192 protein-coding genes and 1 pseudogene (2 of these 193 cut by a window edge) are annotated in these 230,686 nt (G+C 72.1%); 99 read left to right on the plus strand and 94 right to left on the minus strand.

The features are described from left to right. The 3 genes from ACWEN0_RS13955 to ACWEN0_RS13965 form a co-directional block, all read right to left on the minus strand. Positions 1–884, minus strand: the 5' portion of a protein-coding gene (locus ACWEN0_RS13955) for an alpha/beta fold hydrolase (protein ID WP_451972897.1). It extends 10 nt beyond the left edge of the window; the window shows 884 of its 894 coding nt (coding positions 1–884); it begins with the start codon at positions 882–884; the stop codon falls past the left edge of the window. Then, on the minus strand, positions 884–2,206 hold the full coding sequence (locus ACWEN0_RS13960) for a M20/M25/M40 family metallo-hydrolase (protein WP_451972899.1): 1,323 nt from the start codon (positions 2,204–2,206) through the stop codon (positions 884–886). The genes ACWEN0_RS13955 and ACWEN0_RS13960 overlap by 1 nt, the downstream gene beginning before the upstream one ends. A 90-nt stretch (positions 2,207–2,296) precedes the next feature. Further along, positions 2,297–2,950 (minus strand): GntR family transcriptional regulator, encoded by a 654-nt coding sequence (locus ACWEN0_RS13965; protein WP_451972901.1) that lies wholly within the window; start codon positions 2,948–2,950, stop codon positions 2,297–2,299. Positions 2,951–3,069: 119 nt separating this feature from the next. Between ACWEN0_RS13965 and ACWEN0_RS13970 the strand changes: the two genes are divergently transcribed. The 13 genes from ACWEN0_RS13970 to ACWEN0_RS14030 all read left to right on the plus strand — a co-directional run bounded on the left by ACWEN0_RS13970 (position 3,070) and on the right by ACWEN0_RS14030 (position 15,933). Further along, positions 3,070–3,825, plus strand: coding sequence for an HpcH/HpaI aldolase family protein (locus tag ACWEN0_RS13970; protein WP_451972903.1), 756 nt, complete (start codon positions 3,070–3,072; stop codon positions 3,823–3,825). Continuing rightward, positions 3,822–5,138 (plus strand): MFS transporter, encoded by a 1,317-nt coding sequence (locus tag ACWEN0_RS13975; protein ID WP_451972905.1) that lies wholly within the window; start codon positions 3,822–3,824, stop codon positions 5,136–5,138. The genes ACWEN0_RS13970 and ACWEN0_RS13975 overlap by 4 nt, the downstream gene beginning before the upstream one ends. Then, positions 5,135–5,926: a carbon-nitrogen hydrolase family protein gene (locus ACWEN0_RS13980; protein WP_451972907.1), complete on the plus strand. Its 792-nt coding sequence runs from the start codon at positions 5,135–5,137 to the stop codon at positions 5,924–5,926. The genes ACWEN0_RS13975 and ACWEN0_RS13980 overlap by 4 nt, the downstream gene beginning before the upstream one ends. Before the next feature lie 120 nt (positions 5,927–6,046). Next, entirely contained in the window at positions 6,047–6,910 is an 864-nt protein-coding gene (locus tag ACWEN0_RS13985) for a TetR family transcriptional regulator C-terminal domain-containing protein (protein ID WP_451972909.1), read from the plus strand. Next, positions 6,910–7,803, plus strand: coding sequence for a 3-keto-5-aminohexanoate cleavage protein (locus ACWEN0_RS13990; RefSeq protein ID WP_451972911.1), 894 nt, complete (start codon positions 6,910–6,912; stop codon positions 7,801–7,803). The genes ACWEN0_RS13985 and ACWEN0_RS13990 overlap by 1 nt, the downstream gene beginning before the upstream one ends. Next, on the plus strand, positions 7,796–8,725 hold the full coding sequence (locus ACWEN0_RS13995; protein ID WP_451972913.1) for a 3-hydroxyacyl-CoA dehydrogenase NAD-binding domain-containing protein: 930 nt from the start codon (positions 7,796–7,798) through the stop codon (positions 8,723–8,725). Before ACWEN0_RS13990 ends, ACWEN0_RS13995 begins: the two co-directional genes overlap by 8 nt. Further along, entirely contained in the window at positions 8,718–9,140 is a 423-nt protein-coding gene (locus ACWEN0_RS14000) for a thioesterase family protein (RefSeq protein WP_451972915.1), read from the plus strand. Before ACWEN0_RS13995 ends, ACWEN0_RS14000 begins: the two co-directional genes overlap by 8 nt. 32 nt (positions 9,141–9,172) lie before the next feature. Then, positions 9,173–10,732, plus strand: coding sequence for an ABC transporter substrate-binding protein (locus tag ACWEN0_RS14005; protein ID WP_451972917.1), 1,560 nt, complete (start codon positions 9,173–9,175; stop codon positions 10,730–10,732). Position 10,733: 1 nt separating this feature from the next. Next, positions 10,734–11,690 (plus strand): ABC transporter permease, encoded by a 957-nt coding sequence (locus ACWEN0_RS14010; protein ID WP_451972919.1) that lies wholly within the window; start codon positions 10,734–10,736, stop codon positions 11,688–11,690. Further along, positions 11,687–12,580 carry an ABC transporter permease gene (locus ACWEN0_RS14015; protein ID WP_451972921.1) on the plus strand — a complete coding sequence of 298 codons (894 nt, stop codon included), beginning with the start codon at positions 11,687–11,689 and terminating at the stop codon, positions 12,578–12,580. The genes ACWEN0_RS14010 and ACWEN0_RS14015 overlap by 4 nt, the downstream gene beginning before the upstream one ends. Continuing rightward, positions 12,577–14,121, plus strand: coding sequence for an ATP-binding cassette domain-containing protein (locus ACWEN0_RS14020; RefSeq protein ID WP_451972923.1), 1,545 nt, complete (start codon positions 12,577–12,579; stop codon positions 14,119–14,121). Before ACWEN0_RS14015 ends, ACWEN0_RS14020 begins: the two co-directional genes overlap by 4 nt. 8 nt (positions 14,122–14,129) lie before the next feature. Further along, the gene (locus tag ACWEN0_RS14025) at positions 14,130–15,158 is read left to right on the plus strand and encodes a serine hydrolase domain-containing protein (RefSeq protein ID WP_451972925.1); all 1,029 of its coding nucleotides are present in this window, start codon (positions 14,130–14,132) and stop codon (positions 15,156–15,158) included. Positions 15,159–15,252: 94 nt separating this feature from the next. Next, on the plus strand, positions 15,253–15,933 hold the full coding sequence (locus ACWEN0_RS14030; protein WP_451972927.1) for an MmpS family transport accessory protein: 681 nt from the start codon (positions 15,253–15,255) through the stop codon (positions 15,931–15,933). A 37-nt stretch (positions 15,934–15,970) separates the two neighbouring features. Here the strand turns inward: ACWEN0_RS14030 and ACWEN0_RS14035 are convergent, their stop codons facing one another. Next, a complete protein-coding gene (locus ACWEN0_RS14035) occupies positions 15,971–16,972 on the minus strand; it encodes a LacI family DNA-binding transcriptional regulator (protein WP_451972929.1) in 1,002 nt (333 codons plus the stop codon). A 207-nt stretch (positions 16,973–17,179) separates the two neighbouring features. On the opposite strand from ACWEN0_RS14035, the gene ACWEN0_RS14040 reads away from it, so the two are divergent. Both ACWEN0_RS14040 and ACWEN0_RS14045 read left to right on the plus strand, forming a co-directional pair. Continuing rightward, the gene (locus tag ACWEN0_RS14040) at positions 17,180–18,160 is read left to right on the plus strand and encodes a hypothetical protein (RefSeq protein ID WP_451972931.1); all 981 of its coding nucleotides are present in this window, start codon (positions 17,180–17,182) and stop codon (positions 18,158–18,160) included. 22 nt (positions 18,161–18,182) lie between these two features. After that, a complete protein-coding gene (locus ACWEN0_RS14045) occupies positions 18,183–19,358 on the plus strand; it encodes a CaiB/BaiF CoA transferase family protein (RefSeq protein ID WP_451972933.1) in 1,176 nt (391 codons plus the stop codon). 4 nt (positions 19,359–19,362) lie between these two features. On the opposite strand, the gene ACWEN0_RS14050 is transcribed toward ACWEN0_RS14045, so the two are convergent. Continuing rightward, positions 19,363–20,118: an HpcH/HpaI aldolase/citrate lyase family protein gene (locus ACWEN0_RS14050; protein WP_451972935.1), complete on the minus strand. Its 756-nt coding sequence runs from the start codon at positions 20,116–20,118 to the stop codon at positions 19,363–19,365. Positions 20,119–20,269: 151 nt separating this feature from the next. Between ACWEN0_RS14050 and ACWEN0_RS14055 the strand changes: the two genes are divergently transcribed. Then, entirely contained in the window at positions 20,270–20,449 is a 180-nt protein-coding gene (locus tag ACWEN0_RS14055; RefSeq protein ID WP_451972937.1) for a hypothetical protein, read from the plus strand. Between the two features lie 26 nt (positions 20,450–20,475). Here the strand turns inward: ACWEN0_RS14055 and ACWEN0_RS14060 are convergent, their stop codons facing one another. The 5 genes from ACWEN0_RS14060 to ACWEN0_RS14080 are packed head-to-tail and all read right to left on the minus strand — an operon-like array spanning position 20,476 to position 25,324. Then, the gene (locus tag ACWEN0_RS14060; protein ID WP_451972939.1) at positions 20,476–21,108 is read right to left on the minus strand and encodes a GntR family transcriptional regulator; all 633 of its coding nucleotides are present in this window, start codon (positions 21,106–21,108) and stop codon (positions 20,476–20,478) included. Next, positions 21,108–21,779: an HAD family hydrolase gene (locus ACWEN0_RS14065; RefSeq protein ID WP_451972941.1), complete on the minus strand. Its 672-nt coding sequence runs from the start codon at positions 21,777–21,779 to the stop codon at positions 21,108–21,110. The genes ACWEN0_RS14060 and ACWEN0_RS14065 overlap by 1 nt, the downstream gene beginning before the upstream one ends. Positions 21,780–21,827: 48 nt before the next feature. Next, positions 21,828–22,583, minus strand: coding sequence for an alpha/beta fold hydrolase (locus ACWEN0_RS14070; RefSeq protein WP_451972943.1), 756 nt, complete (start codon positions 22,581–22,583; stop codon positions 21,828–21,830). Between the two features lie 15 nt (positions 22,584–22,598). Then, positions 22,599–22,967, minus strand: coding sequence for a DoxX family protein (locus ACWEN0_RS14075; RefSeq protein WP_451972945.1), 369 nt, complete (start codon positions 22,965–22,967; stop codon positions 22,599–22,601). Between the two features lie 59 nt (positions 22,968–23,026). Beyond that, entirely contained in the window at positions 23,027–25,324 is a 2,298-nt protein-coding gene (locus ACWEN0_RS14080; RefSeq protein WP_451972947.1) for a glycosyl hydrolase family 95 catalytic domain-containing protein, read from the minus strand. Positions 25,325–25,452: 128 nt separating this feature from the next. Here ACWEN0_RS14080 and ACWEN0_RS14085 point away from each other — a divergent pair, with 128 nt between their 5' ends. Next, a complete protein-coding gene (locus ACWEN0_RS14085) occupies positions 25,453–25,899 on the plus strand; it encodes a hypothetical protein (RefSeq protein WP_451972948.1) in 447 nt (148 codons plus the stop codon). Here the strand turns inward: ACWEN0_RS14085 and ACWEN0_RS14090 are convergent. From ACWEN0_RS14090 to ACWEN0_RS14100, 3 genes are all read right to left on the minus strand, one after another. Then, positions 25,881–26,666 (minus strand): SDR family oxidoreductase, encoded by a 786-nt coding sequence (locus ACWEN0_RS14090; protein ID WP_451972950.1) that lies wholly within the window; start codon positions 26,664–26,666, stop codon positions 25,881–25,883. The two genes, ACWEN0_RS14085 and ACWEN0_RS14090, sit on opposite strands and share 19 nt — an antisense overlap. Before the next feature lie 63 nt (positions 26,667–26,729). Next, positions 26,730–30,326: a discoidin domain-containing protein gene (locus tag ACWEN0_RS14095; RefSeq protein WP_451972952.1), complete on the minus strand. Its 3,597-nt coding sequence runs from the start codon at positions 30,324–30,326 to the stop codon at positions 26,730–26,732. A 321-nt stretch (positions 30,327–30,647) separates the two neighbouring features. Further along, positions 30,648–31,085 (minus strand): winged helix-turn-helix transcriptional regulator, encoded by a 438-nt coding sequence (locus tag ACWEN0_RS14100; RefSeq protein ID WP_451972954.1) that lies wholly within the window; start codon positions 31,083–31,085, stop codon positions 30,648–30,650. A 131-nt stretch (positions 31,086–31,216) separates the two neighbouring features. On the opposite strand from ACWEN0_RS14100, the gene ACWEN0_RS14105 reads away from it, so the two are divergent. After that, positions 31,217–32,413 carry a thiolase family protein gene (locus ACWEN0_RS14105; RefSeq protein ID WP_451972956.1) on the plus strand — a complete coding sequence of 399 codons (1,197 nt, stop codon included), beginning with the start codon at positions 31,217–31,219 and terminating at the stop codon, positions 32,411–32,413. Here ACWEN0_RS14105 and ACWEN0_RS14110 read toward each other — a convergent pair. Further along, positions 32,344–32,760 carry a hypothetical protein gene (locus ACWEN0_RS14110; RefSeq protein ID WP_451972958.1) on the minus strand — a complete coding sequence of 139 codons (417 nt, stop codon included), beginning with the start codon at positions 32,758–32,760 and terminating at the stop codon, positions 32,344–32,346. The genes ACWEN0_RS14105 and ACWEN0_RS14110 overlap by 70 nt on opposite strands. A gap of 35 nt (positions 32,761–32,795) precedes the next feature. After that, positions 32,796–33,743: a non-homologous end-joining DNA ligase gene (ligD, locus tag ACWEN0_RS14115; RefSeq protein ID WP_451972960.1), complete on the minus strand. Its 948-nt coding sequence runs from the start codon at positions 33,741–33,743 to the stop codon at positions 32,796–32,798. 41 nt (positions 33,744–33,784) lie between these two features. Between ligD and ACWEN0_RS14120 the strand changes: the two genes are divergently transcribed. Beyond that, positions 33,785–34,621 carry a PHP domain-containing protein gene (locus ACWEN0_RS14120; RefSeq protein WP_451972962.1) on the plus strand — a complete coding sequence of 279 codons (837 nt, stop codon included), beginning with the start codon at positions 33,785–33,787 and terminating at the stop codon, positions 34,619–34,621. Positions 34,622–34,624: 3 nt separating this feature from the next. On the opposite strand, the gene ACWEN0_RS14125 is transcribed toward ACWEN0_RS14120, so the two are convergent. The 8 genes from ACWEN0_RS14125 to ACWEN0_RS14160 form a co-directional block, all read right to left on the minus strand. After that, a complete protein-coding gene (locus ACWEN0_RS14125) occupies positions 34,625–35,761 on the minus strand; it encodes a glutathione-independent formaldehyde dehydrogenase (protein ID WP_451972963.1) in 1,137 nt (378 codons plus the stop codon). 53 nt (positions 35,762–35,814) lie between these two features. Then, positions 35,815–37,860 (minus strand): DHA2 family efflux MFS transporter permease subunit, encoded by a 2,046-nt coding sequence (locus tag ACWEN0_RS14130; protein WP_451972965.1) that lies wholly within the window; start codon positions 37,858–37,860, stop codon positions 35,815–35,817. A 79-nt stretch (positions 37,861–37,939) separates the two neighbouring features. Continuing rightward, positions 37,940–38,392, minus strand: a complete 453-nt coding sequence (locus ACWEN0_RS14135) for a GNAT family N-acetyltransferase (RefSeq protein ID WP_451972967.1) — start codon at positions 38,390–38,392, stop codon at positions 37,940–37,942. A 45-nt stretch (positions 38,393–38,437) separates the two neighbouring features. Next, positions 38,438–39,607: a glycosyltransferase gene (locus tag ACWEN0_RS14140; protein ID WP_451972969.1), complete on the minus strand. Its 1,170-nt coding sequence runs from the start codon at positions 39,605–39,607 to the stop codon at positions 38,438–38,440. Next, positions 39,607–40,413, minus strand: a complete 807-nt coding sequence (locus ACWEN0_RS14145) for an alpha/beta fold hydrolase (protein ID WP_451972971.1) — start codon at positions 40,411–40,413, stop codon at positions 39,607–39,609. Before ACWEN0_RS14145 ends, ACWEN0_RS14140 begins: the two co-directional genes overlap by 1 nt. Then, a complete protein-coding gene (locus ACWEN0_RS14150; RefSeq protein WP_451972973.1) occupies positions 40,410–40,715 on the minus strand; it encodes an acyl carrier protein in 306 nt (101 codons plus the stop codon). The genes ACWEN0_RS14145 and ACWEN0_RS14150 overlap by 4 nt, the downstream gene beginning before the upstream one ends. Continuing rightward, on the minus strand, positions 40,712–44,998 hold the full coding sequence (locus tag ACWEN0_RS14155) for a beta-ketoacyl synthase N-terminal-like domain-containing protein (protein ID WP_451972975.1): 4,287 nt from the start codon (positions 44,996–44,998) through the stop codon (positions 40,712–40,714). The genes ACWEN0_RS14150 and ACWEN0_RS14155 overlap by 4 nt, the downstream gene beginning before the upstream one ends. Before the next feature lie 5 nt (positions 44,999–45,003). Next, on the minus strand, positions 45,004–51,993 hold the full coding sequence (locus ACWEN0_RS14160) for an SDR family NAD(P)-dependent oxidoreductase (protein ID WP_451972977.1): 6,990 nt from the start codon (positions 51,991–51,993) through the stop codon (positions 45,004–45,006). A gap of 769 nt (positions 51,994–52,762) precedes the next feature. Here ACWEN0_RS14160 and ACWEN0_RS14165 point away from each other — a divergent pair. Together ACWEN0_RS14165 and ACWEN0_RS14170 are read left to right on the plus strand one after the other, a co-directional pair. After that, positions 52,763–53,902, plus strand: coding sequence for a threonine synthase (locus ACWEN0_RS14165; protein ID WP_451972979.1), 1,140 nt, complete (start codon positions 52,763–52,765; stop codon positions 53,900–53,902). Continuing rightward, positions 53,899–54,516: a helix-turn-helix transcriptional regulator gene (locus tag ACWEN0_RS14170; protein ID WP_451972981.1), complete on the plus strand. Its 618-nt coding sequence runs from the start codon at positions 53,899–53,901 to the stop codon at positions 54,514–54,516. Before ACWEN0_RS14165 ends, ACWEN0_RS14170 begins: the two co-directional genes overlap by 4 nt. Before the next feature lies 1 nt (position 54,517). On the opposite strand, the gene ACWEN0_RS14175 is transcribed toward ACWEN0_RS14170, so the two are convergent. Then, positions 54,518–55,423 (minus strand): glutaminase, encoded by a 906-nt coding sequence (locus ACWEN0_RS14175; RefSeq protein WP_451972983.1) that lies wholly within the window; start codon positions 55,421–55,423, stop codon positions 54,518–54,520. A gap of 159 nt (positions 55,424–55,582) precedes the next feature. Here ACWEN0_RS14175 and ACWEN0_RS14180 point away from each other — a divergent pair, with 159 nt between their 5' ends. From ACWEN0_RS14180 to ACWEN0_RS14195, 4 genes are all read left to right on the plus strand, one after another. Continuing rightward, on the plus strand, positions 55,583–56,974 hold the full coding sequence (locus ACWEN0_RS14180) for an amino acid permease (protein ID WP_451972985.1): 1,392 nt from the start codon (positions 55,583–55,585) through the stop codon (positions 56,972–56,974). Between the two features lie 50 nt (positions 56,975–57,024). After that, entirely contained in the window at positions 57,025–58,029 is a 1,005-nt protein-coding gene (locus tag ACWEN0_RS14185; RefSeq protein WP_451972987.1) for a LacI family DNA-binding transcriptional regulator, read from the plus strand. Positions 58,030–58,118: 89 nt separating this feature from the next. Further along, the gene (locus ACWEN0_RS14190) at positions 58,119–60,950 is read left to right on the plus strand and encodes a glycoside hydrolase family 2 TIM barrel-domain containing protein (RefSeq protein ID WP_451972989.1); all 2,832 of its coding nucleotides are present in this window, start codon (positions 58,119–58,121) and stop codon (positions 60,948–60,950) included. A 63-nt stretch (positions 60,951–61,013) separates the two neighbouring features. Continuing rightward, positions 61,014–61,613, plus strand: a complete 600-nt coding sequence (locus ACWEN0_RS14195; RefSeq protein WP_451972991.1) for a hypothetical protein — start codon at positions 61,014–61,016, stop codon at positions 61,611–61,613. 19 nt (positions 61,614–61,632) lie between these two features. Here the strand turns inward: ACWEN0_RS14195 and ACWEN0_RS14200 are convergent, their stop codons facing one another. Then, positions 61,633–62,328 carry a TetR family transcriptional regulator gene (locus tag ACWEN0_RS14200; RefSeq protein WP_451972993.1) on the minus strand — a complete coding sequence of 232 codons (696 nt, stop codon included), beginning with the start codon at positions 62,326–62,328 and terminating at the stop codon, positions 61,633–61,635. An 86-nt stretch (positions 62,329–62,414) separates the two neighbouring features. Between ACWEN0_RS14200 and ACWEN0_RS14205 the strand changes: the two genes are divergently transcribed. Then, on the plus strand, positions 62,415–63,551 hold the full coding sequence (locus ACWEN0_RS14205; protein ID WP_451972995.1) for an FAD-dependent monooxygenase: 1,137 nt from the start codon (positions 62,415–62,417) through the stop codon (positions 63,549–63,551). A 12-nt stretch (positions 63,552–63,563) separates the two neighbouring features. Here the strand turns inward: ACWEN0_RS14205 and ACWEN0_RS14210 are convergent, their stop codons facing one another. Continuing rightward, entirely contained in the window at positions 63,564–64,241 is a 678-nt protein-coding gene (locus tag ACWEN0_RS14210) for an NUDIX hydrolase (RefSeq protein WP_451972997.1), read from the minus strand. A gap of 83 nt (positions 64,242–64,324) precedes the next feature. On the opposite strand from ACWEN0_RS14210, the gene ACWEN0_RS14215 reads away from it, so the two are divergent. After that, entirely contained in the window at positions 64,325–65,326 is a 1,002-nt protein-coding gene (locus ACWEN0_RS14215) for an SPFH domain-containing protein (RefSeq protein WP_451972999.1), read from the plus strand. Then, positions 65,323–66,192, plus strand: a complete 870-nt coding sequence (locus ACWEN0_RS14220; RefSeq protein WP_451973001.1) for a hypothetical protein — start codon at positions 65,323–65,325, stop codon at positions 66,190–66,192. Before ACWEN0_RS14215 ends, ACWEN0_RS14220 begins: the two co-directional genes overlap by 4 nt. 46 nt (positions 66,193–66,238) lie before the next feature. Here ACWEN0_RS14220 and ACWEN0_RS14225 read toward each other — a convergent pair whose 3' ends face one another. Together ACWEN0_RS14225 and ACWEN0_RS14230 are read right to left on the minus strand one after the other, a co-directional pair. Continuing rightward, positions 66,239–68,458 (minus strand): glycoside hydrolase family 15 protein, encoded by a 2,220-nt coding sequence (locus tag ACWEN0_RS14225; RefSeq protein WP_451973003.1) that lies wholly within the window; start codon positions 68,456–68,458, stop codon positions 66,239–66,241. A gap of 274 nt (positions 68,459–68,732) precedes the next feature. Then, a complete protein-coding gene (locus tag ACWEN0_RS14230; protein ID WP_451973005.1) occupies positions 68,733–69,428 on the minus strand; it encodes a TetR/AcrR family transcriptional regulator in 696 nt (231 codons plus the stop codon). An 87-nt stretch (positions 69,429–69,515) separates the two neighbouring features. Between ACWEN0_RS14230 and ACWEN0_RS14235 the strand changes: the two genes are divergently transcribed. Continuing rightward, entirely contained in the window at positions 69,516–70,508 is a 993-nt protein-coding gene (locus ACWEN0_RS14235; RefSeq protein WP_451973007.1) for an aldo/keto reductase, read from the plus strand. Between the two features lies 1 nt (position 70,509). On the opposite strand, the gene ACWEN0_RS14240 is transcribed toward ACWEN0_RS14235, so the two are convergent. From ACWEN0_RS14240 to ACWEN0_RS14305, 14 genes are all read right to left on the minus strand, one after another. Then, positions 70,510–71,613, minus strand: a complete 1,104-nt coding sequence (locus ACWEN0_RS14240; RefSeq protein WP_451973009.1) for a glycerate kinase — start codon at positions 71,611–71,613, stop codon at positions 70,510–70,512. After that, complete coding sequence (locus ACWEN0_RS14245; RefSeq protein ID WP_451973011.1) at positions 71,610–71,987, minus strand: allophanate hydrolase-related protein; 378 nt, start codon at positions 71,985–71,987, stop codon at positions 71,610–71,612. The genes ACWEN0_RS14240 and ACWEN0_RS14245 overlap by 4 nt, the downstream gene beginning before the upstream one ends. A gap of 10 nt (positions 71,988–71,997) precedes the next feature. Then, positions 71,998–73,449: an NCS2 family permease gene (locus ACWEN0_RS14250; RefSeq protein ID WP_451973013.1), complete on the minus strand. Its 1,452-nt coding sequence runs from the start codon at positions 73,447–73,449 to the stop codon at positions 71,998–72,000. Between the two features lie 109 nt (positions 73,450–73,558). Continuing rightward, a complete protein-coding gene (locus tag ACWEN0_RS14255) occupies positions 73,559–74,041 on the minus strand; it encodes a nucleoside deaminase (RefSeq protein ID WP_451973015.1) in 483 nt (160 codons plus the stop codon). A 1-nt stretch (position 74,042) separates the two neighbouring features. Then, complete coding sequence (gene pucD / locus ACWEN0_RS14260; RefSeq protein WP_451973017.1) at positions 74,043–76,334, minus strand: xanthine dehydrogenase subunit D; 2,292 nt, start codon at positions 76,332–76,334, stop codon at positions 74,043–74,045. After that, complete coding sequence (locus ACWEN0_RS14265; protein WP_451973019.1) at positions 76,331–76,801, minus strand: (2Fe-2S)-binding protein; 471 nt, start codon at positions 76,799–76,801, stop codon at positions 76,331–76,333. The genes pucD and ACWEN0_RS14265 overlap by 4 nt, the downstream gene beginning before the upstream one ends. After that, the gene (locus ACWEN0_RS14270) at positions 76,792–77,661 is read right to left on the minus strand and encodes an FAD binding domain-containing protein (protein WP_451973021.1); all 870 of its coding nucleotides are present in this window, start codon (positions 77,659–77,661) and stop codon (positions 76,792–76,794) included. Before ACWEN0_RS14270 ends, ACWEN0_RS14265 begins: the two co-directional genes overlap by 10 nt. 194 nt (positions 77,662–77,855) lie before the next feature. Continuing rightward, positions 77,856–79,544 (minus strand): glyoxylate carboligase, encoded by a 1,689-nt coding sequence (gene gcl / locus ACWEN0_RS14275; RefSeq protein ID WP_451973022.1) that lies wholly within the window; start codon positions 79,542–79,544, stop codon positions 77,856–77,858. Position 79,545: 1 nt separating this feature from the next. Further along, entirely contained in the window at positions 79,546–80,433 is an 888-nt protein-coding gene (locus ACWEN0_RS14280; RefSeq protein ID WP_451973024.1) for an NAD(P)-dependent oxidoreductase, read from the minus strand. After that, complete coding sequence (locus tag ACWEN0_RS14285; protein WP_451973026.1) at positions 80,430–81,242, minus strand: hydroxypyruvate isomerase family protein; 813 nt, start codon at positions 81,240–81,242, stop codon at positions 80,430–80,432. The genes ACWEN0_RS14280 and ACWEN0_RS14285 overlap by 4 nt, the downstream gene beginning before the upstream one ends. 140 nt (positions 81,243–81,382) lie before the next feature. After that, the gene (locus tag ACWEN0_RS14290) at positions 81,383–82,240 is read right to left on the minus strand and encodes a 2Fe-2S iron-sulfur cluster-binding protein (protein ID WP_451973028.1); all 858 of its coding nucleotides are present in this window, start codon (positions 82,238–82,240) and stop codon (positions 81,383–81,385) included. Next, a complete protein-coding gene (locus ACWEN0_RS14295; protein ID WP_451973030.1) occupies positions 82,237–83,979 on the minus strand; it encodes an NAD(P)H-dependent oxidoreductase subunit E in 1,743 nt (580 codons plus the stop codon). The genes ACWEN0_RS14290 and ACWEN0_RS14295 overlap by 4 nt, the downstream gene beginning before the upstream one ends. A gap of 2 nt (positions 83,980–83,981) precedes the next feature. Beyond that, positions 83,982–85,895: a molybdopterin oxidoreductase family protein gene (locus ACWEN0_RS14300; RefSeq protein WP_451973032.1), complete on the minus strand. Its 1,914-nt coding sequence runs from the start codon at positions 85,893–85,895 to the stop codon at positions 83,982–83,984. 13 nt (positions 85,896–85,908) lie between these two features. Further along, positions 85,909–86,904: a 2-dehydropantoate 2-reductase gene (locus ACWEN0_RS14305; RefSeq protein WP_451973034.1), complete on the minus strand. Its 996-nt coding sequence runs from the start codon at positions 86,902–86,904 to the stop codon at positions 85,909–85,911. A gap of 259 nt (positions 86,905–87,163) precedes the next feature. On the opposite strand from ACWEN0_RS14305, the gene ACWEN0_RS14310 reads away from it, so the two are divergent. Then, positions 87,164–87,901 (plus strand): GntR family transcriptional regulator, encoded by a 738-nt coding sequence (locus ACWEN0_RS14310; RefSeq protein WP_451973036.1) that lies wholly within the window; start codon positions 87,164–87,166, stop codon positions 87,899–87,901. 31 nt (positions 87,902–87,932) lie between these two features. On the opposite strand, the gene ACWEN0_RS14315 is transcribed toward ACWEN0_RS14310, so the two are convergent. Genes ACWEN0_RS14315 through ACWEN0_RS14330 form a run of 4 tightly spaced genes read right to left on the minus strand, consistent with a single transcriptional unit; the run spans position 87,933 to position 94,450 of the window. Next, on the minus strand, positions 87,933–89,309 hold the full coding sequence (locus ACWEN0_RS14315) for an OFA family MFS transporter (protein ID WP_451973038.1): 1,377 nt from the start codon (positions 89,307–89,309) through the stop codon (positions 87,933–87,935). Positions 89,310–89,324: 15 nt separating this feature from the next. Continuing rightward, complete coding sequence (locus ACWEN0_RS14320; RefSeq protein WP_451973040.1) at positions 89,325–91,469, minus strand: acetate--CoA ligase family protein; 2,145 nt, start codon at positions 91,467–91,469, stop codon at positions 89,325–89,327. Continuing rightward, positions 91,470–92,699 carry a formyl-CoA transferase gene (frc, locus tag ACWEN0_RS14325; protein WP_451973317.1) on the minus strand — a complete coding sequence of 410 codons (1,230 nt, stop codon included), beginning with the start codon at positions 92,697–92,699 and terminating at the stop codon, positions 91,470–91,472. Positions 92,700–92,713: 14 nt separating this feature from the next. Further along, positions 92,714–94,450, minus strand: a complete 1,737-nt coding sequence (locus ACWEN0_RS14330; protein WP_451973042.1) for a thiamine pyrophosphate-binding protein — start codon at positions 94,448–94,450, stop codon at positions 92,714–92,716. 268 nt (positions 94,451–94,718) lie between these two features. Here ACWEN0_RS14330 and sucC point away from each other — a divergent pair, with 268 nt between their 5' ends. Genes sucC through ACWEN0_RS14345 form a run of 3 tightly spaced genes read left to right on the plus strand, consistent with a single transcriptional unit; the run spans position 94,719 to position 97,531 of the window. Then, positions 94,719–95,864, plus strand: a complete 1,146-nt coding sequence (gene sucC / locus ACWEN0_RS14335) for an ADP-forming succinate--CoA ligase subunit beta (RefSeq protein WP_451973044.1) — start codon at positions 94,719–94,721, stop codon at positions 95,862–95,864. A gap of 3 nt (positions 95,865–95,867) precedes the next feature. Continuing rightward, positions 95,868–96,749, plus strand: a complete 882-nt coding sequence (gene sucD, locus ACWEN0_RS14340) for a succinate--CoA ligase subunit alpha (protein ID WP_451973046.1) — start codon at positions 95,868–95,870, stop codon at positions 96,747–96,749. Further along, complete coding sequence (locus ACWEN0_RS14345) at positions 96,749–97,531, plus strand: LysR family transcriptional regulator (protein WP_451973048.1); 783 nt, start codon at positions 96,749–96,751, stop codon at positions 97,529–97,531. The genes sucD and ACWEN0_RS14345 overlap by 1 nt, the downstream gene beginning before the upstream one ends. On the opposite strand, the gene fdhD is transcribed toward ACWEN0_RS14345, so the two are convergent. From fdhD to ACWEN0_RS14360, 3 genes are all read right to left on the minus strand, one after another. Further along, positions 97,519–98,352 (minus strand): formate dehydrogenase accessory sulfurtransferase FdhD, encoded by an 834-nt coding sequence (fdhD, locus tag ACWEN0_RS14350; protein WP_451973050.1) that lies wholly within the window; start codon positions 98,350–98,352, stop codon positions 97,519–97,521. The two genes, ACWEN0_RS14345 and fdhD, sit on opposite strands and share 13 nt — an antisense overlap. A gap of 1 nt (position 98,353) precedes the next feature. Further along, the gene (locus ACWEN0_RS14355) at positions 98,354–99,655 is read right to left on the minus strand and encodes an OFA family MFS transporter (RefSeq protein ID WP_451973052.1); all 1,302 of its coding nucleotides are present in this window, start codon (positions 99,653–99,655) and stop codon (positions 98,354–98,356) included. Between the two features lie 512 nt (positions 99,656–100,167). Next, on the minus strand, positions 100,168–100,578 hold the full coding sequence (locus tag ACWEN0_RS14360) for a histone-like nucleoid-structuring protein Lsr2 (protein WP_451973054.1): 411 nt from the start codon (positions 100,576–100,578) through the stop codon (positions 100,168–100,170). A gap of 218 nt (positions 100,579–100,796) precedes the next feature. On the opposite strand from ACWEN0_RS14360, the gene ACWEN0_RS14365 reads away from it, so the two are divergent. Further along, entirely contained in the window at positions 100,797–101,696 is a 900-nt protein-coding gene (locus tag ACWEN0_RS14365) for a class I SAM-dependent methyltransferase (protein WP_451973056.1), read from the plus strand. 14 nt (positions 101,697–101,710) lie between these two features. Here ACWEN0_RS14365 and dinB read toward each other — a convergent pair whose 3' ends face one another. Beyond that, complete coding sequence (gene dinB / locus ACWEN0_RS14370) at positions 101,711–102,901, minus strand: DNA polymerase IV (RefSeq protein ID WP_451973058.1); 1,191 nt, start codon at positions 102,899–102,901, stop codon at positions 101,711–101,713. Positions 102,902–103,057: 156 nt separating this feature from the next. Here dinB and ACWEN0_RS14375 point away from each other — a divergent pair, with 156 nt between their 5' ends. Together ACWEN0_RS14375 and ACWEN0_RS14380 are read left to right on the plus strand one after the other, a co-directional pair. After that, entirely contained in the window at positions 103,058–103,477 is a 420-nt protein-coding gene (locus tag ACWEN0_RS14375; RefSeq protein WP_451973060.1) for a hypothetical protein, read from the plus strand. A 30-nt stretch (positions 103,478–103,507) separates the two neighbouring features. Beyond that, on the plus strand, positions 103,508–104,026 hold the full coding sequence (locus tag ACWEN0_RS14380; RefSeq protein WP_451973062.1) for a 2'-5' RNA ligase family protein: 519 nt from the start codon (positions 103,508–103,510) through the stop codon (positions 104,024–104,026). Here ACWEN0_RS14380 and ACWEN0_RS14385 read toward each other — a convergent pair. The 5 genes from ACWEN0_RS14385 to ACWEN0_RS14405 all read right to left on the minus strand — a co-directional run bounded on the left by ACWEN0_RS14385 (position 104,010) and on the right by ACWEN0_RS14405 (position 109,633). After that, positions 104,010–105,095, minus strand: coding sequence for a hypothetical protein (locus ACWEN0_RS14385; protein ID WP_451973064.1), 1,086 nt, complete (start codon positions 105,093–105,095; stop codon positions 104,010–104,012). The genes ACWEN0_RS14380 and ACWEN0_RS14385 overlap by 17 nt on opposite strands. 9 nt (positions 105,096–105,104) lie before the next feature. Next, positions 105,105–105,695, minus strand: a complete 591-nt coding sequence (locus tag ACWEN0_RS14390) for a hypothetical protein (RefSeq protein WP_451973066.1) — start codon at positions 105,693–105,695, stop codon at positions 105,105–105,107. Positions 105,696–105,714: 19 nt separating this feature from the next. Continuing rightward, entirely contained in the window at positions 105,715–106,149 is a 435-nt protein-coding gene (locus ACWEN0_RS14395; protein ID WP_451973068.1) for an XRE family transcriptional regulator, read from the minus strand. 468 nt (positions 106,150–106,617) lie between these two features. Further along, complete coding sequence (locus ACWEN0_RS14400) at positions 106,618–107,442, minus strand: helix-turn-helix domain-containing protein (RefSeq protein WP_451973070.1); 825 nt, start codon at positions 107,440–107,442, stop codon at positions 106,618–106,620. A gap of 58 nt (positions 107,443–107,500) precedes the next feature. Beyond that, positions 107,501–109,633 (minus strand): discoidin domain-containing protein, encoded by a 2,133-nt coding sequence (locus ACWEN0_RS14405; RefSeq protein WP_451973072.1) that lies wholly within the window; start codon positions 109,631–109,633, stop codon positions 107,501–107,503. 213 nt (positions 109,634–109,846) lie between these two features. Here ACWEN0_RS14405 and ACWEN0_RS14410 point away from each other — a divergent pair, with 213 nt between their 5' ends. Beyond that, entirely contained in the window at positions 109,847–110,779 is a 933-nt protein-coding gene (locus tag ACWEN0_RS14410; protein ID WP_451973074.1) for a DUF1996 domain-containing protein, read from the plus strand. Then, positions 110,776–111,297: a DUF305 domain-containing protein gene (locus ACWEN0_RS14415; protein ID WP_451973076.1), complete on the plus strand. Its 522-nt coding sequence runs from the start codon at positions 110,776–110,778 to the stop codon at positions 111,295–111,297. The genes ACWEN0_RS14410 and ACWEN0_RS14415 overlap by 4 nt, the downstream gene beginning before the upstream one ends. 131 nt (positions 111,298–111,428) lie before the next feature. Here the strand turns inward: ACWEN0_RS14415 and ACWEN0_RS14420 are convergent, their stop codons facing one another. From ACWEN0_RS14420 to ACWEN0_RS14430, 3 genes are all read right to left on the minus strand, one after another. Continuing rightward, entirely contained in the window at positions 111,429–114,635 is a 3,207-nt protein-coding gene (locus ACWEN0_RS14420) for a TIM-barrel domain-containing protein (RefSeq protein WP_451973078.1), read from the minus strand. 215 nt (positions 114,636–114,850) lie between these two features. After that, positions 114,851–115,786 carry a hypothetical protein gene (locus ACWEN0_RS14425; RefSeq protein WP_451973080.1) on the minus strand — a complete coding sequence of 312 codons (936 nt, stop codon included), beginning with the start codon at positions 115,784–115,786 and terminating at the stop codon, positions 114,851–114,853. Between the two features lie 94 nt (positions 115,787–115,880). Further along, entirely contained in the window at positions 115,881–116,912 is a 1,032-nt protein-coding gene (locus ACWEN0_RS14430) for a LacI family DNA-binding transcriptional regulator (protein ID WP_451973082.1), read from the minus strand. 121 nt (positions 116,913–117,033) lie between these two features. Between ACWEN0_RS14430 and ACWEN0_RS14435 the strand changes: the two genes are divergently transcribed. From ACWEN0_RS14435 to ACWEN0_RS14450, 4 genes are all read left to right on the plus strand, one after another. Next, on the plus strand, positions 117,034–117,423 hold the full coding sequence (locus ACWEN0_RS14435) for a hypothetical protein (RefSeq protein WP_451973084.1): 390 nt from the start codon (positions 117,034–117,036) through the stop codon (positions 117,421–117,423). A 10-nt stretch (positions 117,424–117,433) separates the two neighbouring features. Then, on the plus strand, positions 117,434–118,510 hold the full coding sequence (locus ACWEN0_RS14440; RefSeq protein WP_451973086.1) for a sensor histidine kinase: 1,077 nt from the start codon (positions 117,434–117,436) through the stop codon (positions 118,508–118,510). Continuing rightward, the gene (locus ACWEN0_RS14445) at positions 118,507–119,115 is read left to right on the plus strand and encodes a response regulator (protein WP_451973088.1); all 609 of its coding nucleotides are present in this window, start codon (positions 118,507–118,509) and stop codon (positions 119,113–119,115) included. Before ACWEN0_RS14440 ends, ACWEN0_RS14445 begins: the two co-directional genes overlap by 4 nt. Positions 119,116–119,182: 67 nt before the next feature. After that, positions 119,183–119,779 carry a mycothiol-dependent nitroreductase Rv2466c family protein gene (locus ACWEN0_RS14450; RefSeq protein WP_451973090.1) on the plus strand — a complete coding sequence of 199 codons (597 nt, stop codon included), beginning with the start codon at positions 119,183–119,185 and terminating at the stop codon, positions 119,777–119,779. Between the two features lie 3 nt (positions 119,780–119,782). On the opposite strand, the gene ACWEN0_RS14455 is transcribed toward ACWEN0_RS14450, so the two are convergent. The 10 genes from ACWEN0_RS14455 to ACWEN0_RS14500 form a co-directional block, all read right to left on the minus strand. Further along, positions 119,783–120,541 carry an NPP1 family protein gene (locus ACWEN0_RS14455; RefSeq protein ID WP_451973092.1) on the minus strand — a complete coding sequence of 253 codons (759 nt, stop codon included), beginning with the start codon at positions 120,539–120,541 and terminating at the stop codon, positions 119,783–119,785. A 161-nt stretch (positions 120,542–120,702) separates the two neighbouring features. Then, entirely contained in the window at positions 120,703–122,088 is a 1,386-nt protein-coding gene (locus ACWEN0_RS14460) for a rhamnulokinase (RefSeq protein ID WP_451973319.1), read from the minus strand. Positions 122,089–122,093: 5 nt separating this feature from the next. Continuing rightward, a complete protein-coding gene (locus ACWEN0_RS14465) occupies positions 122,094–123,515 on the minus strand; it encodes an arabinose isomerase (protein WP_451973094.1) in 1,422 nt (473 codons plus the stop codon). A gap of 10 nt (positions 123,516–123,525) precedes the next feature. Then, positions 123,526–125,544 (minus strand): bifunctional aldolase/short-chain dehydrogenase, encoded by a 2,019-nt coding sequence (locus ACWEN0_RS14470; RefSeq protein ID WP_451973096.1) that lies wholly within the window; start codon positions 125,542–125,544, stop codon positions 123,526–123,528. Positions 125,545–125,546: 2 nt separating this feature from the next. Next, positions 125,547–126,710: an L-rhamnose isomerase gene (gene rhaI, locus ACWEN0_RS14475; protein WP_451973098.1), complete on the minus strand. Its 1,164-nt coding sequence runs from the start codon at positions 126,708–126,710 to the stop codon at positions 125,547–125,549. Continuing rightward, positions 126,707–127,042 carry an L-rhamnose mutarotase gene (locus ACWEN0_RS14480; protein WP_451973100.1) on the minus strand — a complete coding sequence of 112 codons (336 nt, stop codon included), beginning with the start codon at positions 127,040–127,042 and terminating at the stop codon, positions 126,707–126,709. Before ACWEN0_RS14480 ends, rhaI begins: the two co-directional genes overlap by 4 nt. After that, positions 127,042–128,103: a rhamnose ABC transporter substrate-binding protein gene (rhaS, locus tag ACWEN0_RS14485; RefSeq protein ID WP_451973102.1), complete on the minus strand. Its 1,062-nt coding sequence runs from the start codon at positions 128,101–128,103 to the stop codon at positions 127,042–127,044. Before rhaS ends, ACWEN0_RS14480 begins: the two co-directional genes overlap by 1 nt. A 5-nt stretch (positions 128,104–128,108) precedes the next feature. Further along, a complete protein-coding gene (locus tag ACWEN0_RS14490) occupies positions 128,109–129,107 on the minus strand; it encodes an ABC transporter permease (RefSeq protein ID WP_451973104.1) in 999 nt (332 codons plus the stop codon). Next, complete coding sequence (locus ACWEN0_RS14495) at positions 129,100–130,140, minus strand: ABC transporter permease (RefSeq protein WP_451973106.1); 1,041 nt, start codon at positions 130,138–130,140, stop codon at positions 129,100–129,102. The genes ACWEN0_RS14490 and ACWEN0_RS14495 overlap by 8 nt, the downstream gene beginning before the upstream one ends. Continuing rightward, a complete protein-coding gene (locus tag ACWEN0_RS14500; protein WP_451973108.1) occupies positions 130,137–131,654 on the minus strand; it encodes a sugar ABC transporter ATP-binding protein in 1,518 nt (505 codons plus the stop codon). Before ACWEN0_RS14500 ends, ACWEN0_RS14495 begins: the two co-directional genes overlap by 4 nt. Before the next feature lie 150 nt (positions 131,655–131,804). Here ACWEN0_RS14500 and ACWEN0_RS14505 point away from each other — a divergent pair, with 150 nt between their 5' ends. After that, complete coding sequence (locus ACWEN0_RS14505) at positions 131,805–132,839, plus strand: LacI family DNA-binding transcriptional regulator (protein WP_451973110.1); 1,035 nt, start codon at positions 131,805–131,807, stop codon at positions 132,837–132,839. A gap of 85 nt (positions 132,840–132,924) precedes the next feature. Further along, a complete protein-coding gene (locus ACWEN0_RS14510) occupies positions 132,925–135,327 on the plus strand; it encodes a glycoside hydrolase family 2 TIM barrel-domain containing protein (RefSeq protein ID WP_451973112.1) in 2,403 nt (800 codons plus the stop codon). 1 nt (position 135,328) lies between these two features. On the opposite strand, the gene ACWEN0_RS14515 is transcribed toward ACWEN0_RS14510, so the two are convergent. After that, a complete protein-coding gene (locus ACWEN0_RS14515; protein WP_451973114.1) occupies positions 135,329–135,691 on the minus strand; it encodes a DUF488 domain-containing protein in 363 nt (120 codons plus the stop codon). Positions 135,692–135,747: 56 nt separating this feature from the next. On the opposite strand from ACWEN0_RS14515, the gene ACWEN0_RS14520 reads away from it, so the two are divergent. The 5 genes from ACWEN0_RS14520 to ACWEN0_RS14540 all read left to right on the plus strand — a co-directional run bounded on the left by ACWEN0_RS14520 (position 135,748) and on the right by ACWEN0_RS14540 (position 141,485). Then, positions 135,748–136,338 (plus strand): hypothetical protein, encoded by a 591-nt coding sequence (locus tag ACWEN0_RS14520; RefSeq protein WP_451973116.1) that lies wholly within the window; start codon positions 135,748–135,750, stop codon positions 136,336–136,338. Between the two features lie 77 nt (positions 136,339–136,415). Further along, the gene (locus ACWEN0_RS14525) at positions 136,416–137,981 is read left to right on the plus strand and encodes an acyl-CoA synthetase (RefSeq protein ID WP_451973118.1); all 1,566 of its coding nucleotides are present in this window, start codon (positions 136,416–136,418) and stop codon (positions 137,979–137,981) included. Between the two features lie 201 nt (positions 137,982–138,182). After that, the gene (locus ACWEN0_RS14530; RefSeq protein ID WP_451973120.1) at positions 138,183–138,404 is read left to right on the plus strand and encodes a hypothetical protein; all 222 of its coding nucleotides are present in this window, start codon (positions 138,183–138,185) and stop codon (positions 138,402–138,404) included. 106 nt (positions 138,405–138,510) lie between these two features. Continuing rightward, positions 138,511–140,583 carry a putative Ig domain-containing protein gene (locus tag ACWEN0_RS14535; protein WP_451973321.1) on the plus strand — a complete coding sequence of 691 codons (2,073 nt, stop codon included), beginning with the start codon at positions 138,511–138,513 and terminating at the stop codon, positions 140,581–140,583. A gap of 44 nt (positions 140,584–140,627) precedes the next feature. Continuing rightward, entirely contained in the window at positions 140,628–141,485 is an 858-nt protein-coding gene (locus ACWEN0_RS14540) for a GNAT family N-acetyltransferase (RefSeq protein ID WP_451973122.1), read from the plus strand. Here ACWEN0_RS14540 and ACWEN0_RS14545 read toward each other — a convergent pair. Next, the gene (locus ACWEN0_RS14545; protein WP_451973124.1) at positions 141,410–141,766 is read right to left on the minus strand and encodes an MmcQ/YjbR family DNA-binding protein; all 357 of its coding nucleotides are present in this window, start codon (positions 141,764–141,766) and stop codon (positions 141,410–141,412) included. The two genes, ACWEN0_RS14540 and ACWEN0_RS14545, sit on opposite strands and share 76 nt — an antisense overlap. Positions 141,767–141,821: 55 nt before the next feature. On the opposite strand from ACWEN0_RS14545, the gene ACWEN0_RS14550 reads away from it, so the two are divergent. Next, complete coding sequence (locus ACWEN0_RS14550; RefSeq protein WP_451973126.1) at positions 141,822–142,565, plus strand: fructosamine kinase family protein; 744 nt, start codon at positions 141,822–141,824, stop codon at positions 142,563–142,565. Here ACWEN0_RS14550 and ACWEN0_RS14555 read toward each other — a convergent pair. Further along, positions 142,562–143,218 (minus strand): HNH endonuclease family protein, encoded by a 657-nt coding sequence (locus ACWEN0_RS14555; RefSeq protein ID WP_451973128.1) that lies wholly within the window; start codon positions 143,216–143,218, stop codon positions 142,562–142,564. The genes ACWEN0_RS14550 and ACWEN0_RS14555 overlap by 4 nt on opposite strands. Positions 143,219–143,300: 82 nt before the next feature. After that, positions 143,301–144,224 carry a hypothetical protein gene (locus ACWEN0_RS14560; RefSeq protein WP_451973130.1) on the minus strand — a complete coding sequence of 308 codons (924 nt, stop codon included), beginning with the start codon at positions 144,222–144,224 and terminating at the stop codon, positions 143,301–143,303. 143 nt (positions 144,225–144,367) lie between these two features. Here ACWEN0_RS14560 and ACWEN0_RS14565 point away from each other — a divergent pair, with 143 nt between their 5' ends. The 4 genes from ACWEN0_RS14565 to ACWEN0_RS14580 are packed head-to-tail and all read left to right on the plus strand — an operon-like array spanning position 144,368 to position 148,429. Further along, the gene (locus ACWEN0_RS14565; RefSeq protein ID WP_451973132.1) at positions 144,368–145,231 is read left to right on the plus strand and encodes an urea carboxylase-associated family protein; all 864 of its coding nucleotides are present in this window, start codon (positions 144,368–144,370) and stop codon (positions 145,229–145,231) included. 39 nt (positions 145,232–145,270) lie between these two features. Beyond that, a complete protein-coding gene (locus ACWEN0_RS14570) occupies positions 145,271–146,542 on the plus strand; it encodes an iron-containing alcohol dehydrogenase (RefSeq protein WP_451973134.1) in 1,272 nt (423 codons plus the stop codon). Beyond that, positions 146,539–147,792 carry a sensor histidine kinase gene (locus ACWEN0_RS14575; protein ID WP_451973136.1) on the plus strand — a complete coding sequence of 418 codons (1,254 nt, stop codon included), beginning with the start codon at positions 146,539–146,541 and terminating at the stop codon, positions 147,790–147,792. The genes ACWEN0_RS14570 and ACWEN0_RS14575 overlap by 4 nt, the downstream gene beginning before the upstream one ends. Next, positions 147,785–148,429 carry a MadR family response regulator transcription factor gene (locus tag ACWEN0_RS14580; protein WP_451973138.1) on the plus strand — a complete coding sequence of 215 codons (645 nt, stop codon included), beginning with the start codon at positions 147,785–147,787 and terminating at the stop codon, positions 148,427–148,429. Before ACWEN0_RS14575 ends, ACWEN0_RS14580 begins: the two co-directional genes overlap by 8 nt. Here ACWEN0_RS14580 and mftM read toward each other — a convergent pair. Genes mftM through mdo form a run of 4 tightly spaced genes read right to left on the minus strand, consistent with a single transcriptional unit; the run spans position 148,426 to position 153,218 of the window. Next, positions 148,426–149,298, minus strand: coding sequence for a mycofactocin oligosaccharide methyltransferase MftM (mftM, locus tag ACWEN0_RS14585; protein ID WP_451973140.1), 873 nt, complete (start codon positions 149,296–149,298; stop codon positions 148,426–148,428). The genes ACWEN0_RS14580 and mftM overlap by 4 nt on opposite strands. Beyond that, positions 149,295–150,764: a VWA domain-containing protein gene (locus tag ACWEN0_RS14590; RefSeq protein WP_451973142.1), complete on the minus strand. Its 1,470-nt coding sequence runs from the start codon at positions 150,762–150,764 to the stop codon at positions 149,295–149,297. Before ACWEN0_RS14590 ends, mftM begins: the two co-directional genes overlap by 4 nt. Beyond that, on the minus strand, positions 150,764–151,870 hold the full coding sequence (locus tag ACWEN0_RS14595; RefSeq protein WP_451973144.1) for an AAA family ATPase: 1,107 nt from the start codon (positions 151,868–151,870) through the stop codon (positions 150,764–150,766). Before ACWEN0_RS14595 ends, ACWEN0_RS14590 begins: the two co-directional genes overlap by 1 nt. 55 nt (positions 151,871–151,925) lie before the next feature. Beyond that, positions 151,926–153,218, minus strand: coding sequence for an NDMA-dependent methanol dehydrogenase (gene mdo / locus ACWEN0_RS14600; RefSeq protein ID WP_451973146.1), 1,293 nt, complete (start codon positions 153,216–153,218; stop codon positions 151,926–151,928). Positions 153,219–153,428: 210 nt separating this feature from the next. Here mdo and ACWEN0_RS14605 point away from each other — a divergent pair, with 210 nt between their 5' ends. The 3 genes from ACWEN0_RS14605 to mftB all read left to right on the plus strand — a co-directional run bounded on the left by ACWEN0_RS14605 (position 153,429) and on the right by mftB (position 156,517). After that, on the plus strand, positions 153,429–155,042 hold the full coding sequence (locus ACWEN0_RS14605) for a sigma-54-dependent Fis family transcriptional regulator (RefSeq protein WP_451973148.1): 1,614 nt from the start codon (positions 153,429–153,431) through the stop codon (positions 155,040–155,042). A 97-nt stretch (positions 155,043–155,139) separates the two neighbouring features. Then, entirely contained in the window at positions 155,140–156,249 is a 1,110-nt protein-coding gene (locus ACWEN0_RS14610; protein WP_451973150.1) for an NDMA-dependent alcohol dehydrogenase, read from the plus strand. A gap of 22 nt (positions 156,250–156,271) precedes the next feature. After that, a complete protein-coding gene (mftB, locus tag ACWEN0_RS14615; protein ID WP_451973152.1) occupies positions 156,272–156,517 on the plus strand; it encodes a mycofactocin biosynthesis chaperone MftB in 246 nt (81 codons plus the stop codon). Positions 156,518–156,550: 33 nt separating this feature from the next. Here mftB and ACWEN0_RS14620 read toward each other — a convergent pair whose 3' ends face one another. After that, positions 156,551–158,284, minus strand: a complete 1,734-nt coding sequence (locus ACWEN0_RS14620) for a pyruvate dehydrogenase (RefSeq protein ID WP_451973154.1) — start codon at positions 158,282–158,284, stop codon at positions 156,551–156,553. 70 nt (positions 158,285–158,354) lie between these two features. On the opposite strand from ACWEN0_RS14620, the gene ACWEN0_RS14625 reads away from it, so the two are divergent. From ACWEN0_RS14625 to ACWEN0_RS14635, 3 genes are all read left to right on the plus strand, one after another. Next, positions 158,355–159,257 carry a LysR family transcriptional regulator gene (locus ACWEN0_RS14625; RefSeq protein ID WP_451973156.1) on the plus strand — a complete coding sequence of 301 codons (903 nt, stop codon included), beginning with the start codon at positions 158,355–158,357 and terminating at the stop codon, positions 159,255–159,257. A 51-nt stretch (positions 159,258–159,308) separates the two neighbouring features. Continuing rightward, positions 159,309–160,403, plus strand: coding sequence for a calcium:proton antiporter (locus ACWEN0_RS14630; RefSeq protein ID WP_451973158.1), 1,095 nt, complete (start codon positions 159,309–159,311; stop codon positions 160,401–160,403). Between the two features lie 91 nt (positions 160,404–160,494). Further along, positions 160,495–161,379: a cobalamin-binding protein gene (locus ACWEN0_RS14635; RefSeq protein WP_451973160.1), complete on the plus strand. Its 885-nt coding sequence runs from the start codon at positions 160,495–160,497 to the stop codon at positions 161,377–161,379. Here ACWEN0_RS14635 and ACWEN0_RS14640 read toward each other — a convergent pair. Both ACWEN0_RS14640 and ACWEN0_RS14645 read right to left on the minus strand, forming a co-directional pair. Further along, complete coding sequence (locus ACWEN0_RS14640; protein ID WP_451973162.1) at positions 161,363–163,729, minus strand: SpoIIE family protein phosphatase; 2,367 nt, start codon at positions 163,727–163,729, stop codon at positions 161,363–161,365. The two genes, ACWEN0_RS14635 and ACWEN0_RS14640, sit on opposite strands and share 17 nt — an antisense overlap. Positions 163,730–163,733: 4 nt before the next feature. Next, on the minus strand, positions 163,734–168,284 hold the full coding sequence (locus tag ACWEN0_RS14645; RefSeq protein ID WP_451973164.1) for a HAMP domain-containing protein: 4,551 nt from the start codon (positions 168,282–168,284) through the stop codon (positions 163,734–163,736). Between the two features lie 360 nt (positions 168,285–168,644). Between ACWEN0_RS14645 and ACWEN0_RS14650 the strand changes: the two genes are divergently transcribed. Next, positions 168,645–169,808 carry an NAD(P)/FAD-dependent oxidoreductase gene (locus tag ACWEN0_RS14650; protein WP_451973166.1) on the plus strand — a complete coding sequence of 388 codons (1,164 nt, stop codon included), beginning with the start codon at positions 168,645–168,647 and terminating at the stop codon, positions 169,806–169,808. A gap of 1 nt (position 169,809) precedes the next feature. Here the strand turns inward: ACWEN0_RS14650 and ACWEN0_RS14655 are convergent, their stop codons facing one another. After that, positions 169,810–170,781: a magnesium transporter CorA family protein gene (locus ACWEN0_RS14655; protein ID WP_451973168.1), complete on the minus strand. Its 972-nt coding sequence runs from the start codon at positions 170,779–170,781 to the stop codon at positions 169,810–169,812. Positions 170,782–170,854: 73 nt separating this feature from the next. Here ACWEN0_RS14655 and ACWEN0_RS14660 point away from each other — a divergent pair, with 73 nt between their 5' ends. The 10 genes from ACWEN0_RS14660 to ACWEN0_RS14705 all read left to right on the plus strand — a co-directional run bounded on the left by ACWEN0_RS14660 (position 170,855) and on the right by ACWEN0_RS14705 (position 180,594). Further along, positions 170,855–171,799, plus strand: a complete 945-nt coding sequence (locus ACWEN0_RS14660) for an acyl-CoA dehydrogenase family protein (protein WP_451973170.1) — start codon at positions 170,855–170,857, stop codon at positions 171,797–171,799. After that, on the plus strand, positions 171,796–173,079 hold the full coding sequence (locus ACWEN0_RS14665; RefSeq protein WP_451973172.1) for a bifunctional PIG-L family deacetylase/class I SAM-dependent methyltransferase: 1,284 nt from the start codon (positions 171,796–171,798) through the stop codon (positions 173,077–173,079). The genes ACWEN0_RS14660 and ACWEN0_RS14665 overlap by 4 nt, the downstream gene beginning before the upstream one ends. Further along, positions 173,076–173,768, plus strand: coding sequence for a glycosyltransferase (locus tag ACWEN0_RS14670; protein ID WP_451973174.1), 693 nt, complete (start codon positions 173,076–173,078; stop codon positions 173,766–173,768). Before ACWEN0_RS14665 ends, ACWEN0_RS14670 begins: the two co-directional genes overlap by 4 nt. A gap of 254 nt (positions 173,769–174,022) precedes the next feature. Further along, complete coding sequence (locus tag ACWEN0_RS14675; protein ID WP_451973176.1) at positions 174,023–174,961, plus strand: AraC-like ligand-binding domain-containing protein; 939 nt, start codon at positions 174,023–174,025, stop codon at positions 174,959–174,961. A 57-nt stretch (positions 174,962–175,018) separates the two neighbouring features. Next, positions 175,019–175,780, plus strand: a complete 762-nt coding sequence (locus ACWEN0_RS14680; RefSeq protein ID WP_451973178.1) for a MoaF C-terminal domain-containing protein — start codon at positions 175,019–175,021, stop codon at positions 175,778–175,780. Between the two features lie 11 nt (positions 175,781–175,791). Further along, a complete protein-coding gene (locus ACWEN0_RS14685; protein WP_451973180.1) occupies positions 175,792–176,187 on the plus strand; it encodes a nuclear transport factor 2 family protein in 396 nt (131 codons plus the stop codon). Next, positions 176,184–177,353, plus strand: coding sequence for an ABC transporter substrate-binding protein (locus ACWEN0_RS14690; protein WP_451973182.1), 1,170 nt, complete (start codon positions 176,184–176,186; stop codon positions 177,351–177,353). Before ACWEN0_RS14685 ends, ACWEN0_RS14690 begins: the two co-directional genes overlap by 4 nt. 10 nt (positions 177,354–177,363) lie before the next feature. After that, positions 177,364–178,224: a branched-chain amino acid ABC transporter permease gene (locus ACWEN0_RS14695; RefSeq protein WP_451973184.1), complete on the plus strand. Its 861-nt coding sequence runs from the start codon at positions 177,364–177,366 to the stop codon at positions 178,222–178,224. After that, the gene (locus tag ACWEN0_RS14700; RefSeq protein WP_451973186.1) at positions 178,211–179,905 is read left to right on the plus strand and encodes a branched-chain amino acid ABC transporter ATP-binding protein/permease; all 1,695 of its coding nucleotides are present in this window, start codon (positions 178,211–178,213) and stop codon (positions 179,903–179,905) included. The genes ACWEN0_RS14695 and ACWEN0_RS14700 overlap by 14 nt, the downstream gene beginning before the upstream one ends. Further along, a complete protein-coding gene (locus ACWEN0_RS14705; RefSeq protein WP_451973188.1) occupies positions 179,902–180,594 on the plus strand; it encodes an ABC transporter ATP-binding protein in 693 nt (230 codons plus the stop codon). Before ACWEN0_RS14700 ends, ACWEN0_RS14705 begins: the two co-directional genes overlap by 4 nt. Position 180,595: 1 nt before the next feature. Here ACWEN0_RS14705 and ACWEN0_RS14710 read toward each other — a convergent pair whose 3' ends face one another. Together ACWEN0_RS14710 and ACWEN0_RS14715 are read right to left on the minus strand one after the other, a co-directional pair. Continuing rightward, positions 180,596–181,387 carry an SDR family NAD(P)-dependent oxidoreductase gene (locus ACWEN0_RS14710; protein ID WP_451973190.1) on the minus strand — a complete coding sequence of 264 codons (792 nt, stop codon included), beginning with the start codon at positions 181,385–181,387 and terminating at the stop codon, positions 180,596–180,598. 12 nt (positions 181,388–181,399) lie between these two features. Further along, positions 181,400–182,098: an SDR family NAD(P)-dependent oxidoreductase gene (locus ACWEN0_RS14715; RefSeq protein WP_451973192.1), complete on the minus strand. Its 699-nt coding sequence runs from the start codon at positions 182,096–182,098 to the stop codon at positions 181,400–181,402. 112 nt (positions 182,099–182,210) lie between these two features. On the opposite strand from ACWEN0_RS14715, the gene ACWEN0_RS14720 reads away from it, so the two are divergent. From ACWEN0_RS14720 to ACWEN0_RS14730, 3 genes are all read left to right on the plus strand, one after another. Then, positions 182,211–182,945, plus strand: a complete 735-nt coding sequence (locus ACWEN0_RS14720; RefSeq protein WP_451973194.1) for a MoaF C-terminal domain-containing protein — start codon at positions 182,211–182,213, stop codon at positions 182,943–182,945. Next, complete coding sequence (locus ACWEN0_RS14725) at positions 182,945–184,549, plus strand: amidohydrolase (RefSeq protein ID WP_451973196.1); 1,605 nt, start codon at positions 182,945–182,947, stop codon at positions 184,547–184,549. Before ACWEN0_RS14720 ends, ACWEN0_RS14725 begins: the two co-directional genes overlap by 1 nt. Positions 184,550–184,614: 65 nt before the next feature. After that, positions 184,615–185,202: a TetR family transcriptional regulator gene (locus ACWEN0_RS14730; RefSeq protein WP_451973198.1), complete on the plus strand. Its 588-nt coding sequence runs from the start codon at positions 184,615–184,617 to the stop codon at positions 185,200–185,202. A 4-nt stretch (positions 185,203–185,206) separates the two neighbouring features. Here the strand turns inward: ACWEN0_RS14730 and ACWEN0_RS14735 are convergent, their stop codons facing one another. After that, positions 185,207–186,127, minus strand: coding sequence for an alpha/beta hydrolase (locus tag ACWEN0_RS14735; protein ID WP_451973200.1), 921 nt, complete (start codon positions 186,125–186,127; stop codon positions 185,207–185,209). Further along, a complete protein-coding gene (locus ACWEN0_RS14740; RefSeq protein ID WP_451973202.1) occupies positions 186,124–187,092 on the minus strand; it encodes a methyltransferase family protein in 969 nt (322 codons plus the stop codon). Before ACWEN0_RS14740 ends, ACWEN0_RS14735 begins: the two co-directional genes overlap by 4 nt. Positions 187,093–187,322: 230 nt before the next feature. Between ACWEN0_RS14740 and ACWEN0_RS14745 the strand changes: the two genes are divergently transcribed. Genes ACWEN0_RS14745 through ACWEN0_RS14765 form a run of 5 tightly spaced genes read left to right on the plus strand, consistent with a single transcriptional unit; the run spans position 187,323 to position 193,178 of the window. After that, positions 187,323–189,020 (plus strand): dipeptide ABC transporter ATP-binding protein, encoded by a 1,698-nt coding sequence (locus ACWEN0_RS14745; RefSeq protein WP_451973204.1) that lies wholly within the window; start codon positions 187,323–187,325, stop codon positions 189,018–189,020. Further along, positions 189,017–190,594, plus strand: a complete 1,578-nt coding sequence (locus tag ACWEN0_RS14750) for an ABC transporter substrate-binding protein (RefSeq protein ID WP_451973206.1) — start codon at positions 189,017–189,019, stop codon at positions 190,592–190,594. The genes ACWEN0_RS14745 and ACWEN0_RS14750 overlap by 4 nt, the downstream gene beginning before the upstream one ends. Next, positions 190,591–191,535 (plus strand): ABC transporter permease, encoded by a 945-nt coding sequence (locus ACWEN0_RS14755; protein ID WP_451973208.1) that lies wholly within the window; start codon positions 190,591–190,593, stop codon positions 191,533–191,535. Before ACWEN0_RS14750 ends, ACWEN0_RS14755 begins: the two co-directional genes overlap by 4 nt. Continuing rightward, positions 191,532–192,437 (plus strand): ABC transporter permease, encoded by a 906-nt coding sequence (locus ACWEN0_RS14760; RefSeq protein ID WP_451973210.1) that lies wholly within the window; start codon positions 191,532–191,534, stop codon positions 192,435–192,437. Before ACWEN0_RS14755 ends, ACWEN0_RS14760 begins: the two co-directional genes overlap by 4 nt. A gap of 12 nt (positions 192,438–192,449) precedes the next feature. After that, positions 192,450–193,178: an alpha/beta fold hydrolase gene (locus ACWEN0_RS14765; protein WP_451973212.1), complete on the plus strand. Its 729-nt coding sequence runs from the start codon at positions 192,450–192,452 to the stop codon at positions 193,176–193,178. Positions 193,179–193,196: 18 nt separating this feature from the next. On the opposite strand, the gene ACWEN0_RS14770 is transcribed toward ACWEN0_RS14765, so the two are convergent. Then, positions 193,197–194,123 (minus strand): aldo/keto reductase, encoded by a 927-nt coding sequence (locus tag ACWEN0_RS14770; RefSeq protein ID WP_451973214.1) that lies wholly within the window; start codon positions 194,121–194,123, stop codon positions 193,197–193,199. 44 nt (positions 194,124–194,167) lie between these two features. Here ACWEN0_RS14770 and ACWEN0_RS14775 point away from each other — a divergent pair, with 44 nt between their 5' ends. Beyond that, positions 194,168–194,896 (plus strand): SDR family NAD(P)-dependent oxidoreductase, encoded by a 729-nt coding sequence (locus ACWEN0_RS14775; RefSeq protein WP_451973216.1) that lies wholly within the window; start codon positions 194,168–194,170, stop codon positions 194,894–194,896. Here the strand turns inward: ACWEN0_RS14775 and ACWEN0_RS14780 are convergent. After that, positions 194,893–196,152, minus strand: a complete 1,260-nt coding sequence (locus ACWEN0_RS14780; protein WP_451973218.1) for an amidohydrolase — start codon at positions 196,150–196,152, stop codon at positions 194,893–194,895. The genes ACWEN0_RS14775 and ACWEN0_RS14780 overlap by 4 nt on opposite strands. Before the next feature lie 56 nt (positions 196,153–196,208). Between ACWEN0_RS14780 and ACWEN0_RS14785 the strand changes: the two genes are divergently transcribed. Genes ACWEN0_RS14785 through ACWEN0_RS14795 form a run of 3 tightly spaced genes read left to right on the plus strand, consistent with a single transcriptional unit; the run spans position 196,209 to position 199,107 of the window. Further along, complete coding sequence (locus ACWEN0_RS14785; RefSeq protein ID WP_451973323.1) at positions 196,209–197,324, plus strand: zinc-binding dehydrogenase; 1,116 nt, start codon at positions 196,209–196,211, stop codon at positions 197,322–197,324. Further along, positions 197,321–198,268, plus strand: coding sequence for an aldo/keto reductase (locus ACWEN0_RS14790; protein ID WP_451973220.1), 948 nt, complete (start codon positions 197,321–197,323; stop codon positions 198,266–198,268). Before ACWEN0_RS14785 ends, ACWEN0_RS14790 begins: the two co-directional genes overlap by 4 nt. Next, positions 198,265–199,107 carry an alpha/beta hydrolase gene (locus tag ACWEN0_RS14795; protein ID WP_451973222.1) on the plus strand — a complete coding sequence of 281 codons (843 nt, stop codon included), beginning with the start codon at positions 198,265–198,267 and terminating at the stop codon, positions 199,105–199,107. The genes ACWEN0_RS14790 and ACWEN0_RS14795 overlap by 4 nt, the downstream gene beginning before the upstream one ends. On the opposite strand, the gene ACWEN0_RS14800 is transcribed toward ACWEN0_RS14795, so the two are convergent. Next, a complete protein-coding gene (locus tag ACWEN0_RS14800) occupies positions 199,091–200,509 on the minus strand; it encodes a GMC family oxidoreductase (protein WP_451973224.1) in 1,419 nt (472 codons plus the stop codon). The genes ACWEN0_RS14795 and ACWEN0_RS14800 overlap by 17 nt on opposite strands. A gap of 138 nt (positions 200,510–200,647) precedes the next feature. Between ACWEN0_RS14800 and ACWEN0_RS14805 the strand changes: the two genes are divergently transcribed. The 6 genes from ACWEN0_RS14805 to hpaD all read left to right on the plus strand — a co-directional run bounded on the left by ACWEN0_RS14805 (position 200,648) and on the right by hpaD (position 207,729). Continuing rightward, positions 200,648–202,084: an aldehyde dehydrogenase family protein gene (locus ACWEN0_RS14805; protein WP_451973226.1), complete on the plus strand. Its 1,437-nt coding sequence runs from the start codon at positions 200,648–200,650 to the stop codon at positions 202,082–202,084. Positions 202,085–202,157: 73 nt separating this feature from the next. After that, positions 202,158–203,576 (plus strand): fumarylacetoacetate hydrolase family protein, encoded by a 1,419-nt coding sequence (locus ACWEN0_RS14810; RefSeq protein WP_451973228.1) that lies wholly within the window; start codon positions 202,158–202,160, stop codon positions 203,574–203,576. Beyond that, entirely contained in the window at positions 203,558–204,226 is a 669-nt protein-coding gene (locus ACWEN0_RS14815; RefSeq protein WP_451973230.1) for a GntR family transcriptional regulator, read from the plus strand. The genes ACWEN0_RS14810 and ACWEN0_RS14815 overlap by 19 nt, the downstream gene beginning before the upstream one ends. 16 nt (positions 204,227–204,242) lie before the next feature. Beyond that, on the plus strand, positions 204,243–205,190 hold the full coding sequence (dapA, locus tag ACWEN0_RS14820) for a 4-hydroxy-tetrahydrodipicolinate synthase (RefSeq protein WP_451973232.1): 948 nt from the start codon (positions 204,243–204,245) through the stop codon (positions 205,188–205,190). Continuing rightward, on the plus strand, positions 205,187–206,695 hold the full coding sequence (gene hpaE, locus ACWEN0_RS14825; protein WP_451973234.1) for a 5-carboxymethyl-2-hydroxymuconate semialdehyde dehydrogenase: 1,509 nt from the start codon (positions 205,187–205,189) through the stop codon (positions 206,693–206,695). Before dapA ends, hpaE begins: the two co-directional genes overlap by 4 nt. Continuing rightward, positions 206,692–207,729: a 3,4-dihydroxyphenylacetate 2,3-dioxygenase gene (gene hpaD, locus ACWEN0_RS14830; protein WP_451973236.1), complete on the plus strand. Its 1,038-nt coding sequence runs from the start codon at positions 206,692–206,694 to the stop codon at positions 207,727–207,729. Before hpaE ends, hpaD begins: the two co-directional genes overlap by 4 nt. On the opposite strand, the gene ACWEN0_RS14835 is transcribed toward hpaD, so the two are convergent. After that, entirely contained in the window at positions 207,712–209,523 is a 1,812-nt protein-coding gene (locus ACWEN0_RS14835) for a S9 family peptidase (RefSeq protein ID WP_451973238.1), read from the minus strand. The genes hpaD and ACWEN0_RS14835 overlap by 18 nt on opposite strands. A 125-nt stretch (positions 209,524–209,648) precedes the next feature. On the opposite strand from ACWEN0_RS14835, the gene ACWEN0_RS14840 reads away from it, so the two are divergent. Next, complete coding sequence (locus ACWEN0_RS14840; protein ID WP_451973240.1) at positions 209,649–210,089, plus strand: ATP-binding protein; 441 nt, start codon at positions 209,649–209,651, stop codon at positions 210,087–210,089. On the opposite strand, the gene ACWEN0_RS14845 is transcribed toward ACWEN0_RS14840, so the two are convergent. After that, on the minus strand, positions 210,068–210,508 hold the full coding sequence (locus ACWEN0_RS14845; protein ID WP_451973242.1) for a DUF6292 family protein: 441 nt from the start codon (positions 210,506–210,508) through the stop codon (positions 210,068–210,070). The two genes, ACWEN0_RS14840 and ACWEN0_RS14845, sit on opposite strands and share 22 nt — an antisense overlap. A 280-nt stretch (positions 210,509–210,788) precedes the next feature. Here ACWEN0_RS14845 and ACWEN0_RS14850 point away from each other — a divergent pair, with 280 nt between their 5' ends. From ACWEN0_RS14850 to ACWEN0_RS14860, 3 genes are all read left to right on the plus strand, one after another. Beyond that, a complete protein-coding gene (locus tag ACWEN0_RS14850) occupies positions 210,789–212,096 on the plus strand; it encodes an FAD-binding oxidoreductase (protein ID WP_451973325.1) in 1,308 nt (435 codons plus the stop codon). An 11-nt stretch (positions 212,097–212,107) separates the two neighbouring features. Further along, complete coding sequence (locus ACWEN0_RS14855) at positions 212,108–213,361, plus strand: class I SAM-dependent methyltransferase (RefSeq protein WP_451973244.1); 1,254 nt, start codon at positions 212,108–212,110, stop codon at positions 213,359–213,361. 244 nt (positions 213,362–213,605) lie between these two features. Beyond that, positions 213,606–214,538, plus strand: coding sequence for an acyl-CoA desaturase (locus tag ACWEN0_RS14860; protein WP_451973246.1), 933 nt, complete (start codon positions 213,606–213,608; stop codon positions 214,536–214,538). A gap of 16 nt (positions 214,539–214,554) precedes the next feature. On the opposite strand, the pseudogene ACWEN0_RS14865 reads toward ACWEN0_RS14860, so the two are convergent. Continuing rightward, positions 214,555–215,570 (minus strand): annotated as a pseudogene (locus ACWEN0_RS14865) (endo-1,4-beta-xylanase). A 70-nt stretch (positions 215,571–215,640) separates the two neighbouring features. Between ACWEN0_RS14865 and ACWEN0_RS14870 the strand changes: the two are divergent. Then, complete coding sequence (locus ACWEN0_RS14870; protein ID WP_451973248.1) at positions 215,641–216,711, plus strand: LacI family DNA-binding transcriptional regulator; 1,071 nt, start codon at positions 215,641–215,643, stop codon at positions 216,709–216,711. Between the two features lie 7 nt (positions 216,712–216,718). Here the strand turns inward: ACWEN0_RS14870 and ACWEN0_RS14875 are convergent, their stop codons facing one another. Genes ACWEN0_RS14875 through ACWEN0_RS14890 form a run of 4 tightly spaced genes read right to left on the minus strand, consistent with a single transcriptional unit; the run spans position 216,719 to position 222,791 of the window. Further along, on the minus strand, positions 216,719–219,694 hold the full coding sequence (locus ACWEN0_RS14875) for a glycosyl hydrolase 115 family protein (protein ID WP_451973250.1): 2,976 nt from the start codon (positions 219,692–219,694) through the stop codon (positions 216,719–216,721). A 15-nt stretch (positions 219,695–219,709) separates the two neighbouring features. Then, positions 219,710–220,534 carry a carbohydrate ABC transporter permease gene (locus tag ACWEN0_RS14880; RefSeq protein ID WP_451973252.1) on the minus strand — a complete coding sequence of 275 codons (825 nt, stop codon included), beginning with the start codon at positions 220,532–220,534 and terminating at the stop codon, positions 219,710–219,712. Continuing rightward, positions 220,534–221,505 carry a carbohydrate ABC transporter permease gene (locus ACWEN0_RS14885; RefSeq protein ID WP_451973254.1) on the minus strand — a complete coding sequence of 324 codons (972 nt, stop codon included), beginning with the start codon at positions 221,503–221,505 and terminating at the stop codon, positions 220,534–220,536. Before ACWEN0_RS14885 ends, ACWEN0_RS14880 begins: the two co-directional genes overlap by 1 nt. After that, complete coding sequence (locus tag ACWEN0_RS14890) at positions 221,502–222,791, minus strand: extracellular solute-binding protein (protein WP_451973256.1); 1,290 nt, start codon at positions 222,789–222,791, stop codon at positions 221,502–221,504. Before ACWEN0_RS14890 ends, ACWEN0_RS14885 begins: the two co-directional genes overlap by 4 nt. A gap of 134 nt (positions 222,792–222,925) precedes the next feature. Between ACWEN0_RS14890 and ACWEN0_RS14895 the strand changes: the two genes are divergently transcribed. From ACWEN0_RS14895 to ACWEN0_RS14915, 5 genes are all read left to right on the plus strand, one after another. Beyond that, positions 222,926–223,936 (plus strand): LacI family DNA-binding transcriptional regulator, encoded by a 1,011-nt coding sequence (locus ACWEN0_RS14895; RefSeq protein ID WP_451973258.1) that lies wholly within the window; start codon positions 222,926–222,928, stop codon positions 223,934–223,936. Between the two features lie 29 nt (positions 223,937–223,965). Then, the gene (locus tag ACWEN0_RS14900) at positions 223,966–226,263 is read left to right on the plus strand and encodes a beta-xylosidase/alpha-l-arabinosidase (RefSeq protein ID WP_451973260.1); all 2,298 of its coding nucleotides are present in this window, start codon (positions 223,966–223,968) and stop codon (positions 226,261–226,263) included. After that, on the plus strand, positions 226,260–227,474 hold the full coding sequence (locus ACWEN0_RS14905; RefSeq protein WP_451973262.1) for an SGNH/GDSL hydrolase family protein: 1,215 nt from the start codon (positions 226,260–226,262) through the stop codon (positions 227,472–227,474). The genes ACWEN0_RS14900 and ACWEN0_RS14905 overlap by 4 nt, the downstream gene beginning before the upstream one ends. A 263-nt stretch (positions 227,475–227,737) precedes the next feature. Further along, positions 227,738–228,538, plus strand: a complete 801-nt coding sequence (locus ACWEN0_RS14910) for an Asp23/Gls24 family envelope stress response protein (RefSeq protein ID WP_451973264.1) — start codon at positions 227,738–227,740, stop codon at positions 228,536–228,538. 367 nt (positions 228,539–228,905) lie between these two features. Next, positions 228,906–230,686: the 5' portion of a ThiF family adenylyltransferase gene (locus ACWEN0_RS14915; protein WP_451973266.1), read on the plus strand. 58 nt of this gene lie beyond the right edge of the window; 1,781 of the gene's 1,839 nt are visible here — the first part of the coding sequence; the start codon lies at positions 228,906–228,908; its stop codon lies beyond the right edge, outside the window.

Here is a 230,686-nt window from a genome sequence, read left to right on the forward strand (position 1 = left end):
TCGTCTTGTCGGTAACTGGCGTTGACCAGGGCGACGACGCGCGGCAGCACCTGCGCCGCGGCTTCCAGGGGGACGACGTGCCCGACGCCGGGCAGCACCACGGCCGTCCCGTTGTCGAGGCCACCGACCCACTGCTCGACGTCGGACGCGCGGACGATCCGGTCGCGCTCCCCCACGATCGCCGTCACGGGCAGGCCGCCGACCTGCGTCAACGCCGCCTCTCGCGCGTAGGCGTCGAGCGCCGGGCGGAACAGCGACACGGTGTGCGGCCAGTTGCCGCGGATCATCTTCACCGTCAGCTCGACTATTTCCGGGTCCGGGTCGTCGCCGAAGAGCCACCACCGCAGGCCCGCGCTCACCGCCCGGCTGGTGTGCTCGCGGACGACGCCGAAGAGCTTCGAGCCGAGCACGGCTTCGAGGTCGCGGGCGAGCTTGCCCAGCGCGTTCGGCCACGCCGCCGACACCTCCGTGGCCAGCGTGCCCGACGACGTCGCGAGCAGCACCAGCCCGGACACGCGCGCGGCGAACAGGTCCGCGTGCCGCTGGGACAGCGACATGATCGCCAGGCCGCCCATGTCGTGCCCGACCAGGACCACGCGGCCGTCCGGGACCTCGCGCTCGACGAGCTCGGCGAGGTCGTCCCCGAGCTGGGTCATGGTCGCGGTGCCGCGCCGCGCCCGCCCGGACCCGCCGTGGCCGCGCTGGTCATAGGTCAGCACGGCCACCGCCCCCTCGGCCGCGTCCGGCACCAGTGGCGCGATCCGGCCCCAGCTGCGCTGGTTGAGCGCGTAGCCGTGGACGAACACCACGGTGACCGGCGCGGCCGGGTCGCCCCTGCGCACCACCTGCAGGGACGTACCGTCGGCGAGCGCGAACGCGGTCATCAGGACGTGCGCAGGAACCGGTCCAGCACGCGGGTGCCGAACTTCAGCGCCTCGACCGGGACGCGCTCGTCGACGCCGTGGAACAGCGCCGAGAAGTCGAGGTCCGCCGGCAGCTTGAGCGGGGCGAAGCCGAAGTTGCGGATGCCGAGGTCCTGGAACGACTTCGCGTCGGTGCCGCCGGAAAGCATGTACGGCAACGTCTTCGCGCCGGGGTCTTCGGCCAGCACGGCGGCGGTCATCGCGTCGACGAGCGCGCCGTCGAAGGTCGTCTCGACCGGCGGGAGCTCCATCCACTCCTTCTCGATGTCCGGGCCGAGCAGCTCGTCGAGCTCGCGGTCGAACGCCTCGAGCCGGCCTGGCAGGATCCGGCAGTCCACAGCGGCTTCGGCGACCGACGGGATGACGTTCGACTTGTAGCCGGCGGTCAGCATGGTCGGGTTGGCGGTGTCGCGCAGGGTCGCGCCGATCATCCGGGAGATGTTGCCCAGCTTGGCGACCGAGCCTTCGAGGTCGTCTTCGGGGAAGTCCCAGCCGGTGATCTCGGTGACGCCCGCGAGGAACTCCTTCACCGAGTCCGTGAGGACGAGCGGGAAGCGGTGGTTGCCGAGCTTCGCGACGGCTTCGGAGAGCTTCGTGACCGCGTTGTCGCGGTGGATCATCGAGCCGTGGCCCGCGGTGCCACGCACGCGCAGCTTCATCCAGCGGATGCCCTTTTCGGCGGTCTCGATGAGGTACGCGCGGACGTCGTCCTTGAGCGTGATCGAGAAGCCGCCGACCTCGCTGATCGCCTCGGTGACGCCCTCGAAGAGGTCGGGGCGGTTCTCGACGAGCCACTGGGCACCGAACTTGCCGCCGGCCTCTTCGTCGGCGAGGAAGGCGAACACGAGGTCGCGCGGGGGCACGACGTTGTTCATCTTGTAGTGCCGGGCCAGCGCGAGCGCCATCCCGCACATGTCCTTCATGTCAACCGCGCCGCGGCCCCAGACGTAGTCGTCCTGGACGGCGCCGGAGAAGGGGTGGACCGACCACTCGGACGGATCGGCGGGCACGGCGTCGAGGTGACCGTGGATGAGCAGCCCGCCCCGGGACCGGTCGGCGCCTTCGAGCCGCACGATGACGTTGTGCCGGTTCTTCCCGCCGGACTCGACGTAGGTGATCTCGTAGCCGGCGTCGGTCAGCTTCTCCGCGACGTACTCGGCCGCCGCCCGCTCGCCGACCAGCGTGTCGGGGTCGCCGGTGTTGGTCGTGTCGATGCGGATGAGCTCACTGGTCAGCGTGACGGCCTCGGCCGCGGCGGCTTCGATCAGGTTCGGTTCGGTCACCGGCCATTCCTATCATTCGCCAGGCCGGGTGCGCTGGCCACGGACCCGCGGTGGGACGCGGACCCGCCGCCGGCCCGGGCCCACGCCGGATCAGCCGCGGTCCAGGGCCGACACCACCTCGGACACCGGGCGCAGGTGCTGGTTCAGGATCCGCAGCGCCTCCTCGGCGTCGTGGGCGTCCAAAGCCGCCACCAGGGCGCGGTGCTCGGCGTCGATCACCGGCAGCCGCTCGGGGCGGGCCTCCAGGGCCCGCACCGCCACCCGCTGCTGGCGCGACCGCAGCGTGTCGTACAGCTCCGTCAGCACCGAGTTGCCCGCCGCGTTGACGATCGCCCGGTGGAACGACCGGTCCAGGCCCGACACCGCGAACCAGTCGCGCGCCTTGCCCGCGCGGTCCATCTCCTCGATCAACCCGGCCATCTCCGCCGGTGCGCCCGCCCGGGCCGTGCAGACCTCCGTGATCGCGTGGCCCTCGATCAGGCGACGGCTCTGGTAGACCTCCTCCAGCTCGCGCGCGGTGACCGTGCGGACCTGGGCGCCCTTGCGCGGCAGCAGGCTGATGAAGCGCTCGGCCTCCAGGCGGTGGAACGCCTCGCGGACCGGCGTGCGGGACACCCCGACCACGCCCGAGACCCACTGCTCGTCCAGGAACCGGCCCCCCTCGAGCTCGCCCGCGATGATCCCGTCGCGCAGCCAGGCGTACACGCGGTCCCGCGCCGGGCCGGCCGGTGCGCTGGTGGTCATGCCTCTCCCCTCGCTCTTCGAGCCGTCAGCTTAGCGTCTGGACCGACAGATATCCATCGTGTATACACGGTGCACACAACGACCGGAGCTACCGTCGTGAGTGCGCAGGAGGTTCCCCGATGTCCCCAGTCCCCGCCGACCGGCGCTACGCCGTCTGGCTCTCCGACCCGAGCTTCGCCGCGGCCGAAATCGCCCGCGGGATCGGCTACGGCGCCGCCGTCCTCGACATCGAGCACGGCGCGTTCGACCTGGCCGACCTCGAGCGGTTCGTCCCGTTCCTGCGCTCGCTCGGCCTGGAGGTGCTCGCGAAGGTCCTGGGCCCCGAGCGCGGCCCGATCCAGCAGGCCCTCGACTTCGGCGCCGACGCGGTCGTCATCCCGCACGTCGAGAACGCGGCGCACGCCGAGGCCGTCACGGCGTTCGCGAAGTTCCCGCCGCTGGGCGACCGCAGCTTCGCGGGCGGCCGCACGACCGGCTACCGCGGCTTCAGCGACGACTGGGTCGCCGAGCAGGACCGCGGCACGCGCTGCCTGCCGATGATCGAGGACGCGGGCGCGCTCGAGGACATCGCCGAAATCCTGGCACTGGACACAGTGGACGGTGTGTTCGTCGGCCCGTCGGACCTGTCCCTGCGCCGTGAGCGGGGCGCGTACACGCGTGAAGAAGGCGACTTCGCCGACCTCAAGCGCGTCGCCGACGCCGCCCGGGCCGCCGGGAAGCCGTGGGTGCTGCCCGCCTGGAGCCGCAAGGAGAAGGAGTTCGCCCTCGCCCACGGCGCCGGGCAGCTCGCGCTCACGATGCAGCACGGCGCCCTCATGGCCGGCCTCACGGCGGCCTTCGAGGAGACCACCTCTCTCGCGAAGCAGGCCCGATGACCACCGCGGTCCGCACGACGACGCGGGCGAAGACCCGCTGGACGATCGCGGGCGTGCTCGGCGTCGGCTCGTTCGTCAACTACGTCGACCGCGTCAACCTGTCCATCGCCGGGCCCGAGATGATGCGCGAGTTCCACCTCAGCGCGGCCCAGCTCGGCATCGTCGCCTCGGCGTTCCTGTGGACGTACGCCGTGCTGCAACTGCCGATCGGCGCGATCATCGACCGGATCGGCGTCCGCTGGGTCAACCGCGTGGCCGCCCTGCTGTGGGCGATCGCGTCGTTCCTGACGGCGTCGGCGGGCGGGCTCGGCCTGCTGATGGCGTCGCGGCTCGTGCTCGGCTTCGGCGAAGCGCCGACCATCCCGGCGGGCTGGAAGGCGATCGGCCAGTGGTTCCCGCGGTCGGAACGCGGCCGGGCCACCGCGATCTTCGACGGCTGCGCCAAGATCTCCAACGTCCTCGGCATCCCGGTGATGGCGTTCCTGGTGACGGCGTTCGGCTGGCACGCGGCGTTCGTCTTCACCGGCCTGCTCAGCATCGTCTACCTCCTCGTGTGGTGGCTGCTGTACCTGACGCCGAAGCAGGCCCTCGAACGTGGCCGCCTGTCGCCCGAGGAGTTCGCGTACCTGCGCGAAGGCGGCGCTGACGACGAAGACGCGCCCACACCCAGCTCGCTCACCGGGCTCGGGAACCTGCTGCGCCGCCGCAAGACCTGGGGCCTCGCGCTCGGGTACGCGTCCTACACCTACGCGTACTACGTCCTGCTGACCTGGCTCCCGGGCTACCTCGAGAAGCAGTTCGGCGTGAAGCTCCTGGCCGGCGGCTTCTACACGATGATCCCGTGGCTGGTCGCGGTGCTCGCGCAGTTCCTCGTCGGTGGCATCGTGCTCGACCGGCTCATCGCCCGCAGCGGCGACGAGACCAAGGCGCGCCGGATCGTGCTCGTCGCCAGCATGCTCGTCTCGCTGTCGGTCGCCGGTGCCGCCTACGCCGGGTCGGTCGCCGTCGCGCTGGTGTTCCTGTCGGTCGGGGCCGCCGGGCTGGCCGTCTCGGTGCCCGCCGGGTCCAGCATCGTCGCGGTCATCGCGCCGGAAGGCTGCTCGGGCACACTCGGCGGGCTGGTCAACTTCGTCGCCAACCTGATCGGCATCGCCGCGCCGATCGTGACCGGCGCCGTCGTGGACGTGACCGGCTCGTTCGCCGGCGCGTTCCTCGTCACCGGCGTGGTGCTGCTCGCCGGGATCTTCTGCTACACGGTCGTGCTCGGCAAACTCGACCGCATGCCCGCCGCTCCCCGGAAGGGAACCGCATGACGCACGTGGCTCTCGCGCAGTACGCGCCCGGCGACGACAAGGCCGCCAACCTCGCGCTCGTGACCAAGCTCGCCGGCGACGCGGCGGACCGCGGCGCCCGGGTGGTCCTGCTGCCCGAGTACGCGATGTTCACCGTCCCCGCGATGGACCACCGGTTCGTCGACTCCGCCGAGAACCTCGACGGCGAGTTCGTCACGGGCCTGCTCGCGCTCGCCGCGCAGCGGGGCCTCACGATCGTGGGCGGCATGAACGAACGCCTCGACGGCTCGCGGATCTCCAACACCCTGGTCGCGGTCGGCCCCGACGGCGTGAAGGCGCTCTACCGCAAGATCCACCTCTACGACGCGTTCGGCTTCCGCGAGTCCGACGTCGTCCGCGCCGGCGAGATCACCGAGCCGGAGACGTTCGAGGTCGACGGCGTCCGCTTCGGCCTCCAGACCTGCTACGACCTGCGCTTCCCGGAGGTGACGCGGCGGCTGGCCGACGCGGGTGCCGACGTCGTCCTGCTCCCGGCGGAGTGGGTGCCCGGGCCGCTGAAGGAGTACCACTGGAGCACGCTCGTCCGGGCCCGCGCGATCGAGAACACGCTCTACGTCGCCGCGGCGGGCCAGGCGGCGCCGACCGGCTCGGGCACGAGCATGCTCGTCGACCCGATGGGCGTGGTCGTCACGTCGCTCGGTGAGCAGACGGGGGTGGTCGTCGGCGAGGTGGCCGCGGAACGGATCGCCGAGGTGCGGCAGAAGAACCCGGCGCTGGAGCTGCGGCGGTTCTCGGTCGTCCCGCGCTGACGTCCCGTCCACTGTGGAGGACGGCGTCCGGCGAAGGCCCGCCCGATCCCCCTATTGCGCCCGACTGACTCATCAGTCAGGTCTTGCGATTACCGCAACGCGGGGTTACCGTCTCCTGGCATGGACGAAACCGCGGAGCTGCGGGACCGCATCCGCGGCCTGGTCAAGGCCATGCCGGGAGCCCAGCGGGAGTTCGCCGCCGCCATCGGGCTCGACGAAACGAAACTGTCCAAGGCGCTGAACGGCACCCGCCGGTTCTCGCCGCACGAACTGGTCCGCGTCGCCGAGCACTGCGGCGTCACGGTCAACTGGCTGCTCAACGGCAGCGACGACGCGGTCACCGTCACGGCGGTCCCCGCGCCGGCCGCCCGCCTGGCGAGCGACGACCCCGACCACCTCGCCCAGTCCGAACCGCGCCGCCGCATCCTGGAGACGGCGTGGACGCTGATCGCCGAACGCGGCTACCACAAGGTGCGCATCGCCGACATCGCCGAGGCGTGCGGCGTGAGCACCGCGACCATCCACTACCACTTCCCGGGCAAGACCGACGTCCTCAACGAAGCCCTGCGGCGCAACGTGAAACTGGCGTTCGACCGCCAGGTCGCCGAGCTGCACTCGGTCTCCGACGCGCAGGAGCGCCTGCACCGCCTGGTCGAGCTGCAGCTGCCGACCGACGGCGTCCTGCGCGCGGAATGGTCGGTGTGGCTGCAGGTGTGGAACGAAGTCGCGCTCGACCCGGCGTTCCGTTCGCTCTACACGGATTCGATCGACCGCTGGTACCGCACGATCGCCATGACGATCCGGACGGGCTGCGAGCAGGGCGTGTTCGGGGTGACCGACCCCGACGCGGCGACCACCCTGCTGACGGCGTTGATCGACGGCCTCGGCATCCAGGTACTGACCGGACGCCCGGGCAGCTCGGTCGAGAGCATGCGAGACCACCTGCACGACTTCATCGAAAGCTCGATCGTCAAGGGAGCCTGATGAACCACGAGGTCATCGTCACCTGCGCCCTCACCGGCGCCGGCGACACCGTCGGCCGGAGCCCGCACGTGCCCGTCACGCCCGCGCAGATCGCCGCGAGCGCCGTCGAAGCCGCGAACGCCGGGGCCGCCGTCGTCCACATCCACGTCCGGGACCCCGAGACCGGCTCGCCGTCGCGGGACGTCGCGCTCTACCGCGAAGTCGTGCGGCTGGTGAGGGAGTCCGATGTGGACGTCGTCGTCAACCTGACCGCCGGCATGGGCGGTGACCTCGTCATCGACCAGGAGGACCCGCTCAAGCCCGTCGACGGCACCGACCTCGTCAACGCGATGGACCGGCTGCCGCACGTCGAGGAGCTGCTGCCGGACATCTGCACGCTCGACTGCGGCTCGCTCAACTTCGGCGAGGGCAGCCAGCTGTACGTGTCCACTCCGGACATGCTGCGCGCCGGCGCCAAGCGGATCCAGGAGCTGGGCGTCAAGCCCGAGCTGGAAATCTTCGACACCGGGCACCTGTGGTTCGCGTCCAAAATGGTCGAAGAGGGCCTGATCGACGCGCCCCCGCTCTTCCAGCTCTGCATGGGGATCCCCTACGGCGCGCCCGTCGACCCGGGACTGCTGCAGGCCATGGTCAACCTGCTGCCGGACGGCGCGCAGTGGGCGTCGTTCGCGATCGGGCGGGACCAGATGCCGTGGGTCGCGCAGTCGGTGCTGCTCGGCGGGCACGTGCGGGTCGGGCTGGAGGACAACCTGTACCTGAGCAAAGGCGTGAAGGCGACCAACGGCCAGCTCGTGGACCGCGCCGTCGGGATCGTCCAGGACCTCGGCGCGACCGTGGTAAGCGCTTCCCGTGCCCGCGAGATCCTCGGCCTGAAGGAGCGCGTCCATGCCTGAAACGGTGGCGTGCGTCGGCGCCGGGGTGATCGGCGGCGGCTGGGTCGCGCACTTCCTCGCCCAGGGCTTCCACGTCCGGGCCTGGGACCCGGCCCCCGACGCCGAGGCGAAGCTGAAAAGGCTGGTTGACGCCGCCTGGCCGGCGCTGACCTCCCTCGGCCTGAAGGACGGCGCGAGCCGGGACAACCTCGTCGTCACGACCACGCTCGCCGAGGCGGTCGCCGACGCCGTGTTCGTCCAGGAAAGCGCGCCCGAGGACCTGCCGCTCAAGCAGAAGCTCCTCGCCGAGATCGACGCCGTCACCCCGGCCGGGATCGTCGTCGCGTCTTCGACGTCCGGTTACGGCATGACCGAGATGCAGGCCGACGCGGTCACGCCGGAACGGCTCGTGGTCGGGCACCCGTTCAACCCGCCCTACCTGATCCCGCTGGTCGAGGTCGTCGGCGGCGAACGCACCGAAGACCGGGCGGTCGCGCACGCCGCGAACTTCTACCGGCGCGTCGGCAAGACCGTGATCACCATGGACCGCGAGGTCCCCGGCTTCATCGCCAACCGCCTGCAGGAAGCCCTCTGGCGCGAGGCACTGCACATGGTCGCGAACGGTGAGGCGACGGTCGAGCAGATCGACACCGCCATCACCGACGGCCCCGGTCTGCGCTGGCCGGTGCAGGGCCCCATGCTCACCTTCCACCTCGCCGGCGGTGAAGGCGGGATGGCGCACATGCTCGACCACTTCGGGCCGTCGCTGAAGTCCCCGTGGACCCGCCTCGAAGCCCCCGAGCTGACCACCGAACTGCGCGATGCGGTCGTCGAGGGCTGCGAAGACGAGGCCGGGGAGCGCACGATCGCGGACCTGGTCGCCGAGCGCGACCGGGCGATCATCGCCATCCAGCGCGCCGTCGAGGAGGCCCGTGATGGCTGAACTGTCCTACCGCGACCGCGTCCGTCCGGAGTGGATCGACTACAACGGCCACCTCTCCGAGCCGTACTACGTCCTGGTCTTCGGCGACGCGACGACGTTCCTGATGGACACCGTCGGCCTCGGCCCGGAGCTCAGCGGTTCGTCCCTGTACACCGTGGAGGCCCACGTCCGGTACCTGCGCGAGGTCGGGCCGGACGCCGAGCTCGACGTCACCACGTCCGTGGTGGGCATCGGCGCCAAGAAGGTCCGGCTGTGCCACAAGCTGCGCGTCGCCGGGGACCTCGTCGCCACCGAAGAGATCCTGGCGATCCACGTGACGGATTCGAGAGCCTCGCCGCTCCCGGCCGAGGCCGTCGAGCGGCTGAAGCAGTACGTCAACCCGGTCCCGGACTACGCGGGGCGCGCCATCGCCTGACCGAACACCCGCTCCCACCGGAAGTCCCCACCATGGAAGAGCGATGTAGTCCTTTCACCCGCCGCAGGTTCCTCGCCGCGACCGGCGTCGCGCTGCTGGCCGCCGGCTGCGGTGCCACCTACGCCGCGCCGGTGCCGGCCGGCCCGCCCCGCTCCGGCGGCCGGCTGCGCGTCGGCGTCACCGGCGGCGGCGCGTCCGACACCCTCGACCCGCACACCCCGGCGACCAACCCGGACATCGCGCGGGTGATCAACCTCTACGAGCCACTCCTGGTCCGCGACCACGACTACAAGCTGGAGTTCCTGGTCGCGCGGTCGCTGACGGCGTCGCCGGACGCCCGGACGTGGACCGCCGTCCTCCGCGACGGCGTCAAGTTCCACGACGGGCGCCCGGTGACGGCGAACGACGTCGTCGCCACCTTCAAGCGGATCACGGACCCCAAGGACCCGAAGAGCGGCGCGGCCGGGCTGACCGTGCTGGCCGAGGTCGTGCCGAGCGGCGACCGGGCCGTCGAGTTCCGGCTGAACACGCCGAACGCCGGCTTCGACGACCTGCTCGGCCAGTACTCGCTCGGGATCGTCCCGGCCGACTTCGACGTGAAGCGCCCGATCGGCACCGGCCCGTTCAAGGCGGGCTCGTTCACCGCCGGGCTGCAGAGCACCTTCAGCCGCAACGAGCACTACTGGCGGCCGGGCCAGCCCTACCTCGACGAACTGGTGCTGATCAACTTCGCCGACGACGACGCCCGCATCAACGCGCTGCTCTCGTCCCAGGTGGACGCCATCGACCAGGTGCCGGTGGCCCTGGTCGACGTGCTGAACAGCGACCCGCGGATCCAGGTGCTCGCCGCGGAGACCGGCACCTGGCTGCCGTTCACCATGCGCGTCGACCGGCCGCCGTTCGACGACGTCCGGGTGCGCCAGGCCATGCGGTTGGTGGTCGACCGGGAGCAGATGATCAACCAGGTCCTCAGTGGACAGGGCCGCCTCGGCAACGACCTCTACGCCCCCTTCGACCCCGCCTATGCCAAGGAACTCCCCCAGCGCAAGCAGGACATCGACGCGGCGAAACGGCTCCTCGCCGAGGCCGGGCACGCCACTTTGGACGTCGAGCTGGTGACCGCGCCCATCCAGGCGGGGGCGGTCGAGGCGGCGCAGGTGTTCCAGCAGCAGGCCAAGGCGGCGGGCATCAACGTCAAGATCCGCAAGCTCGACACCACGACGTTCTACGGCGAGAACTACCTGTCCTGGGACTTCGCCCAGGACTTCTGGTACACCCGCAACTACCTGCCGCAGGTCGCCGTCGGGTCGCTGCCGAAGGCGCCCTACAACGAGACGCACTGGCACGACCCGGAGTTCGTCGACCTGGTCACCCGCGCCGGGGCGACGACCGACGCCGCCGAGCGGACCAACCTGCTCAAACGGGCGCAGAAGATCGAATACGACCGCGGCGGCCTGATCGTCTGGGGTTTCGTCAACCAGGTCGACGCGTACCAGAAGTACGTCGCCGGGCTCGTCCCGGACCGGACCGGGATCTCGCTGAGCGGCTACCAGTTCCGCACCGCGTGGCTCGGCACGAGCGGGGAGGCGTGAGATGACACGGCTGATCCTGCGCCGGCTGCTCGTCAGCGTCCTCGTGCTGTGGGTGGTGTCCCTGCTGGTCTTCCTCGCGACGTTGCTGCTGCCGGGCGACCCCGCGCGGGCCATCCTCGGCCAGCAGGCCACCCCCGAGCGCGTCGCCGCGCTGCAGCACCAGCTGCACCTCGACCTGCCGGTCTGGCAGCGCTACCTCGACTGGCTCGGCGGGCTGTTCACAGGCGACCTCGGCACGTCGACGTCCACCCAGGGCCCGGTCACGGCGTTGCTGGGCGACCGGATCTCGGCGTCGCTCGTGCTGCTCGTCGTCGCGGCGGTGCTCGCCACCCCGGTCGGGCTCGGGCTCGGCACGTGGAGCGCGATCCGCCGCGGCCGCGCGACCGACCACGTGGTGTCCGGGATCAGCCTGGTGATCGCCGCGCTGCCCGAGTTCGTCATCGGCGTCGCGCTGGTCGTGCTGCTCTCGACGACGGTGTTCAAGGCCTTCCCGTCGGTGACGATCACCCCGCCCGGCGACGCCGTGTGGCACCAGCCGGCCCAGCTCGTGCTGCCGGTGCTCACGCTCGTCCTGGTCGTGACGCCGTACATCACCCGGATGATGCGGGCGACGATGAACGAGGTCCTAGACAGCGGGTACGTCGAGATGGCCCGGCTCAAGGGCGTGCGCGAACGGACCGTGCTCGTGCGCCACGCGCTGCCGCACGCGATCGGCCCGGTCGCGCAGGTGGTCGCGCTGCAGCTGGCGTGGCTCGCCGGGGGTGTCGTGGTCGTCGAGTTCCTGTTCCGCTACCCCGGCGTGGGCCAGGCGCTCATCGACGCCGTGGCCAAGCGGGACGTCGCGGTCGTCCAGGCGATCACGCTCCTCATCGCCGCGGTGTACATCGTGGTGAACCTGCTCGCCGACGTCGTCGGCATCCTCGCCACCCCGAAACTCAGGACGGAGGCGGGCCGATGACCGCCGTCGAACTCCCCCGCACCGTCACCCCCGACGCGCCCCCGGCCCGCCCGGGCGGGCTCTTCCGCACCGCGTGGACGTTCCCGCAGGCCAGGATCGGCACCGCGCTCACCCTGGTCGTGGTGCTGATCGCCCTGCTCGGACCGTGGCTCGGCCCGGTGCTGACCGGCCACACGACCACGGACTTCGCCGGGAAGCCGTTCAAGCCGGACGGGATCGCCGGCACCGACGGCCTCGGCCGCGACGTGCTGACCCGGTTCCTCGCGGGCGGGACGACGTTGCTGCTCTACGCGGTGCTGGCCACCGCGCTCGGGATCGTGCTGGGCGCGCTGCTCGGCATGGTCGCCGGGTACGGCGGCGGCCGGCTCGACAGCTTCCTGATGCGCGGCAACGACGTCCTGCTGTCCTTCCCGCAGCTCGTCATCGCGCTGCTGGCGATCGCGGTGATCGGGCCGGAGGGCTGGCTGCTGGTGCTGGTCATCGGCCTGACGCACGCGCCGCGCACGGCCCGCGTCGCCCGGCAGGCGACCGTCGCCGTCGCGGGCAACGACTACATCCGCGCGGCCGAGATGTACGCCGTACCCCGGTCGCGGATCCTGCTGCGCGAGATCCTGCCGAACATCACCGGCCCGCTCATGGTCGAGATCGGCCTGCGGCTGACCTACTCGATCGGGTACATCGCGTCGCTGTCGTTCCTCGGGCTGGGCATCCAGCCGCCGTCGGCCGACTGGGGCCTGATGATCAACGAGAACCGGATCGCGCTGGTCGTCCAGCCCTGGGGTGTGCTGCTCCCGGTGCTGGCGATCGCCGCGCTGACCGTGGGAACCAACCTCGTCGCCGACGCGCTGGCCTCGGCCGCCGCCGGCCGGAAGCGGGAGGTCCGCGCATGAACGCCTTGGCGGTCACCGGGCTCGCGGTGCGCACCACGGCCGGCGAGTCCGTGTTGGACGACGTGTCGTTCGCGGTGGCGCCCGGCGAAGTCCTGGCGCTGGTCGGCGAGTCCGGCTCCGGCAAGACGACCGCCGGGCTGGCCGCGCTCGGGCACTTCCGCCGCGGGCTCGCGGTCGCCGGTGGGCGGGTGACCGTGGGCGACGTCGACGTGCTGTCGCTCGGCACCGAGGGCCGGCGGCGGCTGCGAGGCAGCACCGTTGCCTACATCCCGCAGGACCCGGCCCTGTCGCTCAACCCTGCGTTGCGCATCGGGCTGCAGATCGCGGAGGTTCTCGAGACCCACGGTTTCGACGGCCCGGTCGGCGACCGCGTCGGTTCCGTCCTGGCGGAGGTCGGGTTGCCGGCGGACCCGGCGTACCGGCGCCGGTACCCGCACCAGCTCTCCGGCGGGCAGCAGCAGCGCGTCGGCATCGCGATGGCGTTCGCGTGCCGGCCCGCGGTGGTCGTGCTGGACGAGCCGACCACCGGGTTGGACGTCGTCACGCAGTCGCTGGTCCTGAAGACGGTCCGCTCGCTGACGGCGGAGCACGGCGTCGCCGCGCTGTACATCACCCACGACCTGGCGGTGGTCGCCGAGATCGCCGACCGCGTCGCGGTGATGTACCACGGCTCGATCGTCGAATGCGGGCCCGCGTCTTCGGTGCTGCGGACGCCGTCGCACGCCTACACGCGGCGGCTGCTGGACGCGGTGCCCGACCCGGACGCCACCTCGGAGCCACCGCCGCCCTCGGAACCCGTGCTGGCGACCCGGGAGGTGTCCGTCGCGTATGGACAGCACGTGGTCCTGCGCGGGGTCGACGTCTCGGTCGAACGCGGCGAGTGCCTGATGCTGCTCGGCGAGTCCGGCTCCGGCAAGACGACGCTGTCGCAGTGCATCGCGGGTCTCACCGGCTCGTACACCGGGACGGTGTCCCTGGCGGGCACCGGGCTGGCGGTCTCGACCCGGCAGCGCTCCGACGAGCAGCGACGGCGGATCCAGTACGTGTTCCAGAGCCCGTTCTCCTCGCTCAACCCGCGCAAGACCGTGGCGCAGTCGATCGAAGTCCCGCTGACCCGGCTGACGTCGATGTCCCGTGCGGAACGCCGGGCGCGGGTCGACGAGGTGCTCGACCGCGTCCGCCTCGGGCGGGCCCTGGCCGACCGGCTGCCCGACCAGCTCAGCGGCGGCGAACGCCAGCGCGCCGCGATCGCGCGGGCCCTGGTGACCACACCGGACGTCCTGGTGTGCGACGAGGTGACGTCCGCGCTGGACGTCTCGGTGCAGGCGACGATCGTCGAGCTGCTCGGCGAGCTGCGCCGCGAACTCGGGATGGGGATGCTGTTCGTGACGCACAACATCGCGCTGGCCGGCGAGGTCGCGGACCGGATCGCCGTGCTGCAGGGCGGTTCGATCGTCGAGGAGGGTCCCGTTCGGACGGTCCTGGACCATCCCGAGCACCCCTACACGCGGGAGCTGCTGGCCGCGACGCCGCGCCTGTGAAGGGGACGGTGGCACCGGGGTTCGAGCCGGTGCGGGACGCGTTCGCGGACGTGCTGGCCCGGACGTCCGGCGGTGCGGCGTTCAGCGTCGTGCGGCGGGGCGAGGTGCTCGCCGAGTTGTGGGGTGGTCCCGGCTGGACGCGCGACACGCTGGTGGTCCTGTTCTCCGGGACCAAGGGCATCGTGGCGACGATGATGGCCCTGCTGCCGATCGACCCGGGCGCGCGGATGACCGCGTACTGGCCGGAGTTCTCGGCGGCCGGCGCCCGGGTGGCGCACGTGCTGTCCCACACGATCGGGCTGCCGTACGTCGAGGCTGAAGTGTCCTTTCTGGACAACCACGCCAACGCCGCCGCCCTCGCCTCGCAGACTCCCTTGTGGACGCCGGGGTCCCGGGTCGCCTACCACGCGGCGACCTACGGGTACCTCTGCACCGAACTGATCCGCCGCGTGACGGGCCGCCCGGCTGGCGAGGTCCTGCGCACCCTGCTGGGCGACGTCGACCTCCACCTGGGCACGCCCGCGTCCGAGGACCACCGCGTCGCGCGGCTGACGCGGTCGCCGGACTACCGGATCAGCACGTTCCTGCACGACCCGGCCCGGCGGCGGATCGTCGACAAGATGTACCGCGGGCTCCTGGAACCCGGCGCGATCAACTCCGCCGCGTACCGCCGTGCGCAGCTCGCGGCGGGCGGCGCGACCGGCACGGCGGCGGCGATGGCCCGGCTCTACGACCGGATCTGTTCGGGTCTGGTCCCGCCGCCGGTGCTGGCGGAGGCGACCCGCACGTGGTCGTCCGGCATCGACGCGATCAACGACCGCCCGGTCCACTTCGGCCTGGGCTACGAACTGCCGGACCCGATCGGCACGTACGGCCCGGCGGCGGTGGCGTTCGGCCACTCGGGCGCGGGCGGCGGCCGCCACGGCGCCTGGCCGGAGGAGGGACTGGGGTTCTCGTTCACGACGAGCGAGCTGCAGCCCGAGGACACCGACGACCGCGGCGCACTGCTGCTCAAGGCCCTGTCCGGCTGTTTGTGACAGGCCACACTCGGATGACACGAACGGATAACTGCCGTAACACCGCTCCGGGGCGAAAACGACTAATGCCTTGTCTGTCGTGAAAGGAACATTCGTGACCGCCCAGCAGCCCTACCCGCCGGCTCCGATGCCGGCCGTCGTCCAGCCCCGCAACGGCCTCGGCACCGCCGGATTCGTCCTCGGTCTCCTCGGCCTGCTCTTCTCGCCGATCCCGCTGATCGGCGTGATCGCGTGGCCACTGGTCATCCTCGGCCTGATCCTCTCGTTCGTCGGGCTCAGCCGCGCGAACAAGGGCGTGGCCAGCAACAAAGGCCTTTCGATCGCCGGTGTCGTGCTCTCGGCGATCGGGCTCCTCGTCTGCATCATCTGGGTCGCCGTGGTCGGCAAGGCCGTCTCCGACGCCGCGAACTCGCTGCCGACCGCGCCGCCGGTCGCGAGCCTCCCCGCCGTCGCGGCCGGAGACGCGCCGGCCACGGCGAAGCACACCGTCGTGTACAAGGTGACCGGAACCGGCAAGGCCGGCAACATCACCTACACCACCGACGGCATGACGACGACCAGCCAGGAGTCCCACGTCAAGCTCCCGTGGGAGAAGACGATCGAGCTCCCCGGCGACCAGGCGCTGCAGTTCGTCAGCATCCTGGCGCAGGGCAGCGGCTCGGGCAGCATCAAGGTGACCATCGAGGTCGACGGCAAGGTCTTCAAGGAGGCCACCGCCCAGGGCTACGGCGTCGCCAACGCCAACGGGAACATCGGCACGCTCGGCAACGGCTGACGGCGGACGCCCCGAGGTGGCCGGCACCTCGGGGCACTCAGGCGACCGTCGCGATCGTCTCCCCCGCCACCGGCGGGCAGGTCAGCAGCCGGTGCAGCACAGGCTCGCTCTTCCCCGGTTCCACCAGGGAAGCCAGCAACCGCACCGCTGCCCGGCCGAGGGCTCGCCGCGGGACTTCGAACCCGCTGATCTCGGGGGCGGCCGTCGCGGCCGGGGGCCGGCCCAGGACCGCCAGGGACAGCTCGCCCGGCACCGAAACCCCCGCCGCGCGCAGGGCGTGCCAGGTCGCGTGGAACACCGCGCCCGTGTCGGTCTCCTCGACCACCAGCGCCGTCACGTCGTCGGCGAGCCAGCGGCGGACCGAAGCCGCGCCGAGGTCCGTGCCGTCGGTGCGGGTCACCGCCACCGACAGGCCCGCGTCGGCCGCCGCCGCGCGCACGCCGCGTTCGCGGTCACCCGACGCCGGGGCGTCGTCCGGCTCGCGCAGGTACCGCAGGCGACGGTGCCCGGCCCGCGCGAGCCGCGTGATCACCTCCGCCGAAGCGGACACGTAGTCCGCGCCCACGTGCGGGATGCGGCCGTCGAGCTCGGGGCGGCGTCCGATGTAGACGATCGGGAACCCCGCCGCGAGCAGGTCGGCGAGCGCGTCCACCGGAACGTGCCGGCCGAGGAACAGGCAGCCGTCGGCGAGCCGGGTGCGGCGGATCCGGCCGGGTTCCGCGCTCGAGGCGGTGAACATGATCAGGTCCTTGCCGAGCGCGGCCGCCTCGGCCTCGACGCCGGCGAGGATCGGGTAGTACGCGTCGGCGAAGTCCGGGAACGCCGGCGTGAACGTGTAGAGGCCGAGCAGGTTGTTGCGTGCGGACGAAAACCGTTTCGCCACCGGGTCGGGCACGTAGCCCAGGCGCTCGGCGGCCGCCAGCACGCGCAGCCGCGTCCCTTCCGAAAGCCGGACCCCGGTGCGGTTGCCGCCCAGCACCACCGACACCGTCGCCTGCGAGACCCCGGCGACGCGCGCGATGTCGGCCTGCCGGGGCATCCGCCGCACCCTGCCCATCACCTACCTCGCTCCGGGTCGCCGGGCTCAGCTGATCCGATTCAGCCTGCAAGCCCGCCGAAACCGCGTCAACCGTCTTGCCCGAAACTCCAGCAAACCTGTCCCGACCGTACTAATACGTATTACTCTCTTGACCCGCCCGCGTGAGCGTGTCATTTTCGCCGGACACGAGACCTCGAAGGAGCGGTCATGACCCTCACCCGACGCGGCCTGCTGGCCGGCGCCGCCGCCCTCAGCGCGGGCGCCGTGCTCCCGGCGACCGCCGCGGCCGCGCCCGCCGGCTTCCCCGACTACCGGTACCAGCGGCTGGCGCTCGTCAAGAGCAAGCTCCGCTACAACCCGACCGGCGAGCTGATCTTCCCCTGCGTCCGCGGCACCAAGGGCCGCATCCCGGACGCGCTCGGCGCGTACTACCTCTACTACGCCCCGCACGACGCGCCGGGCGGGATCTGCCTGGCGTACGCGAACTCCCTCGACGAGGAGTTCACCGAGTACGCGGGCAACCCGATCATCAAGAACTCGTGGCCCGGCGAGTACTCCGTCAGCCACGTCTCGTCACCGCACGCCCTGTGGAACGACGACGTCAACCGGATCTACCTCTACTTCCACGGCGAAAACACCGTCACCCGCCTGGCCAGCTCCGCCGACGGCATCCACTTCACCTACGAGAAGGAGGTCCTGTCCACGCGGCTGCAGCCCGCCGGGACCACCGAGACCTCCTACGCGCGCGTCTTCCGCCAGGACCTGCCCGCGAAGAACGCCCGCTACGTCATGGTGTTCATGCTGAACAACACCTCCAACCACCGCGACATCGGCTGGGGCTGGTCGCCGGACGCGCTGAACTGGACGTTCTCGCAGACGCCGCTGGTGCGCCACACCGACGTCGGGGCGAACGACATCGGCGGCCCGCACCTGCTGCAGCGCAACAACAGCACGTACGTCGTGTACAACACGGACATCGCGCACGGCGGCCGGCTGATGATCACCGAGGTCGGCAACGACTTCTCGAAGCGCAACCACCTGGGCGTGTTCCACACGCCGCTCGCGGGGGCGCCGGACAACGGCCGGTCCGCGGCGCCGAGCTTCGGCACCTACCAGGGCCGCGAGTACCTGATCTACGAGGCCGGCGAGCGGCTGGCCGGGAACATCGCCATCGCCCGCGCGGTCTGACCCCGGGTGGCAGGATGCGGCCATGCCCTCCTTGCCCCTCGACGGCGTCACGGTCGTGTCCTGCGAGCAGGCGGTCGCCGCGCCGCTGGCCACCCGGCACCTGGCCGACCTCGGCGCCCGCGTGCTCAAGATCGAACGGCCCGGCAGCGGCGACTTCGCCCGCGCCTACGACGAAACCGTGCACGGCCAGTCGAGCCACTTCGTCTGGCTGAACCGGTCGAAGGAGAGCGTCACGCTCGACCTCAAGAGCGAGGCCGCGGCGCCGGTGATGGCGGCCCTGCTCGACCGGGCCGACGTGTTCGTGCAGAACTTCGCACCCGGCGTCGCCGAACGCCTCGGCCTCGGCGCGGCCGGCCTGCGCGCCACGCGGCCGCGGCTGATCACGTGCTCGGTGTCCGGCTACGGGTCCAGTGGGCCGTACCGCGACGCGAAGGCGTACGACCTGCTCATCCAGTCCGAAGCCGGGCTGGTCTCGGTGACCGGGTCGGAGTCCGAGCCGGCCAAGAGCGGCATCCCGGCCGCGGACATCGGCGCCGGGATGTACGCCTTCTCCGGCATCCTCTCCGCGCTCTACGACCGGGAGCGCACCGGGCTCGGCACCGAGCTCGAGGTCAGCCTGTTCGACTCGCTGGTCGAGTGGATGGGGTTCCCGCTCTACTACGCCGGCTACGGCGGCACTCCCCCGCCGCGGACCGGTACGAGCCACCCGGCGATCGCGCCGTACGGCACGTTCACCGCGGGCGACGGCACCGAGGTCGTGCTGGCAGTGCAGAACAACCGCGAGTGGGCGACGTTCTGCGAGCACGCCGTCGAGCGGCCGGAGTGGGTCACCGACGACCGGTTCGCCACCGGCAGCGCCCGGGTCGCGAACCGGCCCGCGCTGGAGCGCGAGATCGACGCGGTCTTCGCCCGGCTGACCGGCGAGGAGCTGGAGGCCCGTCTTCGCCGGGGCCGGATCGCGCACGCGCGGCGTCGCGAACTGCCCGACGTCCTGGCGCACCCGCAGCTCACGGCGCGCGACCGCTTCGCGGACGTCTCGACACCGGGCGGGCCGGTCCGCGCGACGCTGCCGCCGATCACGGTCCCCGGCCGCTCGCCGCGGATGGACCCGGTGCCGGCGGTGGGCGAGCACACGGACGCCGTGCTGACGGAGTTCGGCTTCGACGCGGAAGCCTTGCGGCGTCAGGGCGCCGTGTAGCGCGTCACTCGGCCAGGATCCGCCGCGCGCGGGCGAGCACCGGCCGGTCGACCATCTTGCCGTCCACAGTGGACGCCGATTCGCCCGCGGTGAGGACCTTGCGGGCCCACTCGCGCTCGGCCTCGGTCGCGGCGAACCCGGCGCGGACCGGCTCGACCTGGCTCGGGTGGATGCAGAGCTTGCCGCCGAAGCCCATCCGGCGGGCGTACCGGACGTCGGCCTCGAGGCGCCGGTCGTCACGCAGGTCCGTGGTGACACCGTCGATCGGCGGCGCGAGCCCGGCGGCCGCCGACGAGACCACGAGCCGCGAGCGCGCGTAGGCGAAGGGCTCTGGGTCGTCCGGGTCGACACCCAGTTCCACGGCCAGGTCGATGCTGCCGAACGCCAGCCGCGTCACGGACGCGACGGCGGCCACTTCACCGGCCCGCTCAACCCCTTTCGCGGTCTCGACGAGGGCCACGACTTCACGGAATCCGGCGAGCACACCGGGTGTCTCCGCCTTCGGCACGACGACCGGGACCCCGCGCGCGGTCACCAGGGCGGCGTCGGCGTCGAACCAGGGCGTCCCCGGGGCGTTGATCCGGACCATGGCGTCGTGGTCCGCGAGCCAGGCCGCCACAGCGGCCCGCGCGGCGTCCTTGTCCGCCGGGGCGACCGCGTCCTCCAGGTCCAGGAGCACGACGTCGGCACCGCTCGCCGCGGCCTTGCCGAAGCGGTCGGGGCGGTCACCGGGGACGAAGAGGTACGTCGTGGCGGTCACCCTGGTCAGGGTATTGCCCTGCGGATGACGACCCGAAAGGCCCCATAAGGGAATTGCGGCCGTAAGGGGTCCCGGAGTGCGTGTTCACCCGATGCGGCGGCGCGCCCCTCAGGACGATCGTGGAGTTCCTCGGAAACAGAGGTGAGGGACGATGCGAGGCGACTGGATCTACGACTGGGTGCGGGTGGAGATGGAGTACCGGGCCGGGCCGGCACCGGTGGTGCGCCGCCCCCGGCCGGACCGCTCGGCGTCACGCCACTGGGCGGCACTGTGGGCGGGGTTGTTCACCCCGCACCGGGTGAGCCCGGCTCGCGGCGGCTCCGCCTGCTGACGCTGTCGTGGCAAGCCGGTAAGGGCTCAGGGGGTCAGCAAGCCGTCGCGGGCGCGGGTCAGGTGGTCGGTCATCTCCGCCTCCGCGCTCGCGCGGTTCCCCGACGCGATCGCCTCCAGCAGCCGGCGGTGCTCCACCGCCAGTTCGCCCGGATCCGGGTACGCGCCCCGCAACCGGGCCAGGCAGAGGCGCATCTCCTCCTGCATCGGCGGGTAGATCCGGCTCAGCCGCACACTGCCCGCCGCGTCGACCAGGGCCAGGTGGAACGCCGTGTGCGCCTCCACCCGCTCACTCCAGCCCGCGTCCGGCGGCAACGCTTCCAGCACCGCCAAGGCCGCCGACGCGCCGGCCAGCGAACGCCCCTCCGCCACGATCAGCCGCGCCGCCAGCAACTCCAGCGGCAGCCGGACCGTGAACAGGTCCCGGACGTCGTCGTCGGTCAGCACCGGGACACGCAGCGAACGGCCGTCCGAACGCTCCACCAGGTGCCGGGCCACCAGCTCCTGCAACGCCGAGCGCACCGTCGGGCGCGCCACGCCGAACGTCGTGGCCAGGCCCTGTTCCGTCAGCGGCGTGCCCGGTTCGAGCTCGCCGCTCAGGATGCGCCGGCGCACCTCGGCGACCAGCGCGTCCCGCGTGTTCGTCGTCTGCAGGACCATCAGGACGCGTGCACCCGTTCCACGGTCGCGACGAGGTCGTCGAGACCCGGCAGCACGGCGTCCGCGACCGACGGGTCGCTCGGGTCCGCGTGCCGGTTGATCCACACCCGCCGGATGCCCAGCTCCTGCGCCGGCACCATGTCGTGGAAGTGGCTCTGCGCGACGTGCACCCAGTTGTCCCGCGTGGCCCCGAAAGAGTCCGCGAACCGCGTGAAGTGGGCGTGGCCGGGCTTGTACGAGCCGACGTCTTCCGCCGTGACGACCGCGTCGACCGGCACCTCGAGACGGCGCTGGGTCTCGCCGATGAGGTCGCGGTCGCAGTTGGTCAGCAGGGCGATCCGCCAGCCCGCGTCGCGCAACGCGGCGAGCGCCGCCCGGGTGTCGGGGAACACCGGCCAGTACGGCAGCCCGGTCCCGAGCACCGACGCGTCGTCGGGCACCAGCTCCAGGCCGGCTTCGGCCGCGGTCCGCCGCAGCGACTCCGCGAGCACCTCCCGGTACCGCCGCACCGGGGTCTCGGCCTGCACCCGCGGTTCGTGCCGGTTGTACACCTCGAGCAGCTCGGCGCCCCGGCCCGGGAACAGCAGCTCGAGGCCGGTCCCGATGCCGTGCCGCCAGTCCACCAGCGTGCCGAAGCAGTCGAACGTCGCCCACCGGATCGTGTCGGTCATACAGCCATACTGATATACGGTTATACCGAACGCAAGTGACCTTCAGGTCTACGCGTGCGCGGTGAGGAACTTCCCCAGCGCGGGGTTCACCTCGTCCGGGTGGGTGTAGCTGAGGAAGTGGGCGCCACCGTCGACGACGACCAGCGGTTCGGCCGCCGGGAGCGCCGCGGCCAGCTCGGCCGCCCGCTCGACGGGGTAGGCGAGGTCCGCCGAGCCGTGCAGCACCAAGGCCGGGCAGGAGATCTCGCCGACCCGCTCGAGCACCGAGTCACGCTCGACGAGCGCCGTCATGGCCGGCGTCAGCTGCGCCGGCGACACCGACTTCCACCGCTCCTTCCACTCGTCGACGGGGAAGTCGCCGAAGCAGATCCGCGCGACGCCGTCGAGGACCTCCGGCGGCGCGCCGCCGCTCACCCAGGCGTCCAGCACCGCCCGGTACCCGGCCGCGACCGCCGGATCCTCCGCGGCCGCCGATGTGCCGAGCACCGCGAGCGCCGTGACGCGCGAAGGCGCGAGCAGCGCCATCCGCAGCGCGACGAACCCGCCCTGACTGGTCCCGACGACCGCCGCGCGCGGGACGCCGAGGTGGTCCAGCACGGCCAGGACGTCCCGGGCGACGTCCCAGTAGTCGAACGGCCCTTCGGCAGGCGTTCGGCCGTGCCCGCGCTCATCGACCGTGACGCACCGGAAGCCGTCCAGCGCCGCGAGCTGCGGGGCGAACATCCGGCCGTCCATCAGGAAGCTGTGCAGCAGCACGACCACCGGGCCGTCGCCACCGTGGTCGGTGTGACCGGGAAGCGTCATCGATCCTCCGAAGCGTCAGCCGGCGAACCGGCCCACCGCCACGAACGCCGCCAGCACCAGCAGCACGACGTTCATCGGCAGCGCCTTGGTCTCCTTGCGGCGTGCGTGCACGATGATCGCACCGATCTGGATCACCGCCAGTCCGGTGGCAGCCAGCGGTGTCAGGACGCGCGCGAGGTCGAGCGCCCACGGCAGGATCAGCCCGAGCGCGCCGAGGATCTCGACCGCGCCGATGCCCTTCACCGCCGCGTCGGAGAACTCCGCCGCCCAGCCCATGTTCGGGTTGTCCAGCAGTTTCTTCCGCGGTGTCGCGAGCTTCATGCCGCCGGCGCCGAGGTACAGCGCGGCGAGCACACCCGACACGACCCACAGGACGACGTTCACGGCCACCTCCGGTCCAGAGAAAGTGATTGAACACTACACCTCTTTCCGGAGGTCGCACCTCAACTTGGCTGGACCGTGACCGACTGGCCCGGCCGCAGCCCGATCGTCCGGCGCCAGCCGCCCGCGCGGACCTCCGTCCGGGTCCCGCCGACGCTTTTGACCACGGCTCGCGTCACCTTCCCGTCGCGCCAGGAGACGTCGACCTCGAAGCCGCCGCGCACGCCGATCCCCGTCACCCGGCCCGAGCGGGCCCACGCCGAAGGCAGGGCCGGCAGCAGTTCGAGCACCCCGGGGCGTGAATAGACGAGCATCTCCGCCATGGCCGTCGGTGCGCCGAGGTTGGCGTCGATCTGGAAGATCGTGTAGCTGCCCTGGCTGTACATGTCGAAGAAGTTCGGCGCGGTCCCGTTGCCGTTCGCGACCGACGGCCGCATGACGGTGAGCAGCAGCTGGTACGCACGATCTGCGTCCTTGAGCCGCGCCCAGCACGCCGACCGCCACGCGCACGCCCAGCCGAAGCTGTCCATGCCCCGGGCGACCAGCAACGCGCGGATGCCGTCGAGCAGCTCCCGCGGCGCGGTGTCGTGCGCGATGCGGTCACCCGGGAAGAAGCCGATCAGCGGGGAGAGGTGCCGGTGCGTGGTCTCGCCGAGGTTGTCCGGCGACATCCACTCCTCGAGCCAGCCGGTCGTCGGGCTCACCTTCGGCAGGTACAGCTTCTTCTGCAGCCCGGCGATCCGGTCGCCGTACGCGCGGTCGCGGCCCAGCACCGCGACCGCTTCGCGGTAGTGCTCGAACAGGTCCCAGACGATTTCCTGGGAATAGGTGTTCCCGCGGGTGTCCTGCGGGCCGTGTTCGGGCGACCAGTCGTGGTCGTCGACGAGCACCTCGCGGCCGTCGACCGTCATCGGGACCAGCCGCGACTCCCAGAACTCGGCCGCGCCCCTGAGCAGCGGGTAGATCCGCGCGAGGTAGGCCTTGTCCTGGGTGAACGCGTAGTGGTCCCAGAGCGAGTTGCACAGCCACGCGTTGCCGCCGGGGTGCCACCACCAGCCGGACCCGCCGTAGATGTTCGTCGAGAACGCGATCGCCCAGCCGGCGATCTTGCCGCTGGTGTTCCGGAACCGGTTGCGCGGGTCGTTGAACAGGCGTTTCGTGCTGTCCGTCCACACGGGAAGCTGCGCGAGGCAGTAGTCGGCCAGGGCAGTGAAGCTCCCGGGCAGCGCCGCGCGGTCGGCGAGCCAGTAGTTCATCTGCAGGTTGATGTCGGTGTGGTAGTCGCTCATCCAGTCGGGCGTGTTGTTGTTCTGCCACAGGCCCTGCAGGCCCATCGGCAGCCCGTTCCGCGAGCCGGTGATCGTCAGGTACCGCCCGAACTGCAGGTAGCTCGCCTCGAACTCCGGGTCGGCCGTGGCCGGATCGTCGTGGCGGGCCAGCAGCCGCGACCACGTGTCCAGCGCGCGCTTCGCCGGCGGCGACTGTCCCAGGTCGACGGTCATCCGGTCGTAGAGGCGCCGGTAGTCGGCGACGTGCGTGGCCAGCAGCGCACCTCCCCCGGCTCGCAGGGCCCGCGACGCCTTCTCCTTCGCGAGCGCCAAGGGGTCCAGCGACGCGTCGAGGTACTTCCGGGCCGCGTCGGGCACGTAGTTCGTCCCGCCGCTGATCACGACGACGACGTCGCTCCCGGTGAAGGTCGCGCCACCGGCCGCCGTGCACGCGTACTTCAGGCCGTTGTCGAACGTGCCCCTGAACGCCGTCGCACTGTCCGCCTTCTCCCCGCGCGTGGGCTCGAGCGAGACCGAACCGGTGACGGGCCCGCCGCTGAGCCGGACGACCACGACATCGTCGGGGTGGCTGACGAAGTACTCGCGGCGGTACTGGACCCCGGCGTGCCGGTAGGTGATCACGACGAGCCCGTTGCTCAGGTCGAGCGTGCGGCGGTAGTCGCTGACACCGGTGTGCGCCGGCACCGAGATGCGCACCTTCGCCAGGAGGCCGAGGGTGCCGAACTTCTCGCGTTCGTAGGGGAACTGGCCGTCGTCTTCGAGGACGTCGTTGGCGCCACCGGTCCACAGGGACGCGTCGGCCAGGTAGAGGAAGTCGGCGGCCGGGTCACCCCCGACGAGCGCACCGATCCGACCATTGCCGATCGGCAGGCCCTGTTCGATGATCTTGCCCTCGGCCGCGGGCGCGGGGTACCAGAGCGTCGTCGCCCCGCTGGCGGGCACCAGGTCGGCATCGACGGGACGGACGACGTCTGCGCTGGCAGTGAACGGGCGAATGCCACTGAGGGCAACTCCGGCGCCGACCGCGCCACCGAGCTTGAGGAAGGTACGGCGAGAGGGAGGGTTCGACATGTCGGATCCGTTCGGCGTTGAAGGCGGGACCGGCGTGCAGCCCGCCAAACATATGACCTATCGGGATCCGAGGTCAAGATTCTTCGTAATTAATCCGATAACATACGAGCGCGGTACCGTTGTGCCTCATGACCGACGCCCACCGCCTCCTCGCGTTCCTGCGCGAGCACCCCGCGGCCACGGTCACCGAGCGGGCCGGCTCCTGCACCAAGTGGCAGCTCACCGGCTCGACGTGGCGGGCAACCGTGGTCGTCGAACCGGGTCGATGGCTCGGACTGGAGTTCGAGGCGCGGGAGCCGGCAACCGGCAAGCGCGCCACCTACGCCATCGACACCGATCTCTACGACATCTCCCGCGAAGATCAACGGGAGTTCGCCGACGAGATCGAACGCGACATCGTCGAGTTCCTCGGCAACCTGGGCAAGGGCGCCTTGCTGCGCGGGAACACCGGGACCAGGTTCGTCCTCGTCTTCCCCTTGGCGGGCGCCTACGTCCGCGTCGTGCAGGGGCGCTTCATGACCAGCGCCTCCACCCACCCCGTCCTGCCGGACGGCGACTACGTCCCGGTGGACTGACGCGTCCGCGTCCGGTAGCGCAGCACGCCCGCGTCGGGCTGATCGGCGAGGTACTGGCCGAACGTGATCGTGCCGTCGCGGTGGTCCGGCACCAGGTGACCGCCGCCCGCGTACGCGCGGAACGCCGCCCCCGGCACGCTGACCGGCACGAGCTTCCGGCGGCGGCCGCTCGCGTCCAGGACCGCCTGGGTCAGCTCCGACGCCGACAGGACTTCCGGGCCGCCGAAGTCGTCGGCGCGGCCGACGGGATCGCCGAGTGCCAGGTCCGCCAGGCGCTCCGCGACGTCGCGGACGTCCACCGGCTGGAACGAGACCTTCGGCACCGGCACCACCGGCAGCCGGGTCGCGCCCGCGAGCAACGTCCGGACCAGCGCGTGGAACTGCGTCGCCCGCTGGATCGTGTACGGCAGGCCCGAGGACGCGACGACCCCTTCGGTCTCGTGCTTGGTCTGGTAGTAGCCGAGCGGGACGCGGTCGACGCCGACGATCGAGACGTACACCAGGTGCGGGCCGCCCGCCCAGCGCGCCGCTTCGATCAGCGTGCGGGCCAGCTGCGTCTCGCGGCCGAGGAAGTCGGTGGCGCAGTGGACGACCACGTCGACGCCGGCCACCGCACTGTCGACGCCGCGGCCGGTCCGCAGGTCACCGGGCACGAGGTCCGGCCCGGTCCGCCGGCTCAGCACGCGGACCTCCTCCCCCGCCGCCCGCAGCCGCGCCACCACCGCACTGCCGAGCTGTCCGGTGCCACCGGTGACCAGGATCCGCACGACCCCATCCTCGCACGGCGGTGCCCGCCGGGAAACGGTTTCCCGGCGGGCACGCGCGGCCTTTCAGGTGCGGTTGATGGTGAAGGTGGACGTCGTGTTGCGGATGTCCTGGTCGTTGTCGCTCAGCGTGAGCCCGGTGAAGGTCGCCGAGCCGACGGCCGGGCCCTGGCCCGGTTCCGGCAGCTCGTTGGCCCAGATCCCGATCCCCGACTTGGCGTCGAAGGCGTCACCGCTGCGGTGGGCGCCGGTGATCGACACGTTCGTCAGCACCGTGTCCTGGACGGAGTTCTGCGGCTGCCCGCCGACGTAGTTCGTCTGGAACATGATGCCGCTGTAGGTCGGGCTCTGGATGTCCACGTCGGACACCCGGATCCCGCGGAACTCCTTGGACGCGGAGAACATCCAGATCGCCGGGAAGGTCTGCTGGCCCCAGAAGTGGCCGCCGTCCCGGACGAGCGAGGCGTTCTGGACCGTCGTCGGCTGCGGCCCGAACCCGAGGAACGGGTAGCCGAAGTCGAGCGAGCTGACCGTGATCGCCGAGTACGTCAGCGTGTCCGCGATGTAGAGGTTCCGGAAGGTGTTGTTGTACCCGCCGTAGACCGCCAGCCCGGCCGCGCGCCACGGGGTGAGCGCGGTCAGGTTCTCGAACACGTTGTCGTACTGGTTGCCCTGGTTGATGTCCGTGGCGGCGAACAGCGCGAAGCTGTCGTCGCCGGTGGACCGGGCTTCGTTGTTGGTGACGTGGTTGCCGGTGCTCCCGTTCGTGAGGTTGATGCCGTCGGCGAAAGTGTCGCGGATCCGGGAGTTCTTGATCGTGGTGTTGTCCACATTGGTGCCCCAGACCATCACGACCTGGTGCTCCACCCAGATGTTGTCGATCGTCAGGTTCGCGACGTTCGTCAGGTTGAACACCTTGCCGGGGCCGTCGATGCGGGAGGTGTAGTTCCCGAACACGGCGAACCCGCTGATCGTCGACCCGTTCGCCGTCGACTGGACGTCGATGCCGATGTCCGTGTTCTCCTGGCCGGAAGGCGCGGAGAACTTCGTGAACCACGGCCCGGCGCCGGTGACCGTGACGGCCTTGCCGTAGACGTTCAGCTTGCTCGACAGGGAGTAGTTTCCGGCCGGCAGGTAGACGCCGGTGAGCGTCGAGTCCTGGCGGACCTTGTCGAGCGCGGCCTGCACGTCCTGCTGCGTGAAGCCGGCCGGCGTCGCGAAGTGCGCCGGGTCCGGGTTGGCGACGGCGGTGGCCTGCTCGAAGTTCACGAAGTCGATCGCGTAGTTCGTGCTGTTGGCCGCGTCCTTCTGCAGCTTGATCTTGTGCCCGGCGGGCACCGTCGTGCCGAGCATCGTGCTGGCCTCGTCGTAGATGTGGCGCGGCCCGGTACCCGGCGAGTTGCCCGGGCCGGTTTCGGCGCCGTAGAGCCACGCGTAGTGCGAGGTCAGGTCGATCGCCTTGAGGAAGGTGCCGTCGACGTAGATGTTGAGCGTCGAGTTGATGCCGCCGCCGCCCGCGGAGTCCGGGATGGAGAACCGCGTGACGAGGGTGTTGGTCGACGCGCGGGTGGTGAACTCCACCGACGAGCCGGTCGAGTTCAGCGTCACGGCCTTGCGGCCCGACGCCTCGCCCGCGAGATCGCCGATGGTGCGGTTCGGCCCGATCACGGACGCGCCGCCCGCGACCACGCCGTCCTCGGCTTCGTACATGTCGTAGGGCATGTTGGCACCCCGGCCGACGAACAGCGCCTGCGTGCTCGTGTTGTTCGCCTGCTTCACCGGCAACTCGTTGGCGTCGGTGTCGACGACCGTCTTCACGGTGTACTTGCCGTTGGCCGCGGTCCAGGTGCCGACGGTCACCGGTGCCGCGGTGGCCCCGGCGGCGATGGCTCCCGAGTAGCTGCCGGTCAGCGTCTTGACGACGGTGCCGTTCTGGTCGGCGATCGTCACCGTGATGCCGTGGGCACCGCTCGCGCTCGCCACGGTGCCCTGGTTGCGCAGGGTCGTGGTGAACGTGGTCGTGTTGCCCGCGGACGGGTTGTTCGGCGACCACGCCGTGGCCGCGACGAGGTCGGAGCTCTGCACCGGGCTGACGACCAGGGGCGTCGAGCTGGTGTAGGAGTTGTTGGCCTCGTTCTGCTCGATGACGGAGTTGGCCTCGTCGACCTTCGCCGTCACCTGGTAGCTGCCCGCGTCGCGGGTGCCGATGTTCGCCGACACGGTCGTCGACGCCCCGGCGGCCAGCGCGCCGACGTTGGCGGTGCCGACCTTGGTGGTGCCCAGGTAGAGGTTGACGTTCGTCGCGCCCGAAGCGGCCGTCCCGGCGTTGCGGACGGTCGCCGACGCCGTGATCGCGTCGGTCTCGACGGGGTTCTGCGGCGACCAGGACACGCCCGAGACCGTCAGGTCCGGGTTGGGCGCGGGGACGCCGAAGACCTGGAACTCCGCGGCCTGCCCGCCGCCGGCACCGGAGTTGGCGGTGACGCGCAGGCGGACGTCGGCGGCCCGGCCGGCGACCGGGATGGTCACCGAGTTCCCGGACGAGGGGGTGAAGCTGTAGGTCTGCGCGGCCACCAGCGTGGTGAACGTGCTGGACGACTGCTCACGGCCTTCGACGGCGATCGTCTGCGTGCGCGGGCCCCAGGCCGGGTCGGGGTTGAGCTTGACGACGACCTGGTTGAGGTCGGCGTTCGAGCCGAGCGCGACGGTCAGCAGGTTCGGGTAGGTCCCGCCGCCGCCCTCCCAGTACGTGGTCAGGGAGTCGTCGTTGGCGTTCGCCGCGACGAAGGTGAACTCCGTCGAGGACGCCGTGATCGGCTTGCCCAGGGCGAGGTTGGTGCCGGCCTGGGTGCCGGTGCGGGTCACGGTGTTGCTGTTCGCCGACTGGTTCCCGGCGGCGTCTTTCGCCCGGACGAAGTAGGCGACCGTGGTGCCGTCGGGCTGGTTGTCGGTGTAGGTCAGGACGTTCCCGGCGACGCTGCCGCGGAGCTGGCCGTTGGCGTAGACGTCGTAGCCGGTGACGCCGGTGTTGTCGGTCGAGGCCGACCAGGTCAGCCGGATCTGGCCGCTCGCGGGCTGGGTGTAGGCGAGGTTGCCGGGCGCGGACGGCGGCTGCGTGTCGCCGCCGGCCGGGCCGTGCACCTCGAACTCCGAGAGCTGGGCGGCGGGCCAGCCGGTGTTGCCGCTGACGTTGAGCCGGACGTAGCGGGTGGTGCCGGTGACGTCCACGGTCACCGTGTTGGCCTTGGCCGGGTCGAACACGTACCCGGCCGAAGCCTTGAGGTCGCTGAAGCTCGTGCCGTCGGTGCTGCCCTGGACGCTGAAGGTTTCGGTGCGGGCGCCCCAGTTCGCCGCCGGGAGCTTGAGCACGAGCTGCGCGACGGCGGTGGGCGCGCCGAGGTCGGCCTGGACCCACTGCGGGAACTGGTTGTTCGTGCTTTCCCAGTAGGTGTCCTGGTTGCCGTCGCCGACGTTCGAGACGGGGTAGCCGGCGAGCTGGCTGCTGGCGGTGTAGGTCGCGGCGGCGGCTTGGGCGGCGGGCTGGACGGCCGCGGTGGCGGGCGTGGCGGCCGGGGCGCCGCTCGCGGCCACGGCGGGGGTGGCCAGGAGGAGGGACAGGGCGGCGTAGGTCGCCGCGCGCGACAGAAGTCGCTTCGTTCTCATGGGGTTCCTCTGATCCGGGGAGGAGGGGAGACGCGTCGAGCACGCTCGTCCCACGCGGGGACGGCGCAACCGGGGAACGGGACAGGCGCGGACCCGGTCCGGGGGCGCACGCGGGCAGCACGGAACAGCCGTCATGGGCACCTCTTCGTCGAGGAGCTGGGCGGGAACTTCCTGACAACTGCCGCGATTTCTCGCGCTGTTGTCAGGTTCTTGCACTGATTCGTTCAAGAGTTACAGTGACCGGGGTCTCAAGTCAACGCCCAAACGTCGAAAAGGCCTCCTCGCGGGGGATGCGAGGAGGCCTTTTCGGGGAGCGGGGCGTCAGTGCACGGCGCCCAGCCGGATCGCGTGGGTGCCCGGGGCGCTGACCGGCTCGCCGCAGTGCGCGCAGACGGTGGCCGGGGCCAGCACCTCGCCGCAGGCGTGGCGCCAGAGCGTCGGCGGTTCACCCCGGTGGACGTACTTGTCGCCCCAGGCCATCAGGCCGAGCAGGATCGGCTGCAGGGCCCGGCCGGCTTCGGTCGGGTAGTACTCGAAGCGCGGCGGGTGGTCCTCGTACTGGCGCTTCTCGAGCACGCCCGCGTCGACGAGCTTGCGCAGCCGCGCGGCCAGGATGTCCCGGCTGGCGCCGGTGTTCTCGGCGATCTGGTTGAACCGCCGTTCCCCCAGCATGACCTCGCGCAGCGCCAGCAGGCTCCACCGCTCGCCGACGACCTCGAGGGCCTCGGCGACCGAGCATTCGCGACCACGCCGGACCATGCCACCTCCCTGGGGTTGAAAATCCAACCTAGCACGTAGACCGCGTGTGACGTGTCGTACAGCTGAGTTGTGGAATCCAACTTACTCGGCGTATACCGAAGACATCCCCGATCTGCGAGGAGGCAGACGCCATGACGGACGCGGTGATCGTCGACGCGGTACGGACCCCGATCGGCAAGGGCAAGCCGAACGGCACACTGGCCGGGGTGCACCCGGTCGACCTGCACGCCCACGCGCTCCGCTCGCTCGTCGAGCGCACCGGCGTCGACCCGGCCCGGATCGACGACGTGATCAGCGGCGCCGTCGGCCAGATCGGCGAGCAGAGCATGAACACCGCCCGCTGGGCCGCGCTCGCCGCCGGCCTGCCCGAGTCGGTGCCCGCGGTGACCGTCGACCGGCAGTGCGGCAGCAGCCAGCAGGCCGTCCACTTCGCCGCACAGGGCGTCATGGCCGGCGCGTACGACGTCGTGCTCGCCTCCGGCGTCGAGTCGATGAGCCGGGTGCCGATGGGCAGCCAGGTGGCCGGGCGCGACCCGTTCGGGACGCAGGTCGCCGCGCGCTACCCGGACGGTCTCGTCCCGCAGGGCATCAGCGCGGAGCTGATCGCCGCGAAGTGGGGCTTCACCCGTGCCCAGCTGGACGAATTCTCCGCGCAGAGCCACCAGCGGGCCGCGAAGGCGTGGGCGGACGGCAAGTTCGCCGGCGAGGTCGTGCCGCTGAAGGCGCCCGGGCCCGACGGCGAACTCGTCGACGTCACGACCGACGAGACGGTCCGGCCGTCGACCACGCCGGAGATCCTGGCCGGGCTGAAGCCCGCCTTCCGCGCCGACGTCTGGGAGCAGCGCTTCCCGGACCTCGGCTGGCACGTCACCGCGGGCAACTCGTCGCCGATCAACGACGGCGCCGCGGCGCTGATGATCACCAGCAGCGAGACGGCGAAGGCGCTCGGCCTCCGCCCGCGGGCCCGGATCCACCAGTTCGCCGTTGTCGGCGACGACCCGCTGTACATGCTCACCGGCGTCATCCCGGCCACCCGCAAGGTGCTCGACCGGGCCGGGCTCAGCGTCTCGGACATCGACGCCTTCGAGGTCAACGAGGCGTTCGCCAGCGTCGTGCTGGCCTGGCAGGCCGAGATCGGCGCGGACCTGGCCAAGGTCAACGTCAACGGCGGCGCGATCTCGATCGGCCACCCGCTCGGCGGCAGCGGCGCCCGCCTCATGACGACGCTGCTGTCGGTCCTCGAGCAGACCGGCGGCCGCTACGGCCTGCAGACGATGTGCGAGGCGGGCGGCCTCGCCAACGCGACCATCATCGAGCGCCTGGACTGACCCAGGTACGCCCGCAGCGCCGCCACGGCTCCCCCGGGATCCGTGGCGGCGACCGGGAAGACCTCGTCGAAGCCCGCGGCCAGCAGGTCCTCGCGCGGGTTCCGCAGCCGGCCGCCGATCACCACGGGCAGCCCGCACAACGCCGGGTCGGCGCGTACCCGGCGAAGCACGTCCAGACCCGACGCGCCGTGCGCACTGGACAACACCAGGCAGTCCGGGCGCTCACGGCGGCAGGTCCTGAGCACTTCGGCCGCGACGCACACGTCGTGGCCCTCGCGCTCGAGGACCACCCGCAACGCGACCAGGCTCCACGCACCCGCGTCCAAACCCGACAGCACGACCTTCATGCCGGGCAGATCCGCGAACCGGCCCGGAAAATACGTCAGTCTTCGGGTGGTTCCTCGACGCCGTCGCGGTCGGCCCACTCCAGCAGCGGGTCCAGGGAGAACACGGCCTTGTCGATGCCGGCGTGGAGGTCGCCCAGCTCGGCGAAGCGGGCCGGGACGGTGGCGATGGTGAAGTCGCCCGGCTCGGCGTCGTCGACCTCCTCCCAGCGGATCGGCGTGGACACCGTGCCTTCCGGGTTGCCGCGCACGGAATAGGCGCTCGCGATCGTGTGGTCCCGGGCGTTCTGGTTGTAGTCGACGAAGAGCAGCCGCGGGTCCCGGTCCTTGCGCCACCAGGTCGTCGTGACGTCGTCGGGGGCACGGCGTTCGACTTCGTGCGCGAAGGCCAAAGCCGCGCGCCGGACGTCCTTGAAGCCCCAGTTCGGCTCGATCCGGACGTAGATGTGCAGGCCGCGGCCGCCGGAGGTCTTCGGCCAGCCGACGGCGCCCAGCTCGTCGAGGATCTCGTGGGCGACGTGCGCGACCCGGCGGACGCGGTCGTAGCCGCAGTCGGGCATCGGGTCGAGGTCGATGCGCCACTCGTCGGGCTTTTCGGTGTCGGCGCGGCGCGAGTTCCACGGGTGGAACTCCACTGTGGACATCTGCACCGCCCAGGCGACGTGCGCCAGCTCGGTGACGCACAGCTCGTCGGCGTGCCGGTTGTAGCGCGGGAAAGTCACCCGGACGGTCTCCAGCCACGGCGGCGCGCCGTTCGGGACGCGCTTCTGGTGCACCTTCTCCCCCGCCACCCCGGACGGGAACCGGTGCAGCATGCACGGCCGCTCGCGCAGCGCGTTGACGATGCCGTCGCCCACCGAGAGGTAGTAGTTGACCAGGTCGAGCTTCGTCTCGCCGCGGGCCGGGAAGTACACCCGGTCCGGGTTCGAGATCCGCACCGTGTGCGGGCCGACCTCCAGCTCCACCGCCGCCGATTTCTGCGCCATGGCCGGAACGCTAGCCCAAAACCGCCGCTACCGTGGGGATCATGAGCCTGCCGGCGGACGGCCACGTGCACACCGAGTGGTCCTGGGACACGGTCACCGGATCGATGACCGGTTCGTGCGAGCGGGCACTCGAACTCGGCCTGCCGTCGGTGGCCTTCACCGAGCACGCCGACCTCACGCCGTGGCTGATCCCGGAGCCGGTCCGCCCGCTGCTGCCGGACCACTTCCGGGTGCGGTTGCGCCCCGACGGTGTCCTCGAGCCGCCCGACCTCGACGTCGAGGGCTACCTGGCCTGCGTCGCGGAGTGCCGCGAGCGGTTCCCGGAGCTGAAGATCCTGTCCGGCGTCGAGCTGAGCGAACCGCACTGGCACCGCGAGCGCGCCGACGCCCTGCTCGCCGCCCACGACTTCGACCGGATACTCGGCTCGGTGCACTCCCTGCCGGACGGCGACCACCACCACGAGCTGACCGTGGTTTCGGGCCGGCCGCCCGGTGAGATCCTGCGGGCCTACCTCGAAGAGGTGCTGGGGCTGGTCGAATCGACCGTCGGCTTCGCGGTGCTGGCCCACATCGACTACGCGCTGCGCCCGTGGCCGGCCGAAGGACCGCCGTTCGTCGTGACCGACTTCGAAGAAGAGTTCCGCGGCGTGCTGCGCGCACTCAAGACGAGCGGCCGCGCGTTGGAAGTCAACACGAAGGTACCGCTGCCCGGCGAAGTCGTCCGCTGGTGGTTCGAGGTCGGCGGCGAGGCGGTCGCCTTCGGCAGCGACGCCCACGAGCCCGGCCTGGTCGGCCACGGCTTCGACGACGCGTCGGCGCTGGCCGAGGCGTGCGGGTTCCGGCCGGGCCGGACCCCGCACGACTTCTGGCGCCGCTGAAAGTCAGGGCCGCAGCAGCACCTTCGTCCAACCGTCCTCGCGGCGGTCGAACTTGTCGTAGCCTTCGACGGCCTGGTCCAGCGTCAGCTCGTGCGAGACGAGGAACGACGGGGTCGCCCGGCCGGTGATGATCAGGTCCCGCAGCTGCCGGTTGTACCGCTTGACCGGTGCCTGGCCGGTGCCCATGTGCTGGCCCTTCGTGAAGAAACTACCGAAGTCCCAGCCGATCCGGCCGTGCTTGGCGCCTTCGTCCGCCGCGCCCGGGTCGTCCGGCACGTAGACGCCGACGACGCCGATCCCGCCGGTCGAGCGGACGACCTTGACCAGGTTGTCCAGCACCAGCTCGGGGTGCTCCTCACCGCTGTGGTCGTGCGCCTGGTAGCCGACCGCCTCGACACCGCAGTCGACGCCCGCGCCGCCGGTCGCGGCCGTGATCTGCTCGACCGGGTCCGCTTCGGACAGGTCGACCGGGATCGTGCCGATCTTTTCGGCGAGCGCGAGCCGGTCGCGTTCCTTGTCCACGACGTACACCTCCGACGCGCCGCGGATCACCGCGCTGTGCGCCGCCAGCAGGCCGACCGGTCCCGCGCCGAAGACGGCGACCCGGTCACCCGGCCGCATCCCGGCCAGCTCGGTGCCGTGCCAGCCGGTCGGGAAGATGTCCGAAAGCATCGTGAAGTCGTTTTCGTACTCCGTGCCCGAGGGCAGCTCGAGCAGGTTGAAGTCCGCCCACGGCACGCGCAGGTACTCGGCCTGGCCACCGGCGTAGGGACCCATGTTCGCGTAGCCGTAGGCCGCGCCGTCCATCCCGTCGATCGGGTTGGCCCGCAGGCAGAACGACGTCCAGCCGCTTTCGCAGTTGCGGCAGGAACCGCAGGCGACGTTGAAGGGCACCGACACGCGGTCGCCGACCTTCATCCGGTTCACCCCGGCGCCGACCTCGACGACGAAGCCCATGTTCTCGTGGCCGAGGACCTTGCCCTCCTCCACGTTCGTGCGGCCTTCGTACATGTGCAGGTCGGACCCGCAGATGTTCGTCGTCGAGATCTTGACGATCGCGTCGGTCGGCTGCTCGATCCCCGGGTCGGGCACGTCGGTCACTTCGACCCTGCGCGGCCCGCGGTACACCACTGCCTTCATGGGCGCCTCCTCGTCGGTTCCCGTCCCGAACCGGCTACCCGGGGTGTGGCGCGTTAAGCACCGGCGAGCGCGTGCCTTCCGTACGTGCGGACTTCGGCGCTCTGGTCCAGCAGCCGGGCCGCGACCCGGCCGATCGCCGCGTCCAGCTCGGCGCGGTTGCCGGTGCCCCAGTCGCCCAGGCGCTCGGCCAGCCAGTCGTGCCAGGCGCGGACCACCTTGCCGAACTCCTCGCGCCCCACCTCCGTCAGCTCCCACTGGTCGCGGGCGTACCGCAGGTGCCCGGTCAGCTCGAGGCGGTTGAAGGCCGGTTCGAGCACGGGGGCCGGCACGCCGAAGTAGTCGCCGATCGCGGAGAGCGTGGCCGGCTGGCCGCGGCGGTGCCGCAGGTGGACCTGCAGCAGGCACCAGATGCCGCCTTCGTCCAGGTCCGAGTCCGCGCGCTCGACGATCGCCGGCGCGACCTTGCGGCGTTCGCGGAAGAACAACGTCGCGACCGCGCGTTCGAGCTCGCGGTCGTCGGTGCGGGCTTCCGGCATCGCGAAGCCGTCGCCGAGGTCGGGTGCCGCCGCGCGGGCCGTGTCGCGCAGCGGGACCTCCTTGAGGAAGAAGGCCAGCACGAACGCCACCAGCCCGACCGGCGCCGCCGCGAGGAACACGACGTGCAGCGAGTCGCTGTAGGCCTTGATGACCGGGGCCGAAACGGCGTCCGGCAGCGCGTGCAGGGCGGTCGGCACCTGGATCGCCCGCGGGTCGACCCCGGCCGGCAGCGGGTGCGCGGCGAGCGCCGACGCGAGGTTCGGGCTCAGCTGGTTCGCGTACACCGTGCCGAAGATCGCCGCCCCGAACGAGCTGCCGATCGAGCGCAGGAACGTCACGCCCGAGGTCGCGACGCCCAGGTCGGCGTAGTCGACGGTGTTCTGCACGGCGATCGTCAGCACCTGCATGCCGAGCCCGATCCCGAGGCCCAGCACCGCCATGTACGCCGACGCCTCCCAGAACCCGGTGTCGGTGTCCAGCCGCGACAGCAGGTAGAGCCCGATCGTCATGCCCGCGGACCCGACCAGCGGGAAGATCTTGTAGCGCCCGGTCCTGCTCACGGCGTTGCCGGCGGCGATCGACGCGACCAGCAGCGCGAGCACCATCGGCAGCAGCCGTACCCCGGAGGTCGTCGCCGAAGTGCCTTGCACGTACTGCATGTAGGTGGGCAGGTAGGACAACGCGCCCAGCATGGCGAAACCGACGACGAAACTCATGATCCCGGCGACCGCGAACACCGGGTTCCGGAACAGCCGCATCGGCAGCATCGGTTCCTTCGCCCGCAGTTCGACGAAGACGAACGCCGTCAGCAGCACCACCGAGCCGATCGCCATCCCGATGATCGTCGGCGAGCCCCACGCGTACTGCGTGCCGCCCCAGCTGGTGACGAGCGTCAGCCCGGTGGCCGCGAGGCCGATCAGCAGGATGCCGAGGTAGTCGATGACCGGTTTGACCGCGGCACGCGCGTTCGGCATCGCCGAGGACGCCACGACCAGCACCACGACGACCAGGGGGATGTTGACGTAGAACGCCCAGCGCCACGACAGGTGGTCGACGAAGAACCCGCCGAGCATCGGGCCGGCCACGGTCACCACGCCGAACACCGAGCCGAGGACGCCCTGGTACTTGCCGCGTTCGCGCAGCGGGACGACGTCGGCGATCAGGGCGGTCGAGGTGACCATCAGCCCGCCGCCGCCCAGGCCCTGCACCGCACGCCAGACGATCAGCCACACCATGCTGTCGGCGAACCCGGCGCAGAACGAGCCGACGCCGAACACGACCACCGAGATCTGGAACATCAGCTTGCGGCCGAACAGGTCGCCGAGCTTGCCGACGACCACGGTCATGATCGTTTCGGCCAGCAGGTAGGACGTGACCACCCAGGACAGGTGCCCGGCGCCGCCGAGGTCACCGACGATGGTGGGCAGCGCGGTGCCGACGATGGTCTGGTCCAACGCGGCGAGCAACATCCCGAGCAGCACCGCTCCGAACACCGCGTTGATCCGGCCGCGGCTGAGCGCCGCGGGCGCCGCGCCGGGCGCGACCTCCGCAGTGGCCGTCATCGGCACCCTCCTCGTCCGGCCTCCGAGGCTAGTGCGCGCCGTCCACTGTGGATAGCCACCCGTTCCGGTGGTCCGCCGGTCAGGTTCGCGTCAGCGTCACGAGGAACGGCCGGAAGCCCCGCGTCTCGTAGAAGGCGAGCGCGGTCTCGTTCCGCGCGTAGGCCTGCACCGTCACCTCGTTCGCCCCGCGGTCCCCGGCCCAGGTCAGAAAGGTGTCGACCAGGGCCGCGCCGAGGCCTTCGCGACGGCGGTCGGGCGCGACGCGCATGCTCTCCAGCTCGGCCCGCACGGCTTCCGGCCGCAGCGGGTCCGGCGGCAGCAGCCGGCCGATCAGGTGGCCGGCGCCGCCCGGGACGAGCAGGCAGAGGCAGTCCGGGTCGTCGATCAGCCCGGCGTAGTAGGCCGCTCCCTCGCGGGCCGGCCAGCCCGTGTCCATGTACGGGTCCCGGCGCCCGCCGTCTTCGGCGAACAGCGCCGCGGCCGACTTCAGCAGTTCCGGGACGTCCTCGGCGACACACACGGAAACAGTCATACCCAGCACCGTAACCGGGTGATTTTTCGAAGTAAATTTCGTCATTCAGGGCCTCGGGTGGGCCAGGCTCTCCAGCGCGAGCTGTTCCAGGTGCCCGGCGGCCGCCGCGCTCCCGCCCGCGGCGTGGAACGACGCGGCGACGGTCTCCGCCGCCCGCCGGTACGCCGGCTCGGTCAGCACCTGTTCGACCGCCGCCGCGATCCGGTCCGCGCCGGCGCGGCCGAAGCGCAGCCGGATGCCCGCGCCCGCGGCGACCACCTGGGCCGCCACGACCGGCTGGTCGTCGCGGATCGGCGCGACCACCAGCGGCAGGCCGTGCCACAGGGCTTCGCACACCGTGTTGTGGCCGGCGTGGCACAGCACCGCGTCCACCCTCGGCAGCAGCGACAGCTGCGGAACCCGCGGCCGCACCAGGACGTTGGGCGGCACCGCGTCGAGCGCGCCGCCCGGGTCGACGATCACCGCCCGCGCGTCCAGCGTCGCGAACGCCGCCGCGGCCGCCGCCAGGAAGCTCGCGCCCGCCTCGGTGTTCGCCGTGCCCAGCGAGACGAGCACGGTCGGCCGCGGCGGGTCGAGCCACGCCCACGGGAAGTCCGTTGTGGATGGACGCGAGCCGAGCGCGGGCCCGACGAGCCGGACGCGCGGCGGCAGCGTGGCCGCGCCGAGCAGTTCGCGGGTGGTGAACGCCAGGACGCCGTGCGGCGAGAACCGCGGGTCGGCCGTCCCGCGGCCGCCCGCGATGCGCTCGCGAAGGCCGTCGACGAGCGAGCCGACCCAGTCCGCGACCTTCGGCATGCCCGCGAGGGGGTCGACGAGCTCGGCCGACGTCGTCGCCGAGGTCACCCACGGCAGGCCGCGGGCCTCGGCCAGCAGCCCGCCCGCGAGGGCCTGCTGGTCGGCGACCACCACGTGCGGGGCGAACGCGTCGATCGCCGCGGTGACGCCCGGCGCCATCGCGTCGGCCAGCGGGACGAGGAAGTCCTCCCAGAGGAACCGCAGCGCGGCGGGCCCCTTGAGCTCCGGCGGCCGCGCGGGGGCACCGGCCGGCAGGGCGCACGAGAAGACGAGCGCGTCCGGGCCGGCCAGCTGCCACAGCAGCTCGTCGTGCCCGGCCCAGGCGACTTCGTGGCCGCGCGCGGCGAGTTCGGCCGCGACGCCCGCGGCCGGGTTGACGTGCCCGACCAGCGGCGGCACGACGAACAGGAAGCGGGCCACTACCGCGCCCGCACCGGGACGCGCGAAGTGTCGCGGACCCACTCGAAGACCAGCTCGATCACCTCGGCGGTCCGCTCGACCAGCACCGAGTGCCCCTGGTCGGGCAGCACGACGCAGCGGCAGTGCGCGAGGTGCGCTTCGAAGTGCGGCACCTGCGCGGCGAGTCCCGAGTCCCCGCCGAAGATCGCGAAGACCGGGCAGCGGACGTCGGAGAGGTCCGGGTCGATCGTCGCGCTGCGCGGGATGTCTTCGGCGATCGTGGTCGTCTGGAGGATCTTGTTGGCCGCCTTGGACAGCCGGGCGGTGTGCGCGCCGTGGTTGTCGGCGATCCAGCCGATGACCTCGTCGATCGCCAGCCGGGTTTTCGCGTCGGCGAGGCCGTCGGCCATGTGCCGCGTCCACTCGGGCGTCGGCGGCTCGCCTTCGAGCACGATCACGCTGGCCACCCGGTCCGGCCGGGCGGCGGCCAGCCCGAGCGCCACCGAGGCGCCGAACGAGTTGCCGACGACGTGCACCGGCCGCGTGACGTCGCACGCGTCGAGCACCGCGACGAGGTCGCCGACGAACTCTTCGAGGTGGTAGCCGGACTTCGGCCGCGTCGTGCGGCCGTGCCCGCGCAGGTCGTACATCAGCACGTCCAGGCCGCGCTCGGCGAAGGCCGGGCCGAGCGTGAAGTAGTAGCTCGCCAGGCTGTCGGTGAGCAGGCCGTGCACGCACACGACGATCGGCGCGTCGCCGTCGAGCGGCACCTCGGGGGCGAGCCGCTGGACGTGGACGTCGAGTTCGCCCGCCCGGATCCGGCTCACGCCGTCTCCCGCAGCGAGGCGACGATGTGGCGCACGAGCTCGCCGACGGTCAGCGCGATGATCTCCTCGAGGTCGCGCTCGGCGATGAACGTGGCGAAGTTGACGCGGTCGCCGTAGTGCTCGCGCAGCTGCCCGGACAGCGCCACCAGGTCGACGCTCTCCAGCTCGAGGTCGTCGTGGAAGGTGGTGTCCATGGTGATCTCGGCGTCGTCGAGGCCGTACTCCTCCAGCAGCTGCTGCAGCATGCCGGTCAGCTGCGCGAGCACGGTCGTCTCGGCGGCTGCCGTGGTCTCGATGCTCATTCGGCGGTCTCCTTCTCTTCGGTCCAGGCGACGACGTAGCGGCGCGGCGGTGCGCCCGGCAGGCTCTCGACGTCGGTGAGGTGCACGCGGTACTCGGCGCCGGCGGTGCGGACGGTGAGCTCGTCCGGCGCCGCCGCGACGACCTCGAAGGCGCGGGGTTCGCCGCGCAGGCCGGTGCCGAGCAGCTTCGCGACGGCTTCCTTGGCCGTCCAGAAGCGGGCAAACCAGCGTTCCGGGTCGCCGGTCAGGCCCGCGAACAGGGTCTGCTCGCCCGCACCGAGCGCGGCGTCCACAGTGGACTCGGCCCGCGGGACCACCTCTTCGACGTCGATGCCGCACCGCGCGTGGCGGGCGATCGCGACGCCGACTTCGCCGCGGTGGGCGATCGAGATCGTCACCGGCGGCAGGTCGCGGCCGTACGCGCCCGTCGCGTGGGGGCGGCCGGCGTCGTCGTTGCCGATCCGCAGCTCCGCCGGGAACATCTCGGGTTCGCCGCGGGCCCAGAGGAACTGGCGGACGGCGTCCTTCGCGGCGATCCGGCCGAGCAGCCACTGGCGCCGGCCGCGGGGCGGACGGTGGTCGTAGGCGTCGCGTTCGGTGCCGGCGAGGTAGTTGCGCATGATCAGCTCGCGGGTGGCCAGGTCCGGCCACTGCTCGTGAACCAGCGCCCACTCGCCGGGCTGCTCGTGCGAGAGCGTCGACCGCTCGGGCGTCCGGTCGGCCTGCCGGATGTGCGGGGTGCTGTCGAACCGGCGGTCGCGCCAGCCGGTGAACTCGGCCCAGACCTGCCCGTCGTGGACGAGCTGCATGTCGGCGTCGAGGAACTCGCCGGTCAGTCCCGTGATCTTGACCAGGCAGTCCAGGCGCGTCCCCGGCGCCGGGTGCGGGCCGTGGAACCGGATCTCGCGCATGCCGACGGGGAACACCGTCGTGCGCTCGGTCAGCTGCGCCATGATCCAGTAGCCGAGCACCTGGCCGACGTTGTCGAGCAGCGCTCCGGGAGCCGCGGGCGTCGTCAGGACGGCGCGGACGTGCCGTTCCCCGACAGCCGTCAGCTCGGTGACGCCCTGGAACCGGGGGCCGTGGAACATCCAGCGTTCGTCGTACAGCTGGGCGGCCGTGGTCTCCGGGACTCGTTCCGCGTCCGCCGGGAACCGCCACGGCGCGGGCGCGGTGGCCGGGTAGGCCGGGGCGAGTTCCACGACGGCCTCGGAGTAGCCCTCGAGCGAGGCCAGCACCCGGTCGGGGCCCTGCGGCCGGACGCGCACGCCCACGCTGACCGCCGGGACCGCGGTGATCCACTGGGTCAGCCGGACGTCGTGCACCGCGACCGCGAGGCGGCCCGGCGCGGCCTGCTCGGCGAAGCCCATCAGGTGGTCGATCACCGTGGTCGCCGGCACGACCGGCCAGCGGTCACCCGGGTCGGCCTGCGGGGGCTGCTTGAAGAAGCAGTGGTCGAGCAGGTAGGGCATCGCGTCGACCGACACGTCCAAAGTGGTCCGCAGTTCGGTCGGCGGAGGAAGCCTGCGGGGTGCGGTCCGCCGGCTGAGCACGGTCGAGGCGAGGTCGGCGGTGTCCGCCAGCAGCGCGGCGAACTCCGCCGCCAGCGGGCCCTTGCCGGCCAGCGTGTCCACTGGGGAATGCCGAGGCAGCCGCACCTGCGCGCGGGTGCGTTCGTCGAGGGAGATCAGCCGGCCGCCGAGGTCGAGCTTGACGGCCTTGCGGGGCGCCCGGGCCTGACCTGGCAGCGCCGCCGTGTCGACGTCGGCGCCGTCGGCCCACAGCGCCGTCGCCACCCGCAGCAGCTGGGCGAGCCCGGGCCGGTGCGGCGAATGCGCCGAGACGACCAGGTGCTCGCGCCCGTGCAGGGTGTCCCCGATCAGCGAGCCGAGCTGCCCGGCGCCGACCTGCACGAACGCCCGGAACCCGGCCGCGTGCAGCTCCTCGACGAGCGGGCGGAACCGCACCGGCTCGAGCAGGTGCCGCACGAACAGCTCGCGCACGGCCGCCTCTCCGGCCGGGTACTCCGACACCGTGGTCGCCGACCAGACCGGGATCTTCGGCGGGTGCAGGGTGAACCGTTCGGCCGCCGCGCGGATCGGGCCGAGGTAGGGCCGCAGCATCGGCGTGTGGAAGCCGGACCGGAACGGCAGCACCTGGGCGACGATCCCGCCGGCCCGGAACTGCGCCACCAGGTCGTCGACCGCCGCCTCCGGGCCGCAGAGCATCGCCTGGTTCGGGGCGTTGTCATGGGAGAGGACGACGTCTTCACGGCCGTCGAGCGCGGCGAGCACCTTCGCCGCGGGGGCGCCGACCGCGGCGAACGCCAGGCCGGGCACCTCCAGGGCGTCCGGGTCGAACCCGGCGAGGAACTCGTCGACCTCCTCGATGGCGTGCAGGCCGGCCGCGGCCATCGCCGTCCATTCGCCGAGGCTGTGACCGGCGAGCGCGTCCGGCACCACACCCAGCCGGCCCAAAGCGGCATCGAGGAGGCGGCCCAGTTCGAACACCGCGGTGCCCTGACGGCCGACGTCGCCGACCGCGGCGTCGGGGTGGTCCCACGGCAGGCCGAAATGGCGGGCGACATCGCCGCAGTTCAGCGCGAGTTCCGCCTCCAGCCCCGGGAACACGAAGGCGAGCTTTCCGCCGCCGGGGCCGAGGAGCGGGCGGTCGGCGAACCAGACGTCGTTGCGGCCGCGCCACGGCCGGCCGCGGCCGACGGCCTTGCGGGCCAGGGCCAGCCGCTTCTCCGTCGGGTCGACGATGCCGAGGCGGACCGGTCCGGTTCCTTCGGGCGCGGCGAGCACCGCACGGTCCGGTCCGGAAAGGACGGTCCGCAGCGCGTCGACGGTCGGTGCGGCGATGCGCAGCACGCGCTCCGGCTCCCGCACGACGACGGCGGGTGCCGGCCGGTCCGGTGCCTGCTCGACAACGACGTGGGCGTTGATCCCGCCGAAGCCGAACGCGTTGACCCCGGCCCGGCGGACGGCCGCGTCCCACGGTGCCGCGGTGTCCAAAGTGGAGAACCGGGTCTTCTCGAGCGCGGGGTGCGGGTCGTCGCAGTGCAGGGTGGGCAGCAGGACGCCGTGGTGCACGGCCAGCGCCGCCTTGACCAGCCCGGCGATCCCGGCCGCGGGCATCGTGTGCCCGATCATCGACTTGACCGACCCGAGGACCGCGCTCCCCGTGCTCCCGAAGACCTCCTCGAGCGTGGCGAGTTCGGCCGCGTCGCCGGCCGGGGTCGCGGTGCCGTGCGCTTCGAGCAGCCCGAGCGAGTCCGGCTCGGCGGGGTCGAGGCCCGCCGCCGCCCACGCCTGGCGCACGGCCCGGACCTGGCCGGCGGAGTCCGGGTTGGCCAGGCTCGCGGTCCGCCCGTCGGAGGCGACGCCGGTGCCGGTGATCACGGCGTACACGCGGTCGCCGTCGCGTTCGGCGTCGGCGAGCCGTTTGAGCACGACGACGCCGGTGCCCTCGCCGATGAGCACGCCGTCGGCGTCGCGGTGGAACGGCCGGATGCGCTCGCTCGGCGACAGCGCGCCGAGCTGTGTGAACACGCTCCAGAACGTGATGTCGTGGCAGTGGTGGACGCCACCGGCGAGCACGACGTCGCAGCGGCCGGAGGCGAGCTCCCGGACGGCGTGGTCGACGGCGATCAGCGACGACGCGCACGCGGCGTCCACTGTGTACGCGGGCCCGCGCAGGTCGAGGCGGTTCGCCAGCCGGGACGCGGCCAGGTTCGGCACGAGCCCGATCGCCGACTCCGGGGCCTCGGGGCCGAGCTGGTCGGTGAACGCCTGCCGGACGGCGTCGAGCTTGTCCGCGCCGAGCTCGGGCATCAGCTCGCCGAGCGTCCGGACGAGCTGGGTCGCCGTGCGGACGCGCTGGTCGAGCCGGACCAGCCCCGGCGTCAGGTAGCCGCCGCGCCCGAGGACGACGCCGACCCGAGCCCGGTCGGCGGGCAGCCGGTCCGGGCCACCCGCGTCCGCGACGGCCTGGGCCGCGACCCGCAGGGCGATCAGCTGGTCGGGTTCGGTGGCGGGCACGGAGTTCGGCATGATCCCGAACCCGGTGACGTCCACTTCGGCCAGTTCGTCGACGAACCCGCCGCGGCGGCAGTAGACCCGGTCGGCGCGCCGCTCGTCCGGCGCGTAGTGCAGGCCGTCCCACTTTTCCGGCGGTACCTCGGTGATCGCGTCGACCCCGCCGACGAGGTTGCGCCAGTACGCCGCGAGGTCCGGGGCGCCGGGCAGCAGGACGGACATCCCGACGATGGCCACGCGCATGTCGGTCACCACCCGGAAGCCGTGTGGACGACGGCGGAGACGTCCGGTCGGCCCCAGGCCAGCTCGCGCAGCAGCCCGAGCGTGCCCTCCTCCGGGTCGATCAGCTCGATGCCGCGGCGGGCGTAGTCGCGCATCAGCTCGGGCGTGACCATGCCGTCGTGGTCGCCGGTCGGCGCCCACGGTCCCCAGTGGACGGTCACCGCACGCCCGGCGGGCCACCGGCGGCCGAGGAGCTCGAGGGCGTCGTTGGCCGCGGCGTAGTCGGACTGGCCGCGGTTGCCGAGCGTCGCGGCGATGCTGCCGAACAGCACGACGAACTTCGGCTCGTCCGGCAGGTCGGCGGTCGCGTCCAGCAGCGTCCGGGCGCCGTCGACCTTCGTGCCGTAGACGCGGGTGAAGGACTCCGCCGTCTTCTCGGCGACGAGCTTGTCCTCGATCACGCCGGCCGCGTAGACGATCCCGTCGAGGCGGCCGTGCTCGGCGTGGATCTCCTTGACCGCCCGGTGCACGGCTTCGGCGTCGAGCATGTCGACGGACTGGTAGCGCACCGGGCTGCCGAGGGCGGCCAGCTCGCGAAGAGTGCTGCGGACTTCACGTTCGCCTTGGATCCGGCGGACGGTCCGCTCGATCTCGGCGGGCTTGCGCAGACCGCTCGCGATCAGCGCGGCGCGGAGTTCCTTGGCGTCCGTGGCGCGCGGGTACTCGTCTTCGTCCGCCGGGACGGGCGTCCGGCCGAGGAGTTCGACGCGGCACCGCGCCGCCGCGGCGAGCGTCTTGGCGAACCGGGCGGTGATGCCCTTCGCCCCACCGACGAGCAGGACGACGGACTCCCGGTCGAGCCCGATGGCCGTGGCCTCGGCGGCGCCGTCCCCGGCCGGGCCCGCGCCGCTGCTGCCGAGCAGGCCGAGGTTCTCCTCGGCGGGCTTCAGCCCGCGCCTGGTGTTCTCGTTCCGGAGCACCACGGGTTCACGGTCCACTGTGGACAGCTCGGCGACGATTCCGTTGGCGTCCGCGCCTTCGACGATCCGGGCGATCGTGTCCGGGTACTCGCGGGAGACGCTGCGGTAGAAGCCGCGAAGGCCCTCGGCGGGCCCGGCGGTGAGGAGCCACCTCGGCCGCTGGGCCAGCGCGGCCTGGTACATCGGGAAGGCGACGGGCAGGACGGGATCGCCGTCAGGAACGTGCAGGTAGCCGTCGAAGCCAGGCCGGACGTCGTCGCCGATCTCGGCTTCGGCCCCGTGCGCGGCCAGTTCGGCGCGGACGGCCTCGGCTCGGGTTCCGGTGCCGAGCACGAGGAACCGGCGGCCGGAGAGGTCGGGCACACCGGCGGGGGAAAGCTCGAACTCGGTCATGACATACCGCTTCGGCGCGACGATCACGGGCTCGGGCCCAGCAGCCGTTCGCTCCGGCGCCGCCGACCGCCCAGCTACCGACACCGGCCGCGCGGCCGCCGCTGGCCTCGATGCGGCTACCGCCTCCCCGGCGGGCGTGGCGACCACCGGGCCCGTCGCGGCGGCCACCGGCCCCGACTCGGCCGACTGTCCAGGCGCCCCCGACCCGGCGGGCCCGGCTACCTCCGCCTCCGGCGCGGTAGTCCCGGCTACCTCCGCCTCCGGCGCGGCAGTCCCGGCTACCTCCGCCTCCGGCGCGGTCGGCGGTCCGCCTGCTGCCGGCCCCGGCCTGCTGACACCGGCGTCCAGCACCTCCGCGATCCCGGCCGCTGTCCGGGCCTTGGCGAGTTCCTCGACCTCACCCGCGCCCAGGCGAACGGTCAACTCCCCCGCGATCTCCGCGCGCTTGATCGAGTCGATGCTCAGGTCGGCTTCCAGATCGAGGTCCGGCTCGATCATGTCCACCGGATAGCCCGTCCGCTCCCCGATCACCGCCACGACGGTGTCCAGCACCGAGCGTTCCGCAAGGTCGGCGACAGCCACCTCGGGACGGCGGTCGCCGATCAGTGCGGCGATGGCCGCGGCCGTGCGGGCCTTGGCGAACTCCTCGACGTCGCCGCCCGCCAGGCCCAGCCGTGCAGCCAGTTCGCCCGCGATCTCCGCGCGCTTGATCGAGTCCACGCTCAAGTCGGCTTCCAGATCGAGATCAGGCTCGATCATGTCCACCGGATAGCCCGTCCGCTCCCCGATCACCTCGACGATCGTGTCCAGAACCGGCCGCTCGGCCGGAACCGGAGCCGCGACCGGGACGGCCGGTGGCAAAGCCTCGACCACCGGGATCGACACCGGCACCGGTGCGTCGCTGCCGAGGAAGCCCAGCAGCACGTCGCGCTGGGCGGCGATCATCTCGCGGCTCGTGCGCAGGAAGTCCGCGACCATCTCCTCCGACGAACCGGCCGCCGGCGTGACCGAAGCCAGCGCGATCCGCTCGGCCGGGCGGAGGGCGCCGGCCGGGATCGTGCCGTCCGCCGTGCGGAGGAGGTGGCCGTCGACCGTCCACCCGGGACGTTTCGGCCGGGGTGCGCCGGCCGCGTCGACCGCGTCACGGCCGCGGAACAGCCAGCCGGTCTCGACCGGGACACCCGCCACCGCCAGCTGCGCCAGCGCGCCGAGGAAACCCGGCAGGCCGCGGCGGCCCGGCTGCTCGAAGCCGACCGTCCGATGGGGACGCTCGCCCAGGATCGCCTCGATCTGCCTGGCCAGCACCGAACCCGGCCCGGCCTCGACGAACACGCGCGCCCCGGCCGCGTACATCGCTTCGATCTGCTCGACGAACCGGACCGGCGACCCGATCTGCGCGGCCAGCTCGCCGCGGATGCCGTCCGGGTCCGCCGGATACGGTGCCGCGGTCCGGTTGCCGTAGACCGGCACCGCCGGCTCGACGACCCCGATCGCTTCGAGCGTCCGTCCGAACGCGTCCCCGGCGGGCGCCACCAGCGGGCTGTGGAACGCGCACGCGACCGAAATCCGCTTCGCGCCGAGCCCGGCCGCGCGCAGCTGGGAGACCGCGGCTTCGACGTCGGCGGTCGGCCCGGAGATCACCGTCTGCCGGGGTGAGTTGTGGTTGGCCAGGACGACGGCAGGCGAATCCAGGACCGCGAGCACTTCCGACGCGGACGCCGAGACCGCGGCCATCGCACCCGGATCGCCGTCCGGGATGGCGTCGACGATCGCGCCGGCCCGCGCGTGGCTCGCGTGCAGCAGCGCCTCGGGGGTCAGCGCGCCCGCGGCGGCCAAGGCCGTGAGTTCGCCGTAGCTGTGCCCGCCGAGCATCGCGGGCCGCACGCCGGCGCGGGTCAGCAGCCGGAACGCGGCCAGCCCGGTCAGGCCGAGCGCGGGCTGGGCGACGCGGGTGTCGGTGACGCGGTCGGCCAGCTCCCGCCGCGCGGCCTCGCCGAACACCGCGGGGCCGAACACGACGTCGGCGGTCGGCGGGTCCAGCCGCAGGTACCGCTGCAGCTCGGGGAAGGCGACGAACAGGTCGGCGAACATGCCGGGCCGCTGGCTGCCCTGGCCGGGAAACAGCACCGCGACCGCACCCGGCTCGTCGTCGGCGGCGCGGAACAGGCCCGGGGCGTCCTGCCCGGCCAGCGCCTGGCGCAGGAGCCCGGTCAGCTCGTCCACAGTGGACGCGACGACGGCGTACCGGACCGGCCGGCCCTGAGCCCGCACCGACGCGGCCAGCGCGAGGTCCCGCAGCCGCCACGGCTGCTGCCCCACCGGGACGCCCGCCAGGGCGAGCAGGTCGCGAACCGCCGCGTCGGTGCCGAAGAGGAACAGCTCGGCCGGCCACTCCGCGGCGGTCTGCGCGGGCGGGACGTCGTCGTGCGCGCTCAGCACGACGTGGAAGTTGGTGCCGCCGAAGCCGAACGCGCTGACGCCGGCGATCCGCTCGGCGGGCGGCGCGGTCCACGGCTGCGCGGCCGACTGGAACACGAACGGGCTCGTCGACGCGTCCCACGCCGGGTTCGGCGACGACACGTGCAGCGTCGGCGGCTTGACGCCGGTGTGCAGCGCGAGCGCGGTCTTGATCAGCCCGGCCAGGCCCGCGGCGCACTTGGTGTGCCCGATCTGGGACTTCACCGAGCCGATCGTGCAGCCGCCGGGCGCGGCACCGGCTTCGGTGAACACCTTCGTCAGCGTGCCGAGCTCGGTCCGGTCGCCGACGACGGTCCCGGTGCCGTGCGCCTCGACCAGCCCGACCCGCGCGGGCGACACTCCCGCGTTGCGATAGGCCCTGGTCAGCGCGGTGTGCTGGCCTTCCGGCCGCGGCGCCGTCAAGCCCAGCGCGCGGCCGTCGGACGCCGCCCCGACGCCCTTGATCACGGCGTACACGCGGTCGCCGTCGCGTTCGGCGTCCGCGAGCCGCTTCAACGCGACGCAGGCGACGCCTTCGCCGAGCGCGATGCCGTCGGCCGCGCTGTCGAACGTCGCCGAGCGCCCGGTCGGCGAGAGCGCGTGCGCCGAGGCGAACAGCAGGTAGTCGTTGATGCCGTTGTGCAGATCCGCGCCACCGCAGAGGACGAGGTCGCTGGTGCCGGCGGTCAGCTCCTTGCAGGCGACGTCGACCGCCGTCAGGGAGGACGCGCAAGCGGCGTCGACGGTGTAGTTCGCCCCGCCGAGGTCGAGGCGGTTGGCAATCCGCCCGGCGATGACGTTGGCCAGCACGCCCGGGAAGGAGTCCTCGGTGATCCGCGGCAGCCGTTCGTCCAGTTCGGACGGCAGTTCGCCCACATAGGACGGCAGGACGGTCCGCAGGCTCATCGCGTTCGACAGGTCGCTGCCCGCCTCGGCGCCGAACACCACGGACGTCCGCGCCCGGTCGAACGCCCGGTCGACGTAGCCGGCGTCGGCCAGCGCGCGGTGGGCCGCTTCCAGGGCCAGCAGCTGCACGGGTTCGATGCTGGCCAGCGACGACGGCGGGATGCCGTACTTCAGCGGGTCGAACCCGATCTCCGGCAGGAACCCACCCCACCGCGACGGCGTCTTCTCGCCCTGGCCGCCCGCGTCGTAGTACAGGGAGGTGTCCCAGCGCTGCGGCGGGACTTCGGTGACGGCGTCGGCACCGGCCAGGACGTTCGCCCAGAACGCGGCCAGGTCGGGTGCCTGCGGGAACATGCAGGCCATCCCGACGATGGCGACGTCGAGGGGCTCGGGCGCCGGCGGCTCGGGCGTCACGGCACCGAAGTCCGCGGCCCGCTCCCGCAGGACCGCGTTCGCGCCTTCGCCGACCGCGGCGTGCAGGTCGGCGATCGTGGTGACGTCCGAACGCAGGACCGCGACCTCGCCCGCCATGAACATGCCTTCGGCCCGCTGCCGGTCTTCGGCGACGTCACGCAGGTCGTCGCCGACGCGCTCGATCCCCTTGCTGGCCAGCCGCAACCGGCCCACGTTCAGGGATTCCAGCTGTTCCCAGGCTTCCCGGCTCGGCACGCCCCGCTCGGCGAGGCCGGCCTTCAGGGCCGCGAACTCCTCGGTGAACGGGCTGCGGACGCACCGCGTCGCGTGACCGGGCGCGGTCTCGAGCAGATCCGTCTGCTCCGCACCGAGCAGCTCACGCTGGAACTGCGGGAGCACGGCCCCGGCCTCGACCGCCTCACGGGTGAACAGGTAGGCCGTGCCCATGAGCACGCCGATCGCGGCACCCCGGTCCGCCAACGGCGCCGCCAGCGCCGCGACCATCGCCGCGGACCGCTCGTCGTGGATCCCGCCCGCGAACAGCACCTGCACGTCCGGGGCCGGGTTCGCGGCGAGGAAGTCGGCGAGCACGCCGAGTTGCGCCTCCCACAACGGGAAGCTGGTGCGGGGCCCGACGTGCCCGCCGCATTCCGAGCCTTCGAAGACGAACTTGCGCGCCCCGGCTTCCAGGAACTGCTTCAGCAGTCCGGGCGAAGGGACGTGCAGGAAGGTCGAGATCCCGACGTCTTCCAAAGCCGCGGCCTGGGCCGGGCGGCCGCCGGCGATGATCGCGTGGGTGGGCTGCAGCTCCTGGATCACTTCGAGCTGCGCGGCCTTGACGTCGTCGGCGGCGAACCCGAGGACGCCGACACCCCACGGCGCGCCGTCGACGGCTTCGCGGGTCCGCTCCAGGACGTCGCGGGTCTGCTGCGGACCGGACAGGGCCAGTGCAATGAACGGCAGTGCCCCGCCCGCGGCGACTTCGGCGGCGAACGCGGGCTGGTCGCTCACCCGGGTCATCGGGCCCTGGGCGATCGGCAGCGCCGTGCCGAGCGCGCGGCTGCCCGCCGTTTCCGGGCCCAGGACGGCGGTTTCGGCACTCAGCGCGTCGACGACGGCGTCGCGCAGGCCGCGCACCGCCGTGGTCACCGTGCCCCAGCGGTCCCGGAACCGGGTCGCGAGGAAGACGTCCTGTCCGGCTTCGATCGCCTCGGTGCCCCGCCGCGCGAGCGCTCGCACCCCGTCGACGACGACGGTCTCCGAGCCGTCGAGCCCGGTGACCGCACTCGTCAGGGCCGACGGGAGTTCGGCTTCCGGGAGCAGCGCGAGCTGGGTGTCGACGACGACGCCCGCGGCGCCACCAGCGATCGCGGCGGCCGCGGTGTGCGGGCCGATCCCGCCCGCCGCCCACACCGGGACGTCGGGGCCTTCGTCGGCGAGCAGAGCCTGAAGCAGCACGAACGTGCTCAGCTCACCCGTCCGGCCGCCGCATTCGTGACCCCGTGCGATCAGCCCGTGGGCCCCGCCGGCGACCGCCCGCGCCGCCGACACGCGGCTGGTGACCTCGGCCAGCACCCGCCGGCCGGGGAAGTCGCGAGGCGCGCACGGGGAGTCTTCGGTCAGCACGACGGTGGTCGCGGCTTCGGGCAGTTCGGCGTCCACCAGGGACAGCCGGACCCCGAAGACCGGGAGGTTCCACTCGCCGAGCAGGGCGAGTTCGCCGACGGCCGCGCCGCCGGTCAGGTCGAGCACACCCAGGGCGCCGCCGCGCGCGGCGGCCGCGACCCCGCGCGCGGACGGCCACCGCAACGGCGACACCGCGACGACCAGATCGGCCGGTCCACGGCCGGCTTTCCGGACACGCATGGGAACTCCCGCTACGCACGAAAGGGTGATGGGTAACGGGGTGTACTTAAGCGGGTTCCGACCGCTTACGTCAACAACCCACCGCGATTTCGTCGTGCCGGTTCAGAAAATTCGAGACCGACCAGCCGGGAGACGCAAGAATTTAACGTCGCCGTCACGTTCCACCCGCCGGGAAGACCGACCGGATTGCCCTTCTCCGGCCGCGACCGGGTGCCCACAGTGGTCAGGACCTGCGGCCGAACTGGCACACACCACCAGATGGGGCAAGCCCTTCTCACCCGGTGGTCGCAGTGCGACTGATCACACGGACCACGACGTTCGGCGGTCCTGCCGTTTCCCGGTGGCCACGACAAAGGGTCGTGGCGGTAAAACCCGCCACGACTCCCGAGCGATCCACCGAGAGGGAAACCGCGGAATTCCGTATTGCCCGGCGAATATTCCCCGGTACTTTTACCCACAGCCGAAAGCAGCCCCGGAACGCTTCCGATTCGCACCGCCGCGCACCCGTGAGTCCACTGTGGATTCCCGGACGTCGTGGGTTCCTCGTGCTCACGCGATCCGGGAGGCGGGCCCCGGCCGTCTCCCGGCGACGACGGCATCGCACACCGAGGGACGACTCCGGGTATTCAGCCGGACACCATCGGTACCTCCAGTCCTGCGGTACGTCGCTCGCCGACAAGAATTTTCCACTCTTCCGTGACAGATTTTCCTTAGAAGAAGCTGAAAGCGATTCGCGTACTCACCGGTAATCGATACCTATCGTCTAGACTTGGACAGTCCGTCCAGCATGGAGGTGGCTGTGGAGTACTGGTACGCCGACGAACGCTCGGGGGTGCGCTACCGGGGTGACCCGCTGCGGTGGCGGGGCGACGACGGCGCGCCGCTGACCGTCGCCCCGCTGCCCGGCCTCACGCCCGGCGACGTCGACACCGGGGTCCGGTCGCTCTGGCGCTACCGCGCCGCCCTGCCCGGTGACCTGCGCCCCGTCTCGCTCGGCGAGGGCTGCACGCCGCTGGTCGAGCGGCCCTGGGGCGACGTCGACGTCCGGTTCAAGCTCGAGTGGTTCAGCCCGACGGGCAGCTTCAAGGACCGCGGGTCGAGCGTCATGGTCTCCGCGGTGGCCGGCGCCGGCGCGAAGGAGCTCCTGGAAGACAGCTCCGGCAACGGCGGCTCGTCGGTCGCCGCCTACAGCGCCGCGGCCGGGGTCGCGGCCACCATCCTGGCGCCCGAGGGGACGTCCCCGGCGAAGGTCCTGCAGGCCCGGGCCTACGGCGCGACCGTCGAGCTGGTGCCCGGCACCCGCGACGACACCGCGGCCGAAGCGGTCCGCCGCTCGGCCGCAACGACCTACGCGAGCCACAACTGGCACCCGTTCTTCCTGCAGGGCACCAAGACGCTGGCCTACGAGCTGTGGGAGGACCTCGGCTACCGCGCGCCGGACGCCATCGTCACGGTGGCCGGCGCGGGCAGCATCGTGCTGGGCTGCGACCTCGGCTTCGGTGAGCTGCTGGCCGCCGGGTCGATCACGCGACGACCTCGCCTGCTCGTCGCCCAGCCGCGCAACTGCTCCCCCCTGGACGCGGCCTTCCACGACCGGCAGCCCCCGCCGTTCGCCCCGACCGTCGCCGAGGGCACCGCGATCCGGCAGCCGGTGCGGCTCCCGGAGGTCCTTTCCGCCCTCCGGCGCTCCGGCGGGGACACCGTGGCCATCGCCGAAGACGCCATCGCGGCCGGCGCCCGGCGGCTGGCGTCCCTCGGCCTCTACGCCGAGCCGACCAGCGCGACCGCCGCCGCGGCGATCGACGTCTTCCGCGAGCGAGGCGCGATCCGGCCCGGCGAGACCACCGTCGTCGTGCTGACCGGATCCGGGCTCAAGGCGGCCGACAAGCTGCGGGAGCTGCTCGGATGACCGAGGACGAGCTGCTGCTGCGGGAGGCGGAGAAGATCGCCCAGGCCGTCGGGCGGATGTTCCCCGGGCTGTGCGAGGTCGTGCTGCACGACCTGCGCGACCCGGCCCACGCCGTGCGCGCGGTCGAAGGCGGGCTGTCCGGGCGGTCCGTCGGCGACCCGGCGACCGAGCTGGGCCTGGCCCGGATCGCCGACCCGGCCTTCCCGGACGTCCTGCAGAACTACCCGAACCGCTTCCCCGACGGCCGGCCGGCGAAGAGCACGTCGATCGGCATCCGCAACTCCGGCGGTGAGTACGTCGCGGCCCTGTGCCTCAACCTCGACGTCTCCCTGCTGGGCTCGGCGGCCCGCGCGCTCACCCGGCTCGCACGCACGGACGAGCCGGCGCCGCTGGTCGAGAGCCTGCGCGCCCGGACCGGCGACGAGCTGCGCGCCCTGGTCGAGGACTACGCGACCGAGCGCGGCCACACCCCGCGCAGCATGCCGGCGGCAGCGAAGAAGGAGCTGGTGCGCACGCTGAAGGAACGCGGCTTCCTGGAGCTGAAGAACGCGGTCCCGACGCTGACCGATCTGCTCGGCATCTCCCGCGCGAGCGTCTACAACTACCTGCGCTGACTCAGAAGACCGACCAGCCGGTGAGCGTCGTGAAGCGGTCGAGCGCGGCGACCCCGGCCACGGAGTTCCCGCGCGCGTCCAGGCCGGGGCTCCACACGCACACCGCGCACCGGCCCGGCACCACCGCCACGATCCCGCCGCCGACGCCGCTCTTGCCCGGCAGGCCGACCCGGTAGGCGAACTCGCCTGCCGCGTCGTAGGTGCCGCACGTCAGCATCACCGCGTTGATCCGCTTCGCGGCGCTCAGCCCGAGCAGGCGGCTGCCGTCGTTGCGGACGCCGTGGCGGGCCAGGAACACCGCCGAGCGCGCGACGTCCGCGCAGCTCATCGCGATCGAGCACTGCCGGACGTACTGGTCGAGCACCGACGGCACCGGGTGGCGCATGTTCCCGTAGGAAGCCATGAAGTAGGCGAGGGCGCGGTTGCGGTCGGCGTGGTCGGCTTCCGACGCCGCCACTTCGGGGTCGACGGCGATGTCCGGCCGGCCACTTTCCTCGCGGAGGAAGGCGAGCAGCGCGGCCACGGCGTCGCCGTGCCGGGCCAGTTCGTCGGTCACCACCAGCGCGCCCGCGTTGATGAACGGGTTGCGCGGGATGCCGTCCTCGTGTTCCAGCTGCACCAAGGAGTTGAACGGGTCGCCGGACGGCTCGCGGCCCACCCTCGCCCACACGTCGTCGCCGTGGGACAGCACCAGCGCGAGGGTGAACACTTTGGACATGCTCTGCACCGAGAACGGCTGCCGCCAGTCGCCGACGCCGTGCACCGCACCGTCCACTTCGGCCACCGCCATGCCGAACCGGCGCGGCTCGATCCGGGCCAGCGCGGGGATGTAGTCCGCGACGGCGCCGCGGCCGACCTCCGGCGCGACGTCGTCGGCGATCCGGTCCAGCAGCGCCGCGAGGTCCACGCCCGTAGCGTAGGAGCCGCGCCGGCCCGGACGCACAGCGGCCCTGTCAAATCGAAACCGGCTGGTACCAGCGAAATGCCAGTGGTGATCTCCGGCACACCTTAAGTCTTCCTTATGGTGCTTGGTGACTTGCCGCACAACCTCTAGCGTCCGTGAACCATGGATTCCTCGCTCCTCACCGAAAAAGGTGAAAGCTACTCGAAAGCACTGGGCAACCGCCAAGTGCAGATGATCGCCATCGGCGGCGCGATCGGCGTCGGGCTCTTCCTCGGCGCCGGCGGCAAGCTCCACCAGGTCGGGCCGTCGCTGATCTTCTCGTACGCGATCTGCGGGGTGGCCGCCTACTTCGTGATGCGCGCGCTCGGCGAGCTCGTCCTGCACGAGCCGAGCTCGGGCAGCTTCGTCACCTACGCGAGGAAGTTCATCGGGCCGTGGGCCGGCTTCGCGTCCGGCTGGATGTACTGGGTGAACTGGGCGATGACCGGGATCGCGGAGATCACCGCGGTCGCGATCTACGTGCACAAGTGGCTGCCGGACGTGCCGCAGTGGATCACCGCGCTGGTCGCCCTCGGCGTGCTGCTGGCGGTGAACCTGCTTTCGGTGAAGCTGTTCGGCGAACTGGAGTTCTGGTTCTCGGTGGTCAAGGTCCTGGCCATCGTCGTCTTCCTGGTCACCGCGGTCGGCCTGGTGCTCACCAGCGCCGACATCGGCGGCACCCCGGCCGGCGTGCACAACCTGACCGACCACAGTGGATTCTTCCCGGCCGGCATCGGCATCGCGCTGATGACGCTGCAGGCCGTCATCTTCGCCTACTCGGCCATCGAGGTCGTCGGCATCGCGGCCGGCGAGACCAAGGACGCGCGCAAGGTCCTGCCGAAGGCGATCAACGGCGTGGTGTGGCGGATCGGCGTGTTCTACGTCGGCTCGGTGCTGATGCTGGCGATGCTGCTGCCCTGGCCGTTCTACAACGGCGACGAGAGCCCGTTCGTCACGGTGTTCTCGCGCCTCGGCATCCCGGGCATCGGCGACGTGATGAACGCGGTCGTGCTCACCGCGGCGCTCTCGAGCGTCAACTCCGGGCTCTACTCCACCGGCCGGGTGCTGCGCGCGCTGGCCGACCGCGGCGAAGCGCCGTCGTTCGTGGGCCGGATGAGCGGCCGTCACGTGCCCTACGGCGGCATCCTGTTCACGTCGGTCGCGTACCTGCTCGGCGTCGTCCTGAACTACCTGGTGCCGAAGGACGCGTTCGACATCGCCATCGCGATCGCGTCGCTCGGTGTCATCACGACGTGGGCGACGCTGGTGTTCTGCCAGATGCGGCTGCGGCAGGCGGCGCTGCGCGGCGAGGTCGAACGGCCGTCGTACCGGATGCCGTGGGCACCGTACTCGGGCTGGGCGACGCTGGCGTTCCTCGCGCTGGTGGTGGTCCTGATGGGCTTCTCCGACGGCGCGGAGAAGATCGCGTTCTACTCGATCCCGGTGCTGGTCGTGGTGCTGGCGGTCGGCTGGCGCTTCGTGTCCAAGCGGCGGCAGCGCACCCCGCTCGGGTAGCGGTCCGGCCGCGGGCGGGCATACTCGTCTCCCGGACAGGGAGGTGGGCGGTGTCCTCGAGCACGGAACCCCGGCGGGTGACGATCCACGACGTCGCCCGCTCGGCCGGCGTCTCCCGGCAGACCGTGTCACGCGCGCTGAACGACAAGGCCGAGATCGACGGCTCGACTAAGCAGCGCGTCCTCGACGCCGCCCGGGAGCTCGGGTACCGCCCGAGCCGGTTCGCCCGCGGCCTCGTCCGGCCGGACACCACCACCATCGGCCTGGTGGTGCCGGACCTGCTCAACCCCTTCTTCACCGAGGTCGCGTCCGGAGCGCTCGAAGCGGCTCGGGCCCGCGGCTGGCACGTCGTCGTCTACGACACCGCCGACGACCTCGAGCAGGAGCTCGCCACGCTCCGCGTGATCGGCACCCAGGTCGACGCGGTCGTCGGGTACTTCAGCCGGTCCGAGGCAGACCTCGACCGGTTCACCCCCGGCGTCCCGGTGGTGCTGATCGGCCGCGAGCCGCGCACCGCCCGGTTCAGCGGCATCGGGATCGACGGCGAGGACGGCGTCCGCGAGGCCGTCGCCCACCTGGTCTCGCGCGGGCACCGGCGGATCGGGATGCTCGACCACGACCGCCGGCCCGGGCCCAGCATCCGGCAGACCTGGTTCCTGCGGGCCGCCGCGGAGCACGGCGTCGGCGTCGCGCCCGGGTGGATCACCCGCGCCGCCCAGACCGTCGACGGCGGTGGCGCGGCGCTCGCGGACCTGCTCGCCGCCCACCCCGACGTCACCGCGGTGTTCGCCTTCAACGACGTGATCGCCATCGGCGCGCTGCGCGAAGCGCGCCGGTTCGGCCTGCGCGTCCCCGCCGACCTCGCGGTGATCGGGTTCGACGGGCTGGCGCTCGGGACCCTCGTCGACCCGGAGCTCTCGAGCGTCGCGCTCGACACCCGCGCGCTCGGCGCGCTGGCCGTCGGCGAAGCGGCGCGGCTCGTCACCGGTGCCGCGCCCGCCGGACCCGGCGAGCTGGTCGTCCGCGCCGGGCTCCACCTGCGCGAATCCGCCTGATTCCTTGACACCCCGGCCCGCCGCCGAGCACACTGCCGGGTAGTCCGTGAACGTTCACGGGAGCGTTCACGAGCGGTCGGAAGGACGCCATGTCGTACGTCGAAGACCCGGGACCCGGCCGCGGTTCGGTGCCCCCGCGCGCGGCCTTCACCTCCGACGCCGCCGCGCTCTCGCTGGACGGAACGTGGAAGTTCCGCCTTTCGCCGGGCATCGCGGCCGCCCCGGACCCGGTCGACGCCGACGACTCCGGCTGGGACGAGCTGCCGGTGCCGTCGCTGTGGCAGCTGCACGGTCACGGCAGGCCCGCCTACACCAACGTCCACTACCCGTTCCCGGTCGACCCGCCGCACGTGCCGTCGGAGAACCCGACCGGCGACCACCGGCTGCGGTTCGACCTGCCCGGTTCCTGGCCTGCGGGTCCCGCGGTGCTGCGCTTCGACGGAATCGACTCCTGCGGCCGGATCTGGCTCAACGGCACCGAGCTGGGCGTCACGAAGGGCAGCCGGCTGCCGTCGGAGTTCGAGGTCGGCACCCTCCTGCGGCCGCGGGACAACGTGCTGGTCGTGCGCGTGCACCAGTGGTCGGCCGGCAGCTACCTCGAGGACCAGGACATGTGGTGGCTGTCCGGGATCTTCCGGTCGGTCACGCTGCTCGCCCGACCCGCCGGCGGCATCGGCGACTACTGGGTCCGGGCCGACTACGACCACGCCACCGGGCTCGGCACGCTTCGCGTCGAGACCGGCCCGGACGTCGTGCTGGACATCCCGTCGCTGGGTGTCGCCGGGCATCCGGCGTCGGATTCGCTGACCCTGCCCGTCGAGCCGTGGAGCGCCGAGTCGCCGCGGCTGTACGAGGGCACGTTGTCCACAGCGGCCGAACGGGTGCCGGTGCGGATCGGCTTCCGGACGGTGACGATCGAGGACGGGCAGCTCAAGGTCAACGGGCGACGGCTCCTGCTGCGCGGGGTGAACCGGCACGAACACGACCCGCGCACCGGCCGGGTCGTGTCGCGCGAGACCGCGCTCGAGGACGTCCTGCTCATGAAGCGGCACAACGTCAACGCCGTCCGGACCAGCCACTACCCGCCCGACCCGGCGTTCCTCGAGCTGTGCGACGAGTACGGCCTGTGGGTGATCGACGAGTGCGACCTGGAGACGCACGGCTTCGGGCCGCTGGGGTGGGACCGCAACCCGAGCGGCGAGCCGATGTGGGCCGAGGCGTACCTCGACCGGATGCGGCGCACGGTCGAGCGGGACAAGAACCGGCCGAGCGTGATCCTCTGGTCGCTGGGCAACGAAAGCCACACCGGCGAGAACCTGGCGCGGATGGCGGAGTGGGTGCGCCACCGCGACCCGACGCGCCCGGTGCACTACGAAGGCGACCACGAGTGCTCCTATGTGGACGTCCACAGTCGCATGTACGCGACTCACTCCGAAGTGGACCGGATCGGCCGGCGCGAGGACGACAACGCGCGGCGCCGGGACCTGCCGTTCGTCCTCTGCGAATACGGGCACGCGATGGGCAACGGGCCCGGTGGACTGCTCGAGTACCGGGAGCTGTTCGAGAAGTACCCGAACTGCCAGGGCGGGTTCGTCTGGGAGTGGATCGACCACGGCCTGGCGGTTCCGGGGCACTTCGCCTACGGCGGCGACTTCGGCGAATCCCTCCACGACGGCAACTTCGTCATCGACGGCCTGGTCTTCCCGGACCGGACGCCGTCACCGGGGCTGGTCGAATACGCGAAGATCATCGAGCCGGTCCGGGTGAGTGCCGGCGCTTCGGGCATCCGGGTGTCGAACCACTACGACTTCCTGTCCACCTCGCACCTCACGTTCACCTGGGTCCTCGAAGAAGAGGGCGTCGCGACCGCCCAGGGCGTCCTCGACGTCCCGGCCGTCCATTCCGGACAGAGCGCGTCGGTGCCCCTTCCGCCGGTGCCGCCCACCGCCGGTGAATCGTGGCTGACCGTCACGGCGGCACTGACCTCGGACACTTCGTGGGCGACGGCCGGGCACGTCGTCGGCTGGGGCCAGCTGCCGGTTTCGCCCGCGCCACCCCGGCAGGTCCCGGCTGCGGGCGGCCCGGTGGTCCGCGACGCCGGACGGCTCGTGCTGGGCGCGGGCGAGTTCGACGCGGCGACGGGGTCGCTGGCCACGCTCGGCGGGCACGCCGTGCAAGGACCGCGGCTCGACGTCTGGCGTGCGACCACGGACAACGACCGCGGCTCGTCGCCCGGGCGGTCCGACGCGGACCAGTGGCGAGAGGCCGGGCTGCACCGGATGCAGCACCGCGTGATCGCGGTGGACGCGGACGGCGACGAGGTGGTCGTGCGGACCCGCGTCGCCCCGCCGGCCCAGCCGTGCGGCCTGTTCGCCGACTACACGTGGACGGCGCTCGACGACGGTCTTCGGCTGCGGGTGGAGGTGACGCCGGACGGCACGCTGCCCGGCTCCCTCCCCCGGCTCGGTCTCACGATGGCCGTGCCGTTCGGCTCGGTCGAGTGGTTCGGCGGCGGCCCGGGCGAGGCGTACCCGGACAGCCGCCAGGCGGCCCGGATCGGCCGGTTCACGAGCAGCGTCGACGACCTGCAGACGCCGTACGTGTACCCGCAGGAGAACGGCAATCGGACGGCCGTCCGCTGGGCCCGGTTCACGGATCCGGACGGCACGGGCCTCCACGTCGACGGCGACCCGGCGTTCGACTTCACGGCCCGTCGCTGGACGGCGGCCGCCCTGGAAGCCGCGCGCCACACTTCGGACCTGACCCCGGACTCGCTGGTGCACGTGACGCTGGACGTCGCCCAGCACGGGCTCGGGTCGGCGTCCTGCGGGCCCGGCGTGCTGCCGCAGTACCGGCTGGAGCCGCGGAAGACGTCGTTCACGCTGGTGTTCCGGCCGGTGGCGGGTGGTGTCGCAAATTGAGACCCCGGGGCGGTCCCGGATGCGGTGTCGTGGAGGTTCCGACCGCGAACAGGAGCGTCCCGGATGTCCTCTGCCACCACGACCCCCTCGAGCGCCCGGCTGCTGGCGACCCCCGGTGCCCTGGGCCTGGCCGACCTCGTCGCGATCTTCGACGACCTCCAGTTCGCGCTGAAGTGCTGCGAACGGCTGGTCGCCGAGCTCGCCGGCCCGCGGCCCGACGCCGTGCTCGTCGAGGCGCTGTGGGTGTCGGCCCTCAACTCGTACGCGCGCTGCTTCCGCGCCGGCGACCGCGGCCTGAACCTGACCGTCGAGGACGTCAAGGCCACCGGGGTGGCGGGCGAGACCGTCGAGTGGCACGAACTGCTCGGCCGGATCCGGGACTTCTCGATCGACGGCCCGGTCAACCCGCGCGAGGCGTACTCGGTGGGCGTCTCACAATCCTCCGCCGGAGAGGCTTCGGGAGTCGTGATCACCTCGGCCGCGCGGCCGCTGGTCGACGACGTGACCGTCCGCCAGACCGGCCGTCTGGCCTTCGAGCTCAGCCGGCTGGTGGACGAGCGCATCAAGACGCACCAGCGGAAGGTGTTCGAGTCGGCTTCGCGGATGACTCCGGCGCAGCTCACGGCGTTGCCGGCCATCGAAGTAACCGAGGAGTCTCAATAAGTCGCAAAACTATGTCTCATTATTCGACAGCCGGGAGGTGGCGGTAGATCGTCGCGCGGGAGACGCCCAGTGCGGTCGCGATGTCGGCCGGGGCATGGCCCGCGTCGTACAGGCGGCGGGCGGCCTCGATCGTCTCCGGGCTCATCACCGTCGGCCGGCCGCGGCGGGCGCGCGGGCGGTCTTCCGGCTCCACCGTGGCGTACAGCCGGTCGACGCCGTCGAGGATCGCCGTGCGGAGCTCCGGCACCGGGGCGTCGGCGAACAGCACCACCGGGTCGCTGAGCATGGCGATCGCCTGGGCCGCGCGGACCCGGCCGGCCAGGTCCGCGTCCGGGCCCGCGACCAGGTGGTTCGCCTTGAGCATGCCGTCGCGGAAGCGGTCGAACACCGGCTTCGACGCGGTCAGCCCCAGGTCCCGCAGGTTCATCCGCAGCAGGTACCGGTGCGCGAGCCAGACGTCGAGCAGCCCTTCGATCGCCGCGGCGCGGGGGTCGGCGGCTTCGGCGGCCTTCGTCATCGTCGCGTCGAGGTCGTCCAGCAGTGGTTCGGCCAGCGCCGCGACGATGTCGGCCTTGCCCGGGAAGTGGTACAGCACCGCGGTCTTCGTGACGCCGACGCGTTCGGCCAGCTCCCGGACCGACACCGCGTGGAAGCCGCGCTCCGAGAACTCCTCGAGCGCGGCGCTCAGGATCTTGGCGCGCGTGTCGTCGGTCATCGCCCGAGCCTAGCCGCTTGCCTGACCGACGGACAGGAGCGTACGGTCGTGACTGACCGATGGTCAGGACCTGATGGGGGTACACCGTGAGCGAGCAGACCGTACTGATCTCCGGCGCCGGCGTCGCCGGGCCGACGCTGGCCTACTGGCTGGCCCGCGCGGGCTTCCGCCCGACCGTCGTCGAGCGCGCCGCCGGGTTGCGCTCGAGCGGCAGCCCGGTGGACGTCCGCGGGCCGGCCAAGCGCGTCGCGGACCTGATGGGCATCACCGGCAAGCTGCGCGAGGCGGGGACCGACGTGACGTCGCTGAACTTCGTCGACGACGCGGGGCGGCGGACCGGCCGCGTCGCGATGGGGGCGAACGGCGACATCGAGCTGCCCCGCACCGACCTCGCGGCGATCCTCCACGAAGCCGCGCGCGACGAGACGGAGTTCGTCTTCCACGACTCGATCGCCGAACTGCGCCAGGACGACGGCGGCGTCGACGTCACGTTCGAGCGCGGCGCCCCGCGGCGCTTCGACCTGGTGATCGGTGCCGATGGCCTGCACTCGGCGGTGCGGCGGCTGGCTTTCGGGCCCGAGCACGCGTTCGTCGAGCACATGGGCGTCTACATCGCGACGCTGCCGCTGGCCGAACCGCCGGCCGACCGCACCGGACTGACGATGTACAACTCGCCGGGCCGGGCGGTCGCGGTGCACCCGTCGCGCGGTCACGGGATCGCGGCGTTCCTGTTCCGCGGCGACGCCGTCCCGGGGTTCGACCACCGGGATTCGGCTCTGCACAAGCGAATGCTCGCCGAGGCGTACGCGGGCGCCGGCTGGCGCGTGCCGGAGTTGCTGGAGCGCGTGCGCGAGGCCGACGACCTGTACTTCGACTCGGTGAGCCGGGTGCGGACGGACCGCTGGGCGACCGGCCGGATCGTGCTGGCCGGCGACGCGGCCTCGTGCGTCTCGCTCTTCGGCGACGGCTCCACGTTGGCGATGGCGGGCGCGTACACCCTCGCCGAAGAACTGGGCCGCACGCCCGGCGACGCGGCCTCGGCGTTCGAACGGTACGAGACGGCGCACCGCAAGTTCGTGGAACCCCGGCAGCGCACCGTGTCCACGGCGGCCGCACTGCTGATCCCGGCCACGCGCCCAGGCCTGGCGGCCCGCAACTTCGGCACCCGCCTGCTGCCCCTGGTCACCGCCGCGCGCCGGCTGGTCCCCGCCCGCGCCGCCTAGCGGCAGACCGGCTCAGGCGCGCAGCATCGGCGGGTACAGCAGCTCCGCCCGGCCACGCCGGTAGAGCTGCGCCGGGCGGCCGCCGTCGCGGGTGGTCGTCCTGCCCGTCGGCTCCAGCAGGCCGTCGGCGCCGGTGACCTTGCGGTGGAAGTTGCGCGGGTCCAGGCGGGTGTCCCAGACCAGCTCGTACACCCGGCGCAGCTCCGCGACCGTGAACTCCGGCGCGCAGAACGCCGTCGCCAGCGGGGAATACTCCAGCTTCGCGCGGGCGCGCTCGAGGCCGTCGGCGAGGATGCGGTCGTGGTCGAACGCCAAGCGCTCGGCGCGCAGTGACCGCACGGGTGCCCAGCGGGCCTCCGCGGCGTCGGTGCCCGCGCGCGGCACCGGCAGGTCCGGCGCGAGGGCCAGGTAGGCGACGGTGACCACGCGCATCCGCGGGTCCCGGTCCGGTGCGCCGTAGCCGGCGAGCTGTTCGATGTGGACGGTCCCGGGCGCCAGTCCCGTCTCCTCGGCCAGCTCGCGCCGCGCGGCGTCGGACAGGTCCTCGTCCTCCCGGACGAACCCGCCCGGCAGCGCCCACTCCCCCAGGTACGGCTCGACGCCTCGCCGCACCACCAGCGCGCACAGCTCGTCCCCGGTCAGGGTGAGCACGACGAGGTCGACGGTGACGGCGAACGGCGGGTGACCCATGCCACCACCCTACCCGCTAATCGTCAGCTTGACGACAACCCCTCCGCGCCCATATCGTCATGGCGACGATAAGAGGAGGGCCCATGGCCGACATCGACCGCCGCTTCGGATTCCGGCACCTGCGCGGGGCACCCACCGTGCACATCCGCCACTACCGCCGCGGCAAGCTCGCACACGACGGCGTCGGGCTGTCGTTCTGGTACCGGCCGCTGACCGCGGTCGTCTCGGAGGTCCCGGTCGACGACCGCGAGCTGCCGCTGCTGTTCCACGCCCGCACCGCCGACTTCCAGGACGTCACCGTCCAGCTCGCGCTGACCTTCCGGATCGAGGACCCGGCGCTGGCCGCCCAGCGCATCGACTTCTCCATCGACCCGGACACCGGGCGCTGGAGAAGCGATCCCCTCGCCCAGATCAGCGGGCTGCTCACCGAGAACGTCCAGCAGTACGCCGTCGAGGTGCTGACCCGCATCGACCTGGCGACGGCGCTGGCCGACGGCGTCCGGGCGGTCCGCGACCGGATCCGCGCCGGGCTCGCCGAGGAAGACACGCGGCTCGCGCAGACCGGCTCGGCCGTCGTCGACGTCCGGGTCGTCGCGATCCGGGCCGAGCCGGAGGTCGAGAAGGCCCTGCAGACGACCGCGCGGGAGAAGGTGCAGCAGGAGGCCGACCGGGCGACCTACGAACGGCGCGCGCTCGCCGTCGAACGCGAGCGGGCGATCAGCGAGAACGAGCTGCAGAACCAGATCGAACTGGCCCGGCGTGAGGAGCAGCTGCTCACCCAGCGCGGCGCGAACGCCCGGCGGCAGGCCGAGGAAGCCGCGGCGGCGAGCCGGATCGAGACCGAGGCGCAGGCGTCGCGCAAGGAGCGCCTCACCCTCGTGGAGGCCGACGGCAAGCGGGCGCTGGGCGAGGCCGAAGCGGCCGGCGAAGCGGCGCGGCTGGCGGCGTACCGCGACCTGCCCGAAGGCGTGCTCACCGGGCTGGCGCTCAAGGAACTCGCCGGGAACCTGCCCCGGATCGACAGCCTGACGGTGACGCCGGACCTGCTCGCCCCGCTGCTGACCAAGCTCGGCGTGCGGTCGTGAGCCTGGCCCCGCGCGTCGTGCTCGTGCACCGGCGCACCGAGCTGGACGAGCTGCTGGCGCGGCACGGCACGCGCGGCCAGGCGGAGTTCTTCCTCCGCACGCGCGGCCGCGACCTCGCCGAGGTGACCGAGGCCGACGCGGCCGTGCGCACGGCGCTCGCCACGGCGTCGGCGGCGATCCCGCTCGACTGGCGCCGCGGCGAGGTCGAACGCGCGGACCTCGACCGGTTCCTGTTCACCCCGGAGGACGTCGTCGTGGTGGTCGGCCAGGACGGGCTGATCGCCAACGTCGCCAAGTACCTCGACGGCCAGCCGGTGATCGGCATCGCGCCCGGCACCCCTGGCGTGCTGGTGCGGCACCCGCCGGCCGCCGTCGCGGATCTCGTGCGGAGCACGGGGGACGTCGAGCACCGGACGATGGCCGAGCTGAGCGCGGACGACGGCCAGCGGCTGCTCGCGCTCAACGAGATCTACCTGGGGCACGCCGGGCACCAGACGGCCCGCTACCGGCTGGGGGTCGGTGGCGGGCCACGGGAACGGCAGGCGTCGTCGGGAATCCTGGTCGGGACGGGCACCGGCGCCACCGGCTGGTGCGGGTCCGTGCGGCGGGAGCGGCACAGCGCCCTGCCCCTGCCCGCTCCCGGCGAGGCCCGGCTCGTCTGGTTCGTGCGGGAGGCCTGGCCGTCGCCGACGACCGGCACCGGACACACCGAAGGCGAGCTCACGGACGCGCCCCTGACGGTCGAGGTCGAGTCCGACCGCCTGGTCGCGTTCGGCGACGGCCTCGAGACCGACTCGGTCGCGCTCACCCGCGGCCAGACGGCGACGTTCGTCCCGGCGGCGAAGACCGTCCGCCTGGTGCGGTGACCGCCGGTCCGGCACACCGAGGGGGCGTGCCGGGCCGGCGGTTTCCTCAGGTGCCGTACCGGGTCTTGACGATCGACGGCGTGTCGAGGTTGTGCCCCGCGTCCATGCTCTGGGCGAGCCGCAGGTACTGGCCCTCGGCCCACATCAGCGGGCCCGCGCTGCCGGTCGGGCGGCCCAGCCCGAAGCAGCCGACGTCCGCGCGGTCCCAGACCTGCTCGGGCACGAAGTACCCGTCGTTGGCCGAGTCCGCCATGGACTTCAGGTACACCGCCGCCGAGCGCCCGTTGGCCAGTTCGTACTGCCCCCGCTCCCCCGACAGCACCGGCCAGAGCCGCCCGAACCGCTGGCTGCCGTTCGCCGGCCAGCCGGTGCAGTTCGCGGTGCTCTCGCCGTAGTTGTCGTGCGGGTAGCGGTGGAAGTAGACGTCGCCGTCCGGCAGGGTCACCTGGACCGCGGAGTTGCCGTCGGACGCGGCGGCCGTCGGGGCGACCGAGTTCGCGATCGTGGCGTCGCCGGCCGGGCGGATGCCCAGGCGCACCAGGTCGAGGAAGCCGAAGTCGGTGACGTCGTGTTCGTAGAAGCACCCTTCGTCGAAGCAGATCGTGGCGCCGTCGTTGGGGTTGCCGGCGCGGTCGAGGCGTTCGTAGTAGGTGTGCCCGCCCCAGTAGCCGGACGTCGTGACCGTCCAGCCGGCCAGGGCGTTGCGCCAGGAGTCCGCGGTGGACTCCCACGACGTGGCGCTCGCCGTGTCGCCGTTGGCGCGCGCGATGGCACCCGCCGCGATCAGCCCGGCGACCTCGGCGGCCACCGACGACGGCGACTTGCCGTACTGCTCCTCCCACCGCTCGGTGGTGTCCGGTCCGCTGGCGACGATGTGGTTCGCCGTCGTCTTGACCTTGGCGTACGTCGACGCGTCGGTGACGCCGGTGAGCCAGGCCAGCAGGATCGCGTCGGCGTCCTGGTCGAGCTGTTCACAGCAGCCGAGCTGCTGGGCACTCGTGCCCGCGACGCCGGAAACCGGGCTGTAGCGCGGGAAGGAGCCCGCCGGGTACGTCGTGCCGTCGCCCGCGGTCGGGCTGCCGATCCACTGGGAGTTCCAGAGGAACTGGGCCATCCGCTTGGCCTGCGCGCTGTCGCCGGCGGCCAGGAGGCCGGTCGCCTGCTGGTAGAGGTCACGGCCCCAGACCCGGTGGTAGCCGTCGTTGAGGTGGTCGCCGTTGGTGAAGTCGCCCCACGGTGTCGCCAGGCCCGCGACGCTCGCGCCGGGGTGCTGCTTGTCCTCGGCGGTCTTCAGGGCCATCGCCGCGACGTAGTAGGCGCGACGTCGTTGCGTGTCGCCCGAGACGCTCGCGGGCGCGGCTTTCAGGCTGCCCACATAGGAATTCCAGCCAGTGCGGTAGGACGTCGAGACCGCGGAGAACCCGCTGCCCAACGTGCCCGTGGCGGCCGAGGTGGCGGCCGCCGCCGTGCTGCCGTAGCCCAGTGCCACGGTGAACGTCGTGTCCGTGCCGACCGGGATCTGTCCACACTGGACGACGTTGCCCGTGCTCGAGACGTTGTCGAACTGGTTCGTCAGGTTCTTGTCCGCGCGGAGGTCGACCAGGCAGTCGCTGGCCGCGCCGCTGTAGCCGTTGTCGTGCGCGGTGAAGCCCGTCGAGACGCGCAGGGCGGAGACGACTGTGGTCGCCGTGCCGCCGAAGAGGGTTTCCGTGCCGCTCGCCAGGAGGCCGCTGCCGTCCCACCACGCGTTGTCGTTCGAGCCGCCGCCGGCCATCGACGGGTTGGCCAGGAGGTACAGCTTGTAGCTGCCGCCGTCGAGGGACTGGAAGCGGGTGTTCGTGACCAGCGTCGAACGTGCCGGGTCTGTCACGTAGTCCGTCGTGATGCGGTACTTGCCGCTCTTCGCCGTGTTCGTGACCGTGTACTGCAGGGCCTTTTCGTCCGGCATCGTCACGACGTGGTTCGTCGCGTCGCGTTCCAGGTCCACGAACGTGCTTCCGTCCGTGACGACGTACTGCATGTCCTGCATGTTCGGGACGTCTGCGCGGGGGTAGAAGACCTCCGACGTCACGCCGTCGGCGACGGTGAACCAGACTGGGCTGGTTGTCGTTGACGTGCCCAGGGCTGATTTGTTGCCGGTCGCCCACGAGGCTCCGCCGCCGCAGCAGTCCGTCGCCGTGCCGGTCGCGAGGGCCGTGCCGGGGAGGGCTCCGGCCAGGAGGAGTCCTGCTCCCGTGCAGGCCAGGATCGCTTTCCACCTGATCATCTCGGACCTCCGACGGCGTTGTCGTTAATATGTTGTGGGCCGCAACATATTGCGGGACGTTCCGGTGACAGGCAATGTCCGATCGGTCTTTATCGATTAAGCCGGTGAGCGGGCGAGCTGCGCCGTGGGTCGTGCTCGCAACCCCGAAGCCGTGAGTGTGACTACGGCCGGCAGCACCGCGTCAAGGCGGGAAAGCGTGCCTTGACCCGGCGTTGCCGGCCGTGTCGTGGCTTCGGATCGGGGTTGCGGGAGGACTGGGCTGCCGCGGGTCGCGCTAGGCGTTCGCGATGCGGTCCAGCCATTCGGCCAGCAGGGTCCGCTCCGCCTCCGTCAGCGTTGTTGCGCCTTCCAGGCCTGCTCGGAGTGCGATTGCCCGCTCTGGCAGCGCTGAGTCCGGCTCCTTCTCGGCTCCGGTCAGGATTCTTGCCAGGACCGTCTCCCTCGCCGTTGACGACAGCTCCGGGTCGCGCTCCTCGGGTGGGGTTGCGATCAGGGACAGCACCACGCCCATTCCTGTGGCGTGGACCAGTTGTGCCGCGCGGTCGACACTCACCCTCAGCCGGCCCGCCGCTGCCACTCGCTCCACTATCGCGTGGAGCATTCCTTCCGCTTCGCGTGCTGCCGGTGACGTTCGGCCCGGGCGCGCGTCGCCGTACATCAGCACGTAGAACTCCGGGCGGGATACGCCGAACTCGATGTGCAGGTCCCAGCCGCTGCGGAGGTCTTCGACCGCGTCGCCCGTCGAGCCCATGGCACGCTTGCTTTTCAGGTACTCGTCGAATCCGTACGCCGCTACCGCGTCCAGCAGGCCGTCCTTGTCCCCGAAGAGGCGGTACAGCGCCGGGGGCTGGACGCCCGCCGCCGCGCTCACTGCGCGCGTCGAGAGGCCGTCGCGGCCCTCTGCCGCCAGCAGTGCGGCCGCCGCTTCGAGGATTCGCTCGCGGGTGTCCGCCGCCGTCTTCGTTGCCATGGTTCCGATGATAACAAGACCTGGGTAGCAGTCGTTCGATATCAGTGCTACCGTCACTTAGGTATCGACGGAAACAGGGAGAATCCTATGCGTACCCGCACCCTCGGGCGGTCCGGTCCGGCCGTCAGCGCCCTCGGGCTCGGCCTGATGGGCATGTCCGACCTCTACGGCCCCGCCGACGAAGCCGAGTCGGTCGCGACCATCCACGCCGCCCTCGATGCCGGGGTCACTCTGCTCGACACCGGTGACTTCTACGGCATGGGCCACAACGAGCTCCTGCTGCGCGACGCGCTGCGTGGCCGTGCTCGCGACCAAGCCGTGATCAGCGTCAAGTTCGGCGCCCTGCGCGGGCCCGACGGCAGCTGGCTCGGCTACGACAGCCGGCCCGACGCCATCAAGACGTTCCTCGCCTACAGCCTGCGGCGGCTCGGCACCGACCACGTCGACGTCTACCGCCCGGCGCGGCTTGATCCCGGCGTGCCGATCGAAGACCAGGTCGGCGCGCTCGCCGAGCTGGTGCAGGCCGGGTACGTCCGCCACATCGGACTGTCCGAAGTGGGCGCGGACACCCTGCGCCGCGCCGCCGCGGTGCACCCGATCTCCGACCTGCAGATCGAGTACTCGCTGCTGTCCCGCGGCATCGAGACTGAGATCCTGCCGACCGCCCGGGAGCTGGGCATCGGCGTCACCGCGTACGGCGTGCTCTCACGCGGGCTGCTCAGCGGGCACTGGACGCCGTCGCGCGAGTTGTCCGCGGGGGACTTCCGCGGTCACAGCCCGCGTTTCCAGGGCGAGAACCTCGATCGCAACCTCGCGCTGACCGAGGCGCTCGGCAAGCTCGCCGAAGCCAAGGGCGTCACGACCGCGCAGCTCGCCATCGGCTGGGTCGCCGCGCAGGGCGAGGACGTCGTTCCGCTCGTCGGCGCCCGCACCCGTGCCCGGCTGGCCGAGTCCCTGGGCGCCGACCTCGAGCTGACGGACGACGACCTCGCCGAGATCGAGGCCGCCGTCCCGGCCGACGCCGCCGCGGGCGACCGCTACGCCGCCGCGCAGCTCCAGCTGCTGGACAGCGAAAAGTAGGTCACGGGCCTCGCACGTGGTCCACGGCCACCCGGTGGGCGAGGCGGCGCAGCAGCGGGGCCGCCTCCGCCATGCACCGTGACGGGTCCGGTTCCAGGTCGGTCAGGGCGTAGGCGGCCGAGATGCCCGCGTCCGCCAGCTCCACAGCGGACAGCTGGCAGCGTCCGGACACCGCGACGCACGGAATGCCCTTCGCCGCCGCGGCGCGGGCCACCCCCGCCGGCGCCTTGCCGGACAACGTCTGGCCGTCGAGGGAACCCTCGCCGGTGACGACCAGGGCGGCGCCGGCCAGGGCCGCGTCGAACCCGAGCAGGTCGAGCAGCAGCTCGATGCCCGGGCGCATCCGGGCACCCAGCACGGCCATCGCCGCGAAGCCCACTCCCCCGGCCGCGCCCGCGCCCGGGGACTCCGCGAACTCCGGTCCGGCGTAGGACGCCCAATGCCGCAACGCGGAGTCGAGCGCCTCGACGTCGTCCGGGGACGCGCCCTTCTGCGGGCCGTAGACGTGCGCCGCCCCGCGCGGCCCGTAGAGCGGGTTGTCCACGTCGCTCGCCAGCTCGATGTCCACTCCGGACAGGTCCACTTCGGACAGATCGAGCGAGGCGAGCCGGGACAACGCCGCGCCACCGGGCGGGAGGTCGCGGCCGGCGCTGTCCAGGAGCCGGGCACCCAGTGCGGTCAGCATGCCCGCGCCGCCGTCGGTGCACGCGCTGCCGCCGACGCCCAGGACGATCCGGCGGCAGCCGGCCAGGACCGCGGCGCAGAGCACGTCGCCCGTGCCGGCGCTGGTCGCGGTGAGCGGCGCCGGTGCGCCCGGCAGCCGGTGCAGCCCGGACGCCTCGGCCAGCTCGACGACCGCCGTATCCCCGCGCACGGCGTAGGACGCGGTCACCGGCGCGCCGGTCGGGCCGCGCGCCGGGACGCGCACGCGGCGGAACCCGGCGGCGACGGCGGCGTCGACCGTGCCGTCGCCGCCGTCCGCCACCGGGAGGGTCTCCACCGCGAGGCCGGGGTGGACGTCGGCGAGGCCCGAAGCCACCGCCGACGCCACCTCGGCCGCGGTGAGCGACCCCTTGAACTTGTCCGGCGCGACGAGGACGTTCACGCGCTCGCCTTGTACGCCCGCCAGTCGCCGACCTCCGTGATGTCCCGCAGGGCGACGTGCGAGGTGTAGGGCCGCCGCAGCAGCATGGCGAACGCCGAGCTGCCGTCGGCCAGCTCCACCACGCCCAGCTCCAGCTCGTGCGGCTCGGACGGCAGCACCCTGTCCCGCAGGTCGTCCAGCGAGACGTCGTACACCTCGCCGGTCACCTCGGCGCCGCCGTGCGACACCGGGTACAGGGCCGGGCACTGGTCGCCGACGGCGTAGAACCGGTACTTCGGTGCCGTGCGCGCGGCGCCCACGAACGGCGAGCCGTCGAGCAGGTGGTGCAGCGGTTCGCCGCGCATGGCGCCGCCGTTGAAGAACATCAGGGCCATGGGGATCTCCTTAGCGGAAGAGGGCTTCGACGCCGTCGACGGCGAAGTACACCGCAAACACCAGCGCCAGCAGGGAAAGCAGCCAACCGGCCTCGCGCCACTTGCCGCGGCCGATCTTGATCAGCACGAACGCGATCAGCCCGGCGCCGACGCCGTTCGTGATCGAGTAGGTGAACGGGATCAGCGCGGCGGTGAGGAACACCGGGATCGTGTAGTCCGGGTCGTTCCACGGGATGTGGCGGCACTGCGCGACCATCATGCCGCCGATGACGACCAGCGCGGGCGCCGCGGCCTGGGCCGGGACGACCCCGGCGAGCGGGGTGAACAGCAGCGTCCCGGCGAACAGGAGCCCGGTGACGACGCTCGCGAGGCCCGTCCGGGCGCCTTCGCCGACACCGGCCGCGGACTCCAGGAACACCGTGTTCGGCGACGAACCGGTGACGCCGCCCGCGATCGCGCCCGCGCCGTCGACCAGCAGGATCCGGCCCATCCGCGGGACCTTGCCGTTCTTGGACAGCCCAGCCTCGTCGGAAACGCTGGTGATCGTGCCCATCGCGTCGAAGAACCCGGACAGCACCAGCGTGAACAGGAACACCGTCGCCGCGAGCGCACCCGCCGAGGCGAACCCGCCGAACAGGTCGATGTGGCCGAGCAACCCGAAGTCCGGCGCCGCGACGACGTGGTCGGGCAGGGCCGGGGTGGTCAGGCCCCAGCCACCGACGCCGAACGCCTCGTGCAGCACGACCGCGAGCACGGTGGCCACCCCGATGCTGATCAGCACCGCGCCCGGGACCTTGCGGGCCATCAGCACGATCATCAGCAGCAGCCCGAAGCAGAACACGACGATCGGCCAGCCGTGCAGGTGCCCGCTCGCCCCGAGGCGCACCGGGACCGTGGTCTGCGCCGCGTCCGGCACCCGGGTCACGAACCCGGCGCTGACCAGCCCGACCAGGGCGATGTAGAGCCCGATCCCCACGGTGATCGCCATCTTGAGCGGCCGCGGGATGGCGTTCATGATCCGCTCGCGCACCCCGCTGACCGCCATCAGCACGATGCAGACGCCTTCGAGCACGACCAGCCCGAACGCCTGCGCCCACGTCATCGACGGGGCCATCTGGAACGCGACGATCCCGTTGATGCCCAGGCCGGCGGCCAGCGCGAGGGGCGCGTTGCCGACGACCCCCATCAGGATCGTCATCACGGCGGCCGCCAGCGCGGTCGCCGTGGTCACCTGCGCCGCGGAGAGCCGGGCGCCGGTGATGTCGGCGGAAGCGCCGAGGATGAGCGGGTTGAGCAGCACGATGTAGGCCATCGCGACGAACGTCGTGACGCCGCCGCGGACTTCACGGCCGATCGTGCTCTGCCGGGCGCGCAGCTCGAACAGCCTGTCGAGCAACGAGCGGCGCCCGGGTGGTCCGGGTACTTCGTCGACTACTGGGGTGGGGACTTCGGTCTGGGTCATGCGTCCTGCCCTTGCCGGTGGGTGTGCTCGGCCAGGCCGAGGCACAGCGCCGTGCCTGGGCGAGCGGGACGTTCGATTCGGTGGTGCTCCGGTCAGCTGGCCTTGTGGGTCAGTAGTCGGTGCGGTCGGCCTTGTCGAGCCAAGCCGCGAAGGGGGCGAAACCGTCCTTTGCGGACAGTCGCGTCACGGGGACCGTCCAGGTGTCGCGCGGGCGGTCGAAGAGTTCGTAGAAGGCGCGGTCGTCGAAGCCGGCCTTGGCGGCGTCGTCGCGGTCGGCGGCGAAGACGACCTTGTCCACGCGCGCCCACAGCGCCGAGGACAGGCACATCGGGCACGGTTCGCAGCTGGAGACGAGCACGCAGCCGTCCAGCTTGAAGTCGCCGAGGGCCTGGCAGGCCGCGCGGATCGCGACGACCTCGGCGTGCGCGGTCGGGTCCAGGTTCGCGGTGACGCGGTTGACGCCGGTGGCGATGATCTCGCCGTCGCGCACGATCAGCGCGCCGAACGGGCCGCCGCCGTTCGCGACGTTGGTCTCCGCGATGCGGACGGCTTCGTCGAGCCATGCGGTTTCGACGGACAGGGACACGGTCATCTCAGACTCCGGTGATGTGCTCGGGGCGGATGGGGACGCGCGGCAGCTCGAGGCCGGTCGCCGCGCGGATGGCGTTCGCGATCGCCGGGGTCGCCGAGATCGTCGGGGGTTCGCCGACGCCGCGGACGCCGTAGGGGGCGTGCGGGTCGGGGCGCTCGAGGACGTCGACGCGCATCGGCGGCATGTCGAGGATGGTCGGGATGAGGTAGTCGGTGAACGACGGGTTCCGGACTTTGCCGTCTTCGACCAGGATCTCCTCCATCACGGCGAGGCCGAGGCCCTGCGCCGAGCCGCCGTGGATCTGGGCGACGACGGCGTCGGGGTTCATGGCCTTGCCGACGTCCTGGGCGCAGTCGAGCTGGACGACCTTGACCAGGCCGAGGTCGACATCGACGTCGACCACCGCCCGGTGGGCCGAGAAGCCGTATTGGACGTGCGCGTCGCCCTGCCCGGTCTCCGGGTCCAGGGGGTAGGTCTGGCGGTGGTGGAACTCGCGGGTCTCCTCGATCGCGGTGTCGCCGAGCAGCTCGGCCAGGTCCGCGACGACCTCGCCGTCGGCCGCGACGACCTTCCCGCCGACCAGGGACATGCCCTCACCCGGCACCCCGAGCCGCGCGTAGACGGCCTCGGCGACCGCGCGGCAGGCGTTGCGGACCGCGCCGCCGGTGACGTACGTCTGCCGGGACGCCGAGCTGGAGCCCGCGTCGCCGACGCTCGTGTCGGCCGGGTGCACGCTGACCCGGGTCAGGCCCAGCTCGGTGCGGGCGATCTGCTGCTGCAGCGTGACGAGCCCCTGGCCGACCTCGGCCGCGGCGGTGTGCACCATCGCCACCGGCTCGCCGCCGAGCACCTCCAGGCGGACGCGGGCGGTCGAGTAGTCGTCGAGGCCTTCGGCGTAGGAGATGTTCTTGATCGTGACGCCGTAGCCGACGCCCCGCACGACACCCTCGCCGTGGGTGGTGTTGGACGCGCCGCCGGGCAGCTCGCGGATGTCGCGCTCGCCGGCCGGCTCCGGCGGCAGCGGCAGGTCGCGCAGCCGCTGCACCAGCTCGGCGACCGGCGCCGGGAAGTCGACCACCTGGCCGGTGACCACAGTGGACCCTTCGCTCAGCGCGTTCAGGATCCGCACTTCCGCCGGGTCCATGCCCAGCGCCGCGGCGAGCTTGTCCATTTGGGACTCGTAGGCGTAGGTCGGCTGCACCGCGCCCAGCCCGCGCATCGCGCCGCACGTCGGGTTGTTCGTGTAGACGCCCCAGCCTTCGATGTGCGCGTTCGGCACGTTGTACGGGCCGACGCTGAGCGTGGTGCCGTTGCCGACCACGACCGGGGTCTTCGACGCGTACGCGCCGCCGTCGAAGTACATCCGGGCCTTGACGTAGACGAGCTTGCCGTCGCGGGTGGCGCCGTGCTCGTAGTACATCTTCGCCGGGTGGCGGTGGACGTGCCCGAAGAACGACTCGAGCCGGTTGTAGCTCATCTTCACCGGACGGCCGGTGCGCAGGGCGAGCATGCACGAGTGGATCTGCATGGACAGGTCCTCGCGGCCGCCGAAGGCGCCGCCGACGCCGGACAGCGTCAGCCGCACCTTCTCCAACGGCAGGCCGAGGGCTTTCGCCGTCTGGCGCTGGTCGACGTGCAGCCACTGGGTGGCCAGGTAGAGGTCGACGCCGCCGTCCTCGGCCGGTACGGCGAGACCCGACTCGGGGCCGAGGAACGCCTGGTCCTGCATGCCGATCTCGTAGACGCCGGAGACGACGACGTCCGCGGTGACGGTCGGGTCGCCCTTGACGATCCGCTGGTGGCGGACCAGGTTCCCGCCTTCGTGCAGCTTCGGCAGCGTGTCGTCGTGCGCGGCGCGTTCGGGGTCGGTGATCGGCTCGAGGACGTCGTACTCGACGACGATCTCCTTGAGCGCCTGCCGCGCGATCTCCGGGTGGTCGGCCGCGAGGATGGCGATCGGCTCGCCCTGGTAGCGGACCAGGTCCGCGGCCAGCGCCGGGGTGTCCTGGTACTTGAGGCCGTAGACGTTCTCACCGGGGACGTCCTCGTGCGTCAGCACCGCGTGCACGCCCGGCTGGGCCAGCGCGCGGGAGACGTCGAGGCGGACGATCCGGGCGTGCGGGTGCGGGCTGCGCAGGGTGGCGCCCCACAGCATGTCCTCGTGCCAGAGGTCCGAGCTGTAGGCGAACTCGCCGCGGACCTTCAGCGTGCCGTCCGGGCGCAGCGGGCTCTCGCCGATGCCGCCCGCGATGGTGTCGTGCAGCTCCTGCGGGGAGCGGGCCGGCGCGCTCATCGGACGGCCTTCTTCGCGGCCGCGTCACGAACCGCGTCGAGGATCTTCTCGTAGCCGGTGCAGCGGCAGAGGTTGCCGGCCAGGGCCTCGCGGATCTCGACGTCGCTGGGGTCCGGGACGCGCTCGATCAGGTCGTGCGCCGCGACCAGCAGGCCGGGCGTGCAGAAGCCGCACTGGACGGCGCCGCGCTCGACGAACGACTCCTGCACGGGGTCGAGGGCCTCCCCCTCCGCCAGGCCCTCGACCGTGACGACCTCGCGGCCCTCGGCCTGCCCGGCCGCGACCAGGCACGCGCACGCCGGAACGCCGTCGAGGTACACCGTGCAGGAACCGCATTCGCCCTGCTCGCAGGCGTTCTTCGAGCCCGGCAGGCCGAGCCGCTCGCGCAGCACGTAGAGCAGGCTTTCGCCTTCCCAGACGTTGTCCGCCCGGCGGTGCTCGCCGTTGACGGTGACGTTCACGCGCACTTCGCGCTCCCTCCGCAGTATTCGGTCCAGGCCCAGGTCAGCGTCCGGCGCGCCATGACGCCCAGCGCGTGCCGCCGGTACGCGGCGCTCCCCCGGACGTCGTCGATCGGTGCGGCGGCCCCGGCGACCAGGTCGCCGAAGCGGCGCTTCACCGAGTCGTTCAGCGCCTTCGGGGCGTCCCAGTCCAGCTCGCCGGCCAGGAACTCCTCGGCTTCGAGGGCCCGGCGCGGGGTGGGTGCGGCCGAGCCGACGCCCGTGCCCACCCGCCGCTCCCGCGGGTGCAGCGCCAGCCCGAACGCCGCGACGGCGATGACCATGGCGTTGCGGGTGCCGATCTTGCTGAACTGCTGCGGCCCGGTGGCCGGTTCGAGCAGCATGGCCGTGATCAGCTCGTCCGGCTCCAGGACGTTCCGCTTGACGCCCAGGTAGAAGTCCTTCGCCGCGACGATCCGGGTGCCGCGCACCGACGCGATTTCGACCTCCGCGTCCGCCGCGAGGAGCGCCGGGTGTGAGTCGCCCGCGGGCGAAGCTGCGCCGAGATTGCCCCCGATCGAGCCGCGGTTGCGGATCTGCGGGGACCCGACGGTTCGCGAGGCCATCGCGAGGCCGGGCAGCTGCGTGCCGAGTTCGGTGATGATCCGGGTGTAGGGCACGGCCGCGCCGATCCGGATCCGGCCGCCGTCGGTGCCGTGCTCGTGGAGCTCGGCCACGCGGCCGAGGTCGAGCAGGGCGGCCGGCCGGCGGTGGTCGAAGTTGATTTCGACCATCACGTCGGTGCCGCCGGCGATCGGGACCGCACCGGGGTTCGCGGCACGCGCGGCGAGCGCGTCGGCCAGCGAGGCGGGTCGGAGGAATTCCACTGTGGACGTCCTTTCGGGGCTGCTTCGGGAAGAAGTAGACACGCTCGGGTGTGGCCGGGACCACGGCAAAACCCCTGAAAGACGGGTGAATTTACGGCCCTCGTTTGTACTTTCCGACAACCGCTTGATCGACGGCGCGGAAAGGCCGCCGCGCGAGGTCGGGGTCTCGCGCGGCGGCCGTGGTCACGCGGGCGTCAGGCGGGTTCGAACTCCTTGACGGCGTCGAGCGCGGCGCCCATGGCGGCGTTGCCCTCCCGCTCGATCATGATCTCCACCAGGACCGGCCGGCTGGTGCGCTCGGCCTCCTTGCGAGCCCACTCCAGCGACGTCCGGATCTCGCCGGGCTCGAGCACGCGGGTGCCCGAACAGCCGTAGGCCTCCATGATCTTGACGTTGTCCGTGCCGTTCGCGTCGTAGTGGATGTCGACTTCGAAGTTCATGTCGTAGCCGGTCTCGGCCTGGCGGATCAGGCCGAGGTACTCGTTGTTCAGCATGATCAGCACGAACCCGACGTCGTATTGGGCGGCCACCGCCAGCTCCTCGACGAGGAACTGGAACGAGTAGTCCCCGACCACGCCGACGACTTCCGCCTCCGGCTTGGCCTTCTTGACGCCGATCGCGGCGGGGATCTCCCAGCCGAGCGGGCCGGCCTGGCCGCAGACCTGGTAGTGGCGCGGCTTGTGCGCCTTCTGGAACTGGCCCGACCAGATCTGGTAGAGCCCGATCGCCGTCACGAAGTAGGTGTCCTCGCCGAAGGTTTCGTTGATCTCCTTGAAGACCCGCGGTGCCTTGATCGGCAGGGTGTCGAAGTCCTCCCGGCGGGGAAGCGCTTCCTTCAGTTCGCCGATCCGGCCGACCCACTCGCGCCTCGGTGCGGTCTCCCGTGCTTCGAGGGCCGTCAGCAGCGCGTCGAGGAACTCCCGCGTGTCCGAGACGATCCCGAGGTCGGGGCCGAACACCTTCCCCAGCTGGGTGGGCTCGATGTCGACGTGGATGAACTTCCGGTCGCCGCGGTACACCGACAGCTCGCCGGTGTGCCGGTCGCCGAAGCGCGCGCCCAGCGCCAGCACCAGGTCCGACTCCAGGAAGGCCGCGTTCGCCCAGCGCTGCGACGTCTGGATGCCCGCCATCCCGGCGAACAGCTCGTGGTCCTCGGGGAAGCTGCCCTTGCCCATCAGCGTCACCTGGACCGGGACGTCCAGGCGCTCGGCCGCGGCCCGGAGCTGCTCGCTCGCCTCGCCGAGGACGACGCCGCCGCCGGCCAGGATGAGCGGGCGTTCGGCCGCCAGGAGCATGTCGAGTGCCCGCTCGACCCGCGCGGACGCGGGCTTCACCGCCGTCACGGGCAGCGGCGAGTCGATCGAGGAGTCCCACTCGATGTCCTGCTTCTGGACGTCGATCGGGAGGTCGATCAGCACCGGGCCCGGTCGCCCGGACCGGGCGATCCGGAAGGCCTCGCGGAAGATCCACGGCAGCTGCGCGGCCTCCTTGACCTGCACCGCCCACTTCGTGACCGGCTTGGCGATCTCGACGATGTCGACGGCCTGGAAGGCTTCCTGGTGCAGCTTGGTCGTCGCCGCCTGGCCGGTGATGCAGATCATCGGGATCGAGTCCGCGTGCGCGGTGTAGAGCCCGGTGATCATGTTCGTCCCGGCCGGGCCGGAGGTGCCGATGGCGACGCCGACGTTGCCGTTCGTCCGGGCCCAGCCGTCGGCCATGTGCGTCGCGCCTTCTTCGTGGCGGACGATCAGGTGCTGGATCGCCCGGCCCTGTAGGGCGTTATACAGCGGCAGGATCGCCGCGCCCGGGCAGCCGAAGACCGTGTCGACGCCTTCGCTCTCCAGGACGTCGACGACCGCCTGCATCGCGGGGATTCTGGGCATGTCACACCTCCGCCGGGACGCGGCCCGACAACTGTTCGACGACCTTCAGCAAGGCCGAGTGGTCCAGGGAGCCGTACCCCATGGCACGGCCGGCGGCGACGAGCTGGGCGACCAGCCCGGTGAGCGGGAGCGCGACGTCGGCCTGCCGGGCGGCGGCCAGCGCGATCCCCATGTCCTTGTGGTGCAGGTCGATCCGGAACCCGGGCGCGAACTGGCGGTCCACCATGGACCTGCGCTTGAGCTCGAGGATCCGGCTGCCCGCCAGGCCCCCGGCGAGCACGTCCAGACCGGTGGCGGCGTCCACACCGGACGCTTCGAGCAGCACGATCGCCTCGGCGACCAGGCCGTAGATCCCGCCCACGACGAGCTGGTTGGCGGCCTTCACGACCTGGCCGGCGCCGTGCGGGCCGACGTGCACGACGGTCTTGCCGACGGCGTCGAGCACGGGCTTGGCGGCGGCGAAGTCCTCTTCCGATCCGCCGACCATGATGGACAGCGACGCCTGTTCGGCACCCGCCTGACCACCCGAAACCGGCGCGTCGAGGACACGGATCTCCTTGTCCCGCGCGGCTTCCGCGACGGCGATCGACGTCTCGGGCCGGATGGTGCTCATGTCGATCAGCAACGTGCCGGGCTCGGCGACGTCGAGGACGCCGCCCGCGGCCAGCACGACCTCCTCGACCTGCGGGTGGTTCGGCAGCATCGTGATCACGACGGCCGCCCCGGCCACCGCGTCCGCGACACTCGACGCGGCGCGGCCGCCGGCGGCCTGCAGCTTCTCCCCCGCGGCCGCGTGGACGTCGTAGCCGCTGACGTCGTGCCCGGCCGCGACCAGGTGCGCGGCCATCGGCGCGCCCATCACGCCCAGTCCGATGAATCCCAGTTTCATGATCGTCCCCTTCGGGTTTTCGGCAGCCACTCCAGCGACGTGAGGGTGTCGGGCTCCGGGACGTACTCGATCCCGACGAACCCGTCGTAGCCGGCGTTCTGCAGCTTCGCGAGGTGTCCCTCGATGTCCAGCGAGCCGGTGCCGGGCTGGTGGCGCCCGGGTGCGTCGGCGATCTGCACGTGCCCGATCCGGGCGATGTGCCGGGTCGCCAAGGCGTCGAGGTCGTCGCCGTTGACTGCCAGGTGGTACAGGTCGGCCAGCAGCCGCACGTTGTCGCGCCCGAGGTCGTCGAGCACGGCCACGGCGTCCGCGGCGGTCTTGAGCGGGTAGCGGTCCGCGCCGGAGAGCGGTTCGAGGACCAGCTGCGCGCCGATCTTCGCGGCACCCTCGGCCGCGTTCGCGAGCTGGACCAGGGCCAGGTCGTCCTGCTTTCCGGGGTCCTCGCCCTCGAGCCGGTTGCCGTAGAGCGCGTTGAAGCTGCGGCAGCCGGTGCGTTCGGCGATCCCGAGCGCGACGACGAGGCTGTCGGCGAACTCGGTCTCGCGCCCGATCCACGACACCAGGCCGCGCTCCCCCGCCGCCATGTCGCCGGCGTAGAAGTTCAGCCCGCGCAGCCGGACGCCGTCCAGGCTCTTCACGAACGCGTCGACCTCGTCGCGCGCGGGGGCCGCGGTGTCGAACGGCCACCAGTACTCGACGTCGGTGAACCCGGCTTCCCGTGCGGCGGCCGCCCGGTCGAGCAGCGGGACCTCCTTGAACAGGATCGACAGGTTGGCGACGTACGGCAGGGAGTGCCCTTCTTCTGGCATCGCGTCCTCAAATTTCGCTATCCGGAATTTTTCTTTCGCATATCGAGAATAGCTGCTGACCTGCGTCGCGGTCAACGCCCGGCACGACGAAGGCGCCGCGACTCGTCGAGCCACGGCGCCTTCGCACGATCCGGGTGCCGCTACCGGTTCTGGACGTGCTGCCAGCCGAAGCGGCCCTTGATGCAGAGGTTGCCGTGCGTCACCGAGCTGTCGTGCGGCGACGTCACCTTCACGATCTCGTTGTCCTGGACGTGCAGGGTCAGGGTGCAGCCGACCCCGCAGAACGTGCAGACGGTCGTGGTCTCCGTCTGGCGCGACTCGTCCCAGGTCCCGTCCTCGCGCTTGTCGTACTCGCGCTTGAAGCTCAGGGCACCGGTCGGGCAGACCTCGACGCAGTTGCCGCAGTAGACGCAGGCGCTGTCCGGCAACGGGTTCGAGAACTCCGTCGAGATCCGGGCGTCGAAGCCGCGGCCGGCCACGCTGATGGCGAACGAGTTCTGCCACTGGTCGCCGCACGCGTCGACGCACTTGTAGCAGAGGATGCACTTCCCGTAGTCCCGGACGTACAGCTCATTGTCCACAAGGGCCGGTTGCGCCACCGTCGCCGCCTCCGGGCCGAACCGCGCCGGATCGGCGCCGGCCGAAGCCATCCACTCCGCGACGCCGGGAGTGGTCGAGAGATCCGTCGCCGAGGCCAGCAGCTCCAGCACGACCTTCCGGCTGGTGCGGGTCCGCTCGGAGTCGGTGCGCACCACCATGCCCGCCTCGGCCTTGCGGGAGCACGACGGCACCAGCGTCCGCGAGCCCTCGACCTCGACCATGCAGACGCGGCAGGCATTGGCCGGTTCGAGGGTGTCGCCGTAGCACAGCGTCGGGATGTCCTTGCCCGCCGCCGTGCACGCGTCGAGGATCGTCGAGCCCTCCGGGACCCGGACCGCCTCACCGTCCACAGTGAGCTCGACCAGCCGTCGCGGGATTCCGATGTCCACAATGGTCATTGCAGCGCTCCCAGCCGGTCGATCGCGGATTCGATGGCGTTCCAGGCGGTCTGGCCGAGCCCGCAGATCGACGAGTCGCGCATCACCTGCCCGATCTCACGCAGGAGCGGACGCTCGTCCGACCCGGCGGACAGCACCCGCCGGATCGCCTCCTCCTGCCGCACGGTCCCGATCCGGCACGGGACGCACTGCCCGCACGACTCGTCGCGGAAGAACTCCGCGATCCGGAGCAGGAACCCGCCGAGGTCGGCGAGGTCGTCGAGCACCAGCACGACCCCGGAGCCGAGCGTTGTCTTGGCCGCATGGGCATCCTCGAACGTGAGCGGCAGGTCCAGCTCGTCGGGCCGGACGAACCCGCCCGCGGCGCCGCCCAGGAGGATCGCGCGCAGGGAGCGTCCCTCGGGCACTCCCCCGGCCAGGTCGAGCAGAGACCGCAGCGTCGTGCCGAACGGCACTTCGTAGACGCCCGGCCGTTCGACGTTCCCGGACAGGCAGAACAGCTTCGGCCCGGCTGACGCCTCGGTGCCGATCGCCCGGTAGGCGGCGGCCCCCTCGGCGAAGATCAGCGGGACGTTCGCCAGCGTCTCGACGTTGTTCACCACGGTCGGCCTGCCGAACAGGCCCTGTTCGACCGGGAACGGCGGCTTCGTGCGGGGTTCGCCGCGGAAGCCCTCGATCGAGTTGAAGATCGCGGTCTCCTCGCCACAGATGTACGCGCCCGCGCCGCGTCGGATCTCGATGTCGAACGAGAACCCCTCGTGGCCCATGATGTCCTCGCCGAGGAACCCGCGCTCGCGGCAGACCTCGAGGGCGTTGCGCAGGAGCCGCAATGCGCGCGGGTACTCGCCGCGCAGGTAGACGTAACCGTGGGACGCGCCGATCGCGTAGGCGGCGATCGTCATCGACTCCACCAGTGCGAACGGGTCGCCTTCGAGGAGCACGCGGTCCTTGAACGTGCCGGGTTCGCTCTCGTCGGCGTTGCACACCAGGTAGTGCGGCCGCACGGGCTGCCCGGCCGTCGCGGACCACTTGCGGCCGGTCGGGAACGCCGCGCCGCCGCGGCCCAGCAGGCCCGAGTCGGTGACCTCCCGGATGACCGCCGCCGGACCCATCCGCAGCGCGTTCCGCAGGGCCGCGTAGCCGCCCGTGGCGCGGTAGTCGTCCAAACTGGACGGGTCGACCACGCCGACGCGGCGCAGCAGCCGCAGCCCGTCCTTCTGGTGGATCACCGGCGGCGAGCCTTCGCCTGCGGGACAACGCTGCGCGGCCAGCACCGCCGACGCGCCGGTCGCGGGCGCGACCAGCTCCGTCGTGGCGGGATCACCGGCTTGGAACGTCAGCGCCGCGGGGGCCCGTTCACAGACGCCCAGGCACGGGCTGCGCAGCCACGTGACCCCGCCGCGTGCCTTCCCCGCGGCGCCGACGTGCTCGGTGAGGACGTCGCACACGGTGTCCGCGCCCTTGAGCCGGCAGGCCAGGTCGGTGCACACGTGCACTACTCGTTCAGGACGCTCGTCCAGCGCGAACAGGGAGTAGAAGCTCGCGACGCCGTACGCGTCCGCGGGTGGGACGTGCAGCGTCTCGCAGATGAGGTTGAGCGCGCCCTGGCTGATCCAGCCGACCCGGTCGTTCACCGCGTGCAGCGCGGGCAGCAGCTGGTCCCGCCCGCCACCGGCGAACACCGCGACCGCTTCGCGTTCCTCCCGGGTCGCGACCGCGTCGAGGAGTTTGAGGTCCACCGTCAGACCGCCAGCTTCTCGACGCGGATCGCCGCGGCCTTGTACTCCGCCGTCCCGGCGATCGGGCAGGTCGCCTCGATGGTGATGATGTTGACGTCGATCTCGTCCGGGAAGTGGAACGTCATGAACGCCAGCCCCGGCTTCAGGCCCTTGTCCAGCCGGACCGGGGCGACGATCTCGCCGCGTCGCGAGGAGATGCGGACCAGTTCGTCGGGTTCGACGCCGAGCGACCGCGCGTCCTCCGGGCAGAGGTCCAGGGTCTCGCCCTGCCGCAGCGGCGACGGGAACCCGCCGGACTGGACGCCGGTGTTGTAGGAGTCGAGGCGCCGTCCGGTGGTGAGCCGGATCGGGAACTCCTCGGTGAGCAGGTCGACCGGCGGGCTGTGCTCGAGCACCGTGAACGGCGCCGGGCGGCCGCGCTCGGCCGGATCCTCGGCCCACAGGCGCCCGTGCAGGAACGTCGGTTCGAGGGTGTCCTCGGTGTAGCAGGGCCACTGGATGCCGCCCAGCTCTTCCAGTCGCGCGTAGGACATCCCGGCGTGCATGGGGGACAGCGAGCGCAGTTCGTCCCAGACCTCCTGGCCGCCGGTGTAGTGCCAGTCGTGGCCGAGCCTGCGTGCCAGCTCGGAAAGCAGCTCGATGTCGTCGCGCGCGCCTTCCGGTGGTTCGAGGGCCTTGCGGACGCGCTGGACGCGGCGTTCGGAGTTGGTGAACGTGCCCTCGCTCTCGCACCACGCCGCCGACGCGGGCAGCACGACGTCGGCCAGCTGCGCGGTCTTGGTCAGGAAGATGTCCTGCACGATCAGGTGGTCCACGGTGGACAGCCGTTTGATCGTGTGCTCGCAGTCCGCTTCGGACTGGACCGGGTTCTCGCCGATGACGTACACGCAGGTCAGATCGCCACGTTCCATCGCGTCGAGCATCTGCGTCAGGTTGAGCCCCTTGTGCGGCGGGATCGACGAGCCCCACGCGGCGTCGAACTTCGCCCGCACGTCCGCGTCGAGGATGTCCTGGAAGCCCGGCAGCCGGTCCGGGATGGCGCCCATGTCGCCGCCGCCCTGGACGTTGTTCTGCCCGCGCAGGGGGTTCAGCCCGGCGCCGTAGCGGCCGACCTGCCCCGCCAGCAACGCGAGGTTGATCAGCGCCAGGACGTTGTCGGTGCCGTTGTGGTGCTCGGTGATGCCGAGGGTCCACGACAGCTGCGCGCGGTCGGCGCGGGCGTAGGTGTGGGCCAGTTCGCGGATCAGCTCGGCGGGCACCCCGGTCGTCTTCTCCGCGACCTCCGGCGTCCACGGCTCGACCGACGCCGCGAACTCCGCGAACCCCTCGGTGGCACGTTCGATGAACGTCGTGTTCGCGAGTCCGGAGTGGATGATCTCGCGGGCGATCGCGTGCGCCAGGGGGATGTCCGTGCCGACTTCGAGCTGCAGCTGCCGGTGCGCCCACTTCGCGGTGCTCGTCTGCCGCGGGTCGACGACGAAGAGCTTCGCTCCCTTGTGGACGGCCTTCAGCACGTGCTGGAAGAAGATCGGGTGCGCCTCGCGGGGGTTGCCGCCCCAGATCACGATGACGTCGGCGTCCTCGATCTCCTGGTAGGACGACGTGCCGCCGCCGCTGTCGAACGCCCGCGCCAGCCCGGCGACGCTCGGCGCGTGGCAGGTGCGGTTGCACGAGTCGACGTTGTTCGTCCCGATCACCGCGCGGGTGAACTTCTGCGCGACGAAGTTCATCTCGTTGGTCGCCCGGGCGCACGAGAACATCCCGAACGCCTCGGGTCCCTTGGCGTCCAGGGTGCGGCGGATCCCCTCGGCGGCCCGGTCCAGGGCTTCGTCCCAGGTGGCCGGGCGCAGCACTCCCGAGTCGCGCACCAGGGGCCGGGTGAGCCGGACGTACGGTTCGGTCTTCTTGCGCTTCACGGGCACCTCCGGTTCAGTGCGCCCCGACGGGGACGGGCGAGTTGCTGGTGTGGTCGAGCAGCGAGATCGCGGCGTGGACGTGCCGCAGCGCCGGCGCGGGCACGTCGGTGAGGCCGGCCAGCTCGACGACCGCCCCGATGATCGCGTCGATCTCCAGGGGCTTGCCCGCTTCGAGGTCCTGCAGCATCGACGTCTTGTGGTGGCCGACGCGCCAGGCGCCGTCGATGCGCTTCTCGACCGAGACACCCGGGTCGCTGCCCGCCGCGCGGGCGACGGCGAGGGTTTCGGTCATCATCGTGGCGACGAGCGCGCGCGTGTCGGCGTGCTCGCACATCTGGGCCATCGTCGCCCTGGTCAGCGCCGAGAGCGGGTTGAACGCGACGTTGCCCATCAGCTTGATCCAGATGTCGTCGCGCAGCCGGGCTTCGACCGGGGCCTTGAGCCCGCCGGCGATCATCGCCGCGCTGAGCACCTTGCAGCGCGCGGAGATTGCGCCGTCCGGCTCGCCGAGGGAGAACCGCGTGCCTTCCAGGTGCCGGATCACGCCCGGTTCCTCGATGACGGTGGAGCAGTAGACGACGCAGCCGATCGCGCGTCTCAGCTCGAGGACGTCGGTGACCGAGCCGCCCGGGTCGACCGTCTCGACGCGGTGCCCTTCGAGCGGATGCCCGGCCAGGCCGTGGAAGTACCACCACGGGATGCCGTTCTGCGCGGCGACGACCGCGGTCTCCGGGCCGAGCAACGGCGCGAGGAGCGGTCCGCACGTGGCGTAGGAGTTGGCTTTGAGGCCGAGGAAGACGAAGTCCACTTCGCCGACTTCGGCCGGGTCGTCCGTGACGTGCGGGTGCGCGGTGAAGTCGCCGCGCGGGCTCAGCACCCGGACGCCGTGCTCGCGCATCGCGGCGAGGTGGGCCCGCCGGGCGATCAGGTGCACCTCGGTCCCGCCGCGGTGCAACGCGGCCCCGACGTAGGCGCCGATCGCCCCGGCCCCGAGAACAGCCACCTTCATGATGTGCCTCCCACTTCGGTCGAGCACGTGATTGCATACAGTATCCTGGATCCTCTCGGGTGACCAGAGGTCTCGCCCAGCGCGACACCACACCACCCGGGAAGCCCAGCCGAGACCGGCAAACCGGACACATCGGGTCACACATGGATCCACATCGGGCGAAAGCGCCTCGGCGGGGTGAGAATCCGGGATTTTGCATACCAAAACCTGTATCCTGAACGGAGAGATCGTCGCGTTCCTCTCCCCTTCGAGGTGTCCCGTGAGCCAGCCCGCTTCCCCGCTCCCAGACCGCGGCCCGTCCGGCCGCCGCACGGCCAAGGGCTCGCTCAGCTCGACCGCCGCCAAGCGCGTCGAACGGCCCGCGCCGCTGCGGCAGGTCGTCTACGAAGCCCTCGCCGAGCTGATCATCAACCGCACCCTCGAACCCGGGCAGCACCTGGTCGAAGCCGACCTGGCCGAGTACCTCGGCGTCAGCCGGCAGCCCGTCCGCGAGGCCCTGCAACGACTCCAGAGCGAGGGCTGGGTCGACCTGCGTCCCGCCCAGGGCGCCTTCGTGCACCTGCCGACCGACGAAGAAGCGGACCAGCTGCTGAGCGTCCGCAGCGTGCTGGAGACGCACTCCGCGAAGCTCGCCGCCGGCCGGGCCACCGAGGAGGACGTCAAACGGCTCTGGGAACTGCAGAAGACCGGCGTCGAGGCACTGGCCGAAGAGGACACCGAAGGCCTGGTGGCCGCCAATGCCGCCCTGCACACGTTTATCACCGAGCTGTCCGGGAACGCCGTGCTCGCGGAGCTGATCGGGCTCGTCGACCGCCGGGTCCGCTGGTACTACACGCCGATCGCCCGGCCTCGCGGGCAGGACGCCTGGCACGAGCACGAGGAGCTGATCACCGCGATCGCCGACCAGGACGCCGACGCGGCCGACAAGATCATGGCCAAGCACACCGAACGGACCCGCCAGGCCTACCACGAACGTCCGGAGGCTCCCCGATCCTGATTGAGGCAGGACCGGGGAGCGGGTAACCGGATCAGCCGCCCGCCGCGGCGGACGGCCGCGCCACCAGCTCGGTTTCGGCGAGCTGGTGGCGTGTCCGGCCGGGCTGGCGCAGGAACAGCGTCAGCACCGCGGACAGGAGCGCGATGCACCCGGCGAGGACGTACGCGCCGGTGTAGCCCCACGCGCTGATGACGCCCGCGGCGAGCCCGCCGCCGCCGACGCCACCGACCAGTTTCGCGCTGTAGACCAGGCCGTAGTTCGACGCGTTGTTGTTCTCGCCGAAGTAGTCCGGCACGAGCGCGGCGAACAGTGGGTAGAAGGCACCGCCGCCGAACCCGGTCAGGAACGCGAACACCATGAACAGGACCAGGTTGTGCGTGTTCCCGGCGTACAGCACGCCGAACTGCGCGGCGGCCGCGATCACGAGCACCAGCGTCAGCGTCTGCTTGCGCCCGAGCTTGTCCGACGCCCAGCCGACGACCGCGCGGCCGGTGCCGTTCACGATCGCCAGCACGCCGGCCGAGGACGCCGCGACGAACGCGCCGAAGTGGCTCTCCTTGGCGAACGGCACCTGGAAGTTGATGCCGAACAGCGAGACGCCGCCGATGATCACCAGGCACACCCACATCAGCGGGAGCATGCCGGTCCGGATCGCCTCCATCGGCGTGAACTGCCGGACCGCCGGCGGGTTCTTGCTCAGCGTCTTGACGCCGGTCTTGCCCTTGGCCCAGGTGAGCGGGTCGACCTCCTTCGGCCACCAGCTCTTCGGCGGGTCCTTGAACAGGAACCCGCAGACACCGACGACGACCAGCATGTAGAGGCCGATCCCGTCGAGAACCCCGGTGACGTTCTCGTGCCCGAGGAACGCGCTGAACAGGTAGATGAACGGCACCGAACCGTAGGCGAAGCCGCCGTTCACGAACCCCGTCCGCGCGCCGCGCTTCTCCGGGTACCACTTGCCGACCATGTTGATGCAGGTCGCGTACACGAGCCCGGCGCCGGTGCCGCCGAGGACCGAGTACCCGGCGAACGCCAGCGTCAGGTTCCCGCTGTGCGCGATGGTGAAGTAGCCGATGCCGCTGAACAGGGCACCGAGCAGCATCGCCGTCTTGGCCGAGACGACGTTGCGTTCCCGGAGCCGGCCGGCCGGGAACGCCACCCCGGCCTGGAACACCGCCCAGATGCTGGCCAGCCAGAACGCGTCGGACAGGGACCAGCCGTACTTCTCTTCGAGGGTTCCTTCGACGGCACCCCAGCCGTACTCGAACACGCTGACCGCCATCATGGCGATCCAGGGCAGCCAGACCATCCAGCTGCGCGAGCGCCCCATGATGTCCTGCGGCGACTCGCCTACCCGGTAGATTCTCCCGTTCTCGTCGACTATCTCCTGGTAAGTGGCTGCGGTCATGAAAGTTCTCCTTCGTCAGCGTTGACTCAGGTTCGAAAGCAGCCCCGCGGCCCGCGCCCAACGATACTTCGCGCCGAGCACGGCCACGGGCTTCTCGGTGGTGTACGGGTACGCGACGACGCCGCGGTCGTACAGGTGGTCACTCGCCTCCTCGACTTCGACGTCACCGGACAGGGACGCGACAACGGGCTTGTGGATCCCCTTGGCGCGGTACTCTTCGACCACTTCGGACACGAGTTCCGCGAACACCATCGGCGGGGTGACGATGGTGTGCCAGTAGCCGAGGATCAGGGCGTGGATGCGGTCGTCCTCGAGGCCCAGCGCGATGGTGTTGCGGTAGGTCGAGGGCGGCTCGCCGCCGGTGATGTCGACCGGGTTGCCCGCCGCGCCGAACGGCGGGATGAACTTCCGGAACGCCGTGTCAAGGTCCGGCGGGATGTCCATCAGGGACAGTCCGTTGTCGACGCAGGCGTCCGAGAGCAGCACGCCGGAGCCGCCGGCACCGGTGATGATGACGACGTTCTCGCCCTTCGGCGTCGGCAGCAGAGGGATGCCGCGGGCGTACTCGAGCATGTCGTTCAGCCCGGGCGCCCGGATCACACCGCTCTGGCGGAGGATGTCGTCGTAGACCTTGTCGTCGCCGGCCAGCGCGCCGGTGTGCGAACTGGCCGCCTTCGCGCCCTGCGACGTCCGCCCGGCCTTGAGCACGACGACCGGCTTGCGCTTCGAGACCCGCTTGGCCGTCTCCGCGAACGAGCGGCCGTCCTTGAGGTCTTCGAGGTGCATCGCGACGAGCTGGGTGTTGTCGTCCTGCTCGAAGAAGGTGAGCAGGTCGTCCTCGTCGATGTCGGCCTTGTTGCCCACGCCGACGATCGAGGACACGCCCATCTTCGCCGAGCGGCTGAACCCGAGGATCGCCATCCCGATGCCGCCGCTCTGCGACGACAGCGCCACCCCGCCCTTGACGTCGTAGGGCGTGCAAAACGTCGCCGACAGGTTCTCCGGCGTGTAGTAGTAACCGTAGATGTTCGGTCCGAGGATGCGGACGCCGTGCTTGCGCGCGATCGCGACGACCTCGTCCTGCAGCTCGATGTTGCCGGTCTCGCCGAAGCCGGACGGGATGAGGATCGCGCCCGCCACGCCTTTCTTGCCGGCCTCCTCGAGCGCGGCCGGGACGAACTTCGCCGGGATGGCGAACACCGCGACGTCGACGTCTCCGGGTACGTCGGAGATGCCGGCGTACGCCTTGCGGTCGAGGATCTCGGCGGCCTTGGGGTTGATCGGGTGGATCTCGCCCGCGTAGCCGCCGTTGACCAGGTTCTTCATCACCGAGTTGCCGATCTTCCCGGCCTCGGCGGACGCGCCGATCACCGCGATCGACGCCGGCTTCATGATCCGGTTCATCGACGCCAGGATCTCTTCCTGGGTGAACCGGTACGGCTCCTTCGCCGCGTCCGAATCGACCAGAATCCGGACGTCGACGGCGGTGGCGCCGCTCGCGGTGGCCAGCACCGGGTTGAGGTCCACTTCGGACAGCTGCGGGAAGTCCGTGACCAGCTCACCCAGCCCGGTGATCACCGCGGCGAGGGCGTCCCGGTCGACCGGGTCGGCACCGCGGACGCCACGGAGGATCTCGGCGGCCTGGATGCCGTCGATCATCGACAGCGCCTCCTCCGTGCTCGTCGGCGCGAGCCGGAACGTGACGTCCTTGAGCACCTCCACCAGCACGCCGCCGAGGCCGAAGGCGACAACCTTGCCGAACGTCGGGTCGGTGACCGAGCCGATGATCACCTCCTGGCCCTCGGTCAGCATCCGCTGGACCTGGACGCCGAGGATCTCCGCGTCGGCGTTGTACGCCTTCGCGTTCTCGACGATCTTCGTGAAGCCGGTCCTGACCGCGTCGGGATCACCCAGCCCGACGAGCACGCCGCCGGCTTCGGTCTTGTGCAGGATGTCCGGGGAGACGACCTTGAGCACCACCGGCAGGCCGATTTCCGCGGCGTGCGTGACGGCGTCGTCCGCCGTGGTCGCCAGCCGCTCGGCCGGGGTCGGGATGCCGTAGGCCTCGCAGACCGCACGCCCCTCGGGCGCGGTCAGGGCGGACCGTCCGTCGGCCGCCGCCCGGTCGAGGATCTTTTCGACCGCCGCGCGATCCGCCACTCAGATCACCCCCGCCGCGCGGAACTTCTCGAGCTCCGCTTCGCTGTAGCCCAGTTCCGCCAGTACTTCGTCGTTGTGCTCGCCGAGCAGCGGTGACCGTTCGATCTCTACCGGCGAATCCGACAGCTTGAGCGGGCAGCCCACGGTCTTGAAGCTGCCGCGCTCCGGGTGCGGCACCTCGACGACCGAGCCGAGTTCGGCCAGGGTCTCGTCCTCGATCAGTTCCTTCGTGGAGAGGATCGGGCCGCACGGGATGTTGTGGGCGTTGAGCTGCTCCATGACTTCCCACTTGGTGTGCTTCTCGGTCCACTCCTCGACGAGGGCGAACATCTTGTCCAGTTTGGACAGCCGGACCTCCGGGGTGGCCCACGCCGGGTCCTCGGCCAGCTCACCCCTGCCGATCAGCCGGGCGAGCGGGGCCCAGCCGGGTGGCTGGACGATCACGTAGATGTAGTCGTTCGGGCCGCCGGGCGCGCACTTCACCGCCCAGCCCGGCTGGCCGCCGCCGGAGGCGTTGCCCGAGCGCGGGACCTCGTCGCCGAACTGGTCGTTCGGGTACTCGCCGAGCGGCCCGTGCGCCAGGCGCTGCTGGTCGCGCAGCTTGACGCGGCACAGGTTGAGGACGGCGTCCTGCATGGCGACCTGGACCCGCTGGCCGCGGCCGGTGGACGTCCGCTGGTACAGCGCGGCGAGGATGGCGGCCACCAGGTGGATGCCGGTGCCGGAGTCGCCGATCTGCGCGCCGGTCGCGGTCGGCGGTCCCTCTTCGAAGCCGGTGGTGCTCATCGCGCCGCCCATGGCCTGCGCGATCACTTCGTAGGCCTTGAAGTCGGCGTAGCGGCCGGGGCCGAAGCCCTTGATGGAGGCGTAGATCAGCCGCGGGTTCAGTGCCGAGAGCTTCTCCCACGGGTACCCGAACCGGTCGACGACGCCCGGGCCGAAGTTCTCGACCAGGATGTCCACTCCGGACACGAGCTTTTCGAAGACTTCCTTGCCCTCGTCGCTCTTCATGTTGAGCGTGATGCTGCGCTTGTTGGCGTTCAGCATCGTGAAGTACAGGCTGTCGACGCCGGGGACGTCCCGCAGCTGGCCGCGGGTGATGTCGCCGCGGCCGGGGGTCTCGAGCTTGATCACGTCCGCGCCGAGCCAGGCGAGCAGCTGCGTCGACGACGGACCGGACTGCACGTGCGTCATGTCGAGGACGCGGACGCCCTCCAATGCCTTGCCCATGCGTTGGCCTCCGCTCACTTGTACATGGTCTGGTTCATGGTTCCGGGCGCGTACACGTCGGGATCGACCCAGACGTTGATCAGCGAGGGCTTGCCGGATTCGCGCGCCCGCAGCAGCGCCGGCCCGATGTCGGCGGGGTCGCGGACCTCTTCGCCGTAGCCGCCGAGCATCCGGGCGAACTCGTCGTAGCGGACGTCGCCGAGGGTGTTGCCGACGCGCTCGCGCGGCAGGCCGTACTTGGCGGCCTGGCCGTAGCGGATCTGGTTCATCGACGAGTTGTTGCCGACGATCCCGACGAACGGCAGGTCGAACCGCACGAGCGTCTCGAAGTCCCAGCCGGTGAGGCTGAACGCCCCATCGCCGAAGAGCGCGACGACTTCCTTGTCCGGGCGCGCGTGCTTGGCGGCCAGGACGAACGGGACACCGACGCCGAGTGTCCCGAGTGGACCGGGGTCCATCCAGTGCCCGGGCGACTTGGGCTGCACGACCTGGCCGGAGAAGGTGACGATGTCGCCGCCGTCGCCGATGTAGATCGAGTCCTCGGTGAGGAACTCGTTGATCTCGTGCACCAGCCGGTACGGGTGGATCGGGCTCGCGTCGGAGTGCTGCAGCGGCAGCCGCTTCTGCTTCGCCTTCTCCTCCACGGCCTGCAGCTCTTCCAGCCAGACCTTGCGGCCGACCGAGCCGTTGTCGGCGCGGCCGGACGCGGCCTCGGCGACCGCCGCGAGGACCTGGCCGGCGTCGCCGACGATGCCGAGGTCGACGTCGCGGTTCTTGCCGACCGTGCGGTAGTCGAGGTCGATCTGGACGACGGTGGCGTCCTTCGACAACCGCTTGCCGTAGCCCATCCTGAAGTCGAACGGGGTGCCGACGATGACGATGACGTCGGCGTTGTCGAAGGCGTAGCGGCGCGAGAGCTGGAAGTGGTGCGGGTCGCCCGGCGGCAGCGTGCCGCGGCCGGCGCCGTTCATGTACGCCGGGATGTTGAGCGTGCGCACCAGGTCGACGGCGGGCTCGGTGGCCCTTGTGGTCCAGACTTGACTGCCGAGCAGGATGGCCGGCCTCTTCGCGTGCACCAGCAGGTCGGCGAGCTTCTCGATGTCGGCCGGGTCGCCCGCGTTCCTCGTGGACGCGCGGTAGCGGCCGGCTTCGGGGATGCGGGCCTGCTCCAGGGGTACGCGCGCGTCGAGGACGTCGCGCGGGATCTCCAGGAACGACGGCCCGGGCGCGCCCGCGTAGGCCTCGCGAAACGCCATGCTCACCAGGTCCGCCACCCGGGCGGTGTGCGGCACGGTGGCGGCGAACTTGGTGATCGGCGTCATCATGTCCACGTGCGGGAGGTCCTGCAGGGACCCCATCTTGTGCTGGGTCAGCGCGCCCTGGCCGCCGATCAGCAGCATCGGGCTCTCCGCGCGCAACGCGTTCGCGACGCCGGTGACGGCGTCGGTCGTGCCCGGCCCGGCGGTGACGACCGCGCAGCCGAGCTTGCCGGTGATCCGCGCGTAGCCGTCGGCCGCGTGCGCCGCGACCTGCTCGTGCCGGACGTCGATGACCTCGATGCCTTCGTCGACGCAGCCGTCGTAGATGTCGATGATGTGCCCGCCGCACAGGGTGAAGATGGTGTCGACGCCTTCGGCTTTGAGGGCCTTCGCCACCAGGTGGCCGCCGGATATCCCGGCCGGCGCGGGCTCGGCGCCGTTCGTCGCCTGGGCACTCTCCCCCGCGGTGGTGCCGGTCGTGGTCAGCGCCATTGCTCATCTCCTCTGGTCCGCCGCCGGATCTCTCTTGTCCGGCGCTCCGTCATCCGCCCCGCACGTCGCCGCTCCCCTGTCCGTCGAGGTCAGCGGCCTCTTCGCGGCAGACTGTAGATTGCATACCGTATGGGGTAGGCATATAGTCACTCTTCAAGCAGCCCGTGTCCAGGGCCATCCGCAGGGTTTTTCCGGGGCCTCGATCCCGCCCCCGCGGACCACCACTTCACGCCCTTGCCCTGCCCCGTCACGGAAAGGACGCCCCCGCATGGACCTCTTCGAGCACGAAGCCCGCGACCTCTTCGAGAAGCACGGCGTACCCGTCCCCCGCGGCTTGGTCGCCGCCGATCCCGCCGCGGCCCGCTCGGCCGCCGCCGAGCTGGGCGGCCCGGTGGTGATCAAGGCGCAGGTGAAGACCGGTGGCCGCGGCAAGGCCGGCGGGGTCCGCGTGGTGCGGACCGCCGACGACGCCGAGCAGGCCGCGGACGACATCCTCGGCATGGACATCAAGGGCCACACCGTGCACCGCGTCCTGGTGACCGAAGCGAGCGAGATCGCCGACGAGTACTACGTCTCCTTCCTGCTCGACCGCGCCGGGCGCACGTTCCTAGCCATGGCATCGGTCCAGGGCGGGATGGAGATCGAAGAGGTCGCGGCCACCACCCCGGACGCGCTGGTCCGCGTGCCGGTCGATCCCCTGGCCGGGGTCGACGCTTCCGCCGTGGCGGCCGCGTTCCCGGCCCCCGTCCGCGCCGAGGTCGCGGGGGTCGTCGAGAAGCTGTGGGACGTGTTCGTCGCCGAGGACTGCACCCTCGTCGAGGTCAACCCGCTGGCCGGCACGTCCACCGGGATCGTCGCTCTGGACGGCAAGATCACGCTGGACGACAACGCGTCCTTCCGCCGCGCCTCGGCGTTCGACGACCCCCTGGACGGCGACCCGCTCGAACGGGAAGCACGTGCCAAGGGCCTCAACTACGTCAAGCTCGACGGCGACATCGGCGTGATCGGCAACGGCGCGGGGCTGGTCATGTCCACTTTGGACGTCGTGGCGGCCGCCGCGGCCGAGGCGGGCGCCCGCGGCCCGGCGAACTTCCTCGACATCGGCGGCGGCGCGTCGGCCCAGGTGATGGTCGACGGGCTGACCGTGATCCTCGGCGACCCCCAGGTGCGCAGCGTGTTCGTCAACGTCTTCGGCGGCATCACGGCCTGCGACGCCGTGGCGACCGGGATCGTGCGGTCGCTGGAGATCCTCGGCGACCGGGCCACGAAACCGCTGGTCGTCCGGCTCGACGGGAACAACGTCACCGAAGGCAGGCGGATCCTCGCCGACGCCGGCCACCCCCTGGTCACCGTGGTGGCCACCATGGACGACGCCGCCCGCGAGGCAGCGAAGCTCGCGATCGCGGAGGTCTGAACCGTGGCCATCTTCCTGGACGAGACCAGCCGGATCGTCGTCTCCGGCATCACCGGCTCCGAAGGCGCCAAGCACACCCGGCGGATGCTGGCGGCGGGCACGCACGTCGTCGGCGGGGTCAACCCGCGCAAGGCCGGGCAGCACGTCTCGATCGGCTCGGCCGAGCTGCCGGTGTTCGGCAGTGTCGCGGAGTCGATGGCGTCGACCGGCGCCGACGTCTGCGTGCTGTTCGTGCCGCCACCGTTCGTCGAAGACGCGGTGATCGAAGCGGTGGACGCCGGGATCGGGCTCGCCGTCGTGATCACCGAAGGCGTCCCGGTGCACGACACCGCGCGGCTGTGGTCGCACGCCGAGGCCGCGGGCGGGCGGACGCGGATCATCGGCCCGAACTGCCCGGGCATCATCTCCCCCGGCAAGGCGAACGCCGGGATCATCCCGGCCGACATCACCGGCCCGGGCCGGATCGGCCTGGTGTCGAAGTCCGGCACGCTGACCTACCAGCTCATGCACGAGCTGCGCGACATCGGGTTCTCCACCTGCGTCGGCATCGGCGGCGACCCCATCATCGGGACGACCCACATCGACGCCGTCGAAGCGTTCGAAAAGGACCCGGAGACGGACCTGATCGTGCTGATCGGCGAGATCGGCGGCGACGCGGAAGAGCGCGCGGCCGAGTTCGTGCGGGCGAACGTGTCGAAGCCGGTCGTCGGGTACGTCGCCGGGTTCACCGCGCCGGAGGGCAAGACGATGGGCCACGCGGGCGCGATCGTCTCGGGCTCGGCCGGGACGGCGTCGGCCAAGAAGGAAGCGTTGGAGGGCGCGGGAATCCGCGTGGGCCGGACGCCGAGCGAGACGGCGGCGCTCGTGCGCGAAGTGCTCGGCTGATGGAACTCCGTCAGCTGGCGGTGGTGGTGGCGGTCGCCGAGGAAGGCGGGTTCACCGCGGCCGCCCAGCGGCTGCGGACCGTCCAGTCGACGGTGTCCACAGTGGTCCGGGCGCTCGAGCGGGACCTCGGCGCGCCGCTGTTCCACCGCACGACGCACCGGGTCGTCCTGACGCCCGCCGGCGAGGCGTTCCTGCCCGCCGCGCGGGCGGCCCTCGAAGCGGCGGCCCGGGCCCGCGCGGCGGTGTCGCCCGTCGGCGGCCGGGTCCGGCTCGGCGTGCGCCCGGGACTGCTGGCCGATCTGCACCGCGTACTGACGGCGCTCCGGAACGTCCACCCGGGACTGGCGGTCGAGGTGCGCCAAGTCGCCAGTGCCGAACAGGCGGATGTCACCTTGACCCTCGCGCCGTGCTCCGCCCCTTCGGCGACCCTGCTGCCCGGCGAGGAGCTGGTGCTCGCGACCGCGCCCGGCGGCGCCTGCTCGGCACCCGCCGACCTCGGCGATGTGTCCCTGGTGGACTTCCCACCGGGCTGGGCGATCCGGGAGGCGGTCGACCGGGCCTTCCCCGGCCGCCGCGTCGCCCTCGAAGTCGACGACCTCGGCGTCGCCTCCGACCTGGTGCGGGCCGGGCTGGCCGCGTGCGTGCTCCCGGCGTCGGCGGCGGCGCGGTTCCCCGACCTCACCGTCCGGCGCTTCGACCGGCCACCGCCCTGGCAGCTTGCCGCGGTGCATCCGGCCGACGTCACCCCCGCCGTGAAGGCCCTGCTCGGTCAGCTCGGCTGAAGACCCAGGCGGTCCGGTCGCGTGTAGACGTTCATCGACGAGCCGCGCAGGAAGCCCACCAGCGTCAGGCCCAGCTCGGCGGCCAAGTCGACGGCCAGCGACGACGGCGCGGAAACCGCTGCCAATAACGGAATCCCGGCCATTGCCGCCTTCTGCACCAGTTCGAACGATGCCCGGCCGCTCACCATCAGGGCCGTTCCGGACAGGGGCAGCTTGCCGTCCCGGGTCGCCCAGCCGACCACTTTGTCCACGGCGTTGTGGCGGCCGACGTCTTCGCGCAGGCACAGCAGCTTCCCGTCGGCGTCGAAGAGCCCCGCCGCGTGGAGGCCGCCGGTGCGGTCGAAGACCCGTTGCGCCGCCCGGAGTTCGTCCGGCAGCCGGGAGAGCGTCGCCGGGTCGGTGCCGAACGGGTCGGCGCCGACCGGCCACCGCACCGTCGTGCGCACGGCCTCCAGGCTCGCCTTGCCGCACAGCCCGCACGAGGACGTCGTGTAGAAGTTCCGTGCCACCGTGGCGTCCGGCGGTGCGACGCCCGGGGCCAGCACGACGTCGAGGACGTTGTACGTGTTGCCGCCGTCGACGGTCGCGCCCGCGCAGTAACGGATCGAATGGACGTCCGAGGCGGCCCGTACCACGCCTTCGCCGACCAGGAACCCGGCGGCGAGGTCGAAGTCGTCACCCGGGGTGCGCATGGTGATCGAGAGCGCTTTCCCCGCGACCCGGATCTCGAGCGGCTCCTCGACGGTGAGCGTGTCCGGGCGCGCGGTGTGCCCGCCGTCGTGGACGCGCAGGATCCGGCGCCGGCTCGTCATCCGCCCCACGTCAGGCCGCCGGAAGCAGCGACTTGGGCCGGCCCGGCTGGGTCAGCCGCCCGGACAGCGCCGCACCGGCCAGGCTCAGCACGCCGGCGGCGGCGAACGCGCCGACGAATCCGTGCGAAGCGACGACCAGCGCCGCCAGGCCGATCCCGACGGCCGCGCCGACGGCCTTCGCGGAATAGAGGATCCCGAAGTTCTGCGCCGCCGACTCTTCACCGAAATACTCGCGCACCAGGCCGACGAGCAGCGTGTAGCAGCAGCCGTTGCCGAGCCCGGCCAGCGCGACGCCCAGCAGCAGGCCGACCGCGTGCCGGTGTTCGCCCGAGGAGAAGAGGACGAACTGCGCGACGCAGCCCGCGAGCAGCGCGAACCGCAGGATCCGGTGCCGGCCGAGCCGGTCGGCGAGGCGTCCGATGAGCACCCGGCCGCTGCCGGTCGCCGCCGCGAGCAGGGCCAGCGCGACCGCGGCGAGCGCCGGCCCGCTCCGCTCGGCGACGAACGTCGCCAGGTAGGCGAGGTCGAACAGCAGCACGGCGGCCGCGAGCACGACGACGAGGTATAGCGCCAGGGTCGTCCGGCAGCGGACCAACTCCGCCGGCCGGTAGTGCCGCACGGCCGGACGCCGGTTGTGCGTCTTGTCCAGCGCCCAGGCGCGCGGCTCGGGCGTCGCGGGCCACCAGTGCCGCGGCGGGTACCGCAGCAGCGCGGAACACCCGGCGAGCACGGCGAAGACGACGGCCGCGGTGACGTCCAGGAGCACCGGACGCGCGACCGGCCAGGCGGCGGCGAGCACGACGAACGGCACGCTGCCGTAGGCGAAGGCGCCGCTCACGATGCCCGCGCTCGGCGCCGTCCGGTCCGGGAACCACGCGAGCACGGCGCCGAGGCAGGTGGCGTAGACCAGCCCGGTGCCAAGCCCGCCGAGTACGGAATAGCCGACGAACACGGTGAGCAGGCTGTTCGCGTGGCCGAGCGTCACCAGCCCGGCGGCGCACAGCACCGCGCCGGCGGCCATCGCGGCCGGGGCCGGCAGCAGACCGCGCTCCCGCAGCCACGCGGCCGGAAAGGCCGTCCCGGCCTGGCAGATCGCCCAGACCGCGAGCGACAGGACGATCCCGCCGAACGTCCAGCCGTGCGCCCGGCCGAGGGCCGGGACGAGCGCGCCGAAGCCGTACTGCTGCACCCCGGCCGCCAGCATCGCCGCGGCCGCGAGCCAGGTGATCCACGTCCGCGGCCGGCCGAGCAGCTCACGGTCGGACTCGCCGACGCGGTAGCGCCGTCCGTAGACGTCCCGGACTTCCGCCATCGTGACCGCCTCCTCGGACTCACAACTGAAGATTGTATGCAGTATGGAGTAGTCCGAGTGTGCGCCTGTCGAGGCCGGTTGTCTACAGGGTCATCGGGAAGACGACGGAGAAAGCGCTTCGCGGCGCGAGGGGAGGCGGCCCGGTGACCATCGAGGGAGGAGGCGGCCACCGGGCCGTGCTCCGGCGCGGTACCGGCCGCGCGGAGCACTTGACAGTCTGGCCATCGGAGCCACCCTCCGACAAGCTTTACCGGCCGGGAAATGTCCGGTTGCCGTGGCTTTTCCCGCCGACGGCGCGATTCGTGGCGGAAACTGCGCACGGGAACGGATCCCGGCCACAGTGGCCCGCGGAAGATCCACACGGGACGCGGGCGTCGCGGCCGGGCGGCACGAGGGTGCCGCCGGGCCGCGGAAGACGGTTGCGCACGCCGGGATCCCCAGCCCGGTCGCGCGAACCGGATCCCGCCGCGGTCACGCCCGGGGCGGCCGCGCGGGGTTGACGAGTTCCGGTGTCAGGACTTCTTGCGCGAAGCCCGCTTGCGCGCCGGCTTCGCCTCGGCCGGTTCGGCCGCCGACGCCTGGTCCGCTTCGAAGCCCGCGATGATCTCGCTCGACAGGCGGCCGCGCTCGGCGACGTCGTAGCCGTTGGCCTGCGCCCACTCGCGGATCTGGCGGTTGCGCTCGCGGTCGGTGCCCGAGCCCGACGAGCCCGACAGCGACTGCCCGGTCGCGAGGCGCACCTTGCGACCGCCCGTCCGCCGCGCGGCGGCGACGTAGCGCGCGAGCTCGTCCCGGAGCGCGGAGGCGTTGTCCTCCGACAGGTCGATTTCGTACGTCACCCCGTCGAGGCTGAAGGGGACGGTCTGCGAAGCCTCACTACCGTCGAGGTCGTCCACCATCTCGACGTGCACCCGTTGCGCCATGGTTCGTCGTTCCTCATCTTCTCCAGAACACGGTCGGACTGACCCTAACCTGTCGAATCCCGTCCGGCACGCGCGACACCCGTGAAGCGTCCACAATGGCCGCCCGGGCGGCTGCGCCGCCAGTGTCCAGGGTGACCGCAACCAAGCCGGAATGCGCGCTGTCTTGTCGGATATTTGTATTTGTGATATGCTCGAAATCGAATCGGTACCGTGGCACGATGACCGCTGCCGATTTTCCCGCTATCGCTCCCCGCGTCAGCCGCACGGCCTTCACCGCGGCCGCCGCGCGGGCCGCACATTTGCTCGTCGACGCCGAACCGATCATCTTCTCCGACCCCCTCGCGGCACCCCTCCTGGGCGAGCGCGCCGAGGAACTCCTCGCCTATCACCACAACCACGGCACCCATCCCGTCCTGGCCGGCGCCCGCGCGCAGGCCGTGTGCCGCAGCCGGTTCACCGAAGAGCGGCTCACCCGCGCAAATTCCGGTATAGACCAGTATGTCATTCTGGGCGCCGGACTCGATTCGTTCGCCTATCGGACCCCGCCGGGCCGATTCCGCGTCTTCGAGGTCGACCACCCAGGCACCCAGGCGGCCAAACGGGAACTGCTCGACCGCGCCGGCCTCACGGTACCGCCTTCGGTCACCTTCGTCCCGGTCGACTTCGAAGCCGATCCGCTCCGGGAACGGCTCGTCCAGAGTGGACTCGACCCGTTTCGCCCCGTGTTCGTCAGCTGGCTCGGTGTCACCGTGTACCTGACGCGGAAGGCGATTCTCGCCACATTGACGGATCTCGGCGGTTTCGCCCCCGGATCGGAAATCGTGACCGATCACCTGCTTCCCGCGGAACTGCGGGACGAGGCCGGAAACGGCTACGCCGAAGCCGTCGCCCCGGTCGCCACCGAACAGGGCGAGCCGTGGCGCACGTTCCTCTCCCCCGCGGCCGTGGCCGGACTGCTGACGGAGGCCGGTTTCGAAGTCGTCGAACAGGCCGGGCAGCGCGAGAGCGTCGACGCCCGGACGTGGCACCGGACCGACGCGCTGGCGCCCGCCGCCCTTTCCGCGCTGGCGCACGCCCGTATTCCGGAGCCACCCGGAATGACCGCCTCCGGAAACTGAACGCCATTCGGACGTCAATCGGGCAACAGTGGCACTTCGAGGTCGTCCGGACGGCCCAGCAGGACCGCCCGGGTGACCGCCGCCTTCCCGAACCGGTCCCGCACGGCGTCCAGCGCCGAGTCGAGCTGGGTCGCCCGTTGCCGTTCGAACGGCAACGACAGCTGGAAGGGATCCTCGTCGGCCAGGTTGGACAGTGCCGCGCCCAGCAGGGTGATCCCGCGGTCGGCGATCATCGGCAACGCGGCCACGAGCAGGTGCCGCGCGGCACCGAGCAGCACGCCGGTGCCCGCGGTCGGCTCGTTCAGCGTGTACGAGCGCGTGACGCGGGCGAAGTCGGCGAAGCGCAGGCGGATCGTTACGGTCCGGCAGACGCGGCGGGCCGCGCGCAGCCGGCGGGCGATCCGGTCGATGAGCGCGACCAGCACGACGTCGAGCTCGGCCGGGGTCCGCCTGCCGCGCCCGAGGGCCCGCTGGGCGCCGATCGACCGGCGCCGCCTGCCGACTTCGACGCGGCGCGGGTCCCGGTTGTGCGCCAGGTCGTGCAGGTGCCCGCCGGCCGCCCGGCCCAGCATGCTCACGAGGTCGACCGGCTCGGAGGCGGCCAGCTGGCCCACGGTCGTGATCCCCCGCGCGTGCAGCTTTTCGGCGGTGACCTTGCCGACGCCCCAGAGCGCGCCGACCGGCAGCGGGTGCAGGAACTCCAGCTCGGCGTCGTGCGGCACGACCAGCAGGCCGTCCGGCTTGGCCACCCGGCTGGCGACCTTGGCGAGGAACTTCGTCCGCGCCACCCCCACGGTGATCGGCAGCCCGGCGCGCTCGGCGACGGCGGCGCGCAGCCGTTCGGCGATGCGGCTCGGCCGTCCGCCGATCCTGGTCAACCCTCCGACGTCGAGGAAGGCTTCGTCGATCGAGAGGCCCTCCACCCAGGGGGTGGTGTCGTGGAAGACCTCGAACACGGTCTTGCTCGCGGCCAGGTAGGCCGACATCCGCGGCGGCACGACGACCGCGTCCGGGCACAGCCGGCGGGCCTGCGCACCCCCCATCGCCGTGCGCACGCCATGGGCCTTGGCCTCGTAACTCGCGGCCAGGACCACCCCGCCGCCGACGATCACGGGGCGTCCCTTCAACGCCGGGTCGTCGCGCTGCTCGACCGACGCGTAGAAGGAGTCGAGGTCGGCGTGCAGGATGGGCCCCTCGTCGGTCATAGAACATATGTTCGCATACCCGCGCGCCGAAGTCCGCTCGTCCGCCCGCCGCGACCCCCCTGCCGCTGACCGAAATTGAGCGTTTTCCCGGTTGTCGAGCCCGTGTTACCGGGCTCACACTTCTCCTCAGCGATCAACCCGACGACTGGGGACGACATGACCGAGAAGTGCCGGTGCGGCGACCACCACGCGTGGGCCAGCCCGAACCCCGAGGACCGGCCCGCCGCGCCGCGGCAGCCGCTGCTGGCCTCGACCCTGGCCCGCGAAGACCACGCCGAAGACGCCGGCCGCGTCGACCCGACCGACCGCGTGACGTGCCGGACGCACCGCCGCTGGCTGCACGACTGCGTGTCCTCCCCGATCCACACCAACCCGGCGATCGGCTACCGCTGGTGCCGCCGCTGCGACCACCAGGCCCTGGTGGCGGTCGACGAGCTGAGCGGCGACGTGACGATCCGTTGCGGGCTCTGCGGCCGGAGCCCGCGCAGCCGCGCGAACCTGGAGCTCGTCGAACTGTGCCGGCGCAGCCTCGCCCTGGCCCGCAGCGGCCGGTTCCCGGAAAGCGCCGTCGCCTGACCGCCCCGGGCCGGCTGCCATGATGCGGGGGTGCCCGAACCCGGAACCACCGCGCTGGTGATCCTGCTGCCCGATGCCGAACCCGTGCTGGCCGCGGCCCGGCGGGTCGACCCCGCCCTGGTCCGCCCCGGCCTCCCCGCGCACGTCACCGCGCTCTACCCGTTCCTGCCGGACGCCTCGCTCACCGACGAGGTGCTGGCCGCGGTCCGCTCGCTCGCCGTGGACGTCGCGCCGGCCGAGGTGCGGCTCGCCGAGTTCGTGACGGCTCCCGGTTTCGCGGCGATCCCCACGCCGTCGCTCCAGCCGGTCACCGACGCCGCGTGCGCGCGGTGGCCGGACATCCCGCCCTACGGCGGCCGGTTCGGACCACGCCCGCCGGCGCACGTGACCGTCGCGATGGGCGGTGAAGACGAGACTCTCGCGCGGGTCGCCGGCGAAGTGCGGCCATTGCTGCCACTGAACGTCCGAGCCGACGCGCTGCAGCTCGTGGCGCTGACCGAGCGGGGCTGGGAACCGCGACTCGAAGCGCCGTTCAGCGCGCCGGCCTGACCACCTCGTCCGCCGTGGCGCCCTCCAGCTTCCGGTACGCCCGCGCGATCGCCCGCAACCGCGCGACGTCCGCGGCGAACGGCTCCGCCCCGGCGGCGGGCGGTTCCTCCTCCCCCGGCTCGTCCGGCAGCGCCCGCACCAGCCGCGCCGCCGCGGGCGCCGCCAGGTCCGGCGTCACCCCGGCCAGGATGAGGCCGTCGTTGGTCTCGCTCATCGCCGTCAGCAGCCGCTCGCGGCGCGACGGCCCGCCCGGGTCGATGCGGACGATCTCCGGGAACCGCCGCGTCAGGTGCGCGCGCAGTGGCCGCAGCAGGCGGAGCGTCTTCGCGTCGCGGCGCCCGGCGGCGATGCCCGGGATCGACGGGATCGTCAGCCCCAGCACGATCAACAGCACCGAGACGGCCGGGAAGCCGACGTCCAGCGCACACGGCAGCGTCGAGAACGGGCCGCTGCACAACGCCTTCACCGGGTGCTCGGCCTGGAGCGCCCCGATCGTCGCGACGACCTTCCCCGCGAGGTAGGCGACCGCGAACGCCGACGCCAGCAGCAGCAAGGCCAGCCCGGCGCGCAGCGCGCCACCGCTCGCGCGGATCGTCACCGCCGCCACCACGCCGATGTCGAGGACCGCGAACCCGAGGTAGACGGTGTAGGCGAAGACGTAAACCACCAGCGTCGGGTGTGTGCGGTACAGCTCGTCGAACACGCCGATGCCGCGGGGCAGCCCCGGCGTGCTGAAGAACGTGACGACGAGCAGAGCCAGCGCGACGCCGAGCGCGACGAGCCGGGTGCGCCGGCCGCGGTCGCGGGTCCCGCTGATCTCGGCGACGGTCAGGCCGATCCCGTACGCCGCGACCATCGTCGCGAGGTTCGACAGCAGCCGGCCGAGGCTCGGGTAGATCTCGCTCTCGAAGAGCTGCGCGCGGTTGGAGAGGAAGCAGAACGCCGCGCCAAGCGCGATGAGCGAGACGGCCAGCCCCGCACCGGCGCCGGTGCGGCGGGCGCGGACCGCGCGCCAGATCCCGGCGAACAGGGCGAACAGCCCGACTCCGACGAACAGAATGTCGATCACGAGACGCGACTATCCCAGGAGAGCCGCCAGCCGCCTAGCCTGCTCCGCCGCCCGGCCGGACGCACCCGGCTGAACGGCGGGCGGTTCGCTCGTCGCGGCGCTCATCAGCAGCACGGCGATCAGCTCGGCCTCATACTCGTCGGTGCCCGTCGTCACGCGGGTGAGCAGGTGCGACAACGCCTGCGGCGCGAGGTCCGGGGCGAGCTGCGCGGCTTCGGACTCCGACAGCTGGCAGGCCCCGGTGTGCGCGCACAGCATGTGGGCCAGCTCGTGGGCGATGATGTGGTCCTGGTGCAGCGCCGACGTGTGCTCGACGTAGGCGATCAGGTCGTAGTCCGGGCGGGCCTGCCACGCACCGGACGGCCGCCCGGGCCGGTACTCGACCGGGACGAGGTCGATTTCCCGCCCGCGCCACGCCTCGAGGCCGTCGACCCAGGCGTTCATCGACCACGGCCGCGGCACCGGGACGGCGGCGAGCACCGTCCGGACCCGCGCCCGGGCGCCGGCCCGGAGGTCCGCCAAGCCGCGCTCGTCGATGGGTCCTCCCCGCTCACCGGGCGCCAGCCGGGTGCACCGGGGCGCGATCACGGACGAGGTCATCGTAGCCGACCGCCGGCCGTCACTCCGGCTTCCGCCGCCGGCCGTCTCGGCGACGGTTCTCGTCGTAGCCGGCCAGCTGGTCGAGCAACGCCGTCACGGTCTCGCGGTCCCGCGGCGAGAGCCGCATGGCCCGCTGGGCGAGGGTGCGCGCCTCGCTGTCACGCCAGGCCACGACGTCCTCGACCTGCTGGTCGACCTGCCCGGCGACCTGGTCGTCGAAGAAGTACGTCACCGGCACGCCGAAGAACTGCGCCAGGGCCTGGATGTGCGAGCGCTTGGGATCCTTGCGGGCGCCGACGGCGAGCTGCTGGACGTGCGTCGCCGACATCGTCACGCCGGTCTGTTCGGCCACGCCGGTCGCGATCTCCCGGTAGGAGTACGGCTTGCGGTCCGGCGGGTGCACGGTCGCGATCAACCGCGTCAGCCGTTCGGCGAAACTGCGCTCCTCGCTCACCACACACCACTCTCGGTCAGGAAACGTGACACTCGCCAGCGTAGCTGTTCCGTAAACTTGACACAGTCTGTCCCGGAAAGACTACGATACCCCCGTCTGGTGTTTCGAAAACGGGACACCGGAACCCGGGGTGGCGCAGCGGCCGCGGGGTGAAGTCACGTGGCCGCTGGGGGTGGCCACGCGCCCAGCCCCGTTCCCGCCGCGCCGCCCCCTGCTTACGGGACTCCGCCGCCGTCCTGCCTAGCGGACCCCTTCGCTGTGCCTAGCGGGTTCGACGCGCAGGCCCGCGCTGCACCCGGCGCAGGACGCCATCGCCGCCGTGGCGAGGCTTTCGGCAGTGCCGTTCGCGCGGTTGGACGGCCGGATTGTGTGATCGGGCGGGCATCTCACGTGATTACAGGGGCATCTCGCGTGATCCGAGAGGCATCTCGCGTGATTGGAGGGGCATCACGCGTGATTGGGCGGCCATCACGGGTGGTGGGTGGTTTCGCTTGGCTGTTCGGACAGGAGGCGGCGCAAGGCCGCGGGGGTCTCGCCGGTGTGGTCGCGGACTGTGCGGGTCAGGTGGGCCTGGTCGGCGAAACCCAGCTCGGCCGCCAAGGCCGCCAGACTCCGCTCCCCCGCTTCGAGGCGGTCCAGGGCGCGGCCGACGCGGACTCGGTTGCGGTAGCGCGTCAGCGAGACACCGAGTTCCTGCGGGAAAGCGCGGCTCAGCCGGTACGGCGAGACCCCCAGCAGCTCCGCGAGCGGGAACAGGCCGGCCGCCTCCGGGACGGCCGCCGCGAGCGCTTCGCGGGCCCGGGCCACCAGTGCGCCGCCGGGCCGCGGTGACGCCTGCGTGATCGCCCGGCCCACCAAGACCAGAAGCTGCTCCGCCAGGGCGTAGTCCGGGTCGGCCGCCGAGGCGACCGCGCGGCGGTGGGCGAGGTCGAGGGCGGCGTCCGCGTACACCGTCGTGCGCGTGGCTCGGTCGCCCGCCAGGTGGTGCCAGCGGTCCGCGCCGAACGTCACCGCCGTGCAGACGTCTCCGCCTGCCGGGTGGGCGAAGCTTTCCTCCTCGCCCGGTTCGGTCAGGTAGGCCATCGCCGGGTCCGCGTCCGCCACCGTTCCGCGGGCGCGGCGGCGGAACCGGCCCCGGCGCACCAGCACCATCCGGTGCGCGGTCGCCACCTCCGGCGACGACCAGCCGGTGTGGTCGTCCCGGCAGCTGACCACGCTCAGCGCGTACCCCGGGCCGGACGCGACTTCCACCGATTCACGCACGGCCCGGACGCTACGCCGGGGGTCCGACACTTTCCGCGACGACGCATGGCCAGCCAGGATCCTGGTTTCCAGCGCGTCGCCGGGCTGATCAGCTGCGGTAGACGCCGAACTCGTACAGCGAGTACCCGTACCCGGTGCCGCGCTGCGTCGCGTACATCCGCACGTACCGTGCCGTGGCCGAGATCGCCAGGTCGTCGGCGCCGCCGTCGCCGGAGGTCGTCGAGTACACCGAGCGCCAGTTCGCCGCGTCGTCGCTCACCTGGATCTCGTAGGCCTTCCCGAACGCGGCCTCCCAGACCAGCTGGACGTGGTCGAACGACTGCCGGCTGCCCAGGTCGACCTGCAGCCACTGCGGGTCGGCCCAGGCACTCGCCCAGCGCGTCGCGGTGTCGCCGTCCGTCGCGGCCTGCGGCGGGTACGGCGCGCCCGGGCCGTCGGCCTGGTAGGTCGACGCCGTCGTCGCCGCGCCGCGGGCCAGGTTCGTGCCCCGCACCGGCGGGGCGACCACGCGCAGCGAACGCGTCTCGATGCCGACGTTGCCGTGGCCGTCCCGGGAGTAGAGGTAGAGCTTCCAGACGCCCAGCTGCTGCGGCGCGGTCACGGTGAACGGGCCGGTGCCGGTGAACTGGGCCGGGACCAGCCCGGCGGCGTTGTTGATGTACTTGCTGTTGTAGCCCATGGTGTACGTGATCGGGTCACCGTCCGGATCGGACACCCCGGCCGTCAGCGTGAACGTCGAGCCGGCCGGGACGTCGGTGACGCGGCTGAGGTTCATCGACGAGATCACCGGTGGCATGTTGCCGCCCGTCTGTCCACTGTAGAGCTTGCGGACGGCGTACCAGGACAGCCGTTTCTCGTTGCCCGTGGTGATGTTGAACCAGACGCCGCCGAAGTCGCCTTCAGTGCCGTAGTGGAACAGCGTCGCGCCGAGGGCCACGCCCGGGTGGGCCAGCACGCAGTTCCACGCGGTGCCGTACCCGTCGCGCTTCTGCTGGTCGGTCGGCTCCGCCGGGACGCCGTTGACGTCGTTCGGGACCTCCCACTCGCCGGCCGGGCCGGTTTCGGTGATGATGTACGGCTTCGTGTAACCGCCGTTCAGCCAGTCCTGCTTCACCTGGCAGACCTGGGCGTAGGAGTTGACGGAGTACAGGTCGAGGCTCGGCGCGTAGGCCTTGTAGTACGGCCACGCGCCGGTCCACGCGTCGGTCGAGGTGACCGGGTGGTTCGCGTCGATGGCGTGGATCGCCTGGGCGGCTTGCTCGACGAACCGGGTGTAGGCGATCCGCTCCTGCTCGAGCTGCGTGCCGGAGTAGCAGTTCTGCATGCCGAGGATCGACTCGTTGCCGACGTTCCACATGAGCACGCCGGGGTTCGCCTTGTAGGCAGTCACCCACTTCTGGATCTCGCCGAGCATCGTGGTCTTGTAGTTCGTGTCGGTGGTGTAGTCCACGCAGCCACCGCTGCCCGGCCCGCCGCCGGGCTGCAGCCAGAAGCCCGCGACGACCTTGATCCCGTTGGCCGCGGCGGCGTCGAACAGCGGCTGGCTGGTGCCGTCGGTGCCCCAGGTGCGGACGGTGTTGACGCCGATCGAGTGCAGCTCCGGCATCCGCGTCCCGGCTTCGCTGACCGGCGGGCCCCAGGTGAGGCCCTTGACGGTCCACGGGGCGCCGTCGACCGACAGCTGCCAGTTGCCCTGGCTGCCGGTCACCTTCGTGACGCCGGGTCCGCCCGGCGTCGACGTGCCAGGGGTGCCGCTGACCTGGAACTCCCAGAGCGAGTAGCCGTAGCCGCCGACGCGGTGGGTGCCGTAGAGGCGCACGTACCGGCCGTGGCCGGTGACGGCGAGGGTCTGCGTGCCGCCGGTCGCCGTCGTCGTGCTGTACACCGTCTGCCACGACGTCGCGTTGTCCGAGACCTGGATTTCGTAGGCGGTCGCGTATGCGGCTTCCCAGTTCAGGGTGACCTGGCTGATGTCGGCGGACGCGCCGAGGTCGACCTGCAGCCACTGCGGGTCGCTCCAGGCGCTCGCCCAGCGGGTGCCGGGGTCGCCGTCGACGGCCGCGGACGCCGGGGTGCCCGCGCCTTCGGTGCTCGACGCGGTCGCCGGTCTGCCTTGGGAAAGCACGGTCGCGGCGTGCGCCGGGGACGGGCCGGCGAACAGGCCCAGCACGAGCAGGGCCACCAGCGCCGGGACGGCACGGAGGAGCGACGGTCGGTCCACGTTGACTCCCGTACGAAAGGGGACGGAGATTGGAGAGCGCTCTCCGGCGTGACCGATGGTTCGGCACGGCGCCCCGCGTTGTCAAGATTCGGGCCGTAACTCGACAATGCCTGTCCGGCGGTCGATCCGGGCGCTCCTTGACACGGCGGCGGCTCGGTGCGCATGCTGTGGGAGAGCGCTCTCCCACCCTTGGCCCCTCACCGTGGAGGACCCTTGGCACCGAAACTCGCGCTCCTCGCCTGCACCGCCGCCACCGTGCTGGCAGGCGCCTTCCTGACCGCGGCCACCTCGTCGCCCGCCGGCGCGGACAACCTGGTGACCCACCACGAATTCCAGGTCAACTGCTCCCCCAGCCACCACCAGCCGGACGACCCGATCGTCTTCCCCGGGCTGCCCGGCGCGTCGCACGACCACACGTTCCTCGGCAACAAGACCACCAACGCGGCGACCACCCTGCAGTCGCTGCAGGGCGCGGGCGTCGGCGCCACGACCTGCCTGGCGCCGGACGACCTGTCCGCGTACTGGTTCCCGACGGTCTACAACGGGAACCAGGTCGTGCTGCCGAACTTCGCCCAGGTCGTCTACTACAAGTCCGGCATCCTCGACTACACGAAGGTCGTGCCGTTCCCGCCCGGCCTGCGCTACGTCGCCGGCAGCGTCACGGCGACCCGGGACGAGTTCCAGCACGCGCCCGGCGCCATCGAGGGCTGGGAGTGCGGGGACAGCTTCCACAACTGGGACATCCCCGTGCACTGCGTCGACGGCAGCCAGCTCAACATCCGTTACCAGGCCCCGAGCTGCTGGGACGGCGTTCACCTCGACTCGGCCGATCACAAGAGCCACATGGCGTACCCCGACCGGGCCACGCTGACGTGCCCGGCCGACCACCCGGTGGCGGTGCCGATGCTCGAGTTCAAGATGGCGTTCCCGGTCAGCGGCGACATGTCCGGTGTCCACCTGGCCAGCGGACGCGGGTACTCGTGGCACTACGACTTCTTCAACGCGTGGGACCCCGAGACGCTGGCGGCGCTGGTGACGCACTGCATCAACGGCGGCCTGCAGTGCGACCCGCGCGGGTTCGACCTCTACAAGCCGGACCGCGGCACCGTGCTCGGGCCGAACTACCGGCTGCCCGGCCGTCCGTGAGGCGGCTGCTCCTGGGGGCGGTGGTGGCGCTGACCACGGGCGGGTGCGCCACCGCCGTCCCCCCTCCGGCGTCGCCGTTCAACCCGACGGACGTGGCGTGGCTGCAGCTGGTCGTGCCGATGACGGAGAACGCGGTCTCGGCGGCCCGCCTGGCGCCGGAGCACACGGCCAATGCCGCGATCCGCACGGCCGCCGGCTCGGTCGCGGCGCCGTCCGAACGGCTGCTGGCCCGGTTGAAGGCGGCGCGCGACCGGGCCGGGCTCCCGGCCGCCGACGTCCACAGTGGACACCACATGCCCGGGATGGTCACTTCGGCCGATCTCGTGGCGCTGCGGACCGGGACCGGCCCGGAGTTCGACCAGCGGCTGATCGCGCTGTTGCGGGCGCACGCGGCGCAGCTGGTCGTGCTCGCGAAGGGCGAGCAGACCTCGGGCGCGGACGCCGAGACGAAGCGGCTCGCCGGTGACGTCGGCGCCGAAGGTACCCGGCAGGAGCAGGTGCTCGCGAAAGCGGGTTGAGCACGAAGACGACGGCCCCGCCCGGGGCCGTGGAGGCCACCGACCCCACAGGGTGGCCGGGCCGGCGCCGTCGAGGCCACCACCCCACGTGGTGGCCTCGACGGCCGTTACCGGCTCCGCCCGCCGGTAGCTCAGTAGGTGACGGTCACCGGGCCCCGCCCGGCGTGCGCCGTCACCGTCAGCGTGTTCGTCGCCGCGTCCCACCGCCACGCCGACGACGGTGCCCAGCCGTCCCCGACCCGGACCTGGGCGGGCGCCGACGTCACGCCGAGGAACTTCACCGTCCACTCCCGCGACGCGACCTGGGACCGGCCCTCGCACGGAGACACCGTCACCGTGTGCGCTCCGCGCCGCTCGGTGTAGGTGATCCGGGTCGTCGAGCTGTGCTTCGACGACGAGCCGTCGTCCTCGTACAGCGAGAACGAGCCCGGCGCGCCCGGCGCGACCGTCACCGTCGCCCGGTCGAGCGGGTTCTGGACGTCGTTCGCGACGTCCGCCGTCCGGGTCACGGTGATGCCGCCCGCGCGCACGAACACCGGCATGGTGCCGAGGTCCGACGTCACCTGCTGGGTGGACCCGCCGGTGTAGGTCTTGCCGGAGAAGTAGTCCGTCCACTGGCCCGGCGGGAACCAGACCGGCGTCGTCGCCGACGTCCCGGGGGACGTCACCGGCGCCACCAGCATGTCCGGCCCGTAGAAGTACTCGCTCGACGCCGCCGCGTAGGCCGCCGGGTCGTCCGGGTACTCGACGTAGGTCGGCCGGACCACCGGGACACCGGTCGTCGCCGCCTGCTGGGCCAGCGTGTAGGTGTAGGGGACGAGGTTCTCGCGCAGGTTGAGGAACTTCGTCGCCGACGCCTTCGCCGCGTCACCGTACTGCCAGGGCAGCCGGTCGCTGTGGTTGCTGTGCAGCCGGTCGATCGGCTGGAACGTGCCGAGCTGCACCCAGCGCGCGTACATGTCGTCGGGCAGCTTGGCCGTCTGGTGCTGCTGCCCGCCCGAGGTGTAGGTCTCGCTGCCGCGCAGGCCGGTCGTGTCGTTGTGGCCGCCGATGTCGTGGCTGATCGCCGACAGGCCGGTCGCGGCCGACTCGGCCGGGGTGATGCCGACCTCCATCCGCAGCGTGCCCCACGTCGACGACGTGTCGCCGGTGAAGTGGACGGTGCTGCGCTTGTCCGCCCACGGTCCCGTCGACAGGCCCACCGGGCCGCCGTAGCCGCCCGCCTGCAGCGAGCCGTACGCCCGCGACGTCACGAAGCCCCGCTCGATCGCCGGCGCGGACAGGTCGGCGTACTTCTGGTTGATGAACGAGTCCGGCGTGACGCCCTGCAGGCTGGACTTCGAGCCGTCGCAGCACCAGTCGAGCCACCAGAAGTCGTTGCCCTGGCCGGTCATCTGGCCGTGCAGGTCGAGGTACGCCTTGAGCTGGTCGGGGTCGCCCCAGTCGAAGACGTAGCAATCGGTGCCGCAGTTCGACTTCGCCAGCTTGCCCTTCGCCGTCGCCTGCGCGCGGGCGAACTGCGGGTCCGAACCCATGATGCTCGGGTGGATGTTCAGGGTGTTGTGCAGCCCCTGGGAGTGCGACCAGGCGAAGAACGCGGCCGGGTCGGGGAACTTGGCCGTGTCGAACTGCCAGCCGTTCCAGGTGTCCGGCGCCTTGAAGTCGGTGTCGGTCACGAGGACGTCCAGCGGCACGCCTTCGCTGCGGAAGCGCGGCAGGATCTTGTCGCGGTAGTCGGCCGCGGTGCGGTCGATGTACTCGGAGTACCAGACGCCGTAGGCCCAGCGCGGCAGCAGCTCCGACGGCCCGGTCAGGGTCGCGAGGTCGCGCAGGCCGGCCTTGTAGTCGTGGCCGAAGGTGAAGACGTAGCCGTCCTGGTACGGGTTCCCGCCGTGCGACGGCCGCTGCGTGACGGCTTCGGTCCGCGTGTCGTAGAGCGCGGACGGGCTGTCGTCGAGCAGGTACCAGCCGTCCTGGTGCAGGAGCCCTTCGGTGAGCGACGGCGTCCCGTTGTCGCCGTTGACCCCGTCGAGGCCGCGGCGGTACCCGCCGAGCGTCAGGTGCGGCTGCGGCGCCGCGGCACCGGTCCTGGTGACCGCGACGGTGTCGAGGTTGACGTGGCAGCTGGCGTCGTCGGGGCAGCCGAGGACGACGTCGTTCGTGCCCGCCTTGAGGTCGACCGGGACCGACGCGGCACCCCACGTGTTCCAGTCGGCGGTGACCGGCAGGCTCAGGGTGCGGGTGACGCCGTTGGCGGCGGCCGTCGCGGTCCGGGTCTGGTGCAGGCCGTCGCCGCCGGTGCCGTTCGCGTACCGGACGTCCAGCTGGTAGGTGCCGGCGGCCGGGACCTCGACGACGCGGTGGGTCAGCGACGAGCCGCGGTTGAGCTCGGCGACGAACCCGCGGCCGGCGTACCCGGTGTGGCCGGTCGCCACGATCGCAGTCCCCGCGCGGAGCCCGGCTTCCGCCTCGCAGCTGACATCCAGGGCGCAGCCGGTGAACGCGCGGGCCGACGCGGGCGGGAACGGCGCGCCGGCGGCGAGCACCGCGAGCGCGTCGATGTTGACGTTGCCGGAGTCGCTCGCGGTCCGCTCGAGACGGACGCTGTGGCGGCCGGCGCCGAGGGTGACCGGGACCGAGGCGACGGCCCAGCTGTTCCAGTCAGCCGTGGCGGGCAGGGTCAGCTTCTGCGCGGTGCCGCCGTCGACCGACACGCTCAGGGTGCGGGTGACGTGCTGGCCGTCGCCGCCCTGGCCGTTGGCGAACCGGACGGTCACGGCGTAGGTGCCGGCGGTGGCGGCGCTGACGTCGGCGGTGGCCGAGGTGCCGGTGCTCTCGAAGCCCGCGAGGAAGCCCTCGCCGGTGTAGCCGGTGTGGTCGGTGGCGATGCCCAGCCCGTCGGCGGTCAGGTCCTCGGCCTCGCACAGCGAGCCGACCGCGCAGGTCAGGTGGTGCCACGGCGCGGCGGTCACCGGGGTCGCGCCGGCGTTCGCGCGGATCTGGAGGTTCCCGGCGTCGAACGGGCCGGAGTCCAGCTTGTAGGTCAGGGTGGTCGCGCTGGTGCGGATGGTCAGCACGCCGTTCGCCGTCGTCGACGTGAACGGCGGAGGCGTGAACGAGCCGCGGCCGATGGCGTTGAAGGTGGCGGCGTCGGTGAAGTGGCCGTCACCGGCGTACTCGGTGCGGATCAACGTCGGGGACAGGACTTGGAAACGCGCGTTCCCGGCCGTGACGGCCGCGCGCGCGGGCCCGGCGGCGGCCGGGGCGGCACTCACGGCGGCCGCGGCGACGGCCAGGACGCTCACCAGGTGGAGGGATTTCGCTGTTCTCGTCCGCACGGCGGAACTCCGTTCCGGTCAGGGGACCCGGCAGTTTTACAACGTTGGAAAAGCCGGTTCCGATCTGAGCACAGGCGACGGGCCGATGTCCAGACCAGTGAGCGGAACTGTCCGGACAGGCCGGGCTCTTTGCCCGGCAGGCCACGCACAAGGACGCCTCCAGCGCGTTCGATGCGCTGAAGGCGTCCTCGGCCGGATCGGGGTGGAGCCCGGCCCTACTTCACCGCGATGTAGTAGTCGCGGCCGAGGTTCGACTGCGTGCCGTCGGCGGTCCGGCTGTAGACCTCGATGGGGTAGAACCCCGACGCGCCGGGGGTGAAGGTGAAGCTCGCCCGGCCGTCGGCCCCTGCCGGGACGACGGTCGGGTTGTCCCAGTCCCAGTAGAGGTAGTAGACGTACTCGACCACACCCGGCGTGCGCGGGGTCAGGGTGAAGACGCCGGCGACGCCGGGGCCTCCGCTGCTCACGGAGTCCGGGTAGTCGGTGCTCGCCACCAGCGGCGCGTCACTGGCCGTGTAGGTCGTGCTCGCGATGCCGGACGTCAGCCCCGCGCCGGTCGTGCTCCACACCTTGAGCGTGTGGGAACCCAGGTTCGCCGTGACGATGTCCGCGGACGCGGTTCCGTCGGCCGAGGCCGCGACGGTGGTCTCGGGCCCGTTGTCGACCAGGTAGGTGTAGGAGACGACATCGGGTATCCCGGGCGAGAAGCGGACCTCGGCCGGGACTCCGACGCCGGTCTCCCGGGGCGCGGTGACCCGGGGCTCGGTCGACTGCACGTAGAAGTGGTGGACGTGCTGAGGCGACCGGTTGCCCGCGCCGTCGACGCTCGCCACGTAGAGATCGTTGGGGCCGGACGCCTGCGGCGTGTAGGAAACCTTCGCCGATCCGCCGGGGTGGTCCGCCGCCACGAAGGTGCCCGCCGGATCGGTGGTGCCGTAGGAGAACCCGACGACCGCGTCGTCGCCGTGGGCGTCGAAGGTGAACGAACCCGGGATGCCGGCCCCGGGGTGCCACGCCCCGTCGTCGGGGTACTCGGCCGAAGTCACGGTCGGCTCGGCGATCGCGGTGGCGGCGCTCGCCTGGGCCGGCACGGCGATCGACGCCAGCACCCCGGTGACCACGAGCACGGTGAATCTCTGACGAACTCTCATGCGAATCCCCCCAAGAGTGCAGCAAGCTGTCCGCTCAAGCTAAGCACAATCCCCTGCGGGAGCGCCGGGAATTTGATCCCGGCGCACAACCCGCTCAGGCCGAGTCGCGGACCACCAGCTCCGGGTCGAAGATCACCGACTCCGCGCGCAGCGACGGGTCGGCCATGCGGTCGAGGACCATCCGGGCCATAGCCGCGCCCATCTCCTCGACCGGCTGGCGGATCGTCGTGAGCCGGGGCCGGCAGCTCAGCGCCACCCGGCTGTCGTCGAAGCCGACCACGGCGACGTCGTCCGGGACGCGCCGGCCCGCTTCCCGCAGCACGGTCAGCGCGCCGTACGCCATCAGGTCGTTGGCCACGAACAGGCCGTCCAGCGCGGGTTCTTCGGCCAGGAGGCGGTCCATCGCGCGTTCGCCGCCGTGCTCGGTGAAGTCGCCCTCGGCGACCGCCACGTACGCGTGGCCGTGGCGGGCCATCGCGTCGCGGAAGCCCGCCAGCCGGTCCTGGCCCGCGGGGGTGCCCGCCGGGCCCGCGATCGTCGCGACCCGCCGGCAGCCGCGCGAGACGAGCCGGTCGGCCGCCAGCCGGGCGCCGTCCTGGTGGGCGACGTCGACGTAGCAGACCGGGGCCGGGCGGCCCGGGCGCGCGAACAGGGCCGTCGGGACGCCCGCGTCGGTCAGCGTGCGCGGCAACGGGTCTTCGGCCGGGTGCAGCGAGATCAGCAGCACCCCGCTCACCTGCTCCTGCCGCAGCTTCGGCACGAGCTTCGCGCGTTCCTCGTCGCTGTCGACGAGCATCAGCAGCGGGTGCAGCCCCCGCGGGCGCAGGTGCGCGACGACGCCCTCGACCACCCGGCCGAAGAACGGGTCGCCGAACACGCCGCCGGTGAACGCTTCGACGTGCCGCTCGGGCTCCGACACCACCAGTGCCACCGCGCCCGTGCGGCGGGTGACCAGCGAGCGGGCCGCGCGGTTCGGGACGTACCCGGTGGCCGCGATCGCGCGCTCGACGGTCTCCCGGAGCTTCGGGTCGACGTTGCGCACGCTGTTGACCACGCGGGACACGGTGGCCCGGGAGACGCCGGCGACCCGCGCGACGTCCTCCAGGGTCGGCGGCTGCGTCGTCACCCGTCCTTTGTAGCACGCTGTGAGAGCGCTCTCCCAGCACCGCGCCGATGACAAATGTCATGGATGGCCGCTGAGTGACGGCACTGCCGCCAGAAGCCCCCTCGCGACGAGCATTTCCGGCATGACAACGACTCGAACCGAACCCGCCGGCTTCCGGCCCGTGCTGCTGCTGACCGGCGGTTACGCCGCGCTTTCCGTGCTGACCCTCGTCGCGATCGTCCTGTTCCGGAACAACCACGCCATGGTGACCGACGCGGTCTGGGTGCGCGCCACGATCGTCGTCGCCAGCTCGCTGCTGACGTTCGCCTTCGCCCGCAGCGCGGCCCGCGGGTCGCGCAAGGGCCTGCTGCGGCTGCGGATCGTCGCCGCCGTGATGCTCGTGGCGATCGCCGTCATCGTCGTCCTGCCCGGGCTGTTCCCGGTGTGGCTGCGCGTCGAGCAGGCCGTCTGCGGGCTGCTCCTGCTCGGCGTCACCGTGCTGGTCAACAGCAAGCGGCTGCGGGCCCGGTAGCGTCCCGCCCATGGACACGACGACGCCGGCGGACGTGCAGCGGTGGGTCCGCGGCTGGCGGCTGATGCTGCTCGACGCGGGCATGCTCGTCTACCCGGCGGTGACCGTCCCCGGCGTGCTGAAGTACTCCGCCGGAGCGGCCGCCGTGGCGGGCTGCGCGATCGTCGCGGTGTTCGTCGGCTGCTACCTCGCCGCGACCCGGGCGGCGGCGCACCGGGCGGCGCGCCGGTTCTGGGCACTCCTGGGGGTGCTGACCGTCCTGTTCGCCGCCGCGCTGCCCTTCGCCCACGCCGACGCGTTCTTCCTCGCCACGGTCGCCGTCTCGCTGGCGGTGCCTCGGCTCCCCCGCTACGGCCTCGCGGTGAGCGCCTTCGCCGCGCTGGCGGCGCTCGTGCTGCCCGGAGTGGTGTGGGAGGACGTGGGCTGGACGCAGGCCGTCGCGCTCGTGTTCACCGTGCTGGTCGTCTACGCCTTCGCCGAGGCGGTCCGGGCCAACCAGGCGCTCGTCGAGGCCCGCGCCGAGGTGGCGCGGCTGGCGTCCGAAGCCGAGCGCACCCGGATCGCCCGCGACCTGCACGACCTGCTCGGCCACTCCCTCACCGCGATCACGGTCAAGAGCACGCTGGCGAAGCGGCTGGTGGCCGCCGACAGCGTCCGGGCGGGCGAGGAGATGACTGAGGTCGAAACCCTCGCGCGCCAGGCGCTCACCGACGTCCGTGCCGCGGTGTCGGGCTACCGGGAGGTGACGCTCGCCGGCGAGCTCGCCCGCGGCCGCGAGCTGCTGCGCGCGTGCGGGGTCGCCGCCGACCTGCCGACCGCGACCGACGTCGTGGGCCCGGACCACCAGGAGCTCTTCGGCTGGGTCGTGCGGGAAGGCCTGACCAACGTCGCCCGGCACGCGCGGGCGACGCACTGCGCGGTCACGGTTTCCGCGTCCACTGTGGAGGTTGTCGATGACGGCGTGGGCGGCTCGCCCGAAGAGGGGTCCGGGCTGGCGGGGCTGCGAGAGCGCGTCAAAGCGGCTGGCGGGCAGTTCCGCGCCGGGCCGGTGCGCCCGCGCGGCTGGCGGCTGCGGGTGACGGTATGACGATCCGCCTGCTGCTCGCCGACGACCAGGAGCTGGTCCGCCAGGCGCTGTGCGCGTTGCTCGCGCTCGAGGACGACTTCGAGGTGGTCGCGTCGGTCGGCCGCGGCGACGAGGTCGTCGGCGCCGCCCGCGAACACCGGCCCGACGTCGCGTTGCTGGACATCGAGATGCCGGGCCTGGACGGGCTCGCGGCCGCCGCGGTGCTCGCGACGCAGCTGCCGGACTGCCGGGTCGTCATGCTCACGACGTTCGGGCGGGCCGGCTATCTGCGCCGCGCGATGGACGCGGGCGCGGCCGGGTTCGTGGTGAAGGACGCTCCCGCCGACGCGCTCGCCGACGCGATCCGCCGCGTCTTCGCCGGCGAGCGGGTGGTGGATCCGGCACTGGCCGTCGCGACCCTGGCCGCGGGCGAGTCACCGCTGACCGCGCGGGAGCGGGACGTGCTCATCACGGCCCGCACCGGCGCGACGGTCGCGGAGATCGCGTCCCGGCTCTACCTGTCCGAGGGCACGGTCCGGAACTACGTCTCCGCGGCGATCACCAAGACCGGCGCGCGCAACCGCGTCGAGGCGGTGCGCATCGCGGACGAGCGCGGCTGGCTCTGATTGGCCCGGTCCGGCTCGGCGGAATTGGCTCTTCTGCCGGGCCGATCCGCGGCCTAGCGTGACCCGGGTGAAAACCGTTGACCTCTGGTTCGACCCCGTTTGCCCGTGGGCGTGGATCGCTTCGCGCTGGCTCCTGGAAGTGGAGCGGGTCCGCGACGTCCGGACGCAGTTCCACGTGTTCAGCCTGGCTCTGCACAACGAAGGCCGCGAAGTCGACGCCTGGTACCGGACCTGGCTCGACGAGCGCTGGGGGCCCGCGCGGGTGGCGCTGGCCGCCGAGCGGGCGCACGGGACCGCGGTGCTGCGCGACCTCTACACGGCGCTCGGCACGCGCATCCACCGGGACAAGGCGCCGGTCGGCCGCGCGACGCTGCTGGCCGCGCTCGCCGAGGCCGGCCTGCCCGCCTCCCTCGCGGACGCCGCCGAGTCGGACGAACTCGACGCGGACCTGCTGAAGGGCAACCGCGCCGCGCTCGACCCGATCGGCGAAGACCTGGGCGTGCCCGCGATCCACGTCGACGGCACCGCGTTCTTCGGCCCGGTCGTCAGCCCGGCCCCGCGCGGCGAGGAGGCCGGCCGGCTGTGGGACGGCGTGCTGCTCGTGACCGGCACTCCCGGGTTCTTCGAGTTGAAGCGGGCCCGGACCGGGCCGGTCACCAGCTGAGCGTCACGCGTTCACGTCGAACGGGATCCCGCCCGGCTTTGCCTTGGCCAGATTCCCGGTGAACTGGCCGTCCTTGATGCCGAAGGTGGCGCTGCCGAAGTCGGCGGCGACGAGCTTGTCGCGGAGGCCGGCCGGGTAGCCGTCCCAGCCGACGAGCGCCGGGTACTGCCAGGTGCCCCGGTGGTTCTCGGGCGGGTCGTCGTGGCCGTTGGCGGCGCGGAAGCAGTGCGTCGAGCCGCCGTCCTTGTGGTAGACGACCTTCGGGTGGGTGCCTTCGAAGAACATGCTCGCGCGGTCGTGCACGGCGAAGCCGCCGTGCTGCGACGTCGCCACGTACTCGACCTGGTTGTCCTTCACCCAGACGACGACGTGCTCCCAGTCGTGACGGTGCCCGGCGCTGCCCGGGCCGAGAGAGGCCTGGTCCTTCTCGAAGTAGAGCGTGTACATGATCGCGCACCAACCGTTGTTGCACTTCTCGCGCGAGTAGGAGTTGGTGTTGCCGAGGTCCCAGGAGTCGCGGCAGTGGCCGTTGGTGTCGCCGCCGAGGGACAGACCGGGGGCGATGGTGCCGTCCGGGCCGATGGCCGGGGTCGGGTAGCAGCCGTCCTTGTCGTAGTCGAAGGCGGGCTGGAAGGTCTTCTCGAAGCCGGGGGCGTTGCCGGGCAGGGCACCGGGCGGATCGGCGGAGGCGGTCGCGGGGAAGGCCAGGGCCAGCGCGCACGCGGCGGCCACGGTGGTCGGGATGCGGGTTCGGTGCGCCATCGCGGTCCTCCCTCGTCACCGGTCGGAAAGTTTCCGACCGGCCGTGCCCAGGCTCGCGCCGGACTCCGAGGTCCGCAATGGTGCTTCGCGGACTTTGCCCGGAAGGCGCGGCCCGAAGAGGACTTCCGCGCATTCCGGCCCGGTGAACGGCACCCCGGCGCTCAGGGGGCCAGGCGGGCCTCGGCGGCGTCCCAGTCGCCACGGCCGGAAGGTTCGTAGTGGCGGACTTCCTGGGTCTCCCGGACCAGCGCGCGCATCGACGCCAGGTCCGGCAGGTCCTCCCCCAGCGCCCGGGCCTGGACCAGCACGTTGCCCAGTGCCGCCGCCTCGACCGGGCCCGCCACGACCGGTACCCCGCACGCGTCCGCCGTCGACTGGCAGAGCAGCGCGTTGCGTGCGCCGCCGCCGACGATGTGGACCACGTCGACCGGGCGGCCCGTCACCCGCGAAGCCGCGCGGATCGTCCGGCGGTGGGCCAGCGCCAGGCTGTCCACGATGCAGCGGACCACGGCCGCCCGGCCCGAGGGGACGCGCTGGCCGGTGGCGCGGCAAGCCGCCGCGATCCGGGACGGCATGTCGCCCGGGGGCAGGAACTCCGGCGCGTCGATGTCCACCACGGCCGCCAGTGCCGGCGAGGACGCCGCCGCGTCGAGCAGACCGGCGAGGTCCGAAGTGGACCACGTCCGCAGGGTCTCCGACAGCACCCACAGGCCCATCACGTTGCGCAGGAACCGGATGGTGCCGTCGACGCCGCCCTCGTTGGTGAAGTTCCCGGCCAGGGCCGCGTCACCCAGTTCCGGCGCCGGCAGCTCCAGCCCGGCCAGCGACCAGGTGCCCGCCGAGATGTACGCGAAGTTCGTCCCGGGGGACGCCGGGACCGCGACCACCGCCGAGGCCGTGTCGTGCGAGCCGACCGCGATCACCGGCAGGCCGGACAGCTCCGGCGCGGTGCCCACCACCGTGCCGGGGTCCCGCAGCGGCGGCAGCAGACGCGGCGGGATCCCGACCCGCGACGCGAGCGAAGTGGCCCAAGTCCGCGCACGCACGTCGTAGAGCTGGGTCGTCGACGCGTTCGTGCGCTCGGCTCCGATCGAGCCCGTGAGCCAGTGGTTCAGCAGGTCCGGGATCATCAGCATCGTCGCCGCGGCCTCGAGCCGGTCGCCTTCGGACACCAGCTGGTACAGCGTGTTGAACGGCAGCTGCTGCAGCCCCGTGACGTCGTACAGCTCCCGGTCGGGCACCGGGACGGTGATCCCGTGCGTGCGCGGGTCGCGGTAGTGCACCGGGTTGCCGAGCAGCGCACCCCGCTCATCCAGCAGCCCGTAGTCGACGGCCCACGAGTCGATGCCGACGCCGTCGAGGGCGCCGGCTTCCCTGATCCCGGCCAGTGTCTCGCGGTAGAGCCCCAGGACGTCCCAGTACAGCACCGGTCCCGCCTGGACCCCGCCGTTGGCGAACCGCCGTACCTCCGCGACGTCCAGCACCGACGATCCGACGGTCCCGGCCATCACCCGCCCGCTGGACGCGCCCAGGTCGACGGCCGCCACCCGCTTCACGGGTCCACCACGGTCAGCTCCAAGCCGAGCAGGTCCGCGACGGCCGTCAGCTCGCCCGTGCGGTGGCCGGTGCCGAGGGCCCAGTGGTGCGCGATGCCGCTGGCCGACCAGGCGTCGGTCCACTCGCCGGGGTCGCAGCCGAAGTCGACGCGCGAGGTCGTGTTCCCGATCCGCAGCAGCGGGCCGGGCACGACGGTGCCTTCGGACGCGATGAGCGTGAACGTGCCGTCGCGGCGCTGGCCGAGCCCGCAGAGCGTCACCGGCCCGTGCTTGACGTCGAACTCGACCGAGACGCCCCAGCCGCGCTTGCCGTGGTAGACGCCGAGGCCGCGCAGCAGCGGCTTGCGCGCGCTGATGCCGAGGTGCGCCGGGCCGTCGTGGCCCATCTCGACCACGTTGTCGTGGAAGTTCAGCGCCTGCAGCTCGGTGAACGAGCCGCCCGCGCCGAGCCGGTCCATGACGAGCATGGCCAGGGACGTCCGCAGCTCGTACTCGCCGACCGCCGGGATGCCGCGCGCGGTGAGCAGGGACGCGCCGAGGATGAACCCGGCGCCGACGCGTTCGTGCGTCTCGCCGTCGAGGCCGCGGTGGTAGTAGGCCAGCGAGTCGAGGGCGAAGTCGTCGACGAGCCGGTCGAGCGCGACGGAAACCGTGGCACCCCAGGCGAAGTCTTCGTCCACTACGGACTCGTCCACAGTGAACACTTCGCGGGCGAGGTCCATCCGTTCCTTGGTCTCGGCGTCGGTGACCTGCTCGACGCGCACCCGCAGGTCGTCGATCTCCAGGATTTCGACGTGCCCGCCGAGCTGGCCGGACACCAGCGTCGGGTCGGTGGAGACGTCCATCATGCCCGGGTAGAGGTGCCCCAGCAGGCCGTGGCGGCCGTGCCGGAGCGCCGCCCGGACGCCGGCCGCCTTGATCCAGCGCTCGATGCGCGTCCACGCCCGCTCGTCCTCGAGGTACCCGGACACCGAGCGGAACTCGACGCCGAGGCGGCGGAACGCGTTGGCCATCTCCGGCAGCGGGCAGGCGCCGCAGTAGGCCAGCCACGCGCCGGTGTCGAACGATTCGTGGTCCATCGACTCGGTGGGCTGCAGGTTGAGCAGCAGCACCGGCGCGTCCGAGCGCTGGGCGACCGGCGCGAGCATGCTGGACGTCAGGTACGTCGTCAGGAACCCGACGATCAGGTCGCACCCGGCGGCCCGCAGTTTCTCCGCCGCGGCCGCGCCTTCCCGCGCGTCGGAAACGAAGCCGACGTCGACGACTTCGCAGTCCAGTCCGGACAGCCGGGACGCGACCCGCCGGGCGGACGCCTCCAGTTGCGGCAGCAGCGAGGGGAACTGCGGCCAATACGCGCCGAGGCCGCCCGCGACGAGGCCGACGCGGGTGCGGCGCGGCGTGATCCGGTCCAGGGTCATCGGTCCTCCTTCAGCGCAGGAACGCGGCGGCCACCCCGGCGTCCACGGGGACGTGCAGGCCGGTGGTGTGGGTCAGGTCGCCGCCGGTGAGGGCGAACACGGCGGCCGCGACGTGCTCGGGCAGCACCTCGCGCTTGAGGATCGTCCGCTGGGCGTAGAACTCGCCGAGCTTCTCCTCCGGCACGCCGTAGACGGCGGCGCGCTGGGCGCCCCAGCCGCCGGCGAAGATGCCGGAGCCCTGGACGACGCCGTCGGGGTTGACGCCGTTGACGCGGATGCCGTGCGCGCCCAGCTCGGCCGCCAGCAGGCGGACCTGGTGTGCCTGGTCGGCCTTCGCGGCGCCGTACGCGACGTTGTTCGGGCCCGCGAACACCGAGTTCTTCGACGAGATGTAGACGATGTCCCCGCCGACGCCCTGGTCGATCATCGCCTTCGCGGCCGCGCGAGCGACCAGGAACGAGCCCTTCGCCATGACGTCGTGCTGGAGGTCCCAGTCCCGTTCGGACGTCTCCAGCAGCGGCTTCGAAATCGACAGCCCGGCGTTGTTGACCACCAGGTCGAGGCCGCCGAACGCCAGCACGGTCGCGTCCACCGCGGCCTGGACGGCGGCGGCGTCGGTGACGTCGGCGGTGACCCCGATGCCGCCGACCTCCGCGGCCACCTGCGAAGCGGCGTCGGCGTTCAGGTCGGCGATCGCCACGCAGGCGCCCTCGGCGGCGAGCCGCTGGGCGATGGCCTTGCCGATGCCCGACCCGGCGCCCGTGACGAGCGCGATCCGCCCGGTGAGGGGCTTGGGCTTCGGCATGCGCCGCAGCTTCGCCTCTTCGAGCGCCCAGTACTCGATCCGGAACTTCTCGCTCTCGGGGATCGGCGCGTACGTCGACACGGCCTCGGCGCCGCGCATGACGTTGATGGCGTTGACGTAGAACTCGCCCGCTACCCGCGCGGTCTGCTTGTCCTTGCCGAACGAGAACATCCCGACACCGGGCACCAGCACGATCGCCGGGTCGGCGCCGCGCATCGCCGGGGAGTCCGGCGTGGCATGGCGTTCGTAGTAGGCGCGGTAGGAATCGCGGTACTCCGCGTGCAGCTCCTTCAGCCGCGCCACCACGGCTTCCACCGGTGCGGCCGCGGGCAGGTCCACGACCAGCGGCCGCACCTTCGTGCGCAGGAAGTGGTCCGGGCATGAGGTGCCCAGCGCCGCCAAGACGGCGAGCTTCTCGCGGGCCAGGAACTCCAGCACGACATCGCTGTCGGTGTAGTGCCCGGCGACGCGCTGGTCGGTCGAGGCCAGCCCGCGGATCACCGGCGCCAGGACCGCGGCCCGCGCGTGGCGCTCGGCTTCGGGAAGTGCTTCGAAGCCCGGAACGACCGGGCCGAACGGCTCGGCCACGCCACGAGACGCGAGGAACTCCTCGGCCGTCCGGATGATGTCGAGGGAGTTGCGCTCGCACTCTTCCGAGGTCGCCCCCCAGGCCGTGATGCCGTGCCCGCCGAGGATCACGCCGATGGCCTGCGGGTTGGCCGCCTTGACCGCGGCGATGTCGAGGCCCAGCTGGAACCCGGGCCGCCGCCAGTCCACCCACGCGACGCGGTCGCCGAAGCACTCCTTGGTCAGCGCGGCGCCGTCGGCCGCGGTGGCCAGGGCGATGCCGGAGTCCGGGTGCAGGTGGTCGACGTGCGGGGCCTCCACGAGCCCGTGCATCGCCGTGTCGATCGACGGCGCCGCCCCGCCCCGGCCGTGTAGGCAGTAGTCGAACGCGGCGACCATCTCGTCTTCGCGTTCGACGCCCGGGTAGACGTCCACCAGGGACCGCAGCCGGTCGAGCCTCAGCACCGCGAGCCCGCTTTCCTTGAGCGTGCCGAGGTCGCCGCCGGAGCCCTTGACCCACAGGACGTCGGTGGGCGAACCGGTGACCGGGTCGGTCACCGTACCCTTGGCGGAGGTGTTGCCGCCGGCGTAGTTGGTGTTGCGCGGGTCGGCTCCCAGCGCGTTGCTGCGCGCGATGAGCTGCTCCGGCACCGTCATGCTCATGCTCCCCATCCGGCCTGCGTGCCGCCGGCGCGCTCGGCCACGATCTTTTCCTGGTACCCGCTGCGGTGGTAGGCCGCGACGGGGTCCGGGTCGAGTCCGGCGTCCTCGCGCAGCTCGGCCAGCAGCGGCCGGACGTCGGTGTTGTAGGCGTCCATCAGCACGGCGTTCGCGCCGAGCACGTCACCCGACTGCTGGGCGGTGCGCAACGCGGGCCGGTCGACGAGCAGCGCCTTGGCCGTGGCCTCCTGGACGTTCATCACCGACCGGATGATCGCCGGGATCTTGGCCTCGATGTTGTGGCACTGGTCGAGCATGAACGCGATGCCGTACGCCGGGTCGAGGGCGTCGCCGCGGACGATCTCGTACATGATCCGGAACAGCTGGAACGGGTCCGCCGCGCCGACCATCAGGTCGTCGTCGGCGTAGAAGCGGGAGTTGAAGTCGAACGCGCCGAGCTTCCCGGCCCGCAGCAGGAACGCCACGATGAACTCGATGTTCGTGCCGGGGGCATGGTGGCCGGTGTCGATGCACACGGTCGCCCGCTCCCCCAGTTCGAGGCAGTGCGCGTACGACGTGCCCCAGTCCGGGACGTCGGTGGCGTAGAAAGCGGGCTCGAAGAGCTTGTACTCCAGCAGCATCCGCTGGTCCGGGCCGAGCCGGTCGTAGGTCTCCTTCAGCGCCGCGGCCAGCCGGTCCTGGCGGTCCCGCAGGTCGTCCTGGCCCGGGTAGTTGATGCCGTCGGAGAACCACAGCTTGAGGTCGCGCGAGCCCGTGGCGTCCATGATGGAGATCGCCTCGAGGAGGTGGTCGGTCGCCTTGCGGCGGATCCCGGCGTCCGGGTTGGTCACCGAGCCGAGCTTGTAGTCCTCGTCCTGGAAGACGTTCGTGTTGATCGCGCCGATCTCGACACCCTGGTCCCGCGCGTAGGCGGTCAGGGCGCCGTAGTCGTCGACCCTGTCCCACGGGATGTGCAGCGCGACGCTGGGTGCCACGCCGGTGAAGCGGTGCACGGTCGCGGCGTCGGCGATCTTCTCCTCGGGGGTCCGTGGCACGCCCGCCTGCGGGAACACCTTGAAGCGCGTGCCCGAGTTCGCGTACGCCCACGACGGCGTCTCGATGCGCTGGGCCCGCAGAGCCGCTTTGACATCCACAGGGATCACCGTCCTTCCCGGACGTCGAGGTGGAAGACCTCGTCGAGCAGCCGGACCCCTTCGTCCGGCCGGCCGCCGTCGAGGCCGGTGAAGAACTCCGCCATCTCCGCCTGCCAGCGGCGGTTGACCTCGGTGCGGGCCATCGCCGCCTGCGCGACCGCGAGGTCGTCGGCCTCGACGTAGCCGACCAGCAGCCCGTCGTCGCGCAGGAACAGCGAATAGTTGCGCCAGCCGGAGTCGTGCAGGGCCTGCCGCATCTCGGGCCACACCGCCCGGTGCCGCTCGGCGTACTCGGCACGCCGGTCGGGCTTCACCTGGAGGCAGAAGCAGTACCGTGGCATCAGAAGTTGAACTTGTCGATGTTGTTCGCGTCGAACGTCGTCGGCGGGCCGAGGACGATCTCGCCGTTTGCGCCGATCGTGTAGTCGCCGAGCTTGCCCGCCTTGAACTTCTCGCCTTCCTTGCCGGTGATCTGACCGGACTTGAGGGCGACGCCCGCGTAGGCGGCGAGGTAGCCGATGTCGGCCGGGTTCCACAGGGCGAACTGCTTGACCGTGCCGTCCTTGACGAAGGCGCGCATCTGGTTCGGCGTGCCCAGGCCGGTCACCGCGACCTTGCCCTTGTAGCTCGACGAACTGACGTACCGCGCGGCGGCCGCGATGCCGACCGTGGTCGGCGAGACGATCACCTTGAGGTTCGGGAACGACTGCAGCAGGCCCTGGGCCTCCTGGAACGACTTCTGGTCGTCGTCGTTGCCGTAGGCGATCTTGTCGAGCTTCAGGCCGGCGTACTCCGGCTTCGCGAGTTCCTTCTTGAGGACGTCGATCCAGGCGTTCTGGTTGGTGGCGTTCGGCGTCGCCGACAGCACCGCGATCTCGCCGGACCCGCCGGAGAGGTCCTTGGCCTGCTTGGCCAGCGCCTCGCCGATGCCCTGGGTGGTGGCCTGGTTGATGAAGACGTCTCGGCAGTCCTTGGCCGCGTCGGAGTCGAAGGCGACGACCTTGATGCCGGCGCTGCGGGCCTGGTTGAGCGACGGGCACACGGCGTTCGGGTCGTTCGCGGCGATGCCGATGACGTCCTGCTGCTGCTGGATCAGCGTGTTGATGTAGCTGACCTGCGAGGACGCGCTGGCGTCGTTCGGGCCGACCAGCTTGTACTCGCCCTTCAGCTCGGCCAGCGCGTCCTTGCCGCCGCTGACCTCGATGTCGCTGTAGGGGTTGTTGAGCTGCTTGGGCAGGAACGCCATCTTGACGCCCTGCGCGGCGGCGGCGTTGGGGTTCGCCGTGGCCGTGGACTGCTGCGCGCCGGAGCCGCTGCTGTCGTTCTTGGTCGTGCCGCCGCAGGCGGCCAGCACGAGCACCAGCCCGGCCGACACTGCGCCGGTGAGGAACCGTCGGGACATCTTCGTCACCTTTCCGGGGATACCGCTTGCCTGTGGCGCCGCACTGAGTTGCGGGCCGAGGACACGATGTTGGGCAGCAGGACCGACACGATCAGCAGCACGCCGGTCACGATGTTGAGCGCCTCGTTCGAAACGTCCTGCAGGCGCAGGGCGTTCTGCAACGACGCCAGCAGGACCACCCCGGCGAGCACGCCGGGCAGCGTGCCCTTGCCGCCGAAGATGGACACGCCGCCGAGCAGCACGGCGGCCACGACGGCCAGTTCGAGGCCGAAGCCGTTGTCGGCGCGGGCACTGGAGTAGCGCAGGGTCCAGAGGATCCCGGCGAGCCCGGCGACCGCGCCGCTCACGACGTACAGCCAGAACTTCAGCCGTCCGGTGCGGATCCCGGCGAACCGGGCCGCCTGCTCGCCCGCGCCGGCCGCGAACACGCCGCGCCCGACCGGCGTCGCGTGCAGCACGACGCCGAAGACCAGCGCCACCACGGCCAGCGGGACGAGCACGTTCGGGATCGGGCCGTCGCCGAGGGTCCCGGTGACCCAGGACGTGTAGGCGCGCGGGAAGTCGGCGACCGCGCCGTCGCCGAGGACGACGAACGCCAGCCCGCGGTACAGCGCGAGCGTGCCGATCGTGACGGCCAGCGAGGGCAGCTTCAGCACGGTGACGAAGAAGCCGTTCAACGCGCCGAGGACCGCGCCCAGCACGATGCAGAGCGGGATGATCGTCTCGATCGACAGCCCCGCGTCCCACAGCGAACCCATCACCGCGGACGTCAGCCCGAGCGTGCTCGCCACCGAAAGGTCGATCTCGCCGGTGATGATGATGAACGTCATCGGCAGCGCGACCAGGGCGATCGGCAGCAGGTCGAGCAGCAGGAAGGTGAAGTTGCGGCTGGTGCCGAAGTTCTCGACGGCCCCGGAGGCGACGATCAGGACGATCACCGTCACCAGGACGACCGCGGCGTCCCAGCTGAGCAGCCGGGAGAACCGGCTCCCGTGGTCAGACATGGGCGTCCCTCTTCTTCAGTGCCTTGGCGACCCGGACCGCGACGAGCCGGTCGGCGCCGATGGCCAGCAGGATCAGCGCGCCGACGATCGCCTGCTGCCAGAACTGGTTGATGTCGAGCACGGCCAGGGCGCTGCCGATGACCGTCAGCAGCAGGGCGCCGAGGCCGGCACCCCAGACCGAGCCGCTGCCGCCGAACACCGCGACCCCGCCGACGACGGCGGCCGCGACGACGTTCAGCTCGTAGCCGGTGCCGGCGGCCGCGTCCACGGTGCCGAAGCGCGCGGCGAACAGGACCCCCGCCAGGCCGGCGAGTGCGCCGCTGACCAGGAACGCCGCGGTGGTGTTGCGGCCGACCCGGATGCCGGCGAGCTTCGCCGCCTGCGGGCTCGACCCCATCGCGTACAGCTCGCGCCCGGCCGGGTAGCTGCGCAGCACGACGCCCGCGATGACCAGCACCAGCAGCGCGATCAGCACCAGCCACGGCACGCCGAGCAGCGACGACGTGCCGAAGTCGAGGAACGACGCGGGCAGCTTGTCGGCGTTGATCTGCTGGCCGCCCGCCCAGAAGTAGCTGACCCCGCGGTAGGCGTAGAGCGTGCCGAGGGTGACGACCAGCGCGGGCACCTGGCCGAACCGCACCAGGGCGCCGTTGAGCAGCCCGCACACCGCGCCGACGGCCAGGCCGGCCAGCACCGCGACGACCACCGGCAGGCCCGGGTGGTCCTTCATCAGCGTGCCGACCGCGAACGCGGCGAGGCCCAGCACGGAACCCACCGAGAGGTCGATGTTGCGGGTGATCATCACGATCGCCTGCCCGACGGCCAGGACCGCGAGGATCGCCGTGCCGAGCAGGATGTCGCGGACGCTCTGCCCGGACAGGAACCGCGAGTTCTGCGTCGCGGTGAACGCGACGAGCACGATCAGCGCGAGCACGATGCCGGATTCGCGGGCCTTGAACACGTTCGCGGTCCACGACGGTCGCGTCGGGACGGCCGGCTTCCCCGCCACGGGGGCCTCCTTGGTCACGGTCATGCGGCGGCTCCCTGCCCCATCGCGGCGAACATGACGGCGTCTTCGGTCGCGTCGGCCCGCGGCAGCTCGGCGACGAGCCGGCCCTCCCGCATGACGAGCACGCGGTCGGCCATGCCGAGCACCTCCGGCAGTTCCGACGACACCATCACGATCGCGACGCCCTCGGCGGCCAGCGCCGACATCAGCCGGTGCACCTCGGCCTTCGTGCCGACGTCGATGCCGCGCGTCGGCTCGTCCACGATCAGCACCTTCGGCGCCATCGCCAGCCACTTCGCGAGCACGACCTTCTGCTGGTTGCCGCCGGAAAGGGTGCCGACGGGGTCGCCGAGGCGGCGGTACTTGGTGCGCAGGCGCCCGGTCCAGTGCCGCGCTTCCCGGCGTTCGCCCGCGCCGGTCAGGAAGCCGAGCTTCGCCAGCGCGCGCGACCGCGGCAGCGTCACGTTCCGCTCGATCGAGAGGTCCATGATCAGGCCCTGCTGCCGCCGGTCCTCGGGGACCAGCGCCATGCCCGCGGCCATCGCGGCCCGCGACGAATGCGCCTTCAGCTTCTTGCCGCCGACTTTCACGACTCCGGCGTCGCGTTCGTCGACGCCGAAGACGGCCTGGACGACTTCCGAGCGCCCGGACCCGACGAGCCCGGCGAAGGCGACGATCTCGCCCGCGCGCACCGAGAAGGAGATGTCGCGGAAGACGCCTTCGCGGGCCAGCCCGGCGACCTCGAGGACCACCGCGCCCGGTTCGACGTCCTGCTTGGGGAACAGCGCGTCCAGGTCGCGGCCGACCATGCGCTTGACCATGTCGTCGACCGTGACGTCTTCGAGCGGGTCGGTGGAGACGTGCCTGCCGTCGCGCATGATCGTCACGCGCTGGCACAGCTCGGTGATCTCCTCGAAGCGGTGCGAAATGAACATGATCGCGGCGCCTTCTTCGCGCAGCGTCCGGGCGACGGTGAAGAGCCGCTCGACCTCGACGCGGCTCAGCGCGGCGGTCGGCTCGTCCATCACCAGCACGCGGGCGTCCGCGCTGAGCGCCTTGGCGATCTCGACGATCTGCTGGTCGGCGATGGACAGCCCGCGGGCGGGCCGGGCCGGGTCGATCCGCACGCCCAGCCGGGCGAAGAGGCGTTCGGCCTCGGCGCGGATCGCCGTCCGGTCGATCCGGCCCAGGCTCTTGCGCGGGTGGCGGCCCATCACGATGTTCTCCGCGACCGAAAGGTCCGGGAACAGCGTGGGCTCCTGGTAGATCACCGCGATGCCGGCCGCCTTCGCGTCGGCGGGAGAGCCGAACGAGACGGGCTCGCCCTGCAGCAGCAGCGTCCCGTCGTCGGGCCGGTGCACCCCGGCCAGCATCTTGACGATCGTGGACTTGCCGGCGCCGTTCTCCCCGACCAGCGCGTGGGCCTCCCCGGCGTGCAGGCCGAAGCTCACGCCCGCCACCGCCGCCACCGCGCCGAACGACTTGGTCACGCCGCGCACCTCCAGCAGAGGGGCCCGGCCCGGGTCCTGCCGCGTCATCGCGACCTCCGGATTGAAAGGTTTCACAAATCTGGTGCGGTGACGCTACTATGCGGTCGGAGAGCAAGTCAATGAATCCGGCGAACCGTGGCCAAACGGCTTCTGGACCGGGCAGGTCGTGGTGATGTTACGTTTCAAAGGGGGACGAACATGACGGTCCAGGAGTCCGGCGCCGAGCCCAGAACGGCGGGCATGAAGGACGTCGCGGCCGCCGCGGGCGTCTCCCTCGGCACGGTGTCCAACGTGCTCAACCGCCCCGACCGCGTCAGCCCCGCCACCCGCGCGAAGGTCGAAGCCGCGATGGCCGAACTGCGGTTCGTGCGCAACGAGTCCGCGCGCCAGCTGCGGGCCGGGCGCAGCCGCGTGCTCGCGTACGTGATGCTCGACGGCAGCAACCCGTTCTTCACCGACGTCGCGGCCGGCATGGAAGACGCCGCCGACGCGGGCGACCTCTCGCTGTTCCTCTGCAACAGCGCCCACCAGCCCGCGCGGGAGGCGGCCTACCTCGGCCGCCTCGAACAGCAGCGGGTGCAGGGCATCCTCATCACGCCGGTCGACCCGGACGCCCCTTTGCTGCAGGAGATCGCGCTGCGCGGGACGCCCGTGGTGGTCGTCGACCGGACACCCGGCGGCACCACGCACTGCTCGGTCGCGGTGGACGACGTCTACGGCGGCGAGATCGCCGTGCGGCACCTGATCGAGCAGGGCCACGACCGGATCGCGTTCATCGGCAACCACACGACCGTCGGCCAGGTCCGCGACCGCCGGCTCGGCGCGTTGCGGGCCCTTCGCGCGGCGGGACTCGACGCCGGCCGGCTGGTCGACCTCACCACGACGGCCCTGACCGTGGCCGACGGCCGCGGCGCGGGCGAGCGGCTGGCCGGGCTGCCGGCGTCGGTCCGCCCGACGGCGGCGTTCTGCGCGAACGACCTGGTCGCTCTCGGCCTGCTCCAGACGTGCGCGAACCTGCGCATGCGCGTCCCGGCGGACCTGGCGATCGTCGGCTACGACGACATCGAGTTCGCGGCGGCGGCCGCCGTCCCGCTGACGTCGGTCCGCCAGCCCCGGCGGCGTCTGGGCCGCACGGCCGCCGAGCTGCTGCTGGCCGAGGCCGAGCCGGGCCACGAACACCGGCAGGTCGTCTTCACGCCCGAGCTGGTGGTCCGCGCCTCCACGTTGCGCTGAGCCCGAGCCAACCGTTTGATCGTCTGTGACGTCTTACCCTTCGGGAGCGATTCCCCGGTCGGGACGGCGAACACGGAGGTCGTGGATGGCGGCAGGGAAGCCCCGGTTGTCGCGGCGCGAGTTCCTCGTCGCCGGCGGCGCCGCGCTGACCGGTGCCGTCGTCTTCGGCGGTGCCGCCGGCTCGGCCGGGCTCGGCGAGCCGGACCCGGACGCCGTGCGGCTGGGCGATTTCTGGCTGTTCGGCCGGTACGAGGACGGCGCCGCCGAACTCGGCTACGACGAAACCGACCTCTCCCCGGTGCAGCTCCCCCACTGCGTGACGCCGCTTTCCTGGACCGGCTGGCAGCCGTCGTCGTGGCAGGAGCAGTGGATCTACCGCAAGCACTTCACGGTCTCCCCCGCGATGACCACCGAACGCGTGCGCGCCCGCTTCGAGGGCGTCATGACGAGCGCGGCGGTGTACCTCAACGGCGGCCTCGTCACGGCGCACGACGGTGGCTACCTGCCCTTCGAGGTCGAGCTGCCGCAGGTCACGGCGGGCGACAACGTGCTCGCCGTGGTCGTCGACGGGCGCTGGCAGCTCGACGTCCCGCCGAACCTGCCGCGCAGCGAGGGCCCGTCGGTGATCGACTTCTACCAGCCCGCCGGGATCTACCGCGCCGCCTCGATCGGCACCGTGCCGCGGACCCGGCTGTCCGACGTCTTCGCCCGGCCCGTCGACGTCCTCTCCCCCGGCCGCTCGCTGCACCTGACGTGCGAGCTCGACACGACCGTCGCGCTCGGCGAACCGGTGCAAGTGACCGCGTCGGTGCGCCAGGCCGGCCGGGAGCTGGCCCGCGGCAGCACCGAGGTCCCGCCGATGGCGGTCGGGACCAGGACCGTCGAGTTCGATGTCGGCGGGCTCGGCGCGGTCCGGCTGTGGGACGTCGACGACCCGGCGCTCTGCGACGTCGTGGTCGGCATCCGGTCCGGGCCGCGCGCGCTCGACCAGCAGACCGTGCGGATCGGCTTCCGCGAAGCCCGGTTCACCCCGGACGGCTTCTTCCTCAACGGGCGGCGGCTGAAGCTCTTCGGCCTCAACCGCCACCAGTGGTACCCGTTCGCCGGCGGGGCGCTGCCGGACCGCGTCCAGCGGCGCGACGCCGAGATCCTGCGCCGCGAGCTGAACTGCACCATGGTCCGCTGCTCGCACTACCCGCAGTCGAGCGCGTTCCTCGACGCGTGCGACGAGCTCGGCCTGCTGGTGTGGGAGGAGATCCCCGGCTGGGGCCGCGTCGGCGACGCGCCGTGGCAGCAGCGGAACCTGCGTGACGTCGAGGCGATGGTCGTGCGCGACCGCAACCACCCGAGCATCGTCGTGTGGGGCACGCGGGTGAACGAAGCCGCCGGGACCACGGAGATGTACCTGAAGACCGGGCGGCTGGCGCGGCAGCTGGACCCGTCGCGCCCGACGAGCGGGGCGCTGGCCAGCACCACCGGCGCGCGGCTGGCCCTGCCGCCGGGCACCGACGAGCAGGTCCTGGCCTACAACGACTACACCGCCCGGCGCGGCGCGCCCTTTCAGCTGCGCCCGCCGCGCGCGGGTGTCCCGTACCTGGTCACGGAGTCGATCGGGACGCTGGCCGGGGTCCGTGCCTACCGCCGGACGGATCCGCCGTCGACCCAGCACCTGCAGGCCGAACTGCACGCGAAGGCCCACGACCTGGCCGCGGCCGACGACCGCTACTGCGGTTTGCTCGCCTGGTGCGCCTTCGACTACCCGTCGGGCTGGCAGCGCTCGCTGGGCGGGTCGAAGTTCGCCGGGGTCTCGGACATCTTCCGGATCCCCAAGCCCGCGGCGGCGTTCTACGCCTCGCAGGGCGACCCGCTCGTCCGGGCGGTCGTCGAGCCGGGCTTCGCGTGGGACTTCACCACCCAGCCCACCGGGCCCGGGCGGGACGCGACGATCTGGTCGAACTGCGACCGGCTCCTGCTGTTCCTCGACGACCGGCCCGCCGGCGAGGCCCGCAGCCGCCGCGCCGACTTCCCGCACCTGCGGTACCCGCCGTTCGCCGCCGACCTGACCGTGCCGCGCGGGCGGCGTCCACAGCTGCGGATCGACGGCTACGCGGGCGGCCGGCTGGTCGTCTCGCGGCGTTTCAGCGGTGACCGGAGCCGCGACGTGCTGAGCTGCGTCCCGGACGACACGCAGCTGCGCTCCGACGGCGGCGACGCCACGCGGGTGGTCGTGTCCGCGCTGGACCGCTTCGGGACGCTGCGCGCGGGAGCGACCGGGGCGGTGACGCTGACGCTGACCGGGTCCGGTGAGCTGGTCGGCGACCCGGCGCTGGACCTGGGCGCGACCGGCGGCGGCGCGGCGGTGTGGGTGCGGCCGTTCGCCGGGCCACCGGGGACGCTCACGCTGACCGCCCGGCACGACACGCTCGGCACGGCCACGGCGACGATCACGACGACCGCGAGCGGGACTGAACGCGGGTCCCGGTCGTGACTCACCCTTCGCCGGTGAGCACGCCCGCCAGCACGGCGGCCTGGCTGATCGGCGGCGAGCCGCTGGCCGTCAGCAGCGTCACCGGGCCGCCTGCGGCCAGTTCCCGCAGCCGCTCCAGCGCGGCCACGCGATCCGGCTCCCGCAGCTCCGCGCGGTACCGCTCGGCGAACTCGGCGAAGCGCTCGGGATCGTGGCCGTACCACGTGCGCAGCTCGTCGGACGGCGCCAGCGCGCGGTACCAGCCGTCCAGGACGACCGTCCGGGACGTGCCGCGCGGCCAGACCCGTTCGACGAGCACGCGGACGCCGTCGGCGGGCCCGGCCGGGTCGGCCAGCCGCGCCACCCGGACGACCGTCGGCTGCATGCGCGCATTCTGCGGCGCGCCCGGCCGATCCGCCACTCCGGAAGGCCGGTGACCTGGTGCGCAACCGCGTGACACCCACCGGGGAGATCGTCGACGTCCCCCTGCGCGGCGCGTGGACGGGCAACCGGGGCGTGCTGCACCGCGGCCACGAGATCGTCCGCTTCCACGGCGGCGACCTGTGGATCACCTGCGTGCTCGCGTTCAAGGGCCGGTGGCGCGAGCAGTGGCTCCCGAACCGCTACACGCACCTGTACTTCCACGACGAAGCCGTCTCGTTCGCCGCCGGGCACCGGCCCTGCGGCGAGTGCCGTCATGCCGCGTACACGGCCTACCGCGACGCCTGGCCGGGCCGTCCGTCGGCGACCGCGATGAACCGGCGGCTGCACGCCGAGCGCCTGGTCCGCGGCACCCACGAACGCCGGCTCCACGAGCTGCCGTGGGCCGGCCTCCCGGACGGCGCCTTCGTCCTCCGCGGCCCGCACCCCGAGGTCGTCGTCGACGGGCACCTGACGGAGTGGACGCCCGCGGGCTACGGCCGCAAGCAGCGGCTGCCCACGGCAGGGACCGTCCCGGTGCTGACGCCCCCGGCCACGATCGCCGTCCTGCGCGCGGGCTACCCGGTGCAGATCGACGCGGGCGCCCGCTGACCGGCCCCGCTCGTGCCCCGAGAGCGACGGCGAACAGGACTGTTGCACGTCGCGTCGCCACCGCCGAGACTGCCGGGATGGACCAGCACCTCGTCGACCGGGCCCGGCAGCACGCCCTCGGTGACCTCCTCCGCCGCACCGCGCTGCGGCTGCCCGGCAAGCTCGCCGTAGTCGACGGGACCGAGCGGCTCACCTTCGCCGAGTTCGAAGCCGCCGCCAACCGGTGCGCCCACGCCCTCGCCGCACGCGGGCTGCGCAAGGGTGACCGGCTCGCGCTGCTGAGCCACAACTGCTGGCAGTACGGTGCCCTCGCCTTCGCCACGGCCAAGCTCGGCGTGCTCCTCGTGCCGGTCAACTTCATGCTCGGCGCCGACGAAATCGCCTACATCCTTCGCCACGCCGAAGTGAAGGCCTTCCTCGCCGAGGACGCCCTCGAACCTACCGCCGCCAAGGCGCTCGACCTGGCCGGACGGCCCGACGTCGTGCGCGGGCGCATCGGCGCGGACGGCGAATGGGAGGACGTCGCCCCCTGGCTGTCCGAAGGGGACTCGACGGCGCCGGACGTCCTCGTCGCCGACGACGACCCGCTGCGGATCATGTACACCTCCGGCACCGAGTCGCGGCCGAAGGGCGTGCTGCTGTCGAGCCGGTCGCTCATCGCGCAGTACGTCTCCTGCGTGGTCGACGGCGGCATGAGCGCCGACGACGTCGAGGTGCATTCGCTGCCGCTGTACCACTGCGCGCAGCTCGACTGCTTCTTCTCCGTCGACGTGTACCTCGGCGCGACCAGCGTGATCCTGCCCGGCCCGGACCCCGCGAAGCTGCTCGCGGCCGTCGAACGCGAGCGCGCCACGAAACTGTTCGCGCCGCCGACGGTGTGGATCTCCCTGCTGCGCCACGAAAACTTCGACCGGACCGACCTCTCCAGCCTGCGCAAGGGGTACTACGGCGCGTCCGCGATGCCGGTCGAGGTGCTGCGCGAGCTGCGCCGCCGGCTGCCGGACGTCGACCTCTGGAACTTCTACGGCCAGACCGAGATGGCGCCGCTGGCGACGATCCTGCGCCCGCACGAGCAGCTCGAGCGCGCCGGGTCGGCCGGGCGCGCGTCGCTCAACGTCGAGACCCGGATCGTCGACGACGAGGACAACCCGGTCGCGCCCGGGACGGTCGGCGAGATCGTGCACCGCAGCCCGCACGCCACCCTCGGCTACTACCGCGACGAGGAAAAGACGGCGGAAGCCTTCCGCGCCGGCTGGTTCCACTCCGGCGACCTCGGGGTCGTCGACGAAGCCGGCTACCTGTCCGTCGTGGACCGGAAGAAGGACATGATCAAGACCGGCGGCGAGAACGTGGCGAGCCGCGAGGTCGAAGAGGCGCTGTACCTGCTCGACGGCGTCGCCGAGGTGGCCGTGTTCGGGATCGGCCATCCACACTGGATCGAAGCCGTGACCGCGGTCGTCGTGCCGCGGGAAGGCGTCACGCTCGACGCTGCGCGAGTGGTCGACCACGCAAAGGCACACCTCGCCGGTTACAAATGCCCGAAGTACGTCGTGTTCGCGGACCGCCTTCCCAAGAATCCGAGCGGTAAGATCGTCAAGCGGGAATTGCGGGAACGGCACAAGGGACTCGCGGCCGAAGGCTGAGCAACCGAATTCTCCTTGCGGAGCACGGAAAACAGCGGATACCGCCGGGGCCGCACGACGGCTTTCCGAGGTCCGCGGGACACCCGTCCCACCAGGGCCGACCGGCCCGGAAACGGAATACCGACAAGCCGTGGCGCGTGACGTCCGTCGGGTCTAGGAATGAGGCCGTCCACCGTTTCCCCGACCACGGAGGTATCTCCCGTGTCCGTTTTCGTCGCCGTCCTGCTCGCCCTCGGCGCCGGGCTGCTCGTCGGCGCGCGGGTGCACAGCGCCCGCGAGGCCCGCTCCAACTACTCCGCCTACCGCGCCCGCACCGCCAAGGGGTTCGGGGAGATGATCCGCACCACCGTCTCCGCCGGGGTCGCCGTCGCCGCGGCCCTCGTGCTGCTGTTCATCCTCCTCAACGTGCTGCAGCAGGCCTGAACCCGAACCCGACTCATGGCGGGTTGTTGCGGCCCCGGCCGCAGAGGACGCTTTTCACGGCTCCCACGGGTGGAGCCGGGAAAGGACTACCTCCATGAGATCGAGGGTGCTTTCTGCTGCGCTCAGTGCGGCCGTGGGCCTGCTGGGCGCAGTCGTCGTCGCCGCGCCGGCCGAGGCCGCCGCGGTCTGCGGTGACCAGGTCGTCGGCAACGGCGGGTTCGAAAGCGGTACCGCGCCGTGGACCCAGAGCAGTGGCGTGATCTCCGCCGCCACCTCGGCGGAGCCCGCACACGGCGGGACGATGGACGCCTGGCTGGACGGCTACGGCAGCACGCACACCGACACCTTGTCCCAGTCACTGACGCTCCCCGCCGGCTGTGCTTCCGCGTCGCTGTCCTGGTGGGCGCACGTCGACACCAAGGAGACGACGACCAGTACGGCCTACGACAAGCTGGTCGTGCAGGCGGGATCCGACACCCTCGCGAGCTATTCGAACCTCGACAAGAACACCGGGTACGTCCAGCGCACCGTCGACGTGTCGCGCTACCTGGGCCAGACCGTGACGCTGCAGATCACCGGCACCGAGGACTCGAGCCTCGCCACCAACTTCCTCCTCGACGACTTCTCGCTGACCACGACCGGGACGAGCAACCCGCAGTCCCCGGTCGTCACCTCGCCGGGTGCCCAGACCACGGCCGCCGGCCAGGCGGTGTCCCTGCAGGTCCAGGCCAGTGACCCGCAGAACGACGCGCTCACCTACAGCGCGACCGGCCTGCCCGCCGGGCTGGCGATCGGCGCGAGCACGGGCAGGATCACCGGCACGCCGACCACGGCCGGCACCTCGTCGGTGACGGTCACGGCGAAGGACCCGGCCGGCAACAGCGGCAGCGCCACCTTCCCGTGGACGATCACGGCCGCGCCCGCCGACTCCACGCGCACCCCGGTCAACCCGGCCTACACGGTCAGCCTGACGTCGAACAGCTCCGGCACGACGTGGACCGGCCACCAGAACGTCAGCTTCACCAACGGCTCGGCCAGCGCCCTGCCCGAGGTCTACCTGCGGCTCTGGGACAACTACCACGGCAGCTGCCCGACGACGCCGATCACGGTCACGAACGTCACCGGCGGCACGCCGTCGGCGCTCAGCGTGAACTGCACGGCCATGAAGATCACGCTCCCGAGCCCGCTGGCCCAGGGCCAGTCGGCGACCATCGGGTTCGACCTGGGCATCGACGTGCCCAGCGGCGCCGACCGGTTCGGCCACGACGGCGCGTACAACATGATCGGCAACGCGCTGCCCGTGCTCGCGGTGCGCGACAGCGCGGGCTGGCACCTCGACCCGTACACCAACAACGGCGAGTCGTTCTACACGGTGATCAGCGACTTCGACGTCACCCTGGTGCACCCGACGTCGCTGCTGACGCCGGCCACCGGCACGTCGACCGAGACGACCAGCGGCACCACGACCACCACGCACGCCGTGGCGAGCAAGGTGCGGGACTTCGCCTGGGCCTCGGGGCCGTTCGCGAAGATCCAGACGACATCCGGGAAGGGCGTGCGCGTCAACGTCTACTCGGTCAGCGGCATCTCCGCCAGCAGCGCCAACCAGATGCTGACGCTGGCCGCGGACGCCATCGACGTGCACTCGGGCCGCTTCGGCGACTACCCGTACGGCGAGGTGGACGTCGTGCTGGACAACAACTTCTGGTTCGGCGGCATGGAGTACCCGGGCTTCGTGATGGACCTCGTGTCGACCACGGCGCTGCCCCACGAGCTGGCGCACCAGTGGTGGTACGGCATCGTCGGCGACGACGAGTACAACTCGCCGTGGCTGGACGAGAGCTTCACCGACTACGCCACCGACCTCTACCGCGGCATCACCGGCAGCGGCTGCGGCATCACGTGGCAGTCGAGCGCGGAGAAGCTGACCAACTCGATGGCCTACTGGGACGCGCACTCGTCCCGGTACTCCACGGTGGTCTACAACTACGGGAAGTGCACCCTGCACGACCTGCGGCGGACGATCGGCGACACGGCCATGGCGAACCTGCTGAAGTCGTACGCCCAGTCGCACTGGTACGGCGTCTCGACGACGGCCGAGTTCAAGGCCGCGGCCCAGGCCGCCGCCGGGTCGACCGACCTGACGTCGTTCTGGGCGTCGCACCGCGTCGAGGGCTGAGAAACCGGGTTGGGTTCCCCGTCCGTGTCCGGCACTGTGAGGGCATGGACGGGGAACGGCTCTTCTGCGACACGGCGCTCGCGGCGCGGATCGAACGCGCCGAAGCCCGGTTGATCACCGAAAGCAGTGACGCCGCACGGGCGCGCCGCGGGGACGCCGTCGGCTTCGCGCGCCCGCTCGCCGGTGGTGTCGCGAGCCTCGCCGAAGCGGACTCGCCGTTCACCAAGATCTGCGGGCTCGGCTTCGACGGCCTCCCGGACGGCCTCGAAGAGATCGAAGCGGCCTTCGCCGAGCTGGGCGCGCCGGTGCGGGTCGAGCTGTGCCAGCTCGCCGACGCGGCGGTCGGCGCGTACCTCACCGGACGCGGGTACCGGCTGGAGTCGTTCGAGAACGTGCTCGGCCGCCGGGTCGGGGACGCCGGCGCCCCCGGCGACGTCCGGATCGCGCGCGAGGACGAGCTGGAGACGTGGCTGGCCGAGGTCGCCGGCGCGTTCGCCGTCGCCGACACCCAGGGCCTGCCTTCGCACGAAGACTTCCCTCGCGAGACAGTCGTCGATGCGATGCGGGACATGGCCGGGGTGCGGCGGTACCTCGTGGAACGCGACGGCGAGTTCGCCGGCGGCGCGAGCTTCCGCGTCACCGACGGGATCGCGCAGTTCACCGGCGCGGCGACCGTGCCCGCGCACCGCCGCCGCGGCGTGCAGACCGCGTTGCTGCGGGCCCGGCTCGCGGCCGCCGCCGAAGCCGGGTGCGACATCGCCGTCGTCACCACGCAGCCGGGGTCGAAGTCGCAGCAGAACGTGCAGCGCCAGGGGTTCGACCTGCTCTACGCGCGGGCGATCCTCGTGAAAGGCGTCTCCTCGACGAGCTCCTCGGGCGCCGAGAGCCGCCAGGCCTCGTAGAGCAGTTCGGCGAGCTCGTCGGCGTCGATCCGGTCGAGGTACACCACGACCCAGCCGAAGCCGCCCGCGGTGAACTGCACCTCGAAGACGTCGGGCCGCTCCGCGACCAGGGCCAGCTGTTCGGAGATCTCCTGCTTGAGCCCGACGGTCCGCGTGCGCGGCCAGAAGTAGCCGAACCGCTTGCCGCGCACGCCGAACGAGGAGTAGTCGCGTGCCTCCGACCGCTGGACCTCCGCCAGCCGGCCGAGCAGCAGTTCGAGTTTCCGGACCGTGACCGTCACCTGTCGCTCCCCCTGTCTCCGGCGACCACCGTAGCGCGCCGGTACCGTGCGGGACATGAGCGATCCGCGTGACGTCGTGGTCAAGCGGGGGCACGCTCCCGGCGCGACCGCCGCCGAGGCCGCGGGGCTGCGCTGGCTGGCCGCGGCGGGCGCGGTCCCGGTGCCGGTGGTCCGCAGCGCCGACGACGAGCGGCTGGTCCTCGACCGGGTGCCGTCCGGTCGCCCGTCGGCCGCCGCGGCCGAGCGGTTCGGCCGCGGGCTGGCCCGGCTGCACGCGGCCGGCGCGCCGGCGTTCGGCTCGCCACCTCCGGGCGGTCCCGCCGACGCGTGGATCGGCCTGGCACCGATGGCGAACGTCCCCGGGGACGACTGGGCCACCTGGTACGCGTCGCGGCGCGTGCTGCCGTACGTCCGGCTCGCGGTGGACGCCGGGACGTTCGGCAGCACGGAAGCGACCCTGTTCGAACGTGCCTGCGACCGGATCCCGGCGTCGGCCGAACCCCCGGCGCGGCTGCACGGCGACCTGTGGAACGGCAACGTCCTGTGGGACGGCCGGGACGCGTGGCTGATCGACCCGGCCGCCCACGGCGGGCACCGCGAGACGGACCTGGCGATGCTGCAGCTGTTCGGCTGCCCGCACCTCGACCGCGTCATCGCCGCCTACGACGAGACCGCGCCGTTGGCGGCCGGCCGGCGCGACCGGATCGGCCTGCACCAGCTGTTCCCGCTGCTGGTGCACACCGTCCTGTTCGGACAGTCGTACGCCGGGCAGGCGGTCGCGGCGGCGCGCTCGTTCTAGCAGTGCTGGAGCATCGACTCCAGGGCCGTCTTCTCCGGCACGGTGATCGTCAGGCCGTAGTTGCTCTTGACCACGATCCAGTCCGTGGCGTAGGTGCACCAGTACGAGACGAGCGGCGGTTTCCACTGGTCCGGGGCCTTGTCGCTCTTCTGCTCGTTGAGGTTGTCGGTGACGGCGTGCAGCTGCGGCCGGACCAGGTCGTTGGCGAACTGTTCGCGCCGCTCCTGCGTCCACGACTTCGCGCCGCTCACCCAGGCCTGCCCGAGCGGCACCATGTGGTCGATGTCCACATCGGACGCTTTGTGCCACGTCGCGCCGTCGTAGGCGCTGACCCACGTGCCGGACTTCGGGGCGCAGTCGGAGGTGGTGGTGACGTCCTGGCCGTCGCGCTTGAGCACCTGTTCGCGGGTGTCGCAGGCGCCGTCGACCTTGTCCCAGTGGGGGAACTTGTCGCGGCTGTAGCCGTCCATGGTGCCGCGCACGGCGACCGTCAGCTTGGCCAGTTCGGCCCGCGCCTCGGTGGGCGCGACCGGCGGCGCGGCGGCCGTACCGGTCGGCCGGGCGCCGGCCGCCGGCCCGTCGGGCACCTTGCAGCCGGTGAGGGAGGCCCCCGCGAGGGCGGCCAGCAGGACGAGCGCTCGGGTGCGCGGCATCGTGAACCCCTTTCACGTCCACCGGGAGATGCCCAGCCGACGCCGCGGGGAAACGGTGCAGGCGGTGTACTTGGCGCGAAAGTTACGAGCCGTGGAAGACCTGTGCGACGAACACGGCGGCCACGATCCCGGCGGCGACGAGCAGCGTCAGCACGACGACCAGCCCCCACGGCACCAGCCGGATCGGCCGCTGCCGCGGGAAGACCGCCGACCCCGGCCGCCGCTGGAGCGGAATGCGCGGGCCGGGCTCGTCGTCGGCGCTCGGCGCGGGCTGTTCGGCCGGCACCGGAACGACGGCGGGCAGCTCGGGCAGCCGGGAGAGCGCGGGAAGCCGGGCGGGGAAGCCGTCGGCGAGCAGCGCCGCGCGCGGTGGCGCGAGGTGGGCGAGCGAGAGGGCGTAGCAGGCATCGAGGACGTCGTCGGCCGACCAGACGGTCCGCCACCGGTTGTGCTGCCCGATGATCCGCCGCAACCCCCGCGAGTCGGCGAGCACGACGGCCACGCCGGGCACGGACCCGGGGTGTGCCGGGACTTCGAGCACGCCCTGGTCCACGGCGTGCGGCTGCGCCGACCCGGCGGCCACCTCGCCCGGCTCGCGCACGTCGGCCGAACCCGGCCCCGTGCCTGACGGGATGACCGCGGCCTGCGGCCCACCGGCCGACGGAACGACCGCGACCAGGCCGGTCACGTACTGCCCGCCGTCGTGCGCGGCCAACGCGCCCTTCGTGGCCTCCACCGCCGCACCAGCACGCTCGCCCGGGCCCGCCGACCGTCCCTCCCCCGGCTCGTGGGCCGCGATGACCACCACGCCGAACCGGGTGAACACCAAGGCGTCGACGAACCGGGGGCCGAGGCGGCTCGGGACCGTGATGCCCGCCAGGGCCAGGCCCGTCAGGTGGTCGGGCCCCGGGCCCCACGACCGCAGCAGCGCCACGACGTGCTCGGCCGCGGCGGGCAGCCGTGATTCTTCGCCGGTGCGCTGGCTGGCCACGAGCACCCGGGTCACCCCTCCCGAAGACAACCGTCCCTCGTTCGACGGTAAGAGCCGGACCGGCCGTCGCCCCAGCAGCCGAACGAGTGGTCGAACGCCACCGTGCGTAGCCGGGGCATCCTGGACCCCGCAGCCGCACACCGACGAAGGAGCCGCCGATGGTCTCAGCCGCCTACCAGGGCGCCGCGCTCGAAGTCGACCGGTCGTTCTACCGGCGCCTCGCCGAGGACGACGGCCGCGAGCTCGTCGAGGCGTTCGAGATCCCGATCCGCTCCGGCCGCGCGTGGCGGGTGCCGCGAGGTCACCTGTGCCGCCTGCGCACCGTCGACGGCCCGCAGGTCGGCGACCTCAACCTCTGGAACGCCGACGACCCGCGCGAACGCTTCTGGGCCTCGCGCACCCGCCAGCTGCAGCGCGCCCACGTCAGCACGTTCGACCGGCTCTGGTCGACGCTCCCGTTCCTGCGCCCGCTCGCCACGATCACCGCCGACACGCTCGAGGACTACGGCGAGGACAGCGAGGGCGGCCGCGTCCACGACCTGCTCGGCACCCGCTGCGACCCGTACGTCAACCGGCTGCTCACCGGCGAGGACTTCGACTTCCACTGCCACTCGAACCTGGTCCGCGCGGTCGCGCCGTTCGGGCTCACCGAATTCGACGTGCACGACGTCCTGAACGTCTTCCAGTGCACCGGGCTCACCGAAGACGACCGGTACTTCATGAAGGCCTGCCCCGCCCGCCCGGGCGACCACTTCGAGTTCTTCGCCGAGATCGACCTGCTGTGCGCCCTCTCCACGTGCCCCGGCGGCGACCTGTCCGTCCCGCTCTGGGGACCGGACGCCCGCGACCCGGTCGACGTGTGCCACCCGATCGGCGTCGACGTCGTCAAACCGCGTCCTGAGCTGCTGAAGGACTGGCGCCCGCCGGAGCGCGCGGCCTACCGCGGGCTGCACGGCACCCGGCTGCCCGACTGGGCCGGCCTACCCGATCGGACGGGTCGGGCGGGGGAACCGGCGAGGTAGCCTGGGCGGGAAGTCATCGTCGACGTCGGGAGTGTCTTCGTGGTCCTCACTCGCCGGCCCTCGCCCGCCCGGGTGGCCGGCGAAGACGCGTGGCCGGCCACCTCGCTGGCCCAGCCCGCCGCGCTCTACAGCGCCGCGATGACCCCACCCGGTCCCGAAGGTCTCACGATCGCCAAGTTCCACGCCCCCGAGATCATGTTCGGCGAGGGCGCGCTCGCGGAGGCCGGGCACGTCGCCGCCCGCCTCGGCGCCCGGCGGCCGATGCTGGTCACCGACGCCGGGCTGCTCGCGACGCCGTGGGTGGAGGAGCTGCTCGGCCACCTGCGGGCCGAAGGCCTGACGCCGACGGTGTGGGCGGGGCTGACGCCCAACCCGAAGGACCACGAGATCCGCGCCGGGCACGAGCGCTACCTCGAAGCCGGCTGCGACGTCATCATGGGCCTCGGCGGTGGCTCGGTGATCGACGCCGGCAAGGGCGTCGCGCTGCTGGCGGCCAACGGCGGCGACATCCTGGACTTCGAAGGCGTCGACCGCAGCCGCCAGCCAATCCCGCCGATGGTGATGATCCCGTCGACCGCGGGCACCGGCGCCGACGTCTCGCAGTTCTGCATCGTCACCGACACCGCGCAGAACACCAAGATCACGATCATCGGCCGCACGCTGGTCCCGGACGTCTCGGTGACCGACCCGCGGCTGCTCACCACGATGCCGGACTGGCTGGCCGCGGCGACCGGGCTGGACGCGCTGACGCACGGCATCGAGGCGTTCGTGTCGCGGGCGCACAACCCGCTGACCGACCACCACGCGCTCAACTCGATCGCCCTGGTCGACGGGAACCTCGTCGGCAGCATCGACCGGCCGGCCGAGCGCTCGCCGCGGGTGCTGATGGCCCAGGCCAGCCTGGAGGCCGGGCTGGCGTTCACCAACGCGATCCTCGGCGCCGCGCACGCGATGAGCCACCAGGTCGGCGGCCTGCTCGACCTGCCGCACGGCGTGATCAACGGGGTGCTGCTCCCGCACGTCGTCCGGTTCAACGCGCGCGCCAACCCGGAGCGGTACGTGCCGATCGCCCGCGCCCTCGGCTGCGTGCCGGAGGGAGCGCCGCCGGAGGAGGCCGGGCCCGCCGTCGCCGACCGCGTGCGGGCGCTGGCCGACGACGTCGGCGTGCCGAAGGGGCTGGGCGAGCTCGGTGTGACCGTCGCCCACGTTCCGGTGCTGGCGCGGAACACGCTGCACGACGCGTGTCTCGCGACGAACCCGCGCGACGCCGACGTGGCGGAGATCGAAGAGCTGTTCCGGGCGGCCCTGTGACCCGCGCCCCGCTCGACGACCACGACCGCCCCGGCTACCTCGCCGAGCTGACCGGCGTCCGGTCCGGGAAGCGGTCGTTCTACCCCGCGTACGTGACGTCGATCGAGCGCCTCGAGGGCGTGATCCACGCGCTGGACCGGATTTCCCGGACCCTGGTGCGGACCGTGGAGCAGCAGGACGACCTGCTGCGCGCGACCGTCCGGACCGCGGCCGAGCACGTCGACGCGGAGTACGCCCTGTTCGCCGTCGCCGACTCGGTGCTGCCCGAAGCCGAGCCGCGGTGCACGATCATCGGGCCGGGCGGCCGCCAGCTGTCCACTGTGGACCCGATGCCCGGGTACGTGCGGGCCTGCCTCACCCGGATGCTCGGCGGGGCACTGGACTTCTCCGAAGCCGGCGACCAGCCGGGCCGGCACCTGCGGGTGCCGGTGACGCTGGAGTGCGAAGTCGTCGGCGGGCTGCTGCTGTGGGCCCCGCACGGGCGCCGGATCGACGCGACCGACGAGGCCGTGCTGCGGATCCTGGCGAGCCAAAGCGTGGTGGCCCTGCACAACTCGTCGCTGCACCGGCGCAGCGCCCGCGCCCAGCAGGAGCTGCTCGCGGCCCGCCAGCGCGAGGTGATCGACTCGGAACGGCACCGGATCGCCCGCGAGCTGCACGACAGCGTCACGCAGTCGGTGCTCTCGGCCGGCATGCAGATCGAGCTCTGCCGGGCGGACGCCGCGGGCGAGACGGCCGAGCGGCTGACCGTGGCCAAGGACCTCACCCGCGGCGCGGTCGACCAGCTGCGGTCGGTCATCCACGCGCTCAGCCACGACCGCGAGGGCGCGCACGCCAGCCTGCCCGAGCTGCTGGAGCAGCTGACGAAGGTGCACCTGCCGACGGAGCTGGCGGTCGAGCTGCGGATCGGCGGCAAGCCGGCGGACCTGCCCGCCGCGGCCGAGCACTCGCTGTTCCGGATCTGCGGCGAGGCGCTGTTCAACAGCGCGGTCCACGGCCACGCCCGCCGCGCGCTGATCCGGCTGAGCTACCGCGCGGACGAGGTGGTGCTGGCGGTGTCCGACGACGGCAGCGGCGAGCCGGAGGTGCTGCGCCGGGTGCTGCGCGTCGCGGGCGGCCACGACCTCGACGGCGCGCACCGCGGCCTGGCCAACATGGACGCCCGCGCCCGCGAGCTGGGCGGCACGTTCTCCGTGCGGCGGTCGCGGATCGGCGGGGTCAAGATCGTGGTGGGGGTGCCCCTTGGCTGAGCCGATCACGATCGTCCTGGTCGACGACCACGCCATCCTCCGCCAGGGCCTGCGTTCGGTCCTGGAGCGCGACCCGCTGTTCCGGATCGTGGGCGAGGCTTCGACCGCGGCGGAGGCCCGGACGGTGATCGCCGCCCGCCGGCCGGCGGTGGTCCTGCTGGACCTCAAGCTGTCGACCTCGTCGGACTCCGAGGGCCTGGCGCTGTGCGGCTCGCTGACTTCGCAGTACCCGTCCCTGGCGGTCCTGGTGCTGACGACGTTCCTGGAAGACCACCTGGTGATCGAGGCGGTCCACGCGGGTGCGCGGGGCTACGTGGTCAAGGACGTCGACACGACGGCTTTGGCGAACGCGATCAAGGCGGTTTCGCGCGGGGACACGGCGTTCGACTCGCGCAGCGTGTCTTCGGTGGTGCGGACGTTGTCGAGCCGCACCCAGCCGGACACCCAGCGGCTGACCGGCCGGGAGCTGACAGTGCTGAAGCTGCTGGCGCAGGGGTTGTCGAACCAGGCCATCGGGGCGGAGTTGTTCATTTCGCCCACCACGGCCAAGTTCCACGTCGGCAACATCATGCGGAAGCTCGAGGTGGGCAGCCGCGCGGAGGCCGTGTACGCGGCCTCGAAGCGGGCGTTGATCTAAGCCACGTCGAGAACCAGCCAGCCGCCGTGGTGTTCGAAGACCGTGAACGGCACCCCCGACGCCCGCCCCCACGCCTGCAGGGCCCCGAAGCCGAAGCACCGGACGTGCCCGAACGCCGGGTTCGGCGTCGCCTCGAACGGGACCGCCACCACCACTCGCCGCCGGGCGACGCGCAGCATCTCCCCGAGCACGGCAGTTCCGTGCTCCGGTGACACGTGCTCCAGCAGGTGGATCGCCGTCACCGTGTCGACACTGCCCGACGCCAGCGGCACGGCCGCCGCGTCGGAGGCCAGGGTCGGCAACGGCGTGCCGAACCAGGAAGCGACCCGCGTCAGCAGGCCCATCGTGCCCGGCGAGATGTCCGACGCGATCGGCCTCAGGCCGCGGGAGACCATCTGCAGCGGCAGGAACCCGAAGCAGGACCCCAGATCCAGCACCGAACGGCCCCGCACCAGCTCCAGCGCCCGCGCGTGCACCGGCGCGAACGACGCGATCGCGCCCGTCGGCGCCGGGCGGCGCAGCGCGGCCAGGGTGTTGGCGTAGAACACCGTCCAGGCCAGCAGCGGGTCGTGGACGGTCGTGCGCACCACGCCCGTGAAGATGTCTTCGAAGTGCGGCGCCAGGAAGCCGAGTTCGGCCGCGAGGTGCCCGGCCAGGTCGTCGTCCAGCTCGTCGCCGCGGTAGCGGTGCGAGACCAGCGTCCGCTGCCCCAGGGAGTACACCCGGAAGTGCGACGTCACGCGCGTGGGCACCAGCCGCGCGGTCAGGGCGTTCGGCACGGCGACGCCGTCCTCGTGGCAGACCAGCAGTTCGCCGCGTTCCCACCAGCCGCGGTGGCCTGGCGCCAGGGGGTCCAGGATCGCGGTCACCGGCCGGTCCTCGCCGAGGCCAGGTCGGTCGCCGCACTGTCCAAACCGGACAGATCGCGGACGACCCGCACGCGGTCGCAGAACTCCGCGTACGCCGGCAGGTCGCACGGTCCGAGCCCCCACGAGTAGCGCGGTTCCTGCGTGAGCCAGATCGTCTCGCGCGCCCGGCGGGTCAGCTCCTCGAACGCGGGCAGGTTCGGGTCGTTGCCGTTGCCGCGCCCGTCGCCGAGCACCAGGACCGTCGTGCGGCGGGTGACCGACGCGCCGTGCTCGCCGAGGAACGTGCCGAACACCCGGCCGTAGTCGGAGTTCGCGTCGATGTCGAGGACGTCGCCGCCGAAGACCCGGCCGAGGGCCTCTTCGGCGTAGTACCGCCCGAACAGCCCGGTGATCTCCGCGAGGTCCGCGACGAACGCGAAAGTGCGCACCTGCCCGAACATCCCCTGCAGCCGGTGCACGAGGTGCAGCGTGAACCGCGCGGTCGCCCGCACCGACAGGCTGACGTCCGCCAGCACCACCAGCCGCGGCTTGTCCTCGGCCTTCGCGACCGTCACCGGCCGGAACGGGACGCCGTCGTAGCGCAGGTTCCGCCGCATCGTCCGGGCCGAGTCGAGGCGCCCCCGCGCGTGCTCGCGCTTCCGGTGCGTCGGGGCGCCGCGCAGGCTGTGCACCAGCCGTCGCACGGCGGCTTCGAGCTGGTCCTGCTCCCGGCCGTCCAGCTCCCCCACGGGCGCGACGCGGCGGCCCTCCACCGTGTGCTGCAACGAGATCAGGTATTCGAGGTGCCGCTTCAGCGCCTCCGGCAGCCCGGCGAGCCGGGCCCGGATCGCCGTCGCGTCGTCCTCGTCGCCGCCCGGGTCGGCCGCGTCGTCGAGCCAGCCCAGCAAGGCGTCCTGCTCGGCCAGGCTCAGCTCGGTGTCCAGCTTCGTGCCCGGCGCCGTGCTCACCGCCCCGGGGTCGGCGCCGTGCGTCCGGTCGACGTCGAGCCGGACGGAGTTGGAGTCCTCCAGGGAGCCGACGTCCTGCTGGGAGAACACGATCTCGTCGGTCGTGTCGTTGTCGAGGACGATCGGGTTCAGCTCCGGGTGCGGGCTGTAGCGCTCGACGAGCTTCGAGCGGTCGAACAGGTCGCCGACCTCGGCGTCCGGGCTCTCCATGTCCGCCCGCGGCGGCCGCTGGCCCAGCTCCTCGGCGAGGGTGAATTCCTCGAGGTCGCGGGCCCGCCGTCGCGACGGCTCGCCGGAGAACCGGACGAAGGCGAAGAAGGCGGCGAAGAGCTCGTCGAACCGGTCGTCGTCGCGGTGGTCCTTGACCAGCGACGTCCGCAGCGCCTCGCGCAGCAGCGCGCGGTCGGCCAGGATCCCCGGCGCGGCCGCCCCGGCGAGGGCGTCCAGCGTCTCCGACACCGAGATCCGGACGCCGGCCGCCCGCAGCAGCCGCGCGAAGTGGTGGACGGTCGCTTCCATCACGCCCGCCGGTGCCGGCCGAGGTTCGCCGTGAACGACCGCGCCCCCTGGCTCGTGCTGACCTGCCGCACGCGGCCGTTCTCGTCCCCGGGAGCCGGTTGCTGCTTCTCGCCGTAGTACCCGGGCCCGTGCCGCCCCGGCCGGTCACGCTCGCCGCGCACGGCCGCACCTTCGTTCTCGGCCGTGACGTGCTCCCCCGCGACGAGCTTCGGCAGCGCGGCCGCCGCCCGCTCGACGTCCTTCTCGTACTTGGCCACCACGGAAATCGTGTCTTCGAGCAGGCCGGGCTCGAGTTCGGTGGCGCCGAGGACGGCCAGCGTCCGGGCCCAGTCGATCGTCTCGGAGATGCTCGGCGGCTTCCGCAGGCCCAGGCCGCGCAGCCCGCGCACGACGTCGACGAGGTGCCCGGCGAGCGCGTCGGGCAGCCCGGTCTTCTTCGACCGGATGATGTCCAGCTCGCGCGCCGCCGACGGGTAGTCCAGGAACAGGTGCAGGCACCGCCGTTTCAGCGCCGCCGAGAGGTCCCGCGTGTTGTTCGAGGTCAGCACGACGAAGGGCGGGTGCGCCGCGGTGAACGTGCCCAGCTCGGGCACCGACACCTGCTGCTCGGCGAGCATCTCCAGCAGCACCGCTTCGAGGGCTTCGTCGGCCCGGTCGACCTCGTCGACCAGCAGCACCACCGGCTCCGGCGAACGCACGGCCGCCAGCAGCGGCCGCGCGGCGAGGAACCGCTCGGAAAAGAAGACGCTGTCCTGCGCGCTGATCCGGTCGACCGCCTCGCGCAGGTCGGCCGCGTCCTCGACGATCGCGCCGATCTTCTCCCGCAGCAGCTGCGTGTAGAGCATCTGCTTGCCGTAGTCCCAGTCGTAGAGGGCCTTGGTCTCGTCCTGGCCCTCGTAGCACTGCAGGCGCAGCAGCCGCCGTCCGGTGGCGGCCGCGAGGGACTTGGCCAGCTCGGTCTTGCCGACGCCGGCGGGCCCTTCGAGCAGCACCGGCTTGCCCAGCTCGGCCTGCAGGAACACGGTGGTGGCCAGCCGGCGGTCGGTGAGGTAGCCGACCTCGGCCAGCCGCGCGGCGACGTCGTCGACCGAAGCGAAACTCGTCACGGGGGTCCCTTCGGAGGCGGGGCCCGCGGGTGCCGGGGCACCCGCGGGCCGCGGTTCAGGAGAGGAAGTCGTCCAGGTCGCCGTTGAAGCAGTGGTCGACGACCGGGCGGACCGTCTCGAACGTCGTCTCCTTCGGGTTCCCGGGCGTGCAGGAGTCGCCGAGGATGTGGTTCGACACGCGGTCGACGTCGTGGTCGTCGCCCTTGATCACCGCGGCCTGCTCGTAGACCTTCGTCGGGCCCGTGCCGAGCCGGTTCTTCGGGTGGGTGTCCTGCTTGACGTCGGTGAACTTCTCCGGGATGCCGACGTCGCGCAGCAGCCGGACCGCGGCCGCGACCGCCGCGTCGGCCGCCTTGACCTCGGTCATGCCGGTGGTGTCGACGCCCAGCGCCTCGGCCAGCTTCGCGTAGCGCTGGTAGGCCACGGGCAGGTTCCACGCCCACACCCGCGGCAGCGCGATGGCGTTGTTCAGGCCGTGGTGGGTGTCGTAGAACGCGCTGACGGCGTGCGAAACCGAGTGGATCACGCCGAGACCACCGGAGTTGAACGCCTGCCCGGCGGTGTACTGGGCGTACATCATGCCTTCGCGGGCTTCGAGGTTGTCGCCGTGCCAGGTCGCGGTGCGCAGGTGCCGGCCGACCAGCTCGGCCGAGTACAGCGCGTTGCCGAGCGAGGGGATGAAGTTCAGCCGGGAGACGTACGGTTCGGACGCGTGGGCGAGCACGTCGAAACCGCACTGGGCGGTGAAGTGCGACGGGCAGTCGTAGTAGAGCACCGGGTCGTCCACCGCGAGGGTGACGACGGACGCGTCGTCGAAGGCGACGTATTTGTGCGGATTCTCCGGATCGGTCGTGGTGTCGGTGATGACGTAGGCCCACGACGTCTCGGACCCCGTACCCGCCGTAGTGGAGACGGCGATGTGCGGCGGGTTCTTGGTGTTCTCGCTCTTGTTGAAGCCTTCGAACTCGTTGATGTTCCGCCCGTCGTGCGCGACCGAGATGCGCGCGCCCTTGCAGGCGTCGTGCGAGGAGCCGCCGCCGATGGAGACGAAGCCGTCGCAGTCGTGCTCCTGGTACAACGCGACGGAGTCCATCACGTTGTAGTCCTTCGGGTTGGACTCGACCTGGTCGTAGAGCACCGGGTCGAGGCCGTGGTACTTGAGCGACTCGAAGATCTTGTGCACGATGCCGGTGCCGCGCAGGCCCGACGTCATCACGAGCGGCCGCCGCATGCCCATCTTCAGGGCCTCCGGGCCGATCATCTCGTGCGCGCCCGGGCCGAGCAGCGCCCGCGGCATCGGGTGGAACTCCTTGAGCGGGAACGGCTTGATCAGTTCGTCGACCTGCATGGGGTGTCCCTTCCACGATCGGGCTTCACTGCGGGGCCGACGGTATTTCCGTTGTGGCGCAGGGGGAACAGCTCATCCCGGAAACCGTCCGGGTGGGGACGGCGGAACCGTCCGGCCGGAGCGGGCCGCGACCTGCCCGGACGGAGAGGTTCACCCCGCGCCCGGTCCGTGTGATGATGACCCCGGGTACCGGCTCGACGAGGAGTGCGCGTGGACCTGCGGACCGAGATCGCGCAGTCGTGGCGGCGGGCGGAGCTTTCCGGGCTCTCGCCGGCGTCGTCCGTGGACCGGCTGGACGTCGCCGACGTCGACAGCCGGAGCCGCTTGCTGCGAGCGGCGTCACCGGTGCTCGACGAGCTGGCCCGGCAGCTGGCCGGCACGCGCTTCTGCGTGGTGCTCGCCGACGACGAGTGCCGGATCGTGGCCCGGCGGTTCAGCGAGCGGTCGGTCGAGCTGGCGCTGGAGAACATCAGCGCGGTGCCGGGCTGCCAGTTCCTGGAGGAGCGGACCGGGACGAACTCCCTCGCGACGCCGTTCGAGACCCGCCGCGGCGTCTCGGTCGACGGCGACGAGCACTTCCTCGAGGCCATGAAGCAGTTCACCTGCTACGGCCACCCCGTGGTGCACCCGGCGACCCGGCGGCTGGCCGGCGTCCTGGACATCACCGGCCCAGCCGACGACGCGAACCCGCTGCTCGCGCCGTTCCTGCGGCGCGCGGTCGCCGACATCGAACGGCGGCTGCTCGACGGCGCGAAGCTCGCCGAGCAGCAGCTGCTGGCCGCGTTCCAGTCGGTGCAGCACCGGGCGTGCGCGGTCCTGGCGCTCGGCCACGACGTCGTGCTGGCGAACACGGCGGCGACCGAGCTCGTCGACACCGCCGACCACCGCCTGCTGCAGGAGCTGGGCCGGACCCAGCGCGGGCTGCGGCGCATCCAGCTGACCTCCGGCACACCGGTCGAGGTCCGGGTCGAGGCGGTTTCGGCGAACGCCGGGCTGCTGTTCGAGCTGGCGCCGGTGCGGACGACGAGCCCGGTGGTGTCGCGCCCGCGCGGCCGGCGGGCGCGGTTCCCCGCGCAGATCGACGAGCGCCTCCGCGGCGCCGGCCGCGCCCGCCGGCGCGTGCTCATCTCCGGCGAGCCCGGAGCCGGCCGCAGCACGGCGGCCCGCGTCGTCGCCGGCGACGAGCCGGTGCGCGAGTTCGACTGCTCCGACGTCCTGGCCGGCGAAGGCGAGTGGTGCGCCCGGGTGGAGGCGGCGTGCGACGGGTCCGGGTTGATCGTGATCGACGGCATCCAGCTGCTCCCCCCGCTCGCGGCGGTCCGCCTGGCCCGGCTCCTGGACACGACGACGGCGTGGTTCGCGCTGCTCAGCGGCCCCTCGGCGGAGCTGGGCGGCGAGCAGGCCACCCTGGCCGCACGCGTGCACCGGCGCATCGAGCTGCCGCCGCTGCGCGAGCGCCGCGACGAGATCCCGGCGATCGCCCGCGAGCTCCTGCGCGGCTTCGGCGACTCCCTGCGCCTGACCCCGGGCGCGCTGGAGCTGCTGGGCTCCCAGCAGTGGCCGGGCAACCTGCGCGAGCTGGCCGGGGTCCTGGCGGGCGCGGCCGACCGCCGCTCCGCGGGCGACCTCACGGCCTCGGACATCGCCCCGGGCTGCGTGGAGACGGCCCCGGGTGCCGCGCTGAGCGGCTGGGAGCAGGCGGAGTACGACGTGATCGTCCGGACGCTGCGGGCGTGCGACGGCAACAAGGTGCGCGCGGCCAAGCAGCTGGGCATCAGCCGCTCCACGCTCTACAACCGCATGCGGGCGCTGCGGGTCCGCTGAGTCGTGCCGGTGTCCGGGATTCGGACACTCCGTCAGACGGCCCCCTCGACACAATCGAGGCACGAAGGGTGCACCGCCGCACGTGGAGGAGAGGGCCGTGAAGACCAAGGCAGCCGTACTGTTCGATGCCGGTAAGCCGTTCGAAATCATGGAGCTGGACCTCGACGGCCCGGGTCCCGGCGAGGTGCTGATCAAGTACACCGCCGCCGGGTTGTGCCACTCGGACCTGCACCTGATCGACAACGACCTGGTGCCGCGCTTCCCGATCATCGGGGGCCACGAAGGGGCCGGCATCATCGAAGAGGTCGGGCCCGGCGTCACCAAGGTGGCTCCCGGCGACCACGTCGTCTGCAGCTTCATCCCCAACTGCGGCAGCTGCCGCTACTGCTCGACCGGGCGCCAGAACCTGTGCGACCTGGGCGCCACCATCCTCGAGGGCCACATGCCCGACGGCACGTTCCGCTTCCACGGCGGCGGCCAGGACTTCGGCGCCATGTGCATGCTCGGCACGTTCTCCGAGCGCGCCACGATCTCGCAGCACTCCGTCGTCAAGGTCGACGACTGGCTGCCGCTGGAAACGGCCGTGCTGGTCGGCTGCGGCGTGCCCACCGGGTGGGCCACCGCGAACTACGCCGGTGGCGTCCGGGCCGGGGACACCACGGTCGTCTACGGCATCGGCGGCATCGGCATCAACGCCGTGCAGGGCGCCGCGCACGCCGGCGCGAAGTACGTCGTCGCCGTCGATCCGGTCGAGTTCAAGCGGGAGGCCGCGCTCAAGTTCGGCGCCACCCACGCCTTCGCCTCCGCCGCCGAAGCCGCCGAGAAGGTCAACGAGCTGACCTGGGGCCAGCTGGCCGACCAGGCCCTGATCACCGTCGGGACCGTGGACGAAGACGTGGTCAGCGCGGCCTTCGACGTCGTCGGCAAGGGCGGCACGGTCGTCGTCACCGGGCTCGCCAACCCGGAGAAGCTCACCGTGCACGTCTCCGGCGGTGTCCTGACGCTGTTCGAGAAGACGATCAAGGGCACGCTCTTCGGGTCGGCCAACCCGCAGTACGACATCGTCCGGCTGCTGCGGCTCTACGACGCCGGCAAGCTCAAGCTCGACGAGCTGGTGACCCGCAAGTACACCCTCGAGCAGGTCAACGAGGGCTACCAGGACCTGCGCGACGGCAAGAACATCCGCGGCGTGATCGTCCACGCCTGAGCCGGTCCACCGGGAGTCCACAGTGGACCTCGACCGGGCGTACCGGCTGAACCCGGGGCGGCCCGAGCCCCTCGGCCACCAGTGCGAACGCCGGGAGGAGTGCCTGCTCGGCAGCCCGCACGTCGTCCGGGTCGTGCGCGCCCTGGCGATGCACGCCACGGTCCGCGACGCGCTCGACGCCGCGGAGCTGGGCGAGGCCTGCCGGGCCCGGATGGTCGCCGCCCTCGATCACCTCGCCGCCGCCGGGGTGATCGTGGCGGACCCGTGACGCGGAAGGCCCACCGGGCGGTGGCCTTCCGCGCTACGGCCGGGGCGCGTTGCGCAGGTTCGTGCGCGCCAGGTCGACCATCTTGCCGACCCCGCCGTTGAGCACCGTCTTCGTGGCGCCGAGGGCGAACCCGCGCACCATCTCGCCGGTGATCCGCGGCGGGATCGACAGCGCGTTCGGGTCGGTGACGACCTCGACGACCGCCGGGCCGGGGTGGGCGAACGCCTTCTGCAGCGCGCCGCGGACGTCGGCGGGGTCCTCGACGCGTTCCGCGAAGATCCCGCACGCGGCGGCGATCGCGGCGAAGTTCACCGGCGGGTGGTCGGTGCCGAAGGCCGGGAGGCCGTCGACGAGCATCTCCAGCTTCACCATGCCCAGCGTCGCGTTGTTGAACACGACGACCTTCACTCCGGCGTCGTAGACCGGCAGCGTCAGCAGGTCGCCCATCAGCATCGCGAGCCCGCCGTCGCCGGACAGGGACACCACCTGGCGGCCCGGCTGGGCGAGCTGCGCGCCGATCGCGTGCGGCAGCGCGTTCGCCATGCTGCCGTGCCGGAACGAGCCGAGCACGCGGCGGCGGCCGTTCGGGGTCAGGTAGCGCGCGGCCCAGACGTTGCCCATGCCGGTGTCGACGGTGAACACGGCGTCGTCGGCGGCGACCTCGTCGAGCACCGAGGCGACGTACTCCGGGTGGATCGGCCGCCGGTGCTCGATCTTCGTCGTGTACGCGCCGACGACCTTTTCCAGCTTCCGCACGTGCTCGCGCAGCATCCGGCCGAGGTACGCGCGGTCGGTGCGCGGGCGCAGCAGCGGGAGCACCGCGCGGAGCGTCTCCTTCACGTCACCGTGCACCGCCAGTTCCAGCGGGGTGCGCCGGCCGAGCCGGGACGCGTCGTGGTCGATCTGGATCGTGCGCGCCTGCGGGAGGAAGTTGTCGTACGGGAAGTCCGTGCCCAGCAACACGATCCGGTCGGCTTCGTGCATCGCGTCGTAGCAGGCGCCGTAGCCGAGCAGGCCGCTCATGCCGACGTCGAACGGGTTGTCGTACTGGATCCACTCCTTGCCGCCGAGCGAGTGCCCGACCGGCGCGGCCAGCTTGTCGGCGACGGCCAGCACCTCGTCGTGCGCGCCGCGGACGCCCGCGCCGGCGAACACCATCACCTTCTCGCCCGAGTTCAGCAGGTCGGCCAGCTCCTGGACGGTCTCCGGCGAAGGCACGGCGGGCGACGGCGTGACGAGCGGCAGGCGCTCGGTCAGCGGGCCGGTTGCCTTGCGGTCGGCGAGGTCGCCGGGGATGGTCAGCACCGCGACGCCGCCCTTGCCGACGGCGGCCTGGGTCGCGATCCGCAGCAGCCGGGGCAGCTGCTCGGGCTGCGAGACCATCTCGCTGTAGTGGCTGCACTCGGTGAAGAGCCGCTCCGGGTGGGTCTCCTGGAAGAAGCCGGTGCCGATCTGGTTGGACGGGATGTGCGACGCGATGGCCAGCACGGGCGCGCCCGACCGGTGCGCGTCGAACAGGCCGTTGATCAGGTGCAGGTTGCCCGGCCCGCAGCTGCCCGCGCACACCGCGAGCTTCCCGGTGACCTGGGCTTCGGCCGCCGCGGCGAAGGCAGCGGTCTCCTCGTGGCGGACGTGCACCCACTCGATGCCGTCGGTGCGGCGGACCGCGTCGACGATCGGGTTGAGGCTGTCGCCCACGATGCCGTAGATGCGCTCGACGCCCGCGTCCCGCAGGGTCCTGACCAGCTGTTCTGCCACGGTTGCCATACCTCCAGGGTGACGCCTGCCGACCGATGCGTCCAATGCCTGATGGGCTGAACATCCATACACTGGACGCATGGACGTGCAGACGCTGCGGCTGTTCCGGGCGGTCGCCGAGGGCGCGACCGTCACGGAGACGGCCGCGCGCGGGCACCTCACCCAGCCGGCGCTCTCCCGCGCCCTGCGGCGGCTCGAGCACGACGCGGGTGCCGAGCTGTTCCGCCGGTCGGGGCGCGGGCTGAAGCTGACCCCGGCCGGGCACGCCTTCAAGCGCCACGTCGACGTCGTGCTCGACCAGCTGGACCTCGGCCTGCGCGAGGTCGGCGAGATCGTCGACCCGGGCACGGGCGTCGTCCCGCTGGCGTTCCTGCACACGTTCGGGACGTGGCTGGTGCCGTCGGTCCTGAGCGGCTTCCTGCGCGAGTACCCGGGCGCGCGGTTCGAACTGCGGCAGCACGGCGAAGAGGGGCTCGAAGCGGAACTGCTCGAAGGCACCGCGGACGTCGTCCTCACCAGCGGCGACCGCGGGCACCCGCAGCTGGAGTGGGCGCGGCTGCTCGTCGAGCCGCTGCGGCTGGCGGTCCCGCCGCGGCACCGGCTGGCCCGGCGCCGGCGCGTCCGCCTCGCCGACGTCGCGGACGAGACGTTCATCCTCCTCCGAACGGGTTACGCGTTGCGCGAGACGACCGAGCGGCTCTGCGCCGAAGCCGGGTTCAGCCCGCGCATCGGCTTCGAGGGCGACGAAGTCGAGACGCTGCGCGGGCTCGTCACCGCCGGGTTGGGCGTGTCCCTGCTGCCCCTGCCGCGCTCGGCCGCGTTTCCCGCACCGCACCTCGAACTGACCGATGTGGACGCTGCCCGCGACATCGGGCTCGCCTGGGCGGCCGGGCGGACTCTTCCGCCGTTGAGCGAAAGCTTCCGCCGGCACGTGCTCGACGTCGTGCCCGACCGTCCACAGGGGACAGTGCCGGAAATGTGAGAATCGCCTTACGACCACGCATCGTGACCGAGGGTGTGCGAGGCTGGGGACATGGCCGCGCTGAGATCCTTCCTGACGTCCTGGACCTCCGTCACCCCCGTGCTCGGCGTGGTCGTGCTCGCGCTCGCCTGGGGCCGCGACCTCGGCCCGGTCTTCGTCGCGCTCGTGGCCGTCGCGCTCGGTGCGACCGTGCTGGCCGCGGTGCACCACGCCGAGGTCGTCGCGCACCGCGTCGGCGAGCCGTTCGGGTCGCTGGTGCTCGCGGTGGCGGTCACCGTCATCGAGGTCGCGCTGATCGTCACGATGATGGTCTCCGGCGGCCCCGAGGCCGGGTCGCTGGCGCGCGACACCGTGTTCGCGGCGGTGATGATCACGACCAACGGCATCGTCGGCATCGCGCTGCTCGTCGGCGCGCGCCGCTACGGCGTCACCCTCTTCAACTCCGAGGGCAGCGGCGCCGCGCTCGCCACCGTCGCGACCCTGGCGACGCTCAGCCTCGTGCTGCCGTCGTTCACGTCGAGCACGCCCGGCCCGGCCTTTTCCCCGGCGCAGCTGACCTTCGCGGCCGTCGCCTCCCTGGCGCTGTACGGGACGTTCGTGCTGACGCAGACCGTGCGCCACCGCGACTTCTTCCTCCCGGTGGCGGCCGACGGCGAGGTCAAGGAGGACGACCACGCCGAGCCGCCGTCCAACCGGGCCGCGCTGGGCAGCCTCGCGCTGCTGCTGGTCGCCCTGGTCGCCGTCGTCGGGCTGGCGAAGGTGGAGTCCCCGGCGATCGAGGCGGGGGTGCGCGCGGCCGGGTTCCCGCAGTCGTTCGTCGGCGTCGTGATCGCGTTGCTCGTCCTGCTCCCGGAGACCCTCGCCGCGACGCGCGCGGCCCAGCGCGACCGGATGCAGATCAGCCTCAACCTCGCCTACGGCTCGGCGATCGCCAGCATCGGCCTGACGATCCCGGCGATCGCGCTGGCGTCGATCTGGCTCCCGACCGAGCTCCTGCTCGGCCTCGGCCCGACCCAGATCGTCCTGCTGGCCCTGACGGTCGTGGTCAGCGTCCTGACGGTCGTCCCCGGCCGCGCAACCCGCCTGCAGGGCGGCGTCCACCTGGTCCTGCTGGCCGGCTTCCTGGTCTTGGCGGTAAACCCCTGACCCCGTGATGCCCCTCCAATCACGCGTGATGCCCCTCCAATCACGGCCGATGCCCCGCTGATCACGCCCAAGCCGGGGTTACCGTGGGCCGATGCGGATCGTCTCCCTGCTGCCCGCGGCGACCGACCTGGTCGCGACGCTGGGACGGCTGCCCGACCTCGTCGGCCGCACGCACGAGTGCGACTGGCCGCCGGGCCACCTCGAGGACGTGCCGGTCGTGACGCGGGCCGAGTTCGACCCGGACTCGCTGTCCAGCCGGGAGATCTCGGACGCGACGCACCGCGGGTCCGGGCTCTACACGCTCGACAGCGCACGCCTCGCGGAACTCGCTCCCGACGTGGTGTTCACCCAGGACCTGTGCGAGGTCTGCGCGGTGTCGTACCGCCAGGTGTCCGAAGCCGTGCGCACGCTCGACACCGGGCCGCTGGTGGTGAGCCTGGAACCGGCCACGGTGGACGGCGTCCTCGACTGCCTGCGCCAGGCCGGCGAAGTGCTGGACGTCCCCGGCCGGGCCGAGGCGGAGATCCGGGCGTTGCGTGAGCGCCTCGAAGCCGTGCGCCCCACGACTCGCCGTCCTCGCGTCGTCGCCTTGGAGTGGCTCGACCCGGTCTGGCCCGCGGGGCACTGGGTTCCCGAGCAGATCGCCCTCGCCGGCGGCGAACCGCTGCTGGCCGAGGCAGGCGAGCACACCCGGCCGGTCCCGTGGGACGCGGTGATCGACGCCCGCCCGGACGTGCTCCTCCTGATGCCGTGCGGCTTCGCGCCGGAACGCACCTTCGCCGAGGCCCCGGCACTGGCCTGCCGGCCCGGCTGGACGGACCTCCCGGCGGTCCGTGAGGACCAGGTGTGGGTGCTGGACGGTCCGGCGTACTTCAACCGCCCGGGCCCGCGGGTGGTCCGGGGCGCCGAGATCCTGGCCGACGTCCTGCGCGGCGGCGAACCTCCCGAGGCCCGGCGGCTCAACTCGCGCCCGTGACCTCGATGCCCACCACGCAGGTGTCGTCGTCGGTGTCGGCGGTGCTGTAGGTCAGCAGCGTGTCCAGCTGGTGTTCCAGCTCGCCGCCGTGGCGCTCGACCAGGGTCAGCAGCCGCGCGACGGTCTCCTGGACCGGGCGGTCGCGGCGCTCGATCAGGCCGTCGGTGTAGATCAGCAGGATGTCGCCGTCGTCGAGCTGCAGCTCCTCCTCCTGGTACACGACGTCCCGGACCGCGCCCAGCAGCGAACCCCGGATCAGCGGCAACGTCGTCGCGTCGCCGCCGCGGTGGCGGACGATCGGCGGCAGGTGCCCGGCCCGCGCCCAGCGCAGCTTGCGGCTCGCCGGGTCGTAGACGGCGGCGACCGCGGTCGCCGTCACGTGGTCGGTCAGGTGGTAGGCCACCAGGTTGAGCCACGTCAGCAGCTGCGCCGGCCCGGCACCGGTCGCCGCCAGCCCGCGCAGGGCGTTGCGGAGGCTGACCATGCCGGTGGCCGCGTCGATGCCGTGCCCGGCGACGTCGCCGACGCACAGCAGCACCTCGCCGGTCGGCAGCGCGACCGCGTCGTACCAGTCGCCCCCGACCAGGTGCTCCTTCTCCGCCGGCCGGTACCGGACCGCGGCCCGCAGGCCCGGCATGTCGATCGGGCCGGTGGCGGGCGGCATGATCGCGTGCTGCAGCTGCAGGGCGAGCCGGTTGCGCTCGATCGACTGCTGCTCGGTCTCGGCCAGCTTGTCCCGCGTGGCGGCCAGCGCGACTTCGGTCCAGTGCTGCGCCGAGACGTCCTGGTAGGCCCCGCGGACCGCGACGAGCTCGCCGCGGCCGTCCACGACCGGCTCCGCGACCACCCGGATGTGCCGGGCGACGCCGTCGGAACGCTGCAGCCGGAACGCCGTCGACGACGGGCGCCGGTGGTGCAGCACCGCGCGCAGGAAGCGGCCGATCGACGGGGCGTCGTCCGGGTGCGCGTGCGCCGCGAGCTCGTGCAGCGAGAGCGGGGTGGCGTTCGGCGGCAGGCCGTAGAGCGCGAACAGCTCGGTGTTCCAGGTGATCGCCCCGGTCACGACGTTCTCTTCGAAGCCGCCGATGCGGCCGAGCCGCTGCGCGTGCTGCAGCAGCACCGCGAGCTTCGCGGCGTCGTCCTGGATGCGCAGGATCAGCAGCACGTTCCCGGCGAACCGGGTCACGCTGACGTCGGTGAGGACGGTCAGCGGTACCTGGTCGACGAGCGTCGTGACGGCCATGCTCTCGGCGCGGAACGGCTCCCCGGTGGCGTAGACGCGCTGGATCATGTCGAGCAGGCCGCTCTCTTCGGCGGCGAGCGGGTACGCCTCCAGCATCCGTGTGCCGACGATCCGGCTGCGCGGCCGCCCGCCGGGGTCGGCGAACCGGACGTTGGCGTGGTGGATCCGGAAGTCGGTCAGCCGGCCGGCGTCGACGCACGGCGAGAGCAGCACGGCCGGGTCGTGCAGGCCGTCCACGAAGTCCACCAGCTCGCCGAGGAAGTCCCCGGACCCGGCCACCGGGGCGACCACGCCGTCCCAGGTGTCCAGGGTGTGCGCGCACAGTTCCGCGAGCGCGTCGAGCTGACGGCGCTGCCGCCCGGGTTCGGCGGGCAGTGGCTCGGGCCAGCACATCTCGACGACGCCGATGATGCGGCCGCCCGTCCCGGTGGGCACGGCGACGCGGCCGCCCTCGGCGAGTGTGTGCTGCCCGATGGACGGCAGCCCGGCACCCTTGAGCGTCGGGTACCAGATCGTGTCGCGCTCGATCAGCGCGCGGCGGGCCGGCGTCGCGACGCCGGGCGGGACGTAACGCCAACGCCCCGCCTCCTCGGCGGAGAACCCCGCCGAGCCCGCGAGCGTCAGGGACCCGTCCGGCCCGGCCAGCCACACGGCGACCGCCGTCGCGCCGAGCGGGCGCAGTGCGTGCTCCAAAATGGACTCCGCGACGCGCTGGGTGTCGCCGGCCGCCAGCACGCCGCTCTCGGCCGTGCGCAGCCGCACCGCGACCGAGTCCTCCCCGTCGGCGCGGGCCAGGAACTCCTGCGTCACCTCGGTGATCCGGTCCTCGGCCGCCTCGCCGACGACGTCCGCGGCGAACTCCAGCGGCGTCATCCCCGCGCGTTCCGCCAGGCTTTCCAGCTGCCGGGCGGCGTCGGCGGGCGTGCAGTGCAGGCGTTCCATCAGGACGCCCTTGGCGAGCTCGATCAGCGCGCGGCCGTCCGCGACGGCGTGCGCGTGGTCGACCTCGCCCCGCAGGCGGGCGACCGTGTCCGCGAGGCGGGCGAGGTTGGCGGACACCTCGGCGGGTGGCGTGAGCGCCGGGAGCGTCTCTTCTTCGGCGGTCACCCGATCACGCCGTCACGTGCCGCTTGATGCGGGCGATGAGATCGTCCGCGTCGACCGGCTTGGTCACGTAGTCGGTGGCCCCCGAAGCGAGGCTCTTCTCGCGGTCGCCCGGCATCGCCTTCGCCGTCACCGCGACGATCGGGATGCGCGCGTGCTCGGGCATCGCGCGGATCTTCGCGGTCGCGGTGTAACCGTCCATCTCCGGCATCATCACGTCCATCAGGATGAGGTCGATGCCGGGGTGCGCGGCGACCGTCTCGACGCCCTTGCGGCCGTCTTCGGCGTGCAGCACCTGCATGCCGTGCAGCTCCAGGATCCCGGTGAGCGCGTAGACGTTCCGGGGATCGTCGTCGACGATCAGCACCGTGCGCCCGGCCAGCGTGGTGTCGACGTCCGCCGCCCGCACCGGCGCCGCCGGCTCGTCCGGGCGGACCAGCGGCAGCACCGCGCCGGGCTCCTCCGCCGACAGGTGCAGCGCGATCCGCTCGCGCAGCTCGTCCAGCCCCGACAGGACCTCCAGCGACTGGACGTCCGCGCGGGACTGCAGCAGCTGCTCGAGCTCGACGTCGAGCCGGCGGCTGTTGTGCGCGAGCACCGGCACCAGCCGCAGCGCGCTGTCGCCCTGCATCGCGTCGAGGAACCCGAACGCCGCCCGCTCGGGCAGGTCCAGGTCCAGCACGACGCAGTGGAAGGCGTCGGTGGCGAGGGCGGCCGCGGCCTCCTGGGTCCCGACCGCGGTGACGACCTCGACGTCGGCGGGCGAGATGCCGATGTCGCGGCTGTCGGCCAGGTCCGCGGCGGCGCTTTCGGCCACGAGCGTCAACAGCCCGTGCTGACGCTCCTCCACGACGAGCAGCCGCCGGTAGGCCCGCGGCGCGGACGTTGTGACGCCCACGCCGGCGTCCCCGGTCACCACGGTGGTGCCGGGGTACTCCCCCGCAGGCAGCGCGGCGAAGTCCGGGCGCGCGACCGGCAGGGAGAAGGTGAACGTGCTGCCTTCGCCGGGTGTGCTCTCGGCCGTGATGAACCCGCCGAGCAGCTGCGCGATCTCGCGGCTGATCGACAGGCCGAGCCCGGTGCCGCCGTACTTGCGGCTGGTGGTGCCGTCGGCCTGCTGGAACGCGCCGAAGATCGATTCCAGCTGGTGCTCGGCGATCCCGATGCCGGTGTCGGTCACCCGGAACGCGACGGCGGGCCCGTGCGCGCGCAGCGGCCGGGGCAGGCGCTCGGCCTCGACGGGCTCGATGTGCAGCTCGATCCCGCCGACGTCGGTGAACTTGACCGCGTTGGACAGGAGGTTGCGCAGCACCTGGCGCAGCCGCGAGTCGTCGGTGAGCAGTTCGGCCGGCGACCCGGGCGCGACGGTGATCCGGAAGTCCAGGTGGCGCTGCGAGGTCATCGGCCGGAACGTCGCTTCGACGTAGTCCAGCAGGCCCCGCAGGGACACCTGCTCCGGCGTGACGTCCATCTTCCCGGCTTCGACCTTCGACAGGTCGAGGATGTCGTTGATCAGCTGCAGCAGGTCCGACCCGGCCGAGTGGATGATGCCCGCGTACTCGACCTGCTTCGCGGTGAGGTTGCGGGTCGGGTTCTGCGCGAGCAGCTGAGCCAGGATGAGCAGGCTGTTGAGCGGGGTGCGCAGCTCGTGGCTCATGTTGGCCAGGAACTCCGACTTGTACTTCGACGCCAGCGTCAGCTGCTGGGCGCGGGCCTCCAGCTCCTGGCGGGCCTGCTCGATCTCCAGGTTCTTCGTCTCGATGTCGCGGTTCTGCGTGACCAGCAGCGCCGCCTTCTCCTCCAGCTCCGCGTTGGACGACTGGAGCTCCTCCTGCCGCGCCTGCAGTTCCTCCGACCGGGTCTGCAGCTCGGCCGTCAGCCGCTGGGACTCGCCGAGCAGCTCGTCGGTGCGGGCGTTGGCGACGATGCTGTTGACGTTGACGCCGATCTGCTCCATCAGCAGCTCGAGGAACGCCCGGTGCACGGCGGTGAAGCCGTGCACCGACGCGATTTCGAGCACGCCGAGCACCTGGTCCTCGACCACGATCGGCAGCACGATCAGGCTCGTCGGCACGGTGCGGCCGAGCCCGGAGGAGATCGTGGCGTAGCCGGGCGGGACGTCGTCGACGACGATCGGGCGGCGGCTGCGCGCGGCCTGCCCGACCAGGGACTGGCCGACCCGGAACCGGACGGCCGGGCCGTCGCCGTCGTCCGGGTGGCCGTATGCGCCGACGAGCCGCAGCTCCGGCACCTCGGCGGTGTCGTCGGCCAGGTAGAACGCGCCGTACTGGGCGTTGACCAGCGGGACGAGCTCGTCCATCACCGCGGCCGCGACGACGGCGAGGTCCCGGCGGCCCTGCATCAGCCCGGTGATGGTGGCCAGGTTGGACTTCAGCCAGTCCTGCTCCTGGTTCGCCCGCGTCGTCTCGCGCAGCGACTCGACCATCGAGTTGATGTTGTCCTTCAGCTCGGCGACCTCGCCGGAGGCGTCGACGGTGATCGAGCGGGTCAGGTCGCCCTCGGCGACGGCGCTGGTGACCTCGGCGATCGCGCGGACCTGCCGGGTGAGGTTCCCGGCCAGCTCGTTGACGTTCTCCGTCAGCCGCTTCCAGGTGCCCGACACGCCTTCGACCTCGGCCTGGCCACCGAGGCGGCCCTCGCTGCCGACCTCACGCGCCACGCGCGTGACCTCCGCGGCGAACGCGGAGAGCTGGTCGACCATCGTGTTGATCGTGGTCTTGAGCTCGAGGATCTCGCCCCGGGCGTCGACGTCGATCTTGCGGGTCAGGTCGCCCTGCGCGACGGCGGTGGTCACCTGGGCGATGTTGCGGACCTGCCCGGTGAGGTTGTTCGCCATCGAGTTGACGTTGTCGGTGAGGTCCTTCCAGGTGCCCGCGACGTTCGGCACGCGGGCCTGCCCGCCGAGCATGCCCTCGGTGCCGACCTCGCGGGCGACGCGGGTGACCTCGTCCGCGAACGCCGACAGCGTGTCGACCATCGTGTTGATGACGTCGGCCAGCGCGGCGACCTCGCCCTTGGCCTCGACGGTGATCTTGCCGGACAGGTCGCCGCGCGCGACCGCCGTCGCGACCTGGGCGATCGAGCGCACCTGGCCGGTCAGGTTCGAGGCCATGACGTTGACGTTGTCGGTGAGGTTCTTCCAGGTCCCGGACACCCCGCGGACCGTGGCCTGGCCGCCGAGGTTGCCCTCGGTGCCGACCTCGCGGGCCACGCGGGTGACCTCGTCCGCGAACGCCGAGAGCTGGTCGACCATCGTGTTGATGGTGTCCTTCAGCTCGAGGATCTCGCCGCGGGCGTCGACCCGGATCTTCTGGGACAGGTCGCCGCGCGCGACGGCCGTGGTGACCTCGGCGATCGAGCGGACCTGCGCGGTGAGGTTGTCGGCCATGACGTTGACCGACTCGGTGAGGTCCTTCCAGGTGCCGGAGACGCCCTTGACGTCGGCCTGGCCGCCGAGCCGGCCCTCGGTGCCCACCTCGCGCGCCACGCGGGTGACCTCGTCCGCGAACGCGGACAGCTGGTCGACCATCGTGTTCAGCGTGTCCTTGAGCTCCAGGACCTCGCCGCGGGCGGTCACGTTGATCTTCTGGGACAGGTCGCCCTTGGCGACGGCCGTGGCGACCTGGGCGATGTTGCGGACCTGGTCGGTCAGGTTCCCGGCCATGAAGTTCACCGAGTCGGTGAGGTCGCGCCAGGTACCGGAGACCCCCTTGACGTCGGCCTGACCGCCGAGCCGGCCCTCCGTGCCCACCTCACGGGCCACGCGGGTGACCTCGTCCGCGAACGACGACAGCTGGTCCACCATCGTGTTGATCGTGCTCTTGAGCTCGAGGATCTCGCCCCGGGCATCGACCGTGATCTTCTGCGAGAGGTCACCCTTCGCGACCGCCGTCGTCACCTGGGCGACGTTGCGGACCTGGTCGGTCAGGTTCCCGGCCATGAAGTTCACCGAGTCGGTCAGGTCGCGCCAGACACCGCCGACGCCGGGCACCTGGGCCTGGCCGCCGAGCCGGCCTTCGCTGCCGACCTCGCGGGCGACGCGGGTGACCTCGTCGGCGAACGACGACAGCTGGTCCACCATCGTGTTGACGGTGTCCTTCAGCTCGAGGATCTCGCCGCGCGCGTCGACGTCGATCTTCTGCGACAGGTCGCCCTTGGCCACCGCGGTCGCCACCTGGGCGATGTCCCGGACCTGGGTGGTCAGGTTGCCGGCCATGGCGTTCACCGAGTCGGTGAGGTCCTTCCAGGTGCCGGACACACCGGGGACCTTCGCCTGCCCGCCCAGCTGGCCCTCGCTGCCGACCTCGCGGGCGACGCGCGTGACCTCCGAGGTGAACAGCGACAGCTGGTCGGCCATCCCGTTGAACACCGTGGCGATCTCGCCGAGCAGACCGTCGGTCCCGCCCGGCAGCCGGATGCCGAAGTCGCCGTCGCGGACGGCGGTCAAGCCGGCCAGCAGCCGGCGCAGCTCCTGCTCCCCCGCCTCGCCCACGCCCGAAGCGCCCGCACCCGTGCCCGGGCGCGTCCCCTCGACCATTGCCCCACCCATCCGCCACCCGTTTCTTCGGTTTTCGGCGCCCCGGCGCCGTCCCGATGTGCACACCGGGTGGTTCAGCATAGTGCAGCTGCACTATCCTGAGCGGCAACGGTTGAGCAACCAGCCGCGCCCGTGTCCGCGCGCGTACTCCAGGCGGTGCTCGCGAGTCTTTCCTTCCCTGTCAGGCCATCCGGCCGCGTTGCCCCGTTCGGCTGAACGCGGTCTCGGCCAGCGGTGACGTGCGCTCGACGGCGTCACCGGCTTTCGTCGTACCCAAAAAGCGTCCACAATGGACGATCCACTGTGGACCGCTCGGCCGCCCGGCGTGTACCGCGCCGTTCCGGCGGGTACGCGAGGGCCATGGATGCCGAAACCCTGGTTGTCGTCGGCAGCGGACCGGCCGGCGTGTCGGCCGTGCGCGCCTACCGCGAAGCGGGTGGCGCGGGACAGGTCCGGCTGCTCACCGCCGACCCCGACCCGCCCTACGAACGCCCGCCGCTGTCCAAGGAGTTCCTGCGCGGCGAGGCCGGCGAGGACGACATCTCCCTGCTGGACAAAGACTTCTTCGCCGACAACGACGTCACCCTCGCCCTCGGCGACCCCGTCGTCGCACTGAGCGGCGGCCGGGTGCGCACCGCCGCCGGCGCCGTCCACCCGTTCACGCAGTGCGTGCTGGCGACCGGAGCCGAACCCGTCCGGCCCGACCTCCCGGGCGCCGACCACCCGGACGTGCGCACCCTCCGCTCGGTCGCCGATTCCCGCGCCCTGCGCGCCGCCGCCACCGGGGTGCGGAGCGCGATCGTCGTCGGCGCGGGGTTCATCGGCTGCGAAGCCGCCGTTTCGCTGTCGCGGCTCGGTGTCCAGGTGACGGTCGTCTGCCCGGACGAGGTGCCCCAGGAGAAGCGCTTGGGCCGGGAAGCGGGCGAATTCCTGCTGCACTGGCTGAAATCCGAAGGCGTGAGCGTCCTGCGCGGCACGAAACTCCTGTCGGTCGAAGGCGGGTACCGCGTCCGCACGGATCTGGTGCCGGTGCTCGACACCGGGCTCGTCGTGCTCGCCACCGGGATCCGGCCCCGGGTCGGGCTGGCCGAATCGGCCGGCCTCGCCGTCGAAAACGGCCGCGTCCGCACGGACGAGCACCTGCGGACGAGTGCGCCCGGCGTGCTCGCCGCGGGCGACATCGCGTTCGCCCACAACCCCGCGGCGGGCCGGGCCCTGGCGGTCGAACACTGGGGCGAAGGCCTCGCGATGGGCGAGGTCGCCGGCCGGACCGCCGCGGGCGAAGACGCCACCTGGGCCGAGGTCCCCGGATTCTGGTCGGTCATCGGCGACCGCGTCCTGAAGTACGCGGCCTGGGGCGACGGTTTCGACCGCGCCCGTCCGGTCGCGCGCGACGGTGAGGCGTTCACGGTCTGGTACGAACGCGACGGTGCGACGGTCGGCGTGCTGACCCACGAAGCCGACGAGGACTACGAACGCGGCCGTGAGCTGATCCGCGGCGGCCACCCCGTCCCGGACCGCTGACTCAGAGCCAGTCCCGCTTCTTGAAGAGCACGTACAGCCCGAACGAGAGCACCAGCATCACGATCGTCGACACCCAGAACCCGGTCGGCGTGCCGTTGCCCGGGTACGGGACGTTCTGGCCGTAGAACCCGGTCACCGCGGTGGGCACCGCGATCACCGCCGCCCACCCGGTGACCTTCTTCATGATCAGGTTCAGCCGGTCGCTCTGCAGGTTGAGCTGGGTCTCGCGGACCGTGGTGAGGCGGTCCCGCAGCGCCTCGACGTGCTCGGCGGCCTGCCGCGCGTGGTCGCGGACGTCCTCGAAGTACGGGCGGGTGAACTCGTCGGCCAGCCGCAGGTCCGGCCGCATCAGGGAGGCGACGACGTCGGGCACGGGCGCGATGACCCGGCGCAGCCTGCTCAGGTTCTTGCGCAGCCGGAAGGAGCGGCGCTGCAGCTCCGAGGTGTCGGGGCGGTCGTCGAACACCAGGTCCTCCAGGTCCTCGACCTCGTCGTCGAGGGCCTGGACGGCCTCGAAGTGCCCGTCGACGACGTAGTCGAGCAGGCCGTGCAGCAGGAACGGCACGCCGGACTTCGCCAGGTCGGTGGCGTGGTCCCAGCGCTGCGTGACGGCTTCGACCGGGAAGCCGTCGTCCTTGCGGACCGTCACCAGGGCCCGCGGTGTCACGAACACGGCCAGCTCGGAGGCGGTGGTCTCCCCGCTCGCCCGGTCGAACCGGACCGCGTAGGCCGTCAAGAACGCGTGGCTTTCGTAGCGGTCCAGCTTGGGCCGCTGGTGCTCTTGGACGGCGTCTTCCACGGCGAGGCGGTGCAGGCCCAGCTCGTCGGCGAGCTCGGCGAGGTCCGCTTCGGACGGTTCACACAGGTCGACCCAGACGGCCGTGTCCGGTTCGGCCAGGAAGTCGGAGACGTCGGCGACCGCGAAGTCTTCCTTCTGCAGCCGGCCGTCTCGGTAGGCACGGGTTTTCGTCATCCCGGGGGGATGCCCGCTCGAGGCGGTGTTCACACCCGCGCGTAACCGGCGGGGAAGCGGGTAAACCGATCTTGTGGAGACGCTCCTGGCGAAGACGCCACCGAAACCCCTGCCCTCGCCCCGGACCACTGCCGTGGTCGGTGCCGAGCTGCGGTCGCTGTTCGCGGCCGGCGGGCTCGACCTGCCGCTGCCGGGCGGGGAGCGGACGGCGGACCGCTGGGCGGCCCTCGCCGCCTTCGGCCGCCGCGACCTGACCCTGGCCCGGCTCGTCGAGGGGCACACGGACGCCGTCGCGATCCTCGCCGAGGCCGGCCACTCCCCCGCCCCGGACGCGCTCTACGGCGTGTGGGCGGCGAAGTCCGGCGGCACCGGTGCCGCCTTCGAAGGCGGCACGGTCCGCGGGACGGTCCGGTTCTGCTCGGGGCTTTCCCTGCTGGACCGCGCGCTGGTGGCCGCCGGTGACCGGCTCGTCGAGGTGGACCTCGCCGACCCGCGCGTCCGGCGGCACCCGGACGCGTGGCAGGCCGTCGGGATGGACGCCTCCGACAGCGGCGACGTCGTGTTCGACGGCGTGCCGGGCACGCTCGTCGGGCCGCCGGGCTGGTACGTGACCCGGCCCGGGTTCGCGCTCGGCGGCGCCGGGGTCGCGGCCGTCTGGCTCGGCGGGGCCGCGGGTGTCTTCGACGGCGTGCTGGCCTACCTGCGCGAGCACTCCGCCGACGAGCACCAGCTCGCGCACGCCGGCGCGATGCACACCGCGCTCAACGCCGCCGACGCCGTGCTCGCCCGGGCCGCCGAGACGGGGGTCGACGCCCTGGTCGCCGGGACCTGCCGGGCCGCGGCGGAACGCACCGCCGTCGAAGTGCTCGAGCGGGCGCTCAAGGTGACCGGGCCGACGCCCGCGTGCCGCGACCGGCGCTTCGCCCAGCGGATCGCCGACCTGCCGGTGTACGTCCGGCAGCACCACGCCGAGCGGGATCTCGCCGGGCTCGGCCGCACTGTCCTGGACGCGGTATGACCGAGTACGTCCCGGAAGCCGAGTGGGCATCGCTGCCCGCCTTGCCGGCCTGGCCCGAGGAACCGTTCGAACGCGCGCTGGTCGTCGCCGCGCACCCGGACGACGAAACGCTCGGGGCGAGCGGGCTCCTGCAGCGCCTGCACGCGGCCGGCACCGAGGTGACCCTGGTGGTGGCGACCGACGGCGAAGCGGCGTTCCCGGCCGCGGACGCCGCGGAACGCCGCGACCTGGGCCGCACGCGCCGCCGCGAACTGCGCGAATCCCTGCGGGCCCAGGGCCTTTCCGACGTCGAGCCGGTGTGGCTGGGCCTGCCGGACTCCGGGCTCGCCGCGCACGGCGACGCCTTGACCAGTGCCGTGCGCTCGCACGCGACCGGCCACGACCTGTGCCTGCTGCCCTGGCCCGGCGACCCGCACCCGGACCACCAGGCGGCGGCGCGCGCCGCGTTGGCCGCCGCGCCCCTGACCACGCAGTGCTGGACGTACCCGATCTGGCTGTGGCACCGGCTGCGGCCCGGCGACCCCGCCATCCCGTGGGCGCGGGCCCGCTCGCTCCGGCTCGGTCCGGCGGAGCGCGACGCCAAAGCCGGCGCCATCGCCGCGTTCGCCTCACAGCTCAAGCCGGGCCCGCGCGGCGAGGACCCGATCCTGCCGGACGAGGTGCTGGCCCACTTCGCCCGGGACACCGAGGTGTTCTTCCGCGAACCGCCGCGGGAGTCGGCGCCGGTGAGCCGGTTCGCCGAGCTGTACGCGGCCGCCGAAGACCCGTGGTCGGTGCGGACGAAGTGGTACGAGCGCCGCAAGCGCGCGATGGTGCTGGCGTGCCTGCCCGACGAGCACTACGGCACGGTCGTCGAGCCGGGCTGCGGCGTCGGCGTGCTCACGCGCGACCTCGCGGGCCGGGCCGGGCGGCTGATCGCGTTCGACCCGGTGCCCGCCGCGGCCGAGCGGGCCCGCGCCGCCGTCGCCGATCTGTCCCATGTGGACGTCCACATCGGAGCGGTGCCCGGCGCGCTGCCGTCCGGTCCCGCCGATCTGCTGGTGTACGGCGAACTCCTGTACTACCTGGACGATCGCACGCTCGACGAGACGGTCGAGGCGTCGGTCGCGGCACTGCGGCCCGGCGGCCACCTGCTCGCGGTGCACTGGCTGCCGTGGGCGCCCGAAGCACCGCGAGACGGCCGGGACGCGCACGCCCGGTTGCTCGCGCACCCCGCGTTCGAGCCCCTGGTCGAGCACACCGACGAGCAGTTCCTCCTGCACGTGCTGAGGCGCCGGTGATCGGCGCGGTCGGCGTCGTCGTCCCCGCGCGGGACGAGGCGGAGTTGATCGGCGCCTGCCTGCACGCGCTCGGGGAAGCCCTGCACCGGCTGCCCGCCGGGATCGCCCACGCGGTCTGCGTGGTCGCCGACCGGTGCCGGGACTCGACCGCCGCGATCGCCCGGGCCGCGTCGGACGTGGTGGTGTCCGAAGCCGCGCGCACGATCGGCGAGGTGCGCGACCTCGGCATCGCCCGGGTGCGCGAGCGGCTGGGCTCGCCGGCGGCGGAAACCCTGCTGCTGAGCACGGACGCCGACACGTGCGTGACGCCGGGGTGGGCGCTGGTGCACCTGGCCCGGGCGCGGCAGGGGTACCACGCGATCGCCGGGACGGCCGAGCTCTCGGCCCCGTTCAGCGAGTCGGAACAGGCGTTGCGGCGGTACGACCGCTTGCTCGACCAGGCCCCGGGCTCGGTCTACGGCGCGAACCTGGGCGTGCGCGCGGACGCCTTCGACGCGGTGGGCGGCTTCGGCCGGTGCGCGACCGGCGAGGACCACGACCTGTGGCGCCGCCTGGGCCGGGCGGGCTTCCGGCGCTGCTTCGAGCCCGCGGCCCCGGTGGTGACGAGCGCCCGGCTGGACGGCCGCGCCCCCGACGGCCTCGCGGCCCTGTTGCGACGCCTGGCGGAGGAGACGGACTCGGTCGCCTGACCGGCCGGTCGTGGAGGTCGTAGCAGGGGTTGTCTCCGCCGTACCCCGGGCCCGGTCGGCCAAGCCCAGCAGGCCGACGTACGGCGAGCCGGTCGAGCGCGTCGCGGTGCGGGTCCCGGCGGCCGCCGCGTTCGACCGCGCCGATCGCCTGGCCGTTGAGCCGCACTTCTCCGCCACCAGGAGCGTTGTCGCCGAAGATCGTATCGCTTATCGTATACGACACTGCTCCCCTCCCGACGCTGCGAGGTGACCCCGTGTCCGCCCCCACGACCCTCATCGCCCGCGACTTCACCGAGTTCCGCACCGCTGTCTCGCAGTCGTTCGTCCCGCTGCACGTCACGGCGGGCGGTGACGGCTTCCGCGGCCGGATCCGCTCGTCGGCCGCCGACGAGGTCCAGGTCTCCGAGGTCACCGCGTCGCCGCACGTCGTCGAGCGCACGCCCGAGCTGATCGCGCGCGGCGAACGGCGCTACTACAAGCTGAGCCTGATCCTGGCCGGCACCGGGCTGCTCGTGCAGGACGACCGCCAGGCCGTGCTGCGCCCCGGCGACGTCGCCCTCTACGACACGCACCGGCCGTACTCGCTGGTCTTCGAAGAGGACTTCCGCACGCTCGTGGTGATGTTCCCGCAGCGGCTGATCGACCTGCCCGCCGACCTCGTCGGGCGGCTGACCGCGGTGCGCATGTCGGGCAAGGAAGGCGTCGGCAACGTCGTCGTGCCCTTCCTCGCCCAGCTCGGCGGCAACCTCGAGCAGCTGGCCGGCCCGGCGGGCGCGCGGCTCGCGCACAGCGCCGTCGACCTGCTCTCGACGCTCGTCGCCACCGAACTGGACCTGGCCCACGACGACCCGCACCACGAGCTGATGCGCCGGATCCGCGCGCACATCGACGCCAACCTGCACTCGGCCGACCTCACCCCGGCGCGCATCGCGGCCGAGCACTTCATCTCCACGCGGCACCTGCACGGGCTGTTCCAGGAGCAGGGCACCACGGTCGCGGGGTGGATCCGCACCCGGCGGCTCGAGCACTGCCGCCGGGACCTGCTCGACCCGGTGCACGCCGGCCGCCCGGTCGCGGCCATCGCCGCGCGCTGGGGGTTCGTCGACGCCGCGCACTTCAGCCGGGTGTTCAAGAGCGCGTTCGGCCGGGCGCCGAGCGAGCTGCGCCGCGAGTTGACCGTCAGCGTCCGGTAGTTGCCCCGCAGCGCGTGACCGCTCGCCTCGCCGCCGGGCGGGCCCGACGATGACGCCATGCCCGAAGCCCCCACCGACGGCTGGCGCACCTACGACGAGTTCGCCGCCGGGATCGCCACCTACCGCCTGCCGGACGCCGACCTCACCGGCCGCGACGTCACGCTCACCCTCGACGACGGCGAAGTCCTCGCACTGAGCTTCAAGGACGCCGGACAGGTCGTCTGCAACGGCGTCGAAGACCCGTACGACGCGGTCGCCGTGCGTGACGACGTGTTCTTCGTGAACCTGCCGCTCACCAGCGTCGACGGCGAGGCGCTCACCGTCGTCTACTCGACGACGACCCATCGCGCGCTCGCCGTCCGCTCGGTGATCGGCGCGGAGGACGTCGTTCCCCGGGTGTCCCAGAGCTTCCAGTCCGGTGTCACGGACGGCGGCACCCCCACCGGCGTCGCGCCCGGGCCCTCGCGCGACCTGATCGGCAAGCGGAACGTCTACCGCTACAGCCCCGAACACCTCTACGAGCACGTCTACATCTCGTCGGAGCGCTACGCCTGGCAGTGCCTCGAAGGCGTGCAGCGCGGGCACGGCGACATGGACCTCTCGACGGTCTGGAAGTTCGCCGACGGCCTGTACCTGTTCTGCTTCCGCGAGTTCCGCATCGCCGTCGCGAGCGTGTGGCTGCACGACCTCGGCTACGCGCTGCGCACCACCGGCGTCTTCCTCGGCCTGACCGGCGACGGCCGGTCGGAGCACTCCCGCGCCGGCGGGCACATCTACCCGCTGGGCTCGGTGGCCTACCCCGACGCCCAGCCCGTCTGAAGGAGCCGCACGTGTCCAATGTGGACGTCATCCGCGCGCACTACGCCGCCAGCGACCGGGGCGACCTGCCCGGCATGCTCGCCCCGCTCGGCCCGAAGACGACCTGGACCGAGGCCGCGGGCTTCCCCTACGCCGGCACGTACACCGGCCCCGGCGAAGTCCGGGAGCACGTCTTCGAGGCGATCGGCCGGGACTGGGACGGCTACACCTTCACCCTCGCCGACCTCCTCGACGCCGGCGACACGGTGGTCGGCGTCGGCACCTACACCGGCACCCACGTCCGGACCGGCCGGTCCTTCACCGCCCGCGTCGCGCACCTGTGGCGCTTCGAGGGCGGCCAGGTCACCTCGTTCGAGCAGATCGTCGACTCCGCGCCCGTCGTGGCCGCGGCCCGGGAGCAGTCATGAGAAAGATCCTTCCCACCCTGGCGGTCGCCCTGCTGGCCGTCGCCGGCTGCGCCGGGTCCGAAGCCGGCGGCTCCGGCCCGGTCGTCGTCGGGTCGGTCAACGCGCTGAGCGGCGCGGCCACCTTCCCCGAGGCCTCGCGGGCGGCGAAGGCCGTGTTCGACGCGGCCAACGCCGCCGGTGGCGTCAACGGGCGGCAGATCGAGTACAAGGCGATCGACGACAAGGGTGACCCGGCGGCCGCCGCCGCGGCCGCCCGCGAGGTCGTCGGCGGGGACGGCGCCGTCGCGCTCGTCGGGTCGTCGAGCCTCATCGAGTGCGAGATCAACGCGAAGTACTACGAGCAGCAGAAGATCCTCTCGGTGCAGGGCATCGGCGTCGACCCGGCGTGCTTCTCGAGCCCGAACATCGCGCCGGTCAACGTCGGCCCGTTCCACGACATGACGCTCACGCTGCTCTACGGCTCGGAGACGCTGAAGCTCGACAACATCTGCGCGCTGCTGGAGATCGCGGGCAACACGCTCCCGGCGTACCAGGCCGCGATCGACGAGTGGACGAAGATCACCGGCAAGAAGCTGAAGTACGTCGACGCGACCGTCCCCTACGGAGGGTCGGACTACACCTCGTACATCGTCAAGGCGCGGGCCGCGGGCTGCCGGGCGATCACCGTCAACCCGGTCGAGCCCGACTCGATCGGCCAGCTCAAGGCCGCGCAGGCGCAGGGCTGGAACGACGTCACGTGGCTGCTGCTGACCAGCGTCTACAGCGAGAACTACGCCAAGGCGATCTCGAACGCGGGCGCCGGCGTGTACGTGCCCGCCGAGTTCTACCCGTTCACCGACGCCGGCAGCCCGCAGACGAAGGACTGGCGCGACCTGATGACGAAGAACGGCATCCCGCTGACGTCCTTCAGCCAGGGCGGTTATCTGGCGGCGAAGTACTTCCTCGACGTCGTGCGCGGGATCAAAGGCGACATCACCCGCGAGTCGGTCACCAAGGCCCTGCGCGAGATGAAGCCGGTCAGCGACCCGATGGTCGGGACGCCGTACGTGTTCGGGCCGGCGCAGACGCACCACGACAACACCGCGGGCTGGCCGATCAAGCTGGCCACCGGCACGAACAAGTGGGAGCTGGCCGGGCAGGACTGGCTCCGGATCCCGAAGCGGTAGGAGGACGTTCATGCTGCAGGGCGCTCTGGCCGGTCTCGCCGCCGGCGGCCTCTACGCGGTGCTCGCGGTGTGCCTGACGCTGATGTCGCGCCTGGTGCGCGTGGTCAACTTCGCGCAGTCCGCCACCGGGATGTTCGGCTGCTACGTCGCGGTGTTCCTCGCCGTCCACTGGGGACTTCCCGAAGGGCTGGCGACGGTGGCCGGGATCGTGCTCGGCGGCGCGCTGAGCGCCGTGCTGGGCTGGATCGTGTCGACGTGGCTCGCCGAGGCGGACACCGGGACGCGCTCGGCGGTCACGGTCGCGGTGCTCCTGCTGCTGATCTCGCTCGCGTTCATCCTGTTCGGCACCAAGCCGCAGCCGTTCCACCCGCTGCTGGCCGGGCCGGCGTTCACGGCCGGCGGTGTGGTGGTCAGCCAGGTCACCGTGGTGACGGTCGTGCTGGCGGTCCTGGTGGCTCTCGGCTGCCGGGTGGTGCTGGCGCGCACGACGCTCGGCGTCCGGCTGCGGGCCCTGTCGGAGCGGCCGACGACGGCGGAGCTGCTGGGCATCCCCGCCCGGCCGCTCTCGGTCGGCGTCTGGACGGCGACCGGGGTGATCGCGACGCTCGCGGTCTCGATCGTGGCGCCGTCGCAGTCGAACGACCCGACGTCGCTGGCGATGCTCGTGGTGCCGGCCGCCGCGGCCGCGCTGCTCGGGAGCTTCCGGCGGCTCGATCTCGCGGTGGTGGGCGGGCTGGTGCTCGGGATGGCGCAGGGTGCGGTCGCGCAGTCCGACCGGCTGTCCGTGCTGCGCTACTTCCTGCCGTTCTTGGTCATCGTCGCGCTGCTGCTCTGGACGCAGCGCAAGGAGGTGTGGGATGCGGCTCGCTGAGCGGTTCCTGCCGTTCGCCGTCGCGGCCGTGGCCGTGGGGATCGGCTACGCGCTGAGCGTCGGGCTCGCCGGGTACTTCGTCTACCTCGGGGTGAGCGCGGTCGTCGCGGCCATCGCCCTGCTCGGGCTCGGCGTCGTGACCGGCACCGCCGGGATGATCTCCCTGTGCCAGCTGACGTTCGGCGCGGTGGGCGCGTTCGTCGTCTCGGCGTGCAACGTCGCGGGCGTGCCCGGCGGGTTCGTCGGGTGGCTGCTGCTCGGCGGCCTGGCCGCGGCCGCCGCCGGGGTGCTCGTCGGGCTGCCCGCGCTGCGGCTGCGCGGGATCACGCTGGCCGTCGTCACGCTCGGGCTCGCCGCGGCCGCCGACCTGACGCTGGTCCAGATCCAGTTCCCCGGCGCGACCGACGGGCTGCCGGTCGAGCGGCCGGAGGCGTTCTCCGACGACCGGTCGTACTTCCTGTTCGCGGTGCTGGTGCTCGTGGCCTGCGGGCTGGTCGTGCACTTCCTGCGCCGCGGGCGCTGGGGCAGCAGCTGGCACCTCGTCGCGTTCTCCGAGCGCGGCACGGCGGCCGTCGGCGCGGGCGTGCGGACGTCGAAGCTGACGGCGTTCGCGGTCAGCGCCGCGCTCGGCGGGATCAGCGGCGGCCTGCTCACCGGGCAGGTCGGGCTGGCGTTCCCGGCCAGCTTCACCGCGATCCAGTCGCTCGCGCTGTACGTCCTGGCGATCATGTCCGGCGCGCACCTGATCGACATGGCGGTGTTCGGCGCCCTCCTCTGGGTCGCGGTACCCGAACTGCTGAAACGCTGGGGCGTGCCGCAGGACTGGGGGTTCGTGATCTTCGGTGTCCTCGGCATCCAGGCCCTCGCCGGCCGCGGCAACCTCGGCACGGCCGTCCGGAACCTCCGGTACCGCTCTCGCGTGCCGGCCGGCCTCGGGCTCACGGAAGTCTCCGAGGTCGAGCCCCTGCCGCCCGGCGACCCCGTGCTGGAGGTCCGCGGGCTGAGCGTCTCCTTCGGACACGTCCGCGCCTTGTCCGAAGTGGACATCTCGGTACCGGAACACGGCGTACTGGGCGTCATCGGGCCCAACGGTGCCGGGAAGTCCACCTTGGTCGACGTCATCAGCGGCTTCCTCCCGCAGGCGACCGGAACCGTGACCCTCGACGGCCGTCCGCTGACCGGCTCACCGACGCGGCGGGCCCGCGCCGGGCTGCGGCGGACGTTCCAGCAGGACCGCGTCCCGCCCGGCCTGACGGTCGGCGCCTACGTCCGGTTCGTGGCCCGACGGCGGCTTTCCGGCACCGAAGTCGCCGACGCGCTCGAGTTCTTCGGCTGCCCCTCGCCGCGCACGCCGCTTTCGCGGGTCGACGCCGGGGCGCGGCGGCTCGTCGAGGTCGTCGGGCACCTGCTGGCGCGGCCGCGGGTGCTGCTGCTCGACGAGCCGGCGGCCGGGCAGCCACACGAGGAGCACGTGGCGTTCGGGCGGCGGCTGCGTCAGGTCCCCGCGCGGTTCGGCGTGTCGGTGCTGCTCATCGAGCACGACCTCGACCTCGTCCGGTCGGTGTGCGACCGGCTGACGGTCCTCGACTTCGGCGAAGTGCTGGCCGGCGGGCCGCAGGCGGACGTGCTGGCCGACCCGGCCGTCCTCAAGGCGTACATGGGTGAAACGGAGCTGCTGTGAACGCGTTGCGAGTCGACGGCCTGACGGTGAAACGCGGCGCCGGCCCCGTGATCCGCGACGTCTCCCTGACCCTCGAGCCCGGCCGCATCACGGCGCTGGTCGGGCCGAACGGCGCCGGGAAGACCAGCCTGCTCGAGGCGGTGTCGGGGGTGGTGCCGTGTGCTTCCGGCCGCGTCCACCTGGGCGACGTCGACGTCACGCGGCAGTCGCGGGTGGCGCGGGCGCGGCTCGGGCTGGCGCACATCGAGCAGGGCCGGGCGGTGTTCCCCGGCCTGACCGTGCTGGAGAACCTCCGCCTCACCGCGCGGACCCCGGCCGGGCTCGACGCCGTGCTGGAACTGTTCCCCGAGCTGGACAAGCGCCGCGACTCCCCCGCGGCGCTGCTGTCCGGCGGCGAGCAGCAGATGGTGGTGCTGGCCCGCGCCTTCGCGGCGCGCCCGGCGTTCCTGCTCATCGACGAGATGTCGCTGGGCCTGGCGCCGGTGGTCTTCACCCGCCTGCTGCCGGTGGTGACGCGGTTCGCGGCCGAGGGCACGGCGATCCTGCTGGTGGAGCAGTTCACGCAGGCCGCGCTCGGGGTGGCGCAGGAGGCCCTGGTGGTCTCCTCCGGCCGGGTCACGTACGCGGGGGACGCCCGGACCCTGCTGGACTCCCCCGCGACGTTGCACACCGCTTACCTCGGGTCGTGACTCACATGCCGGCGCGCTCGAACGCCAGGGTGGGCAGGTCCACGGCGTGGGCGCCGCCGTCGGCGACCAGGACCGCGCCGGTGATGTACGACGACTCCGCCGACCCGAGGAACCGGACGATCGCCGCGATCTCCTCGGGCTCGGCCGGGCGGCGCAACGGGACTTCGGCGGTCACGCGGCGGTAGCCCTCGTCGTGGCCGCCCGTGAAGCCGGCCGCCGCGGCGAACTGGTCCATCTCGCCGTCCGCCATCGGCGTGCGGACCCAGCCCGGGCAGACGGCGTTCGCGCGGACCCCGCGCGGGCCGAAGTCGCGGGCGATCGAGCGGGTCAGGCCGATCAGGGCGTGCTTCGCGACGGTGTACCCGGCGACGTTCGGCCCGGCGAACAGCCCGGCCAGCGACGACACGACGACGACCTGCCCGCCGGTCCCGACCAGTGACGGCAGCGCGGCCCGGCAGAACACGAACGCACTGGACAGGTTCGAGCGCAGGGCCAGCTCCCACTCGTCGTCGCCGGTGTCGACGACCGAGGACAGGCCGTGCCCGCCGGCGTTGGCGACCACGACGTCCAGCCGCCCGTAGCGGCCGATGATCTCGGCGATGGCGTGCTCGGCGTCTTCGCGCACGCTCGCGTCGCAGACGATGGCGTGGGCGCCGGCCACCTTCTCCAGGGGCTCGCGCCGCCGTCCCAGCACCACGACCTGCGCGCCTTCGCTCAGGTAGCGGCGGGCGACCGCGGCGCCGATGCCGGTGCCGCCGCCGGTGATCGCGACGACCGTGTCCGATGTGTCCACTGTGGATCCTTTCTAGGCGGGGAACGCCGAGCGGGCCGACATCCCGAAGTCGGCCAGCAGGGCTTGGCCGTTGACCGGCCGGGAAGCGGGAGACGCGAGGAACAGCACCTGCCGGGCGACGTCGTCGGCCTGCTGCACGGGGAACGCGGGGTCGTCGAGGACGTCGCCCAGGTCGCCGCGCGCCATCGGCGTGTCGACGACCGACGGGCAGACGCAGTTGACCCGGACGCCCGGCACCTCGACGGCCAGCGCCCGCGTCATGGCCACGACCGCACCCTTCGACGCGCAGTAGGACACCATCCCGGGCGCGGCCGTGAACGCCGAGTCGCTGCCGAGCAGCACGACCGAACCGCCGTCCGAAAGGTGCGGCAGCGCGTGCTTGACCAGCAGGAACTGCCCGGTGACGTTGACCGCGAGCACCGCGGCCACCTCGGCCGCGGTGGTCCCGGCGAGCGGCTTGCCGACGGGTCCGGAGATCCCGGCGCACCCGACGACGACGTCGAGCCCGCCGAGCCGGCCGGCGATGGTGTCGACGGCGGTGGCCAGAGCTGGCTCGTCGGTGACGTCCGCGATCTCGACGCCGTCGCCGGGCGCCCGGTCGATCACCCCGACCCGCGCGCCCTCCTCCCGGAACGCCCGCACGCACGCCAGGCCGATCCCGGACGCCCCGCCCGTCACCAGCACCGCCTTCCCGGCCAGTTCGGTTCGCATGCGCCCATCCTCACCGCGGGCGCGTCCCGGTGGTTGGCGTCGAGCGCAGCCTTGTTGTCCGCCCCCGCACGAGCGGTTCCCCGCGGCCCGGCGGCGCGCGAGACTGACCGGGGTGAGCACTCTCTCCGACACCTCGACCTGGCTGCCCCTCGACGGCCTCGCCCCCGGCTTCGACGCGAACAAGGCGCCCGTGACCGCCGACCTGGACGACCGCCAGTTCGTCCTGCGCGACGACGACGGCGTCGTCTTCACCGGGAACGTCGGCGAAACGTTCCTCGTCGACGACGGCCTGTACTACGTCCAGCTGCCTCCCGGCGACCGCGAGACCGGGTCGCTGGTGCTCGACCTGCGCGAAGGCCGCGCCCTGGTGGTCACCACCCGGATCGGCGGCACCGGCACGCCGCGCGTCACCCAGGAGTTCCGCCCGGCGACGATCGACGGCGTCGAGGTCCGCGGCGAGCCGATGGCGCCGAGCACCGCCCTGATCGGCCGGCGCGTGGTGTGGGTCTACAGCGAGGAGCACGCCTACGAGCACGTCTACCTCAGCCCGCACTGGTACACCTGGCAGTGCCTGGCCGGCCCGGAGCGCGGCCTGGCCGACACCGACGAGAACACCGTGTACCAGGTCCGGCCGGGCATCCACGTCTTCGCCTGGCGGGAGAAGGTCATCCCGTGCGCCTCGGTGACGATCGCCGACCACCGCACCGCGCGCAGCCTGCGTTCGCACGGCGTCCTCTTCGGACTCGACGCCACCGGCGAACACCCGACGCAGTTCACCTTCGGCGCGCACGGCCGCCTGCTGAGCACGACCGTGCACCCCGACGGCCTCGACCCCGCGGAGAGCTGATGGCCGCCGACCTGCTCCTCACCAACGCCGTGGTGTACACAGTGGACGCGGCGCGACCGTGGGCGTCTTCGCTGGCCATCGCCGGCGGCAAGATCGTCGCGCCGGACGACGCCGGCCCGGGCACCGAGGTCCGGGACCTCGGCGGGGCTTTCGTCATGCCCGGCCTGGTCGACGTGCACAACCACCACGCGATGGCGGGCCGGGCGGACCTGTTCGAACTCACCTTCGGCGCCGAAGCGGGCTTCGACGAGATCCTCGCCCTGGTCCGGGCACGCGCGCAGTCGCTGGGTCCGGACGAGTGGCTGACCGGCGGCGCCTGGGCGTCCACTTTGGTCTCGAAGCTGTCGACGTCCGCTGCTCGGCGCGCCCTCGACGACGCGGCGGGCGGGCGCCCGGTCTCGCTGGCCGACGACAGCCGCCACAACCGCTGGGTGAGCAGCCGCGCCCTCGAACTGGCCGGGATCACCGGGGCCACGCCGGACCCGGCCGGTGGCGTGATCGTCCGCGACGGCGACGAACCCAGCGGCCTGCTCCTCGAAGCCGCGGGAGTGGCCGTCGAGCGGGTGACCGGCACCCTCACCGCGGACCAGCACCGGCGCGCGTCGCAACGCGCGATCGAGATCCTGCACGGCTACGGCGTCACGGCGTTCCAGGACGCCGGGGTCTCCACGGACATCCTCGGCGCGCTGAAGTCCCTCGACGACGCGGGCGAGCTGGCCGCCTGGGTGGTGTCGTCGCTGCTGGTCAACGACCCGATCTTCGGCTTCGACCCGGTCGGCGCGCCGCTGCTGGAGGTGGCCGGGAGCTACCGCACCCCGCACCACCGGCCCGACTTCGTGAAGATCTTCCTCGACGGCGTCCCGCCGACGCGCACGGCGGCGTTCCTCGAGCCGTACCTGCCCGACGACGTCCACGGAGGCCACCACCACGGCACGACGACGATGCCGCCTGAGGAGCTGACGGACTGGCTGCTGAAGGCAGCGTCGGCGGGCTTCTCGGCGAAGGTGCACTGCACCGGCGACGCGTCCGTGCGCCAGTTCCTCGACGCCGTGTCGGCGGTCCGGGCCGCGGGCTACGCCGGCACGCGGTTCCAGGTGGCGCACGGCCAGTTCGTGCACCCGGACGACCTGCCGCGGTTCGCCGAACTGGGCGTCGCGGCCGACATCTCCCCGTTCCTGTGGGTGCCCGGCGTGATCCCGGAGGCGATCGCGGACGTGCTGCCGGCCGGGCGCGCGTCGCGGATGCAGCCGAACCGCACGCTGCTGGACACCGGCGCGCTGGTCGCGGGCGGGTCGGACTGGCCGGTCAGCGAGTCCCCCAACGCCTGGGAGGGCATCGCGGGCCTGGTCACGCGCCAGGACCCGCACGGCCGCCGGCCGGGTGCGCTGTGGCCGGAGCAGGCGATCTCGCTGGCCGAGGCGATCGAGGTGTTCACCCTGGGCGGGGCCCGTGCCTGCGGTCTCGACGACGTCACCGGGGCGCTGACCCCCGGGCGTTCGGCGGACTTCGTCGTGCTGGACCGGGATCCGTTCAAGACCGCGGAGGTGGCCGGGACACGGGTGGCCGAGACGTGGTTCGCGGGACGGCGCGTGTTCGAACGCTAGCCCGGCGCGGTACCCGCGGGTAGTTTCTCCTACACTGGTAGAGAAACCAGTGCGGGAGGTGCCGGGTGCCCAAGATCATCGACCACGACCAGCGGCGCAGCGACATCGTCGACGTCACGTGGGACCTCATCGTGCGCGGCGGGATCGAGGCCGCGACCATGCGGGAGATCGCGGCCGCGGCCGGGTTCGCCAACGGCGCGCTCAAGCTGTACTTCCCCAGCAAGGAAGACATCATCGCGGCCACCTACGAGCGCGCGCTGGACATGATGCGCCAGTACGTCGACCTCGAAGGCCTGCGCGGCCTGAAAGCGCTCCGCGAAATCTGCGTGTCGTCCATGCCGATCGACGAAGAACGCATCGTCGCCGGGCGGGTGCTGCTGATCTTCTGGCAGATGTCCCTGGCCAACCGGAAGATGCACGACAAGTACCTCGAGCACGTCCGCGAGTGGCGCGGCCTGCTGCACCGCTTCCTCGCCGAGGGGCGCGAAGACGGCGACGTCGTCACCGGGACCCCGGACGAGCAGCTCGTCGACGAGATCGTCCTGCTCAACGCCGGCGCCAACGTCATGAGCCTGGTGGCGGGCGAGTTCTCCACGGTCGAGCTCCAGCACCGGCACCTGGAGTCCTTCCTGGAGCGGCTCACCCGCCCTTGACCACTCAGGCGAAGATCCCCCGCAGGTACGCCGCCACCTCGGCGTGCGAGCGTGCCGAGGCCGGCAGGTCCGTGTACAGGCCGTAGAAGCCGTGGATCTGCCCCGCGTACCGGTGCACGTCCACCGCGACCCCGGCTTCGGACAGCCTGCGGGCGAACGCCTCGCCCTCGTCGCGCAGGACGTCGTACTCCGCCGTCAGGACCAGCGCGGGCGGCAGGCCCGAGAGATCAGGCGCCCGTGACGGCAGCAGGTAGGGATCGTCCACAAGCGCCGGGTCCGGGACGTACTGGGCGAAGAAGAACCGCATCGCGTCGGCGGTCATGCCGTAGCCCGTCGCGAAGTCCGCATAGGACGCGAAGCCGTCGTCGGGGTGGCTGAACACCGGGCAGATCAACACTTGCGCGGCGATCGGCGGGCCACCACGGTCGCGGGCCATCAGCGAGACCACTGTGGACAGGTTCCCGCCCGCACTCTCGCCGCCGACCGCGATCGCACCGGGCGCCACTTCAGGCCCCGCACCACCCGCCGCCAGCCATTCGAGCACGGCGTAGCAGTCCGCCGGCGCCGCCGGGTACGGATCCTCGGGCGCCAGCCGGTACTCGACCGCCGCGACGGCGACGGACGCGGCCGCACAGACCGCCCGCGAGGCGACCTCGTTCTCGTCGACCGAGCCGATCGTCCAGCCACCGCCGTGGATCCAGACGAACACGGGCACCGGACCGGCCGCCTCCGGCAGGTAAAGCCGAACCCGGACGCCACCCGGCAGGTGATGCTCGGTCACCGACGCGACCTGCGCGAACGCACCCGGCCGAGGCCGGGACGCGGCGAACGCGGCCCGCAGCTCGACGGCCGTCATCGGCCGGCCGGGCCCTTCGGGGGCGCGGGCGAGCATCTCCCGCACCGCGGGGTCGAGGCCCATGGTCACACCGCTTCCGCGACGAGGACCCGCGGCGAACCCGGCAGCGTCAGCCGGTCCACCGGCCGCCAGCCGGCGCCCGAAAGCCAGCCGCGGACGTCCGCCTCGGGGTACACGACCGTGCCGTCGATGACCAGGTACTCCCCCGCGTGCAAGGCGTCGAGCGAGCGCGGCACCTCGTCGTCGTCCAGGAAGAAGTCGAGCAGGAGCAGTCGCGCACCCGGCGCCGCCGCGGCCCGCGCGTGCCGGAGGATCGCCCGGTTCTCGTCGACGGAGAACCGGTGCACGACGTGGTTCACCATCACCAGGTCGAACTCCCCCTCCGGTTCGGCGTCCGGCGTCGCCGCCCCGACGACGTTCGTGCGGCCCGCGAACTCCGCCACGGCTTCCGTCACCGAAGGCACGGAACGCGGGTCGTAGACGAAGGTCGCGTGCAGGACGTCGTTGGCCCGCAGTGCTTCCAGGGCGAACGCGGCCGAAAGGCCACCCAGGTCGAGGAGGTTTTTGCAGCCACCGATGTCGAAAACACGTCCCAGCTGCCGAGCGTGTAGGCCGTTATACACCATGACCCCGCCCAGGAAGGTGTCCCAGCGGTCGCCGGCGAGGTCGAGGTCGCCCGGTTCACCGGTGTCGGTGGTGTGCGGAAACTGCTGCCAGTGCGGGTAGCTGATCGTCTCGAGGAACGTCAGGAACGGGGCCAGCTCGCCGGTGCCGAGGTATGCCTCGGTGTCGGGCGTCAGGGCGTACCGGCCGTCCACACGGGACAGCAGGCCGAGGGAAGCCAAGGTGTCGCCGAGGATCCGGGTGATCGTCGACGGCCGGCCCGTCCGCTCGGCCAGCTCCGCCGCGCTCAGCGGACCGGCGACGAGGGCCGGGAACAGGCCGATCCGGTTGGCGGCGAAGAGCTGCTGGGCCGCCATGTAGCCGACGGCGACGTCGACGATGCGTTCGGGTGTGGCCGGGGTGGTCGTCACGGGGTCGTCCTCCTTCTGTCCGTCCGGACACTCTACATACGTAGATAAAAGAGTCCAGTGCCGATTTTTCACGCGCAGCAATGGAAATCGGTCGTGTTTCAACTTCCTACGTTCGTAGAATAAAACCATTGACACCCTCCCCCCAGGAGTGTCAACATGCGTAGAACTACCCCTGCCGGTGCCCGGCAGTCCGGCCCGCCCGTCGTGGCGGGCGCGAGGAAGGGGAATCCATGACGCTGCTCGAAATCCGGGAGCTGACCGTCGGCGTCGTCACCGACGACGCGGAGCGCGAACTCGTGCGGGAGCTGTCCCTCGATCTCGCACAAGGCAAGACGCTGTGCGTGGTCGGCGAGTCCGGCAGCGGCAAGACCGTGACCGCGCTGTCGATCATCCGCCTGCTCGAGTTCGTCGCGCCGGTCCGCACCCGCGGCGAGATCGCGATCGACGGCGTCGACGTCACGAAGCTGCCCGCCGACGCGATGCGCGCCGACCGCGGCACCCGCATCGGCATGATCTTCCAGGAGGCCCTCGACTCCCTCAACCCGGGGCGGCGGGTCGGCGGCCAGCTGGTCGAGGCTTACCGCGAGGCCGGGTCGCTGCCCGGTCAGGCGGCCCGGCGCCGCAGCCCGCTGCGCAAGCGTGCCGAGGCCAAGGCCCGCCGGCTGCTGGCCGAAGTCGGGCTCACCGACACCGACCGGATCCTGCGCCTGTACCCGCACCAGATGTCCGGCGGGATGCAGCAGCGGGTGATGATCGCGCTCGCGCTGATGGCCGACCCGGACCTGCTGATCGCCGACGAGCCGACCACCGCGCTCGACGTCACGACGCAGGCGGAGATCCTGACACTGTTCGACCGGGTGCGCCGCGACCACGGCACGGCGTGCGTGTTCATCACCCACGACATGGGCGTCGCGGCACAGGTCGCCGACCGGATCGCCGTGCTGTACCGCAGCCGCCTGGTCGAGACCGGTTCCCGCGACGACGTCTTGCTGCGACCGCGGCACCCGTACACGCGGGCGCTGCTCGGGTGCGTGCCGCAGCTCGGCGTCAGCCGCCGCGACGGCTTCCCGGTCATCTCCCCCACGATGACCCTCGAGACGCCCGCGGTGAAACCCCGGGCCGCCCGGGCCCACCGGGGAACGCCGTTGACGATCACTCATGTGTCCAAAGTGTACGGACGAAAAGGACTCGTGCGCGCGGTCCGGGACGTCTCGCTGGAGATCCCGCCGGGCGAGTTCTTCGGCCTGGTCGGCGAATCCGGTTCGGGCAAGTCCACCCTCGGCCGTTTGGTGACCGCGCTCGAACCACCGACGTCGGGCACCGTCGGCTTCGGCGAGCACGAGATCACGACCAAGGGGCTGACCGGCGACGAACGCGCGTTCCGCCGCCGCGTCCAGCTGATCTTCCAGGACCCGCAGAGTTCCCTCGACCCGCGCCACACCGCGGCGCGGATCATCGCCGAGCCGCTGAAGGAACTGACTCCCCTGCGCGGCGCCGAGCTGGACCGGCGCGTCGCCGGCCTGATCGACGAAGTCGGCCTGCCGAAGGACACCGCGAACAAGCTGCCGTCGCAGCTGTCCGGCGGGCAGCGCCAGCGCGTCTCCATCGCCCGCGCGATCGCCGCCGGGCCCGAACTGATCGTCGCCGACGAACCGACGTCGGCCCTCGACGTGTCCGTGCAGGGCCAGGTGCTGAACCTGCTGCTGGACCTGCGCCGCACCCGCACGCTCAGCCTGCTGTTCATCACCCACAACCTCAGTCTCGTGCTGTCGGTCGCCGACCGCGTCGGCGTGATGTACCGGGGCGAGCTGATCGAGACGGGCACGCCCGACGAGATCCGGCTCGCCCCGCGGCACGACTACACGCGACGGCTGCTCGCCGCCAACCCCGACCTGCCCGCCCTCCCCCACCCAGGACCGCGCCCATGAAGAGAATCCCCCTGCTCGCTGCCCTCGCCGCCGCGGCCACGCTGCTCGCCGGCTGCATGGGCAGTACCGGAACCACGCCGGCCGCCGACGGCCCGCCCGTCCGCGGCGGCAACCTCACCGTCGCCGTCCCCACCGATCCGCAGTCGCTCGACATGGTCGCCAACCCCGGCCAGGTGACCGCGCAGATCGGCAACATGATGTACGAGAAGCTGTTCGAGGTCGACCGGCACTTCGTCGCCCGGCCGATGCTGGTCGACACCTACACGACCAGCCCGGACCGGCTGACCTACACGTTCAAGCTCCGCCAGGGCGTGACGTTCCAGGACGGCAACCCGCTGACCGCGAACGACGTCGTCGCGAGCCTGCGGCGCTGGCAGAAGAGCCACCGCACCGGCCAGCTCGTCACGCCGGACATCGACGCGATCACCGCGCCGGACCCGGCGACCGTGACCGTCAAGCTGAAGCGGCCGCGCTACCCGCTGATCGACGAACTGGCCGGCGCCGGCACGGAGATCTACGAGGCGAAGAACCTCGCCGGCCTGCCCGCCACCGGGTTCGGCCAGGACAAGGCCATCGGCACCGGCCCGTACAGGCTGAAGAGCTGGGACATCGGCCAGCAGCTCGTGCTGCAGCGCTACGACGGCTACAAGTCCCGGTCCGAAGAGGACTGGGGCGGCCAGGCCGGCGCCAAGCACGCCTACCTCGACACCGTCACGTACAAGGTCGTCGGTGACCAGGACGCGCTGGTCAACGGCCTGCAGACCGGCCAGTGGGACCACGCCATGCCGGCCAACGACCAGTACGAACAGCTCAAGGCCAACCCGAACCTCGTGGTGCACAACCTGCCCGGCGGCAACGAGAACGTCATCATCCCCAACTTCAACCCCGGTTCGAAGTTCGCCGACCCGCGCGCGCGTCAGGCGTTGAACCTGCTGCTCGACAAGCCCGCCATCAACGCGGCGACCGGCGGCAGCAAGGACCTGACCATCGAAACCGGCGCGTTCGCCTCGCCGGACAACAAGGCGTCCTACTCGACCGCCGGTGAGGACGTCTACCGGCAGCACGACCCGGCCCGCGCGAAGCAGCTGCTCGCCGAAGCCGGCATCACCGCCGGGGCGTCGATCCACATCGTCACCACGAACTCCTACCCCGAGTTCGGCAAGTGGGCGGTGCTCATCCAGGACGAGCTGGGCAAGATCGGCCTGACCGCCAAGATCGACACCTACGACTTCGCCACCATGCTCGGCACCCTCACCAAGGACCCCGGCGGCTGGGACATCACGACGTTGTTCTTCGACTCCTCGCTGACCTCGCCCGCCCAGATGCCCGCGCTCACCCTCGGCACGCTCAACGGCTCGTCGTCGCCGGAGCTGGACGGGCTGATGACCGAGTTCACCGCCTCGACCACGCCGGAGCAGGCCAAGGGCGTCATCGACAAGCTGCAGGCCTTCACGTGGAAGCAGCTGTCGGTGATCACGCTCAGCCAATCGAAGCTCTACGCGGCCTACACCCCGCGGCTCAAGGGCTACGGCGACTTCTACCGCGTGTTCTGGAACGCCTGGCTGGCGTCGTGACCGGCGTCCTGCTGCGCCGGCTGCGCGACCTGGCGATCATCCTGGTCATCGTCGGCACGATGATGTTCTTCGTCATCCGGCTGATCCCGGGCGACCCGGCCCAGGCCGTCCTCGGTCTGACCGCGCGCCCGGCCGACGTCGCCGCGCTGCGGTCGAGCATGGGCCTCGACGGCTCGCTCTGGCGGCAGTACCTGACGTGGGCCGGGCACGTGCTGCGCGGCGACTTCGGGACGTCGATCACCTACCACCAGCCGGTGCTCGACGTCGTCGCGGCGCACATCGTGCCGACGCTGACCTTGGCCGTGCTGTCGACGGTGATCAGCTTCTTCCTGTCGGTCGCGATCACGGCGTGGCAGGCGGTCTCGCCGCGCAACCCGGTCGCCCGCGCGCTCGACCGGCTGTCCGCGCTCGGCATGGCGATGCCGGACTTCTGGATCTCGCTGGTGCTCGTGCTGGTGTTCTCGGTGACGCTGCGGTGGTTCCCGTCCAGCGGCTACCACGACCTGCTGACCGACCCGGTCGCCGCGGTGCCCGCGCTGGTGCTGCCGGTGACCGTGCTCGTCACCGGGCAGACGGCGCTGTTCGTGCTGACCCTGCGCGAGAGCGTGCTCGGCGAGCTGCCGCTGGCCTACCTGCGCACCGCGCGCGTCAAGGGGCTGCCCGAACGGCGGGTGCTGCTCAAGCACGTCCTGCCGAACGCGCTGATGCCGCTGGTGACCCAGCTGGGCAGCAACTTCGCCATGCTCGTCGGCGGGATCGTGATCATCGAATCGATCTTCGTCGTGCCCGGGCTCGGCCACCTGCTCATGGGCGCGGTGTCCACTCGCGACTTCCCGCTGATCCAGGGCGTGACGTTGTTCGTCGCGGTGCTGTTCGTCGTGGTCAACCTGCTGGTCGACCTGTCGTACGCGCTGCTCGACCCGAAGGTGCGTGTCGCATGAGCCTGGCCGTCGCCGAACCGGTGTCCACCGTGGACGCTCCGCCCCCGCGCCGGCGCGCTCGCCTGTTCCGGCGCAACTGGACGCTGGTCATCGCGTCGGTCCTGCTCGGGCTGATCGTGCTCGCGGTGATCGTGCTGCCGTTCTTCCTGCCGAGCGTCAGCGCCACCGACCCGGTGCACCGGCTGCTGCCGCCGGCGGCCGGGCACCCGCTGGGTACCGACTCCTTCGGCCGCGATGTCCTGGCGCGGCTGGTGTCCGGCGGGCGCGCGTCGCTCGGGCTCTCGGCGTTGATCACGCTCTGCGCGGCGTTCACCGGCATGGTGATCGGCCTGGTCAGCGGCTTCTACCGGGCCGCGGACGCGGTGCTGATGCGGCTGATGGACGCGTGGATGTCGTTCCCGGCGATCATCCTGGCGATGGCCCTGGCCATCTCGCTCGGCGCGAGCATCTGGACCGAGCTGATCGCCCTGACGGTGATCTTCACGCCGTTCACCGCGCGGGTCATCCGCAGCCGGGTGCTCAGCGTCGCGGGCCGGCAGTACATCGGCGCCGCGCGCGTGTCCGGGATGAGCCGCGGGAAGATCCTGCTCGTCCACGTGTTCCCGAACGTGCTACCGCTCGCGCTCGTCCAGGTCGTCATCCTGGCCGCGGCGGCGATGCTCGTCGACGGCGCGATGAGCTTCCTCGGCCTCGGCATCGCCCCGCCCACCCCGACCTGGGGCAACATGATCGCCGAAGGGCGGTCGTACCTGGTCACCGCGCCGTGGCTGGTGGTCGTGCCCGGCGTGACGATCATGCTCTGCGTGGTCCTGCTGAACCTCATCGGCTCCGCGCTGCGGATCGCCGTCGACGCCCGTGCCCGCACGCTCGGCGAGCTGCAGCGGCTGCGCCGTTCTTCCTGAGAGAGGATCTCCTTGACGCTCCCCACCTCCCTGACCGTGCGCCGGTTCGCCCCCGGCGGCCCGCCCGCCGGACCGCCGGTGCTGCTCCTGCACGGCTTCGCCTCCGACGGGCCGACCGACTGGGTCAGCACGGGCTGGCCCGCCGCGCTCACCGCGTCGGGACGTCCGGTGCTGGTGCCCGACCTGCCCGGCCACGGCTCGAGCCCGGCACCGGCCGAGGCCACCCCCAAGGCCATCGTGGAAGAACTGGCCCTGGCCATCGGTGACGTGTCCGAAGTGGACGTCGTCGGCTACTCGCTGGGAGCGCGGCTGGCGTGGGAGCTGCCCGGACGACTGCCCGTCCGGCGCCTGGTCCTGGGCGGGCTGAGCCCGCACGAGCCGTTCTGCGCGGTCGACGTCGAGGCGGCACTGGCCTTCGCGGGCGGCGGGAAGCTCCCCGCCGACCCGCTGACGGCGGTGATCGCCCGGATGATCACCGCCCCAGGCCGGGACCCCGTCGCCCTCGCCCGGTGCATCGAAGGCCTGCGGCGCGAGCCCTTCTCCCCCCGCGTGGGCACGATCACCGTCCCGACGCGGTTCGTCGCCGGTCGCGACGACCCGATCAGCGCGGGCATCGACGACCTGGTCCGCCTGGTGCCGGGCAGCGACCTGCTCGAGGTGCCCGGCGACCACGGCGCGGCCCTGCGCGGCGCCCCCTTCCGCACGGCCGCCCTCACCTTCCTGAGCGCCACTTTCCCGTGAAAGTGGCGCTCAGGCGCGTCACCAGGAGCCGTCGGGGCTGACTTCGCGGTCCAGCCAGAGGTGGTCGAGGGCCGTGCGGATCTCCTCGCCGTGCTCGCGTGCCAGGTCCAGGGCACCGAGGTTGTCGGCCAGCTGGTCCGCGCGGCTCACTCCGAACAGGACGTTCGCGACCGGCGCGTACGCCAGGCAGAACGCCAGCGCCAGCTGGGCCCGCGTCGCACCGAAGTCCTTCGCGATGACGGCCAGCTCGGGGGAAGCGTCCACGATGGACTGACGAATGCCGCCCGGGTCCGCGCCGATCTTGCGGGCGGGGGTTGCGTTGCCCAGCAGGACGCCGCCTTCGAAGACGTCCGAGGCCTGCAGCACCAGCCGTCCGCTCGCGATGTGCCTGCCGTAGAACTCGCCTTCGGCCATCGACCGGCGGGCGATCGAGTACTTCAGCTGCGCGAACTCCGGCGCGGGCAGGCCTTCCCGGTCGGCGAACTCCAGCGCCAGGTCGAGGTCGGCGGCCAGCCAGTTGTTGACGCCCCAGCCGCCGACCGTCCCGGCCCGCACCTGCTCGGCCACCTCCGTGACCAGCCGCGGGATGTCCGGGCGCTCGCGGTAGTCGCCGACCACGACCAGGTCCGCGCGGCCGGTGCCGATCCGGCCGAGCGAGGTCTCCAGTTGCTGCGCGAACCCCGTCCGCGGGTGGTCCCAGAGCCACAGCTTCCCGCAGAGCAGGTAGTCCTCCCGCGCGATCCCGGCCTGCCGCACGGCTTCGCCGAAGATCACGTCGGTGCGCGAGTTCTCGGCGTGCGGGCCGAAGTCGTAGTGGGCGACGTCGAACAGCGTGACGCCGGCGTCGACGGCGGTCTTCAGCAGCTCGACGGCATCGTCGAAGGCCATCCGGTCCCAGGTGTTCCACGAGCCGAGCCCGAAGGCCGACTTTCCGATCGTGCTCACGGTTTTCCTTTCCTTGCACCGACTCATACGTCTACGATTGTAGAATGAAACAACGGATCGTGGTGGTCACCGGTGGCGCGAGCGGCATCGGCCGGGGCGTCGCCGAAGCGTTCCTCGCCGCGGGCGACCGCGTCGTCATCGCCGACGTCGACGCCCGGGCGGCGCACGACGTCGCCCGCGAACTCGGCGCCGAGCACGTCGAGCTGGACATCTCGGACCCGGCGTCGGTCGACGTGGCGGTCTCCTTCGTCGCCGGCCGGTTCGGGCCGATCGACGTGCTGGTCAACAACGCCGGCCTCGCCGGAGGCGGCGGCCCGCTCGCCGCACTCGACGTCGAGGTGTTCGACCGCTGCGTCCGGGTCAACTTCCGCGGCACGTTCCTGATGACCCGCGCGGTGGGCGCGCACATGATCGCGACCGGGACCCGGGGCGCGATCGTCAACGTCTCGTCGATCGGCGCCCGCCGGCCGACACCCGGACTCGGCCATTACGAGGCCACGAAAGCCGCGGTCGACGCGTTGACGCGGTCCGCCGCGCTCGAGCTGTCGCCACACGGGATCCGGGTCAACGCCGTCGCGCCCGGGCCCGTGCTCACGCCGATGACCGCTGGGTTCGCCGCCGACACCGCCGCCCGCGCGGCCTGGGAGGCGCGCATCCCGCTGGGCCGGATCGCCGAGGTCGGCGACGTCGCGCCCGCCGTCGTCTTCCTGGCGAGCGCGGGGCACGTCACCGGGGTGAGCCTCGCTGTCGACGGCGGGCAACTCCTGGCTTAGGCCTTGTGGACGATCCGGCCGTCGGTCACGGTCAGCTCGACCGCGACCGACGGCAGCTCGGCCAGGGGGACATCCAGGGGGTTTTCCGCCAGGACGCAGAAGTCGGCGGCCATTCCCGGCGCCAGGTGCCCCTTCCAGCTCGCCGAGCCGTCCTGCGCCGCGGCTTCGGTGGTGTAGCAACGCAGGAGTCGCGCGGTCGGCGTCTCACCGAGCATCTCCCCCGCCGCGGCGAGGTGGACCCGCCAGTCGGGGGTGACGACCGGCGCGTCACTACTCAAGGTGAGCCGGACACCCGAATCGAGAATCTCCCGCAGTGGCCAGGCTTTCGCGGCGACGTCGGCGCCGAGGGCCGTGGCCACCACCGGCCGCATCGCGGTCGCGATCGCGGGCTGCGTGGTCAGCCCGACGCCCCTCGATGCCATGCGCCGCAGCTGTTCCGGCGTCACGAGGTCGCCGTGGACGAGGTGATCGCCCTCCCGCAGGTGGTCGAGCGCGGCTTCGATGCTGCGCTCCCCCGTCGCGTGCACGCCGACCACCAGCCCGGCCTCGTGCGCCAGGCCGATCATCGACGCCAGGGCGGCCGCACCACCGTCGACGAGCAGGTCACCGTGGGTGCCGTCGGCGTAGCAGTGGTGCGTCCAGGCCGTGCGCATCGGCGGGATCCCGTCGGCGAAGATCTTGACACCCGTGATGGCGAGCCACTCCGGATCGACGTCCGGCACCGGAGTTGCGAGTCCGCTCGCGAAGTCCGGCAGGGAGCTGGCGCCGTCGAGGAGTCCGAACAGCCGGAGGACCGTCACTCGCGCTCGCAGCAGGCCTTCACGGTGCAGGGCGGCGTATTCGTCCAGGACTTCGGCCGAGAAACAGCCGGATTCGCCGGGGCCGAGACCGGGTTCGGTGTAGCTCGTGATGCCGAGCGACGCGCAGACGTCGCCCGCGCGCAGGATCGCCGCCCGCCGGTCCGCGGCCGTCGTCACCGGGGTTTCCTCGTGCGGCGCGCCGAGCAGCGGGTGCGGCCAGCGGGCGCCGAGCCAGGTCGCGTGCAGGTGAGCGTCGTTGATGCCGGGCAGCACCGTGCGCCCGGCGAGGTCGACGACTTCGGTCTCCGGTCCGATGTGGCCGGCGACGTCCCCGACCGCGACCACGCGCCCGCCGCGCACCGCCAGGCCGTCGGCCACCGTGCCGGACGGATCGAACGTCAGCACGGTGCCGCCATGGACCACGAGGTCCGCCGGGCGGATCCGTTGTGCTGTCATGGTTTCCTCCCGGACCTGGACTTTTTCTTCAACGACTGTAGACTAAAAAGATGGCTCTGCCCACCCACACCGAGGCCGCCGTCCTCACCGGCCACCGCGCTCCCCTCGAACTGCGCGAACTCCCCCTGCCCGAGGAGCTGGAGCCGGGGGCCGCGCTCGTCCGGCTCACCTGCACCACGTTGTGCGGCACCGACGTCCACCTCTGGTCGGGGCAGATGAGCCTGCCCGGCATGCTGCCGATGGTGCTGGGCCACGAGATGGTCGGCGAAGTCGTCGCCACCGGACCCGGCACGACCGACACGCTCGGCCGCGAAGTCCACCCCGGCGATCGCGTCGGCTGGTCGGAGTCCGCCTGCGGCACGTGCCACGGCTGCACGATCCTGCGTGAACCGGTCGCTTGCGAACGCCGCGGCTACGGGTTCCTCCAACGGTCCGACCGCTTCCCGTACGCCACCGGCGGCCTGTCGAGGTACTGCTACGTCACGCCCGGAGCGGCGAAGCTGCTGCTGCCGGACGACGTCGAGGACACCTGGGCATCGATGTCCGGCTGCGCGGGCAAGACCGTCCTGCGCGCCGTGGCGCGATCCGGCGGGGTCCGTCCGAACGCGACAGTCGTGGTCCAAGGAGCGGGCGCGCTCGGCGTGTTCGCCACGGCCGTCGCACGGCTCTGCGGCGCCGGAACGGTGATCACCGTCGGCGGCCCGGCGAGCCGCCTCGAGGTGGCTGAACGGTTCGGTGCCACGGCAACGGTCTCGGTCGAGTCCACTCCGGACGAACGCATCGAGCACGTCAGAGAGCTGACCGGCGGCCGCGGCGCGGACCACGTCTTCGACTTCGCGGGCGGTCCGACCGTCGGCGCCGAGGCCGTCGCCTTCGCCGCGCAGCGCGGGACGGTCGCGATCGTCGGGTCGACCGGCCCGGTCCCGTCGCCGGTGCCGCTGGGCACGGTGATGGGCAAGGAGCTGACGATGGTCGGTTCGCTCAACGGCGACATCGCCGACTACCACCGCTCGGTCGAGTTCTTCCGCGCCTTCGCCGGGCGGATGCCCTGGGCGGAGCTGTTCAGCGCGCCGGTCGGGCTGGCCGGCGCGTCCGCCGCCGTCGAATCGATGTCCCGGCTCGGCGAGCTCAAAGCCGTCATCGACCCCCGACTGCCCCAGGAGACCCCGTGACGATCCCCCAGCGCCGCATCGGCCGCGACGGCCCGGCCACCGGTGTCCTGTCCCTCGGCTCGTGGCACACCTACGACCGCATGGACTTCCGCGAGGCCGTGACGCTGCTGCGGAAGGCCGTCGAAGCCGGCATCACGCTGTTCGACGTCGGCGTGTACGGCCTGCCCGGCAGCCCGCCGGTCTTCACCGACGTCCTGTTCTCGGCCATGGTCCGGGCCGCCGGCCTGCGCCGCGAGGACTACCTGCTGTCGGCGAAACTGTGGCTCGATGGCTATCCCGGGCACAGCTTGCGGGACCAGCTGGAGAACGCGTTCTTCCGCGCCGGGGTCTCGCACGCCGACCTGGTGATCCTCGGCGACCTGCGACGCGACGACACCGACCTGCACGCGCTGGTCACCGACCTGGCGGCGTTGCGCGATGCCGGATTGATCCGCCAGTGGGGCGTCAACAACTGGTCGGCGTCGGCGATCAAGGCCGTCCACGAATTCGCCGTCGCGGACGGCGTCCCCGGCCCCGCCATCGCGCAGCTGAAGTACAGCGTCGCGCGACGGTCCATTCCGGACGGTGCCCCCTTCGAATCGGTGTTCTCCCGGGGCGTTTCGCTGCAGTCTTCGGACGTCTTCGAGGGCGGGGTGCTGCTCGGCAAGGGCGGCCGTCAGGTCGGCCGGGACCCGGGCGACGTCCGGCAGCGCATCGCCGATTCGGCCACGGACCTCGCGAAGGTCGCCGAGAGCGTCGGGGCGACGCCCGCGCAGCTGTGCCTCGCCTTCACCCTGACGCACCCGGCGAACACGACGACGTTGTTCGGCGCCACGAGCGTGCGGCAGCTCGAGGACAACCTCGAGGCGGTGGCGTTGGTGGAGCGGGTCGGCGCGGCCGCGCTGCGCGCACTGGTCGAGCCGTTCTGGGCCGACCGCGACGTCGTCTCCCCGGAGGGCCCGTGACCGAGCTGTCCGCCGAGACGCTGCCCGCCGTCCGCGCGGCCCTGCGCGCGGACAACCTCACGCCCGAGGAGGCGATCGGCGACCGGGCCATCGTCTGGTCGGAGCACCGGCTCGACGACGACGTCGTCGTCACGGTGCTGCAGCCGCGTGAGCCGCGGCCCGGCGCGCCGGGGCTCTACAGCATCCACGGCGGCGGCATGGTGATGGACGACCGCTTCGCCGACCTGCCGCGGCTGGTGGCGCTGATCGAGGAGTTCGGCTTCGTCTGCGCGACGGTCGAGTACCGGCTCGCCCCCGAACACCCGCACCCGACGCCGCTCGAGGACTGCTACGCGGGTCTCGTCTGGTTCGCCCGCTTCGGCTTCGACACGCTGATCGTCGGCGGCGGCAGTGCGGGCGGCGGGCTCAGCGCCGGCGTCGCCCTGCTGGCCCGCGACCGGGGCGGGCCAGCGTTGGCGGGTCAGCTGCTGCTGTGCCCGATGCTCGACGACCGCACGTCGGCGGACCTCCCGGATCTGGTGTGGACGAAGGAGGCCAACGACTTCGGCTGGCGCAGCCTGCTGGCCGGGCGGACGTCGCCGTACGCGTCCCCGGCGCGCATGACCGATCTCAGCGGGCTGCCGCCGGCGTTCGTCGAGGTCGGCGGCGCGGAGCTGTTCCGCGACGAAGACGTCGCCTACGCCCAGCGGCTGGCGCGGGCGGGCGTCCCGACGGAACTGCACGTCTGGGCCGCCGCGCACCACGGCTTCGACCGGTTCGCCCCGGAAGCCGAGGTGACGCGCGCTGCCCTCGCGGCCCGGTCCTCTTGGCTGCGGCGGCTGCTCAGCGGCCGAGGATGAACGTCGCGGCCCGCTCCCCCACCAGCACGGCGGGCGCGTTGGTGTTGCCCGTCGTCACGCGGGGCAGGACCGAGGCGTCCGCCACCATCAGCCCGCTCAGCCCGTGGACCGCCAGCGCCGGGTCCACCACAGCCGAGGCGCCGGTGCCCATGCGGCAGGTGCCGACCTGGTGGTGGTACGTGATGGCCGTCCGGCGCACGTACTCCCGCACGTCGTCCTCGGGGTACAGCCGCCGCGCGTCCCACTCTGCCAGCGCCGGAGCGGCGCCGACCGACTGGCACTGCTCCACCGACGCCACCAGGCTTTCGAAGTCGGCAGGCTCCGCGAGGGCGCCGAGATCGATCAGCGGCGAGCCGTCCGGCGCCAACCGCAGGCTGCCCCGGCTCTCCGGCGACACCATCCCGGCCATCAGCGAGAACCCCGTCGGCGGCCCGGACATCCACGGTTCGTACATCGGCACGCTGAAGCAGATCGGCTGGGTGTCCGGCACCGCGAGCCCGGGACGGCTGCGCCAGAACCAGTGCACCTGCGTCACCGACCGGCCGGGTGACGGCGAAACGTCGCGCGACGTCGCGAAGATGACCGGCGAAAGCAGGTGGTCGTGAAGGTTCCGTCCCACCGGCAGATCCGCGACGACGTCGATGCCGAGCGCCCGCAGCTCGTCCGCCGGGCCGACGCCGCTGCGCAGCAGGATCGACGGCGACCCCAGCGCGCCCGCCGACAGCACCACCAGGTCCGCGGACAACGCCCGCAGCTGACCGTCGATCACGGCCTCCACACCGGTCACGCGCGAACCCGAGAACCGCAGCCGGTGCACCAGCGCTCCCGTGTGGACGGTCATCCGCGAGGTCACCGGAGCACCGTAGGCCTGCCAGCTGGTGAAGCGGCGGCCGTCGCGCACGGTGACCTGCTCGACGGACACTCCGTCGAGGGAACCGCTGTTGTAGTCCGGGTTCACGGGCAAGCCGACCTCGCGGCAAGCGTCCATGACGGACTGCTGGACGGGATGCAGCGGCGAGTTCGGGACGACCTCGAGGAGGTCTTTCTCGATGCGGGAGAAGACCGGCTGGACGTCGGCCCAGGTCCAGCCGGGCAGGCCCCAGCCGTCGTAGTCGGCGGGCGCGCCGCGGACCCAGATCATCGCGTTGAGCGCGTGCGACCCGCCGAGCACCTTGCCCCGCGGCAGGTGCAGCCGACGCCCACCCGCGTGCGGCTGCGGAACCGTGTACAGGTCCCAATCCTCCGGCCCGTGCCACAGCTCGCCCGCCCGCGCCGGGTCGTGGATGGCGGGGTTGTCGTCCGGGCCGCCCGCCTCCAGGAGTGTCACCGCCGCGCCCGCGTCCACCAGCCGACGCGCCACCACCGAACCGGCCGAGCCGGCACCCACCACGATCACGTCCATGCGGCTCAGCCTGGCGTGAACGCCCGGGAACGAAACGGATCCCTTCGCCGTCGGTCAACGGGCATGCGTGAGCGGACAAGACCCGCGGCGCCGGGCCGCCCGATACTCGGCTCACCCAAGGCCGAGGAGGAACCCGGGATGGCGACACGCCTGTGCATCGACGGACAGTGGACCGAGGCCGGCGGCGGGACGATCCCGACGCTCGACCCGGCCACCGGCCGCGTGCTCGAAGAGGTCGGCACCGCGTCGCGGGCCGACGTCGACGCGGCCGTCGCGGCGGCCCGGCGCGCCCTGACCGCACCGGAGTGGGCCGGGTTGCTGCCGGTCCGGCGAGCGGCCCTGCTCTTCCGGCTGGCCGACCTGCTCGACGAGCACCACGAAGAGCTGGCCCGCCTGGAAACCCTCGACCAGGGGCAGCCGATCGGGGTGTCCCGGCAGGTCAGCGCGACCGGCGCGGCCGAGCACTTCCGCTACTTCGCGGGCTGGGTGACGAAGCTGCAGGGCACCACCAACCCGGTGTCCTTCCCGGACACCCTGCACTACACGCGCCGCGAGCCCGTCGGGGTGAACGCGCTGATCACGCCGTGGAACTTCCCGCTGATGATCCTCGCCTGGAAGCTCGCCCCGGCCCTGGCCACCGGCAACACCGTCGTGATCAAACCCAGCGAGGTCACGCCCCTGACGAGCATCCGGCTGGTCGAGCTGGCCCACGAAGCCGGGATCCCCGCGGGCGTGGTCAACCTCGTGACCGGCGACGGCACGGTCGGCGCGATGCTCGGCGAACACCCCGGCGTCGACCACCTCTCCTACACCGGCTCGACGGCCGTCGGGAAGCTGATCACCGCGGCGAGTGCCGGGTCCAACCTCAAGCGGCTCACCCTGGAGCTCGGCGGCAAGGCCCCGAGCATCATCGCGGCCGACGCGGACATCGACGCCGCCGTCGCCGGCAACCTCGCCGGCGCGACGCTCAACACCGGCCAGGTCTGCGCCGCCTACACGCGGTTCTACGTCGACCGGAAGCGCGAGCAGGAGTTCGTCGAAAAGATGGCGCGCGGCCTCGACGGCCTCAAGCTCGGCCCGGGCGTCGAGGAGACCACCCAGCTCGGCCCGCTGGTGTCCGCGAAGCACCGCGAGCACGTCGACTTCCTGGTCGGCACCGGCCGCGAACAGGGCGCCGACCTGGTCACCGGCGGCCGGCCGGTCGACGGCGAAGGCTTCTTCTACACCCCGACGCTGTTCGCGGGCGTCCGCGACGACATGGCGATCATGCGCGAGGAGATCTTCGGCCCGGTCCTGGCCGTGACCGCCTACGACGACGGCGACGAGCTCCTCGGCCGGGCGAACGACACCGAGTACGGCCTGGCCGCGACCGTGTGGACCCGTGACCTGCGGACCGCCCAGCGCTACGCCGACGGCATCCGGGCCGGCGCGGTGTTCGTCAACATGCCGCCGATCCCGGACATGGCGGCGCCGTGGGGCGGCTACAAAGCGTCCGGCTGGGGTCGCGAAATGGGCCCGTGGGCGCTCGACGCCTACACCGAGACGAAGTCCGTCTGGCTGCACTACGGGACCTGAACGGGGGTTCCCCCACGCCACAGATCGTATATCATTTGAGATATCTTCCCGAACCGGCAGGCAGGAACCACGGATGACCAGCATCGCGCGGCCCGGCAAGATCATCGCGCTGCACCTCAACTACCGCTCCCGCGCCGCCCAGCGCGGCCGGGTGCCGGAGCAGCCGTCGTACTTCCTGAAGCCGCCGACGTCCGTCGCGGCGAGCGGCACCGTGCTCGAACGCCCCGCCGGCACCGAACTGCTCGGCTTCGAAGGCGAGATCGCGCTGGTCATCGGCCGCACCGCCCGCCGCGTCTCCCCCGAGGACGGCTGGTCGTACGTCGGCGGGGTGACCGCGGCCAACGACTTCGGCGTCTACGACCTGCGCTACGCCGACAAGGGCAGCAACCTGCGGTCCAAGGGCGGCGACGGCTTCACCCCGCTCGGCCCGGACGTCCTGCCCGCCGCGGAGATCGACCCGGCCGCGCTGCGGCTGCGGACCTGGCACAACGGTGCGCTGGTCCAGGAGGACACGACCGCCGGCCTGCTGTTCGACTTCGGCCGGCTGGTCGCCGACCTCTCCCAGCTGATCACCCTCGACCCCGGCGACGTCGTCCTGACCGGCACGCCCGCGGGCGCGTCGGTCGCCATCCCCGGCGACGTCGTCGAGGTCGAGGTCGACACCGCCGGGCACACCACCGGCCGGCTGGTCACGAAGATCGCGGAAGGGACGGTCCCGTTCGGGCCGTTCGGCGCCCTCCCTCGCATCAACGAGAAGCAGCGCGCGGACGCCTACGGGACGCCGCCGGCGGAGTTCGAACTGACCCGACAGCTGCGGGAGAAGATCGAATCCGTCGGTACTGCAACGCTTTCCGCCCAGCTGCGCAAGCACGGGTACGACGCGGTGTCGATCGACGGGCTCACCTCCACCCGGCCGGGTACGCGGGTCACCGGCCGGGCCCGGACCCTCCGCTACCTGCCCTACCGCGAGGACCTGTTCGAGAAGCACGGCGGCGGCTACAACGCGCAGAAGCGCGCGATCGACGCGCTCGGCCCGGGTGACGTGCTCGTCATGGAGGCTCGCGGGGAACGCGGCACCGGGACCGTCGGCGACATCCTCGCGCTGCGCGCGCAGGTCCGCGGCGCGGCCGGGATCGTCACCGACGGCGGCGTCCGGGACCTCGCCGCGGTGTCCGCTTTGGACATTCCGACCTACCACGCCGGGCCGCACCCGGCGGTGCTCGGCCGGCGGCACGTGCCGTGGGACGTCGACGTCGCGATCGCCTGCGGCGGCGCGGCCGTGTGCCCCGGCGACGTCATCGTGGGCGACGGCGACGGCGTGCTGGTCATCCCGCCCGGCCTGGTCGAGGAGATCGTCGACGCGGCCGTCGAGCAGGAGCTGCAGGAGACGTTCATCGCCGAGCAGGTCGCCGCGGGTGAGCGCGTCGAGGGCCTCTACCCGATGGACGAGCACTGGCGCGGGAGGTACGCCGAATGGCTCGCGAAGCGGTGAACGGCGCCGCGATGAGCAAGTCGCGGATCGCCTACGAGTGGATCAAGGCCCGGATCGCCGACGGCACCTTCTCCCCCGGCTTCCGCCTGGTCCTCGGCCAGCTCGCCCAGGAACAGGGCGTCAGCGTCGTGCCGATCCGCGAGGCGATCCGGCTGCTCGAGGCCGAAGGGCTGGTGACGTTCGAACGGCACGTCGGCGCGCAGGTCGCGATGGTCGACGAGCGCGAATACCAGCACACCATGCAGACGCTCGCGCTGGTCGAAGGCTATGCCGCGGCCCTCGCGGCACCGCTCCTGCCGCCCGGCACCTTGGCCGGGGCGCGTGCGTTGAACGCCGAGCTGGCCGACTGCCTCGGCCACTTCGAACCGGCCCGGTTCACCGAGCTCAACCGCGACTTCCACGCCGTGCTGTTCGACGCCTGCCCCAACCCGCAGGTCCTGGACCTGGTCCGGCGCGGCTGGGACCGGCTCAGCGGGCTGCGCACGTCGACGTTCAGCTTCGTGCCCGGCCGCGCCCGCGAATCCGTCGCCGAACACGAGCACATCCTCGGCCTCCTCGACCGCGGCGCCCCGGCGGCCGAGATCGAACAGGCCGTCCGCGAGCACCGGCTGGCCACCCTGACCGCGTTCCTCGCCCACCGCCACCCCTGACAGCGAAAGGGAACCCATGCGCTTCCGCTCCGACCCCCAGGCCATCCGCGGGTCGATCGCGCCGCTGATGACGCCGTTCACCGCCGAGGGCGCCGTCGACCACGACGGGCTCGTCAACCTGGTGCGGTGGCAACTCGCCTCGGGCACGCACGGCATCTCCATCGGCGGCTCGACCGGCGAACCCGGCTCCCAGACGGTCGCCGAGCGCGCCGAGGCGATCCGGACCGTGGCCGGCGAGGCCGGCGACCGCGTCCCGTTCGTCCCGGGCACCGGCTCCGCGAAACTCGACGAGACCTTGGAACTGACGGCCCTCGCGCGGGACGCCGGGATCGACGCGGCACTGGTCATCACGCCGTACTACGCGCGGCCCACCCAGGACGCGCTGTTCGTCTGGTACCGGACGGTGTGCCGCGAGTTCCCGGACCTGCCGATCGTCGCCTACAACGTGCCGAGCCGGACGGCGGTCGACCTCGCGCCGGAGACGGTGGCGCGGTTGTTCCGCTCGTGCGACAACTTCGTCGGCATCAAGGAGACGACGAAGGACTTCGAGCACTTCTCCCGCGTGTTGCACCAGTGCGGACGGGAACTGCTGGTGTGGTCCGGGATCGAGCTGCTCTGCCTGCCGCTGCTGGCCCTCGGGGGCGCCGGGTTCGTCAGCGCGACGGCGAACATCGCGCCGGCCGCGTGCGCCGAGATGTACACCGCTTGGCAGTCGGGCGACCACGAACGCGCCCGCGAGATCCACTACGGCCTGCACCCGCTGGTCGACCTGCTGTTCGTCGAAACCAACCCGGCACCCGGGAAGTGGGTGCTCGAGGAGCGCGGGCTGATCGCGTCCGGGCACGTCCGGCCGCCGCTGATCCCGCCGACCGAGGCCGGCGTCGGCCGCATCAAGGACCTCATGGCCGAAGGCGCGAAGTACCTCTCGCCGACCGAAGGCTTCACCGTGAAGGGAACAGAATGACCCACTACGTCCCGGAAGGACTGCCGGGCGAGCTGAAGCACTACATCGGCGGGCAGCTCGTCGACAGCGTCTCGGGGAAGACGTTCGACGTGCTCGACCCGGTGTCGAACACCCCGTACGTGACCGCGGCCGCGGGCCAGGCCGAAGACATCGATCGTGCCGTCGCGGCGGCACGCACGGCGTTCGCCGACGGGCCGTGGCCGCGGATGCTGCCGCGGGCCCGCGCGCGGGTGCTGAACAAGATCGCCGACGCCGTCGAGGCCCAGGACCGGCGGCTCGCCGAACTCGAGACGTTCGACACGGGACTGCCGATCACGCAGGCGCTCGGACAGGCGCAGCGCGCGGCCGAGAACTTCCGGTTCTTCGCCGACCTCGTCGTCGCCCAGGCCGACGACACCTACCAGGTCCCCGGCCGGCAGGTGAACTACGTGCACCGCAAGCCGGTCGGCGTCGCCGGGCTGATCACGCCGTGGAACACGCCGTTCATGCTGGAGAGCTGGAAGCTCGCGCCCGCGCTGGCTTCGGGCTGCACGGTCGTGCTCAAGCCCGCCGAGTTCACGCCGCTGTCGGCGAGCCTGTGGGCGTCGATCTTCGCCGAAGCGGGCCTCCCGGAGGGCGTTTTCAACCTGGTCAACGGCTTCGGTGAGGAAGCAGGCGACGCGCTCGTCAAGCACCCGGACGTCCCGCTGATCTCCTTCACCGGCGAGACCACGACCGGGCAGACGATCTACCGCAACTGCGCGGCCGGGCTCAAGGGCATGTCGATGGAGCTGGGCGGCAAGTCCCCGGCGATCGTCTTCGCCGACGCCGACCTCGACGCCGCGCTCGACTCGACGTTGTTCGGCGTCTTCTCGCTCAACGGCGAACGCTGCACCGCGGGCAGCCGCATCCTCGTCGAGCGGCCGATCTACGACGAGTTCTGCGCGCGGTACGCGGAGCGGGCGGCGAACATCGTCGTCGGCGACCCGCACGACCCGGCCACCGAAGTCGGCGCCCTCGTGCACCCCGAGCACTACGAGAAGGTGATGCGGTACGTCGAACTGGGCAAGTCCGAAGGGCGGCTGCTGGCCGGCGGCGGACGTCCGTCCGGTTCGGACACCGGCAACTACGTCGCGCCGACGGTGTTCGCCGACGTCCCCTCGACCGCGCGGATCTTCCAGGAGGAGATCTTCGGGCCGGTGGTGGCGCTGACGCCGTTCGACACCGAGGCCGAAGCGCTGGCGCTCGCCAACGACGTCAAGTACGGCCTGGCCGCGTACCTGTGGACGTCCGACCTGCGGCGGGCGCACACCTTCGCGCAGTCGGTCGAGGCCGGGATGGTCTGGCTGAACTCGCACAACGTCCGCGACCTGCGGACGCCCTTCGGCGGGGTCAAGGCGTCGGGTCTCGGCCACGAAGGCGGCTACCGCTCCCTCGACTTCTACACCCACCAGCAGGCGATCCACGTCTCGCTCGGCCCGGTGCACACCGCCCGGTTCGGCGCCGACGGGAAGGAACGATCATGACTCCGCCGGACATCCTTCGCTGCGCGTACGCCGAACTCGTCGTCACGGACCTGGCCGCGTCACGCGCGTTCTACGTCGACGTGCTCGGGCTAGTCGTGACTCACGAGGACTCTTCGGCGTTGTACCTGCGGGCGTTCGAGGAGTACCTGCACCACTCGCTGGTGCTGCGGAAGGGCCCGACGCCCGCGCTGGCCGTGCTGGCCTACCGCGTCCGCGGCGCCGCGGACCTCGATCTCGCGGAGGCCTACTACCGTTCGCTGGGTGTTCCGGTGCAGCGCCGCCCGGCGGGTGCGACCCGCGGCATCGGGGAAGCGGTGCGCGTGATCGACCCGCTCGGGTTCCCGGTCGAGTTCTTCCACGAAGCCGAGCACGTCGAGCGGTTCACGCAACGCTACGACGTCCACGGCGCCGGCGCGCTCTCGCGACTGGACCACTTCAACCTCGACACCCCGGACGTCCCGGCGGCCAGGAAGTACTACGAGGGCCTGGGTTTCCGCGTGTCCGAGGACATCCAGGACGACGACGGCACCGTGTACGCGGCCTGGATGTTCCGCAAGCCGACGGTCCACGACGTGGCGCTGACCGGCGGCGACGGCCCGCGGCTGCACCACATCGCGTTCGCGTCCCACGAACGGCACCAGATCCTGCACATCTGCGACCACCTGGGCGCGCTGCGCAAGCCGGGCATGATCGAGCGCGGCCCGGGCCGGCACGGCGTCTCGAACGCGTTCTACCTCTACGTCCGCGACCCCGACGGGCACCGCATCGAGATCTACACCCACGACTACTACACGGGCGACCCCGACAACCCGGTGATCACCTGGGACGTCCACGACAACCAGCGCCGCGACTGGTGGGGCAACCCGGTGGTGCCGAGCTGGTACACCGACGCGTCCGTGGTGCTGGACCTCGGGGGTTCGGTCGCCCCGGTCGTCCCCCGCGCCGAGCCGCGCGAAGCCGACGTCACCATCGGCGCGGACGGGTTCTCCTTCGGTCGTGAAGCGGCGGAGTTCAAGTTAGGCGAGCAGGTCTGAGAACCAGGCACGGGTACGGCGCAGGACGTCGAGCTGGTGGTCGCGTCCGCGGATCGAGTGGCCTTCGCGCGGGTAGACGACGAACTCGTGCGGGCGGTCGAGCAGCGCCCGGTGCAGGACTTCGGCCTGCGACAGCGGGACGTTCGTGTCGTCCTCGCCGTGCAGGATGAGGACCGGCGTGCGGATCCGGGCGGCGTGGGTGATCGGGCTGTTTTCTCGGCCGCCCAGTGCACCGTCGAACCGGGTGAGTTCGCCGGTCACGGCCAGCAGTGGCCAATCGGTCACGCCCGCGCCGACGAGCGCCGCGGCGAAGCGGTCGGTCTGCGTGACGGCCCACGCGGCGAAGAACCCGCCGTGGCTCCAGCCGCCGATACCGAGCCGCGCCGGGTCGGCGATGCCCCGCTCGACGAGCAGGTCGATGCCGGTGAGGACGTCGGCGAACTCGCCGCCGCCGACGTCGCCGGCCACGCTCACCGCGAACGCGTGCCCGTGCCCCCAGCCGCCGCGGGGGTTCGGGAGGAAGACCGCGAAACCGGCCGTCGCCAGCCACTGGCCCGAGGGGAACCAGCCCAGGTTGAGGCGGTCGGAGTACCGGTCGTCCGGGCCGCCGTGGATCAGGGTGACGAGCGGGAGCGGCCCGTCGTGCTCCCCCGGCGGGAGGATCAGGAGGCCGTCGAGCTCCAGGCCGTCCGAAGCCCGGTAGGAGAGGCGTTCCTGGGTGCCCCAGCGGATGTCGCCGAACTCCGGCGCGGTCTCGCTGAGCCGGGTCAGCGGGCCGGTGACCGGTCCGGCGTGGACGTCGTCGGGCTCGGTGCCGGTGCTCACGACCACCGCCACCCGGTCACCACGGACGTTCAGGGCCCCGACATGCCCGCGAACCCTGGCGAGTTCCGGAAAGGCCGGGTCGAGCGGGCGGATCGTCGTGTCGAGGCCTTCGGCGAACAACACGAGCGGCCGGCCGTCGTCGGCCTGCGCCAGCTCGAGCGGACAGATCTCCAGCCCGGCGGTGAGGTTCTCGCCGTCGGCGAGGACCGCGGTGCCGCCGATCAGACCGGGCGGGGTCACGCCCAGGTACGCGAGGCGCCAGTCCGTCCCGTCGAGCCACCACACCGGCGAGGCCGCGTCGAAGGCGGGCGGGTCGAGATCGCGCGTCGCGCCGGTGGCGAGATCGACGACGTGCAGGCCGGGTTCGAAGCTGCCGGGTTCGCGGTCGGCACCGGACCAGGTGAGCACGCCCAGCGCGCCGCCGTCCTGGCGGACGGCGACCTCGCGGACGTGCCGGGAGCCGAGCTCACCGAGCGGGACGACCTCCCCGGTCGGCAGCTCGAGCCGCCACAGCCGGGCGCGGCGGGCGACGGTGTCCCAGACCGGGCGCCCGGCCGCCGACACCACCCGGACCCGCGGATCCGGCCGGTCCCCTGCTTCCGAGGCGATCAGCACCACTCCGCTCCCGTCCGGCAGCGGCTCGAAGCAGTCGATACCGGTCGGCCACTTCGTGAGCCGTTCGGGCCCGCTGTCGTCCACGCCGATCCGGTGCAGCTGGGACGTTTCTTCGTGCCCGGCAAGGAAGAACACCGAGCCGGAGTCCGCCGCCCAGCGCGGCTGGTCGCCGGTGCAGGGCAGCCGGCGCGGTGGCGTGCTGCCATCCGAAGGGACCAGCCACAGCGCGGTCACCGGGTGCGGTCCCACCCGCCCGACCGGGGCCGTCACGAACACGACCCACCGGCCGTCCGGGGAGATCCGCGGGGTCCGGGGTACTTCGCGGTCGGCTACCGCCTCTGCCGTCAGAGTCACCGGGCCCAGTCTGCCCGGCTTCGGCTCAGAGCCGCCACAAGCCGCGGACCTCTTCCGCCAGGCGACCCGCTGACCCATCCGCGGCCCGGCCGACGACGAACCCCTCCGGAGGAGGTGCCGCGGCGATGGAGGCAACGGGTGGGGAGACGGAGTGGGCCCTCGCGGTCGAGCAGCTCGTGCTGCGGGTGGCCGCGTCGGCCGAGCTGAACCTGGACCTGAGCGCGCGGCCCCAGCCACGCCGGGTCCGCGCGACGGTCGCGAGCTGCCTCGGCTTCGGCCGGCCGCGCGACGAGCCGCTCGGCGCGGTGCTGCTCGTGGTCGACGAGCTGGTCGGCAACGCCTACCGGCACTCGGCCGCGCCCTCGCGGCTACGGGTGACGCGCGAGCCGCGAGGCCTGCTGGTGGAGGTGGCCGACGGGGACGACTCGGTCGAGCAGGTGGCCTCCGGTGACGGCCACGGCCTGCGGCTGGTCGACCAGCTCTCGAACGCCTGGGGCGTCCGTGCGACGCGGGAGGGGAAGGTCGTCTGGGCGCTGGTGCCGGTTCACCTGTTCCGCGAGCGCTGACCGGCCGCCGGAACCAGCGCGGACAGCAGTTGCTCGTGCTCGCCCGCCTCCCGCAACGCCGGCGCGTCGAGGGTGCCGACGTCCGGGTCGGCGGCCCGCACCGCCGCGAGGAACCGGACCACCGCGCGGGGTTCGGGAACCACCTCGCCGCCCAGGTAGGTCAGCACCGTCGCCCCGTCGGCGTCCTCGACCGCCGCGCCCCAGCCGTGCCGTTCGTCCCAGACCAGGGCCAGGTCGTGGCGGGGGAACCGGTCAAGCCGCCAGTCGAGGGCGATGTACGCCGACGCGGGGGTGCCCGCGTCCAGGGTGCAGGACTCCAGCCCCACCCCGACGGCCCGGGCCACCTCGCCCAGGTAGCCGCGCAGCCGCCGCTCGAACGAGAACTCCGTGTCACGCCCCAAGTCGATCAGAATGCTCAACGCCGCCTCGCTTTCCCCGCTCCGCCGCGGGATCCCCGCGGTCCGGGCGCCGGATACCCCGCGTCCCGCGCGGTCAACCACGAAGATCCGAGGGCCGCACAGCTGCGGGTTCCCACCTCGCGGGACGCCCGGGCTTTCCTCACCCGGAGGGAACGATGCGGCGGCCCTTCGCGTGAGGCAGGATCAGGTGGTGACCACCCAACGGGCCGGAGCCGCCGAAGCCCCGGCCTTCCCCGAACACGAAGCCCGCGTCGACGCCCTGCGGCGGCAGCTCACCGCGATGAGCGGCGAGAGCACCGTCCGGCTGGCGAAGCGGACGTCCAACCTCTTCCGCTCCCGGGCCCGGACGAAGCACCCGGGACTGGACGTGTCGGGCTTCACCCACGTGCTGCGCGTCGACCCGGAGAGCCGCACCGCCGACGTCGAGGGGATGGTCACCTACGAGCAGCTCGTCGACGCCACCCTGCCGCACGGCCTGATGCCCCTGGTCGTGCCGCAGCTGAAGACCATCACCCTCGGCGGCGCGGTCACCGGTCTCGGCATCGAGTCCTCGTCCTTCCGCAACGGCATGCCGCACGAGTCGGTGCTCGAGCTCGAGGTGCTCGCCGGGGACGGCCGGATCGTCGTCGCCCGGCCGGACAACGAGCACCGCGACCTCTTCCGCGGCTTCCCCAACTCCTACGGCACCCTCGGCTACGCGCTGCGGCTGCGGATCGAGCTGGAGCCGGTCAAGCCGTTCGTGCGGCTCCGCCACGTCCGCCACCACGATCGCGAGAGCTACTTCGCGGCCCTCGGCGAGATCTGTGCGAAGAGCGAGTACGGCGGCGAGCACGTGGACTTCGTCGACGGGACCGTCTTCGGGCCGGACGAGCTCTACCTGACCCTGGCGAACTTCACCGACACCGCGCCGGCGACCAGCGACTACACCTGGCTCGACATCTACTACCGCTCGATCCCGCGCCGCGAGACCGACCACCTCACCGTCCGCGACTACCTGTGGCGCTGGGACACCGACTGGTTCTGGTGCTCCCGCGCGTTCGGCGTCCAGCACCGGCTGCCGCGGCTGCTGCTCGGCCGCCGGTTCCTGCGGTCCTCGGTGTACTGGAAGGCCGTCGCGCTCGACCGGCGGCTCAAGATCGCCGAACGGCTGCTGAAGCTCCGGCGCCTGCCGCCCGAGGAGACCATCGTGCAGGACATCGAGGTCCCGCTCGCCCGCGCCGCGGAGTTCCTCGAGTTCTTCGAACGGGAGATCCCGATCAGCCCGGTCTGGATCTGCCCGCTGCGCCAGCGCCCGGGCGGCGTCCGCTGGCCCCTCTACGAACTGGACCCCGACGAGCTGTACGTCAACTTCGGGTTCTGGTCGGCCGTGCCCCTCGACCCCGGCGAACGCGACGGCGTGCACAACCGGATGATCGAAGCCGAGGTCACCCGGCTCGGCGGGCACAAGTCGCTCTATTCGGACAGCTTCTACTCCGAAGACGAGTTCTGGCGGCTCTACAACGGCGACGCCTACCGCGAGCTCAAGCGCGGCTACGACCCGGACGGGCGGCTGCTCGGGCTCTACGAGAAGTGCGTCCGCCGCAGGTGAAAGGAACGAACGTGACCACAGTCGGCGCAGTTTTCGAGCGGCTCCTCGGCCCCCGCGCCAGCGTGTCGATCACCGCCTACGACGGCAGCAGCAGCGGCCCGGCCGACGCGCCCGTCGCGATCCAGGTGCGCTCGCCGCTGGCCCTCGACTACCTGATGTCCTCGCCCGGCGACCTCGGCCTGGCCCGCGCGTACGTCGCGGGAGCCCTCGACGTTTCCGGCGACCTCTACACCGCGTTGCACGCCCTCTCGTCGCAGGTCGACCAGCTCAGCCCGGCCGACCGGGTGTGGCTGCTGCGCAAGCTCGGCCCCCGCCACCTGCGGGTCGTCAAGCCGCCCGCCGAGGAGCACCCGAGCCGGTTCCGGCGCGGCATGACCGCGCTGCGGCATTCGAAGGGCCGCGACAGCGAGGCCATCGCCAGCCACTACGACGTGTCCAACCGCTTCTACGAGCTGGTCCTCGGCCCGTCGATGGCCTACACGTGCGCAGTGTTCCCCGAGGCGGACTCGTCGCTGGAGGAAGCGCAGGCGCACAAGTTCGACCTGGTCTGCCGCAAGCTGGGCCTCGAACCCGGGATGCGGCTGCTCGACGTCGGGTGCGGCTGGGGCGGGATGGTCGCGCACGCCGTCCGGCACTACGGCGTCCAGGCGCTCGGCGTCACGCTCTCGCGCGAGCAGGCCCAGTGGGCGCAGAAGAACATCGTCGCCCTCGGCCTGGCCGACCGCGCCGAGATCCGCCACCTCGACTACCGGGACGTCACCGAGACCGGGTTCGACGCGATCTCGTCGATCGGCCTGACCGAGCACATCGGCGCCCGCAACGTGCCCGGGTACTTCCGGTTCCTCGCGGAGAAGCTCAAGCCGCACGGGCGCCTGCTCAACCACTGCATCACCAACCCGGACACCAGCGTCGCGCACCGCTCGCGCGGGTTCATCGACCGCTACGTCTTCCCCGACGGCGAGCTCGAGGCCCCCGGTGAGCTCGTCACGGCCATGCACGACGCCGGGCTCGAGGTCCGGCACTCGGAGAACCTGCGCGAGCACTACGCGATGACCTTGGCCGGGTGGTGCGCGAACCTCGACGAACACTGGGACGAGGCGGTCGAGGAGGCCGGAGCCGGGCGCAGCCGGGTGTGGGCGCTCTACCTCGCGGCCTGCCGGCTGGCCTTCGAGCGGCGGGAGATCGAGCTGCACCAGATCCTCGGGGTGCGGACCGACAGCGAAGGCGGGATGGGCATGCCGCTGCGGCCCGACTGGGGAGTCTGAGCCCCTCGGCCCGCGGCCACACTGCGGATTCACAACGATCCGGTAACGTAGGACCGGTCGAGAGCTCCCCGCACGCCGGCGTCCAGCCGGCTTCGCTCTCGCCGGTGGCCTTCGAGCCCGTTCGCCGACAGGAGCGGCGACTGGCCCGGCCACCCGCAGACCGCTGATCGCCGGGTGTTCCCGCTCCCCGGCGCCCCGCGCCGTGGACCCGTCCCGCGCGCGGTGACCTCGAAACGAGTGATGCATGACCGCGTCCGTCAAACCGTCCCGACCGGCCCCCAAACCCGTGCTCTCCGGCCGGCAGTCGATCGCCGAGCTGATCACCATCCGCACGTTCCTGCTGGTCCCGTTCCTCGCGCTCGCCGCGGCCGTCCCGGTGTTCTGGGGCTGGGGCGTCAGCTGGCTCGACCTGGCGATCGGCGGCGCGTTCTTCGTGGTGTCGACGCTAGGCATCACCGTCGGCTACCACCGCTACTTCACGCACGGCGCGTTCCGCGCGAAGCGGGCGTTGCGGATCGCCCTGGCCATCGCCGGTGGCATGGCGGCGCAGGGCCCGGTGATCGGCTGGGTCGCCGACCACCGCCGCCACCACGCCTTCTCCGACCGCGAGGGCGATCCGCACTCGCCGTGGCTGTTCGGGACCTCCGCGATGGCACTCGCCCGCGGCTTCTGGCACGCCCACATGGGCTGGCTCTTCGGGCGCGACAAGACCAACATCGACCGCTTCGCACCCGACCTCGCCGCCGACCGCGACATGCGGGTCGTCGACCGGCTCTTCCCCCTGTGGGTCGCCGCGAGCCTGCTGCTCCCGCCGCTGCTCGGCGGGCTGATCACGCTGTCGTGGTGGGGCGCGCTGACGGCGTTCCTCTGGGCCGGTCTCGCCCGGATCTCCTTCCAGCACCACGTGACGTGGTCGGTGAACTCGATCTGCCACATGCTCGGCGAACGGCCGTTCACCAGCCGCGACCGCTCGGCGAACTTCTGGCCCCTGGCGATCCTGTCGATGGGCGAGTCCTGGCACAACACCCACCACGCGGACCCGACCTCGGCCCGCCACGGCGTGCTGCGCGGCCAGCTCGACGTCTCCGCCCGGGTGATCTGGGCGTTCGAAAAGCTCGGCTGGGCCTGGAACGTCCGCTGGCCCACCGCGAAGCGGCTCGCGGCCCTCGCCCGCTGAGCCGCCCGCGGCCCGGTCAGGGGTTGATGCGGAGGTAGGCCGGCTTCGGCTGCAAGTTCTCGTCGAACAGGCACGCCGCGCCCTCGCCCGGGAAGACGCCCGGGACCCACGAGTGCCGGTCCGTGAAGCCCCAGGTCGTGAACTCGACGCACCGCCGGACCGCCTGGCAGCCGTCCCACAGCTGGTCGAAGTAGCTCGCCTGCGTGTCGAGCTTCGCCGCGTCCGGCGGGGTCGGGATGCGGACGTCCGCCTCGGTGATCGCGACGTCCACCCCGAGCTTCGTCAGGCGGTCCAGGTTGGCGCGGTACTCCGCCGGGAAGCCGTACTGGATGGACAGGTGCGCCTGGACGCCGACCCCGCCGATCGGGACCCCCTGCCGCCGCAGCGTCTTCACCAGGTCGTAGACCGCGTCGCTCTTCGGGTTGCGGCCTTCGATGTTGTAGTCGTTGAGGTACAGGGTGGCCGAGGGGTCGGCGGCGTGCGCCCAGCGGAAGACGTCCGCGACGAAGCCGTCGCCGAGCTTCTGCCGGAAGACCGTGTCACGCCGGGTGCCGTCTTCGTTGAAGATCTCGTTGACGACGTCCCAGGCGCGGACCTTTCCCTGTACCGCTTGACTTCCGTGGTGATGTGGTCGCGCAGGACGCGGCGGAGCTCGTCGGCCGGGAGCGCGGCCACCCAGTCCGGGAGCTGGGAGTGCCAGACCAGCGTGTGGCCGCGGACGGTCTTGTGGTGCTGCTGCGCGTAGCGGACGATCGCGTCGGCGCCCGACCAGTCGTACTGCCCGCGCACCGGCTCGACCACCCCCCATTTCATCTCGTTTTCGGGCGTCACGTTGTCGAATTCCCGGGTCAGCACGGCCCGGTAATCGGGTTCCGACGCGAGGTAGGCCGCGCCCACCGCACTGCCCACGTAGCGATGGGTGATGTCTTTCAGCGGAACGGACGCCGATGCCGCCGGCGCCTGCCACACCGCAATACCCGCGACGGCCGCAACCGCCACCAGGGCACGTTTCAGCGCAATTCCACGCACCATCTCATTCCCTTCGTTCAGCGAAAGTTTCGAAGCGTGTCAAACCGGGTTTCGATGATTTAGAATCTCCTTCATGACAACGAAGTCCGAGGATCTCGAGCCGGCCGCGTCCCGGGTCACCATCGCCAGGATCGCCGCCGAGACCGGAGTTTCCGTGCCGACCGTCTCGAAGGTCCTGAACGGACGGCCCGACGTCGCCGAAAGCACCCGCGCCCGCGTGGAAGCGGTCATCGGGAAATACGGCTACCGCCGCCGCGCGGACGAACGATCGCGGCGTTCCCGGCTCCTGGAACTGATGTTCCACGAACTCGAAAGCACCTGGGCCCTCGAAATCATCCGCGGGGTCGAGTGCGTTGCCCGCGAAAACGGAATGGCGGTCGTCCTCGCGGAATCGTCGGGACGGCACACGCCCGGCCAGAGCTGGCTGGAAAGCGTGCTCGCCCGGCGGCCGGTCGGCATCGTTTCCGTGTGCTCCGACTTCACCGGCGGACAGCTGGCGAAGCTGAGAGCCCGCGACATCCCGCTCGTCGTGGTCGACCCGGCGGGCGCGCCCGGGCCGGAGACGCCCTCGATCGGGGCGACGAACTGGCAGGGCGGGCTGACCGCCACGAAACACCTGGTGGAGCTGGGGCACCGCCGGATCGCGATGATCGGCGGGCCGGACGGGGTGCTGTGCAGCCGCGCCCGCATCGACGGCTACCGCACGGCGCTGGAGACGGCCGGGCTGGCGTTCGACCCGGCGCTGGTGCGCCGCGGCGACTTCCACGTCCGGTCCGGCTACCGGGAACTGGCGTCACTGCTCACCCTCCCCGACCGGCCGACGGCGGTGTTCGCGGGCAGCGACCTGCAGGCCCTCGGCGTGTACGAGGCCGCGCGCGACGCGGGCCTGCGGATCCCGGACGACCTGAGCGTCGTCGGGTTCGACGACCTGCCGGTCGCCCGCTGGCTGACCCCGGAGCTGACGACGGTCCGCCAGCCGCTGCAGGAGATGGCCGCCGCCGGGGCCCGGCTGGCGATTTCCCTGGCCCGGGGGACCCACCAGGAGAGCCACCGGCTCGAGCTGGCGACGAGCCTGGTGGTCCGCCAGAGCACGGCGGCGCCGGCCCGCCAGGTCCGGGAAGCGCTGACCAGCGGGGCGAAGTAGGCCCGGCTCATCCCGGCCACCGCATGCTCTCCGGCGGCCCGAGGTAGCTCGGCCGCAGGCCGCCGGTGTCGACCACCAGCTTCCGGACGACCACGGCGGGGTCGACCATCCAGACCTTCAGCACGTGCGGGCCCGGCGCGCCCACTTCGTGCCGCGTCGAGGTCAGGTTCACGTTGTCCGAGGTGGTGCGTTCCCACGGGCGGTTCATCGTCAGGTCGTCCGCGCCCGTGGCCTTCGTGATGTTCACGACCTGCGGTGCGGCGTCGTCGAAGGACACCGCGTAGCGCAGGCCGTCGCCCTGCAGGACGTTGCTGCGCGGCGCAAGGTAGGCCCAGACCGTCAGCGGGCCCGCTGTGAACAGCGTCATCCGGAACTCCAGCCGTGGCCCGGCCCCCGGCGTCCGGCTCGCCGCCGTCACCGGGAACGGCGTCATGCCGAGATCGGCGATCCGGCGCCAGGACGCACCCGGAGCGCCGACGTTCGCGCTGCAGTGCGAAGCCTCCATCGACACGTATCCCCCGGCTTCGACGAACCCGCGCCGCCAGGACGACGGCACCGGCGGGTTCCGGACGACGGCGTCCACCACCACCGATGCACCCGCACCCGTCACCGTGACCGGGACGGTCGTGGTGCCCTTCGGCGCCCGGGCCCAGTCGATCCGGACGGTCATCCGCAGCTCCTCCTCAACCCGGCCGCCGCGCGGCTCGACCAGTACCCAGGGAGCACCGGCGGAAACGGTGCAGCGGAACGGTGTCCGGCCGCGGTTGAAGACGTCGACGTACTGCGGCGGCGCCGTCTGGTACGGGCTGAACTCCGGCAGCGCCGGGCGTCCCGGAGCGCCCGGCCACGCCTCCGCCGCACCGTCGACGGCAACCCCCAGCGACGCTTCGGAAGGCGGCGAAAGCCGCTTCACGGCCGGGAAGATGACGTCCGGGAGCGCGACGTTGTTCAGCTCGGGCTGCTGCCACGGCGCGTTCGGGCCGTAGCGCGCGACATCGCCGTAGTCGATGTGCGGCTGGGTCTGGAACCCCTTCCACTTGCCGCCCGCGATGCCCGTGTTGTACTTCTCGGCCAACGCCAGGTCGTCGGCGAAGCGCGCTTCGGTGACGTCGGCGAGCCCGTTCGCCGAGGCGCGTCCCTGCGCCGCGTACAGCAGGTTCGTGAACTCGGCGCGCCGCAGCGCGTAGAGGTTGGCCGACGCCGTGACCTCGTACAGGACCAGCTCGTAGAACGAGTCCTGACAGGCGGCGGGCACCCGCGCCGCGAGGCGGGACGCCCGTGCGGACAGCTCGTGCCACTCGTCGGTGACGCGGTCCAGCTCGCGGTAGTCGACCAGGCTGAACGGCGAGGCCTGGTCGTCGTAGGTGATCACCCCGGCGGCGTCCACGGTGATCAGCCGGTTCAGCAGCTCGGGCTTGCGACGCGACTGCAGCCGCCCGTAATCGTGCAGTACTGCGGCGATGTCCGATGCCAGCGCGGCGCCGAAGTTCGTGGCCGCGAACTCACGTTCCCATGTGGACAGTCGCGTTCCGGGCAGTGCCGAAGGGTCCCAGGCGTAGTCGAGGAAGAACTGCAGCGGCAGCTCGTTGCCCTTCAGGTCGCCGACGTTCGCGACCCACAGCCGGTCGTTCCCGTACGCCACGGCCTGGTCGAGCTGCTCCCACGTGTTCGCGAGCAACGCCGTGTCGACCCACTTGTAGTTGCGGCCGCCGCCGACGTAGTCGAAGTGGTAGTACAGCCCGTAACCGCCGGGGTGCGGGGGCAGCGACAGATCCGGGTGCTTGCGGATGTTGCCCCAGTTGTCGTCGGTGAACACCACGATGACGTCGTCCGGCGGGCGCAGGCCTTGCGCCCAGTAGCGCTGGACCTCCTTGTACAGCGTCCACACCTGCGGGACGTCGGTGCTCAGCTCGCGGGCCAGGATGTCCCGCTCGGTGGCCAGGATCTCGCGCATCAGCTCGATGCCGTCGCCGTCGGGCAGGCTGACGTCGCCGTTGCCGCGCATGCCGAGCGTGACGACGCCCTCGAAGCCCTCCCTGGCCATCCGGCGGATGCCCTCGGTCCAGTAGGCCTTGATCGCCTCGCCGTTGCGGCGGAAGCTCCACTCCCCCGTGCCGCCGTACGGGTCGTGCCCCGGCGTCGCGTGCCGGTTCCACTCTTCGATGCCGCGCATCATCGGCGCCTCGTGCGAGGTGCCCATGACGATGCCGTATTCCTGGGCCGTCGCGTGGTTGAGCGGGTCGTCCTCGGCGAACGCACGGCCCCACACGGCCGGCCACAGGTAGTTGGCCCGCAGCCGCAGCATGGTCTCGAAGACCTTGGCGTAGAAGTTCCGGTTGAAGCCGCCCGGATAGCCGGGTGCGAGCCCCGGCCCGAAATACGCCGGCGCCCACGTGCCGAGCGCCGGGTTCTCGTCGTTGATGAAGAACCCGCGGTACTTCACGTGCGGCGTGCCCAGGCTGAACCGCTCGCCCGGGAGGTGCAGCTCGGCCCGCCGCGCGGGCGGGACGTCGGCCCACCAGTACCACGGCGAGACGCCGATCCGCCGCGAGATCTCGTAGACGCCGTAGATCACGCCGCGCTGGTCGCTGCCGGTCAGCACCAGCTGCCCGCCGACCACCTGGCTCAGCGACGTCTCCCACTTCCCGGCGACCTCCCGGACGTCGAGGCGACCGGCGGCGACCAGCGAGTCGACCGGCGGACTGTGGCCGAGCGTCCCGACCAGCACCACCGGCCCGTCCGCCGGGACCACGTCCGAGACAGCCGGCCGGACCCCCGTCACGCGCTCGACGTCGGCGGCCAGGTCGCCCGCCACCCGCCGCACGCCCGGCAGGTCGCCGGGGCTCACGACGATCGTCGCGGCCGTTCCCCGCGACACCAACGGAAAGCCCGTCCCGGCCGAGGCCGAATCCGGCACGGCGGACCCCGCCCCGGCCAGCGCGAGCAACCGCAAGAAGGCACGGCGATGGACCTCGGACGGCACGGCAGACCTCCTGAGTCAGCCCTTCACGGATCCGGTCAGCCCGCCGACGATGCGCCGTTCGGCGAGCACGAAGAACGCGAGCGCGGGGATCATCGACAGCGCGGTGAACGCGAGCACCCGCGCGGTGTCCTGGGAGTACTGCGACTGGAACGACGCGACGCCGAGCGGGAGCGTGAAGTGTGCCGCGTCGTTGAACACCAGCAGCGGCAGCAGGTAGGCGTTCCAGCTGGTGACGAAGGCGAGCACGGCGACCGTCGTCAGCGCGGGCGTCGACAACGGCAGCAGGATCCGCCAGAAGAACCCGAGCCGGCTCGCGCCGTCGAGGACGGCGGCGTCCTCGAGCTCACCCGGGATGGCGTGCATGAACGGACGGAGGATCACGATCGTCACCGGCAGCGAGAAGGCCGCCTCGGGAATCGCCACGCCCCAGAAGCTTTCGAGCATGCCGAGCTGCCGCAGCCACAGGTACAGCGGCAGCGTCGCCACCGTGAGCGGGAACAGCAAGCCGAGCGTGAACAGCGTGTACAGCGCTTCCCGGCCCTTGAACTGGTACCGCGAAAGCGCGTACCCCGCCATCGAACCCAGGCCGACGGCGACCGCGGTCGCGATCACCGCGATCAGCGCGCTGTTGCCGAGGAACGTCCAGAACGCGCTCGAGCCCAGGACCGCCGCGTAGTTGTCCGTGACCCACGGGCCGGGCAGCCCGGCCGGGTCGGAGTTGATCTGCGCGTTGGTGCGGAACCCGCCGAGCACGACGAACAGCAGCGGCACGATCGTCACGCCGAGCACGACGATCGCCGCGAGGTACCCCGTCGCCATGCCGAACCGACGGCCGCGCATCAGCCCACCATCCTCGTCAGGGCGCCCTCGGTGTCACGGCGGAGCGCGAACCGCTGGTACAGCAGGGCGAACACGAAGCAGATGACGAAGAGGATCACCGCGACGGCGGAGCCGAACCCGAACTCGTAGCGCTTGAAGCCGTGGTCGACGAGGTAGGTCGCCATCGTCGTCGACGCGTTCGCCGGCCCGCCCAGCGTCATGATCCACACGACGTCGAACAGCTGCAGCGAACCGATCACCGACAGGAAGACCCAGATCCGGATGGTCGGCCCCAGCAGCGGCAGCACGACGTGCCGGGTGGTCTGCCAGGCCGACGCGCCGTCGAGCGCCGCGGCTTCGCGCAGCTCGGCGGGCACCCCCTGGAGCCCGGCGAGCAGCAGGATGATGCCGAAGCCGATGTACTTCCAGGTGATCACCGCGAACAGCGTGTAGAGCACGATGCCCGGGTCGGCCAGCCACTGGTGGACCAGGCCGCCGAGGCCCACGCCCTGCAGCACCTGGTCGGCGAAGCCGGACGGCTGCAGCATGAGCACCCAGATCACCGCGGTGATCGCCTCGGACAGGACGTACGGCGCGAAGACCAGGGCCCGCAGCACCGCGCGGCCCCGCAGCTTCCGGTTGAGCAGCATCGCCAGCCCGATCGACAGCGGCAGCTGCACCACGATCGACAGCCCGGCGATGATCAGGTTGTGCACGATCGCGCCCTGGAACACCGAGCCGGTGAAGGCGTCGACGTAGTTGTCGAACCCGATGAAGTCGTCCAGCGGGCCGAAGCCGTTCCACTGGAACAGGCTGTAGAACGCGGCGATCCCGATCGGCACCAGGACGAAGCCGGCGAACAGCAGCAGCGCCGGCCCCAGCAGGAACGCGAGCTCGAGCCGTTTGCCCAGGCCGGAGCGTCGCGCCCGGGGGCGCGACGCCGGTGCGGGCGGCCGCGCCGCCGCTCGCACCGGCGTCGTCGCCGTGGTCACTTGTTGCCCGCCGCGGCCTGGTTGACGGCGGTGACGATGCCTTCGGGGGTGCCCTGGCCCGCGAACATGTTGGCCACGGCGTCGTTCAGCGCGGCGCCGACCGCGGTCGGGAACGCCTTGTCGAAGTACATCTGCAGGTAGGGCGCCTTGATGCCGTAGTCGTAGACCTGCTTGAGCGTGTCGGTCTTCAGCGACTTCGCGGCGACGGCGTTGACGGGCAGGCCGGCACCCTGCGCGGCGATCTGCGTCTGGATGGGCTCGGTGTTGAGGTAGGAGAGGAAGTCCGCGCACGCCTTCGCCGCCCGGCTGGTGCAGGCGAACCCGTCACCGCCGCCGAGCACCGCCGCCGGGTCGCCCTGCCCGCCCGCGACCGACGGGAACGGGAACCAGCCGACCTTCGAGTCCAGCTGCTTGTCCTCGGTCAGCGACGACATCGTGCCGGGTTCCCAGTCGCCCTGCAGCTCCATCGCCGCCTTGCCGTTGGCGACCAGGCCCGCGGAGCTGCCCGCGCCCTGCTGGGCGGGCGTGCCGGCGAACCCCGTCTGGAACGGTTGCGTGGCCAGGAAGTTCTTGAGGTCCTGCCCGGCCTTCGTCCAGCACGGGTCCTCGAGCTTGACCGCCTGGACCGACTGCTTGAGCACGTCGGCAGAGCACTCGCGGACGGCGAAGTAGTTGAAGTAGAACGCATCCGGCCAGCGGTCCTTGCCGCCGACCGCGATCGGCGCGATGCCCTTGGCCTTCAGCTGCGAGACGGCGGCGTCGAGGTCGTCCATCGTCTTCGGCGGCGTGGTGATCCCGGCCTGCTGGAACAGGTCCTTGCGGTACCAGAACCCGACGAAGTGCTGCTCGAACGGGACGCCGTACTGCTTGCCGTCGACCTGCCAGTTCTCGGCGAACTTCCCGGCCCCGGAGATCCACGCCTTGGTCGCGTCGGTGATGTCGGCGACCTTGCCCGACGTCACCTGCGACTTCAGCTCGCCGGCGCCCCAGGACTGGTAGACGTCCGGCGGCTCGGCGCCCTGCAGGGCGAGCGGGACCTTCGTGGTGAAGTCCTCGTTCTGCAGCGGCTGGGCCTTGATCGTGACGTCGGGGTGCGCCTGGTGGTAGTCGGCGACGACTTTCTCCCAGATCGTCTTCAGCGGGTCGGTGGTGCCGTTGTGCCACCAGGTGAGGGTGACCGGGCCGCTCGGCTGGGCGGGCGTATCGCTTCCCCCGCACGCCGAAAGCGCGAGCGGAACGACGGCCGCGAGAGCGGCGAGAACGGGGATCCGGCGTTTCGCAAACATCGTGGGTCCACTCCTGACGACTTCGGCCGAGTTGGACGGGGCGTGACAGCGCCCGGGTTGGCGAAGAGTCTGCACCTGGGGCAAATCGGATGTCAATCGTTGTCGATAACGTTTTACATGGCTAGTCTGAGCCGATGCAGCCCAGTTCGAGGGTGACCATCCGTGACGTCGCGGCCCGGGCCGGCGTCTCGGTGGCCACGGTGTCCAAAGTGATCAATGAGCGCTACGGCGTCTCCGCCGCGACGCTCGCGAAGGTCCGAGCGGTGATCGAAGAGCTCGGCTACGAGGCGAGTCTCGTGGCCCAGAGCCTGCGCAACCACCGGACCAACGTGATCGGGATCCTGGTCGCCGACCTCGAACCGTTCTCCACCGAGCTGCTCAAGGGCGCCGCCGACGCCATCCGCGGCAGCGGGTTCGAGCTCGTCGTCTACTCCGCGGGCGGGCGCACCGGCGACCCGGCCGGCTGGGAAAAGCGGTACCTGTCCCGGCTTTCCGGCACGCTCGTCGACGGCGCCGTGCTGGTCACGCCGGCCGTCTCGCTGGAAGCGGTACCGGGCACGCCGGTCGTCGCGGTCGACCCGCACACCGGCCCGTCGCACCTGCCGACCATCGACTCCGACAACCTGCGCGGCGCGCAGCTGGCCACCGAGCACCTGCTCGAGCTGGGCCACCGGCGGATCGCGTTCCTCTCCGGCCGCCCCGACCTCGAGTCGGCCGAGCTGCGGAAAGCCGGTTACCTGCGGGCGTTGGAGGCCGCGGGCGTGCCGGCCGACGAGAGCCTGATCCGGATCGGCGCCTACGACCCGGAGGTCTCGGCGGCGTCGGCGCACGACCTGCTCACCGGCCGCGACCGCCCGACGGCGGTGTTCGCCGCCAACGACATCTCGGCCATCGCGACCGTCGGCGCGGCTCGTGAGCTGGGCCTTTCCGTGCCCGACGACCTGTCCGTGGTCGGCTTCGACAACGTCCCCGAGTCCGCGCTCTGCAGCCCGCCACTGACCACAGTGGACCAGCCGATCCGGGAGATGGGCCACCGGGCGATCAGCATGCTCATCGCGCTGATCAACGGCGACGAGGTCGAGCGCACCCACGTCACCCTCGACACCGGCCTGGTGGTGCGGCACTCGACCCGCGCCCTCTCCTGACCACTCCCCCAGCAGAAGGGCGGAACGCCTTGACCACGCAGCCCACCACGGCGCCCGAGCCGTGGCGCGACCCCGCGGCCGACCCGGGCGAACGCGTCCGCGCCCTGATGGGGCGCATGACCCTGCGCGAGAAGCTCGCCCAGCTCTACGGCGTCTGGGTCGGCATCGACTCCGGCGGGGAGATGGCGCCGCACCAGCACGACTTCGTCGGCGCCGCGGTCGACCTCGACGACCTGGTCCGCCACGGCATCGGCCAGCTCACCCGCGTGTTCGGCACGCGGCCGGTCGAACCGCTGATCGGCGCGCACAGCCTCGCCCGCACGCAGCGGCAGATCGTCTCCAGCAACCGCTTCGGGATCCCCGCCGTCGTGCACGAGGAATGCCTCACCGGGCTGGCGGCCTGGCAGGCGACGATCTACCCGGCGCCGCTGTCCTGGGGCGCGACGTTCGACCCGGACCTGGTGCGCCGCATGGCATCGCGCATCGGGCGGAGCATGCGCGCGCTCGGCGTGCACCAGGGCCTGGCGCCGGTCCTCGACGTCGCGCGCGACCTGCGCTGGGGCCGCGTCGAGGAGACGATCGGCGAGGACCCGTACCTCGTCGGGACCATCGGGAGCGCGTACGTCGCCGGGCTGGAGTCGGCCGGCGTGATCGCGACGTTGAAGCACTTCGTCGGCTACTCGGCTTCACGCGCCGGGCGCAACCTGGCCCCGGTCTCCGCCGGCCCACGCGAAATCGCGGACGTCCTGCTGCCGCCGTTCGAGCTGGCGCTGCGAGCCGGCGCGCGGTCGGTGATGAACGCCTACACCGACACCGACGGTGTCCCGTCCGCCGCCGATCCGGCGCTGCTGACGGAACTGCTGCGCGACACCTACGGCTTCGACGGCACGGTCGTCTCCGACTACTTCTCCGTGGCGTTCCTGCACCGGCTGCACGGCGTCGCGGCCGACCGCGCGGACGCCGCGGGGCAGGCCCTGACCGCGGGCATCGACATCGAACTGCCCACCATGGACTGCTACGGCGAGCCACTGCTCGCCGCGGTGGAGGAGGGTGCGGTCGACGCCGCCGCCGTCGATCGCGCCCTCGAACGGGTACTGCGCCAGAAGTGCGAGCTCGGCCTGCTCGACGCGGGCTGGGCGCCGGAGGTGCCCGAGACGGTCGACCTCGACGACGCGGCCTCGCGGACCTTGGCTCGCGAGGTGGCCGAGAAGTCGATCGTGCTGCTGCACAACGACGGGACGCTGCCGCTCTCCCCCGGCGCGCGCGTCGCCGTCGTGGGCCCGCGCGCGGACACGCCCGGCGCGATGCTCGGCTGCTACTCGTTCCCGCTGCACGTCGGCGTCCACCACCCCGACGTCCCGTTCGGGGTTTCGGTGCCGACCGTGGTGGAAGCGCTGCGGTCGTCGTTCGACGTCACCTACGCGCTGGGCTGCCCGGTCACCGGTGGCGACGACGACGGGATCGCGGAAGCGGTCGCGGCGTGCGCGGACGCGTCCGTGTGCGTCGCGGTCCTGGGTGACCGGGCCGGGCTCTTCGGCGGCGGGACGTCCGGGGAAGGCTGCGACGCGGCCGATCTGCGGCTGCCGGGGCGGCAGGAGGAGCTGCTCGAAGCATTGCTCGCGACGGGCAAGCCGGTGGTGCTGGTGCTGCTCTCCGGACGTCCGTACGAGCTGTCGCGGCAGATCGGCCGGCTGGCCGCCGTGGTCTGCGGCTTCTACCCGGGCGAAGAGGGCGGCCCGGCACTGGAAGGTGTCCTCAGTGGACGGATCAACCCGTCCGGGCGGTTGCCGGTGAGCTTCCCGGCGGCCGGGGCGAGCCAGCCGTCGACCTACCTCGCGGCGCCGCTCGGCCGGCGCAGTGAGGTCAGCACGGTCGACCCCTCGGCGCTGTTCCCCTTCGGCCACGGGCTGTCCTACGCGCCGGTGACCTGGGCCGACGTCAGCGCGACGGGCTCCCTCTGGCCGACGGACGGCGTCTGCCGGGTCCGGGTGACCCTGCGCAACGACCACGCGCGGCCGGCGTCCGAAGTGGTCCAGGTGTACCTGCACGACCCGGTGGCGGAGGTCGCGCGGCCCGAGCGCCAGCTGATCGCGGCCCGGCGGGTTTCGGTCGAGCCGGGGGCGACCGTCGTCGTCGACATCGGGCTGCACGCGGACCTGACGTCGTACACCGGCCGCGCGGGCCGTCGCCTCGTCGAGCCCGGCGACGTCGAACTGCGCGTGGGGACCTCGAGCGAGCAGGTCGTCGCGACCCTGCACTGCACGCTGACCGGGCCGCGCCGCGAAATCGGCTTCGAGCGGGTGATGACGCCGGAGTTCGGGTCGTGAGACGCACCTGGGCGATCTCGGGCCTGGTGGTCTTGACCGCGTTGTTCGCCGGAGCGTCCGGGCGGCCGCCGTCGGTGCGGTGGGTGGCGACGTGGACGGCGATGCCGCAGCTGACCGAGCCGTCGAACCTGCCGCCGGCGCCGTTCACCGGCACGGACCGCGTGCTGGACAACGCTTCGCTGCGGCAGACCGCGCACGTCTCGGTCGGAGGTCCCCGGATCCGGCTGCGGTTCTCCAACGCGTTCGGCGGCTCGCCGCTGCCGATTTCGGCCGTCACGGTCGCGCGCCCGGTCGACGGGCGGGCGGGGGTCGCGGCGGTCGTGCCCGGCAGCGTGCTCCCGGTGACCTTCCACGGCAAGCCGTCGACGACGGTCCCGATGGGCGCGCAGGTGGTGTCGGACCCGCTGCCGTTCCCGGTGCGCGCGTTCGAGAACATCACCGTGACGACCTACCTCGCGCACGGCCAGAGCACGCTCGCGATCACCTCCCACCCGGGCTCGCGCACGACGACCCACCTGATCGCGGGCGACCGGGTCGCGGCGCTCGACCTCCCGGGCGCGACGCCGGTCGACCACTGGTACTTCCTGAGCGGCATCGAGGTGCTCTCGCCCGCCTCGGCGGTCGCGGTGCTCGGCGACTCCCTGTCGGACGGCCGCGGCTCGACGACGAACGGCAACGACCGCTGGCCGGACGTGCTGGCGTCACGCCTGTCGTCGGCGGTGGTCAACGAGGCCGCGGGCGGCAACCGGGTCCTCCAAGACGGCCTGGGCCCGAACGTGCTGGCCCGGTTGGACCGTGATCTGCTGGCGCAGAGCGGGGTTTCGCGGGCGATCCTGTTCGAGGGGATCAACGACATCGGCACGGCCACCCCCGAGGCCGCCGCGTCGACCGCCGCGGACCTGATCGACGCCTACGACCAGATCCTGACCCGGGCCCACGCGGCCGGGATCCAGGTCTACGGCGCCAAATTGACGCCGTTCGGCGGCAACGCCGGCTACGACGCACCCGAGCGGGAGGCGGCGCGGACCACCGTGAACGCGTGGATCCGCGGCCATTTCGACGCCGTCCTGGACTTCGACCGCGTCGTCCGCGACCCCGCTTCCCCGACGCGCCTGTCGCCGTCGTTCGACGTCGGCGACCACCTGCACCTCACTCCCGCCGGGTACCGGGCCCTGGCCGAGAGCATTCCGGCGCACCTATTCCGGGAATGACCGGAAGAATGTCCAGGCGTCGGAAAGTGGACAATTCCTGGACGCCATTCCGCGACGGGCGTCACCGATCGCTGACCTCCGCCTGACACACCGTGATCACAGGTCCAGTCAACCCGGAGAGCGTTAACTCGGGCTGAATATCTGTTGGGACACAAGCGAGTCTCGAACCCCGGGGCCCTGTGACGGGGATCATGGCTTGCCCCTATCATGTCGCCGTCTGCTCGTCCCCCATCCGCAGTCGACGCTCCCGAAAAGGGGAAATCATGTCCGACGTCATCAACAGCATCTTCGGCCGCCCCAAGAACGAAAACCCCAGCTCCGGCGGGTACGGCTACGGCTCCCCCGCGCCCGAAGCCGCCGTCGCGGAAGCGGCGCCCGCCGAGACCACCACCGAGACCGACGAGGCGGCCGCCGTCGTCGAGGAGACGGACTCCGCGCCCGAGGCCGAAGCCGGCACGGAGGTCGCCGAGGACACCGAGAGCGACGAGGACAGCGCGGAGGCCACCGACGAGGACGCCGAAGAGTCCGAGGACGACACGGCCGAGGTCTCCGACGAGACCGACGAGACCGATGAGGACGACGAAGCCGGCGAGGACGTCGCCGAGGCCGAAGAAGCGGACGAGGACGAGCCGGTCGCGGTCACCGAAGAAGCCGAAGAGGACTCGGCCGAGGAAGAAGCCGAGCCGGTCGCGGTCGCCGAGGAGACCGAGGAAGCCGACGAGGCCGCCGAGCCGGTCGCCGAGACCGACGCGGCCGAGGCCCGGCCCGCCGCGAACCTCCGCGGCACCACCACGGTCGCCGACGGGGTCGTCTCGAAGATCGTCACGATGGTCGCCGGCAAGGCCGAGGGCGTGCACAGCCTCGGCGAGGACATCACGGTCGAGCTCGACGGCGAGGTCGCGTCGATCACCGTTCCCCTCGTCATCGAGTTCGGGCACGCGGTCAAGGCGCTGGGCGAGCAGATCCGCGTCGAGGTGATCGAGGCCGTCGAGCAGTACCTGGCCCTCGACGTCGAGGTCGTGCACGTCCACGTCACCGACATCCACTTCCCGGACGCCGCCTGACCCGCGGCGGTCGGCGCCCGGTCCCGGGGCACCCCCGGGACCGGGCGCTCTCCCCCGCCGGGGTGAAGCCGTCGCGCGAATCCTGTTCGCAGCCGCGGCCACGCTGGTCTTTCCTGTCGCGTTCAGAGATCATCACGCCACTCCATCGAGTGCCACGCCGTGATGATCTTCACCATTAGCGGTCATTTCGCATCACGCGGCGTCAATTTCGCCTGTGGGTAAAGGATTTCCGGGCCACCCGCTCCTGCCCGGCCGAGGCCGGTCACCGCTGCTAACGTTCGCGCCGCCCTGGTCCGGACCACCGGCCGGGCCCTTCGCACGGGCGGCTTTCCGGTGCCGCCCGGTACTTCCGGAGAAAAGGCGACACTTGACCCCCCTGAACCACCCCGGCCCCCGCACGCCGTGGTCCCCCGCGCCGGACGCGCCCGACTGGCACGTCACCGCGTTCCTCGGCCCCCGGCCGGGCGACGGCGACCGCTCGATGCTCGACGCCGTCCGCGAGCTGCGCGCCCGGATCCTGTTCGACCACGGCCGCCGTCCCGCGTTCCGCCGCGCCGACGGCACCCACGCCGACGACCAGGACCTCGACTTCGGTGCCTGGCACTTCATCGCCCGGCGCAGCCCGGGCGGCCCGCCGCTGGGGTACATCCGGCTGTCCACACCGGACACCGGCACGCTCTTCCAGTCGCGGGACTTCCTCGGCGGCACCGCGTACGAGGAGCTGCTGGCCGCCGAAGGCTTCCCCACCGGGGACGTGTTCGAGCACAGCAGGCTCGTCGTCGAGCACCGCGCCCGGAAGCTGGGGCTCGGGCTGTACCTCAACGCGCTCGCGATCGGCGCGGCCCACCACCTCGGGGCGCGGGCGATGATCGGCACGTCCGGCACGAAGGACGGCCAGGACCGGTTCCACGAGCGGTTCGGCTTCCGGCCGGTCCGCGGCACCCGCCGGTACGTCCCGCAGTACACCGAGGACGTCGTGATCATGCTGCACCGCGTCGCCGACGGCGGCGGGCAGTACCACGAACTGGTGACCCGGCTGCGTGACGAGTTCCCGGTCATCGCCGCCGCGGCGCCGGTCTTCTCCGCACCGGCAGTCCCCGGCGGGGCGCCGGCCCGGCCGGGCGGCGCCGCGCCGGACCGCGACTCGTGGCGGCCGGTGCTGCACACGGACGCCGGCGCGCTGAACGCGCTGCTGGAGTCCGGTGCCGTGCGCGAAGTGCACGACACGATCGACGACCAGCTCGCGGAGCTGGTCCGCAGCCGCGAACCGGCGTGCCGCGACGCCGCCGGGATCGAGCGGAAGAAGCGCGAGCAGCTGGCGGGCGCGGCGCCGTGGGAGTACGGCACGTGGGCCTGGTACCCGTGGTCCGGGCGGCTGGTGCACGTGCTGCCACGTGAAGAGTTCCGGCTCGTCCGCACCGACCGCAACCGTGGCCGGATCGAGCGTCCCGAGCAGCGGCGGCTGTTCGGCAAGCGCATCGGGATCGTCGGCCTGTCGGTCGGCAACAGCGCGGCGTTGACGTTCGCGCTCGAAGGCATCGGCGGTTCCTTCCGGCTGGCCGACTTCGACGGCTTCGGGCTGTCGAACCTGAACCGGCTCCGCGCCGGCGTGCACCACCTCGGGGTCAACAAGGCCGTGCTCACCGCGCGGCAGATGGCCGAGATCGACCCCTACCTCGACATCGAAATCGAGCGGGCGGGGCTGACCCCGGAGACCATCGAACGGTTCTTCGCCGGCGGGCTCGACCTGCTCGTCGAGGAGTGCGACACGCCGTGGGGGAAGATCGCGGCGCGCGAGTACGCGCGCGACCTCGGCGTCCCGGTCGTGATGGACTGCAACGACCGCGGGATGCTCGACGTCGAGCGGTTCGACACCGAGCCCGACCGGCCCCTGCTGCACGGGCTGCTCGGCGACGTCAAGTCGGTGGACCTGCTCGACCTCGGGCCGCAGGAGAAGATCGACCTGGTCCTCGCGATGGTGGACGCGGACCGGATCAGCCCCGAGCTGGCCGCGTCGTTCGGCGAACTCGGTCGCACGCTGAGCAGCTGGCCACAGCTGGCGTCGGGCGTCGCGCTCGGCGGGGCCCTGTGCGGCGAGGCGGCCCGGCGCATCCTGCTCGGGCGGCCGTGCGAGTCGGGCCGGTTCTA

This window comes from Amycolatopsis sp. NPDC004378 (assembly GCF_053602455.1).

What these genes read in the sequence shown, in the direction of transcription:
- ACWEN0_RS13965 (WP_451972901.1), bottom strand. Translation starts at nt 2,950, where the DNA reads ATGACCACCAGCGCACCGGCCGGCCCGGCGCGGGACCGCGTGTACGCC.
- ACWEN0_RS13970 (WP_451972903.1), top strand. Translation starts at nt 3,070, where the DNA reads ATGTCCCCAGTCCCCGCCGACCGGCGCTACGCCGTCTGGCTCTCCGAC.
- ACWEN0_RS13975 (WP_451972905.1), top strand. Translation starts at nt 3,822, where the DNA reads ATGACCACCGCGGTCCGCACGACGACGCGGGCGAAGACCCGCTGGACG.
- ACWEN0_RS13980 (WP_451972907.1), top strand. Translation starts at nt 5,135, where the DNA reads ATGACGCACGTGGCTCTCGCGCAGTACGCGCCCGGCGACGACAAGGCC.
- ACWEN0_RS13985 (WP_451972909.1), top strand. Translation starts at nt 6,047, where the DNA reads ATGGACGAAACCGCGGAGCTGCGGGACCGCATCCGCGGCCTGGTCAAG.
- ACWEN0_RS13990 (WP_451972911.1), top strand. Translation starts at nt 6,910, where the DNA reads ATGAACCACGAGGTCATCGTCACCTGCGCCCTCACCGGCGCCGGCGAC.
- ACWEN0_RS13995 (WP_451972913.1), top strand. Translation starts at nt 7,796, where the DNA reads ATGCCTGAAACGGTGGCGTGCGTCGGCGCCGGGGTGATCGGCGGCGGC.
- ACWEN0_RS14000 (WP_451972915.1), top strand. Translation starts at nt 8,718, where the DNA reads ATGGCTGAACTGTCCTACCGCGACCGCGTCCGTCCGGAGTGGATCGAC.
- ACWEN0_RS14005 (WP_451972917.1), top strand. Translation starts at nt 9,173, where the DNA reads ATGGAAGAGCGATGTAGTCCTTTCACCCGCCGCAGGTTCCTCGCCGCG.
- ACWEN0_RS14010 (WP_451972919.1), top strand. Translation starts at nt 10,734, where the DNA reads ATGACACGGCTGATCCTGCGCCGGCTGCTCGTCAGCGTCCTCGTGCTG.
- ACWEN0_RS14015 (WP_451972921.1), top strand. Translation starts at nt 11,687, where the DNA reads ATGACCGCCGTCGAACTCCCCCGCACCGTCACCCCCGACGCGCCCCCG.
- ACWEN0_RS14020 (WP_451972923.1), top strand. Translation starts at nt 12,577, where the DNA reads ATGAACGCCTTGGCGGTCACCGGGCTCGCGGTGCGCACCACGGCCGGC.
- ACWEN0_RS14035 (WP_451972929.1), bottom strand. Translation starts at nt 16,972, where the DNA reads ATGCCCCGGCAGGCCGACATCGCGCGCGTCGCCGGGGTCTCGCAGGCG.
- ACWEN0_RS14040 (WP_451972931.1), top strand. Translation starts at nt 17,180, where the DNA reads ATGACCCTCACCCGACGCGGCCTGCTGGCCGGCGCCGCCGCCCTCAGC.
- ACWEN0_RS14045 (WP_451972933.1), top strand. Translation starts at nt 18,183, where the DNA reads ATGCCCTCCTTGCCCCTCGACGGCGTCACGGTCGTGTCCTGCGAGCAG.
- ACWEN0_RS14055 (WP_451972937.1), top strand. Translation starts at nt 20,270, where the DNA reads ATGCGAGGCGACTGGATCTACGACTGGGTGCGGGTGGAGATGGAGTAC.
- ACWEN0_RS14060 (WP_451972939.1), bottom strand. Translation starts at nt 21,108, where the DNA reads ATGGTCCTGCAGACGACGAACACGCGGGACGCGCTGGTCGCCGAGGTG.
- ACWEN0_RS14065 (WP_451972941.1), bottom strand. Translation starts at nt 21,779, where the DNA reads ATGACCGACACGATCCGGTGGGCGACGTTCGACTGCTTCGGCACGCTG.
- ACWEN0_RS14070 (WP_451972943.1), bottom strand. Translation starts at nt 22,583, where the DNA reads ATGACGCTTCCCGGTCACACCGACCACGGTGGCGACGGCCCGGTGGTC.
- ACWEN0_RS14080 (WP_451972947.1), bottom strand. Translation starts at nt 25,324, where the DNA reads ATGTCGAACCCTCCCTCTCGCCGTACCTTCCTCAAGCTCGGTGGCGCG.
- ACWEN0_RS14085 (WP_451972948.1), top strand. Translation starts at nt 25,453, where the DNA reads ATGACCGACGCCCACCGCCTCCTCGCGTTCCTGCGCGAGCACCCCGCG.
- ACWEN0_RS14095 (WP_451972952.1), bottom strand. Translation starts at nt 30,326, where the DNA reads ATGAGAACGAAGCGACTTCTGTCGCGCGCGGCGACCTACGCCGCCCTG.
- ACWEN0_RS14100 (WP_451972954.1), bottom strand. Translation starts at nt 31,085, where the DNA reads ATGGTCCGGCGTGGTCGCGAATGCTCGGTCGCCGAGGCCCTCGAGGTC.
- ACWEN0_RS14105 (WP_451972956.1), top strand. Translation starts at nt 31,217, where the DNA reads ATGACGGACGCGGTGATCGTCGACGCGGTACGGACCCCGATCGGCAAG.
- ACWEN0_RS14110 (WP_451972958.1), bottom strand. Translation starts at nt 32,760, where the DNA reads ATGAAGGTCGTGCTGTCGGGTTTGGACGCGGGTGCGTGGAGCCTGGTC.
- ligD (WP_451972960.1), bottom strand. Translation starts at nt 33,743, where the DNA reads ATGGCGCAGAAATCGGCGGCGGTGGAGCTGGAGGTCGGCCCGCACACG.
- ACWEN0_RS14120 (WP_451972962.1), top strand. Translation starts at nt 33,785, where the DNA reads ATGAGCCTGCCGGCGGACGGCCACGTGCACACCGAGTGGTCCTGGGAC.
- ACWEN0_RS14125 (WP_451972963.1), bottom strand. Translation starts at nt 35,761, where the DNA reads ATGAAGGCAGTGGTGTACCGCGGGCCGCGCAGGGTCGAAGTGACCGAC.
- ACWEN0_RS14130 (WP_451972965.1), bottom strand. Translation starts at nt 37,860, where the DNA reads ATGACGGCCACTGCGGAGGTCGCGCCCGGCGCGGCGCCCGCGGCGCTC.
- ACWEN0_RS14135 (WP_451972967.1), bottom strand. Translation starts at nt 38,392, where the DNA reads ATGACTGTTTCCGTGTGTGTCGCCGAGGACGTCCCGGAACTGCTGAAG.
- ACWEN0_RS14150 (WP_451972973.1), bottom strand. Translation starts at nt 40,715, where the DNA reads ATGAGCATCGAGACCACGGCAGCCGCCGAGACGACCGTGCTCGCGCAG.
- ACWEN0_RS14155 (WP_451972975.1), bottom strand. Translation starts at nt 44,998, where the DNA reads ATGCGCGTGGCCATCGTCGGGATGTCCGTCCTGCTGCCCGGCGCCCCG.
- ACWEN0_RS14160 (WP_451972977.1), bottom strand. Translation starts at nt 51,993, where the DNA reads ATGCGTGTCCGGAAAGCCGGCCGTGGACCGGCCGATCTGGTCGTCGCG.
- ACWEN0_RS14170 (WP_451972981.1), top strand. Translation starts at nt 53,899, where the DNA reads ATGACCGAGGACGAGCTGCTGCTGCGGGAGGCGGAGAAGATCGCCCAG.
- ACWEN0_RS14180 (WP_451972985.1), top strand. Translation starts at nt 55,583, where the DNA reads ATGGATTCCTCGCTCCTCACCGAAAAAGGTGAAAGCTACTCGAAAGCA.
- ACWEN0_RS14190 (WP_451972989.1), top strand. Translation starts at nt 58,119, where the DNA reads ATGTCGTACGTCGAAGACCCGGGACCCGGCCGCGGTTCGGTGCCCCCG.
- ACWEN0_RS14195 (WP_451972991.1), top strand. Translation starts at nt 61,014, where the DNA reads ATGTCCTCTGCCACCACGACCCCCTCGAGCGCCCGGCTGCTGGCGACC.
- ACWEN0_RS14200 (WP_451972993.1), bottom strand. Translation starts at nt 62,328, where the DNA reads ATGACCGACGACACGCGCGCCAAGATCCTGAGCGCCGCGCTCGAGGAG.
- ACWEN0_RS14210 (WP_451972997.1), bottom strand. Translation starts at nt 64,241, where the DNA reads ATGGGTCACCCGCCGTTCGCCGTCACCGTCGACCTCGTCGTGCTCACC.
- ACWEN0_RS14215 (WP_451972999.1), top strand. Translation starts at nt 64,325, where the DNA reads ATGGCCGACATCGACCGCCGCTTCGGATTCCGGCACCTGCGCGGGGCA.
- ACWEN0_RS14225 (WP_451973003.1), bottom strand. Translation starts at nt 68,458, where the DNA reads ATGATCAGGTGGAAAGCGATCCTGGCCTGCACGGGAGCAGGACTCCTC.
- ACWEN0_RS14230 (WP_451973005.1), bottom strand. Translation starts at nt 69,428, where the DNA reads ATGGCAACGAAGACGGCGGCGGACACCCGCGAGCGAATCCTCGAAGCG.
- ACWEN0_RS14235 (WP_451973007.1), top strand. Translation starts at nt 69,516, where the DNA reads ATGCGTACCCGCACCCTCGGGCGGTCCGGTCCGGCCGTCAGCGCCCTC.
- ACWEN0_RS14245 (WP_451973011.1), bottom strand. Translation starts at nt 71,987, where the DNA reads ATGGCCCTGATGTTCTTCAACGGCGGCGCCATGCGCGGCGAACCGCTG.
- ACWEN0_RS14250 (WP_451973013.1), bottom strand. Translation starts at nt 73,449, where the DNA reads ATGACCCAGACCGAAGTCCCCACCCCAGTAGTCGACGAAGTACCCGGA.
- ACWEN0_RS14255 (WP_451973015.1), bottom strand. Translation starts at nt 74,041, where the DNA reads ATGACCGTGTCCCTGTCCGTCGAAACCGCATGGCTCGACGAAGCCGTC.
- pucD (WP_451973017.1), bottom strand. Translation starts at nt 76,334, where the DNA reads ATGAGCGCGCCGGCCCGCTCCCCGCAGGAGCTGCACGACACCATCGCG.
- gcl (WP_451973022.1), bottom strand. Translation starts at nt 79,544, where the DNA reads ATGCCCAGAATCCCCGCGATGCAGGCGGTCGTCGACGTCCTGGAGAGC.
- ACWEN0_RS14280 (WP_451973024.1), bottom strand. Translation starts at nt 80,433, where the DNA reads ATGAAACTGGGATTCATCGGACTGGGCGTGATGGGCGCGCCGATGGCC.
- ACWEN0_RS14285 (WP_451973026.1), bottom strand. Translation starts at nt 81,242, where the DNA reads ATGCCAGAAGAAGGGCACTCCCTGCCGTACGTCGCCAACCTGTCGATC.
- ACWEN0_RS14290 (WP_451973028.1), bottom strand. Translation starts at nt 82,240, where the DNA reads ATGACCATTGTGGACATCGGAATCCCGCGACGGCTGGTCGAGCTCACT.
- ACWEN0_RS14305 (WP_451973034.1), bottom strand. Translation starts at nt 86,904, where the DNA reads ATGAAGGTGGCTGTTCTCGGGGCCGGGGCGATCGGCGCCTACGTCGGG.
- ACWEN0_RS14315 (WP_451973038.1), bottom strand. Translation starts at nt 89,309, where the DNA reads ATGACCGCAGCCACTTACCAGGAGATAGTCGACGAGAACGGGAGAATC.
- frc (WP_451973317.1), bottom strand. Translation starts at nt 92,699, where the DNA reads ATGGGCAAGGCATTGGAGGGCGTCCGCGTCCTCGACATGACGCACGTG.
- ACWEN0_RS14330 (WP_451973042.1), bottom strand. Translation starts at nt 94,450, where the DNA reads ATGGCGCTGACCACGACCGGCACCACCGCGGGGGAGAGTGCCCAGGCG.
- sucC (WP_451973044.1), top strand. Translation starts at nt 94,719, where the DNA reads ATGGACCTCTTCGAGCACGAAGCCCGCGACCTCTTCGAGAAGCACGGC.
- ACWEN0_RS14345 (WP_451973048.1), top strand. Translation starts at nt 96,749, where the DNA reads ATGGAACTCCGTCAGCTGGCGGTGGTGGTGGCGGTCGCCGAGGAAGGC.
- ACWEN0_RS14355 (WP_451973052.1), bottom strand. Translation starts at nt 99,655, where the DNA reads ATGGCGGAAGTCCGGGACGTCTACGGACGGCGCTACCGCGTCGGCGAG.
- ACWEN0_RS14360 (WP_451973054.1), bottom strand. Translation starts at nt 100,578, where the DNA reads ATGGCGCAACGGGTGCACGTCGAGATGGTGGACGACCTCGACGGTAGT.
- ACWEN0_RS14365 (WP_451973056.1), top strand. Translation starts at nt 100,797, where the DNA reads ATGACCGCTGCCGATTTTCCCGCTATCGCTCCCCGCGTCAGCCGCACG.
- dinB (WP_451973058.1), bottom strand. Translation starts at nt 102,901, where the DNA reads ATGACCGACGAGGGGCCCATCCTGCACGCCGACCTCGACTCCTTCTAC.
- ACWEN0_RS14375 (WP_451973060.1), top strand. Translation starts at nt 103,058, where the DNA reads ATGACCGAGAAGTGCCGGTGCGGCGACCACCACGCGTGGGCCAGCCCG.
- ACWEN0_RS14390 (WP_451973066.1), bottom strand. Translation starts at nt 105,695, where the DNA reads ATGACCTCGTCCGTGATCGCGCCCCGGTGCACCCGGCTGGCGCCCGGT.
- ACWEN0_RS14425 (WP_451973080.1), bottom strand. Translation starts at nt 115,786, where the DNA reads ATGAGAGTTCGTCAGAGATTCACCGTGCTCGTGGTCACCGGGGTGCTG.
- ACWEN0_RS14435 (WP_451973084.1), top strand. Translation starts at nt 117,034, where the DNA reads ATGACAACGACTCGAACCGAACCCGCCGGCTTCCGGCCCGTGCTGCTG.
- ACWEN0_RS14440 (WP_451973086.1), top strand. Translation starts at nt 117,434, where the DNA reads ATGGACACGACGACGCCGGCGGACGTGCAGCGGTGGGTCCGCGGCTGG.
- ACWEN0_RS14445 (WP_451973088.1), top strand. Translation starts at nt 118,507, where the DNA reads ATGACGATCCGCCTGCTGCTCGCCGACGACCAGGAGCTGGTCCGCCAG.
- ACWEN0_RS14455 (WP_451973092.1), bottom strand. Translation starts at nt 120,541, where the DNA reads ATGGCGCACCGAACCCGCATCCCGACCACCGTGGCCGCCGCGTGCGCG.
- ACWEN0_RS14465 (WP_451973094.1), bottom strand. Translation starts at nt 123,515, where the DNA reads ATGACCCTGGACCGGATCACGCCGCGCCGCACCCGCGTCGGCCTCGTC.
- ACWEN0_RS14470 (WP_451973096.1), bottom strand. Translation starts at nt 125,544, where the DNA reads ATGACGGTGCCGGAGCAGCTCATCGCGCGCAGCAACGCGCTGGGAGCC.
- ACWEN0_RS14480 (WP_451973100.1), bottom strand. Translation starts at nt 127,042, where the DNA reads ATGCCACGGTACTGCTTCTGCCTCCAGGTGAAGCCCGACCGGCGTGCC.
- rhaS (WP_451973102.1), bottom strand. Translation starts at nt 128,103, where the DNA reads ATGTCCCGACGGTTCCTCACCGGCGCAGTGTCGGCCGGGCTGGTGCTC.
- ACWEN0_RS14490 (WP_451973104.1), bottom strand. Translation starts at nt 129,107, where the DNA reads ATGTCTGACCACGGGAGCCGGTTCTCCCGGCTGCTCAGCTGGGACGCC.
- ACWEN0_RS14495 (WP_451973106.1), bottom strand. Translation starts at nt 130,140, where the DNA reads ATGACCGTGACCAAGGAGGCCCCCGTGGCGGGGAAGCCGGCCGTCCCG.
- ACWEN0_RS14500 (WP_451973108.1), bottom strand. Translation starts at nt 131,654, where the DNA reads ATGACGCGGCAGGACCCGGGCCGGGCCCCTCTGCTGGAGGTGCGCGGC.
- ACWEN0_RS14505 (WP_451973110.1), top strand. Translation starts at nt 131,805, where the DNA reads ATGACGGTCCAGGAGTCCGGCGCCGAGCCCAGAACGGCGGGCATGAAG.
- ACWEN0_RS14510 (WP_451973112.1), top strand. Translation starts at nt 132,925, where the DNA reads ATGGCGGCAGGGAAGCCCCGGTTGTCGCGGCGCGAGTTCCTCGTCGCC.
- ACWEN0_RS14515 (WP_451973114.1), bottom strand. Translation starts at nt 135,691, where the DNA reads ATGCAGCCGACGGTCGTCCGGGTGGCGCGGCTGGCCGACCCGGCCGGG.
- ACWEN0_RS14525 (WP_451973118.1), top strand. Translation starts at nt 136,416, where the DNA reads ATGGACCAGCACCTCGTCGACCGGGCCCGGCAGCACGCCCTCGGTGAC.
- ACWEN0_RS14540 (WP_451973122.1), top strand. Translation starts at nt 140,628, where the DNA reads ATGGACGGGGAACGGCTCTTCTGCGACACGGCGCTCGCGGCGCGGATC.
- ACWEN0_RS14550 (WP_451973126.1), top strand. Translation starts at nt 141,822, where the DNA reads ATGAGCGATCCGCGTGACGTCGTGGTCAAGCGGGGGCACGCTCCCGGC.
- ACWEN0_RS14555 (WP_451973128.1), bottom strand. Translation starts at nt 143,218, where the DNA reads ATGCCGCGCACCCGAGCGCTCGTCCTGCTGGCCGCCCTCGCGGGGGCC.
- ACWEN0_RS14565 (WP_451973132.1), top strand. Translation starts at nt 144,368, where the DNA reads ATGGTCTCAGCCGCCTACCAGGGCGCCGCGCTCGAAGTCGACCGGTCG.
- ACWEN0_RS14590 (WP_451973142.1), bottom strand. Translation starts at nt 150,764, where the DNA reads ATGGAAGCGACCGTCCACCACTTCGCGCGGCTGCTGCGGGCGGCCGGC.
- mdo (WP_451973146.1), bottom strand. Translation starts at nt 153,218, where the DNA reads ATGCAGGTCGACGAACTGATCAAGCCGTTCCCGCTCAAGGAGTTCCAC.
- ACWEN0_RS14620 (WP_451973154.1), bottom strand. Translation starts at nt 158,284, where the DNA reads ATGGCAACCGTGGCAGAACAGCTGGTCAGGACCCTGCGGGACGCGGGC.
- ACWEN0_RS14625 (WP_451973156.1), top strand. Translation starts at nt 158,355, where the DNA reads ATGGACGTGCAGACGCTGCGGCTGTTCCGGGCGGTCGCCGAGGGCGCG.
- ACWEN0_RS14630 (WP_451973158.1), top strand. Translation starts at nt 159,309, where the DNA reads ATGGCCGCGCTGAGATCCTTCCTGACGTCCTGGACCTCCGTCACCCCC.
- ACWEN0_RS14635 (WP_451973160.1), top strand. Translation starts at nt 160,495, where the DNA reads ATGCGGATCGTCTCCCTGCTGCCCGCGGCGACCGACCTGGTCGCGACG.
- ACWEN0_RS14645 (WP_451973164.1), bottom strand. Translation starts at nt 168,284, where the DNA reads ATGGTCGAGGGGACGCGCCCGGGCACGGGTGCGGGCGCTTCGGGCGTG.
- ACWEN0_RS14650 (WP_451973166.1), top strand. Translation starts at nt 168,645, where the DNA reads ATGGATGCCGAAACCCTGGTTGTCGTCGGCAGCGGACCGGCCGGCGTG.
- ACWEN0_RS14655 (WP_451973168.1), bottom strand. Translation starts at nt 170,781, where the DNA reads ATGACGAAAACCCGTGCCTACCGAGACGGCCGGCTGCAGAAGGAAGAC.
- ACWEN0_RS14665 (WP_451973172.1), top strand. Translation starts at nt 171,796, where the DNA reads ATGACCGAGTACGTCCCGGAAGCCGAGTGGGCATCGCTGCCCGCCTTG.
- ACWEN0_RS14680 (WP_451973178.1), top strand. Translation starts at nt 175,019, where the DNA reads ATGCCCGAAGCCCCCACCGACGGCTGGCGCACCTACGACGAGTTCGCC.
- ACWEN0_RS14690 (WP_451973182.1), top strand. Translation starts at nt 176,184, where the DNA reads ATGAGAAAGATCCTTCCCACCCTGGCGGTCGCCCTGCTGGCCGTCGCC.
- ACWEN0_RS14695 (WP_451973184.1), top strand. Translation starts at nt 177,364, where the DNA reads ATGCTGCAGGGCGCTCTGGCCGGTCTCGCCGCCGGCGGCCTCTACGCG.
- ACWEN0_RS14700 (WP_451973186.1), top strand. Translation starts at nt 178,211, where the DNA reads ATGCGGCTCGCTGAGCGGTTCCTGCCGTTCGCCGTCGCGGCCGTGGCC.
- ACWEN0_RS14715 (WP_451973192.1), bottom strand. Translation starts at nt 182,098, where the DNA reads ATGCGAACCGAACTGGCCGGGAAGGCGGTGCTGGTGACGGGCGGGGCG.
- ACWEN0_RS14725 (WP_451973196.1), top strand. Translation starts at nt 182,945, where the DNA reads ATGGCCGCCGACCTGCTCCTCACCAACGCCGTGGTGTACACAGTGGAC.
- ACWEN0_RS14745 (WP_451973204.1), top strand. Translation starts at nt 187,323, where the DNA reads ATGACGCTGCTCGAAATCCGGGAGCTGACCGTCGGCGTCGTCACCGAC.
- ACWEN0_RS14750 (WP_451973206.1), top strand. Translation starts at nt 189,017, where the DNA reads ATGAAGAGAATCCCCCTGCTCGCTGCCCTCGCCGCCGCGGCCACGCTG.
- ACWEN0_RS14760 (WP_451973210.1), top strand. Translation starts at nt 191,532, where the DNA reads ATGAGCCTGGCCGTCGCCGAACCGGTGTCCACCGTGGACGCTCCGCCC.
- ACWEN0_RS14775 (WP_451973216.1), top strand. Translation starts at nt 194,168, where the DNA reads ATGAAACAACGGATCGTGGTGGTCACCGGTGGCGCGAGCGGCATCGGC.
- ACWEN0_RS14780 (WP_451973218.1), bottom strand. Translation starts at nt 196,152, where the DNA reads ATGACAGCACAACGGATCCGCCCGGCGGACCTCGTGGTCCATGGCGGC.
- ACWEN0_RS14800 (WP_451973224.1), bottom strand. Translation starts at nt 200,509, where the DNA reads ATGGACGTGATCGTGGTGGGTGCCGGCTCGGCCGGTTCGGTGGTGGCG.
- ACWEN0_RS14805 (WP_451973226.1), top strand. Translation starts at nt 200,648, where the DNA reads ATGGCGACACGCCTGTGCATCGACGGACAGTGGACCGAGGCCGGCGGC.
- ACWEN0_RS14810 (WP_451973228.1), top strand. Translation starts at nt 202,158, where the DNA reads ATGACCAGCATCGCGCGGCCCGGCAAGATCATCGCGCTGCACCTCAAC.
- ACWEN0_RS14815 (WP_451973230.1), top strand. Translation starts at nt 203,558, where the DNA reads ATGGCTCGCGAAGCGGTGAACGGCGCCGCGATGAGCAAGTCGCGGATC.
- dapA (WP_451973232.1), top strand. Translation starts at nt 204,243, where the DNA reads ATGCGCTTCCGCTCCGACCCCCAGGCCATCCGCGGGTCGATCGCGCCG.
- hpaE (WP_451973234.1), top strand. Translation starts at nt 205,187, where the DNA reads ATGACCCACTACGTCCCGGAAGGACTGCCGGGCGAGCTGAAGCACTAC.
- hpaD (WP_451973236.1), top strand. Translation starts at nt 206,692, where the DNA reads ATGACTCCGCCGGACATCCTTCGCTGCGCGTACGCCGAACTCGTCGTC.
- ACWEN0_RS14840 (WP_451973240.1), top strand. Translation starts at nt 209,649, where the DNA reads ATGGAGGCAACGGGTGGGGAGACGGAGTGGGCCCTCGCGGTCGAGCAG.
- ACWEN0_RS14850 (WP_451973325.1), top strand. Translation starts at nt 210,789, where the DNA reads ATGAGCGGCGAGAGCACCGTCCGGCTGGCGAAGCGGACGTCCAACCTC.
- ACWEN0_RS14860 (WP_451973246.1), top strand. Translation starts at nt 213,606, where the DNA reads ATGACCGCGTCCGTCAAACCGTCCCGACCGGCCCCCAAACCCGTGCTC.
- ACWEN0_RS14870 (WP_451973248.1), top strand. Translation starts at nt 215,641, where the DNA reads ATGACAACGAAGTCCGAGGATCTCGAGCCGGCCGCGTCCCGGGTCACC.
- ACWEN0_RS14880 (WP_451973252.1), bottom strand. Translation starts at nt 220,534, where the DNA reads ATGCGCGGCCGTCGGTTCGGCATGGCGACGGGGTACCTCGCGGCGATC.
- ACWEN0_RS14890 (WP_451973256.1), bottom strand. Translation starts at nt 222,791, where the DNA reads ATGTTTGCGAAACGCCGGATCCCCGTTCTCGCCGCTCTCGCGGCCGTC.
- ACWEN0_RS14895 (WP_451973258.1), top strand. Translation starts at nt 222,926, where the DNA reads ATGCAGCCCAGTTCGAGGGTGACCATCCGTGACGTCGCGGCCCGGGCC.
- ACWEN0_RS14910 (WP_451973264.1), top strand. Translation starts at nt 227,738, where the DNA reads ATGTCCGACGTCATCAACAGCATCTTCGGCCGCCCCAAGAACGAAAAC.